Source organism: Agromyces sp. CF514 (genome assembly GCF_900113185.1).
Classification (GTDB): Bacteria; Actinomycetota; Actinomycetes; order Actinomycetales; family Microbacteriaceae; genus Agromyces.
Genome location: NZ_FOZD01000003.1, coordinates 1 through 226,461, shown reverse-complemented (window position 1 = coordinate 226,461; position 226,461 = coordinate 1). Strand labels below are relative to the sequence as shown.

Genomic DNA, 226,461 nt, shown 5'->3' with positions numbered 1-226,461 from the left:
ACCTGCGCTGCGGCGCGATCGCCTCGCTCTCGCCGATCATGACCGAGGTCGTCGACGCCGCGAACGCCGGCATGCCCGTGCTCGGCATCTGCAACGGCTTCCAGATGCTGACCGAGGCGCACCTGCTCGAGGGCGGCCTGATCCGCAACGACCACGGCTCCTTCATCTGCCGCGACCAGGTGCTCACGGTCGAGAACACCTCGACCGACTGGACGAGCGGCTTCGACGCCGGCCAGCAGATCACCATCCCCCTGAAGAACGGCGAGGGCGGCTTCATCGCCGATGCCGACACGCTCGATCGGCTCGAGGGCGAGGGCCGCGTGGTGTTCCGCTACGTCGACGTGAACCCCAACGGCTCGATGCGCGACATCGCCGGCATCACGAACGCGCGCGGCAACGTGGTCGGCCTCATGCCGCACCCCGAGCACGCGGTCGAACCCGGCTTCGGCCCCGACACCGCCGCTGCGATGCGTTCGGGCGTCGACGGCCTCGCGTTCTTCACGAGCGTCGTCAAGCAGGCGCTCGTCGAGGCGTAACGCGTCGCGGCGAACAGACGGACGGGCGGCCGGAAACGGCCGCCCGTTCGCGTTCTCACGCCCCGTTCTGGGCCGATTCATCGGCGGATGAGGGTGCTCCCATAGCGTCTCGGGGTCCACTGGAGGCCAACGCGGGGATTCCGCCCCGCTCCCGCCTCCGGAGGAGCCCATGACCGCCACGTACCCCACGCCGCTCGCCGACGGAGCGGCGGCCTCGACATCCACCGGCCCATCGACGGTCGTGAAGACCCCGTGGTACCGCAGGCTCTGGGTGCTCGTCACGGGCGGGGTGCTGTTGCTGCTGCTCTCGTTCACGGGCGGGTTCGCCGCCGGATCGGCGAGTTCGCTGCTGGACGGCCTGCTCGGCGTGCTGTCGGGCGGCGACTTCCAGGGCGGGCCCGGGCAGTTCCCCGGCGACGGCGAGCGCCCCGAGCTGCCCGACGGCGGCGGCCCCTGGCAGGGCGGTCAGCCGGGCGACCAGGGCACGCAGGGCGAATCCGGCACCTCCGACGGCACGAACTCCTGACCCTGGCGCGCACGTCGTCCGTTCACCGTGGTCGGCCCAGCCGGCGTGGCGCCGGACGAACTCCCGGTGAACTCCGGCACGGCGACCCCCATCGGCGGCGTCGCCCCGAGCCGCGCTGCTAGCGTGATCCGCGACAGCGCCTAGGGTTCCGGGCCACCGCAGAGGTGTCCGACTGGTCCGAGCGGCGCCACGTCCGCCGCGATCGACGGGCGTCATCTGACAGGACAAAAGCCCGGAGGACCCGTCCGTCGCGCCGCGCGACGGACTCGAAGGGTCCCCCGTGTCGCCGATCGCGCTCGCTCTCGTCCTCTCCGCCGCCGTCTGCCACGCGGCCTGGAACATCCTCGCCCACGGTGTGAGCCGCATCGGTGTGCCGTTCCTCTGGTGGGGCGCCCTCGCCGCAACCGTGCTCTGGCTGCCGGTGGTGCCGCTCACGGGCGGACTGGGCGAGGCCGACCCGCTCGACGTCGCGGTGGGCGTCGGGATCTCGGCCCTCCTGCACTGCGCGTACATGCTCGTGCTGCAGCGGGGCTACGCGAGCGGGCGGCTCTCGACCGTGTACGCGACCGCGCGCGGCACGGGCCCTGCGCTGACCGTGGTCGTCGCGGTCGCGCTGCTCGGCGAGCGCCCGTCGCCTGCGGCGATCGCCGGCGTCGCGGTGATCCTCGCGGGCATCGTCGCGATCGGAGGCCTCGACCGCGGTCGCGGAGCCCCGACGCCGTCGCCCGACGCACCCGAGCAGGCGAGGCGCGGGCGATGCGCGCGCCTCGACCCGGCGATCGCGTGGGGGCTCGTGACGGGGGTCGCGATCGCGGCGTACACGGTGTGGGACGCGCATGCAGTGCGCGAGTGGGCGGTCCCGCCCGTGGCCTACATGGTCGGATGCACGCTCGTCGAGATCCCGATGTACGCCGCGATGCTCGGTCGGCGACGCAGCGAGCTCGTCGCCGTCGCACGCCGGCACTGGCCCCGCATCCTGCTCTTCGGCGCACTCTCGCCGCTGTCGTACATCCTGGTGCTCGTCGCGATCACGATGGCGCCGGTCGCCCTCGTCGCCCCGATGCGCGAGGTCAGCGTCGTGCTCGTGAGCCTGTTCGGCGCGCTCGTGCTGCGCGAGAGCCGGGCAGGCTGGCGGCTCGCCGCCTCGGCGGTCGTCGTGGGCGGCATCGCGCTGCTCGCGATCTGAGGCTCGCCGGCCGGAATCAGCCCCCGATGGGCCGCAGATAGTGCTCCCCACGCGGCGCGCGCCCGGAGGCGGCCACCGTGAACCGCACGAGATCGCTGCGGTACCGGTCGTCGGACGCCTCGAACACGCGCCCGTCATCGTCGCGCGAGACGCGGCGCAGGCGCAGCACGGGCGCGCCCACGGCGAGCCCGAGCAGGCTCGCGTCGAGCTCGTCGGCCGCGATCGCGTCGATCTCGTGGTCGACGTCGGACGAGCCCAGGCCGTGCTCGGCGAGCACCTCGGTGATCGACACGGCGTCGAGGTCGATGCCGAAGAGCACCCGGCCCACCGGTTCGATGTACGTGAGCCGCTCGAGCATGGTCGGCCTGCCGTCGAGCAGGCGCAGGCGCAGCACGTGCACGACGAGGGTGCCGGGGTCGACGTCGAGGGCCTCGGCGTGCTCGGGGTCGGCGCGTCGCAGCGAGACCTCCTGCGTGATCGCGCCGGGTGCCGCGCCGAGGTCGCGCGCCCAGCGAGTGAACGGGATCGACACGTCGACGGCCTGGTGGGCCTTGCGCTCGACGACCTTGGCCGGGCGCCCGCGCGTGGTCTCGATGAGGCCCTCGTGCCGCAGTGCCGCGAGCGCGTTGCGGATCGGGCCGCGCGAGGTGCGCCACAGCTCGGCGAGCTCGGCCTCGGTCGGCACGTCGTCGCCCGGGGCGAGTTGCCCGCTCGCGATGCGCTCGCGCAGGTCGTCGGCGATCAGCTTGTACACCATCGAAGTCACGTAGGAATACTACTTGCCGCGCCCGACGCAAGGGAAGGGCGGCTCGAACTCGACCGGCACGCGACATCCTGCGTCCACCTGGGACGAGTTGAGTGAACACCTCGTGAATGGCAAGCAAGATCGGTATACACGTTGCGCCGGATCTGGCAACGTACCTGTCGTCCGATCCACGACCCCTGCCTGAAAGGCCGTCATGATCTCCCGCACCAAGACCAGTGCATTCGCCCTGCTCGGCGCCGCCGCCCTCGCCCTCGGCCTCGCGGCCTGCTCGGCGCCCGCGACCGCCGACGAGCCCGCCGCCGACGCGGCCGCGTTCGCCGTCGACTCCGACACGCTCGTCTTCGGCGTCGTGCCCGACTCGGTCGACACCGAGACGAACTACCAGCCCCTCATGGACTACATCGCGAAGGAGACCGGCAAGACGGTCGAGTACCACGAGTCCACCGACTACGCGGCGCTCATCGAAGCCGCCGTCGCCGGCAAGATCGACGTCGCCTCGTTCTCGGGCTTCACGTACGTCACCGCCACGAACAACGGCGCCGAGATCACCCCGATCTCCTCGATCGTCACCGCAGAGGGCCAGGAGCCCGGCTACTACTCGCAGGCCATCGTGCCGACCGGCAGCGACATCGCGAGCCTCGAGGACTTCGAGGGCAAGAAGGTCTGCTTCGTCGACCCGTCGTCGACCTCGGGCTACCTGTTCCCGACCTACAACCTGCTCCAGGCCGGCATCGACCCCGAGACCGACATCACGCCGGTGTTCGCGGGCAAGCACGACGTCAGCGTCACCAAGGTCGGCGAGGGCGTCGAGTGCGAGGCCGGCTTCGCCGAGGACAGCGAGGTCGAGAAGAGCGACCAGGTGAAGGTGATCGCCGAGACCATGGTGCCCGGCGCCCCCATCGTCGTCTCGAACACGCTGCCCGATGACCTGAAGTCGCAGCTCACCGACATCCTCGGCGAGGTCACCATCGACGACATCATCGCCGCCGGCATCGACAGCGCCGACTCCGACGGCTTCCGCTCGGTGTTCTACGCCACGAAGCCCGTCGACGACGCGTACTACGACACCATCCGCGACATCTGCGAGAAGACCGAAGCCGAGCAGTGCCAGGGCTGATCGCCCGGCCCTGACCCCAGCTCCGAAACGCACGCACGCACGCCAACCGACCGGAACGAGAAGCCCATGCACACCCCCGTCATCGAGGTGCACGACCTCGACAAGCGATTCGATCGCACGCACGCCCTGCGGGGCGTCGACCTCGAGGTCGGTCGCGGCGAGATCGTGGTGCTGCTCGGCCTCTCGGGCTCGGGCAAGTCGACCCTGCTCCGGCACCTCGACGGACTCGAGACCCCGACGTCGGGTTCGGTGCGCGTGCTCGGCGAGGAGGTGCCGTCCCTCACCGGGCGGCGCCTCCGCGCCCTGCGCGGAAAGGTCGGATTCGTGTTCCAGCAGTTCGAGCTCGTGCCCTCGCTCACCGTGCTGGAGAACGTGCTCACCGGCGTGCTCGCCACGCTCCGCGGACCGCGACTCGGCCTGTGGAGCTACCCCCGCTCGCTCAAGCTCGCCGCGCTCGGCCACCTCGACCGGGTCGGCCTGCTCGACCGCGCCTACCAGCGCGCCGACACCCTCTCGGGCGGACAGCAGCAGCGCGTGGCGATCGCCCGCGCGCTCATGCAGGAGCCCGAGATCCTGCTCGCCGACGAACCCGTCGCCTCGCTCGACCCCGAGTCGAGCGAGCAGGTCATGGCCCTCATCCGCGAGATCGCGATGGATGCCGGGCTCACGGTCGTCTGCAGCCTCCACCAGGTCGACCTCGCGCTCTCGTGGGGCGACCGCATCGTGGGGCTCCGGCACGGGGAGGTCGTGCTCGACACCCCGACCGACGGACTCACGAAGGCCCAGGTCATGGAGATCTACGGTCGCGTCTCGACCGCCACGGCCGAGCTGGCGGCGATCGAGACCGAGCTGACGGCTGCCGCAGCCGACGCCGAGCGACCGGCCTCCCGGCTCCCGCTCGAGGCCGAAGGCGTCGCCCCGTGACCGCGATCGCCCCGCACGCGCCGCACACCTCCCCCGCCCGCACGAGCGTCGCGGACCGCGCGCCGAAGCGCCGCCTCTCGCCCGAGCGCATCGCAGCCGGGCTGACGCTCGTCGCGCTGCTCGTGGCATCCGTCTTCGCACTGAACTCGATCGGCATCTCGCTGCCGTCGATGATCGAGAGTTGGGGCAACGCCGAGCGCTTCTTCGCACGCGTGGGCACGATCGAGTTCCCCGAGCCGCTCGAACTCGTGCAGCTCACCGCACTCACGCTCGGCATCGTCATCTCGGGCACGCTCTTCGCCGCCGTCGTCTCGGTGCCCGTCGCCTACCTCGCCGCCGGCAACACGACCCCCGGCCCCGCTTGGCGCGCCGTCGCGCGCTTCATCACCGTGCTCACCCGCGCGATCCCCGACGTCGTGCTCGCGATGGTGTTCGTGCTCCTCTTCTCGCTCGGCGCGCTGCCCGGCATCCTCGCGATCGGCATCCACTCCATCGGCATGATCTCCAAGCTCTTCGCCGACGCGATCGAGCAGATCGACGAGGGACCCCGTCGGGCGATCCGCGCCGCGGGAGGCTCGAAGCTGCAGGAGTTCAGCAGCGGCATCCTGCCCCAGGTGCTGCCCTCCTGGGTCGCGACCGTGCTGCACCGCAACGACATCAACCTGCGCGGCTCGGTCGTGCTCGGCTACGTCGGCGTCGCCGGGCTGGGCCTCGAGATGTCGTTCGCCTTCAAGTCGTTGAACTACTCGCTCGGCATCGGCATCGCGATCGTCATGCTCGTGCTCTGCATCGTCATGGAGATCGTCTCGAGCGCGGTGCGCACGGCCATGCTGCACGGCGGCCGGTCGTCGGGCGGCCCGCTCGCCGCGACCACGCCGCAGGCAGCGATGCGCCGCCCGTGGACCGGATCGCGCGTGCGGTCGACCGTGTGGGGCTGGGTCGCGGTCGTCGTCATCATCGGCGCCGTCGCGGTCTGCAACATCCAGTGGGGCGACTTCCTCACCGTCTGGGCGAAGATCCCGCCCGTCGCCGTGCAGTTCTGGCCGCCGACCTTCGGCTCGTACGACTGGGACACCATGTCGACGGCGATGCTCGAGACGATCGCGATCGCCCTCGCCGCCGCGCTGCTCACGCTCGTGCTCTCGGTCGTCATCGGATCGCTCGCGGCGCGGAACGTCGCCCCGAACCCCGCGACGCGCACGGGCGCGCGCTTCCTGCTCGTCGGCATCCGCGGGGTGCCGGAGGTGATCCTCGCGATCGTGCTCATCGTCATCACCGGGCTCGGCGCGCAGGCCGGCACGATCGCGCTCGCCTTCGGCGGCATCGGCCTGCTCGGCAAGCTCATCGCCGACTCCTTCGAGGAGGTGAAGGCGGGCCCCGAACGCGCGGTCACCGCCGTCGGCGCGACGCGCCTGCAGCGCTACGCCTCGGCCACGCTGCCGCAGGGCACGCCCGCGCTCATCGGGCACAGCTTCTACCTGCTCGACACGAACATCCGTGCGGCGACGATCCTCGGCATCGTCGGCGGCGGCGGCATCGGGTACTACCTGCTGAACGCCGGCCAGGGCTCGAACTACGGCGTCGTCACCGCGATCGTGCTCATGATCCTCGTGACCGTGCTCGCGGTCGAGGGCCTCGCCGTCTGGATGCGGCGGGTGTTCCGTTGAGCGCCGATCGGTACGACCTCGTCGTGGTCGGCGGCGGCGTGATCGGACTCGGGGCCGCGTACGCCGGCCTGCGCCGCGGGATGAGGACCCTCGTCGTCGAACGCGGCAGCGAGGCGACCGGGGCCTCGGTCCGCAACTTCGGCCACCTGTGCGTGACGCCCCAGACGGGCATCGCGCGTCAGCACGGGCTCGCGGCGCGCGAACTGTGGCTGCGTCTCGCGCACGACGCCGGCGTCTGGCTGCGCGAGTCGGGCACGCTCGTCGCGGCCCGCGCCGCCGACGAACTCGCGGTGCTCGTGGAGCTCGCGGCGGTGCGAGGCGACGAGGTGCGCCTGCTCGACGCCGCCGAGGCGGCGGTACGGATCCCGCTCGCGCCGGGGGTCGCCGTCGGCGGCGCATTCCTGCCGGCCGACCTCCAGGCGAATCCGCGGCAGGCGCTCCAGGCGATCACGTCGCACCTCGCCGAGCAGGGCGTCGAGTTCCGGTTCCGCACGAGCGTCGGCGCGATCGAACCCGGCCTCGTGCGCACGAGCCGCGGACCGGTCGGCGCGCAGCACGTCGTCGTGGCGACCAACCACGACGTGGACCAGCTGTTCCCCGAGGTCGCCGAGGGGCTCGGCATCGTGCGCTGCGGGCTCGACATGCTCCGCGTCGCGGCGCCGCTGGCCGCGCCGCTCGAGGCGCCCCTGCTCACGGGGTGGTCGCTGCTGCGGTACGGCGCGTTCGCCGAGACGTCTGCGGCCGCAGCCCTGCGCGATCGGCTGCACGCGGAGCGCCCGGACCTCGCGGCGCTCGACCTCAACCAGATGTACACGCAACTGCCCGACGGCTCGCTCATCGTGGGCGACACGCACTACCGGGGCGCCGCCATCGCGCCATTCCAGGGCGAGGCGGCCGCCGACGCGCTGCTCGAGGAGTTCCGTGCCCTGTTCGGCGTCGAGCCGCGCGTGCTCGAGCGCTGGCAGGGCGTCTACGCGAGCGGCCCCGACGAGTTCCTCGACCTCGAGGCGCTGCCGGGCGTGCACCTCGCCGCGGCGACCACGGGCATCGGCATGACGACCGGGCTCGGACTCGCCGACCACGTCGTCGCCCGCTTCACCTCCCCCATCGACCACGAGCCCCCAATCGACCACGAGCCGCAGCCGCGGCACCACCAGGAAGGCATGAGATGACCATCGAAACCGACACCGCCGTCGACCCCGAGACGCTCGACCCCGAAGACCGGTTCGAGGAGCTCGACGATCTCGACGACCTCGCCGAGTTCGACGAGTCGCACGAGATCGAGCTCGTCGTGCTCGACATGGCCGGAACCACCGTTCGCGACGACGGGCTCGTCGAGCGCGCCTTCGCACTCGCCGCGGAACGCGCGGGCTTCGCACCCGAGGGAGCTGCCCGCGAGGAGGCTCTCGAGTACGTTCGCGAGACCATGGGCCAGTCGAAGATCGCGGTCTTCCGCGTGCTCACCGGCGACGAGGAGCTCGCGCAGCGTGCGAACGACGAGTTCGAGCGTGCCTACGCCGAGCTCATCGCCGAGGTCGGCGTCGAGGCGATCCCAGGCGCGGAGGCGACCATCCGCGCGCTTCGGGGCGCCGGTGCCTCCGTGGTGCTGACCACCGGATTCTCGCCCGCGACGCGCGATGCCCTACTCGACGCGCTCGGCTGGAACGACCTCGCCGACCTCGTGCTCGCCCCGGCGGACGCCGGCCGCGGTCGCCCGCACCCCGACATGCCGCTCACGGCGCTCCTGCGCACCGAGACCTCCTCGGTCGATGCCATGGTCGTCATCGGCGACACCCGCAGCGACATGCTCTCGGGCGTCAACGCCGGCGCCGGGCTCGTCGTCGGCGTGCTCACGGGCGCGCACGACCGCGACGCGCTCGAGGAGGCGGGCGCCGACGAGGTGCTCGACTCCATCGCCGACCTCCCCGCGCTGCTCGGCCTCGGCGACGACGCGGACCTCGGGTCCGGCGCACCCGCCGTCGTGCGCGCGTGACCCTCGTGCGCGCCGAGGCCGGCGCCGTGCTCGTGAAGCCCTCGCCCACGGCGATGGTGTGGCACGAGGTCGGACGGCCCCACGAGTCGATCGCGGTGCCCGGCCTGGAGCTCCGCGAGGGCGAGGCGCTCGTCGAGGTCGAGCTCGCCACGATCTGCGGATCGGATGTGCACACCGTGCTCGGCCACCGCAGGTCGCCCGCCCCTAGCGTGCTCGGGCACGAGCAGGTGGGCCACGTCGTCGCCCTCGGCCCCGGCGGGGCGGCGACCGTCGACGGCACGCCGCTCGCGCTCGGCGACCGCATCGTGTGGAGCGTCACCGCGAGCTGCGGGCACTGCGAGCGCTGCCTTCGCGGGCTGTCCCAGAAGTGCCTCGCGCTGCGCAAGTACGGCCACGAACGACTCGAGCGCGGCTGGGAGCTCTCGGGCGGGTTCGCGACGCACGTGCACCTGCGGGCCGGCACGGCCATCGTGCGGGTGCCGGAGCACCTCGCCGCCGAGCTCGCGGCACCCGCCGCCTGCTCGACCGCGACGGCGGTCGCCGCCGTCGAGGCCGGGGCCGCGCAGTTCGGCACCCGGGCGCCGGGCCCTGGCGGCACCAGCACCACCGGCACCTCCCCCGCCGACCCGGGCGGGGAGCCACGCGGCGAGCCGCTCGGCGTCACGGTGCTCATCAGCGGCGCCGGCATGATCGGCATCGCCGCGACGGCGATCGTCTCCGAGGCCGGGGCCACGGTCGTGGTCGTCGACCCGGATCCCGCGAGGCGGGCGACCGCACTGCGCTTCGGCGCCGATGTCGTGCTCGACCCCGGCGAGGGTCCGCTGGCCGCGCAGCTCGCCGCGCTCGCCGCACCGGCGCCCCTGGTCGCGATCGAGGCCTCCGGTGCCGTGAGCTCGGTGCGTTCGGTGATCGACGCATGCGCGGTCGGCGGCACGGTGGTGCTCGTGGGCAGCGTCTCGCCGGGGCCCGCGGTGGAGCTCGACCCCGAGCAGGTGGTGCGCCGGCTCCTGACCATCACCGGCGTGCACAACTACGCGCCACGGCACCTGCAGCGCGCGATCGGGTTCCTGAGCGGGTCTCCCGGCACGTTCGGGCGCGACCACCTGGTCGGTGCGCGGTTCGCCCTCGACGACCTCGACACGGCGATCGAGGTTGCGGCGAGCGGAGCGCACGTGCGCGTCGCGATCGATCCGCGGGCCGTCAGGCCGCACGATACCGTCGAGGGGTGATCGCCGAACCGAGCCGTCCGTGAACCGGAGGCTGCGGGCCTCGCTCATCGCCGCGACGATCGCGGCCGGCGGCCTGCTCCTCGCCGCGGTCTTCGTCCGGGTCTCGCTCGACTGGTCGGACGCGCAGCCGTACCGCGGCGACGAGACCGAGGCCCGCTACATCGCGTTCGCGCTGATCGCGGTGGGCATCGCGGCGACCTCGGTCATCGTGGCGGTCCTGTTCCTGGTCCGGTCGCTCCGACGCCCTCGGGGCTGACGCGCCGGCTAACCCGCCGGATTGCCCGCCGGCCGTCGCCGTGGGTGCGCGGGCGTCTCTGCGGTGCGCCGCGGCATCCGCTCTTCCCTCGACCGACCCGATGGCGGAGGATGGCTGCACCGCAGATCGAAGGAGATCCGATGGCCAGCAGCCCGCACCCCGACGCGACGATTCCCGACCAGTCCGTGTTCGAGTTCCTCTTCGGAGGCCTCGACGAGTCCGACCTCGATGCGGTCGCGATCATCGACGGCACGAGCGGGGCCACGACGACCTACCGCCAGCTCGTCGGGCAGGTCGAGCTGCTCGCCGGGGCCCTGGCCGCGCGCGACGTCGGCGTCGGCGACGTCGTCGCGCTGCTCTGCCCGAACGTGCCCGCGTTCGCGACGGTGTTCCACGGCATCCTGCGCTCCGGTGCGACCGCCACGACGCTGAACTCGCTCTACACGGCCGACGAGATCGCGAACCAGTTGACGGATGCCGGTGCCCGCTGGTTCTTCACGGTCTCGCCGCTGCTCCCCCAGGCCAAGGCAGCGGCCGAGCGCGTCGGCGTGCCCGACGACCACCTGGTCGTGCTCGACGGCGCCGAGGGGCATCCGTCGCTCCGCGACCTCCTGTCGGAGGGGCGGCCGGCGCCCGACGTCTCGTTCGACCCGGCCGAGCACCTCGCCGTGCTGCCGTACTCGTCGGGCACGACGGGGCGGCCGAAGGGCGTCATGCTCACGCACCGCAATCTCGTCGCGAACGTCACGCAGTGCATCGCGGCGATCGGGCTCGAACGCGACGACCGCGTGCTCGCGGTGCTGCCGTTCTTCCACATCTACGGCATGACGGTGCTGCTGAACTACGCGCTCAAGCGCCGCGCGAGCCTCGTCACCATGCCGAGGTTCGACCTCGTCGAGTTCCTGCGCGTCATCGGCGAGCACCGTGCGACCTGGGTGTTCATCGCACCGCCGATCGCGGTCGCGCTCGCGAAGCATCCGCTCGTCGAACAGGCCGACCTCTCGAGCGTGAAGGTCGTGTTCTCGGGTGCCGCCCCGCTCGACGGGGCGCTCGCCGAGCTCGTCGCCGAGCGCATCGGCTGCGTCGTGTGCCAGGGCTACGGCATGACCGAGACGAGCCCCGTGACCCATGTCATCGCCGTCGACCGCCCCGACCTCGACCGCTCGAGCATCGGCCACCTGCTGCCGAACACCGAGGCGCGGGTGGTCGACGTCGAGTCGGGCGTCGACGTCGACCTGCCCGCCGACGGCGCGAGCGAGCCGGGCGAGCTGTGGATCCGCGGGCCGCAGGTGATGCAGGGTTACCTCGGCAAGCCCGAGGCCACCGCCGACATGCTCGACGGCGACGCGTGGCTGCACACGGGCGACATCGCGACCGTCACAGCCGACGGCGTCTACCGCATCGTCGATCGGCTCAAGGAGCTCATCAAGTACAAGGGCTACCAGGTCGCGCCCGCGGTGCTCGAGGCGGTGCTGCTCGGGCATCCGAAGATCGCGGATGCCGCAGTCATCGGCGTGCTCGACGACGACGGGCAGGAGATCCCGAAGGCGTTCGTCGTCGCGCAGTCGGGCGCCGAGCTCTCGGCCGACGACGTGATGGCCTTCGTGGCCGAGCACGTCGCGCCGCACGAGAAGGTGCGGGCGGTCGAGTTCATCGACGTCGTGCCCAAGTCGACCTCTGGCAAGATCCTGCGCAAGGACCTGCGGGCCAGGCAGGCGGCCGCGTCGGCGTGAGCCGGCTCGGCCGCGCCGGGTGCGAACGCGTCGTGAGCGACCGCGCCGCGGACCCGGTCGGCCGCGATCAGTACTGCAGCAGCGAGAAGACCTCGTAGCGGTCGCCGAGCGCCCCGCGCCCGCCGAGGTCGACGAGCTCGATCGCGACCGCCACGCCCGCGACCTGCCAGCCGGCGCGCTCGATGAGGCGCGCTGCGGCTCCGACGGTGCCGCCCGTCGCGAGCACGTCATCGACGACGAGCACGCGCGTGCCTGGCGGCACCTCGCCCTCGTGCACCTCGAGCGCGGCCGTGCCGTACTCGAGGGCGTACTCCTCGCGCAGCACCTTGCGCGGCAGCTTGCCCGCCTTGCGCACGGGCAGCACGCCGGCACCGCTCAGCACCGAAGCGGCGCCCGCGAGCAGGAACCCGCGCGCCTCGACGCCCGCGAGCACGTCGAAGCGGCCGGCGAACGGCGCCGTGAGCGCCTCGGACAGGGCGTGGAACGCGGGACCGTCGGCGAACACGGGCGTCAGGTCGCGGAACAGCACTCCCGGCTCGGGGAAGTCGGGAATCGTCGCCAGATGCGATTCGACGAGCGCGCGTACGTCTTGATCGGTCACCGGTCAAGGGTACTCGCTGGTGTTCGGGCGCCGACCGGGCGCGTTCGGGCGCCCGCCCGCGGCATCCGATCGCCGATCTTCAATCGTTCGGAGGAGGCGATCGCACAGGGCCCTTTGCGAACATGGAAGGACCCGACCACCTCTGGAGCCACCCGTGTCACCGAAACGCCTGTACCGCACCTTCGCCGTCGCCGAGGCGATCACCTGGACCCTGCTCATCGCGGGCATGGTGCTGAAGTACGGCTTCGGCGTCGACATCGCCGTGACGATCGGCGGCGGCATCCACGGGTTCGTGTTCCTGTCGTACGCGGTCATCGCCGTCGTCGTCGGAGTGAACCAGCGCTGGAACGTCGGCCGCATCGCGTTCGCCCTGCTGACGGCGATCGTGCCCTACGCGACCGTTCCGTTCGAGCTCTGGCTCGTGCGCCGAGGCCACCTCGAGGGCGACTGGCGCCGCGAGCGGGGCGATCACCCGGCCGACGGCTCGTTCCCGAACCGGGTGCTGCGCCTCGTGCTCGCCCGCCCGTTCGTGTCGATCGCCGTCGGCGTCATCGGCGTGGCCGCAGCCTTCACCGTGCTGCTCATGATCGGCCCGCCCGTTCCGCCGCCGTCAGTCGGGTAGGCATCGGCCGGTTCGACCCCGACCGGCGCACGCGGCCTACTGGCCCACGCGTCCTACTGCCCCACGCGGTTGACGAGCGCAGTCCAGACGAGCGCGACCGTGGCGCACGCGAAGAGGCCGACCAGCACCCAGGGCAGCGCCGCGAGGCCGATGACGCCGTAGAGCGCCGCGCCGAGCAGGGCGCCGCCGCCGATGCCCGTGTTGAACGCGGTCGTGTAGAAGGATGCCGCGGCGTCGCGGATCTTCGCCGACGCCGAGTGCAGCAGCCTGGTGTTCAGCATCGTCGGCAGCGCGCCGAACGCGGTGCCGAAGAGCAGGAAGCTCGCGATCGACACGACCGGCACCGCGGGGAACGCCGCGAGCCCGGCCGCGCCGAGCGCGGTCGCGACCATCGCCACGACGAGGCCCACCGTCGGGCGGCGTCCGAGCACCGCGCCCGCCAGCACGAGGCCGACCGCGCCGGCGATGCCGTAGGCCAGCAGCATCGGGCTGATCGCGCTCGACGGCAGGCCCATGACGTCGGTCATGTAGGGCGCGACGTACGTGTAGAAGCTGTACATGCCGATCATCGCGGTCGCGGTGATGACGCAGACCACGATGACGGGCACGAACGTGGGGTCCTTGCGTACTCGCACCGGCGCGGCATCCGCTTCTCCGGCGTGGTGTCGCACCGGCGGGAGGAACCGCCAGACGAGCAGGGCGCCGAGCAGGGTGAGCACGCCCATGGCCGCGAATGCGATGCGCCAGCCGAGCGCCTGGCCGAGCGCGGTGCCGAGCGGCACGCCGAGCACGAACGCGGCCGAGCCGCCGGCGACCGTGATCGAGACGGCGCGCGCGAGCTGCTCCTTGGGCACGAGGTGGCCGGCGTACGCGCCGACGACCGACCAGAACACGCCGTGCGCCGCGCCGCCGATGATGCGCGTCACGAGCACGGTCGGGTAGTTCGGCGCGAGCGCCGTGAGCACGCAGCTGAGCGCGAGCACGGCGAGCGTGATGACGATGAGCCGGCGGCGACCGACGCGCTTCGTGAGCGCCGCGAGCGGGACCGTGAGCGCCACGACGGTGGCGGCGAAGACGGTCACGAGCAGCCCGACGAGCGGCTCGGCGACGCCGAGCTCGCGGCTCATGTCGGGCAGCAGGCCGGTCGGCAGCATCTCGATCGTGACCGAGAGGAACACGGCTGCGGCGAGCACGATGAGCCCGAGCCACGGGAACGGCGGCGCAGGGTGAACGGTGGGAATCGAAGAGGTCATGTGATGCGCCTGAACGAACGTCGCTCGTGGGGCGCGGGCGGGGCTCCGCAATGCGCGAACGGCCACGAGCGAGTGCGCGCCGATGTGCGCGCCCAGGGCCGACGGGATCCGACGACCGCTCACAGTCTACCGAGGACTCCCCGAACACCGGCCGAGCGGATGCCGCGGGCGAGAGTCGATACCGCCCACGGGCGCCGAGGCCCCACGCGCCGAGGCCCCAGGCGCGAGGCCCGGCTGTGTCGCGTCAGTCCGACGTGACGACGGGCACGTGCAGTCCGGCCGCCGGCCGTTCGTCGACGAACCTGATGCCGGAGCGCTTCAGCCCGTCGGCCACGTGGTCGATGCGGATCGGCTCGATCGACGGGAACTCGACGGCGAGCGCGGCGAGCTCCCGTTCGAGCTGCGCGACGTCGGTCGTCGCGACGTTCGCCGTGACGACGGTGCCGACGACGGCGCAGACCCGGGTCATCGACAGTGCCGCCAGGCGGTTCGCGACGGCGTCGAGCTCGGCGAGCCTGGGCTCGAGCCGCAGGTGCGCCTCGGCCCCGAGCCCGAGCGCCTTCGGGCTGACCACGCCTCGGATGAAGATCTGGCCAGAGGCCCGTGCCCGGTCGATCCGCGCCGAGATCGTCGCCTTCGAGACCGAGAGCCGCTCGGCCAGCGACTGCGCCGTCGCGCGTCCGTCGTCGGCCATGGCCTCGAGCAGCGTGCGCGCCGCCTGGTCGGACTCGACGCCCGCCGAGAAGAGCGCGGCGCGTTCGTCGTGCTCGCCGAGCTCGACCTGCTGCTCGGGCGTCAGCACGTCGGGCCGCCAGCCGGAGGACGTGCGGTGGTACCGCGTGATCGGCTCGACGCGGTAGTCGGTGAGTCCCGGGATCGCGGCGAGCCCCTCGGAGAGGAACTCCGACAGGCCTCCGGGCAGCAGGTACGCCTCGCCGATGCACGAGCTCGACGACGCGAGCACCGAGACCCACGGCACGTCGCCCCGGTCGGCGAGGGCGTGGGCGACGCGCTGGAGGTCGGCAGGTGCCGCGTCGACCCGCAGCACGTAGCCCTCGCGCCCGAACCCCGAGCGCGGGTTCGGGATGGCCAGCACCCGCAGCACACCCTCGTCGAGCAGGCGGGCACCCCGCCGGGCGACGCTGCGTTCGGGCTCGCCGATCGCAGCGGCGATGCGACGCCACGACGCGCGTCCGTCCTGGACGAGCGCCGCGGCGATGCGACGGTCGACGTCATCGAGTGCACTGCTCATGGGTCGAGTCTGCCCGGTCTCGGCGACCGATGCGGGTCAGCGACCCACGTAGTGCAGGATGCCGGCCATCGCCGCCCGCGTTCCGGTGACGACGGCACTCCTCGCATCGGGCCTGAAGAAGGGCGAGTGGTTGGCCGCGGGCAGCTCGCCGCTCGCGAACGAGGCCAGCGGCAGGCATCCGAAGCCCCAGAACACCACGGGCACGCCGATCGCGTCGCCGAGCCATCCCGCGTCTTCGGAGCCCATGCCCATCTTCTCGTCGACCACCCGGCCGACGCCGAACTCCGCCTCGAGCGCGGCCTTCATCGCGAACGTGTGCTCGGGGTCGTTGTACAGGCGCGGGAAGGCGTTGATGGGCTCGATCGTGGGCTCTGGAGCGCCGGATGCCGCGGCCTCGGCCGAGACGATGCGGCGGATGGCGGCGAGCACCTGTTCGCGGGTGCTCTCGTCGGGCGTGCGCACGTTGACCGTGAACTCGGCGGTCTCGGGGATGATGTTCTCCTTGAGGCCGGCGTGGAACGTGCCGACCGTGACGACCGCGGGGGTGCGAGGAGAGAGCTCGCGCGAGACGATCGTCTGCAGGCGCAGCACGGTCGAGGCGGCCTGCACGATCGGGTCGATCGACATCTCGGGCGAGGAGCCGTGCGCCTGCCTGCCGTGCACGGTCACGCGCCAGGAGTCGGCGAGCATCGCCATCGACCCCTCTGAGATGAACACCACGTGCTCGGGCAGGGGGCCGACGTGCTGGGCGAGCACGACGCTCGGCTTCGGCGCCTGCTGCCAGAGGCCGTCGTCGATCATGGCCTTCGCACCCGCGGCCGTCTCCTCGGCCGGCTGGAACACGAACACCACGGTGCCGGCCCAGGCGCTTCGGCGCTCGAGCAGCAGCTGCACGGCACCGAGCGCCGCGGTGACGTGGGTGTCGTGCCCGCAGCCGTGCATGACGGGCGCGGTGTCGCCGTTCGGCAGCGTGCCGGTGGCCTCGCTCGCGTAGTCGAGTCCCGTCTGCTCGAGGATCGGCAGGCCGTCGGTGTCGGCGCGGAACGCGATGACCGGTCCGTCGCCGTTCTCGACCACCGCGACGACGCCGGTGCCGCCCGAGACGAACGACTCGACGCCGAGTTCCGCGAGTCGCGTGCGGATGAACGAGGCGGTCTCGTGCTCGCACGAGGAGAGCTCGGGGTGCGAGTGCAGGTGCTTGTAGATCTCGATGTGCTCCTCGATGAACTCCTCGGAGAGCTCGGTGGGGCTCGCAGCCTCCGTCGCGTTCGTGAGTGCGGCGAGGGCGTCGGCGAACGGGTCGCTCATGGGTCTTCCTTCTGTTCGGTGCGGTGGTGCTGAGGTGCGACGTGCTGACGTGCGGTTCCGGCACGACGAGCGGATGCCGCGGCATCCGCTCGTCGCCTTCAATCGGTGATGCCGGCGGCGGCCGTCTCCTCGAGGACCTCCTCACGGGCTTCCTCGGGCGTGGCCTGCTTCGACTTCGGCTTGATCAGGAATGACAGGAGCTGCGGCACCATCGCTCCGAAGACGGCCGGGAGGATGAACGTCTGCACGGTCGAGATGACCTCGGCCGGGATGAGGTTGAGCAACCAGGTGCCGAGCAGGCCCACGAGCACCACCAGCGTGATGATGTGCACGATGACGGCGCCGATGATCGCGGCGCCCGAGACGAACTCGGCGCGCTTCGTGCCGGCTTTCACCCCGAGCTTGTTCTGCGCGACGATGCTGGCCGGCAGGAGCTTGTTGCCGATGTTGCCGATCATGAACGCCTGGTACATGGCCGACTTGCCGAGGATCGGGTAGTACATGATCGGCTCGACGATTGCGCCGACGCCGAGTAGGACCGCGACCGAGCCCACCGCGGTCCAGAACTCGCCGGCGGTGACGCCCACTCCCGTTCCGAACGCCATGAAGAGGGCGGCCGCGATCGTGACGATCAGGCCGAGGCCGAGGGTGATGGGCCCCCAGATCGAGGTCGTGCGGTCGAAGTCCGCGATGCTGCCGCGTGCGGGAGCCGAGGTGCCGTGTGCCATGGAAGATGCCTTTCCGTGTGCTTCGTCGTCAGGAGGACTGGGTCAGGCGGCTGCGGCCATGCCGGCGCCGACGAGGAGGGAACCGAAGATGGCGATGCCGAGCCCCCACTCGCGCAGCCAGTGCACGCCCCACTTCGTGGCGATGAACAGGCAGGCGCCGCCGATGATCGCGCTCGCGAGCAGCACCGCGCCGTTGATGGGCGACTTGCCGAGCTCCCCGACGATGAGGAAGGCGAAGGCGAGCGGCAGCACCACGAGCGGGGCGATGGTCAGCACCTTGCCGACCTTGGGGTCGACCTTGCGGAGCGCGGTGCTCGTCTTGTTGAACAACGGCGTGATGATGAGGGCCGCCGTCATCCAGAGCACGCCGAGCACGCACATCGACGCGAAGGCGACCGCGAAGACCTTGGCGGTGTAGTCCTCGCCGCCGAGGGAGGCGCCGAGCGAGGAGGCGCCGATGCCCGCAGCGGCGACGTCGTACGGTGCCGAGCCGACGAGGCCGATCCGGGCGAGCACGGCCGGGGTCCCGAACAGCGGCAGCAGCGAGAGCGCGACGAGCGCGACGGCGAGCGACGGACCGATCGCGGCGACCGCTCCGGTCTTCACCGCCCGGCTCACCTCCTGCTGGGTGAGCTCCGCAGCCTCCGCCGAGCGGCGGATCGCACGCAGGTAGATCACGGACTGCAGCACGATGACCGCGAAGACGGCGATCGCGAGCACCCAGAGCACGGGGTGGAACGCGATGGCGTGCAGCTCGCCGTCTGCCGCGGGAACGATGGTGGGGGACATGTGCTGGGTACTCCGATCTTCGTTGACCGATACATCCGATGGTGATGGACTCTACGGCCGTAAGTGTGGAATTCAAAGACTTTCGTGGCTGCAATTTCACAGTTCGTTCGTTTCCGTGGCCGACCTCGCAAGTAAATTCCCGATTACGGGCGAGTCCTCCAGCCCCATCGCGGCGCCCCGCGGGGGCGGCCGGCCGGCCGCGTCGGCGCCCGCCGGCTGCCGGTAGACTTGGCGGGTCAGGCATCCGCCCGCGGCATCCGCTCGCCGCCCATCTTGGAGTTCGCCACTCGTGACCACTGAAACCTCCGCCACGACCGCTGCCCAGAACCCGACCGCGCCGGTGCTCGACACCGTCGAGGTCGCCGCAGCCACGCCCGAGAAGGAGCAGCCGTACGGCGCGCTGGGCCTGAAGCCCGACGAGTACGAGCGCATCCGCAACATCCTCGGCCGCCGCCCCACGAGCGCCGAACTCGCGATGTACTCGGTCATGTGGAGCGAGCACTGCTCCTACAAGTCGTCGAAGATCTACCTGAAGCAGTTCGGCAAGAAGGTCACGCCGGCGATGAAGCAGCACCTCATGGTCGGCATGGGCGAGAACGCGGGCGTGCTCGACATCGGCGAGGGCTGGGCCGTCACCTTCAAGATCGAGTCGCACAACCACCCCAGCTACATCGAGCCGTTCCAGGGCGCCGCGACCGGCGTCGGCGGCATCGTGCGCGACATCATCTCGATGGGTGCGCGCCCCGTGGCCGTCATGGACGCCCTGCGCTTCGGCGCGATCGACCACCCCGACACCGCGCGCGTCGTGCACGGGGTTGTCTCGGGCATCAGCTTCTACGGCAACTGCCTCGGCCTGCCGAACATCGGCGGCGAGACCTGGTTCGACTCGGTCTACCAGGCGAACCCGCTCGTCAACGCCCTCGCCGTCGGCGTGCTCCGCCACGAGGACCTGCACCTGGCCAACGCCAAGGGCGCGGGCAACAAGGTCGTGCTCTTCGGCGCCCGCACGGGTGGCGACGGCATCGGCGGCGCGTCGATCCTCGCGTCCGACACGTTCGCCGAGGGCGGCCCGACCAAGCGCCCCGCAGTGCAGGTCGGCGACCCGTTCGCCGAGAAGGTGCTCATCGAGTGCTGCCTCGAGCTCTTCCAGGGCGACCTCGTCGAGGGCATCCAGGACCTGGGCGCCGCGGGCATCTCGTGCGCCACCTCCGAGCTCGCCTCGAACGGCGACGGCGGCATGGCGATCGTGCTCGACGACGTGCTGCTGCGCGACCCCACGCTCACGCCCGAAGAGATCCTGATGAGCGAGAGCCAGGAGCGCATGATGGCCATCGTGCGGCCCGAGAAGCTCGAGGGCTTCCTGAAGGTCGTCGAGAAGTGGGATGTCGAGACCAGCGTGCTCGGCGAGGTCACCGACACCGGCCGCCTCAGCATCATGTGGCACGGCCAGGAGATCGTGAACGTCGACCCGCGCACGGTCGCGGTCGACGGCCCGGTCTACGAGCGCCCCGTCGCCTACCCCACCTGGATCGACGCGCTGCAGGCCGACACGGCCGCGAAGCTCGATCGCCCGGCGACGCCCGACGAGATCCGCGAGCAGTTCCTGAAGCTCGTCGGCTCGGCGAACCAGGCCGACGCCGCGTGGGTCACGAACCAGTACGACTCCTACGTGCTGGGCAACACCGCACTGGGCGCGCCCGACGACGCCGGCATGATCCGCGTCGACGAGGAGTCGGGTCTCGGCGTCTCGGTCGCGACCGACGCGAACGGCCGCTACTCGTACCTCGACCCGCGCCAGGGCGCGAAGCTCGCCCTCGCCGAGGCGTACCGCAACGTCGCCGTCACGGGTGCGAAGCCCATGGGCGTCAGCGACTGCCTGAACTTCGGCTCCCCCGAGAACCCCGAGGTCATGTGGCAGTTCTCCGAGACCGTCGAGGGCCTGAGCGACGCCTGCCTCGAGCTCGGCATCCCGGTCACGGGCGGCAACGTCTCGTTCTACAACCAGACCGGTGACGTGCCGATCCACCCGACCCCGGTCATCGCCGTGCTCGGCGTGATCGACGACGTCGCGCGCCGCATCCCCAGCGGCTGGCAGGACGACGGCCACAACATCTACCTGCTCGGCGAGACCGCGCTCGAGCTCGACGGCTCTGCGTGGGCCGGCACCGTGCACGGCCACCTCGGCGGTCGCCCGCCGGCCGTGTCGCTCGACGGCGAGAAGGTGCTCGGCGAACTGCTCGCCGCAGCCGCCCTCGAGGGCCTCATCGACTCGGCACACGACCTCAGCGACGGCGGCCTCGCGATCGCCCTGGCCGAGGCCGTCTCGCGCTTCGGCGTCGGCGCCCGCGTGTTCCTCGGCGAGGTCACGGCCGACGCCGGCATCGACCTCGCGACGGCGCTCTTCTCGGAGTCCGCCGGTCGCGTGATCGTCACGGTCCCCCGCGAAGACGACGTGAAGTTCCGCGGCCTCTGCGACGGGCGCGGCTACCCCGTGCGCCGCATCGGTGTGACGGATGCCTCGTCGCAGGCGCTCGAGGTGCAGGACGCGTTCACCGTGTCGATCGACGAGATCCGCGGCGTCAACCGCGCCCCGCTCGCCGACGCGTTCGGGCCCGTGGTCGGATACTGAGCGCAGCGGCGCAGGAGCTCGGAATGGCTGACGGCCGTGGGCGGCAGGCGTACTCGCAGGAGTACGCCGCCGCCCACGGCCGTTTCGCCGTGATCCCGGCGGGCTACGTGTTCCTGTTCGACGCCGGGCCGAGGGGCGAGCGCGTGCTGCTGCAGCGCCGCGCCTCGACCGGCTACTACGACGGCTGGTGGGGCGCCTCCGCGGCCGGCCACATCGACGCGGGCGAGTCCGTCGTGCACGGCACGCTGCGCGAGGCGGCCGAGGAGATCGGCGTCGAGATCGCGCCGGCCGACCTCGTGCCGCTGACGACCATGCACCGCACGGGGCCGACCTCGGCGAGCGTCGAGCAGCGCGTGGACTTCTTCTTCGCCTGTCGCGCCTGGGCCGGCGATCCCGTGCTGCTCGAGACGAAGGCCGACGACCTGCGCTGGTTCGACCTCGGCGACCTGCCCGACCTCGTCGTGCACCACGAGCGGTTCGTGCTCGAGCGCGTCGCCGCAGGCGACCTCGCGCCGATCACCGCATTCGGGTTCGAGCCGGGCAGCGCCCGCGACGCGGCATCCGCACCCCGCGCCGACGCGCCGCCCGAACCGGACATCCACGAGCCGGCGGATGCCGCGGCCGCAGGCCTCGCCTACGGCTCCGCCTCCCGTGACGACGTCGACGAGCTCATCGCGTTCTGGCAGGTCGCGGGCGAGAACGACACCCGACCGATCGACACCCCCGAGGCCGTGGCGCGCCTGCTCGAGCGCGACGCCGACGCCCTCATCGTCGCGCGCGACGACGGCCGCATCGTGGGCACGGTCATCGCCGGGTACGACGGCTGGCGCGCGCACCTGTACCGGCTCGCCGTCGCGCCCTCGCACCGCCGTCGAGGCATCGCGCGCGAGCTGATGCGTCGCGCGGAGGCCCGGCTCACGGCCTTCGGGGCGGGCCGCATCGACGCCATGGTGCTCGAGCACAACGAACTCGGGCGCTCGCTCTGGTCGTCGCTCGGCTACGCCGAGCAGCTCGACTGGAGGCGCTGGGTGCGCACGACGTAGCATCGGTCGACATGGAACCGTTCATCGTCGGCATCTGCGCAGCCGCCTTCGCACTCGCGATCGTCGTCGGCATGACGGTTCGCGCGATCCGCGCCGAGCGCGGGCAGCGCCTGCGCGCGGCGTTCGGGCCGATGATGAGCTCGCTCGAGGTGCACCAGGAGCTGTACACCGGGCAGAAGGGGCTGCAGGACAGCGTCATCGAGGCGGTCCAGGCCTCGGAGGTGCGTCCGTCGCGCACCGACGCCGATCCCGAGCGCGACTGAGACACCGCTCCTCCGCCTGCTCCGTCGTCTCGCCCACGAGTGGGCGAATCCGGTGGCATCCATCACCGAACGACCGCCGGGTTGACCCGTTCGCGGCCCGACGCGTGGCGACAGGTCTCAGCGGGATCGGCCGATGAGTTCCAGCAGGGCGCGGCCGTAGGCCTCGGCGACCTCTGGGTGCTCGAACCGCATCGGCGACCCCGCGATCTCGACCTCGACCTCGAACGCGTCGTCGAGTCTCGTCAGGCTGCGGAACGTGCTGCGCAGCAGCTCGCGCAACTGGTCTTCGCGGGGCAGCCACACCGCATCGGCGAGCGTGACCGAGTCGAGCGCCCACTCGGTCGTGCCGTTGAACCCGAGGATCGTTCCCGACGGGGTCGGGTGCGACTCGATCGTCATCTCGCTGACCGTGAAGACCTCGGCGTCGACCTCGGACTCGACCTCGTCGGGCAGGTCGAGCTGGAACCGGTCGCCCGACGCCGGATGCCAGACGAGTCCGGCACCCTTCAGCGCGGTCGCGAGCTCCCTGCTGATCATCGCTCGCCCTCGCTTCGCACTCAGGCCCGCTCGGGCGGGTTCGCGAGCAGCTCGACGCGCTCGGCGAGGTACCGCGCGAGCGGCGCCAGGGCGTCGGGCGAGTTCGGGTTCCAGCGCACGAACACCTCGCCGTCGCGGACCACGAGCGGATCGGATGCCGCGGGCGCCCCGGATTCCGCCAGCGCGCCGAGCTCGACGGGCTCCGCGTCGAACGAGACCGTCGCCCCCTCGGGGATGCCGCCCTTGACGGCAGCGGCGCGGAGCGCCCGCTGCTCGGCCACCGACTCGGCGGTGATGCTCTTGCGCGCCGCACGCTCGGCGCGCACCACCCGACCGGTCGCGTACAGCCGGGCGTCGGCAGAGACGAGCAGCACGCCGAGGCGCCAGACCTCGCCGATCCGGGTCATGCGCGCGGCGCGCGGGATGCCGAGCACTCGACGCGGCGGCTCGTACTCGGCGAGCACCTCGGTGCGGGCGCCGGCGGCCGAGAGGCGCGCCGCGGCATCCGCCACGAGTGCCCCGACGGCCGCTGCGGCGTCGACGCCCGCCGACGCACTGGGCGCGCCCGCGGCATCCGGCACCGTCGACGGCGGCGCACTCGGATGGACGCTCCCGCCGGGGTCGGGGTTCGGGGTCATCCCCCAATGTTCCCTCGAACCGGACCCCGGCGGAAGCAGCTCAGTGGGCGACCCGCCGCCCCGGCGCGACGCCGACCCGGATGTGCCGGCCGGACGCGGCCTCGTCGAGCGCGACGTCGAGCTTCGCGAGCGCGTGCGTGGAGCCGACGAGTTCGTCGAGCGGCAGCGTGCGCCACGCTCGCTCGAGGAACGCGACCGCGAGCTCGAGATGACGAGCGTCGTAGTTGTGCACGCCCGTGAGCGTCACGAGCCTGCGCACGATCGACTCGGGATCGACGCAGAGCTCGGTGCCGCTCGTGACGCTGCCGGCGAGCACGGCGACCCCGCCGACGCCGAGCTTCGCGACCGCGGTGCGCACGCCCGCAGCCGCACCGGACGCCTCGATCGCGACGAGCACCTCGCGGGCGTCGCCGGCGCCGCCGCCTTCGCCGGTGCCGCCGAGAGCCGCGGCGAGCACGGACTCGAGCCGCTCGGTGCCGTCGGCCCGGGCGCGCGGATCGGCGCTCAGGGCACCGAGCCTGCGCGCGAACGCCCGTCGGTCCGCGTCGGGCTCGGACACGATCACGGTCGCACCCGCGTCGAGCGCGAGGGCCGCGGCGGTGAGCCCGAGCATGCCGCCGCCCGTGACGAGCACGACGGCCCCGTCGAGGTCGACGCGATCGGATGCCGCGGCGAGCGCCGCGACCGCGGTCGCCGTCGCACACGAGGCGGGCGCCGCGACGACCGCGGGCACGTCTTCGGAGATGCGCACGATCGCCGTGCCCGCGCGGAGCTGCACGTGTGTCGCGAACCCGCCCGAGAGCTCCCATCCGCGGTGCACGCGCTCGTGGCCGTACTTCGCGAGGGTGCGGCACTTCTGCGTGAGTCCGCGGCGGCAGCGGTCGCACGTGCCGCAGCTGACGGTGACCGACCACACGACCCGGTCTCCGAGCTCGAGCGGCGAACCGTCGCTGCGCATCGCGCCCGCCCCGATCGCGACGACTCGGCCGACCTGCTCGTGGCCGAGCACGAGCGGCGCCCGGGCGGGGCGGTGGCCGAGCACGGTGTGGATGTCGGCGCCGCAGATCGTGGCGAGCTCGACCTCGACGAGCGCCTCGCCGTCGCAGAGGTGCACGCCGGGCACCGCGAGCGCCTCCTGCGCACGGCCCGGCTCGCTCCAGACCATGGCGACGGGCGAGGGCTTGACGATCACGTCGTGCTCACTCAGGCGGTCGACGGTGTGCATCGCGGCTGCCCCCTCGCTTTCGTGGCCGATGCGCCCGGGGAGCGCGTGCTGTGCGGTTCGGATTCCACCGTAGGCAGGCGCCGCCAACGGCATCCGTCGGCATGGTTACCGGGAGGTGAATGGTTCCCCGTTCGGGGGACGCGCCCGGGTGCGCGCCCGGGTGCGCTGACCATCAGGCCGCGCAGCGAGACCGGTCAGCGGCGGAGGCGCCCAGGCCCCATCGCCGCGCCGAGCCCGACCACGATGATGCCGACCACGAGGTACCCGTACCTGGCGGTGAGCAATGCGAAGACCATGAGCAGGGCGCCGACCACCACCACGACGCGCGAGATCGTGCGTCGCACGTTCGGCCTCGCGAAGAAGCGGCCCACGAGCCCGCGCAGGAATCCGGCCTCGGGTCGAGGCTCGGACGAGCTCATGCCCCGACCGCGAACTCGCGCCCGGTCGTCTCCTCGGCGAAGGTCCAGAACCTCGCGGCGAGCTTCTCGTTCGTCGACGTGCGGGTCGGCCGCTGCAGGCTCGGCCGGCCCCGCGTGAGGAGCTGGGGACCCCAGTACTGGCCGCCCGTGACATCCGGTGCCGTGAGCGCGTGCAGGGCGACCTCGGCGCCGCGGTGCTTGCCCTGCGCCCAGAGCTGGAACGAGTCGCGGAGCCGCTTCGCGCGGTCGGGCTCGTTGACGCCGGGAACGGTCGGAGTGAGCCCGCCGATCGAGTAGCCGGGCTGCACGACGACGCTCGAGACGGCCACGCCGGCCGCGCGCAGGCGCCGGTCGAGCTCGAAGCCGAGGATCTGCGTCGCGATCTTCGACTGCGCATACGCCCGCCACGAGTCGTAGCCGTGCTCGAGCTGCAGGTCGCTCATGCGGAACGTCGAGAGTCGCGACGACAGCGACCCGAGCGACACGACCCGGGCGCCGAGCGTGAGGTGGGGCACCAGCCGGGCGAGCATCGTGAAGTGCCCGAGCACGTTGGTCGCGAGCACGAGCTCATCGCCGTCGACCGAGAGCTCGCGGGTGCGCGGCGTGTGCACCATGCCCGCGTTGGCCACGATGCCGTCGAACGGCTCGACGTCGAGCAGCGCGTCGGTCGCGCGCAGCACCGAGGCCTGCGACGACAGGTCGATGACGATCGCCTCGACGGATGCCGCGGGCCTGACCTCGCGGATCGCGGAACGTGCGGCGTCGAGCCGCTCGGCGCTGCGCCCGGCGAGCACGACGTGCGCGCCCGCGGCTGCGAGCCGTGCGGCGGTGAAGAACCCGAGGCCGGCGTTGGCGCCCGTGACGAGGAATCGGCGGCCCGCCTGCGGGGGCAGCGCAAGCGGGTACCAGGTCATTCGGGCCGTGCCCCGCCCGCGATCTCCTCGTGGTGCTGGATCACCTCGGCGACCACGAAGTTGAACCACTTCTCGGCGAACGCGGGGTCGAGATGCGCGTCGATCGCGAGGTCCCGCAGGCGGGCGATCTGGCGCTGCTCGCGACCCGGGTCGCTCGGCGGCAGGCCGTGCTCGGCCTTCAGGCGCCCGACCTTCTGCGTGAACTTGAACCGCTCGGCGAGCAGGTGGATGAGCGCCGCATCGATGTTGTCGATGCTCGATCGGATGCCGAGGAGCTCGGTCATCGCAGCATCACGTTCGTCGATCGGGCCGTTGGTCATACGTCGACCCTACCCGCGCCGGCGGGCCGCGCGACCGGCCCGGCGCAGCATCACGCCAGCGACGCCCGCTCGAGCACCGGGCGGGTCACGAGGAGCCCGAGCCACACGATGCCGATGCCCGCCGCGAGCACGCCGGCGATGACCGCGAGCGAGAGCGGTGCCACGATGAGCGTGATGCCCGTGAGCGGCAGCATCACGATCGCGGCGACGACCGCCGACCCGATCGCCGTGATGCGCAGCGGCGACATGACCGAGCGGCGTCGGGCCGCCTCCATCGTGGCGACGGGCATTCCGAGCATGCCGAGGCTGCGGTAGAGATCGGCGCGGTCGAGGATCGCGGCGGCCTGCCCGACGCCCACCGAGCACGCGACCATGAGGAACGAGCCGACGACGGTGATCAGGATGCCGGTGCGGATGTCCTCGAGCAGCAGCGCCGACTCGGGGTCGCCCGCGCCTCCGGCATCGCCGACCGCCCCGAGCAGGCCGACGCCGACGCCCGCGAACACGGCCATGAAGCTCGTCATCGCGACCCCGCCGACCTGCCGCCAGGCCGCCTTCGGCGACTCGAGCACCGAGCGCGCGGCGAGGAGCCGCGCCGGCGTCTTCGCCCGACGCGCCTGCGCGCTCGCGACGAGCCGGATCACCCACGGCCCGACGAGGTTGAGCACCGCGAGCGTGCCGCCGAAGGCGACCGCGAGCATGGTGATGAGCGCGAGCGCGAACTGCGCGACGCCGATCACGCTCATCAACGCGTAGCCGAGCGCGATGACCGCGATGCCGACGACCACGCGGATCCAGTGCAGGCGGGGCGCCTCCTGACGGGTGCGCACGCCGAGCGGCGAGATCACGACCTGTCGCAGCCCGAGCACCGCGCTGGCCGCGGCGAGCGCCGCCACCGCGATCGGGGCGAGCACGAGCACCCACCAGGGCAGCAGCACGCCTGCCGCACCGAGCGGCTCGCCTCGGAACGGGATGAGCCCGATGAGCGGCACCGCCGCGAGGTACGCCAGCACGCCGAGCACCGCGCCGACGAGGGCGAAGGCGGCGGCCTCGATGACGGCGAGCGCGCGCACGACGCCGGGCGTCGCCCCGAGCAGTCGCAGGGTCGCGAGCCGATCGTCGCGCCGCCTGGCCGAGAGTCGTGCGGCCGCACCGCCGAGCGAGACGAGCGGCACGACGAGCAGCACGAGCGCGATGACCGCGAGCGACTGGTAGAGCATCGCCGGCTCGTCCGTCCACGTGAAGAACGTCTGCGCGCCGCCCGCGACCGTGAGCAGCAGCGCGGTGACCACGCCGAAGGCGACGACCGGGAGCACGGATGCCGCGGCGCCGGCCGATCCCGGGCGTGCGAGCAGCCAGGCGACCCGGGCGATCATGCCCGCAGCCCCTCGGTCGAGCCCGTGGAGGAGGCGTCGGTCGCCGCGGCGACTCCGGCACCCTGCGCCCCGAGGCGTGCCGCGGCGGCGGGGTGCAGGCTGCGCGCGCCCGGTCGCTCGCCCACGATGCGACCGTCGCGCATCTCGACGACGCGCGAGCACCTGGCCGCGACCTCAGCGTCGTGCGTGACGACCACGAGCGTGCGCCCCTGACCGGTCGTCGAGTCGAGCAGCGCGGTCATGACCTCGGCGCTGGTCTGCGAGTCGAGCGCGCCGGTCGGCTCGTCGGCGAACACGACGCTCGCACCGGTGACCTGCGCACGGGCGATGGCCACGCGCTGCGCCTGCCCGCCAGAGAGCTGCCCGATGCGGCGATCCTCCATGCCCGCCAGGCCGAGGGCCGCCAGCCAACCCCTGGCGTGCTGCTCGGCGGTCGCCCGCGGCATCCCGTTGAGCATGAGGGCGAGCGCGACGTTCTCGACCGCGGTGAGCTCCGGGATGAGGAGCCCCTGCTGGAAGACGAACCCGAACGCCTCCCGGCGCAGTCGCGAACGTTCGCGCTCGCCGAGCTCGGTGACCGGCACCAGCCCGATGCCGGAACGGAAGCCGACCGTGCCGGAATCGGGCGAGATGATGCCCGCGAGGCAGTGCAGCAGGGTCGTCTTGCCCGACCCCGAGGCGCCCATGATGGCGAGCGACTCGCCGGTGTGCACCTGAAGGCTCACGCCCGCCAGCGCGTGCGCGGTTCCGAAGGTCTTGCTGAGGCCTGCCGCCTCGATCACGTACGAACTCATGCTTCCAGCCTGCTCGGGCGGCCGCCGCCGCGCGTCGGGCGCGGGGCGTATTCGCCGGCTCGCGGCATCCGACTGCAGATGTACACCGCACACGGGTGCGGCACGGCATCCGACCCCCACCGGATGCCGCGCCGCGGCCCTGCTGCGCCCGAAGCCGGGGCCTCGATCAGCGCGGAGTCGCCCGCCGGATCACGAGGTACCCGCCGACGGCGAAGACGACGGCGAGGCCGAGCACGATCGTGAAGACGCCCGTGATGCCGATCGACGCGAGCCAGGTCCAGAGGCCGACCCACGAGTTGGTCGCGGTGAGCAGCGCGAGGCCTCCGAGGACGATCACGACGACCGCCGCGGCGAGCGAGAGCATGCCCTTCATGCGCCACCGCATGTAGACGGTCGTGGCGCCGGCGCCGACGAAGAGCACGAACATCTGCAGCGCGAACGACGTGTAGAAGTCGTTCAGCCACGTCGTCTGCCCGTACCAGAGCGCGTCGAACATGCCTGCGCCGATCCACCACCCGTTCGTGAGCTTCTCGAGCTGCACGAGCGTGGCGATCGCGGCGGCCATCTCGACCGCGACGAACACGAACATGATGCTCGTGCCGAGCCAGTAGTCGCGCCGGGTCGCGCCGAAGCCGAGCGCGAACGAGAACGTGAACGCGATGGCCTGCACGCCCACCGCCACGAGGTACCACTGCGGCGAGAGCACCGCCCAGCTGTACCGGAAGCCGGTGAGGATGTCGTCGGCCGGCGCGCCGGAGGCGCTCGACACGATGAGCGCGAGCACCATCGTGATCGCCCACGCGCCGCCGAGGATCAGCCACGGGATGCCGAAGAAGATCGACGGGTTCACCGTGTGCAGGCGCACGATGCGCCAGATCTCGTTGAGGCGCGAGCGGCTCTCGGTGCGCACGAGCGGGGTCGCGGTTGCGGTGGTCATGCTGCCTTCTCCTGTTCGGCCGTGCCGGCGAGGTCGGTGCCGGTGAGGTGGACGATGAGCTGCTGGAGCGACACGGGCGCGAGCTCGAGGCCCAGCTCCGCGGCGCGGATGCGCTCAGCCTGGTCGAGACGCCCGTCGATGGTGACGGATGCGAGTCCGCCGATGCCCTCGCGGCCGATCACCGGCCGGTCGGCGGTGAACGCGTCGACCGCCGCCCGTGCGCCGGCGATGGTGGTCGCCGAGCCGCGCACCTCCTCGGCGTCGCGATCGAGCAGGATGCGGCCCTGGTCGATGAGGATCACGTGCTCGAGCAGGTTCGCGACCTCGTCGATCAGGTGCGTCGAGAGCACGATCGTGCGGGGGTGCTCGGCGTAGTCCTCGAGCAGCCGGTCGTAGAAGATGTGGCGCGCGACCGCGTCGAGGCCGAGGTACGGCTCGTCGAAGAACGTCAGGGGCGCACGGCTCGCGAGCCCGACGATGACGCCGACCGCGGAGAGCTGGCCGCGCGAGAGCTTCTTGATGCGGCGCTTCGTGGGCAGGCGGAAGTCGGCGACGAGACGCTCGGCGAACGCGGCGTCCCAGTTCTCGAAGAACCACGGGGCGGCCTTGAAGACGTGCGCGGGCGTGAAGTCCTCGGGGTAGCGCTGCGACTCGGCGATGAAGCAGAGCCGTCGCAGCACGTCGGCGTGCTCGGCGGGCGTTCGGCCGAACACCTCGAGCTCGCCGCCGTTCGCGAAGAGCTGGCCGGTGAGCAGCTGCATGATGGTGGTCTTGCCGGCGCCGTTGCGACCGAGGAGGCCGTAGATGCGGCCCTCTTCGAGCGTGAAGTCGACGGCGTCGACAGCCGTGAACGAGCCGTAGCGCTTGGTCAGGCCCTGCGCGCGAACGACGGTGGTCATGATTCGATCCTTTCCGCGCGGATGAGCGCAGCGAGCTGGTCGACGTCGAGCCCGAGCTTCTCGGCTTCGACGATGAGCGGTCTGATGTAGGTGTCGGCGAAGTCGGCTCGACGCCGTTCGATGAGGCGCTCCCTGGCGCCGATGGTGACGAACATTCCGATGCCCCTTCGCTTCTCGACGGTCCCGTCGTCGACGAGCCGGTTGACGCCCCGCAGCGCGGTCGCCGGGTTGATGCGGTGGAAGGTCGCGAATTCGTTGATCGACGGGATCTGCGCGCCCTCGGCGAGCGTGCCGTCGATGATGTCGTTCTCGACCTGTTCGGTGATCTGGATGAAGATCGGTCGCGATTCGTCCATGCCGCCTCGCCCTGCTTGGTTCGTTGGTTAGTTACTTCACTGACTAACCAACCACCTAGAGGCGCGACTGTCAACCCCTGCGAGACGGTTGTCTCGCATGGCGCGTTCCGCCGGTCGCGGGGCGCAGCGGTCTCGAGACCGGCGGATGCCGCGTGCGACCGCCTACGCGCGGGCGCGGCGCCGCGGCATCCGGAGCCTGCCCTGCGTGAGCAGGATGCCGAGCAGCACGAGCGCGGCGCCGATCGGCTCGTGCCACGAGAAGCGCTCGCCGAGCAGCAGGATGCCGAGCGTCACCCCGACGACGGGCGTCACGTAGGTCACCGTCGAGGTCGCGGTTGGGCCCCACTTGCGCAGCACGTTGATGTTCCAGATGTAGGCGAGGCCCGTGCCGAGGATGCCGAGCGCGAGCAGCGCACCGACGATCGTCCAGTCGAGGTCGACGGGCTCGAGCGCGAGCCACGGCGTGAGGGCGAGCATGACCACCGCCGAGACGCCGATCGAGAGGAACGCGAACGTCGCCGGCGCGATCGGGCGCTGGCTGAGGAACTTGCGCTGGTAGCCGAACGTGAAGCCGTAGCAGAGCGTCGCGACGAGGCACGCGAGCTGGCCGGCGAGCGACCCGGTGAACGCCGAGTACTGCCACGGGCCGATCACGACGATCACGCCCACGATGCCGACGCCCACACCGGCCCATCGGCTGAGCCCCAGTCGCTCGACGCGGAAGACGAGCGTCGCCATGAGCGCCGTCATGATCGGCGTCGTCGCGTTGTAGATCGATGCGAGGCTCGACGAGACGTACTGCTCGGCCCAGGAGAAGCACAGGTACGGGATGACGCAGGTCGTGAGCGACACCACCAGGAAGTGCAGCCAGACGATGCGCTCGCGCGGCAGGATCGGCCCCGGGGTGCCGTCGGGTCGGGCGACGCGCGGGCGCATGATCAGCACGATCACGCCGAGCGCGAGCGCCCCGAGCACCGTGCGCGACCACGCGACCTGCCCGAACGAGACGCCCTCGAGCGCGACCTTCATGAACAGGAAGCTCGAGCCCCACACGAGCCCCATCGCGACGAACTGCAGCAGGGTCGAGACCTGGCCCGAGGTGCGAGGGCCGGATGCCGCGGGGCTGCCGGTCGCGCTCGTGGCGGGTGCGGTGGGGGTGGGGCTGGCGTTCACTCTGGAGAGGCTACGCCCGCGCCGGTCGCACGCCGAGCCGGCAGGAACTCGATGTCCGGATCCCGCCGAAGGTCGGCAGCCACGCGCTGCTCGCGCCCTCCCTCGCGTCGCATCCGGTCGCGCGGTCGCGAATGGTCGCTTCCCGTGCCAACTGGCGGCCATCTGCGTCCGCGCATGGAAGCCCTCGGGCGCGCAGGGAAGCCCGCGGGCGTGCAGGTTCTGCAAGCGCTTGCAATGGGTGACGCCGGTGCGGCAGGCTGGCCCGCATGACCGCTCCCATCGTGATCTCCGGCGCCGCATCGTGGAACCGCATCGTGCTGCTCGACCGCCTGCCCGAGCCGGTGCCGCACATGCAGTTCGCGCTCGCCGAGCATGAGACGATCGGCGGCACCTCGGCGGGCAAGGCGCTCGGACTCGTCGGGCTCGGCCACGAGGTGCGCCTGCACACGCTCATCGGCACGGACGCCGACGGCGAGCGCGTGCGACGCCTGCTCGCGGCATCCGGCATCGAGGTCGACGACCTGCCCGCCGACGCCACCGAGCGCCACCTCAACCTCATGACCGCGGCGGGCGAACGCGTCTCGCTCTACCTGTCGACACCCGCCGACCCGGGCACGCCGGCATCGGCCGAACTGGTGCAGGCGATGACGGATGCCGCAGCGATCGTGCTCGACCTCTCGGAGCGCTCGCGCGGGCTCATCGCCACGGCACGCGCGACCGGTCGGCCGATCTGGACCGATATCCACGACTACGACGGATCGGCCGAGTTCCACCGCCCGTTCATCGAGGCCGCGGATTGGATCTTCATGAACGCCGACCGCATCGGCGACGACCCGGTGCCGTTCATGGAGCGATGCGTGCTGGGCGGGGCATCCGTCGTCGTCTGCACGCTCGGAGCCGACGGAGCCGTCGCGGTCGACGCCGACCTGCGCGTGCACCGCGTCGCGGCGGTTCCGGTCGAGGTCGTCGACACGAACGGCGCGGGCGACGCCTTCATGTCGGGCGTGCTCGACGCCCACCTCGCGGGGTCCTCGCTCGACGACGCGCTCGAAGCCGGGGCACGGCACGCCACGACGGTGCTCACGACGCGGCACCTGCACCCGTCGCTCGACGCGGTGTTCGCAGCATCCGCCTGAATTCCAGGCATCCGGATGGCGTGACGAACCCATTCCATTCAGGCAAACTGCGCAGTTTGCCTGAACAAATGCTAGGCTCGGCGGTATGCCCTCCGACGACTTCGACCTCGAGGCGACCGCCGCAGCCCTGCGCGTGACGAGCGCCCGGCTCGTGCGGCGCCTACGCGCCGAGGGCGGCCTGCAGGAGTTCAGCCCGAGCCAGGCCACCGTGCTGCACCACCTCGCCGGCGCCGAGACCGCGACCATCTCGGAGCTCGCGCGCCTCGAGGGCGTGCGCCCGCAGTCGATGAGCGCCACGATCGCCGAACTGGTCAAGCTCGGCATCATCGACCGCAGGCCGGACCCCGACGACGGTCGCGCGCAGCTCGTGTTCCTGACCGACGATGCCCAGGCCTCGATCCTGCGCGCCCGCGCCAACAAGAACTCCTGGCTCGTTCGCGGCATGACCGAGCGGCTGACCGAGGCCGAACGACGCACGATCGGCGAGGCGGTCGACCTGCTCGACCGCCTGCTCGACCCGTGACCCGAGCGGCGCACGCCCGCCCGCAGCATCCGAACCACTCAGAAGGACCCAGCGCATGACCCTCAGCACCATCGATCCCACCGTCGCCCTCGTCGTCATCGACCTGCAGCACGCCATCACGCGCCTGCCGGCCGTGCACGACGTCGACCAGGTCATCGCGAAGGCGGCGCAGCTCGCCGATGCGTTCCGCGAGCGCGGACTGCCCGTCGTGCTCGTGCAGGCCGCGGGCCGCGCACCCGGTCGCACCGAGGCCGGGCTCGCCATGGCCGCCCAGGCCGCGAAGGCCGCCGCCGAAGGCGCGCCCGCCGCACCGTCGCCGCTCGCGAATCCCGAACTGATGGCACTCGTGCCCGAGATCGACGGCGAGGGCATCCGCATCACCAAGCGCACCTGGGGCGCGTTCCAGAACACCGACCTGCACGAGCAGCTGCAGGCGCGCGGGGTCACGCAGGTCGTGGTCGTCGGCATCGCCACGAGCAAGGGCGTCGAGTCGACCGCACGCGCCGCGTGGGAGCACGGCTACCACGTCACCATCGCGACCGATGCGATGACCGACTCGAGCCTCGCCGCGCACGACAACAGCGTCGGACTCGTGTTCCCGAGCATCGGCGAGACCGGCACGGTCGCCGAGGTCATCGCCCTGCTGCCCGCGACCGCAGCCGGAGCGCAGGCCGCAGCCGGCGCGTGACCCGGGTCGCCGAGCCGGGGCCGGGCACCGGGGCGACGCCGTCGCCCGACGGTCGCCCGTTCCCGGCACGGTTCGTCGCCCCGCTCGTCTGGGGATCGACCCTCAACCCGATCAACTCGTCGATCATCGCGACCTCGCTCGTCGCGATCGCGACGGCGTTCGACGTCGGCACCGGTCAGACGGCGATCCTCGTCGCCGCCGTCTACGTCACGAGCGCCGTCGCCCAGCCCGCACTGGGCAAGCTCGCGGTCGTGTTCGGGCCGCGCCGGATCTTCCTCGCCGGACTCGTCGTCGTCACCATCGCCGGAATCGTCGGCGCCTTCGCTCCCTCGTTCGGCTGGCTGATCGTCTCTCGGGTGCTCATCGGCCTCGGCACCGCGGCCGGCAACCCCACGGCGATGATGCTCATCCGACAGCGTGCCGATCGGCTCGGCACGGGCGTCCCCGGCCCCGTGCTCGGCGCCATGTCGATCGCCGCGCAGGTGACCGCGGCGCTCGGCCTGCCGCTCGGCGGAGTGCTCGTGGGCGTCTGGGACTGGCGCGCGGTCTTCGCGGTCAACATCCCGATGGGGCTCATCGGCATCGCGATGGCGCTCGCCTGGGTCCCGCGAGACGAGCCCGTCGCGGCCTCCGCTCGTCGACCGCGCGAGCTCGCGAGCGCCGTCGACCCGTTCGGCATGCTCGCGTTCGCCGCGGCGATCGTGTCGGTCATCGTGTTCCTGCAGACGGTCGCCGACGGGCCCGCCTGGTGGCTGCTCGGCGTCGCGGTCGTCGCCGCCGCCGGCCTGGTGGGGTGGGAACTGCGGGCGCGGCATCCGTTCATCGACGTGCGCATGCTCGCCGCGAACGGGCCGCTCGTGCGCACCTACACGCGCCAGTTCCTCACCCAGGTCGCGATGTACCTCGTGCTCTACGGCTACGTGCAGTGGCTCGAGCAGGGGCGCGGCCTCGCGGCGAGCGTCTCGGGCCTCGTGATGCTGCCGATGACCGTGGTCGGCGCGATCGGCTCGGCGCTCGTGGCGCGACGGGCGTTCGTACGCGGCCCGCTCATCGGCAGTGCATCGGTCGTCGTGCTCGGCGGGCTCGCCGTGCTCGCCGTCGACGACGCGACGCCGGTCGTGCTCCTGATCGCGCTCAGCCTGCTGTTCGGCGCGGTCACCGGCCTCACGGGCGTCGCGAACCAGACGGCCCTCTACCTGCAGACGGATGCCGCGCGCATCGGCGTCGCGGCAGGACTGCTGCGCACGAGCACCAACCTCGGCGCGATCGGGGCGGCCGCAGTGCTCGGATTCGCCTTCCCGACCGAGGCCACCGACCAGGGCCTGCACGCGATCGCGCTCGTCATCGTCGGGCTGGGCGCGGTCGTGCTCGCCCTCGTGCTCGCCGACCGTCGCCTCCCGTGGCGGGCGGCGGCCTGAGGCATCCGTCGTCGCGAGGGCCGGTCACACCACGAGGCCCGGTCACGCCACGAGGCACAGTCACGTCACAAGCACACCGTCATGCCACGAGGGTGCCCGCGGGCTGGAGCCGGTCGCGGGCGTTCTTCCACGGCTTCACCCAGGTCATCTGCTCGGGACGGAGCACCTGGCCGCAGGCGCTGCAGGTCTCGCCCTGCACGGTCTCGTGCCCGCAGGGCTCATGGACCATCGCCATGTGCCCGCCGCCCTCGGGCACGCTGGTGTGACGTTCGCCCCAGATCGCGAGTTGCTGCAGCACCGGCAGCAACTCGGCCGCGGCGTCGGTGGCGGCGTAGCCCTGACGGATGCGATTGCCGTCGCGGTACTCGACGCGCACGAGCAGGTCGGCCTCGACCATGGCCGCCAGGCGACGGCTGAGCACCGCCTCGGAGATGCGCAGGTTGTCGCGCAGCGCATCGAAGCGGCCTCGACCGTGCAGCACGTCGCGGATGATCAGGAGCACCCACGGGTCGCCGAGCACGTCGAGCGAGCGCCGGATCGGGCACTGCTCGGTCGACCAGTCGGATCGCAGCGGCATCCCTCGTCCTCTCGTCGTCGGCGGTGCTCACCGCTAGTGTAGCTTTCTTCAAAGAAGTCGTCCTGAACTCGATCGCGACCGCGTCGCACGATCAGAAGGTCCCGCATGCGCACCTCCGCACCCGTCCTCGTCGAACGCCCGCGACGCGCATGACCGCGCCCACGGACCGCGAACCGCTCGCCGCGAACCCGGTGGGCCGCACGCGTCGGATCCACCCCGCGTGGTGGGTCGCCGCGGTCGCCTTCCTCGCACTGCTCGCGGCAGCCGGCTTCCGCGCCGCCCCCGGAGCCCTCATGGTGCCCCTGCACGAGGAGTTCGACTGGTCGACGACGGTCATGTCGCTGGCCGTCAGCGTGAACCTGCTCCTCTACGGCCTCACGGCGCCGTTCGCCGCCGCGCTCATGGATCGCTTCGGCATCCGCCAGGTGGTCGCGGTCGCGCTCACGCTGGTCGCGCTCGGCGCCGGCGGAAGCGTGCTGATGACCGCGTCGTGGCAGCTGCTCGTCTTCTGGGGCGTGCTCATCGGCCTCGGCACCGGTTCGATGGCCCTGGCGTTCGCCGCGACCGTCGCGAACCGATGGTTCGAGCGACGCAGGGGGCTCGTCATGGGCATCCTCACCGCGGGATCCGCCACGGGCCAGCTGATCTTCCTGCCGCCCGTCGCCCAGATCGCCGAATCGACGGGATGGCGCGCTGCGTCCCTGCTCGTTGCGGCCGTCGCCCTCGCGGCCGTGCCGATCGTCTGGCTCGTGCTGCGCGACCGCCCCGAAGACCGCGGCGTACTGCCGTACGGCGCCGACCCGGCGACCTACGTCACGCCGGCCCGCCCAACAGGGAACGCGGCCCGACGCGCGCTCGAGGGGCTGGCGTTCGCCTCGAGACATCGATCGTTCTGGGCGCTGGCGATCGCCTTCGCCATCTGCGGGGCGACCACGAACGGGCTCATCGGCATCCACTTCATCCCCTCCGCGCACGACCACGGGATGGCCACCACCACCGCCGCCGCCCTGCTCGCGGTGGTCGGCATCTTCGACATCGTCGGCACCGTCGCGTCGGGCTGGCTCACCGACAAGTTCGATCCGCGAATCCTGCTGGTGGCGTACTACGGGTTCCGCGGTGTCGGCCTCGTGCTCCTGCCGTCGCTGCTGGCGGATGTCGTGCACCCGAGCATGGTGCTGTTCGTGGTCATCTACGGTCTCGACTGGGTCGCGACCGTGCCGCCGACCGCCGCCCTCTGCCGTGAGATCTTCGGCGACCGCGGAACCATCGTCTTCGGCTGGGTCTTCGCCGCGCACCAACTGGGCGCTGCGGCCGCGGCCCTCGGCGCCGGCGTCATCCGGGACACCTTCGGCACCTACACCTACGCGTGGTGGGGCGGCGCGGCGCTCTGCATCATCGCCGCGGTGCTCTCGATCGCCGTCCGCCGCCGGCCCGCGCCGCACACGACGAGCGATGCGGCAGACCCCGTCGCGGAGGGCGCACGCTGAACGCCGAGCCCGCTCCGCACGAGCGGGGAACCGCGAGCGGCTCCGGAACCGCCGACGGTTCGGGAGTCCGCGGCCGCCGTCGCGGCGCTCGTGCACCGGAACTCGCCGGGCTCGCACTCGTGCTCACGGCACTGCTGGACACGACGCTCGTCGGCCTGCTGCCGCCGCTCGTCTGGGCGGTGATCCTGCTCACGGCCGCCATGGCGCTGGCCGCCGTGCGTCGGCACCGGGGTCCGCGACGGCCGACGGGGGCGCAGACCTGGGTGTCGAGGCACGCGATGCTCGGCATGCTGCTCTCTGCGGCCCTGCGACTCGCGAGCATCGCGGGAGCGGTCGCCCCGGTCGCGCCCCAGGGCGCGCACGGGCATGCGAGCGCGATCGGGCCCGCCCTCGTCACGGCGATCGTCTCGCTGGGCGCGGTCGCGTACGCCGTGCTGAGCGTGTACGCCTTCGCCCGAGTGCACGACGGGGTCGGGCGCGCCCAGGTGGCCGCGATGGCCCTCGCCGTACTGGTCCTCGCCGGAACGCTCATCGGATGAGTCGGGCCGGGTCGGGCCCGACGTGAGCCGAACCCGGCATCCGCGGTAACGCACGGGCACGTGCCGGAAACACCCCAGAATGTGATGATGTCCCCAGCTTCGACGTCCGCGATCCCGAATGGGTGAGCGGGAGTTCGAGGTGCTGTTCCGCACGTACCATCCGGTGCTCGTCTCGGCCGCCTACAACCGGCTGAGCAACGTCGGCGATGCCGAGGATGCCGCGGCCGAGGTCTTCGCGCAGGCCTGGCGTCGCCGCGACGAGGCCGCGTACGTGTTCACGATCGCGTGGCTGTACTCCGCGCTGCGCAACGTCGTCGGCAATCACTACCGCGGCCGCACCCGGCACACGCGAAGGGTCGAGCAGGCGGAGGCGAACCACCGCGACCCCGCCGCGGCCGCCTCCGACGACGCACTCGACGTGCGGGCGGCCGTGAACCGCCTCGATCCGGCCGATCGGGAGCTGATCTGGATGGCGTTCTGGGAGGACCTCACGCGCGAGGAGATGTCCGAGATCCTCGGATGCTCCGCCGCGACGCTTCGGGTGCGGCTGCACCGGGCGAAGAAGCGCCTCGAGGCCGCCTTGGCCGTGGTGCCCTCGGCCGTCGCGACCCTGAACGGGGAGGCATCGTGAACGACTTCGAACTCAGCCGGCGCCTCAGCGACGCCCGCCCGGACCTCCCTCGCCGCGGCGACGACCTCTCGCCGTCCGCCGAGACCCGCCTGCGTCGCATCACGACGAGCCTCCCGGCGGCGCGGCCCCGGCGCCGCTCGCCCATCTTCCTGTCGGTCGCGGCAGCTGTCGCCCTGCTCCTCGCCGTCGCGATCGGCATGCTGGTGATCGCTCGGCCGGCGACCGTCTACGCGGCGGCGACGCCGCCCCTGCTCCACCCCACCCCGATCGACGGCACGCCGGAGGAACTGCTGATGGGCCTCAGCACGAAACTGGCACCGGGACCGACGACGACGACCACGGTCAAGACCCAGTCGTGGTACCGCAACATGGTCGTCGGCGACGACGGCACGATCGAGCAGGTCACGATCAACCCCGAGATCCGGACCTTCGAGCAAGGCCCCCAGGGCGCCCGGATCGAGGTCAGGCGCGGCGAACCCTACGACTCCGACGGCCGCCCGATCGTCGTCGAGGGCTACGAGGTCGGCAGCCTGGCCTGGGAGCAGGACTTCGGACCCGGGGAATGGCAGCCGATGTACGGCACGCCCCCGAACTCCGCGGCCGAATTCGGCGCCTTCCTCCGCGCTCCGATGGGAGCGGCGACCTACACGACCGGCGAGTACGTCAACGAGTTGCGCGGGCTCCTCGGCGAACGCCGCCTCACGACCGAGCAGTCGAAGGCTGCGCTGGAGTTCCTCGCGAGCCTGCCCGACCTCGAGGTCGAGGGCGAGGTCGTCGACCGGCTGGGCCGGTCCGGCATCTCGTTCTCGACCGCGTCGCGGGCGCCCGGCGAGTTCGTCGACCACGTCGTCGTCTCCGACGAGGGCCTCGGCATCATCACGATCGAGACCACCTACGTCGGGCACGACCGCACCGATGTGCAGGCGCCCTCGGTCTGGGGCTACGAGGCCTTCGAATGACCCCGAAGATCGGGACCATGGCGCGGTAACGCCGGCCGTACGCGCGGAAACACCCTCTCCAGAAGGAGGTGGACGCCATGCGCACACGAACCGTGATCGTCGGCATCGCCGGGGCGATCCTGGCCGCGAGGGTCGCGAGCCTGGCGGCCGGAGCCGCGATGCTCGCCTTCTCGGCGGCGCTCGCGCCCGGGTCGCGAGGCCAGGGCGTGCTCACGTTCATCGTGGTCGCCGCGTGCGTCGCGGTGGCCTCGGCATCCGCGCTCGCCATGGTGACGGTGGCCGATTCCCTCGGGCGTCGCACGCGGACGACACGCACGCCACCGGCATCCTGAGCCCGATCGATCGACCGCCGCGACGCGAGGAGCACCGCATGAGCAACCCCACCATCGACCCGGCCGCGCTCGAGCTGCCGCCGACCGAGCCGCTCGACATCACGGCCTACCTGCCGGATCCGCGCGACGAACCGTCGGCCTGACCGCCCCGGGCGGGGCCCGGGTGCATAGGCTGGCTGGCATGACCACACACTTCGACGTCATCGTCCTCGGCGCGGGCCCCGGCGGCTACGTGGCCGCCATCCGCGCAGCCCAGCTCGGCCAGAAGGTCGCCGTCATTGAAGAGAAGTACTGGGGCGGCGTGTGCCTCAACGTCGGCTGCATCCCCTCGAAGGCGCTGCTGCGCAACGCGGAGCTCGCGCACATCTTCCACGACCAGGCCGCGACCTTCGGCATCTCCGGCGACGCGCACTTCGACTTCGGGGTGGCGTTCGACCGCAGCCGCCAGGTGTCCGAGAAGCACGTCAAGGGCGTGCACTTCCTGATGAAGAAGAACGGCATCACCGAGTTCGACGGGCGCGGGTCGTTCACCGGCCCGAACTCGATCGACGTCGCGAAGGCCGACGGCACAGTCGAGCAGGTGACCTTCGCCAACGCGATCATCGCGACCGGCTCGCGCGTGCGCCTGCTGCCCGGCGTGCAGCTCTCGCAGAACGTCGTGACCTACGAGACGCAGATCCTCACGCGCGACCTGCCGCGCTCGATCGCCATCGTCGGCGCGGGCGCCATCGGCATGGAGTTCGCCTACGTGCTGAAGAACTACGGCGTCGACGTGACCGTCATCGAGTTCCTCGACCGGGCGCTGCCCAATGAAGACGTCGAGGTCTCGAAGGAGATCACGCGCCAGTACCGCAACCTCGGCGTGCCGATCCTGACCTCGACGAAGGTCGAGACGGTCGTCGAGAACGGGGCATCCGTCACCGTCACCTACACCGCGGCGAACGGCGAGGGCAGCACGCTCGAGGTCGACAAGGCGCTCATCTCGGTGGGCTTCGCGCCGAACGTCGAGGGCTTCGGCCTCGAGACCGCGGGCGTGCAGCTGACCGAGCGCGGGGCCATCGCGATCGACGAGCGCATGCGCACCAACGTGCCGCACATCTACGCCATCGGCGACGTCACCGCCAAGCTCATGCTCGCCCACGTGGCCGAGGCGCAGGGCGTCGTGGCCGCCGAGACCATCGGCGATGCCGAGACCATGGAACTCGGCGACTACCGCATGATGCCGCGCGCCACGTTCTGCTCGCCGCAGGTCGCCTCGTTCGGGCTGACCGAACAGCAGGCCCGCGACGAGGGCTACGACGTGGTCGTCTCGAAGTTCCCCTTCAGCGCCAACGGCAAGGCGAACGGCCTCGGCGAGCCCGTCGGGTTCGTGAAGCTCGTCGCCGACGCCAAGTACCTCGAGCTGCTCGGCGGCCACATGGTGGGCCCGGAAGTCTCGGAGCTGCTGCCCGAGCTGACCCTCGCCCAGAAGTGGGACCTCGGCGCCCTCGAGCTCGCGCGCAACGTGCACACGCACCCGACGCTGTCGGAGGCGTTGCAGGAGGCGTTCCACGGCCTCGCGGGGCACATGATCAACATGTGAGGCGGATGCCTCGGAGAAGGGCGGATCCCATGAACTTCGTGCTCATCGTCATCGGCGGGCTGCTGACGCTGTCGGGGGTGGTCTGGACGCTCCAGGGCATCGGCATCCTGCCCGGCTCGGCCATGAGCGGCGAGATGCTCTGGGCGATCGTCGGGCCGATCGTCGCGGTCGTCGGGGTCGGCCTGATCTCCTGGGGCATCGCACGGCGTCGGCGCGGCTCCAAGTCGTAACCGGCGCGCCGCGACCGGGCACGAGAAACGGGGCGGATGTCACGGCCGTTCGGCCGCGGCATCCGCCCCGCCTGTTCGTTCGACGCGGCACGGGCAGGCATTCCCGCCGCGTCGAAGCCGCCCCGGCGGCGGGCACTCCCCCGCCCACCGCCGGAACCTGCTGGCCGGCGCCCCACGCCGGCGGTCTCTCAGTGCTGGGTCGCCTTCTCGGCTCCGACGCCGGTCAGCGAACGCACCTCCATCTCGGACTGCTTCTTCGGGTCCTCCTTGGTCTTGTCGAGCATCGTGACGATCCAGCCGAGCAGGAACGCCAGCGGGATCGAGACGATGCCGGGGTTCGAGAGCGGGAAGATCGCGAAGTTGATCTCCGCCGTCTTCAACATCGACGTCTCGGAGCCCGAGACGACCGGCGAGAAGATGATGAGCACGATGGCCGAGATGAGGCCGCCGTACATGCTCCAGAGCGCGCCCTTGGTCGTGAAGCGCTTCCAGAACAGCGAGTAGATGATCGTCGGCAGGTTGGCCGATGCGGCCACCGCGAAGGCGAGCGCCACGAGGAACGCGACGTTCTGCCCGTTCGCGCCGATGCCGCCGAGGATCGCGACGATGCCGATGACGATGACCGTGCGACGCGCGACCTTGACCTCGGCACCCGCCTCGGGCTTGCCCTTCTTGATGACGCTCGCGTAGATGTCGTGCGCGAACGACGCCGCGGCCGTGATCGTGAGTCCGGCGACGACCGCGAGGATCGTCGCGAACGCGATCGCCGAGATGAGGCCGAGCAGGAACGGTCCGCCGAGCGCGAAGGCGAGCAGCGGGGCCGCCGAGTTCGCGCCGCCGGGAGCGGCCGCGATCGTCTCGGGGCCGACGAGGGCCGCGGCGCCGTATCCGAGCACGAGCGTGAACACGTAGAAGATGCCGATGAGCCAGATCGCCCAGACGACCGACTTGCGGGCCTCCTTCGCGGTGGGCACCGTGTAGAAGCGCATGAGCACGTGCGGCAGGGCCGCGGTGCCGAGCACGAGGGCGAGGCCGAGCGAGACGAAGTCGATCTTCGAGACATCCGAGACGCCGTACTTGAGACCCGGGTCGAGGATCGCGGGGTTGCCGGTGGCCTCGACCGCGTTCTCGAGCAGGGTGCTGAAGTTGAAGCCGTTCAGCGCGAGCACCCAGACCGTCATGACGCCGGCGCCGGCGATGAGCAGCACGGCCTTGATGATCTGCACCCAGGTGGTGCCCTTCATGCCGCCGATGAGCACGTAGAGGATCATGAGCGCGCCGACCACGGTGATCACGAGCGACTGGCCGAGCGTGTCGGTGATGCCGAGCAGCAGCGACACGAGTCCGCCCGCGCCCGCCATCTGCGCGAGCAGGTAGAAGAAGCAGACCACGAGGGTCGTCAGCGCGGCCGCGATGCGCACGGGCCGCTGCTTGAGGCGGAACGAGAGCACGTCGGCCATCGTGTAGCGGCCGGTGTTGCGCAGCAGCTCGGCGACGAGCAGCAGGGCGACGAGCCACGCGACGAGGAACCCGATCGAGTAGAGGAACCCGTCGTACCCGGTGATCGCGATCGCACCGACGATGCCCAGGAACGACGCCGCCGACAGGTAGTCTCCCGCGATGGCCGAGCCGTTCTGGCCGCCGGTGAACGAGCGTCCGGCCGCGTAGTAGTCGGCCGCGGTCTTGTTGTTGCGGCTGGCTCGGAACACGATGACCATCGTGATCGCCACGAAGGCGCCGAAGATGGCGATGTTGAGCCAGGGATCGCCCGGCGACGACGAAGCGGCCTCGGCCGCGACGCGGGCGGTGTCCACGGCGGCGAGGGCGCTCATCGTGCCACCGCCTGGGTGTCGAACTCGGCGCCGGACTCGATCTCGTCGCGGATCTCGGCGGCGATCGGGTCGAGGCGACGGTTGGCGTAGCTGACGTACCACATGGTCACGGCGAACGTCGTGACGACCTGGGCGAGGCCCAGCACCATGGCGAGGTTCACGCTGCCGAACACCCGGGTCGACATGAAGTCGTGCGCGTAGACGGCGAGCAGCACGTAGGCCAGGTACCAGACCAGGCAGGCCGCGAGCACGGGGAAGACGAACCGGCGGTGGCGACCGCGCAGCTCCTGGAATCGGGGTGATGCTTGCACCGCGGTGAAATCGACGTCGGGTTGCGTCGTCTCCGCGCTCAGGGCCTCGTTGCCCATGGCGTCTCTCCTTCGAGGGGGTTCGGCACGGGGGAAGGTCCGCGCCCACTGCTCCGGATGCCGATGGCGGCGAGCAGTGGCCCCATGCTGCCGCGCCCCGGGGCGAGCGTGTCGGCCGCACCGTTCGTCGTCGCTGAACGGTGTCGGTCGTGCGACGAACGGTTCGAGGGCGCCGACGAACGACGGCTACGCTTTCGAGCATGCCCGAGTCGATGCTGCTCGCCGCGAGCGCCGGTGTCGTCGCCGGCGCCCTGGCGGTCGGCGTCGTGCTGCTGCTGCGCCGCCTGGTGCTGGCGCAGCGCGAACTCGGCACCGATGCCGAGCAGGCGACGTACCAGACGCTGCACCTCGCGAGCCGGGCGGCGAAGCACGTGCGCGGCGGCTTCGACGAGGCCGAGGCGGCTCGTGCGGTGCGGTACCTGCGCGCGATGCTCGGCTGCGAGAGCCTCGCGCTCGTCGACCCCGCCGGGCAGGTCGCGATCGACGGCGACGACGACGTCCGCGCCGTCGCAGGCGAGCTCGCGCGGGCCGCGCAGTCGGCGGGCAAGCCGCACGTGCAGCGCCGCATCGCGATCTGGTCGCGCGAGACGGATGCCGCGGCCGCGCCGATCCTCGTCGGCGGCCGTTCGGCCGGGGCGATCGTGGCGTTCGCGTCGCCCGTGCGGGCGGGCCTCGTGCGCGCGACGGGCGAGGTCGCGAGCTGGGTGGCGTCGCAGGTCGAGCTCGGAGAGCTCGACGCGTCGCGCGCGGCCCTCGCCGAGGCCGAGGTGCGTGCGCTCCGCGCGCAGATCAGCCCGCACTTCATCTACAACGCGCTGAACGCGATCGCGTCGTTCATCAACACCGATCCGGCGAAGGCGCGCGAGCTCGTGCTCGAGTTCGCGGACTTCACGCGGTACTCGTTCCGCCGGCACGGCGACTTCACGACGGTCGCCGAGGAGCTGCGCTCGATCGACAGCTACCTCGAGCTCGAGCGGGCGCGCTTCGGCGAGCGCCTGCGGGTCACCCTGCAGGTGGCGCCCGAGGTGCTCTCGACGGTGGTGCCGTTCCTGTCGATCCAGCCGCTCGTCGAGAACGCGGTGCGGCACGGCCTCGAGGGCAAGGAGGGCGGCGGGCGCATCACGATCACGGCCGCCGACTCGGGCGCCTTCGCCGAGATCAGCGTCGAGGACGACGGCGTCGGCATCGATCCGGTCGTGCTCGAGGAGGTGCTCGCGGGCGGTTCGCCGGGCGAGCACGTCGGGCTCCGCAACGTCGATGCCCGCCTGCGGCAGGTCTACGGCGAGGAGCACGGGCTCGTCGTCGAGACGAACCTCGGCGCCGGCACGCTCGTGCGCATGCGCGTGCCCAAGTCGCAACCGAACTCCCCCGCCGGCCCGAAGCCCGAGGCGCCGACCGCCATCGCCCGAGACGGGAGCCAGACCAGATGATCTCCGTGCTCATCGCCGACGACGAACGGCCGGCGCTCGACGAGCTGGCGTTCCTGCTCTCGCAGGATCCGCGCATCGGCACCGTGCACCAGGCGTCCTCGGGGTCCGAGGCGATCCGCCTGCTCACGCGCGAGCCGGTCGACGCCGCCTTCCTCGACATCCACATGCCGGGGCTCAGCGGGTTCGACCTCGCCAGGGCCCTCCAGCGTTTCGAACGTCGGCCGGCGCTCGTGTTCGTGACCGCCGACGAAGAGGGAGCACTCGAGGCGTTCGACCTCGCCGCGGTCGACTACCTGCTGAAGCCCGTGCGCACCGAGCGGCTGCAGCGGTCGATCGGGCGCATCGTCGAGGTGCTGAAGGCCGGCGCCGCGACGCCGACCGGCGGCATCCCGACGGCCTCGGCGCCCGAGATGATCGCCGTGACGCTCGGCGGCACGACCCGCATGATCCGACGCGACGAGGTGCGCTACGTGCAGGCGCAGGGCGACTACGCGCGGCTGCACACCGACGAGGCGAGCTACCTCGTGCGGGTGCCGATGGCCGACCTCGAACGGCAGTGGGCCGATGCGGGCTTCGTGCGCGTGCACCGCTCGTACCTCGTCTCGCTCGCGCACCTCACGCGCATCCGCCTCGGCACCGACCGCCCGAGCGTCACGATCGCCGGCGCCGAGCTGCCCGTGAGCCGCCGCCTGCTGCCCTCGGTGCGCGAACGTCTCGAGTCCGCGACGCTCCGGCCCCGCACATGAGCGACCAGCCCGATCCCCGGGCTCCGGATGCCGAAGGCAGCCCGACCACGCCGCCCGAACCGCCTGCACGGGTGCGGGTGACGGCACCGGGCACCGGCGCGGCCGCGGCATCCGCTCGTCGTTCCGTCTCCCGACCGCCGGCCGACGGCGCGAGCGCACCCGAGAGCGTCTACGTGCGGTCGTTGATCCGTTCGCAGCTGCGGCTCGGCATCACGTACGCCGCGGGGTTCGCCCTCGCGACCACGCTGTTCGTGCTCGCGATCGTGCTCACGCCCGTGTTCGACGACACCTTCGTGTTCGGCGTGCCGCTGTCGTGGCTGCTGCTCGCGGTCGGCGTGTATCCGCTCGCGATCACCGTCGGCGTGCTCTACTCGCGCGCCGCGGCCCGCAACGAGGCGAGGTACCGAGCCCTGACGGAGGCCGAGTGAACGCCGCGATCAGCTATGCCGCCATCACGGCCGTGGCGCTCGCCTCGGCGCTCATCGGCTTCTACGGGTTGCGCGTCTCGCGCACGACGAGCGACTTCTACGTCGCCTCGCGCACGGTGCGACCGTGGTGGAACGCCTCGGCGATCGGCGGCGAGTACCTCTCGGCAGCGAGCTTCCTCGGCATCGCCGGACTGATCCTGACGACGGGCGCAGGCGGCATCTGGTTCCCGATCGGCTACACGGCCGGATACCTCATGCTGCTGCTGTTCGTCGCCGCACCGCTCCGCAGGTCGGGCGCGTACACGATCCCCGACTTCGTCGAGGCGCGCCTGGAGTCGCGCACCGCCCGACTCGTGACGAGCACGCTCGTGATCGTGATCGGCTGGTTCTACATCGTGCCGCAGCTGCAGGGCGCCGCGCTCGCGGTGCGGATCACGACCGGGCTGCCCTCGTGGGCCGGATCCCTCGCCGTCGCGGTCATCGTCGCGGTCGTCGTCGCCGCCGGCGGCATGCGGTCGATCACGTTCGTGCAGGCGTTCCAGTTCTGGCTCAAGCTCACGGCGATCGCGGTGCCCGTGATCGTGCTGCTCGTCTTCGTCGGCGGCGTCGAACCCTCGCTCGAGGCGGCGGCGGCGTTCCCGGCGACGGCGGGTCCGGGCGACCTCGACCCGTACCGCACGGTTTCGCTCATGATCGCGCTGCTGCTCGGCACCCTGGGCCTGCCGCACGTGCTCGTGCGCTTCTACACGAACCCCGACGGCGACGCGGCCCGACGCACGACCGTCATCGTGCTCGTGCTGCTCTCGGTGTTCTACCTGTTCCCGACCGCCTTCGGCCTGCTGGGGCGGGCGTTCGCACCGGATCTCGTCGCCTCGGGCGATGCGGACGCACTCGTGCTCGTGCTGCCCGACCGGCTCATGCCCGGATGGGGCGGCGACCTGCTCACCGCGCTCGTCATCGCGGGGGCGTTCGCCGCGTTCCTCTCGACCTCCTCCGGCCTCGTGGTCTCGCTCGCGGGCGTCATCAGCCAGGACCTGCTCGGCGGCAGCGTGCGCGGATTCCGCATCGCCGCCGTCGCCTCGTCGTTCGTGCCGCTCGTCGTCGCGCTCGCGACCGAGTCGACCGGACTCGCCGGCAGCGTCGGCCTCGTGTTCGCGTTCACCGCGTCGACCCTGTGCCCGATCCTGCTGCTCGGCATCTGGTGGCGCGGGCTCACGCCGCGCGGCGCCGTGGCGGGCATGCTCACGGGCGCGGTGCTCTCGGGGGCGGCGATCCTCGGCGGCGGCGTGATCGGGGCGGCGGCGCCCGGCATCCGCCCGTTCCTCGAGCAGCCGGCCGCGTGGACCGTGCCGGCGGCGCTGCTCGTCACCGTGCTCGCCTCGCGCGCCGATCGACGACGACGGCCGCGCGGCACCGATGCGTTCCTCGCGCGGCTGCACACGCCCGAGCAGCGCGTGCGCTGAGCTGCGACCGGCGGCCAGGCGACCGGGCGGGCGGCGCTGCGGGCCGCGGCGTACACCCCGGAGGGTCGCGTTCGTCACGGTGGCGTCCGGCCGCGCCCGCGAGCCTGCCTAAGATACTCCGGTGCTCATCGCCGTCGCCCTCTCCGTGCTCGTCGGCGCCTTCGCACAACGCATCACCGGCATGGGCTTCGCGCTCGTCGCATCGCCGGCCCTCGTGCTGCTGCTCGGCCCGTTCGACGGCGTGATCGTGGTCAACCTCTGTGCGGTCGTCTCGTCGCTCATCATCCTGCCGCGGGTGTGGCGGTTCGTGGAGTGGCGGCGGTTCGCGATGCTCGTCGTGCCCGCGCTCGCGGGCACCGCGGCGGGTGCCGTCATCGCCGCGCACGTTCCGGGCGCCCCGCTGCAGGTCGCCATCGGCGTGCTCGTGATCGTGGCCCTCACGGTCAGCCTGCTCGTGACGCGCGCCGAGCACGTCGTGAGCGGATGGCCGCCCGCAGTCGTCGCGGGCGCGGCATCCGGAGTCATGAATGCCGCCGCCGGTGTCGGCGGCCCGGCGCTCAGCGTCTACGCCGTCGCGACCAGGTGGCCGCAGGTGCGCTTCGCGGCGACCGCGCAGCCCTACTTCGTCGCGATCGGGTCGGCCTCGCTCGTGCTGAAGCTCGCGCAGACCGGGTGGTCGATCCCCGAGCTGCAGCCCGGAGCCTGGCCGATCGTGCTCGGGGCGCTGCTCGCAGGCCTCGTCGCCGGCGAGCTGCTGCACCGGCGGATCCCGCACCACGCCGCGCGCATCGCCGTCATCGCGATCGCCTACGCCGGGGGCGCGGCGGCGCTCGTCGACGGCGCGGTCGAGCTCTGGTTCTGACGGCCGCCTACGCGCCGACCAGCTGCACGGGCTCGTCGCCGCGAGCCACGAGCCTGGCCTCGAGACCCGCCCGCACGTCGGGCCACTCGTCGACGACGATCGAGTAGACGGCGGAGTCGCGCCAACTGCCGTCGGCCCGGATCTTGTGCCGGCGCGCGATGCCCTCGAAGGTCGCGCCGAGCCGCAGGATCGCGGCCCGCGACCGCTCGTTGCGACTGTCGGCCTGCAGCTTGACCCGGCCGAACCCGTGATCGAACGCCATGCCGAGCAGCAGCAGCTTCGCCTCGACGTTGACGCCGCCCGCCCACACGCGCGGGTCGTAGGCGGTCCAGCCGATGTGCGCCGACTCGTTCGTCAGGTCGAGGTCGGCGAACTTCGTCGCGCCGACGACGCGGCCGTCGTGCTCGCCGCCGTGCAGCCGAACCGTCCAGGGCAGCGCGAGGGGACCGCCGGCGTAGTAGGAGAGCGCGAATCGCTCGAACGCGGCGTCGTCGGCCGGAAGCCCCTCTGGGCCGCCGCCGTATCCGCCGGCGAAGACCTCGGGACGCCGCAGCGCCTCGGCGAGCTCCGGCACGTCGGCCGCGTCGAACGGGGTGAGGCGGATGAACCGGCCGACGAGCGGCTCGGCGGGCGGAAGCAGGGCGGTCACCGCACGAGTCTCGCACACCGCCGATCGTCCCTTCCGCACGCTTCGGCGCCGACGTAGGCTGGATCGGACCGGCGACGACGCCGCAGAGATGGGGGACAGACATGGCCGGATTCGACGACCTCGCCAAGCAGGCCGGGGAATTCATCGAGCAGAACAAGGACAAGATCCAAGAGGTCCTCAAGAGCGAGCAGGCCGAGGACATCAGCGACAAGGTGCTCGACGGCATCGGCGAGGCCGTGAAGAAGGTCGCGCCCGACGAGCACGACGGTGTCATCGACGACGTGAAGGCGAACATCGACAAGGCCGTCGGCAACGAGTAGCCGGTCCCGATCGGACGACGAAGGCGCCCCACCCGATCCGGGTGGGGCGCCTTCGTGGTTCCGATCGCCGCGCTACTCGCCCGGCGTACCCCGACGACGTCGGCGTCCCACGAGCACGACGGCCGCGCCGCCGAGCAGCAGCACCCCGCCGAGCACCGCGAGCCGTGCCAGTGCCTCTCCGTCGACACCGGTGACGGGCGGCGGGGCGGCGAACTCGTTGTCGACCGTGATCTTCACCTGGTCGCCCGAGCCGACGACGACCGGGTTCGCCTCGGTCGCGCTCACGGTCACGCCGATGGCACCGCCCGAGTCGGTCTCCTCGGCCCAGCACTCGGCGCCGATCGGGAGCTTGGCGAGCGTCACCGTCTCGCCGCCCGTGATCTGGACGGGCTCGTGGTCGAACACGACGTACGGCTCGTTGTTCTCGCCGCGGTCGAGGGTGCAGGTCACCTCGACCGTGAAGGTCTTGCCCGCAGCCGACGCGACATCGCCGCTGATCGTCTTCTCGAGCTCGATCTGGCCGTAGTCGAAGGTGTTCGTCGCGGTCACGAGCAGGATCTGCGCGAGCGGGTCGGCGCCCACGATGATCGCGTTGTCGTACGAGTCGTAGTCGACGCTCGTCGAGCTCGCGCCCGCTGGGTCGGACTCGGATCCGTAGCAATGCGTCCCGAAGGGCAGCCGCACGATCCGGCCGTCCGTGTCACGGAGCGGCTCGATGTCCCCGGCGACGAGTTCGATGTCCCCGGAGAACACCGTCGTGCGGATGCCGTTGACGTCGAGCTCGCAGGTCACGGTGATGGTGAAGACCGTGTCCTGGACCCACGGCGCGTCTGCGGCCGTGCCGTCGACCTCCTTGGCCGCACCGAGCAGCCCGAGCGAGAACCGGTTCAGCATCGCTGCGGTGACCACGGTCTCGACCCCGTCGGTCTCCTGGTCGGGAATCGTGACGGTCACCGGATCGGCAGTGTCATCCGCCCCGCCGTTGTCGATCTCGGTGACGACGCACTCGGCGCCGACGGGAATGCCCGTGATGGTCTCGCTCAGGTACGGACCGCGCGAATCCTCCTCACCCTCCACGACGAGCACGCTGTTCTCGACGGTCTCTCCCTCGTAGGTGCAGACGACGCGGAAGTCGAACGGGCCGGTGGAGAACTCGGGAACACCCGGCCCGGTGACCTCCTTGAGCAGGTTCAGCGCCCCAGTGCGGAACGAGTTGTCGATCGTGATCTCGACCGGACCGCTCTCATCGTCGCCGATCGTGATCGGGTTCGGGTCGGCCGACCAGTCCGTCGCACCGCCGAGGTCGGTCTCGTCGACCGCGCACTCCGCGCCGGTCGGCAGGTCGTCGATGGTCGCGACGTTGCCCGGAGCATCCGTCGTCAGGGTCACGGTGCCGTCCCAGACCGTGTCGGGGTCGGCCGCGGCGAGCGTGCACACGACGTGCACCTCGTAGTCGCCGAACTCGCCTGCCCAGTCGTCGGCCCCGGTGCCGCTCACCTGCTTCGTGAGCTGCAGCGACCCGACGGTGAACGGGTTGTTCACGCCGAGTGCGTTGACGTGTGCGCCGTCCTGGTCCGGCAGCAGGGTGAACTGCGCACTCGTGGTCTCTCCGAGGTCGGTGTCCGTGCCGTCCTGGGTGATGACCATGCCCGTGCCGGTCGCACCTCCGGTGTCCGTCTCCGTCACCGTGCACTCGGCGCCGGCGGGGAGCGTGTCGTACACCTGCACCTCGCCGTCGGAGAGCTGGAACGACTCGTCGAGCACGGTCTCGCCCTGGAACGTGCAGACCGCGGTGAACGAGAACACGGTGTCGTAGGCGATCGGGTTGCCGTCCTGGTCGACCGCCCCACCGTCGTCGACCGTCTTCGTCACCGAGAATCCCGCGTCGGGGAAGTCGTTCGTCACGGTGATCGTGATGTCCTCGTCTTCGCCGATCACGACCGGGTCGTCTTCGGTCGCACTGATCACGACACCCGTGGCACCCTGCTGGTCGGGTTCCTCGGCCCAGCACTCGGAGCCGATCGGGATCTCGAAGAGCGTGACGAGCTCGCCCGCCTGCAACTCGACGGGCTCCTGGTCGTAGATCACGATCGGGTCGTTGTTCGGGCCTCGGTCGAAGGTGCAGGTCACGAGGATCTCGAACGTGAAGCCCGCAGCGTGGTCGGGGTTGCCGGTGACCTGCTTCTCGATCGACACGTCGCCGACGTCGAACGTGTTCGTCGCGGTCAGTTCGAGCGGTTCGGGCTCATCGGCGTCGGATGCCTCGACGATGACGGCGTTGTCGAACGAGTCGAAGTCGACGCTCGAGTCGGTCGCCCCGGCGTCGTCGGTCTCGTCGCCCCAGCAGTGCGTGCCGACGGGCAGCAGCAGCGCCTGCCCGGTATCGGGATCGAGCACGGTCACGGTCTGTCCGTCGGTCACCTGCACGTCGCCCTCGAAGAGCGGGGTGCCGCCGTCGGTGAGCGAGCAGGTCACGTGCACCGTGAACGTGGCATCCGCGATGCCCGGGAGATCGCCGCCGATGCCGTCGACGACCTTCGTCACGGAGATGGTCCCGGCCGAGAAGCGGTTCTCGAACTCCGCGGCGATGACCTGGGGGATGCCGTCGGCCTCGTCGGGGATGATCACGGTCACCGGGAGCACCGGCGGATCGCCGTCGGCCGTTCCGTTGTCGGTCTCGGTGATGTCGCACGACGTGCCGACGGGCAGCCCGTCGACGACCTCCGACAGAAGCGGACCGACCGTGCCGTCACCGGTGATGACGAGCTCACCGCTGGCGACCTCCTGCAGCTCGTACGTGCAGACGTACGAGAAGGTGAAGTCGACGTCCTCGCTGAACCCGATGCCCGAACCGCTGATCGCCTTCTCGACCTGGAAGCCGCCGGTGCGGAAGTCGTTGGTCACGGTAACCAGCACCGGATCCCCGTCCTCGCCCGCGACGCCGACCGTCACCGTCTCGGGCGTGATCACCGGGTCGCCGGTCGCGCCGGCGTCGTCGGGCTCGGTGACCGTGCACTCGGCACCGGTCGGCAGGTCGCCGACCGTCACGCTGCCGTCGGCAGGGACGACCAGGTCGTCCTCGTAGACCGGGTTCGCGGATGCCTGGTCCCACGTGCACACGAGGTGCACCGTGAACTCGTCGGGCGCCCAGGCCTCGGACCCGGAACCGGTCACGTCCTTCTCGATCGTGAGCGAGCCGACCGTGTACGTGTTGGTCACGGCGAGCGCCGTCAGGTGCGTGCCGTCCTCCTCGTCGGGGAGGATCGTGAAGTCGGCCGACGCGGTCCCGCCGAGGTCGGTGTCGACGCCGTCCTCGGTGATCACCATGGTCGTGTCGGTCGCGCCGGCGGCATCCGTCTCGGTGACGGTGCAGTCCGCACCCACGGGCAGCCCGGTGAAGTCCTTCGTCTCACCGCTCTGCAGGGTGAACGTTCGGTCCGCCTCCGGCACCACCTCCTCGCCGAGCCAGATGCAGCTCGCCGTGAAGGTGAAGGTCGGGTCGTAGGCGATCGGGTTGCCGTCCTGGTCGACGGCACCGCCGTCGACCACGTCCTTGGAGACCTCGAACCCGCCGATCGTGTACTCGTTCTCGACGGTGACCGTGGCGTCCTCGATCGGCTCGGGAGTGTACGGATGGTGGACGGCCGCGTTGTCGGTGAGGTCGCGGAACGCCGTGACCTCTCCCGATCGGCCCCCGACTCCCGGCGGGTCGTAGCTCACGTTCGATCCCTGTGCGAAGAGCTCGGACACCGTGCAGGTCGAGAACAGCGGCAACGTGGTTCCCGTGCCGAAGATCATCGGGGTGCCGTCAGCCGGCACCTGCACCGGATTGGGCGACGCGCCCCCGGCATCGACCAGCGGGACGTCCTCGCCGCCGGACTCGCACTGCACGTCGAACTCGTAGGAGTCCGGCAGCGGATACGGCCAGCTGTCGGGCGCGACCTGGGACTTGACCAGTGCGATCTCACCGGTCGGGAACGCGACTCCGGCGCGGACCGGCTCGACCGGCCCCTGGTACACCTCCTGGCCCTCGAACGTGGCCCGCGAACCCGCGGCGACCGTGTTCCAGGCGATCGGAAGGCCGTCGGCGTACGCATCGGGGATCTGGTACGGCGTCTGCGTGTCGAAGGTGACCGAGCCCGACGCCCCCGGCGCGAGTTCGAACCCGGGCGGCAGGTCGATCACGAGCTTCAGGGCCCGGGCGGTCGCCAGCTCCGCCGGAGGCGTGAACTCGTTGAACGCGATCCACTGGCGCGACGTGACGTCGGCCGCGCAGGGATCCGTGTCGGGGATCGGCGCGGACAGGATGCTGTACTGGATGTCGGCCGCATTGCAGGCCTGGTTCGGCACGGTCGTCATGTAGTACGCGCCGGCTGTCGAGATGTCCGCGACCTCGATGCCGCCGGTGAACACCGGAGCCCACTGCGAGCCGCGCGGAGAGCCGACGACCACACCGGTGTCGCCGACCGCGGGGAGCACGTCGATGCCGCCGATCGCGTCGGCCGGCACGTTGCCGCGGTTCGTGAACGTCAGGCGCCACTCCTCGGTGCCGCCGGGCCTCGTGATCGGCACGCAGGTGTTGACGTAGTAGCCGTCGCCCGCATTCGGCTCCGCACAGGCCTCCGGATCGCCCGTCGTGCTCAGAACGCCGAGATCGTCGAAGTTCGGGTCGCCGGGGGCGGCGCCCGGGTCGCCCGCCCCGACGCCCTTGACGGACTTCGTCAGCGAGATCGGTGCTGCGGGCTGCGGGGTCACGGTCGTGTCGGCAGTGCAGTCGGGTGCGTCCACCCTCGGCTCGCCGGTCGGCACGTTGAGGTGCGTGTACTCGCAGGTCTCGAAGTCGCGATCGCTCGTCGCGGTGATGGTGTTCGCGACCGGGGTTCCCGGGGGCAGCGCCGGCCGGAACTGCAGGTGCGCCGCGATCACCAGCACGTCGCCGGGTGCGAAGACGAAGTCGGACGGCACCGTGATGGTGACGACGCCCGTGGTGGTGTCGAGCGTGCCGCTGAATCCGTCGGTCGGGAGCGCGTTGCCGTCGGCATCCGTGAGCGTGAACTCGAACACGGGGTCGGCGCCCGGTACGGGCACGAGGTACGAACCGGCGGCGTCGCCCGCGATCGTGTCGGTCAGCTCGAGCCCGGTCATCTGCCACTGGCCGGTGTTCGTGATCGTCATCACGTACGGGATCTCGGCGTCGGGCGGGAACTGCTGCGAAGCGGCGCCGTCCTGCCCGTTGCCCGGGGACTTCTTCACGCTGATCGAGTTCGGGCGGTGCAGCAGCTGCGTGATGTCCTGGGCGCTGGCGTCGGCCTCCCAGGTGACGCCGTCGGGCGTCTGCCACGAGCCGGTGCCGTGCACGTCGACCTCGTCCGTCGTCGTGCCCTGCACGGGTTCGCCCGGAGCCGCTTCGAGGCCCGGAAGCGTCGACGGGACGGGCACCGAGTCGATCTCGCCGTTCGGGCCGGAGTGCAGGTTCTCGAGGCGGTCCGCGACGAACGCGAACGAGACGATCGGGTTTCGCGGGCTCTCCCAGTTCGATTCGTCGGCATCCTGCCGGACCTCGAAGCGGATGCCGCGGACATCCGCCTCGGCCACGCCGGCCGGCAGCACGGGCGTCACCGTGCGGTCCGGCGCGACATCCTGCCAGTCTCCGACGACCCAGCACGCCGTCAGGTCGGCACTGCCGCCGCACGTCTGCGTGAGCTCGGAGCCGACGAGCGCGTAGTCCACTCCCACGAGCGCGGACACCCGGATCTGCCCGATGTTCGCGGGCATGGTCCGCTGCGGGAACGAGGCGAACGCGAAGGCGTTCCAGAACGTCGGTTCGTCGTCGGTGATGGTGAGCACGGTCGTGCGGACGTTGCCCGTGGGCTGCCCGCCGATCGTGACCGTGTACCCGTCGGGCGACTCGTCCTCGTAGCGGGACGCCGGAGAGATCGACTTTCCGGCCAGCACGCCGTAGGTGGCGGGCACGAACTGGAGGGTGTCGTCGTCGGTGCCGTGCGCCTCGTCGGTGGTCGAGCCTCCGGGTCGGGTCCCGTCGACCGAGGCGACGTTCGTGACGAGGTCCCCCTGTGCCGGCCTGGTCGTCGGCTCGTCGCGCAGGAACTCGCGGAGCTGGTACGTGAGCACGATGCTCGTCTGCTCCGTGGTGAGGATCGCGACCCGATCGGGATCGCGGTGCGTCACGCTGACTCCGATGACGTCGGCGAGATCGGTCGGTGTCAACGCCTGGGCCTCGGCGATCGTGTGGTCGTCGGTGCCTCCGCCTTCGCGGGTCAGCGTCACGATCGACTCGGTCGCATCCGCGGGCACGCTGATCGTGCCGATCGAGAAGAGGTTGAAGGTGTTGTAGGTGTCGGTGGGCGCAGCGGGCGGCGTCGCGGGGTCGGACACGACGAGTGCGGCGATGTTCGCCTCGGTCTCGTTTCGCGCCGTGATGATGGCGGTCACGAGCGGGTACTCGGACTGCGCCGCCGACTCGGGCGGGATGGGCAGCGCATCCTGGTCGAACGTCTTCGTCACCGAGACGTTGACCGTGGTGTCGAGGATCGTGATGTCGTCGGAATCCTGGCCCGTGTACGGAGCCGGGCCCGTGCCCTCGATGCCCACCGTGTTCGTCACGACCCCGTTCAAGCCCGAGTTGTAGGTCTCGTCGTGCAGCGACCCGACGACGGGCCCGCCGTCGGAGCGCTTCTCCTGGCGGAGCTGGAAGGTGAGGTCGAGGCCGCGCCCGTTTCCGGTCGACGAGGCGACGCCCGAGCCCGGCGCGGGCCCGGTTCCGGCGCCGCGGTTCGAGCCCTCGACGTAGGTCAGGCGCACGCCGAGCGTCGACGCCCGCTGAGCTTCGGAGAGCTCGAACCCGGGGAACCCGCCGTCGCACGCGGTGCCCGTGGTGTCGGCGGCACCGCACGCGTCCGTGGTGACGTCGACCCAGGCGTCGGCGGTGTCGTCGTAGAGCTCCACGGTGGAGATCCGGTCGTAGACGATGAGCGGGTCGAGCGTCGCGTCGATCGCCTCGATCGCGGCGAGATCCCACGCGTCGTACGCGGATGCCGCGATGTTCGAGAAGTCGGCGCCGGCCGTCGGGTCGTCGGTGATCGCGACCGAGTCGAAGGGCACGCCCTGGGTCGACCACGAGATGCGTGCGGTGCGCTGGTCGTCGGTGAACGCGAACACGTCCTCCTGGAGCCAGGCCTTGTCGATCAGGTCGACGCCGGGGCCGTCCGGGGGCCACGGGTTGACGTCGATGTCGTCGGAGTCGGTGGCGGTGTTGTCTTCCGGCGAGGTGTCGGCGGGATTCGTCACGGTCGACGAGGCGTCGTTCTGCACGTTGAGGGGGTCGGCCGCGACGGCCGCGTCGTGCACGCTTCCCGATCCGTCGCGGAACTCGTCGCGGGTGGCGACCTGGATCGTCGGCGACACCTGGAACCCGGGCGGAAGCGTCTCACCCGGTTTCGGCGTGTAGGTGAATCGGATGCCCTGGATGTCGTCCTGCAGGTCGGCGGGCACCGAGTAGTTGAACGTCGTCTGCCCCTCGATCAGCTCTGCGCCGGGGAGGGTGACCCACTGGGTGCCGTCCCAGTACTCGATCGTCAGGTTCGCGTTCGCCGGCACTCCGGCCGAGAGCTGCTTGAGGTCGAACGTGTTCCAGAACGTCGACGGCGGGTCGCCGGGCTGCGGGTCGGCCGGGTCGCTGATGACGAGCGAGTCGGCACCGACCGTCGACGCGTTGTCGCCCTGGTCGTTGACGTTCGCGAGGAACGAGACATCCGTCGTGCTGCCCGGGATGTCCCACACCTCGTCCTGCACGATGTTCTTGTCGATCGTGGTCGAGACGCGGGCCGGCTGGCGGGTGACGTCGGCCGAGTCGCTGTCGGTGCCGGTCTGCCCGGTCGAGTCGGTCACGGTCGACGTCGTGTCGTTGGTGCTGACGACGTCGAGCTGGCCGTCGACCGGATCAGCGATCACGTCGAAGGGCAGTTCGGCGATCGCGTTCGCCTCGATCGGCCCCGTGAAGGTGACCGAGAAGCCGACGACGTCGGCGGGGTCGCCCGTGGGCGCCGGGATCTCGTTCGGCGTGGTGCCGGTCAGGGTCTCGGTGGTGCCGTCGGCGTAGGTGTAGGTCACCGAGACGGTGTCGGCATCGGGCGGCCACTCCACACCGCTGCCGAATCCGTCGAACACCAACCCCTGGTCGGCGAGGTTCGGCTGGCCCGGAGTCGGGTCCTCGATCGTCATCGACGTCACCGGGCGCGGCCCGTTCGTCGACGTGATGAGCGCGGTGCTGGAGTCCCCGGCCAGCAGGGTCGGGTCGGAGAACGACTTCACCGTCTCGACCGTGGGACCGGTGTTGCTGATGACCACGTCACCGTCGGCCGTCTTCGGCGGGTTCGTGCGGTCGTCGACCACCACGTTCGACGAGGCCGTGTTCGGCACGGTCACGGACTCGTCGAGCGGGATGTCGAGCACCTCGTCGTTCGTCGCGCTCGAGACGCCGATCACGGCCTCCTCGCCGGGCGGGGTCGGCGGCAGCTGGCCGGTCGACGACGAGAACGTGAACCGGAGACCGTGGACCTGGTCGTCGGGGACGTCGGGGATGTTCGTGAAGTCGCTGGGGATGGGACCGGTCGGGTACGCGACGACCCAATTGCCGTTCTCGTCGAGGTACTCGATCTGCACCTGGTCGGCGCCCGCGGGCGGGGTGACCGAGGTGATGCCGGTGAAGTCGAGATAGCTGTCGAACGGGCTCGCGACGCCGTCTGCGGGATCCTGCACGACGATCTCGTCGACCGAGCGGTTCGAGGCGTTGCCGCCGCCGATCGTGTAGTCGACGGGCTGCCCGGGCAGGGCGGGCACCGACTGGCCGTCGCCGACGTGGTCGTCGACGCTCTTGGTCACCGTCGAATCGAGCACCTCGGGGATGTCGAGCACGACGTCGGCGTTCGCATCGGTCGGCAGCGCGTTGTCGGCCGCGGCGGTCGCCGTGTTCGTGACGGTTCCGTCGAAGTCGGCGCTCGCGTCGGGCGGCACCTGCACGAACACCGTGATGCTCACCTGCTGACCGGTGCGCAGGCCGGTGCCGGCCGTGCCGGCCTCGTTGAAGGCGACATCGAAGTCCCCGCCGTTCACCGTCACCGTCGGCGCGGGCGTGCCGCCGCCGGAGACCACGACCGGATTCGGCACGGTCGGGTCGAAGACGAGCGGAGCAGGGAGCGTGTCGCTCACGTGCGCCGCGACGCAGATGTCGACGATGGGGCTGTTGCAGGTCAGCGTGATCGTGTAGCTGAACTGGTCGCCTGGCGCGTACGACGGCTGCACCGGGGGCGCGACGACCTTGGTGAAGGTCGTGAACTCCGCGTCGTCGGGCGCTGCGACCGCCGACATCGCGGTCGGCAGCGCGAGCACTCCGACGACGGCGATCGCCGCGAATCCTGCAATCCAACGTCGGAATCTGCGCATCGGTCCCCCCGGTCCGGTCGCACCCCTCGCACGGCGAATGCGGCAGGGCGATCATCGCCACCCTATCGAGGGGGCGAGGCCGACGGAAGGGCGGGGAACGTACCGTGATCCCGGCGTGAGCGCGACCGCGCGGGCGACGCCTCGGACGTCCCATGAGCACGTGCCGACGCGAAAGCCGCCCCCGCCGACGCACGATGCGTCCGCGGGGGCGGCCGGGCGCTCAGCGTGTCAGGCGAGCAGGTCGTGCAGCTGGATGATCTCGTCGCGTCCGGGGCCGACGCCGATCGCCGAGATGCGCGAACCCGACATCGCCTCGAGCTCGCGCACGTAGGCCTGCGCGTTCGCGGGCAGGTCGGAGAACTCGCGGGCACCGGTGATGTCCTCGGTCCAGCCGGGGAACTCCTCGTAGACCGGAGTCGCGTGGTGGAAGTCGGACTGCGAGACGGGCACCTCGTCGAAACGCTGGCCGTCGACGTCGTAGGCGACCGCGACCGGGATGCGCTCGATGCCCGTGAGCACGTCGAGCTTGGTCAGCACGAAGTCGGTCACGCCGTTGATGCGCGACGTGTAGCGGGCGATGGGCGCGTCGTACCAGCCGGTGCGACGGCGACGGCCGGTGGTCGTGCCGAACTCGTGCCCCTTCTCGCTGAGGAACTCGCCCCACTCGTCGAACAGCTCGGTCGGGAACGGACCGGCGCCGACGCGCGTCGTGTACGCCTTGATGACGGCGATCACGCGGTCGATCCGGTTCGGCGCGATGCCCGAGCCCGTGACGGCGCCGCCGCTGGTCGCGTTCGACGACGTGACGAACGGGTAGGTGCCGTGGTCGACGTCGAGCATGGTCGCCTGGCCGCCCTCGAAGAGCACGGTCTCGTTGCGCTCGAGCGCCTGGTGCAGCAGCAGGGCCGTGTCGGTGACCATGGGACGCAGGCGGTCGACGTAGCCGAGCAGGTCGTCGACGATCTCGTCGACGGCGATGGCGCGTCGGTTGTAGACCTTCACGAGCAGGTGGTTCTTCTGGTCGAGGGCGCCCTCGACCTTCTGCCGCAGGATGTTCTCGTCGAAGAGGTCCTGCATGCGCAGGCCCACGCGGTTGATCTTGTCGGCATAGGCCGGGCCGATGCCGCGACCGGTCGTGCCGATCTGGCGCTTGCCCAGGAATCGCTCGGTGACCTTGTCGAGCGTGCGGTGGTACTGCGTGATGAGGTGGGCGTTGGCCGAGACCCGCAGCTTCGAGACATCCACGCCGCGGCTCTCGAGCGCCTCGAGCTCCTCGAAGAGCACCTCGACGTCGACGACCACGCCGTTGCCGATGACCGGCGTCACGCCCGGCGTCAGGATGCCGGAGGGCAGCAGGTGCAGCGCGTACTTCTCGTCGCCGATCACCACCGTGTGACCGGCATTGTTGCCGCCGTTGAACTTGACGACGTAGTCGAGGCGGGAGCCGAGCAGGTCGGTCGCCTTGCCCTTCCCCTCGTCGCCCCACTGTGCACCGATCAGGACGGCTGCGGGCATTTCAGTCCTCTCCGGCCGCGTCGAGCGCGACGGGTTCGGCGACCTGGTCGCCGGTGTTGGCCGTGGCCGCGGCCTGCTCGACGAGCAGGTCGGGGGTCACGATGGTGATGACCTGGGTGGGCGTGAACTCCGAGGCGATGCGACCGGGGGCCTCGGCATCGGCGCTCGAGAGTTCGCCGGCGAGGCGCTCGACCTGTGCGTCGAGACCGAGGTGCGCGGCCGCGCGGCGCTTCGCGTCGAGCGCGCGCAGGTAGGCGCGGTTGGGCTCGTCGGACCAGGGTACGGCTGCGCCGGGCTGCCATCCGGATGCCGCGAGCTGCTCTTCGGCGAGGTCGACCGCGACCGTCGCATAGGCGAACGACGCGATCGAGTTGCCCTCGGAGTCGGCGAGGTCGGCGAGCTCGGCCCAGGCGAGCGGCGACGACGGATGCTCCGTGACGACCGCTGCGAGCGATGCGCGATCGGCGGTGGCGAGCGCCTCGCGAACCTCGGGTTCGTCGACCAGACCGGTCTCGCGCTCGGGTGCTGTTTCGTCTGCAGTCACACTCAACCTTATCGCGAGGGGTTCCGGACGCCCGGGAGGCCTGCAACGGGGCTTCACGACGCCCTGCTCCCGACCGGTCAGGACGGATCGCGCCGCCGCCCGCGCCGCACCGCCGACCGCACCCCGGCGAGCGCGGGCCCGAGACCGAGGTCGACGAGCACGACGCGCCCGACGAGGCCGACCGCGGGCTCGAGCAGGAGCCCGGCCTTGACCGCCCCCATGGTCACGGTCACGTCAGCCGGCAGCACTGTCGGGTCGGGCACGCTCCCGTCGTCGGGCGAGATCCCACTCGGCAGGTCCACCGCGACGACGAGCGGATGCCGCGTGCCGCCGCCGGCGCGATCGATCCACTCCTGCCCGAGCTCCGTCCTAATGCATGCGACGACGTCGCGCGCCGGCCCCCGCAGCGCGGGGCTCGCGGCGGCCCCGATGCCCAGGATCCCGTCGACGATGACATCGGCACGGGCGACCGTCGCGGCGAACCCGGCTCGGTCGGCGTCCGGGCGGAGTCGCCGCGCACCCGCGGCGCGGGCGGCGCCGGCGCCGGCCTCGTGCAGTCGCGATCCGACGGCGACCACCCGCACGTCGGCTCCGCGCTCGGCGAGATGAGCGGCCGCGAAGAGCGCATCGCCGCCGTTGTCGCCCGACCCGGCGAGCACGAGCACGAGCGGTCCTGCGCGGTGGCGGTCAGCCGCGGCATCCGTCGTCCGGAGCAGTTCCGAGATCTCGTCGGCGAGCGCGGCGGCGGCACGATGCATGAGCGGTTCGCCCCGGTCGAGCAACGGGCGTTCGGCGGCGCGCACCTGCTCGGCCGTGTACCCGACCTCGGGGCCCGCACGCGGTTCGTCCACGCCAGGAGCCTACGCCCGGGCCTGCGCACACGTCCGCGCGCGCAGACGCGCGCAAGTAGGCTGGTACCCATGTCGAAAGTCCTCTCCAGCCTTCCCGTCGGCGAACGCGTCGGCATCGCCTTCTCGGGCGGCCTCGACACCTCGGTCGCGGTCGCGTGGATGCGCGAGAAGGGCGCAGTGCCCTGCACCTACACGGCCGACCTCGGCCAGCCCGACGAGCCCGACGTCGAGGCCGTTCCCGGCCGGGCGATCGAGTACGGCGCCGAGCTCTCGCGACTGGTCGACTGCCGTGCCGCGCTCGTCGAGGAAGGGCTCGTCGCGCTGCAGTGCGGTGCCTTCCACATCCGCTCGGGCGGCAAGGCGTACTTCAACACGACGCCGCTCGGTCGCGCGGTCACGGGCACCCTGCTCGTGCGCGCCATGCTCGAGGACGGCGTCGACATCTGGGGCGACGGGTCGACCTACAAGGGCAACGACATCGAGCGGTTCTACCGCTACGGCCTGATGGCCAACCCTCGCCTGCGCATCTACAAGCCGTGGCTCGACGCCGACTTCGTCACCGAGCTCGGCGGCCGGCAGGAGATGAGCGAGTGGCTGCAGGCCCGCGACCTGCCGTACCGGGCGAGCGCCGAGAAGGCGTACTCGACCGACGCGAACATCTGGGGCGCGACGCACGAGGCGAAGGTGCTCGAAGAGCTCAGCGAGGGCATCACCACGGTCGAGCCGATCATGGGCGTCAAGTTCTGGGACGAGTCGGTCGAGATCCCGGCCGAAGACGTCACCGTCACGTTCGAGCAGGGCCGCCCCGTCGCCCTCAACGGCGTGCGCTTCGACGACGCGGTCGAGCTCGTGCTCGAGGCGAACCGCATCGGCGGGCGCCACGGCCTCGGCATGAGCGACCAGATCGAGAACCGCATCATCGAGGCGAAGTCGCGCGGCATCTACGAGGCGCCGGGCATGGCCCTGCTGCACCTCACCTACGAGCGGCTCGTGAATGCGATCCACAACGAGGACACGATCGCGAACTACCACAACGAGGGTCGCCGCCTCGGCCGCCTCATGTACGAGGGCCGCTGGCTCGACCCGCAGTCGCTCATGCTCCGCGAGTCGATCGTGCGCTGGGTCGCCTCGGCGGTCACGGGCGAGGTCACGGTGCGCCTGCGCCGCGGCGACGACTGGACGATCATGAACACGACCGGCCCGGCCCTCAGCTACCAGCCCGAGAAGCTCTCGATGGAGCGTGTCGGCGACCAGGCGTTCGGCCCCGAAGACCGCATCGGCCAGCTCACGATGCGCAACCTCGACATCGCCGACTCGCGTGCGCGCCTCGAACAGTACGCGCACCTGAACCTCGTGGGCGGCGCGACCGCGGCCCTCGTCGGCGACCTCACGGTCGGCGCTGCGGCCGAGATCCTCGCGGGCTCGGGCGAGACCGACCTCGAGGCGGCGACGGATGCCGCGAACGAGGCCTCGGCGTTCGACCTCGGCACCGACTGAGCAACAGGACATCACGGCCCGGCACGGGCCGACGCGACGAGGGGCGGATGCTGCGGCATCCGCCCCTCGTCGTTCGATACGGATGCTTCGGGCCGGCGTCAGCCTTCGGGCGCGCTCACGCACCCGCGTTCGATGAACGCGTCGTTGTCGGAGCCGGCGTAGGAGACGATCTGCCCCTTCCAGCTGTACGTGAAGGCGGGCCAGACGTCTTCGTGGTCCTGATGCTTGAAGTGCGCCCGCACGACCGCGATGTTGTCGGTCTCGATGTAGACGTAGGGGTTCGTCTCGCTGTGCGTCGCGTGGCAGAACGCGACCTTGTGGTCGCCGCCCGGCGGATCCTGCGTGGCGTTCGCGGCGGCCGCGGTCCCGATCACGCCCACGGCGACGAACGGCACCGTCGCGAGGATCGCCGTGATCCGGCGCTTCATTGCACTCATGGTGAGCTCCTCTCAGCTCTGCGCCTCATCCAACGCCTCATGCGACCACGCCGGTAGCATCTCGGATCCCCCAGTTGTGGGGCGGGTCCCGGCTGGTGTTCGACGACCCCGGTGCCATACTCAGTCCATCGCCAGCCCGCGACGAGCCGCGGGCCTGGCCGTCGACTGCGAGGAGTCACGATGACCGAACGCGTTCCGATCCGGACCGAGGCCGCCCGATGAGTGCCGAGCTCGCCGGGCTCATCGGCCTCCTCCTCTGGCTCATCGACCTCGGCATCCGCATCGCGGCGCTCATCATCGTGCCCCGCGACCGCAAGCCGACGGCGGCCATGTCGTGGCTGCTCGCGATCTTCCTGATCCCCTTCGTCGGCATCGTGCTCTTCCTGCTCATCGGCAACGTGAAGCTCTCGAAACGTCGGCGGGCGAAGCAGGCCGAGATCAACCGCGTGCTCGACGAACGTGCCGCAGTGCTCGCTCCCGCACCGGATGCCGCGTGGCCCGCGTGGTTCCGCACGACGGCCGAGCAGAACCGCCACCTCGGCGCGCTGCCCGCCGTGGCGGGCGAGTCGGCCGAGCTCTTCGGCGACTACGACGGGTCGATCGCGCGCATGGCCGCCGACATCGACACGGCCGAGCGCTACGTGCACGTCGAGTTCTACATCGTGGCGTTCGACGACGTGACGAAGGAGTTCTTCGCGGCGATGGAACGGGCGGTGCAGCGCGGCGTGACCGTGCGCCTGCTGCTCGACCACGTGGCGTCGCGACGGGTGAGCGTGCACGAGGCCACGTTCGCCGAGCTCGACCGCATCGGCGTGCAGTGGCACTTCCTGCTGCCCTTCCAGCCGTTCAAGGGCAACTACGAGCGGCCCGACCTGCGCAACCACCGCAAGCTCGTCGTGGTCGACGGCCGCGTCGCCTACACGGGGTCGCAGAACCTGATCTCACGCGACTACGACTCCCCGAAGAACCAGAAGCGCGGGCTCATGTGGCAGGAGCTCGTCGTGCGGCTGACCGGGCCGGTCGTGCGCTCGGTCGACGCGGTGTTCCGCTCCGACTGGTACGCCGAGACCGACGAGCTGCTCGACGAGACCGCGGTCGCGGCCGGCGCGCCCGCGCAGGCGTCGGCTACGGCGACGGCGGCCGCGCCCACGCCCACGCCCGCGCCCGCCGGCGGCGGTGCGCCCGCGGCATCCGCCCCGCTCGTGTGCCAGGTCGTGCCGAGCGGACCGGCCTACGCCGACGAGAACAACCTGCGGCTCTTCCTGTCGCTCGTCGCGTCGGCGCAGGAGCGCGTGATCATCACGAGCCCGTACTTCGTGCCCGACGAGGCCATGATGTACGCGATCACGTCGGCGAAGCTGCGCGGGCTCGACGTGCAGCTGTTCGTCTCGGAGCTCGGCGACCAGGGCTCGGTGTGGCACGCGCAGCGTTCGTACTACGGCGCGCTGCTGCGTGCGGGCGTGCGGATCTGGCTGTACCCGGCGCCGTACATCCTGCACGCGAAGCACCTCTCGATCGACGACGACGTCGCGGTCATCGGGTCGAGCAACATGGACATCCGCTCCTTCAACCTGAACTTCGAGGTGTCGCTCATGGTGCGCGGTGCGTCGTTCGTGGCGGGCATGCGCGAGGTCGAGCAGGGCTACCGCGACGCCGGGCGCGAGCTCACGCTCGAGGAGTGGAACCGCGAGCCGCTCTCGCGCACGTTCTTCGACGGGGTCGCGCGACTCACTTCGGCGCTGCAGTAGCGGCCTCCTCATAACTTGCACATCACTGTGCAAGTTCGTACCATGGAGGGATGCCGAACGTCACCGACGAGGTTCGCCGCGCTCCTCGTCGGGATGCCGCCGCGAACCGTGAAGCCCTCCTCGCCGCCGCGAGCACCGCGCTCAGCGAGAACCCCGACGCCTCCCTCGAGGCCATCGCGAGCGCCGCGGGCCTCTCCCGCCGCGCCCTCTACGGCCACTTCGCCGGCCGCGACGAACTCATCGACGCCCTCATCGCCTCGGGCGCCACGCGGCTCAACGCGATCGCCGCGGAGACCGATCACCCCGACGCCGCCACCGCGATCGCGATGCTCGGCGCCCGGCTGTGGCGGGCCGTCGGCCACGTGCGCATCCTCGCGGCGATGGCCGTGCGCGAACCCCACGTCGAGCGTGCCGCAGGCGCCCTCGCGCCGCTCCGCGAGCACCTCGGCGAGCTCGTCGCACGAGGCGTCGACGACGGGCGCCTGCGCGGCGACATCCGCCCCTCGACCCTGGCGCGCCTCATCGAGCGTTCGGCCATCGCCGTGCTGCTCGAGGCATCCGTCGCCCCGCTCTCCGACGCCGATGGCCACCGGCTGGTCATGGCCTCGGTGCTCGGCACCGCCGGCCTGGGCTGGCGCGAGGCCGGCGACCTCATCGACACGGCACCCGAACTGAGCATGGAGGCCTTCGCATGAGGATCGAACTGCAGGCCGTCGCCAAGGGCCGTCGCGCCCACGTGCTGCCGACCACGACCGTCGCCTACGAATCCGGGCAGGCGACCCTCGCCCGCGCCGAGACCGAGCAGCGGCCCACCGTGCTCGGCCTCATCGCCGCAGGCCGCATGCGCCCCGACTCGGGGGCGGTCACCATCGACGATCGAACGGATGCCGCGGCGATCCGCCGTCGCGTCGCCCTCGTCGACGCTCCGAGCGTCAGCGATCCCGCGCCCGACATCACGGTCGCGGGGGTCGCCGCCGAGGAGCTCATGTTCGCCGGCATCCCGTCGAACCCGATCGCCGTCGCGAACTGGCTCGCAGACCTCGGGCTCACGGATGTCGCACGCATCCCGATCTCGAACGTCGACCCGCGCGAGCGGCTGCACCTGCTGACCGAGCTCGCGATCCTCCGCGACGGCGTCGAAGGACTCGTCATCGTCGCGCCCGACCGGCACGGCGGCGACCCGGTCGAGTGGTGGGACCTCGCGCGCTCGCTGGCCGACCGCGGCTTCGCGGTGCTCGTGATCGCCGGCGACGCGTCGGCCGCCGCGCTCGCGGCCAACACGATGCTCGCGCGCATGCAGGGCGACGAGCCCGACGAGTCCGCCGAGCACGACGTGATCGCCGAAGGAGGCCTGGCGTGAAGATCCCGCAGATGATCGCCGCCGAGTTCCGGCGCCTGTTCTCGACCCGCATGTCGGTGATCGCCCTCATCGCGCTCGTCGCCGTGCCCGTGCTCTACGGCGGGCTCTACCTCTGGGCCAATCAGGACCCGTACGCGAAGCTGAACGAGGTGCCCGTGGCACTCGTCGTCGCAGACGAGGGCACCGCCGCGACCGAGGACTCGCCGGCGAGGAACGTGGGCGATGAGGTCGCCGACGAGCTCATCGCAGACGGCACGTTCGACTGGCACGAGGTCTCGGCCGAGCAGGCCGCCGATGGGCTCACCGACTCGACGTACGACTTCGTCATCACGCTGCCCGCCGACTTCAGCGAGGCGCTCGCCTCGATCCAGACCGACGAGCCGCGGCAGGCCGAGATCATCCTCGAGACGAGCGACGCGAACAGCTACCTCGCCGGCACGATCGGCGAGCAGGCCGTGAAGACCATCCGCACGACCGTGGCCGAACAGGTCGGACGCGAAGCGGCCTCGCTGCTGCTCGACTCGATCTCGACGATCCGCGGCAAGCTCGTCGAGGCCGCCGACGGCGCCCAGCAGCTCGTCGACGGCACGTCGACTGCGATCGACGGCGCCTCGCAGCTCGGCGACGGCGCGACGCAGCTCGCCGACGGCAACGCCGCGCTCGCATCCGGCACGCAGCAGCTCGCGTCAGGAACCCGGCAGCTCGCCGACGGCAGCGCGACCCTCGCCGACGGCGCCCAGCAGGTCGCCGACGGCAACGCGCAGCTCGCGGCCTCCGCCGATCGGGTCGGCTCGGCCGTCGGCGAGGCCGCGGCCTCGGTTCCGCAGGCCCGCGCGGAGATCCAGGCCCGACTCGCCGCCGCGGGCGTCGACCAGGCCACGATCGACGACGTGCTCTCGCGGCTCGACCCGCTCGCCGATGACATCGCGACCGGCAACGACCGCGTGCAGGAGGTCGTCGGCCAGATCGACCGGCTCGCCGACGGAGCGGCTCAGGTCGCCGACGGCAGCGCGGACCTCGCGGCCGGCGCGGCGACCGCCGCCGACGGGGCCGATGCCGCCGCCGCCGGTGCGGCCGCCGCGGCATCCGGCGCCGCCACGCTTCGCGACGGCATCGGCACGCTCGGCGACGGGCTCGGACAGCTCGAGACCGGCGGCGAGACCCTGCAGTCGGGCCTCGCCGACGGCGCCGCGCAGATTCCCGACTCCGACCAGGCCACGCGAGACGCGCAGGCGAAGACCATCGCCGACCCCGTCTCGCTCGAGACCGACGCGCTCACCGAGGCCGGCAACTACGGCGCGGGCCTCGCCCCGTTCTTCGCGGCGCTGGCCGGCTGGATCGGCATCTACGCGCTGTTCCTCATCGTGAAGCCGATCTCGCGGCGAGCCGTCACGGCCCTGCACTCGCCGATCCGCGTGACGCTCGCCGGCTGGCTGACCCCTGGCATCCTCGGCGCCGTGCAGATGATCGGCCTGTTCACGGTGCTCGCGGTGACGCTCGGGTTCCCGATGACGCATCCGCTCGGCACGCTCGGAGTCATGGTGCTCGCGTCGGCGACCTATGCGGCGATCATCCTCGCGCTGAACGTGTGGCTGGGCTCGGTCGGGCAGTTCCTCGGGCTCGTGCTCATGGTTCTGCAGCTCGTGACCGCCGGCGGCACCTTCCCGTGGCAGACGCTGCCCGCACCCCTCGCCGCGCTGCACCACGTGCTACCGATGGGCTACGTCGTCGACATGATGCGCCAGTTCATGTACGGCGGCGACCTCGGGCGTGCCGCGTCCGACGGGCTCGTGCTGCTCGCCTGGATGCTCGGCGCCCTCGTGCTCGCCGCGATCGGCGTGACCCGCATGACGCACTTCCGCACGCTGCGCGACCTGCAGCCGAGCCTCATCGGCTGAGCCGGTCGGCCAGGCAGGCACCCACCGGCGCCCGCCCAGCCCGCCGGACGAGCCGCTCGCGCGCTCACCTGATCTCGAATTCGCAATGCCAGTTCCGCCTCAATCGATGAGGCGGAACTGGCATTTCGTCTCAGAAGGGGTCGAGAGGTCCAGGGGGTCCAGGAGGCCCAGGAGGCCCAGGATCGCAGGGCGGGAACGGCCGCCGGGCTCAGAGCGGGAACAGCAAGGCGACGCCGGTGCCCACCAGCCAGAGCGACCAGGCGATGTAGGCGAACGGCGTGACCGCGCCCGCGAGCCGCCACCCGTGCTCCTCGAAGCCGCCGACGAACTCGAGCGAGCAGAGCGCCAGCACGGCGCCGATGAGGATGCCGGCGACTCCGATCCACCACGGCACGGCCGCGGACTGCACGATGGCGACGCCGACGAGGATCGTCCACGCACCGCTGAAGAGGTAGCCGAGGTGCTCGCCGACCGCGACCCCGAGGTATCGGTTGAACGACTGGAACACGATCTCGATCGCCTCACGGCGCGCGGGCGATGTCTCTGGGTCGGCGCTCTCCCTCGCGAGGTAGGGCACGAGGAAGGGCCAGCGCACGAGCCCCAGGAACTGCACTGCGGCCGCGAGCACCCCGACGACGAGCCCGGTCGCGACGAGCGTCGCGTCGGCACCGGTCAGCGCACCCGCGACGAGCACCGCCGCCGGGGCCAGGAGCACGGCCGTCATCGCGAAGGCCCACCAGAGGAGCACGAGCGACGACCCGCCCGCGCGGAAGCGCTCGAGCACCTCGCGCGTGGGCCTGCGCAGGATGTCCGGGTACGAGAACCGTGCGGCGAGGGCCGCGAACGCGACGTTGAACGCGATCGGGAGCACGATCAGCAGGATGCCGGTGGCGATGCGCATGACGCTCAGGCCTCCGTCGCTGCGAGGTCGTTCGTGAGCGACTGCCGGGGCGGCTGCGTCTTGCTCGCCAGCTCCTGCGCCCCGCTCAGGTGCGCGTCGCGCAGCTTCGGGCGCGGCCCGAGGATCCGCCGGAGCGCCAGCCCGGTGAGCACGGTCGCGACGATCGCCCCGCTCGAACCGAACACGACGTGACCTCGGTCGAGGTCGACGATGACGAACGACGTGATCGCCCATGCCGCCGCCCACGAGAGCGAGACCACGGCCGCCCAGAGCGCGCCGACGCGAAGCCGCATGCCGAGTGCGATCGCCTGCGCACCGCCCACGAGCAACCCGGTCACGAGACCCGTGAGCGCGGCAGCCGCGAGCGCGGCGGGCGGGCCGAACAAGGCGGCCGACAGCGCCGCACCGCCGCCGAACGCGAGCAGCGTCGCGACGAGCCAGCGCCGGTCGACGGCACGGCCGAGCGCCAGCCACTGCGCGCCGCCGAGGATCGCACCGGCGATCGCACCGGCAGCGAGCGCCGTGAGCGGATCGGTCACCGAGCCGACGGCGAGCATCGCGAGCAGCCCGCCGAGCGGAAAAGCGAGGAACGTGGGGATCCAGCGGAGGAGGGACATGGGGTACTCCGATCAGCGTTGCGTACGTCGTACGTTAGCGCATAATGTACGATGTACGCAACAGTTCGAGACGCACGGCATCGAGGAGCCCGGATGACCGACCCCACCGCCCCGCGCGCACGGCGGCGCCGCAACTCCCTCACCGAGGTCGAGATCCTCGACGCCGCGGAGGCGGTCGCCGCCGGAGGCTTCGCGGCGTTGACGATGCGCGCGGTCGCCGACGAGCTCGGGGCGTCGCCCATGGCGCTCTACCGCTACTTCGCGACGAAGGACGACCTCGTCGACGCCCTGCTCGACCGCGTGCTCGGTCGCATCGAGTTCGGCGACGGATCCGACGGGTCGGGTGATCCGCGCGCCGATCTCGACGACTTCGCGCACCGCCATCTCGCGCTGCTGCTCGCACACCCCTGGGCGGTCGCGCCGCTCGTCGCGCACCCGCTCCCCGGGCCCAACGCCTTCCCGATCGGCGAGCACGCCCTCGCGATCCTCGATCGTGCCGGTATCACCGGCGACGACGCGGTCGCGGTGTTCAGCGGCATCCTCGCGCTCAACTACGGCTGGGCGTCGTTCGCGATCTCACGCAGCGAGCCCGACGCCGCCTCGAGCATGGCGCGCCTCTTCGCCGCCACGGCGCCCGGGCTGCCCCGCACCGCAGCGGTCGCCGCCGAGATGCAGCGGTACGGCAGCGACGACCACTACGACCGGGTGGTCGCGCGCCTGCTCCACACGGTCGGCTGAGGCACCGGCACCGCTCACCTCACGCAGCACGAGGGGCGGATGCCGCGGCATCCGCCCCTCTTCGGTGCGAGTCGTGCAGTCGACCCCTAGGCGGGCGTCTGCTGGTGGGCCGCCACGTGCCAGGCGCCGTCGTCGTAGAGGTAGGTCGTCGACATGCGGAGGTTCGCGACATCGTCGCCGCGCTTGGCGACGGCACGGTAGACCACCATGCCGGCCCGGTCGCCGAGCCGGATCACGGCGGGCTCGTGCAGTTCGTAGGACTCCCACGGAGGCGTGGCGCGGAACCGCGCGAGGATCTCGTCGCGACCGAGCGTGGCCCCCTCGACCACCATGAGCGCATCGCGCGTCATGGCGCGTTGGTAGTGCTCGCCTCCGCGACCGTCGAGGATCGCCCTCCATCCGGCGTGCTCCTCGTGCAGCAGACGGGCGGGCAGATCATCGGTGATCTCAGTCATGGCCCAACGGTAACCGCGATCGGATGCCGCGGCTAGAGGTCGAGACCACGACCTGGGCGACACGCCGCGCTAGCGTTCCGACGCGCCCACGCCGGCCGCCGCGGCAGCCCGCTCGTCGCGTCGGCGCCGGGCCTCGCGACCTGCGGCGAGCGTGCCGAAGCCCGTCGTGCCGAGCGCGAAGGCGCCGAGCAGTCCGAGGCGTGCCGACTGATCCCCCGAGGCGTAGAGCGCGACGGCCACGACCAGGGCGAGCGCGGCCACGACGATGATCGCGACACCGGCGATCTCTCCGCCGGTGAATCCGGAGAGCCACGACCCGACGCGCTTTCGCATGCGTTCATGTTGCGCTCGCGCGGGCGAACGCACAACCGGGATCGGACGGACTCCGATCCCGGTTGTGCAACGTTTCTGCGCCGGCGCGGCGCCGAGCCGCACGAACCCGACGCGGCGGTCAGCCGACGATCGCGGGTTCGGGCGAGTCAGCGGTCGCCGCGGCATCCGCCGGCTGCGCGGTGTGCGAGAGCGACAGGCCGTGGCCGCGACGACGGAACAGCAATGCGGCGAGCACCGCGCCGAAGGCGAAGAAGCCGGCGCCCCACCAGTACGCGACCGCGTAGCTGTGCACGGCCGCCTCGGCCGCGATCGCCGGGGTCGTGGGCAGGTGCGCGGCGAGGTAGTCGGTCGCCGCGGTCGCGGCGAGGGTGTTGAGCAGCGCGGTGCCGATCGAACCGCCGACCTGCTGGCTCGTGTTGACCATCGCCGAGGCGACCCCTGCGAACCTGCGGTCGACGCCGAGCGTCGCGGTCTGCATCGACGCCGGCATGATCGACCCCATCGCGAAGCCGAGGATCAGCAGCGGCGGCAGCACGTCGGCGGCATAGGTGCTGTCGAGCCCGAGGCGGGTCAGGGAGACCATGCCCGTCGCGCCGAGCAGCATGCCGAACGGCACCATGATCTTCGGCCCGAAGCGCGGCACGAACAGGTTCGTCGAGAGCTGCGCAGCGAGCACGAGCATGCCGATCATCGGCAGGAACGCGAGGCCGGTCTGGATCGGCGAGTAGCCGAGCGAGGCCTGCAGGTAGTACGTGACGAACAGGAAGATGCCGAACATGCCCGCGCCGGCGATGAGCACCGAGGCGTACGCGGCCCCGCGGTTGCGGTCGAGCACGATCGACAGCGGCAGCAGGGGGTGGCTCGCGCGGCGCTGCCAGAGCACGAAGGCGATCAGGAGCACTCCGGATGCCGCGAGGAACCCCCACGTGAGCGGCGAGTCCCACCCCTCGGACTCGGCGTTCGAGAAGCCGTAGACCAGCGAGAAGAGCGCGGCGGAGACCAGGAGCGTTCCGGGGATGTCGAGCTTCGGACGCGGTCCGACGCGCTTCGCGTTCGTCACGAAGACGAGGGCCCCGACGATCGCGACGGCGGCGATGAAGACGTTGATGTAGAGGTTCCAGCGCCAGTCGAAGTTCTCGGTCAGCACGCCGCCGAGCAGCAGGCCAACCGCGCCGCCGGCTCCGGCGATCGCGCCGAACACGCCGAACGCGCGCGCACGCTCCTTCGGGATCACGAAGGTGGTCGTCAGCACGGCGAGGGCCGTCGGGGCGAGCAGCGCACCGAACGCACCCTGCAGCGCACGGGCGCCGACGAGCAGCTCGAACGTGCCCGCAGCACCGCCCAGCGCGGATGCCGCGGCGAAGCCGACGAGTCCGATGATGAACGTGCGCTTGCGGCCGATGAGGTCGGAGAGCCGACCGCCGAGCAGCAGCAGGCTGCCGAAGGCGAGGGAGTAGGCGGTGATGATCCACTGGCGCTGGCCGTCGGTGAAGCCGAGATCGGCCTGAGCGGCGGGCAGGGCGATGTTCACCACGGTCGAGTCGAGGACGACCATGAGCTGGGCGAGCCCCACCACGGTGAGGGTCCACCAGCGGCGGGATGAAGGCGCCGGAACCGGCGGCGCCGCGTGCGCCTGAGCGGAGGTTGCGTTGGTCATGACGGAGACTATATACGGAACTCACGCGTTCCGAAACCGTTAAGTTTCGGATATGAACAGTTCCTGAACTATGCTGTTCTCGTACTGCGTGCCGACCTCGCACGTCCACGATGCACGAGATGGGATAGCCGCAATGACGCAGCTCGACCTCCCCGCCGAGACGGTCGGCGCCCAAGCCCCCGGCGCCCCGCGCCTCGGGCGCAAGCGCGACCACTCCCGTGACCCCGAGATCCTCGACGCGGCCATCGAAGTGCTCGCCGAGACCGGCTACGAGGGCATGACCATCGAGATGGTCGCAGCGCGGGCGAAGGCCGGCAAGGCCACGCTCTACCGCCGCTGGCCGTCGAAGGCCGAGCTCGTGCTCGACGCCGTCGCCTGCATGAAGCGAGGCGACGTCGAGGCGCCGCTGCCCGACACCGGAACCCTGCGAGGCGACCTCGTCGCCCTCATCAAGCCGCGGTCGATCGCCGAGGCCGAGAAGAAGCTGCAGATCATGGCCGGCCTCGCGTCGATGCTCTCGCGCTCCCCCGAACTGGCCGACACGGCCTACGCGACCCTCGTCGAGCCGCGGGCGAAGGTCAACCGCCTGCTGTTCCAGCGCGCGGTCGACCGCGGCGAGATCACGGGAGAGCACGACCTCGAGACCCTGTCCGTCGTGAGCGCCTCGATGGCCTCGTACCGGCTCATGCTCCTGCGCAAGCCCGTCGACCGGGAGTTCCTGCTCTCGATCATCGACGGCGTGATCCTGCCCGCACTCGGCCTACCGGCCGGCGAGCCGCGCTGACGCCGGGTCGTCGGCAGGCGATCGACGGCCGGCCGCGACATCCGCTCACCGGAGCGCGCTAGAGCCAGCCCTTGCGCTTGAAGAGCCCGTAGAGCACCGCGGCGAAGGCGATCATGGCCGCGAGCGCGAACGGGTAGCCCCACGGCTTGTCGAGCTCGGGCATGTGCGTGAAGTTCATGCCGTAGATGCCGGCGACGAGGGTCGGCGCGAAGATGATGGCCGCCCAGCTCGAGACCTTCTTGGCCTGCTCGCTCTGCGCGACGGCCGCCTCGGAGAGCGTCTTCGTCTCCTCGTTCTGGCGCTGCGCGACGAGCGTCGAGTGCACCTGCAGCGCATTCTGGAGCAGCTGGCGGAACGTGTCGCCCCGCTCGACGATGCGGATGACGTGATCCTTCACGTCGCGCAGGTAGCGCTGCAGCTCGAGGTCGATGCCGTACTTGTCGAAGCCCCGCTCGAGCGCATCGAAGATGCCGATGAGGGGCTTGGTCGCGCGCTGGAACTCCATGACCTCGCTCGCGAGGTCGTAGATGCGCCTGGTGACCTCGGGGTCGCCCGAGAACAGCTGCTCCTCGATCTCGTCGATGTCGTTCTCGAGCCCGGCGTCGACAGGCGCGTACTCGTCGACCACCTCGTCGAGCACGGCGTAGAGCACCGCCTCAGGCCCCTTCGCGAGCAGCTCGGGCGAGGATTCGAGCCGGCGGCGCACCCTCGCGAGGTCGGGCGCCTCGGCGTGGCGGATCGTGATGGCGAAGTCGGGGCCGATGAACACGTGCAGCTCGCCGAACTCGACCTGCTCGACGTCGTCGAGGTAGCGCGCAGGCCGCAGCACCACGAAGAGCGTGTCGCCGTAGCGCTCGAGCTTCGCCCGCTGGTGGCCCTTCCGGGTGTCCTCCACGGCGAGCGGATGCAGCCCGAACTCCGCGGCGAGCGCGTCGAGTTCGGCGTCGGTCGGCCGGTAGAGGCCGATCCAGGCGAAGCCGCCGTGCACCTCGCGGGTCTCGAAGGTCTCCTCGAGCGATTCGGGGGTGGCGACCCGCAGGCCGTCCCGGTAGATGGCGTTGTCGACGACGGGCACCGCACCAGTCTGGCCCCCGCCGGGACGGGCGATCGCCAGTGCGACGGCGAGCCTCGGCATCCGTCACTTGTGTATGCACGTCATGCAAAAGTCGATGATTGACTTCGCTACTTTGTGCGAAGTAGCCTGCACATACGGTCGCACAGTGGCGAAACCGAGCAGGATTCAGGTCCTCTTCGCCGCCGCGACCCGGCCCGGCATCCCGCCGGAATCCACACCCGGTCGACGATGACGGAGGTCCGCATGCTCCCCGCCCCGGTCGCTGCCGCCACCGAGACGAGCCCCGCCATCGGCATCGAGCACGGCTCCGCGGTCGGCCTCGCCGCCGACCTCCCGGCCCGCATCGACGACGCGATCGGCGAGCCCGCGCACCTCGCAGGTTCGCTCTGGGCCGAGGTCGGGCGACGCACCGCGCCGGCGGGCCCCGAGATGGCCGAGCTCGTCGCCGCCGCCCAGGCCGCCGACGGCGGCAAGTTCCTGCGGCCCCGACTCGTCGCGGCCGCCTACCTCTCGCACGGCGGCACCGACCTCGCCCTGGTGCGACGCGTCGCAGGCGCCGTGCAGCTCGTGCACCTCGCGCTGTGCGCCCACGACGACGTCATCGACGGCGACCGGGTGCGGCACGGGCGACCGAACGTCATCGGCCGTGCCGAGGCGGCCGCACGCGCCACCGGACTCGACGACGCGGCCGCCACCCGACAGGGCGAGGCGTCCGGCCTCCTGGCGGGCGACCTCGCGCTCAACGCGGCGGTGCTCGCCCTCATCACCGCGCCGGCACCGGACTCCGTGCGGTTGCGCAGCGCCGCCCTCGCGCTCGACGCCGTCGAGCAGACCATCGCAGGCGAGCTGCTCGACGTGCGCAGCGAGAGCCTGCCGCCCGAGCGGAGTCGGCCGCTCCTCGTCGCCCGCCTGAAGACGGCCGCCTACAGCGTCACGCTCCCGTTGCAGCTCGGCGCGATCGCGGCCGGCGCCGACGGTCCGGCCACCACCGACGCCGTCGAGCGCGTCGGCACGGCACTCGGCATCGCCTACCAGCTCGGCGACGACGACCTCGGCCTGTTCGGCGACCCCGCGACCACTGGAAAGTCGGCCCTCTCCGACCTGCGCGACGGCAAGCGCACCGAGCACATCCGGCTCGCGCTCGAGCGCGCCGACGTCGTCGACCGCACGAGCATCGTGCAGAGCCTCGGCTCACCGGATGCCACCGACGACGATGCCCGCCGGGTCCGCGCGATCGTCACCGCCACGGGCGCCCGCGCGACCGTGCACGAACTCATCGAGGCGCATCTCGACCGCGGCATCCGCATCGCCCGTGCAGAGCTGCCGCACCCGCTCGCCGAGTACCTCGCCGGGCTCGCACGGGGGCTCCGCCACCGCACGAGCTGAGGTGCCGGGCGGCGTCCGGGCCGGCCCGCCCGACGCGCTCGGCCCGCCCCCGCGCACGACCGCACGACCACACGACCACCAGAACCGACCACAGATCGAAGGAGACCGACGTGGAGCACACTTCCACCCCGCACGACACCGACACGACGAGCCCCTGGAATCGGGGCCGCGTCGGACTCTGGCTGATCGGCGCACGCGGCTCGGTCGCGACCACCGTCGCCGTCGGCGTGCACGCCCTCGCCGCGGGCATCGCCCCGCCCACCGGCTGCACGACGGCCGGCGCCGGCTTCGCCGAGGTGCCGCTGCCCGGCTTCGACGAGATCGTGATCGGCGGCCACGACGTGAGCGCCGTGCCGCTCGGACAGCGGGCCGAGCAACTCGCCGCGTCCGGCATGATCCCCGCCGCGATCGTCGCCGCCGTGCGCGCGGAACTCGACGCCACGGACGCCGAGATCCGCCCGGCCGTCTCGGACGCCGACGCCCGCCAGGCCGACGTCATCGCCCGGCTCGCGGCCGACATCATCGCCTTCCGCGAGCGTCACGGGCTCGCGCACGTGACGGTCGTCGACGTCTCGTCGACCGAGCCGCTTCCCGCCGACCGCCCGGAGTTCCACGACACCGAACTGCTCGCCGCGGCGCTCGCCGATCCCGACCGAGCAGTGCTGCCCGCCAGCTCGCTCGCGGGGCTCGCCGCCGTCGAGGCCGGGGCGGCCTACGCCTGCTTCACCCCGTCGGCCGGGCTCGCGCTGCCCGCGCTCCGCGCGATCGCCCAGTCGCGCATCCCCTTCGCCGGTCAGGACGGCAAGACCGGCGAGACCCTGCTGCGCACGGTGCTCGCGCCCATGTTCGTCGAGCGCGGCATGCACGTGCTCTCGTGGGCCGGCGCGAACCTGCTCGGCGGCGGCGACGGGCAGACGCTCGCCGACCCCGAAGCCGTGCGCAGCAAGCTCGCGTCGAAGACCCGAGGCCTGCAGAGCCTCGTCGGCGACCACGTCGTCGCACCGCTGCACATCGACAACGTGCCCGACCTCGGCGACGTGAAGACCGCGTGGGACCACGTGCACGCCGAGGGTTTCCTCTCGAGCCGCATCACGCTGCAGACCACGTGGACGGCCTACGACTCGATGCTCGCCGCACCGCTCGTGATCGACCTCGCGCGCCTGCTGTCGCTCGCAGGGGCGGCCGGAGTGCGGGGCGTCGTGCCGGCCCTCGGCTGCTTCTTCAAGGACCCGTGGGGCAGCGACGTGCACGCGTTCGCCGATCAGGTCGCGGCGCTGCGCTCGTGGACGTCGGACCTCGGCGAGCAGGTCGCGGCCGCAGCCCCGGTGCCTGCTCCGGCGGCACGCGAGGCCGACGCAGACCCCGTGCCGATCGGCGCGACCCGGTGACGACGACCTCGGACCTGCTCGAACTCGTGCGGGCCCCGGCGGCGCTCACGGTGCTCGGCGACACCGCGGTCGGCGCCCAGGCCGCTGCCGGCGGCTTCCGCGGGCGCGGATGGCTGCTGCCGCTCGCATCGGTCGCGATCTACAGCGGCGGCATGGCCTTGAACGACTGGGCCGATCGGGGGGTCGACGCCGCCGAACGGCCCGAACGCCCGATCCCGTCTGGACGCATCAGCCCGCGGCGCGCCCTCGCGGTGGCCGCAGGCCTCGGAGCGATCGGCCTCGCGCTGGCCGCGGCCGGTGGCGGACGACGCGGGCTCGCAGTCGCCGTGCCGCTCGCGGCATCCGTCGTCGCGTACGACGTCGTCGCCAAGCCCACGGCCGCAGGCCCGCTCGCGATGGCCGCCTGCCGGGGGCTCGACGTGCTCATGGGTGCGGGCGGCTCGCCGCGCGCGCTGCCCGCCGCGCTCGCGATCGCGGTGCACACGCTCGGCGTGACCGCTCTCTCGCGGGGCGAGGTGCACGGCGGCACCGGGGCGGACGCCGGGATCGCGCTCGTCGCGACCGGCGCCGCGGCCGCCGCAGTGGACGCGGCGGCCGGGTCGGCACCCGCTGCACAGGCGCAGGCGCCCGCCTCGCGCATCGGCGGCGCCCTGGGCTCCGCCGCGTACCTCGCCGCCGCGCTCCCCGGTCAGCTCGCGGCGCTCGAGGAGCCGTCGCCGACGAAGGTCCGCGACGCGACGCGTGCGGGCATCGGCTCGGTCGTCCCGCTGCAGGCCGCGCTCGTCGCGAGGGCCGGCGGCATCGCGGTCGCGACGGGCCTGATGGCGGTGCACGCGACGATCCGGATGCGCGCGCGGCGCGGCAGGCGCGGGGAGATCACGTGAGCGACGTGATGACCGCACCCACGACCGGCGCCCGGCCCGCTGCCGAGGACGCCCTGCCCGGCGCCCGCTTCGCGCTCGGCTACGGCACGAACGGCTTCTCGGACCACCCGCTCGACGACGCGATCACCGTGCTCGACGCGCTCGGGTACCGGGGCCTCGCCCTGACCCTCGGTCACCCGCACCTCGACCCGTTCGCGAGCGACGCCGACCGCACGGCGGCACGGCTGCGCCGCCGTCTCGACGAGCTCGGCTGGCGGGTCGTCGTCGAGACGGGCACGCGGTACCTGCTCGACCCGTTCCGCAAGCACCGGCCGAACCTCCTCGACGACGAACCCGGCCTGCGTGAGCTCTTCCTGCGGCGGGCGATCGACCTGGGCGCGATCCTCGGCGCCGACTGCGTCTCGCTGTGGTCGGGCACCCTGCCCGCCGGCGTCGAGCCCGACGAGGCGCACGACCGGCTGCGCGACCGACTCGACGGGCTCGTCGACCGGGCGGCGGAGGCGGGCGTGCCGCTCGCGTTCGAGCCCGAGCCGGGCATGCTCGTCGAGACCGTCGCCGATGCGCTCGCGCTCCGCGCCGACCTCGGCGACCCGCCTGCGCTCGGCCTGACGGTCGACCTCGGCCACTGCGTGGTCGTGGAGCCCGACGGCGTGGTCGGCGCCCTGCGGGCGGCCGGCCCGCTGCTGCGCAACGTGCAGGTCGACGACATGCTGCCCGCCGCGCACGAGCACCTCGAGTTCGGACACGGCTCGCTGGACCTCGCCGCGGCCCTGCGCACCCTCGACGAACTCGACTACCGCGGGCTCGCGGCGGTCGAGCTCCCCCGCCACGCATACGACGCCCCCGGCGTCGCCGCCCGATCGATGACCGCACTCCGAGACGCCTGGGAGGCACGATGACCCACCCGTGGACCGCAGAGGCCGTCCGGCTGATCGCCGACGAGCCCGACCGCATCGCCGAGCTGTTCCCCGCAGCCGGGCGCGAGGTGGGGCGCGCCCCGCTCTCGCCCGAGGCCGACCCGCTCGGCCTCACGATCGGCACCTCCGACGACGTCGCGCGCGAGTCGCTCGTCGCCGCGCTGCTGCGCGCCCTTCCGTCCGCGGATGCCGCGACCGAGCTCGCCGACCTGTACCGGTACGGCGACGACGCCGAGCAGCGCGGCGTGCTGCGCGGCCTCAACGGAGCGCAGTCGGGCGGGGCGATCGCCACGGACGGATCGGATGCCGCGGGCTCGCAGCCCGAGACATCCGCGGGCCTCGACCCCGTCGTCGCGACCGGTCTGGGCCTGGTCGCAGAGGCGCTGCGCAGCAACGACCCCCGCCTGGTCGCCGCCGCGCTCGGCCCGTTCGCCGCCGCGCACCTGGACCAGCACTCGTGGCGCCACGGCGTGCTGAAGGCGCTGTTCATGGGCATCCCGCTCGATGCCGTCGCGGGGCTCGACCGACGTGCCGACGCCGAGGTCGCCCGGATGGCGGCCGGTCTCGTCGCCGAGCGCCGCGCGGCATCACGAGACGTGACCGACGACATGACCCGGCTCGCCGCCGGGCACGAGACCTCGAACACCACCGACCCTACGGAGGACTGACATGCGCATCTTCGACCCGCACATCCACATGACCTCGCGCACCACGACCGACTACCGCGCCATGTACGACGCGGGCGTGCGCGCGCTCGTCGAGCCGTCGTTCTGGCTCGGCCAGCCGCGCACGAACGTGGGCAGCTACACCGACTACTTCGACGCGCTGATCGGGTGGGAGCGGTTCCGCGCCGCGCAGTACGGCATCCGCCATCACGCGACCATCGGCCTGAACCCGAAGGAGGCGAACGACCCGCGCTGCCGCGAGGTGCTCGACGTGCTGCCCCGCTACCTCGCCAAGGACGGCGTCGTGGCCGTCGGCGAGACGGGCTACGACTCGATGACGCCAGAGGAGGACGAGGTCTTCGCCCGCCACCTCGAGCTCGCGCTGAAGCACGGCCTGCCCGCCCTCGTGCACACGCCGCACCGCGACAAGGCCGCCGGTACGAAGCGCACGCTCGACGTCGTGCGCGAGTCCGGCCTCGCCCCCGGCATGGTCGTCGTCGACCACCTGAATGAAACGACGGTGGCGGATGTCGCCGACAGCGGGTGCTGGATGGGCTTCTCGATCTACCCCGACACCAAGATGGACGAGCACCGGTTCGTCGCGATCCTGAGGGAGTACGGCACCGAGCGGATGCTGGCGAACAGCGCCGCCGACTGGGGCCACTCCGATCCGCTGAAGACCCTCGCGACGGCGCACGCCATGCTCGACGCGGGCTTCACCGACGACGACGTCGACCTCGTGCTCTGGCGCAACCCCGTCGAGTTCTACGGGCAGAGCGGGCGGCTGAACCTCGACGCCGTGCCCGGGTTCGAGGGCGCGGGCGATGCCGGGGCGACGGATGCCGCAGGGCCGGTGTCGTCGACCTTCGAGGGCAACTCCGTGCTGCGGGGGGTGCCGGCCTGATGGAGCTCTCATACTGCACCAACGTGCACCCGGCGGAGGACCTCGACGGCGTGCTCGACCAGCTCTCGCGCTACGCCGGCCCGGCTCGCCGCGCCGCGGGCCTCGACCGGCTCGGCGTCGGCCTCTGGCTCCCCGCGCCGCTCGCGCACCGGCTCGCGACGGACTCCGCCGCACGCGACCGCCTGCGCGCCGGGCTCGAGACCGAGGGACTCGAGGTGCGCACGATCAACGCGTTCCCGTTCACCTCGTTCCACGCCGAGGTCGTGAAGCTCGACGTGTACCGCCCCGACTGGACCGACCCCCGGCGCGCCGAGTTCACGCTCGACTGCGCCCGGGTGCTCGCCGACCTGCTGCCCGAGGGCGCCGACGGCAGCATCTCGACGCTGCCGCTCGGATGGCGGTTCCCGTGGACTCCGGCAGAGGACGACCTCGCCACGGCCGCCCTCTCGCACGTCTCGGCCGAGCTGCGCGAGCTGCGCGACCGCACCGGCCGCACCATCCGCCTCGCGATCGAACCCGAGCCCGGGTGCGTGCTCGACACCGTCGACGACATCATCGGATGGCTCGCCCCGCGCCTCGGGCCGACCGCGCTCGGCCGCATCGACCCCGAGTTCGTCGGGATCTGCCTCGACACGTGCCATCTGGCGACCTCGTTCGCCGACCCGACCGAGACCGTGCGCCGGGTGGGCGCCGCCGGCATCCGGATCCCGAAGGTGCAGGCCTCTGCGGCCCTGCACATCGCAGACCCGGCCGAGCCGGCCGCACGCGAGGCCCTCGCCGCGTTCGCGGAGCCGCGCTACCTGCACCAGACGCGCGCGCTCGCGCCCGACGGCGCGGTGATCCGCGTCGACGACCTGCCCGACGCGCTCGACGAGACCGACGGGCTGCGCACCGACGGGCCATGGCGCGTGCACTTCCACGTGCCGCTGCACCTCGAGCCCGAGACGCCGCTGTCGTCGACGACCGACGTGCTGCGTCGCGCCGTCGCCGCGGTGCGAGAGCTGCCCGACGGCGACGGCGCGCACCTCGACGTCGAGACGTACACGTGGACGGTGCTTCCCGGCGGTGCGGGCGACCTCGTCGAGGGCATCGCCTCCGAGCTGCGGTGGGCTCGGGCCGAGCTGCTCGGCGACGACGCCGACCTGCGATCGGCCGAGACGGCCGGGACCGGCCGCGCCGCGGCATCCGTCGCCGAGGTCGTGGCCTCGTGACCCGGGTGCTGCTGCTCGACATCGTCGGGCTCACGTCACGCGCCCTGTCGCACATGCCGCGGCTTCGCGCCCTCGCCTCGGCCGGGGCGAGCACCCGGCTCGGAACCGTGCTGCCGGCCGTGACGTGCAGCGTGCAGTCGACCATGCTCACCGGGCTCGCGCCCGCACAGCACGGCATCGTCGGCAACGGCTGGTACCACCGCGACATCGGCGAGGTGAACCTCTGGCGCCAGCACAACGCGCTCGTCGAGGGCGAGAAGGTGTGGGAGACCGCGCGCCTGCGCGAGCCGGGCTTCACGACCGCGAACGTCGGCTGGTGGTATGCGATGGGGGCGAGCACCGACGTGACGGTCACGCCCCGCCCGATCTACCACGCCGACGGCCGCAAGTCGCCCGACGCCTACACGCGGCCGCCCGCGCTGCACGACCGGCTCGTCGGCGAGCACGGTGCGTTCCCGCTGTTCCAGTACTGGGGGCCCACCGCCTCGATCGCCTCGACACGGTGGATGGTCGAAGCGACCCGGTCGGTGCTTCGCGACGAGGCCTCCGACCTGGTGATGTCGTACCTGCCGCACCTCGACTACGACCTGCAGCGCTTCGGCCCCGACTCGCCGGAGGCCGATCGCGCCGCCGCCGAGCTCGACGCCGTGCTCGCGCCGCTGCTCGACGACGCGATCGCGGCCGGCGCGACCGTCGTCGCGGTCGCCGAGTACGGCATCGCGCCCGTCGACCGGCCCGTCGACGTCAACCGCGCGCTGCGCCGTGCCGGACTGCTCGAGGTGCACACCCAGCAGGGCCGCGAGCTGCTCGACCCGATGACCTCGCGCGCGTTCGCGGTCGCCGACCACCAGGTCGCCCACGTCTACGTGGCCGACCCGTCCGACGTGCCGCGCGTGCGCGACCTGCTCGCGGGTCTCGACGGCGTCGACGAGGTGCTCGATCGGGCGGCTCAGGCGCGCTACGGCCTCGACCACGCCCGCTCGGGAGAACTCGTGGTCGTCGCCGAACCCGGTGCCTGGTTCACCTACTACTACTGGCTCGACGACGAGCATGCGCCCGACTTCGCGCGCGGGGTCGACATCCACAAGAAGCCCGGCTACGACCCCGCCGAACTGTTCTTCGACCCCGCCGACCGGTTCGCGAAGGCGCGTGCGGGGCTCGGGCTCGTACGCAAGAAGCTCGGCCTGCGGTACTCGATGAAGGTCGTGCCGCTCGATGCGACGCACGTGCGCGGCAGCCACGGGCGCCTGCCGGAGCACGACGCCGACACCCCGCTGCTCATCTGCTCGGATGCCGGGCTGCCCTTCTGGGACACGGCGCCCGACCTCGTGCCGGCGGCCCGCGTGCGCGACCTCGTGCTCCAGGCCGCCCGCGTGCCCGAGCCCGCGGCGGCGTCATGAACGGAGCGACGGCGGGCGCGGCATCGGCAGTCGAAGTGGGACCGTCGGCGGGCGCGGTGACGGGCGCAGCCCTGGCCGAGGCAGCCGTCGAACAGGTCGTGCTGCTCGACGACGACGGCACGCCGATCGGCACGTTCGACAAGGCCCGCGTGCACGGTCTCGACACCCCGCTGCACCTCGCCTTCTCGTGCTACGGCTTCGATACAGAGGGACGGATGCTGCTGACCCGCCGCGCCCTCGCGAAGCGCACCTGGCCCGGTGTCTGGACCAACGCCTGCTGCGGGCATCCGCAGCCCGGTGAAGATCCGTCGGATGCGGTCGCCCGCCGCGTGCGCTCGGAGCTCGGTGTCGAGCCCCGCGACATCCGGCCGGTGCTGCCCGGGTTCCGCTACCGCGCCGTCGACGCGAGCGGCATGGTCGAGAACGAGGTGTGCCCGGTGTTCTTCGCCGAGCTGCCGACCGAGCTCGCGCCCGACCCCGACGAGGTCATGTCATGGGCCTGGGTCGAGCCTGGCGAGTTCCTCACGACGGCCGAGTTCGCGCCGTTCCTGCTCAGCCCGTGGAGCGTGCTGCAGGCGGCCGATTTCCGCCGGGAGGGTCTCCTCGGGGCGGTCTGACGCGCAGGACACGGGCCGTTCTCCGGATGCCGCGCCCGACACGCCGCTCCCGACGAGCGACACGCCGTCCAGCGCGGGGCTCATCCGGAGTTCGGCCGCGGGCTCGGCCGGAGCTCAGCGCAGGGTCGCCGTCATCAGCGCCGTGCGTACCTGCGCACCCACTCGTGCATGACGATCGCGGCCGCGGCGCTCGCGTTGATCGAGCGCGTCGAACCGTACTGCGTGATCTCGACGACCCGGTCGGAGGCCGCGATGGCCTCGTCGCTCAGCCCCGGCCCCTCCTGTCCGAAGAGCAGCACGCACCGCTCGGGCAGCTCGACCGCGTCGACCGGCTCGGAGCCCTCGACGTTGTCGACCGCGATGATCGGCAGGTCGTTCGCGCGAGCCCAGTCGACGAAGTCGGCGACATCCGGATGGTGCAGCACGTGCTGATAGCGGTCGGTGACCATGGCGCCGCGCTTGTTCCAGCGGCGGCGGCCGATGATGTGCACGGTCTCGGCGGCGAACGCGTTGGCCGTGCGCACGATCGAGCCGATGTTCATGTCGTGCTGCCAGTTCTCGATCGCGACGTGGAACGGATGCCGGTGCAGGTCGAGGTCGGCGACGATCGCGTCCATGCGCCAGTACCGGTACCGGTCGATCACGTTGCGGGTGTCGCCGTGTTCGAGCAGGTCGGGGTCGTAGTGCGGCTCGTCGGGCCACTCGCCGCGACCTCCGGGCCACGGCGGCACGCCGTGCGGCAGGGTGGGCTCTGGGTGCTCGGGCTCGGGGAGCTCGCGCTCCGGCCGGTCCGCGCCCTGGTGTTCGGTCACGCGCCAACGCTACCCGCGCAGGCCGACGCGCCGTCGGACGACACTTTTCGGTATGCCTAAATATTGCTAATGTTTCGGTATGCCGAAAACGCTCGACGACGAGACGACCCCGACGCGACCCCAGCCGCAGCCCCAGCCGACCGACGACACGGCGACGGATGCCGCGGGCGGCCGCCTCGCGGCATCCGCCCCTCGCCTCGCGTGGCTGATCGGGCCCGCACTCGTGGCGGGCGTCGCCTACCTCGACCCGGGCAACGTCGCGAGCAACATGACGGCCGGGGCCAAGTACGGCTACCTGCTCGTGTGGGTCGTGGTGATCGGCAACGTCATGGCGTGGCTCATCCAGTACCTGTCGGCCAAGCTCGGCGTGGTCACGGGCAAGAGCCTGCCCGAGGTGCTCGGCGAGCGCATCGGCAACCGCTGGGGGCGTCGTGCGTACTGGCTGCAGGCCGAGGCCGTCGCCATGGCCACCGACATCGCCGAGGTCATCGGCGGCGCGGTGGCGCTGAACCTCCTGTTCGGCGTGCCGCTCGTGTGGGGCGGCCTCATCACGGGCACGGTCTCGCTGGTGCTGCTCGTGATCCAGTCCAAGCGCGGTGCGCGGCCGTTCGAGTTCGTCATCATCGGGCTGCTCGTGATCATCGCCGTGGGCTTCAGCGTCGGCGTCTTCGTCGCCCCGCCCGACCCGGCCGGCGTGCTCGGCGGGCTCGTGCCGCGCTTCGAGGACGCGAACTCGGTGCTGCTCGCGGCGTCGATCCTCGGAGCGACGATCATGCCGCACGCCATCTACGCCCACTCCGCGCTCGCCCGCGACCGCTTCGCGCCCAAGCACGCGACGGAGGCCCGACGGGTTCCGACCGCGCGGCTGCTCACCGCGACCCGGTGGGACGTCACGATCGCGATGGCCATCGCCGGCACCGTGAACCTCTGCATCCTGCTGCTCGCGGCCGCGAACCTCGCGGGCGTCGCAGGCACCGACAGCCTCGAAGGGGCGCATGCCGCACTCGAGGCCTCGCTCGGGCCGATCGTGGCGACGCTCTTCGCCGTGGGCCTGCTCGCCTCGGGCCTCGCGTCGACGTCGGTCGGCGCCTACGCGGGCGCCGAGATCATGCACGGACTGCTGCACGTGCGCGTGCCCCTGATCGCCCGACGCCTCGTGACGCTCGTGCCCGCGCTCGCGATCCTCGCGCTCGGGTTCGACCCCACCGTCTCGCTCGTGCTCAGCCAGGTCGTGCTCTCGTTCGGCATCCCGTTCGCGCTGATCCCGCTCGTCTCGGTGACCGCGAAACGCGGCGTGCTCGGGCGGTTCGCGAACCACTGGGCGACGACCGCGGCCGGCATCGCGGCATCCGTCTTCCTCATTACTCTGAACGGCCTGCTGCTCTGGCTGGTGTTCACCGGAGCGTGACGGGCTCGCGCGTCTCGAGGCTCTCGCGAGTACCACGGATGCCGCCGGCAGGCGCTCAGGCGGTTGCCAGCCTTCTTCCCGGCCGGCCGGACTCCGCCGTCATCCCGGGCCTCCGCGCCAGTCGGCTGCGAGTGAATCGGCGCCGGAGCTGTCGCATGCCGGGCGCGTCGCGGCATCCGTCCAAACCGTTTCACCGGTCGCCCCGGATCGCCCCATGTGCCGGACGTGAGGGTTCCGAACCGGAACCGACCTCGGCGCACGCAGAGAAAGGGTTCATCTCATGAACACGTTCACCGCCAAGCGCACCATCATCGGCGCAGCCGCCGTCGCGGCCGCCGGACTCGCCGCCGCGGGGATCGCGGCCCCCGCCACGGCCGACGACCGCGTCGGCGACGAGACCAACGTCACCGAGTCGACCACCACGACCGACCTGCTCGGCGACACCGGGCTGCACGGCCTGACCGACGTGCTCGACCTCGGCCCGGTCTCGTTCGACGACCTCGGCTCGATCGTGAGCCGCGCGCCCATCACCGGCGGCGACGTCACCGGCGGCGATCTCTCGAACGAGAGCCCCGTCGTGGTCGCCCCCGGCGACATCGGATCGGGCAATTCGACCGGCGATATCGGCTCGGGCAACATCGTCGGCTCGGGCAACGACGTGCAGGCCCCCATCGGGTCGGGCAACCAGACGAACGTCGATCTCGGCGACGTGAGCGACCTCGTCGACACGGGCGACGTCACCGGTTCCGTCGGCGACGTGACCGGCTCGATCGGCGACGTCACGGGCAGCGACGGCGGCCTCGTGGACGACGTCACCGGCTCGGTCGACGGTCTCGTCGGCGACATCACGAGCGACCTCGACCTCGGTGGCCTGCTCGACTGACCGCACCCGGATCGGAGAGGTCGGGCCTTCGGGTCCGGCCTCTCGCCGCGCTCGTTCCCGATCACCTCCGACGGGCTGCTGCTCCGGTTGGTGCCCGCCGGGACGCGTCCCGGCGTGACCCGGCGTCACAGAACGGCGCCGCGGCGCACCTTCGCCTAGCCTGCTGGAACACCCCGACGAGGAGGCCCGATGTCCGGCTGGCGATTGCGCGAGTTCCACAACGACGACCTCGACGGCATCCTGCACCTCTGGGAGACGCAGCGGCGATCGGCCCACGAGCCCGTCTACGACCTGAGCGAGGTCATCGCCTCGTGCCAGAAGGACCACGCGATCGTGGCGGTCGCGGGCGACGAGGTCATCGGCGCGACCGTCGGACGGGCGGCGCACGACCAGGGCTGGGTCGTGTTCTTCGCGATCGCCGAGGAGTGGCGCGGCCGCGGCATCGGCTCGGCCATGCTCGCCGACCTCGAGAAGCGCATGGCGCCGCACGGGCTCACGAAGCTCTCGGCGCTCATCCCCGAGAACGAGAGCCGCGTCGACGCGTTCGCCAACCAGGGCTTCGAACTCAAGCACCAGCTGCGTTACTTCGAGCGGCGCATCCCGGTGCAGCGGCAGGAGTTGAGCTCGCTCGCCGAACTCGGCGGACGCCTGCTGCCGCGCACCCTCTGGGAGGGCGTGGCCGGCATGCGACGCGAGAAGGAGATCCTCGAGCAGCGGCTCGTACTGCCGCTCGCCGAACCCGACCTCGCCGAGCAGTACGGCGTCGTGCCGCCGCGCGCGGTCGTGCTCTTCGGTCCGCCCGGCACCGGCAAGACGACGTTCGCCAAGGCGATCGCCTCGCGTCTCGAGTGGTCGTTCGTCGAGGTGTTCCCCTCGCGCCTCGCCGCAGACCCGCGCGGCCTCGCCGGCGCGCTGCGCGAGACGTTCACGAAGATCGCCGAGCTCGAGCACGCCGTCGTGTTCATCGACGAGGTCGAGGAGATCGCCGCCCAGCGATCGGGCGAGCCCCCGTCGCCGCTGCAGGGCGTCACGAACGAGCTGCTGAAGATCATCCCCGCCTTCCGCGAGCAGCCCGGCCGCCTGCTGGTGTGCGCGACGAACTTCATCCGCGCGCTCGACACGGCCTTCCTCCGACACGGCCGGTTCGACTACGTGATCCCGATCGGCCTGCCCGACGAGGCCGCGCGCCTCGCCATCTGGCAGCGTTACGTGCCCGAGCAGGTCGCCGAGGCCGTCGACCTCGCCGTGCTCGTCGAGCGCACCGCCGGGTTCTCGCCCGCCGACATCGAGTTCGCCGCGCGCAGCGCGTCGCAGCGGGCATTCGAGGCGGCTGTCCGCCGGGGCGCGATCGACACCGGAGTCACCGGCCACGACGGTGGAACGGATGCCGCGGCGCACCCGGCCGGCCCCAGCACCGCCGACTACCTCGAGGCCATCGCGGGCACGCGCACCACTGTCTCGGCCGAGACCGCCGACGCGTTCCTCGAGGACATCGAGCGGCTGGCGCGAGTCTGACCGAGCGGCGGTGTCGGCGAGCGCCGATATGGTGAGCCGGTGACCGACCGTGCTCCGCTCACTCCCGCCGACCTCGTCGGCATGCTCGCGACCGGCGCCGACCTGCCGCGCGAGCTCGCGACGCAGCAGGAGCCCGACGCGGCATCCGCCCTGCCCGCGATCGTCGACGCACGCGGCGACCGCGTCCTCACCGACGTCGCGTACGCACGGCTCGGCGGATTCCGTCCGCTCGTGCTCGACCTGCGCGTGCCGCCCTCGGCCGGCCCGGTTCCGGTCGTGCTCTACCTGCACGGCGGGGCGTTCCGCTGGGGCAGTCACCACGACCCGCTCTTCGGCATCGCCGAGGCCCTCGCGGATGCCGGCATCGCCACCGCCTCGGCCCAGTACCGGCTCGACGGCGAGGCGCCGTTCCCCGCGTCGCTGCACGATGTGCACGCGGCCCTCCGCTGGCTGCGGGTCGTCGGGCCGGAGCTCGGCCTCGACTCCGACCGCATCGGCGTCATGGGCGAGTCGGCCGGAGGGTTCCTCGCCGTGTTCGCGGGCCTGCGTCCGCACGACCCGTCGCTCGTCGGCGAGGTCGGCCTCGTCGGCATCGAGTCCCGCGTCGACGCCGTCGTCGGCTGGTACTCGTACACGGGCTCGGTGCTCGAAGAGCATCCCGACCCCGATATCGTCTCGTGGGCGTCGCCGCGCAGCCATGTCGGCGCGCAAGCCGCGCCGATGCTGCTCCTCCACGGCGACGCCGACGAGCAGCTGTCGATGACCCACAGCTCCGACCTCGTCGTAGCGCTCACGGCAGCCGGCGTCGCAGCGCAGTTCGAGGTCGTCCCCGGCGCGGGGCACGTGTTCGAGGGCGCCGATCCGGCGCCGGTCGTCGCCCGAACGGCCGAGTTCTTCTCGGATCGGCTCGAGGCGCGGCCACGCTCCAACGGGGCCTGAACGTCGTCCGTCGGCGGCCGCGCCGACCCCGCCCGATATCCTGAACGGGATGCCAGCCACCAGCCCCGCGATCGAGGACTACCTCAAGACGGTGTACGCCCACACCGAGTGGCAGCCCGACCCGATCACGCCGAAGGTGCTCGCCGACAAGCTCGGCGTCGCCCCGTCATCCGTCACCGAGATGGTGAAGAAGATGGCGGCCAACGGGCTCATCTCGCACGTTCCCTACGGGCCGCTGCGCCTCACCGATGCGGGCCGGGCGCGCGCCCTCGCGGTCGTGCGCCGCCACCGGCTCATCGAGACCTGGCTCGTCGCCGAGATGGGCTACGAGTGGCACGAGGTGCACGACGAGGCCGAGGTGCTCGAGCACTCGCTGAGCGATCGCCTGCTCGAGGCGATCGACGCCCGGCTCGGCCGCCCGACCCGCGACCCGCACGGCGATGCGATCCCGTCGGCCTCGGGCGAGGTCGCGAGCGAGCCGTTCCTGCTGCTCTCCGAGGCGGTCACGGGGCATGCCGCACGGGTGATCCGCATCAGCGACCGAGACCCCGACGTGCTGCGCTCGCTCGCCGACTGCGGCATCGTGCCGGGCATCGAGGTGCGGGTGACGGATGCCGCGGGCGATCGCGTGACCCTGCAGGCCGCCGGCGAGGTCGCCGAACTGGCACACGAGGTCGCCGCCGCGATCTGGGTCACCGCCTGAGGCCTCGCCCGGTCGACTGCCGACCCTGATCAGTCGACTGCCGACCCTGATCAGCAGACCCGGAACCCGACCCCGATGCGGGATTCGGCGACAACTTTGCTAGCATCCCGCGGTGCGCATCCATCGCAGGACAATGGTCGTCCTCCTCGTCATCGTGCTCGTCCTCGTGACGGGGGTCATCGCCGTCTACTGGTGGCAGCGCCCGATGCTGCTCACCGGCACGGGCTATGCGGCGCACAACGCCTGCGCCGTGACCGAGGTCGGCGGCCGTGAGAACGCCGAAGACGACCTACCGCCGAACCCGCTGGTGCCGTACCTGAGCGAGTCGGTCGACGGCGATCAGACGACCGGGTCGCTGTTCGGCGTGCTCGCTGCGCAGCACGCGTGGTTCACCGAGGGCTTCGGCTGCACGCTCGACGGCGATCGACCCGATCTCGGCGAGGCGACCACGGTGGGCTCCGACGGCAACCCGTTCACCGACGCCCCGACTCCGGTCGCCGACCCGGCGCTCGACGCCGCGATGGCGCACGCGTTCGGCGACGACCTGCCTCCCGTCGTGGCCGAGGCGCTCGGCACGCGAGCGGTCGTGATCGCGAAGGACGGCGAGCTCGTCGCCGAGCGGTACGCCGACGGGTTCGACGCGACGACCCCGCAGCTCGGCTGGTCGATGTCGAAGAGCGCGACCGAGCTCATGACGGGCATGCTCGTGAAGCAGGGCGTCGTCTCGCTCGACGACGACCACCTCCGCCCCGAGTGGACCGACGGTCGCGCCGACATCACGGTCGAGCACCTGCTGCGCATGACGAGCGGCATCGAGTGGGACGAGACCTACGACCTCGGCACGCCGATCACGCAGATGCTCTACGGCGAGCACGACATGGGTGCGTACGTCGCGGGCCTGCCCCTCGAGAGCACGCCCGGCACCGTGCAGGAGTACTCGAGCGGCAGCACGACGCTGCTCTGCTCGGTGCTCGCGGAGCGCACCGGCCTCGGCGCCGACCTGCCCCGACAGAAGCTGCTCGCGCCGCTCGGACTCTCGTCGGGCGTCTTCGAACCGGATGCCGCGGGCACGCCGGTCTGCTCCTCGTACCTCTGGGCGACACCCCGTGACTGGACCGCGCTCGGCCAGTTCGCGCTGCAGGGCGGCGAATGGAACGGCGAGCAGCTGCTGCCCGAGGGCTGGATGGAGCAGACGCTCACCGTCACCGACGTCGAGCGCACCGACGACCCCGGGTACGGCATGGCCTGGCGCGTGAACGTGATGCCCGACGGCAGCCTCCGTTGGGCGAACCTGCCCGAGGACACGTTCTACGCCTCGGGCCACGACGGCCAGAAGGTCATCGTGGTGCCATCGGAGCAGCTCGTGGTCACCCGCATGGGCTTCACGCCCGAGGCCGACGACGAGGCCTCCGAGGTGCAGCTCGTGGCCGAGGCGATCGCCGCGCTGGGCTGAGCCGGCCGCGTCCGAAACGCACCGGCGGCGGGTCGCTACGCGGGCTCGGTCACGCGGACCAGGCCGCAGTTCACGCACGACCAGGCGACGAGGAAACGCTCGTCGTCGAGGATCTCGAACCTGAGCCCCTCACCGCAGGTGGGGCAGGCAGGCCTCGGCGACGCCTCACTCATCGGAGTCGGGCCATGGAGCGATGTCCACACCGTGGTTGTCGGGCGACGCGAGCGACCACCAGTACGGAGCGCGCGAATCGTCGGCGAGCCGGCCTCCGGCGGCGAGCGCCGCATCGACCCGCGCCTGGGCCTGGTCGGCCGGCACGAAGACGTCGAAGTGGCTCCGACCTCTCGCCGGGGAATCGCCGGCGATCGGATTGAACGCGAGCTGCGGCCCCGTGCGCAACGGGTCGACGGCATCGGTGTCACCGAGCGGGTCGTAGCCGAGGGCGGCCAGGAAGAACGGCCGCACGTCGGCCTGGGAGTGCTGGGCCACGTAGATGCCGACCGACTGCGCGCGCGAGGGATCGGCGGCCAGTTGCAGCTCGGCGGCGGCCTCGGACACGGCGGCCGCGAAACCGGTGGCGGCAGCGGGGATCCCGTCGAAGTTGCGATCAGGGATGCGCACGACGACGCCCTCGGGCCGCACGTCGACGTCGGGCAGCACGCCGAACCGTTCGGCGGCCGCGACGACCGGGGTGACGAGGCCCGCCGCCTGCGCGAGGGAGGTCGCCGTGAAGACGGCCTGCGGACCCGTGCCGGTCACTCGCCAATCGGAGACCCCGGGCGCTCGGTGGAACTCGGCCGCTGAGATGCTGTCGGATCCACTCGTCGACTCGCCCATGGAGCACTCCCTCGAAGACGGTTGCAGGCCTGCCTCTGACGGGCGAGGCCCCGGAGGGACTCCACGGTACTCGTGGCATCCGACATCCGCTCGTGCGGGCGAGATCGGCTCGCGTGCGACATCCGCTCGTCCGAAGATGCGAACCGACCCTCCCGCTTCCGGGCATCGTCATGCACCATTGAGGGATGGGAGCCGCAGGAACCCGAACCGTCCCCGAACCGACCGACGAGCAGTGGTCGCGGATGCTGCGCTACGGCGTCGCGACGCCGACGCAGCCCGGCGACGTGCTCTTCGCCGCGGGCGATCGCTGGTACGACCTGATCCTCGTGGAGTCGGGCACCGTCGACATCGTGCGCGAGCCGCTCAAGTGGATCGCCGAGACCCGCATCGCGACGCTCGGCCCACGCAGCTTCGCAGGCGAGCTGGGCCTGCTGAACGGGCAGCGCGCGTTCCTGACGGCGCGCGTCGCCGAAGCGGGCCAGGTGCACCGCATCGACCACGAGGCGTTGCAGCGCCTGATGGCCGAAGACGACGAGCTGTGCGACCTCATGCTGCGCACGCTCTGGGCGAGGCGCGAGCAGTTGCGAAGCGGTCCGGCGGCCTGGACGCTCAAGATCGTCGGCTCCGGGCGCTCGCGCGAAGCGGTGGCGCTGCGTCGCTACGCCGAACGGCTCGACCTCGTGCACACGTGGGCCGACGTCGACGACCCCGAAGTCGCGACCGCGTACGCGAGGCACGGGTTCTCGCTCGACGACCTTCCGGTCGCGATCGTGCAGGGCGAGAACGTGCCGAACGCGACGCCGGGCCAGCTCGCCGAGATCCTGGGCCTCGCCTATGCCGCCGAAGACGACGCCGCGGTCGACCTCGCCGTCGTCGGAGCGGGGCCGGCGGGGCTCGCCGCCGCGATCTACGGCGCCTCAGAAGGGCTGCAGACCGTGCTGCTCGACTCGGTCGCGCCGGGCGGGCAGTCGTCGTCGACCTCGCGCATCGAGAACTACCTCGGCTTCCCGTTCGGCGTGAGCGGCGACGACCTCACCGCGCAGGCGTCGCTGCAGGCCATCAAGTTCGGCGTGCACGTCATCGCGCCGTGCGAGGCGGTGCGGCTGGCCTCCGACGGCGGTGCGCTCGACCTCGAGCTCGCCGACGGGGCCGTGGTGCGGGCCCGGGCAGTCATCATCACGACCGGCGTCGCCTACCGCTCGCTGCCGCTCGAGCGGTGGAAGGAGTTCGAGGGTGCCGGCATCCACTACGCCGCCTCGGCGCTCGAGCTGCGTCAGGTCGCAGGCGGCGAGGTCGTGGTCGTCGGCGGCGCGAACTCCGCCGGGCAGGCGGCCCTCGCCCTCGCCTCGAACGGATGCCGCGTGCGGCTCGTGGTGCGCTCCGACGACCTCGGGCGGCAGATGTCGAGCTACCTCGTCGACCGCATCACCGAGGATCCGCGCATCGACGTGCACACCGGGACGCAGGTCAGCGCGCTCGAGGGAGACGAGCGCCTCGAGCGGGTCGCCCTCGACGGCGGAACCACGCAGACCGTCGAGTGCCGCGGCCTGTTCTGCTTCATCGGCGCCGAACCCGCGACCGACTGGCTCGCGGACCTCGAGCGCGACGAGGGGGGCTTCGTGCACACGGGTGCCGACGTGGTCGGCCTCGACGACGCCTGGCGTGCGCTCGACCGCATGCCGTTGCCGTTCGAGACCTCGATCCCCCGGGTCTTCGCCGCTGGCGACGTGCGTCGGGGGTCGATGAAGCGCGTGGCCGCCGCGGTCGGCGAAGGTTCGAGCGCCGTCGCGTCGGTGCACCGGGCGCTCGCGGCCGCGGAGGTGTTCGCATGAGCGAGCCCGCGCCGCCGCCGTCGGGAACCGGCTGCGACGCCTGCATCGACGGCGGCGGATGGTGGTTCCACCTGCGTCGCTGCATCGACTGCGGCAACATCGGATGCTGCGACTCGTCGATCGCGCAGCACGCACGCCGTCACTCCGAGCAGACCGGCCACGCGGTCGCGACCTCGTTCGAGCCCGGCGAGCACTGGTTCTGGGACTACGCGGCCGAGACCTCGGCGCCCTCCGTTCCGCTCAGTCCCCCGTTCTCGCGACCCGAAGACCAATCGGCGCCCGGGCCCGACGGGCGCGTGCCCGCGGAATGGCGTTCGTTGCTGCACTGACGTGCAGGCGAGCGGATGCCTCGGGCCGTGCACGAGCCGACCGCGCCCGCCCTCGGCATCCGCTCGCCTCATCGCCGTCATCGGGCCGTGACCTTCGAGACATAGGCTGGGCGCATGGGACGACGCGATGAAGTCGAGTGCTGGCTGACCGACATGGACGGCGTGCTCGTGCACGAGAACCACGCCCTGCCGGGCGCCGCGAAGCTGCTGCAGCAGTGGGAGGACTCGGGCACGCCCTACCTCGTGCTCACGAACAACTCGATCTTCACGGCGCGCGACCTGTCCGCGCGGCTGCGGGCCAGCGGCCTCAAGGTGCCCGAGGACCGCATCTGGACCTCGGCGCTCGCGACGGCCGACTTCCTGAAGTCGCAGCTGCCGGGCGGCTCCGCGTTCGTCATCGGCGAGGCCGGCATCACGACCGCCCTGCACGAGGCCGGGTTCATCATGACCGAGACGAACCCCGACTACGTCGTCGTCGGCGAGACCCGCAACTACTCGTTCGAGGCCATCACCAAGGCGATCCGCCTCATCGGCGGCGGCGCGCGGTTCATCGTCACGAACCCCGACGCGACCGGCCCGTCGGCCGACGGCCCCCTGCCCGCGACGGGCGCGATCGCCGCGCTCATCACGAAGGCCACGGGCATGGAGCCCTACGTGGTCGGCAAGCCGAACCCGATGATGTTCCGCTCGGCGCTGAACAAGATCGGTGCGCACTCCGAGAACACGGCGATGATCGGCGACCGCATGGACACCGACATCGTCGCGGGCATCGAGGCCGGCCTGCACACCGTGCTCGTGCTCACGGGCATCAGCGACCAGGCCGAGATCGAGAAGTACCCCTTCCGACCCGACGAGATCCTCGACGGCGTGCACGAGCTGCTTCGCAAGGACGCCATCGAGACCGAGCTCTGACCGAGATCGCCCAGGAGGACGCCATGATCGAACTCACCGACATCGACCTCGATGAAGACGGCGAGCTGAGCGCCGTCGTCGCGCTGCCCGGCGATCGCCAGGCGGCGGTGCTCTTCGCGCTCGACGCCGACGAGCAGCTCGACGGCGATGAGATGCTCGCCATCGCGCAGCGCGCGCTGGTGGCGCTCACCGGCGAGGTGCTCGACCGTCTCGAAGACGAGATCGTGCACGAGCTCGTCGACGCCGATTTCGAGGGCGACGCGGACTCGCCCGAGGCATCCGACTACGCACTGCTCGCCGATGAGCTCGACCTGCAGGGCGCGATCGTCTCGAGCGATGCGACGCTCGTGCTCGTCTACGACGCACCGACGCAGTACCCGACCCTCGCGATCTACGCCGAGCTCGACGACGCCCTCGAGATCGAGGTGCTGAGCATCGCCGAGCCCGACGAAGACGACGAATCCGCCGATGACGACGAAGAGGTCGAGCAGGGCGACTGACCGCTCGACCGCATGCCTCAGGCTGCGTCGGCGTCCCTCCCGGGGAACCGCAGCGGCGGAACCGGCACGTCGAGATTCGCGCCGCCGCGATAGCGGGCGGCGATGTGCGTGTCGGGCAGTCGGTCGCCGCGCCCGAACAGCCGATCGCGCAGGCTGGTGGCCGCGGCATCCGACGGGTCCGGAAGTCGGCCGCGCCGGCGCAGCTCGGGCACGACCAGCTCGGCGAAGTCCTGCGCCGTGCCGAACGAGTGGTACTGCCGCAGGTTGATGCCGTCGATGCCGTCCTCGTCGAGCCAGCGCTCGATCTCGTCGGCCACGGTCTTCGGCGTGCCGACCACGTGGAAGCGCTCGCGACGGCCGCCGACCAGCCCGTCGAGCAGCTGCCCGACGGTGAGGTGCAGCGGCAGGAACGACGAGCGCTCGAGCACCTTGCCCGACCGCTCGATCGCCTCGGCGACGGTGATGTCGCGGGGCGCGAGGGTGAGGTCGACGGGCAGGCTCGCGTGCGCGAGGTAGCCGTCGACGCTCGCGAACTCCTGGTACAGCCGCCACTTGTCGGCGGCCTCCTCCTCGGTTCGCCCGACGACCACGACGGCGCTGGCGATGAACTTCACGTCGTCGGCGCCGCGGCCGTTGCGCACGGCGGCATCCCGCATCGTCTGCCGGTTCGCGCGGAACTCCTCGGTCGTGCGCCCGCCCGTGAACACGAGCTCGGCGTGCCGCCCCGCGAACTCCGTGCCGGCCGGGGATCCCGTCGCCTGGAACAGCACGGGCGTGCGCTGCCGCGACGGGTGCACGATGTGCGGCCCGGCGACACGGTGCGTCTCGCCGACGTGGTCGATGTAGCGCACCTTCGACGGGTCGGTCGCGATGCGGCGCTCGCGGTCGTAGACCACGGCGTCGTCGTCCCACGAGCCCTCCCAGAGCTTGTAGAGCACGTCGAGGTACTCGTCGGCCAGCTCGTACCGCCGGTCGTGCGGGATCTCGCCCTCGAGGCCGAAGTTGCGCGCCGCGTTCGGCAGGTAGCTCGTCACGATGTTCCAGCCGAACCGGCCCTTCGTGAGGTGGTCGAGGGTCGACGCGCGCCGGGCGAACGCGAACGGCGGCTCGTACGTGGTCGAGAACGTCACGCCGAAACCGAGCCGCTTCGTGACGGCCGCCATCGCGGGCACGAGCAGCAGCGGGTCGAGGTTCGGGCTCTGCAGGCCCTCGCGGAGCGCCGTCTCGGGGCCGTCGCGGAACACGTCGTACGCGCCGATCACGTCGGCGAGGAAGACGGCGTCGAACCCGCCCTCCTCGAGGATCCCGGCGAGCTCGGTCCAGTACTCGAGCTCGTCGAACCGGTGGCGGTTGTTGCCGGGCAGCGGCCACAGCCCGTGCGAGATGTGGCTGATGCAGGCCATCTCGAAGAGGTTCAGGATGAGCTGCTTCTTCTCGGTCATGCGGATTCCCCGTTCGTCCCGGCGACTGCGGGCGCCGGGGTGTAGATGCTGAGCGGATCGGCGTCGTTCAGGTAGAAGTCGCCGAGCACGCGCTCCTTGTAGATGCGCGGGTTGTGCGAGGTCAGGGTGCGGGCGTTCCGCCAGTGCCGGTCGAGCGCGGCGGAGCGCTGCACGCCCGACGAGCCGAGGGCGTCGAACAGCAGGGTCGAGGCCTGGAGGGCGGCCTCGGCGACCGCGACCTGCGCCTCGTAGACGGCGACGGCGGCCGCGCGTGCGGCGTCCTGCACGTGTTCGTCGGCGGGTTCGTCCCGATCCGATCCGACCGCTGCCACGACTGCGTCGAGAGCGCGTGCTCCACGGGCGACGGATGCCTCGGCGAGGCCCGCGAGGGCCGCGATCCGCCCGACGACCTGCTGCACCTGGGCATCCTCGCGAGGCCGTTCTGCGAGCGCGTGCGGATACGACCTGGCGCGTGCCCGCACGGACTCGACCGCGTCGGCCCGCGCTGCACGCGCGACGCCCGCGAGGGCCGCGACCAGCACCAGCTGGTAGACCGCCTCCTGCGAGATGAACCGGTCCGTGAATTCGAGCACGGCGTCTTCGTCCACCGCCACGTCGCGCAGGCGCGTGGTCCCGCTGCCGGTCGCGCGCTGGCCGAAGCCGGTCCAGTCGTCGACGAGCTCGAGGCCCTCGCTGCGGGCGTCGACGAGCGCGATCCTGAGCTCGCCATCCTCGGCGAGCGCCAGCACGCCCACGTGGTCTGCGTAGATCGACCCCGTGCTGTAGTACTTCGTACCGTTCAGCAGCAGGCGACCGTCGACGCGTTCGAGACGGGTGTCTCCGAGGATCGAGGTGGTCCCGGTCTCCGACCAGGCGCCGCCGATCACGGCGCCGTCGGCGATGCGCGCCAGCCAGGCGTGGTCGCGCCCCGAGCCGCCGGCGAGGCGATCCTCGACGAACGCGATGTGATTGCGCCAGAGCTGCGGCTGGTTCGGGTCCGCGGCCGCGAGGTCGACGAGCACCTCGAAGAACTCCGCGACGCTCAATCCCGCGCCACCCTCCTCGACCGGCACGCGCAGCGCCCCGAAGCCCGCCTCGGCGAGCGCTCGGGTCTCGGCGAACGGGCGCGTGCCGTCCAGTTCGTGCGACACCGCGCTCTGCGCGATAGGGGCCAGCACGGGAGCGAGTCGCTCCCGTGCCGCCCGCAGGCTCGCGTCGGTACCGACGGCCGGACTCACCGGGCTGCCTCCGGAACCTCGGCGAGGTCGGCCGCGGCGCTGCCGGCGGCATCCGACCCGCCCTCGTCGACCCGTGCACCGGTGCTCGCGACCGCGTCACGGCCGAAGGCGCCGCGGTACCTCGCCGCCGGGTGCCGCTCGTTCAGGCGAGGGGCGCCGAAGAGGCGGCCGCGCAGGGTCGTGTCGTCGCCGTACTCGCTCTGGGCGAGGCCGCGCTCGCGCAGCACGGGCAGCACCTTCTCGGCGAACTCCTCGAAGGAGCCGGGGATGACCCAGTTGATGACGTTGATGCCGTCGACGCCGGCCTCCTGCCACTCGACGAGGGCGTCGGCGATCTGCTCGGGCGTGCCCACGATGCGGGTCGACCGGGAGATGAGCAGGGCGACGTCGCGCACGAGGGGCTCGCGATCGGTGATCGCCTTCGAGACCCACTCGCCGAAGCCCTTGGCGGTGTTCGTCTCGACGTCCTTCAGCGGGGTCTCGGGGTCGTAGACGCGCCCGGTCTTGTCGACGAGCGCAGAGTGGGCGAGGTAGCCGTCGATCGAGACGTACTGCTCGTACTCGGCCGCCTTGGCCTTCGCCTCCTCCTCGGTGTCGCCGATCACGAACGACAGGCCCTGGAAGAACTTGATGTCCTCGGCGCGGCGGCCGGCCTCGACGGCCTGACGGCGGGTGTCGTCGATGAGCTGCTTCGCGAGCGCCGGGTTCGGCGAGATGATGAACGTCGCCTCGGCGTGCCTCGCGGCGAACGCGCGGCCCGACTCCGAGGAACCCGCCTGGTAGAGCACGGGCGTGCGCTGGGGCGACGGCGACGGCAGGTGCGGCCCCTGCACGGAGTACCGCTCGGAGACGTGGTTGATCTTGTGGATCTTCGACGCGTCGGAGTAGATGCCGCGCTCGCGGTCCTTCAGGAGCGCCCCCTCGTCCCACGACCCCTCCCAGAGCTTGTACGTCACGTCGACGTACTCCTCGGCCCACGCGTAGCGTTCGGTGTGGTCGGTCAGGCGCGGGTGCCCGAAGTTCCGCGCACCGTTGTCCTGCAGGCCGGTCACGATGTTCCAGGCGACCCGGCCCTTCGAGATGTGGTCGAGTGTCGAGACCTGGCGGGCGAACTGGTACGGGTGGCTCTGCGCGACGTTCGAGGTGAGCGCGAGCCCGATGCGCGACGTGTGCACCGCGAGAGCCGCGACCAGCGGGATGGGGTCGTTCGAGGGGATCTGGAGGCCCTCGCGGATGTAGACGTCGAAGTCCGCATCCGCGTCGCCGTAGACCCCGGTCACGTCGGCGAAGAAGAGCGCGTCGAACTTCGCCTCCTCGAGCTTCTTGGCGAGGTCGATCCAGAGCTCGACGTCCTCGAAGTCGACCTGGCCCGCGTCGGGGCGGCGCCACTGGCCGTGGTGGATGTGCGAGTTCGTGTTCATCACGAAGGCGTTGAAGTGCAGTGGGATGGTCATGGGGTCTCCTGTGCTCGGTGCGGTTCGAAGGCGGGGATGGATGCGATCAGCTCGCGCGTGTACGGCTCGCGCGGGCGGTGGAAGACGTCGTCGGGCGTTCCGGACTCGACGACGACGCCGTCCTTCATCACGAGCACGCGGTGGCTCAGGTGCGCGATGACGCCGAGGTCGTGCGAGATGAACAGGTAGCTGAGGCCGAGCCGCCGCTGGAGTGCGACGAGCAGGTCGAGGATCTGGGCCTGGATCGTGACGTCGAGCGCGGAGACCGCCTCGTCGAGCACGATGATGTCCGGGGCCTCCGCGAGGGCGCGCGCGATCGCGATGCGCTGGCGTTGCCCGCCCGACAGCCGCAGCGGGAACCGGCCGAGCACGGCGTGCGGCAGCCCGACCTGGTCGAGCAGCTCGCGGATGCGGGCCGCGCGCGCGGCGGCCGTCGCGAACTCGCCCCTGGCGAGCGCGTCGAGCAGGATGCGCTCGACGTTCCAGCGCGGGTCGAAGCTCGACAGCGGGTCCTGCGACACCACGGAGATGCGCGAGCGGAGCGCCCGACGCCTGGCCTCGGGCAGCACGGACCACGGTTGCCCGAGCAACGTGACCGTGCCCGCATCCGCCTCCTCGAGCGCCAGCGCGATGCGGCCCGTCGTGCTCTTGCCCGAGCCCGACTCGCCGACGATGCCGAGCGTCTCGCCGCGATGCAACGCGAAGGAGACGCCTCCGACCGCGGTCGTGACCGAACCGTCGGGCGCGCGGAAGCGCCGCACGAGGTCGCGGGCCTCGAGCACCACCTCGTCGAGCACCTCGGGGGCCGGCGGGGCCGCGGCGAGCAGCTCGCGGCCCGCCGGGCTGAGGGCTCCGCCACGGGTCTCCTCGCTCGGCACCGCGGCGATGAGCGCCTTGGTGTACTCCTCACTCGGCGAGCTCAGCAGCTCGCGGGCCGGACCCTGCTCGACGACGCGCCCGTCCTGCATCACCAGGATGTGGTCGGCGAGCTGCGCCACGACCGAGAGGTCGTGGCTGATCAGGATGATCGAGGCGCCGCGTCGCTTGGACGCCTCGAGCAGGGCCAGCACCTGGGCCTGCACGGTGACGTCGAGGGCGGTCGTCGGCTCGTCGGCGATGACCACGTCGGGGTCGAGCGCGAGCGCCGAGGCGATGAGCGCGCGTTGGCGCAGGCCCCCGGAGAGCTGGTCGGGCCGTTGCCTCGCCCTCGCCTCGGGCCGGGGCACGCCGACCGATTCGAGCAGCTCGACGACCTTCCGACGGCGTGATGCGCGATCGCCCCAGCCGTGCAGCCGGAGCCCCTCGGCGATCTCCGCGCCGACGGGTCGCAACGGGTCGAGCGAGACGAGCGCGTCCTGCAGGATGAAGCCGACCTCGACCCCGCGGATGCCTCGCCACTGGCGTTCGCCCAGGCCGAGCACGTCGCGTTCGTGCAGCGTGAGCTCGTCGGCCGCGACCTGCGCGCCCCGACCCGCGAGTCCGACGAGCGAGCGCGCGGTCACGGACTTTCCCGAGCCCGACTCGCCGACGATCGCGACGCATTCGCCCGGCTGGAGGTCGAACGACACGTCGTGCACGATGGGCCGGATGCCCGCGGTGGTCTCGAAGGCGACCGAGAGTCCTCGCACGCGCAGGCGCGGTCGGAAGCCGGGCAGCCCGTCGATGTCGACGGCGAGGTCCTGCCCCGCGGCATCCGTCTCGATGATGCTCATCACTTCTCCCCCTTCTCGAGGAACGACTGCAGGTGGCGGCCGAGCGTGGTCGTGGTCAGGGCCAGCACCACGATCACGAGCCCGGGGATCACGGTGAGCCACCCCGCGACCGTGATGTAGCCGCGGCCGGCGTCGAGGAGCGCGCCCCACTCCGGCGAGGGCGGCGCGATGCCGAGCCCCAGGAACGACAGGCTCGACGCCCAGACGATCGACTGGCCGATCGACAGGGCGAAGACCGCGACGAGGGGTCGGAGCGAGTTGGGCAGCACGTGCTGGCGCAGGATGCGCCCGCGCGGGTGGCCGAGGGCGACCGCGGCCTCGACGTACGGGGAGTCCTTGGCCGAGAGGATCTGGCCGCGCACCATGCGCGCGTAGCCCGGCGCGGTGCCGATGCCGACCGCGAGGATCAGGGTCAGGATCGACGGGCCGAGCACCGCGATCAGCAGCAGCGAGAGCAGCAGCGCCGGGAACGCGAAGGCCACCTCGAGCAGCCATCCGACGGCCGCCGAGGTCGGCCGGTTGCCGAGCGCGGCGAGCGCGCCGAGCAGCACGGCGAACGTGAGGCTGACCGCCGCGGCCCCGATGCCGACGCCGAGCGACGCGGCCGTGCCGTAGACCACGCGCGAGTAGAGGTCGCGGCCCGATTCGTCGGTGCCGAACCAGTGCTCGGGCGACGGGGGCTGGAGCGTGTTCGCGAGGTCCATCGCGAGCGGCCCCTGGGTCGCGAGCAGTTGCGGCCACAGCGCTGCCAGGGCGAACACCGCCGTCGCGGCGAGCGCGACGAACAGGTCCCATGGCTGACGGCGCAGGCGGGCGAACGGCTTCGAGCCCGCGGGGGCCGAGGCGCCCCGGCCCTCCAACGGTCGGGTCGCGGCGGTCATGATGTCCTCCTCAGGCGCGGGTCGATGAGCGCGTAGGCGATGTCGACGAGCAGGTTCGCGAGCACGTAGAAGGCGGCGATGAGCATGACGATGCCGATCACGACCGGCATGTCCTGACTGCTCACCGCGGTCACGAGCACCTGCCCGATGCCGGGCCGCGCGAACACGGCCTCGACCACGACGGCGCCCGAGATCGTGGCCCCGAGGGCCCAGCCCGAGAGCGTCACGGCGGGCAGCACCGCATGGCGCAGCACGTGACGGAGTCGGATGCCGGCATCGCCCATGCCGCGCATGCGTGCGCTCAGCACGAACGGCGAGTCGAGGGCGCGCTCGAACTCGGTGCGCGTCGCCTGGCCGAGGAACCCGGCGAGCGGGATCGCCAGCGTGAGCGCGGGCAGGATGATGCCCACCGGCCCGGTGCCCCCGATGACGGGGAACCAGCCGAGCGTCAGTGCGAACACGAGCAGCAGGATGATGCCGAGCCAGTAGTGCGGCAACCCGGCCGCGGCCGTGTCGAAGAACCCGCCGACGGCCCTCGCCGCCGGTCCCCGACCCGCGGTGAGGGTCACCCAGACGACCATGATGATCCACGCGAACACGAGCGCGGTCAGGGTGAGCACGATCGTGGCGCCGAGTTGCTCCCCGATGATCGCGATCACGGGTCGGTGCTGCTGGTAGGAGGTGCCGAGGTCGCCGACGAGCAGCCCCTTGAGGTAGGTCAGGTACTGCACGACGATCGGGTCGTGCAGGCGGTACTCGGCGTTGATCGGCGCGAGCTCCTCGGCCGTGCGGGCCACGGCCTGCCCGGCGCGGATGTTGAGGATCACGGTCGCCCGGTCGCCCGGCAGCGAGGCCTGGGCGAAGAACGCCGCGGTCGCGGCGCCGAGCAGCACGAGCACGGCTCCGACGGTCTTCGAGGCGATGAGGCGGGTGGTGCGCGCGCCGCGCTGCCCGGGCTCGGCCGGGGGGCCCGGCACGGGAGCCTGGGCTCCCGTGCCTGCGGCCTCGGTCGCGGGCCGCCGGCCGGCGGCCCGCGTGCTACTCGACGAAGTAGGCGTCATAGAAGGTCGGTCCTCCCTGTGCGTTCTCCTGCCAGACGCCCCTCAAGGTGGGCGAGACGGCGAGCGTGGAGAGGCGGTCGTAGACGCCGATGGACAGTGCGTGCTCGGCGATGTACTCCTGGGCCTGCTCGTAGAGCGCGTTCTGCTGGTCGACGTCGGGCTCGGAGTTGGCCTCGAGGATGATGGCCTGGAGCTCGGGGTAGTCGGTGAACGAGGCGTTCCAGTAGTTCGGGTTGCCGTCGGCTCCGGCGCCCCAGTTGATCTGCAGGATGCCGCTGGTCACCGCGGTCCAGTAGCCGGGGTAGATGTCGCGCTCGTCGGGCTTGCTGTAGGCACCGGCGAAGGCCTCGGCCTGCGGCACTGGGATGAGGTCGACCTTGAAGCCGGCCTGCTTGGCCTGCTCCTGCACGCCCTGCAGGATCGACGCACCGTCTGCGTTGATGATCGAGCCCGCGAAGTAGGGCAGCGTCACGGCGAGCGTCTCGCCGTCCTTCGAGCGGAAGCCGTCGGCATCCGTCTCGGTGTAGCCGGCCTCGTCGAGCAGTTCGGCGGACTTGTCGAGGTCCTGGGTGTACCAGTCGGCGGCCTTCTGGCTGTAGCCCGGAGTGGTCTGGCTGACTCCGCCGTTGCCCTCGTAGGGGATCACGCCGTGGCCGATCGACTCGACGATCTGCTCGCGGTCGAGCGCGTACGCGAACGCCTGGCGCACCTTCTCGTCGGTGAAGACGCCCTGTGCGGTGTTGAAGGTGAGCTGCTGGGGTCGGCCCGGGGTGATGTACTTCTCGAGCTGGAAGCCGGCATCCTTCGTGCTCTCCCACTGCACGGCGGGCACGTCGTAGATGGCGTTCAGCTCGCCGCTCTTCAGCGCCGCGACGCGCGTGGTGGCGTCGGAGATGAACTTCCACTGCACCTCGTCGACGTACGCGGCGCCGGTGTGCTCCGCGTTCGCGGGCGGGCTCGTGTAGTCGTCGTTGCGCGTGAGCACGATCTCCTGGCCGCGGTCCCAGTGGTCGACGACGAAGGCGCCCGATCCGATCGGGGCCTCGCAGTTCTCCTCGTCGGTGCGGGTCTCGAGCGCCTCCTGCGACTGGATGCCGAAGTAGCCCTGCGTGAGGTTGTCGGCCAGTCGCGGGTACGGCTGCGAGAGGTCGACCTGCACGGTGAGGTCGTCGACCGCCTCGGCCGACTCGTAGTAGCCGCCGAGCCAGGCGAGGGCCGTGCTGTTGCCGCCCTCATTGACCCAGTAGTCGAAGTTGTAGGCGACGACCTCGGCGGTCAGGTCGCTGCCGTCGGTGAACTTCACGTCGGGCTTGAGCTGGAAGGTCCAGTGCAGGCCGTCGTCCGAGACGCTCCACTCCTCGGCGAGCCAGGGCACGACCTCGTGGTTCTCGTCGAGCGAGACCAGGCTGTCGAGCACGTTGTAGCTCAGGTAGGCCTGCTCGATCCAGCCGCCGAACACGCACGCGGGTTCCTGCTGGTGGCCGTAGACGATGGTGCCGCCCTCGACGCGCTCTCCGCCGTTCGCGGCGGGCGTGGTCGCGCAGCCGGCGAGGCCGAGTGCGGTGATGGCGGCCGCTGCGGTCATCGCGAGCGCCAGTGGTCGTCGTGCGGTCATGTCGTGTGCTCCTCGGGGGGTCATCGGCTCGGGGCGAGCCGGGGTCCGGCTCGGGGCGAGCCGGGGTCCGGCTCGGGTCGCGCTGACGTTACCCACAGCCCCGGGCCCCCGCGAGCCTCGCCCGTCATGCGGGTCACGCTCGGTCACGACAGGTCAATCGAGGTCACGCGGGACCGATTCCGGGGGTTCCACCGCCGGTTCGTGACGCGCCGTGACGCGGCGACGGCGCGCGAACGGGCCGGCCGGGCCGACACACGACGTCATCGACGCCGCAGGTCGGCCCGGCCGGCGGACATCGCGTTCGGGCTCAGGCGGCTGCGGTGTCTGCCACCTCTGCAGCCTCGGCCGAGTCGAGGCCCGGAGCCGGCGCAGCCTCGGGCTCGGCGTCGAGCCGAGCTCGCAGCACCGGGTCGAGATCGAGGTCCGCGGCGCCGAGCACCTCCTCGAGCTGCGCGATGCTCGACGGCCCGGTGACGGGGATCACGGGCATCTCGCTGCCGATCATCCACGCGAGCGCGACCTGGTTCGGGGTGGCGCCCGCCTCGCGCGCCACCTCGTGCAGCCGGCGGAGCCGCTCGCGCGTGGTCGGGTGGTCGACCCCGCCCCAGAGTGTCTTGTCGGTGCGCGTGAGCGCGCCCTGGTGCAGCGGCGAGTACACGGTCACCGCGAGCGGCGGCCGGCCGTCGACCCCGGTGGATGCCGCGTACGAGAGCAGCTCGGGTGTCGCGAAGTTGTGGCGGCCGAGCTTCGGCGCCGGGTGGATGTAGCTGTACTGCTGCTGCACGACGCCGTACGGGGCGACGCCCTGCCGGAGCGCCTCCTCGCGCGCCTCGACCACGCGCCACAGCGCGACGTTCGAGATGCCCGAGATCCCGATGAGGCCCTCGTCCTGCAGGGCCCCGAACGCCCCGACGGTCTCGGCGAGCGGCGTCTCGAGATCGTCGACGTGCCCGTAGACCACGTCGATGCGCTCGACGCCGAGGTGCCGTGCGCTCTCGCGCACCTCGCGATCGACGACGACGGCGCCGAGCCCCTCGAAGTTCGTGGGCGGCGTGTTCGAGAGGGGCAGGTTCGGGTCGGCCTTGCCGGCGCCGACCTTGGTCGCGATGCGGAGCCCGTCCGGGCGGCCTCGACTCGCGAGCCAGCGGCCGATGACGTCCTCGCTGTCCCGGCCGTGCCCGAGACCCCAGTGGTTGTAGTTGTTCGCCGTGTCGATGAAGGTGCCGCCGGCCTCGACGAAGCGGTCGAGGATCGCGAACGAGGTCGCCTCGTCGACCTTCGTGCCCATGTACATGGTGCCGAGGCAGATGGTCGAGACGTCGAAGCCGGTTCGGCCGTTGCCGATGGTGCGGTATCGCATGGGGTCCTCCGAGTGGGTGCGTGGCGCCGGGCGCCCTGACAGGTTCGACGCTACGAGTCCATCGGTTCGGGCATACACTCCAAATGCAGACGCCTGCACCAGACCAATCCTGACCGGCCTCGGGCCTATCACGCCTCGCGGCCACCATGAGAGGGCGAACGGATGCCTCGACACGACGCACCCCGCACGGGCCCCGCACTCGCCTGGGAGACGCTGCTGCCCCTCGGCGACGGGCCGGCTCCACTGCGGGACCGCCTCGAGCGAGCCATCCGCGATGCCGTGCACGCCGGCGTGGTGCCGGCCGGATCGGCGCTCCCGCCGAGCCGTGTGCTCGCCGAGACGCTCGGCGTCTCGCGCTGGGTCGTCACCGAGACGTACGGCCAGCTCGTGGCCGAGGGCTTCCTCGAGGCCGTCGTCGGCTCGGGCACGCGCGTGCCCGAGCATGCGCTGCAGGTTCCGTCTGCTGCGCCGCCCGCCCGCACGACCGGGCCGCTCCGCGGCGAGTACCGCCGACCGAGGTTCGACCTCGGCCCCGGCATCCCCGACCTGCGCCACGTGCCGCGCGCGCGCTGGGCGGCCGCCGTGCGGCACGCGCTCGACACGCTGCCCGACGCCGAGCTCATGGTCGTCGACCCGCTCGGGCATCCGCTCGCCCGCACCGCCGTCGCCGCCTACCTCGCGCGCTCGCGCCGGGCGATCGTCTCGCCCGACGACGTCGTCGTCACGCACGGCGCGACCGACGGCATGACGGCCGTCGTCGCCGGGCTGCGCGCGGGCGGGCACCGCAGCATCCTCGTCGAGGATCCCAGCTGGGGCCGGCTCCGCGAGGTCGCGGCCGCCGCCGGGCTGACGCCCGTGCCGGTGCCCGTCGACGACGCGGGCGTCGACGTCGAACGCCTCGCCGCGGCATCCGCTCGCACCGGTGCGCGGGCCGCGCTCCTCACGCCCGCCCACCAGTTCCCGGTCGGTGCCGCGCTGTCCCCCGCGCGCCGCGACGCGATCGTGCGCTGGGCGCGTGCGGTCGACGGCGTGCTCATCGAAGACGACTACGACGCCGAGTTCCGCTACGACCGGCGACCGATCGCGGCCCTGCAGGGCCTCGCACCCGAGCGCGTGGTGCTCGTCGGGTCGCTCTCGAAGTCGATGGCGCAGGCGTTCGGCCTCGGCTGGGCGGTGATCCCGGCGGGGCTGCGGTCCCGGATGCCGACGGCCGACCGCGCACGCCCGTCGGTGCTCGACCAGGTCGCCCTCGCCCAGTTCATCGCCTCGGGCGACCTCGAACGCCACCTCCGGGCCGCGCGCGGCCGCTTCCGTCGGAGGCGCGCGGCCCTGCTCGCGGCGTTCCAGCGCGAACTGCCCGAGCTCCCGGTGACGGGCATCGCCGCGGGCATGCACGCCATGGTCGGGCTGCCGCCCGGGGTCTCGGCTCGCGACGTGCGGCACGCGGCATCCGGCCTCGAGGTCGCGGTCTCGGACCTGGCCCGCTATCGCGCCACCGCGGCGCCCGGTGCCGAGGCAGCGCGCTCCGGGTCACCCGACGCACTCGTGGTCGGATACGGCAACCTCTCGGACGCGCTCGTCGACGAGGCGGTGGCGCGGCTCGCCGCCGCGATCCGCACGGCGGCCGCGACGGCCGGGCGCGAACCTTAGAGGCCCCGCCAGACGTCGGACTGCGCCTTGCCCCGGTCGATGTCGATCATCGCGTCGGCGGATTCGGAGTCGCGACCGCGGGTCTTCTCGGAATGGCGCCGGTTCGAGAAGAACCACTGCGTGAGCCCCCAGAGCGCGGCGATGCCGACCAGTCCTGCCCAGAACGTCCAGTCCATGGCGACCTCCTCGATTGGCCGAATGCTATCGTCTGCGCCGCCGCATCACCCGAAGGCCGGGACGCCCGGCACTCCGTCACGCAGCCGACCAGCCCCGAGTCAGGCGAGGCGCGCGACCGCGTCGGCGACGCCCGCCCAGAACCGCTCGACGTCGAGGTCGACCGCGACCCAGGCGTTCGGCTCGCGCGCGAGCATGCCGTCGAAGTCGGCGCTCGTGGCGCCCGTGGTCTCGGTGCCCACGAGCTCCACGTCGAGGCGCGTGTGCCGAACCGCGACGGATGCCGGGTCGGCGAGCACGGCCACCGCGACCGGGTCGTGCAGCGGACCGTCCGGCATGCCGAACACCTCGTCGTTCGTGCGGCAGAAGAACTCGAGCAGCTCGTCGCCGAACGCCGACGTACGCGTGCCGACCGCCGCGAGGCTCGCCCGCACGGTCGGCGTCACGAGCGCGCGGTGCGTCACGTTGAGTCCGACCATCGTGAAGCGGATGCCGCTGCGCAGCACCAGGTCGAGCGCCTCGGGATCCACGAGCGCGTTGAACTCGGCGTACGGCGTGGCGTTGCCGCGCTCGGTCGAGCCGCCCATCCACACGATCTCCCGGATGCGCGAGGCGAGCTCCGGGCGGTCGCGCAGCAGGACCGCGACGTTCGTGATCGGCCCGGTCGCGATGATCGCGACGGGCTCCGAGGAGGCCTCGAGCACGTCGGTCATGAGCTCGGTCGCCGAGCGCGGGTCCAACGGCACGGTCGGTTCGGGCAGCACCGGGCCGCCGAGGCCGTTCTCGCCGTGGATCCATTCGGCTGTCACGAGCTCGCGCACGAGCGGACCCGCGGCGCCGGCCGCCACCGGCACGTCGACCACCCCTGCGACCGAGAGCACGATGCGCGCGTTGCGGCTCGTGTGCTCGAGCGGCACGTTGCCGCCGACGGTCGTGACGGCCAGCAGGTCGAGCGACGGATGCCCGGCCGCGAGCCACAGTGCGAAGACGTCGTCGTGGCCCGGATCGCAGTCGACGATGACGGGGATGCCCATGCGGTCGCGGATCAGGCGGTCGGGCCGGGGCCGGCGATCGAACCCGTGAGCGGCTCGCCGCCCGCACGGTTCGCGAAGCAGTAGTACGTGCGCTCGCCTGCCGCCCACTGCTCCTCGGTCACCGGGTAGCTGCCCTGCACCTGCAGGTCGGGCACGCCGGCTGCCGCCGCCACGTCGATGATGCCCGCCGCCGTGCAGAGGGTGTTCATCTGCGCGCCGAGCTCGGCCTCGCCGGGGAACGCCGCTGCCTCGTCACCGGGCAGCGTGCCGCGGTACACGAGCTGCGCAGCGTGCGCGACGCCGCAGTCGACGACCGTGTACTCCTCTTCCCATGCGGAAGCGAAGGGGTCGAGGCACTCGCCGCCGAACAGCGTGTTCCACGCATGCACGCCCATCGGCTGCGGTGCGGTGGGCGCCGGCGCCGGGGTGTCCGATGCGGTGTCGCTCTCGCTCGCCGACGGGGACATCGACGCCAGGGCGTCACCGCCCACGAGCTTCGAGCCGAGGAAGAACAGGCCCGCGAGCACGACGAGCACGAGGAGACCGCCGGCCACCCAGATGAGCGGCTTGGCCGGGCCGCGCCCGCCGGAGTCGCCCTTGCCGGGACCGCCCTTGCCCGAACCGCTCGATCCGCCCGAACCGGAGCCGCCCGATCCGCCCGGGTAGCCTCCGCCGGAGGCGCCCCCTGCACCGCCGCGCATGGGCCCTGCGGCGCCGGAGCCCGAATCCGAGCCCGAGTTGCCGTTGTAGCCGCGCGCGGGACCGGATGCGCCTGCGCCGCCTGCACCGGAACCGGATGCCGCGTCGAACGCGTCGAATCCGCCCGCCGCCGCACCGATGCCGGACGCTGCGCCGACACCCGCGGCGACGCCGACCGGGCCGGTCGGAGCGAAGAGCGAGGCGAACGGGTTGTCGTCGTCGGAGTCTTGGGCGGCCGCGTGCCGGTCGTCGCGCCACGGCTCCGCCGGCGCGATCGGCAGGCGCTGCGTCGCACCGTCGGGAGCGGACGCGAACGGGTCGTTCGTCAGGGCTTCGGTCGCCTGCTCGTACTGCTCCGGCACGACCTGGAGCATGGCGGTCGCAGCCGGCGGCTCTTCTGCCGCCGGCTCGGCGAACCAGTCGGAGGCGTCGACGTCGAACGGCTGGGCCGGCTGCTCGTCGGGGTACCGGTCGGCGGGGTCGACGACCGGCGCAGCCGGTTCGCGAACCGACGCGGCCGAGGCGAAGGCGGCCGCCGTCGCTCCGCCGAAGGCGAGCGACCGCAGCGGAGAGCCCATCGGCGCATCGGCGTGCGGGTCATCGGCCGTCGGGTCGGGTCGGATGCCCCACTGGTAGACGGGTTCCTCATCGTCGCCCACCTCGTCGGCCGCGACGGATTCGGCGGGGACCGCCGACCAGGCGCGAGCCGAGCCGAACTGCGGCACGGCCTGATCGCGACCGGGATCGTCGTCGAACGTGAGGCCGAGACCGGTGAGGCCGTCGGGCTCTGCATCGACCTGCGGCTCGACCGCCCACGGGTCGGCGACCTGCGGCTCGGCGACCTGCTGCGCGCCGAACGCGCCGAACGGATCGGGCGCGTCGGCCCGCGACGGCACGTCGGCCGCCGACTGCGACTCGACCTCGTTCAGGGCTTCGAACGGGTTCCGCGGCTCGACGGGGTTGCGGGTCTCGAACGGCGTCGTCTCGGCGGCGAATGCGGCGAACCGGCCGCCCTCAGGTGCGGCGGCGGGCGCCGCGGATGCCGCGGCTCCGGCCGCGGTTGCGGCCGCCACGCTGCCGCCGAGCGCGGCGAGCAGGTCGTCGACCGGTTGCGCCGGCGCCGGGGCGACCGGAGCAGGTGCTGCAGGGGCGGCGGCGAACGCCGGGAACGGCGTGCGCGGCGCGTCGCGCGGCTGCGTGGGTTCGGGGGAGACCTGCTGCGCCTCGTACCACGGCGTCTCGACCTGCGCCGCGTCGGCCTGCGGCGCGCGGTACTGCGGCTCCTGGTACTGCGGCTCCTGGTGCTGCGGCGGCTCCTGGTACTGCGGCTGCACGTACTGCGGCTGGGACGCCTGGTTCACGACGGGGATGACGCGCGTGTGGGCGACGTCGGCGGATGCGGCGGCGGCCGCCTCGGCGGCGAGCTGCTGCTGCTGCTCGAGCGCGAGGCGCTCCCGACGCGTGAGCTCGGGGGCTTCCGGCGCCGCGGGCGGGGCTTCGGGCTCCTGCATGGCGGACCACAGGTCGGCGCCGAAATCGCCGGATGCGCCCGCCGGCGTGACCGGGGTGAACGAGCTGCGGGCGACGGGCGGCTGAGCGAACCCGGCGAACGGGGATTCATCGGATGCGGCATCCGATACCGCGTCGAACGCCTGTGCCGGCGCACTCGGAGCCGGAGACGTCGGCGTGGCCGGAGACGTCGGTGCGGCCGAATCAGCCGGCGCGGCGGGCCCGGCGAAAGCCTGGGGCACTGCCGGCGCAGCCGCGTCGGGTTGCGACAGCAGGCGGAAGGCGGCACGAAGCGCGTCTTCGGAGTCGATCGCCCCGCTGTCGGGCTCGCCCCAGGTGAGGGCGAACGGCGCGGTCGGAGTCGCGGGGCCGGGCACGATCGGCGCGGATGTCTGCGGGGCGGCCGCGTGGTCGCGCTCCCATGCCGCGGGAGCGGCTTCGGACGGCTGGTACAGCTCGGGACGCCCCACGGGCGGCTCGACGGTCAGCGGCGCGTGGGGCGACGGCTGCGGTGCCGCCGGCTGGTTCCAGGCGGCCTGAGGCGCGGCCGGCTGGTTCCAGGCGGGGGCCTGGGCTGCGCTCGGGAATTGAGCGGGCGCCGGGGCCCAGGGCTGCTGCTCGGCGGCAGGCGCAGGCGCATGGGCCTGCCAGACGGGCGGCAGCGCAGCCGCGGGCGCGGCGTTCCACGCGGGGGCGGCCGACTGTACGGGAGGAACGACCGGCAGCGACTGCGGATGCGCGGGCGTGCTCGCGACGGGAGGCGCGATGTACTGCGGCGCGGGAGGCTGGGGTGCGATGTACTGCGGCGCGGGCGGCTGCGGCGCGGGCGGCTGCGCACCGGGGTGCACGCCGCCGGCCCACGGCGAACCGCCGACGGGCGGGGCCGAGGCGGGTGCCGCCGGCGGCAGCGCCTCGCCCACGACGGGCAGCGCGCGGGTGCCGGTGTCTCGTGCGGGGGGCTCGGCCAGCGAGAACCAGTCGAGCACCTCCTCGTTTCGACGGGGTGCAGGCGCCGGTGCACGCGACGAGCCGGGTGCTGACGATGCGAACGGCGGGGACGGCTCGACCGGAGCCGCGCCCGACGACGCCGTCGGCTGCCCGAACGAGGGAGGCGTCACGGGATGCTGCGGGCGCGGCTCACCGCCGCCCGCCGCCAGCTGCGCGAGCAGCCAGTCGGCGCCGTCGCCGCCCTGCCGGTCGCCCGACATCAGGCCAGGCCCAGGTCGTCCAGGTAGATCGCCGCGAGGTACTGCACGCCGGCGGCCTCGATGACCTCGCGTGCCCCGGTCGCACGGTCGACGACGACCGCGACCGCGACGACCTCTGCGCCGACCTTGCGAAGCGCCTCGATGGCCTTGAGCGGCGAACCGCCCGTGGTCGAGGTGTCCTCGAGCACGATCACGCGCTTGCCCGCGACATCGGGACCCTCGACCTGACGGCCGCGGCCGTGGTCCTTCGGCTCCTTGCGCACCACGAACGCATCGTAGGTGAGCCCGCGTGCTGCGCCCTGGTGCAGCACGGCCGATGCGATCGGGTCGGCGCCCATGGTGAGACCGCCCACCGCGGCGACATCGGGGATGTCGGCGATGAGGTCGATCATGACCTGGCCGATGAGCGGCGCCACGCGGTGGTCGAGGCTCACCTTGCGGAGGTCGACGTAGTACGAGGCCTTCTTGCCGCTCGTGAGCGTGAAGTCGCCGTGGAACACCGCATCGGCGGAGATGTGGTCGATGAGCTGCTGACGGACGTCGGCGCTGCTGTGGGGGTCTGGGAGCGTCACCCGAATACTCTACGGCGCGCTCGCCTGAGAGGAAGGTCCGTATTCGGGGGATGCTCGGCGGTCACTCCGACCGGACGTCGGCCTCGGGTCGCGTCGGCCCCGCGGCATCCTTCGGTTCCTCATGGCGTCGACGGCCCCAGAACGACCGCGGCGTGCCCGGCAGGATGCGGGCCCAGAACGGCGGCTCCTCGGCCTCCGTGAGCGCCGACGGGACCTCGATGTGGAACTGCGCGATCTCCGCCGCGCCGTGGTGCACGAACCGGTAGAGCGCCGTGCCGATGAGCACGCCCAACGCGATCGACATGACCGACATGAGCGCCGACGCGAAGTTCTCGATGCCCGCACTCGTGCCGACCGCCTCGGTGATGCCCACGAGCCCGGCCGCCCCCGGCACGAGCAGCCAGAACGCGGGCAGGAAGGTCAGCTGCGACGGCGCCCCGTGCCGCAGGGTCGCGATCCAGAGCACGACCGGAGTCATCGCGAGCGCCCCGATGAACCCGCTCACGGTCTGGCCGACGAGCGCGATGCCGACCTGCTGGCCCGCGAACGCGACGATCAGCGTGAGCAGCACCCAGCCGAACGTGCCCTTCGGCGCGGAGAAGTGCAGGTAGTTGCCGACCGCGAACAGCAGCACCCCGACCGCCGGGATCCACCAGGGCAGGGTGCCGGATGCCTCCAATGGGACGTAGCTGGAGTCGTCGACGCCCATGACGGTGCCGGCCGCGAGGATGCCGAAGGCGAGGAGCGCGAGCTGCACGAGGCCGAACACGAGCCGGGACGCGCCGGCCACCATCTGGCCGGCCGCGAGCTCGACGGTCGCGGTGGTGAGCACGCCGCCCGGCAGGAAGGTCGCGAGCGGGGCGATGAGCAGCCGGATCGGATCGCCGATCTCCACGTACGGCGCGAGCAGGAACACGGTCAACGCGCAGACGAAGGCCGCGAACACGGGGAACACGAGCTGCAGGGTCGGCGAGCGGACGAGCTTCAACAGGCCGATCAGCGCGCCGAGCCCGAACGAGATGAGGACGCCCTGCCACGTCGGGGCGAGCAGCAGGCAGAGGCCGGTGGTCAGCACCGCGTGGCCGAACACCCGCACCGGCCAGGCGAAGCGCTGGCGCATCGCGCCGATCTCGTTGAGGCGGTTGATGCCGTCGATCGGCTCGATCGAGCCGACGCGCGCCCGCTCGATGAGCCGGTAGAGCGCCGCGATCTGGTCGAAGCGGAACGAGACGTTGATCGCCGAGCGGATCGCGACCTTCTCCTCGCCCGCCGCCCCGGTCTCGATGAGCACCACGGTCGGCAGCACGACGACGTCGGTGTCGGTGCGACCGTAGGCGCGCGACACGGTGCTCATGGTCTCGCCGATCTTGTCGACCGACTCGCCCGCGGCGTTCATGCCCTCGGCGAGCCCCAGCAGGAAGCGCCCCAGCACCGCCTGGTCGGCCACGACGTCGGTCATCGCTCCCCCTCGCCCCCGCTCGGCCGCGTGCGTCGCCCACTCGCGTGCGCATGTCGAGGCTCACCGTATCCGCCTGCGTGGCCCGGGTCGTCGAGCACACGCGGGCGACGGATGCCGCGGGCGCCCGTCGTGCGACGGCGGGCGCCATCGCGCCCGCCGTTCGAGAGGCGACCGCGCCGCATCGGCATCCCCCCAGTGCATGCCGATGCGCCGCGGGCGCACGATGAAGGGCCGCCCGGCGGAGTGTCCCTCTCCGTGGGCGGCCCTGGGCCCGGCGATGCCGGGCGGTTCGCGAGACCTTAGACGGTGCGCGCGAAAGACTCGGTCGGCTGGCGGCGGTAGCCGTCGCGCGAGGCGAGAACGATCGTGCCGACGATTCCGGCGATCGATGCGACTGCGACGAAGATGAGCGTGGCCATGATGGTTCCCTTTCGAATGGTGACGGCGTGTGATCGAGCGGTTCGTTGCGCCGTTGCAACCCTTCGATGGTTCAATCATCCTCTTGAAAATGATTCAGCACAAGCTCACAGAGCTGCAATGAATATGTAGTCTGGCTACATGGACGTGAATCGACTCGACCTGCTCCGGGAACTCTCGGAGCGCGGCAGCGTGACGGCGGTCGCCGAAGCGACGGGTCGCACCCCGTCGGCGGTCTCGCAACAGCTGAAGGTGCTCGAACGCGAGGCCGGCATGCCGCTCACGGAACGCAGCGGGCGCGGCCTCGTGCTCACGAGCGCCGGGCACGCCCTCGCCCGCAGTGCCGTCGAGGTCGCGGTCGCCCTCGAACGCGCGACCGCCCTCTGGGACGAGTTCCGCAACCACCCGAGCGGCGAGGTGACGCTGCTGACGTTCCCGACGATCGGCGCGAGCCTGCTGCCCGGCGTGCTCACCGACCTCACGAGCGTCGCGGGCCTCGTGGTGCGCTGCACCGACCTCGACCCCGAGCTCGCGGGATTCCCCGACCTCACGTCCGACTACGACATCGTCCTCGCGCACTCCATGCCGGGCGAGCTTCCGTGGGGAGGCCGCGGCCTCAAGGTCGTTCCCCTGCTCACCGAGCCGCTCGACGTCGGTATCCCGAGCGACCATCGCCTCGCCGCGCGCTCGCACGTCACGAGCGCCGATCTCGTCGACGAGACATGGCTCGGCGTGCCGTCGGGGTTCCCGTTCGAACGCATCCTGCACGCCATCGAGGAGCAGGGCGGCAAGCGCGTCACCGTCTCGCAGAAGTTCAGCGACATGCGCATCATCGAGGCGTTCATCGCGGCCGGACAGGGCGTCGCGTTCGTTCCGCGCTACACGTCCGGCGCGGTGCCCGAGGGCGTGCTGCTGAAGCCGATCCGCGGCGTCACGTCGGCCCGTCAGATCGTCGCGCTCGTGCGGCCCGATGTCGCCGAGCGGCTGGCCGTGCGCACGGTGCTCGAGGTGCTGAGCGCCCGCGCCTCCCGGCTCGAGCAGTCGTACGCCCACCCGTCGCGCGGCGGCGGCGGCCCGACCGGCTGACCCGGGCGACGACCGACGGCGGCCGGGTCGGGGCCGGCGGCACGCGGCATCCGCAGTTCGGAAGGTCGCGCACCGCCCGCCCCTCGGGATCAGGCGCCCTGCAGGGCCTTCGCCTTCAGCGTGTCGAACTCGGCCTGCGTGATCGTTCCCGAGTCGAGGAGCTTCTTGCCCGCCTCGATCTCGGACGCGGCGGACGACGACGAAGACGACCCCGCGACCGTCCTGATGTACTCGTCGCTCTGGGCCCGAGCCGCCTGCGCCTCGGCGAGGCGCCGTTCGCCCATGCTGCGCCCGCGCGCGATGAGGTAGATGAACGCGGCGAGGAACGGGAGGAAGACCAGGAACACCACCCAGAGCGCCTTGGCCCACCCGTTCAGCGTGGGGTCACGGAAGATGTCGATGATCACCGTGATGAAGATCCAGATGCATGCGATGAGCACGTAGAACCAGAACAGCCAGACGAGGAATTCCCAGAGGTTCACGATGGTCCCTTTCCATCCGGGCATGCTCGTCACGCCCGCGTGTGCACGACGGTATTGTCGGTGCCGCCCGCGCACATCACCCTGAACGGATGACTCCGGGGGTTCCGTGACCCGCCGACCGAACCGTTGCGCGCACCGCGGATCGGGGGCGCGGCGGCATCCGCGTCCGCTCGAGCCGGTGGCATACTGACCGAGGGTCGACCGCCACTCGTCTGCTGGGTGAGAGCGGACGCGGTCGGCGGGTGGGCTGGACGAATGCGCGAACGCGTGTCATCGAAGTACCTCATCGAGCGCCCGACGCTGCTGCGCAGGCTGGACGAGGCCCTCGAACTGCCCGTGACGATGGTCATCGCCCAGGCGGGCGCCGGCAAGACCGTGCTGCTGCAGCAATGGATCGACTCGATGCGCGACCACGGCGTGGCCTGGCTCGACGTCGAACGCGAGGACGACGACCCGATGCGGTTCTCCCGACGTCTCATCGCCGCGCTCGCCGAGGCCGGCGCAGAGGTCGGCGGGCTCGACCGCCTGTCGGCGCTGAGCGCGGGAGGACTCGGCGGTCACCTGCTCGACCGCCTCGCCGGAGCACTCGCGTCGGCCCCGCCGGTGGTCATCGTGCTCGATGACCTGTACCGCCTCTCGAACGACGCGCTCATGGCCGACATCGGTCGCCTCGCCGCCTCGCTGCCGCCGAATGCGCACCTCGTGATCTCGACGCGAGTCGATCCGCCGATCGCGTGGAGCAGGCTGCGGCTGCGCAACCGGCTCGTCGAGCTCCGGCAGGCCGACCTCGCCATGACGAGGGAGGAGTCCTCGAAGCTGCTCGCGGGGATCGCCCGCCGCCAGCTCGTGCCCGCCACCGTGGACGCGATCGTGACGCGCACCGAGGGCTGGGCCGCCGGCCTGCAGCTCGCGGGACTGACGCTGAGGTTCCAGTCGCCGGCGGCGGACTTCGTCTCGGACCTGAACGGGAGCGATCGGCTCATCGCCGAATACCTCACCGAGGAGGTGCTCGACGCACTGCCGGGCGACCGGCGGATGCTCCTGCTCCGGATGGCGCCGCTCGACACGATGTCGGCCGACCTCGTCGACCACGTGCTCGAACGCTCCGATGCCCGGGAGCTCTTCGAGCGGCTCGAGCACGAGTCGATGTTCCTCGTGGCGATCGACCCGCATCTCGACCGGGTGAGGTTCCACCAGCTGTTCCGCGACCTGCTCCGCTACCGGCTGCGCGCCGAGGACGCCGACAAGGAGCGCCGCCTGCTCGGTCGGGCCGCGGACTTCCACCTCTCGCGGGGCGAGCTCGCGCCCGCCGTCGAGTACCTCCTCCGCGCAGGCGACTGGGATCGCGCGCTCGACGCGATCATGACCCGCGGGAGCGAGGTCTTCGAGCGCGGCGAGATGCACACCGTGATCGGCTGGATCACCGCCGTCCCCGAGCACGTCCGCGCGCGACGTCTCGACGTGCAGCTCGAGTTGGGCATCCTCGTGGGCATGCAGGGCGAGTCGGTCCTCGCGGTCGAGACGCTCCGAAGCGTGGCGAGCGATCCACGTGCCACCCGCGGCGAGCGCGTGATCGCCGACACGTGGATCTCGGCGACCGCGCAGTGGAGCGCGAGGCCCGGCGAGACGCTCCGGGCGGCGGAGCGCGCACTCGACGGACTCGCCGACCCGATGGGGTTCCCCGTGCCCGACCTCATGCACCTCACCACCCCCGCCCTGTTGCGCACGCTCGCGACGGCCTCGGCGGGACGTTCGCTCTTCCTCCTCGGCGACCTCGTCGGAGCCGAGGCGTGGATCGACCGGGGACTCGCCACCGAGGGCGTGGCCTACCCGCCCTTCCGCGTCGGGCTCCTCGGCTCGCTCGCCCTGCTCCACTCGTGGACGGGGCGGACCGTCGACGCCGAGCTGCTCGCCGCCGAGGCGGTCGAGACCGCGAACGTCGCCGCCCTGCTCGCGCATCCGGCCATGGCCGACGCCTACCTCGCCCAGGCGCAGGCGGCCTACGAGCACGGCCGAGCGGATGACGCGACCCACCCGCTCGGCGTCGGTGCGGTCAGTGCGAAGGCGAACAGCCGGACGCAGACGACATGGATCGCACGCGCCCTCGCGGCGCTCGTCGCCGCACTCGAGGGGCGGTACGAGGATGCGCTCGAGCTCACGGACCTCTCCACGCAGGCCGCGGCCGCCCCGGCGCCATCGGTCTACGAGCGGCTCATCGCGGTCCGCATGAGCGTGCTGCGTCGCAGCGGCCTGCCGGAGCAGGCGCTGCGGCTGCAGTCCGTGGGTCGCCGGGGCATCCGTTCGACCGCATCGGTCGTGCAGGAGGCGGCCGCGGCCGCGCTCGCACTCGGGCGGCCGGAGACCGCCGAGCACCTGCTCTCCGAACCCGTCGACGCGGGCATCGCCGGGCAGCCTCGCCTCGCCGTCCAGCGCCTCATCCTCCGCGCCTGGCTCGCCGCGGCCCGAGGGTCACGGCCGAGCGCACTCGACCTCGTCGGGGCGGCACTCGACCTGGCCGAGTCGGACGGCCTCGTGGCGGTGTTCCTCGAGTCGGACCGGGTCGTGCTCGACCTTGTGGCGGAACTCGCGCCGGCGCGGGGCGACCTGGCCGGCACGATCATCGCGCGATCGCCGCAGCGCGCCCTCGTCGATGCCAACCACAGGCTCGCGGAGCCGCTCACCGAGCGCGAACTCGAGATCCTCGGCTACCTGCCCGACCACTCGACCACGGCCGAGCTCGCCGAGCGGTGCTTCGTGTCGATCAACACGATGAAGTCGCACACCGCGCACATCTACCGCAAGCTCGGCGTGAGCGGCAGGAGCGCCGCGATCACCAGGGCGCGCGACCTCGGGATCCTGGCTCCGGCCTCAGTCGCGCCGGTCGTCAAGGTGCGTGACCGCCTCGATCTCGACGTTCAGGCCGCGCAGCAGGTCGAGCAGCCCGAGCAGCCGCGCCTGATCGGGCACCTCGCCGCGCAGCCTCGTCGTGCCGCCGGCCCGATCGATCACCTCGAAGCCGACGAGCTCATCGGTGATCATCTGCCCCAGCTCGCCTCGAACCAGGATGTCGAACCTCTCAGGCCCCATCGCCCCCTCCGCCCCCTCGATGAGCCCCCGCACGTCCGATGAACGCGCAGGGGCGGCTAGAGCCTGCAGACTCCTGACGGTCTCAGCGACACGTCACGCATCGGCCTCGGCGGCGGACGCATCGGCCTCGATCGAGGCGATGATCGCCTGGATCGGGATCCGCCCGGTTGCGACGAGCTGTCCCCCGGCTCGTCGGACCGAGGCCGCGAACGGTCCCGCCCACACGTTCTCGTACACGATGACGGCCGCGACGCTGCCCGGGGTCATCGAGTCGGCGAGCTGGATCACCTCATCGGCCGCGAGCAGCTCGGCCAGGTCCGCCTCGAGCTGGACGAGCGGGCTGAGGTCGCCGGCGTCCGCGAGCTCCACGGCCGCCACGACGCCGTCGTCACCCTTCGCCAGCACGACCGCGTCGACGAGCCGGATGGTTCCCGCGTCGACGAGCTTCGCGAGTTCCGCCGCGATCTCGCCCGCGAAGGTCTGATGGCCCGCGGGAAACTCGATGACCAGGTAATCGACCGGTCCGAGGTCTTCCAGTTCGTATTCGGCCATCTCAACCATCCCCCGTGTCGCGATCCGAACGATGCGAGTCCGCACCGTGGCCCATGGTTCCTCGCGACGCCGCCCGGGCGCGTCACCCGATCAGGATGATTCGCCGTCGGCGGTCTTGGTCGCCGGCCTCCGTCGGCTCCGGATCAGGGCTGCGCGCCCTTGTGGGGCGCCGGTAGTCGGACATCGACAACCGCCTTCGGTCGTCGGCACGACCGGGCTAGACTCCCCGACCATGAGCGACGACGCCATCCTCTTCAGCGTGCACGACGGACTCGCGCACCTCACCCTCAACCGTCCCGAACGCCTGAACGCGGTCGGCCCCGAGGCCATCGCCCTGTGGCACCGGTACGCGGGCGAGATCGCGGCTCGCGACGACATCCGCGCCGTGCTCTTCGACGCCGTCGGACGCGCGTTCTGCGCGGGAGGCGACGTGCGGGCCATGTCGGAGCTCGGCGGCGACGGCGCCTCGGCCGGGCAGGTCGTCACCGAGCTCGCCGACGCGATCCACGCCGGGCATCGGATGCTGCGCGAGAGCGCCAAGCCGATCGTCGCCGCCGTGCAGGGCCCCGTCGCGGGCGGCGGCCTCGGGTTCATGCTCGTCGCCGACGTGATCGTCGCGAGCGACCGGGCGAGCTTCGCCAGCCGGTACGCGGACATCGGGCTCACACCGGACTGCGGCGTCAGCACCCTGCTGCCCGAGGCCATCGGCACGCGACGCGCGCTCGAGCTCACGCTCACCTCCCGCACGCTGAGCGCGCAGGAGGCACTCGACTGGGGCCTCGTCGCCGAGGTCGTGACGCCCGACGAGCTCGCCGGCCGCGCCGAGCAGATCGCGGACGTCTGGCTCTCGGGAGCCTCGGCGGCGTTCGGACAGGCCAAGCGCCTCGTGCGCTCGGGGCTCGATCGCTCGTTCCAGGAGGCGCTCGACGATGAGGCGCGGACGATCGGGGCGGCGTTCGACAGTCCCGAGGCATCCGCCAGGGTCGCCGCGTTCGCGGGCCGCAGCTCGCGCGCCTGAGTCCGCCCCGTGCGGCGCGCTCGTCAGAGCTCGCGCAGCTGCGAGGTGCGGTCGCCTCCGACGTCGCCGGTGTTGACGCTGCCCTTCGGCTCGATGAGCAGAGCCGTCACCTCGCCGTGCGCGAGCGGGCAGTGCTCGACGCCCGCGGGCACGACGAACACGTCATCGGGGCCGAGTTCGACATCGCGGTCGCGGAGCTGGATCGTCAGGCGTCCGCTGCGCACCAGGAACAGCTCGTCGGTCTCGGGGTGGCTGTGCCAGACGAACTCGCCGTCGAGCCTGACGACCTTCACGTCGTAGTCGTTGATGCTCGCCAACCGGTGGGGCTGCCACGGCTCGGTGATGCGGTCGAGCGCTGCGGCGATATTGCGGACGTCGTCGGTCATGCGGTCAGCCTGCCACGGAGGGCAAGCCGACCGCACGCGATCGGCGATCGGGTCAGTCGTGCTGCGGGAAGCCCAGGTTCAGCCCGCCGTGGCTCGGGTCGAGCCAGCGCGACGTGACCGCCTTCTCCTGGAGGAAGAAGTCGAACCCCTTGGGGCCGTACGCCTTGGCGTCGCCGAACAGCGAGTCCTTCCAGCCGCCGAACGAGTGGTACGCCACGGGCACCGGGATCGGCACGTTGATGCCGATCATGCCGACCGTGACCTCGCGCTGGAACCGCCGCGCCGCCCCGCCGTCGTTCGTGAAGATCGCCGTGCCGTTGCCGTAGGGCGAGCCGTTGATGATCTCGAGGCCCTGCTCGTAGCCGTCGACGCGCACGATCGAGAGCACCGGGCCGAAGATCTCGTCGCGGTACACGACCGACGACGTCGGCACGCGGTCGATGAGGGTCGGCCCGAGCCAGAATCCGTCTGCCGCGCCGTCGACCTCGGGGTCGCGGCCGTCGACCACGAGGGTCGCCCCGTCGTCGACCGCGACGTCGAGGTAGCCCGCGACCTTGTCGCGGTGCTCGCGCGTGATCAGGGGGCCCATGTCGCAGCCGCGCGTGCCGTCGCCGGTCGTGAGCCGCGACATCCGCTCGCTCACCTTCGCGACCAGCTCGTCGGCGACCGAGTCGACCGCGAGCACGACCGAGACCGCCATGCATCGCTCGCCGGCAGAGCCGAAGCCCGCGTTCACGGCGGCGTCGGCGGCGAGGTCGAGGTCGGCGTCTGGCAGCACGAGCATGTGGTTCTTCGCGCCGCCGAGCGCCTGCACGCGCTTGCCGTTCGCCGAGGCCGTCGAGTAGATGTAGTGCGCGATCGGCGTCGAGCCGACGAACGAGATCGAACGCACGGTCGGGTGCTCGAGCAGCGCGTCGACCGCGACCTTGTCGCCGTGCACGACGTTCAGCACGCCGTCGGGCACGCCGGCCTCCTGCATGAGCTCGGCCATCCAGACGGCCGCGGAGGGATCCTTCTCGGACGGCTTCAGCACGACCGTGTTGCCGGCCGCGATCGCGAGCGGGAAGAACCAGAGCGGCACCATGGCCGGGAAGTTGAAGGGGCTGATGATGCCCACGACGCCGACCGGCTGCTTGAGCGTGTAGACGTCGACCCCGGTCGAGACGTTCTCGGAGTACTCGCCCTTCGTGTACCCGGGCATCGCGCACGCGAGCTCGACGACCTCGAGCCCGCGCGCGATCTCGCCCGCGGCGTCGGAGGTGACCTTGCCGTGCTCGCTCGTGAGGATCGCGGCGAGGTCGCCCGAACGGGCGTTCAGCAGCTCGCGGAACGCGAACATGACCTGCTGGCGCTTCGCGATCGACGTGTCGCGCCAGGCCGGGAACGCGCGCGCGGCGGCTTCGACGGCCGTGTCGACGTCTTCGGTCGAGGCGAGGCGCACGCGCTTCTGCTCGACGCCGAGCGCCGGGTTGTAGACGGGGCCCGTCCGGTCGGAATCGCCCGTGGCGGGCGCGCCGCCGATCCAGTGGTCGATGGTGGTGATGCTCATGATCAGTTCTCCCCTACGGTGCTCAGCACCTCGTCGTAGATCGCGACGGCCTCGGCGACCTCGTCTGCGGTGACCACGCACGGCGGCACCACGTGGATGCGGTTGTCCTGCACGAACGGCAGCAGCCCGCGCTCGACCATCCCGGCCTTCAGCCGGCCCATGTCGGCGGCGGCGAGCGGCTCGCGTGTGGTGCGGTCGGCGACGAGTTCCATCGCCCAGAACACGCCCTCGCCGCGCACCTCGCCGATGACCTCGTGCTTCTCGGCCAGCCCGGCGAGCGCGGGCCCGATCGCGGTCTCGCCGACGGCTCGCGCGTTCTCGACGACGCCCTCGGCCTGCATCGCGTCGAGCGTCGCGACGATCGACGCCATCGCGAGCGGATGCCCCGAGTAGGTGAGTCCGCCCGGGAACACCCGCTCGTCGAACGTCTTGGCGATCGGGTCGGAGATGATCACGCCGCCCGTCGGGATGTACCCAGAGTTCACGCCCTTCGCGAAGGTGATGAGGTCGGGCCGCACGTCGTAGCCGTCGAATGCGAACCAGCGCCCGGTGCGGCCGAAGCCGGCCATGACCTCGTCGAGGATCAACAGGATGCCGTGGGCGTCGCACAGTTCGCGCACGCCCGCCAGGTAGCCGGGCGGCGGGAGCATGATGCCCGCGGTGCCCGGGATCGACTCGAGGAGCACCGCGGCGATCGACGACGGCCCCTCGGACTCGATCACGCGGCGCAGGTGCTGCAGGGCGCGCTCGGACTCCTGCTCGGGCGTCGTCGCCCAGAACTCGGAGCGGTACAGGTAGGGCCCGAAGAAGTGCACGTGTCCGCGCGCGAACTCGTTCGGGATGCGACGCCAGTCGCCCGTCGAGACGATCGCCGCACCTGTGTTGCCGTGGTACGACCGATACGTCGAGAGCACCTTGTCGCGGCCCGTGTGCAGTCGCGCCATGCGGATCGCGTTCTCGTTGGCATCGGCGCCGCCGTTCGTGAAGAACACCTTGCGGAACCCGTCGGGCGCGCGGGCGACGATGCGCTTCGCGGCCTCGCCGCGCGCGAGGTTCACGGTCGACGGCGCGATCGTGGTGAGCAGTTCGGCCTGCTCGCGGATCGCCTCCACCACGGTCGGATGCTGGTGGCCGATGTTGACGTTCACGAGCTGGCTCGAGAAGTCGAGGTATTCGCGGCCGGCGTGATCCCAGACGCGGCATCCGCGCCCGCTCGCGACGACGAGCGACGATGGCTGGGCCTGCGCCGACCAGGAGTGGAAGACGTGCTCGCGGTCGAGCTCGCGCGCGATCGCGTCGAGGTCGTCGTTCTCGGTCATGGGCTTCACTGCCTTTCCGCGGATGGAACGTCCGGTGGCGGAACGTCCGGTGATGAACGGATGGATGGATGCCGCGGCGCCGACCGGGTGCGCCGGCGCCGCGGCATCCGCTCTGCTAGTTGCCGCCCTCTTCGAGGGTGACGTCGATGGGCTTCCAGTCGGCGCCCGTGAGGTCGAGGTCTTCGCCCTCGAGCTCCGAGAGCGCCTTCTCGATGTACTCGTTCGACCAGGCGCTGGCCGGCGGCTCCTCGGTGATGAGGTGGGCGCCGGTCTCGTTCACCGCGGCGAGCGCGCCCGCGACGGTCTTGTCCCACGCGGTCTCGTCGATGACGCCGATGCCCTGGTCGGACGGCCAGATGAGCTTGTTCGTCTCGTTGACCATCCAGAGCTCGTGGCTCGGACCCCAACCGGAGCCGGCCGCGATCGTGATGTCGGCGGCGTCCTGCGGGTTGGCCGCGGCGAACGCCCAGCCCTTGATGACGGCCTTGAGGAACTTGACCGTCGTGTCCGCGTACTCGCTGTCGCTCTCGAGGCGCTCCGTGTCGGCCCAGATCGCGTCCTGGAGCATGGCGCCCTCGGTGTCCTCGTACGAGATGACGTTGAAGTCCTCGGGCTGGTAGAGCTCGCCCGTGTCGGGGTTCACGGTCTCGAGCAGCTGCGCGTACTCGTTGTAGGTCATGGCCTGGGCCGCGTCGATGTCGCCCTGCAGGAACGCGTTCATGTTGAAGTCCTGCGTGATGATCTGCACGGTCGAGGCGTCGAGGCCCTCAGCGGCCATGGCCGCGAAGATCTCCCACTCGTTGCCGAAGCCCCACGAGCCGATCTTCTTGCCCTCGAAGTCGGCGACCGAGTCGATGCCCGAGTCGGCCCACGACACCTGCAGGGTGCCCGAGCGCTGGAAGATCTGGGCGATGTCGGTCAGGTTCGCGCCCTGCTCGATCGAGCCGAGCACCTTGGGCACCCACGCGATCGCGTAGTCGACGTCGCCGTTGGCGAGCGCGTCCTGGGGAACGATGTCACCGCCCGACGGGATGATCTCGACGTCGAGGCCCTCGTCCTCGAAGAAGCCCTGGTCGACGGCCGCGAAGTACCCGGCGAACTGGCCCTGCGGCAGCCACTGGAGCTGCAGCTTCACGGAGGTGAGCTCGCCGGAGTCGCCTCCGCCGGAGTCGCCGCTGTCGCCCGACGAGCAGGCTGCGAGGAGGAACGCGGCCGTGACGGCGAACGCTCCGGCCGCGAGTCCGCGGCGTGTGCTGTGCTTCATGTCAGTCCTTCCCTGGATCTCAATGGGTGGTGCTGGTCTCGGTGCTGGTGCTGGTGCTGGTGGTGCGGGTTCCGGTGGTGCGGTCGGTGGTGCGCTGGGTGGGGGTCCTGAGCACGAGTCGCTCGAGCGCGAGCGTCGCGAGGTAGAAGAGCAGGCCGAGGGCGATGGATGCCACGACGTACGCCCACGCCCTGGCGTACGCGCTCGACGCGGCCGACGTCGAGATCAGGCTGCCGAGGCCGCCGCGCGGTCCGCCGAAGTACTCGGCGACGAGGGCCGAGATCACGGCCAGCGAGGAGGCGATGCGGATGCCCGTGAGGATGAACGGTCTCGCGGTCGGCAGCGTGAGCGTTCGCAGCACCTGCGCGGGGGTCGCTGCGTAGGCGCGCATGAGTTCTCGGTGCACGGGCGTCGTCTGGCGGAACCCGCGCAGCGTGTTGATGAAGACCGGCACGAACGACGCGATCGCGGCGATCGCCTGCCGGCCGAACTGGCTGTCGGCACCGAACATCGAGTTCAGCACGGGCGCGAGCGCCACGATCGGTACGACGGCGAGCGAGGCGATCACCGGGGCGCTCATCTGGTCGACCGACCGCCAGCGCGCGGCGAGCGAGGCCAGGGCCACGCCGAGCAGCGAACCCACGATGAGGCCGATGAGCGCGTTGGTGCCCGTGATGATCGTGGCCGACACGATCGAGTCCCACGACGCGACGATCTCGTCGACGATCGACGCCGGGCTCGGCAGCAGGTAGTCCGAGACGCCGACGACGCTGACCAGGAACTGCCAGATGCCCAGCACGAGCACGCCGACCGTGATCGGCGCGACGATGCGCAGCGTCGTCTCGGTGCGCGGACTCATCATCAGCGCGTCTCCACTCCGCGCGCACCCGTGGCGACCGGGGCGCCGTGCAGCGCCTCGCGCACGGCCGTGACCATCTCGAAGAACGAGCGGTCCTCGCGCAGGCCCTCGGTGCGTGCGGCGCGCGCCGAGGCATCCGTGCCACGAGTCGGTTCGGACGAGCCGAGCCGCATGGGCACGATCTCGCGGATGCGGCCGGGCCGCGGCGACATCACGACCACGCGGTCGCTGAGGAACACCGCCTCGGGGATGGAGTGCGTCACGAACACGACGGCGGCACCCGTCTCGGCCGAGATGCGCACGAGGTCGGACTGCATCTTCTCGCGGGTCATCTCGTCGAGGGCGCCGAACGGCTCGTCCATGAGCAGCAGCCGCGGCTGCTCGGCGAGCGAGCGGGCGATCGCGACGCGCTGCTGCATCCCGCCCGAGAGCTGGTCTGGGTAGCGGTCGGCGAAGTCGGCGAGCCCCACCATGTCGAGCAGCTCCTCGACCTTGGCCCTGCGTGCGCCGGATGCCACGCCGTGCAGTTCGAGCGGCAGGGCGACGTTCGCGGCGACCGTGCGCCACGGCAGCAACCCTGCCTGCTGGAACGCGATGCCGTACTCCTGGTCGAGGCGCGCCTGCGCGGGCGTCTTGCCGAACACCGTGATCGCACCGGAGGTCGGCGCGTCGAGGTCGGCGATCAGGCGCATGAGCGTCGACTTGCCGCATCCGCTCGGGCCGATGAGCGAGACGAACTCGCCCGGCGCGATCGACAGGTCGATGCCCTCGAGCGCGTGCACCGTTCCGCTGCGCGTCTCGAACACCTTGTCGACGCCGACCACGCGCACGGCGGATTCGGCGGCTGCCGCAGACGGGGCGACGGATGCCGCGACGGGGGTCTCGGGAGCGGCTGCGTCGTCGGGGGCGGCTGCGTTCTCGGGAGCACTCATGCGGCTTCCTCCGTTCGTCGGTAGTTCTTGAGGATCACGCCGAGCAGGGCGACCGAGCCGGCTGCCACGAGCCCGAGCACGATGGCGCCGAAGATGGGCGCCCACGCCTTCGCGGGGTCGCCGGAGGCCTGTCCGGCGAACTGGATGAGCAGGCGGCCGATGCCGCCCTGCAGGCCGGTCGAGACCTCGGCGACGACGGCGCCGATGACGGCGTTGGCGGCGCCGAGCCGCAGCGCGGGCAGCAGGTAGGGCACGGCCGCCGGGAACCGCAGCTTCCACAGCGTCGGCCAGTAGCCCGCCGCGTAGGTCTGCATGAGCTCCTCGTGGATGCGGTCGGGCGACTGGAGGCCCTTCAGCGCCCCGATCGCGATCGGGAAGAACGCGAGGTAGCTGGCGATGAGCGCGACCGACATCCAGTCCTGCCACTCGAACGAGCCGATCTCGACGCGCGACCCCCAGCTCTTCACGATCGGGGCGAACGCGATGAGCGGCACGGTCTGGCTGAGCACGATCCAGGGGAACAGGCCCCATTCGGCGAGCCGCCACCGCTGCATCACGAGCGCGAGCCCGATGCCGACGACCACGCCGACGAGCCAGCCCGCTGCGGCGATGCCGAGCGTCGTGAGCGCACCGAGCGCGATCACGAGCCACAGCGGCTGGGCGGACGGCGAGCGCGTCACGGGTTCGGCGAGCCGCCCGAGCATGTCCCACACGTGCGGCATCGCGAGGTCGGTCGTGCGCGGCAGCACCCGGGTCTCGCCGATCAGCACGCCGTCGGTCGGGGCGAGCAGCTTGTAACCCTCCCAGAGCACGACGAGCAGCAGCACCCCGAGCACGCCCCAGCCGACCGCGGCGAGCCGACGGCGCGTGAGGGAGCTCCTGCCCGTCGTCGGTCGAGTAGGCGCGCCAGCGCCGTATCGAGACCCGTCGTCGGATCTCGATACGCGGCCACCTTCGGCGGGCGCTACTCGATCGGCGGTCCCGGTCATGCCTTGGCCGTGATGTGCTCGGAGAGCGCCGGGATCACGGTCTCGCCGTAGACCCGCAGCGTCTCCTCTTTATTGTCGTGCTGGAGGTAGCCGGCGAACTGGTCGACGCCGAGCTCGGCGAGCTGCTTGAGCTTCTGGATGTGCTGGTCTGCCGATCCCAGCACGCAGAAGCGCTCGACGATCTCGTCTGGCACGAAGTCGACGTGGTCGTTCGAGGCCTGCCCGTGGGAGTTGTAGTCGTAGCCCTCCCGCCCGCGGATGTAGTCGGTGAGCGCGTCGGGCACCGTGCCGTGCGCTCCGTACTTCGCGACGATGTCGGCGACGTGGTTGCCGACCATGCCGCCGAACCACCGGGTCTGGTCGCGCATGTGGCTCCAGTCGTCGCCGATGTACATCGGGGCGGCGACGCAGAACTTGATCGACATCGGGTCGCGGCCTGCGGCCTCGGCCGCGTCGCGGACGGTCTTGATCATCCAGGCGGCGATGTCGACGTCGGCGAGCTGCAGGATGAAGCCGTCGCCGACCTCGCCCGTGAGCTTGAGCGCCATCGGGCCGTAGGCGGCGACCCAGACCTCGAGCTCCGAGCCCTTCGACCACGGGAACTGCAGCTGCGAACCCTTGTACTCGACGCTGCGCGAGTTCGCGAGCTCGCGGATCACGTGGATCGACTCGCGCAGCTCGCTCATCGTCACGGGCTTGCCGTTCGTGACGCGCACGGCCGAGTCGCCGCGGCCGATGCCGCAGATCGTGCGGTTGCCGTACATCTCGTTGAGCGTCGCGAAGATCGACGCCGTCACGGTCCAGTCGCGGGTGGCCGGGTTGGTGACGAACGGCCCCACCTTGATGCGGTGCGTCTCGGCCAGGATCTGGCTGTAGATGACGTACGGCTCCTGCCAGAGCAGGTGCGAGTCGAAGGTCCAGGCGGTGCTGAACCCGTACTGCTCGGCGAGCTTGGCGAGGTGCACGGTGCGTGAGGCGGGCGGGTTGGTCTGCAGGACGACGCCGAAATCCATGGGGGGCTCCGTTCGATGGCGGGCGGGCGGGGGCTCTGGCTCAGATCAGGTACTGGCTGAGGCCCCGCTTGAGGTACTTCCCGTCGCCCTTGACGCCGAGATAGGCGTCGTCGTGGACGATGACCTTGCCGCGCGAGAGCACCGTGTCGACCTTGCCGTCGATCTCGTAGCCCTCCCACGCGGAGTAGTCCATGTTCATGTGGTGGGTCTTGCCGAGGCCGATCGAGGTGTGCCCGTTCGGGTCGTAGACGACGATGTCGGCATCGGCACCCGGCTGGATCACGCCCTTCCGCCCGTAGAGGCCGAACATGCGCGCGGGGGTCGTCGAGGTGAGCTCGACCCAGCGCTCGAGCGTGATCTCGCCGGTGACGACGCCCTGGTACATGAGGTCCATGCGGTGCTCGATCGAGCCGATGCCGTTGGGGATCTTGCGGAAGTCGCCGAGGCCGAGCTCCTTCTGGTCCTTCATGCAGAAGGGGCAGTGGTCGGTCGAGACCATCTGCAGGTCGTTCGTGCGCAGCGCCTGCCACATCGAGTGCTGGTGGCCCTCGGCGCGCGAGCGCAGCGGCGTCGAGCACACCCACTTCGCGCCCTCGAACGAACCCCATTCGGGTCCGGATGCCCCGAGCTGGTCTTCGAGCGAGAGGTAGAGGTACTGCGGGCAGGTCTCGCCGAACACGTTCTGGCCCTTGTCGCGCGCCCAGGCGAGCTGCTCGACGGCCTGCTTCGCGCTCACGTGGACCACGTAGAGCGGAGCACCCGTGAGCTTGGCGAGCATGATCGCGCGGTGCGTCGCCTCCTCTTCCATCTCCCAGGCGCGGGCGATGCCGTGGTAGTACGGGTCGGTGTTGCCGGCGTCGACGAGCTGCTGCGCGAGCACGTCGATCGCGGGCCCGTTCTCGGCGTGCATCATCGTGAGCAGGCCGGTGTCCCGGCTGACCTGCATGGCCTTCAGGATCTGCGCGTCGTCGGAGTAGAAGACGCCCGGGTAGGCCATGAAGAGCTTGAAGCTCGTGATGCCCTCGTCCGGCAGCGTCTTCATCGCGGCCAGCGAGTCGGCGTTCACGTCGCCGACGATCTGGTGGAAGCCGTAGTCGATCGCGCAGTTGCCCGCGGCCTTCTCGTGCCACGCGGCGAGCCCGTCGTGGATGCGCTGTCCGTAGGTCTGCACCGCGAAGTCGATGATCGACGTGGTGCCGCCGTGGGCAGCCGCCCGGGTTCCGGTCTCGAAGGTGTCGGATGCCTCGGTGCCGCCGAACGGCAGTTGCATGTGCGTGTGCGCGTCGATGCCGCCGGGGATCACGTACTTGCCGGTGGCGTCGATCACGCGGTCGACGGATGCCGCGACATCCGTTCCGAGGAGGGTGCTGCCCGGGGCGAGCACCGCGCGGATGGTCTCGCCGTCGACGAGCACGTCGGCCGCGGCGCGGCCCGTGGCCGAGACGACGGTGCCGCCGGAGATGAGGGTGGTGGCCATGATTCGCTCCTTCGCGTCGGCGTTCGGTTACGGCTTCGCGATCTGCGTGTAGGAGTCGGGCCTGCGGTCGCGGTAGAACTGCCAGTCGTCGCGCATCTGCTGCACCATGTCGAGGTCGAGGTCGCGCACGAGCAGCTCTTCATCGGTGCCCGAGCCTCGCTCGCCCACGAAGTTGCCGCGGGGGTCGATGACTTGGCTGGTGCCGTAGAAGTCGACCGCGAGGTCGCCGTACTCGTTGTCCTCGCGGCCCACTCGGTTCGGCTGCAGCACGAAGTAGCCGTTCGCGACGGCCGCCGCAGGGCCCTCGACCTCCCACAGGCGGTTCGAGAGGCCGGGCTTCGTGGCGTTCGGGTTGAAGACCATGTGCGCATCGGCGAGGCCGAGCTCGCGCCAGCCCTCGGGGAAGTGGCGGTCGTAGCAGATGTACATGCCGACGCGGCCGACGGCCGTGTCGAAGACGGGGTAGCCGAGGTTGCCGGGGCGGAAGTAGAACTTCTCCCAGAACCGGTCGAGGTGGGGCAGGTGGTGCTTGCGGTACTTGCCGAGGATCGTGCCGTCTGCGTCGACGAGCACCGAGGTGTTGTAGTAGACGCCGGTCTGCGCCTCTTCGTAGATCGGCAGCACCATGACGGTGCCGAGCTGCTTGGCGAGGTCGGCGAAGCGCTGCACGATGGGACCCTCGGCCGATTCGGCGAAGCGGTAGTACTTCTGGTCTTGCGTGATGCCGAAGTACGGCCCGTAGAACAGCTCCTGGAAGCAGACCACCTCGGCGCCCTGCGCCTTCGCGTCGCGGGCGAACTGCTCGTGCTTGTCGAGCATCGACTCCTTGTCGCCGGTCCAGGTGGTCTGGGTGATGGCCGCTCTGACGATCGTCATGAATGTCTCCTGAGTCGGGCGGCGTCGTTGCCGTTGCCTCGAGGATCGCCTGGCGTGGTGCTCGTGTCAGGTGTTCGTCGGGTGCTGCTGCGACGCCGAGATGTACCGATGGAACTGCCGGTGGAACTGCCGGTGGAACTGCCGAACGGATAGCCGAAGACGAGGCTTGTGGCCCGTTCTGTTATTGTTCGGCTTGAACATTTCTCTTCTGTTTCACTCTGTGACGCTGTGGTTAAACATCCTGTCCCTCGCACCCGCTGGAGGCAATGGTGGTGTCAGGTATTCGTGTGGACGCCGTTCGACTGATCGACCTCGCCGAGTTCGCCGACTCGTCGCCGCGAAGCATCGCCGGCGAGGTCGCCCGGCTGGTCAACGCCGGGGAGCTCGCCGCCGGCGAGCGGCTCCCGACCGTGCGCGAACTCGCGGCCGCACTGGGCGTGAGCCCGGCCACCATCAGCCAGGCGTGGCAGGCTCTCGCACGCGCGGGCCTCATCGAGAGCCGCGGCCGCGCCGGCAGCTTCGTGCGGAGCGCGGCGCCCGCGCGGCTGGCCCCGCGCATGCGCGGCATGGCCGCACCCGACGACCCCGTTCGACTCGACCTCTCGCGCGGCACGCCCGACCCGCTGCTGCTGCCCGCGCTCGGCCCCGCACTCTCACGCGTCTCGGCGAAGGCCGAGACCGGGAGCTACCAGGCCGAACCCGTCATCCCCGCCCTCGCCCGGGTGCTCCGCGACTCCTGGCCGAGCGACGCCGAGGCGATCATGGTCGTCGACGGCGCCCTCGACGCGATCTCGCGAACCCTCGAGCAGGTCGTGCGCTTCGGCGACCGGGTCGCCGTGGAGAGCCCCGGCTTCCCACCGTTCCTCGACCTCCTCGAGGTGCTGGGCGCCGTGCCGCTGCCCGTGCGCCTCGACGAGCACGGCATGCGGCCCGAGTCGCTCGCGGCCGCGCTGCGCAAGCGCCCGGCGGCCGTGCTGCTGCAGCCCCGCGCGCAGAACCCCACCGGCGCGTCCATGACCCCGGAGCGCGCCGAGGCGCTCGCCCGCACGATCGAGGCCGCCGAACGCGTCGACGACCTCATCGTCATCGAGGACGACCACTCGGGACTCATCTCCATCGAGGGCGACGTGACCCTCGGCACGTGGCTGCCCGACCGCGTCGTGCACGTGCGGAGCTTCTCGAAGTCGCACGGCCCCGACCTGCGCATCGCGGCGCTCGGCGGCCCCCGCGACCTCGTCGAGCACATCGCCGGGCGTCGGATGCTGGGGCCCGGCTGGACCTCGCGCATGCTGCAGACGATCCTGCTCGACCTGCTCACCGACGGCAGCGCCATCGACACCGTGACCGAGGCGCGGCGCGCCTACTACACCCGCCAGCGCTCGCTCGGCGAGGCCCTGCGCTCCCGCGGCGTCGCCGCAGCACCCGCCGACGGCATCAACCTCTGGATGCCGGTGCTCGGCGAGCGATCCGCGCTCGTGCAGCTGGCGGCAGCCGGCATCCGCGTGGCTGCGGGCACGCCGTTCCTCGCGGCATCCGATGCGACGGATGCCGCGAACGGCATGCGCCAGCGCGCAGGGGGCGACTTCGTGCGCGTGACCGTCGGGGCCGTACGCGACGGCACCGACGAGGTGGCCGACGACCTCGCCTCGGCGGCGACGCACCTGGCAGCAGGCGGCTACTGACCCGCAGCACCCCGGTGGGATAGTCTGCCCCCGGATGCGGTCGCATGGGGGGAGTCCGGATGACCGACTCGACGAACACGGCGCCCGAGGCGACCTCGGTCGCCCTGAAGCCGGACGAATCGCCCGAAGCCGGGCCGCGCAACCCGACGCCCGCGGCACCTGCGGCACCAGCGGCGCCGTCGCCGGCGCGCCGGGCGTTCCGCATCGCCGGGCGCCTGCCGTTCACGATCGCGCTGCTCGCGACGCTCGTGCTCGTCGGCATCCTGGTCGGCGGCTTCACGTCGCCGACGAGCGAGGCCGACTGGTACGAGACCTTCGCCTACGGCGCGCCGTCGTTCATGGACGGCCGGTGGTGGACGACCATCACGGGCACCTTCCTGGTCGCCGAGCCCTGGGGTTACCTCGTGCTGCTGCTCACCGCGGCGGGCGTCGGCTGGCTCGAGCTCCGGCGGGGCTCGGGTCGCGCGGCCTTCTACTTCTTCGGCGGCCAGGTGCTCGCCGTCGTCAGCGCCGCGATCGCGATCGCCGGGTTCGCCTGGATGGGATCGCACTGGGCCGAGTCGCTCGTGACCCAGGTCGACGTGGGGCCGTCGGGCGGCGTGTTCGCGTGCATCACCGCGGCGGCCGCGAGCCTCGGATCGCCGTGGCGCGGCCGCGCACTGCTCGTGCTCACGGCCTTCACGCTCGTGAGCGTGCTGTTCCTCGGGACGGTCGCCGACGTGGAGCACGCCTTCGCCGTCGGCATGGTGCTGCTCATCAACGCGGGCTCGTTCACGAAGCCGACGGTCCGCGAGCAGCGGTACGTGGCGTTCGTCATGGTCGTCGCCCTGACCGTCGTGCAGGTCATCGCGTCGATCGCGCCGACGTACGGGCCGTTCGGCATGACCTCCGTCGGCGGCCTCGACATGGTCGACGTGCTCTTCGACGCGATCGTCGTGCTGGTCGTCGCGCCGGGCCTGCTGCGCGGCTATCGCGTGGCGATGGTCGTCACGGTGGTCCTGGCGAGCATCAACGTGCTCGCGGGTGCGCTCGCGGTGTTCCTCATCGCCCACCCCGAGCTGTACGACATGTCGCCCGATGAAGCCGGTCGTGAGGGACTCGCGTTCGCCGCGGCATCCGGATTCCTCTGGGGCGTCATGCTCGTCTGGCTGTGCGTGTGCGCCCGCGCCTTCCGCGCCCGGCTGCGTCGACGACTGCCCGGCGACAAGGGCCTCAACCGCCCGGGCGTGCGCATCGACGACGTGCGCCGCATCGTGCAGCAGGACGGCGGCGGCGCCCTCTCGTGGATGGCGACGTGGCGGGACAACCGGCACTTCTTCGGCTCCGACCCCTCCACCGTCGTGGCGTACCAGACGCACCAGGGCGTCGCGCTCGTGCTCGGCGACCCCATCGCGAGCCCCGACCGGCTCGCCGCGACGCTGACCGAGTTCGTCGACTCCGCCGAACGCGCCGGGTTCACCGTCTGCGTCTTCAGCGCCGGGCAGGCCACCCGCGACGTCATGCCGGCCGGCTGGCAGGCGATCCAGGTCGCCGAGGACACCATCGTCGACCTCCCGGGTCTCGAGTTCACGGGCAAGAAGTGGGGCGCCGTCCGCACCGCCATCAACCGGGGCTCCCGTGACGGCGTGACGTTCCGGCTCACGACCCTCGCGTCGGAGCCGCGGTCGGTTCGTGCGCAGATCACCGAGATCTCCGAGCAGTGGGTCGGCGACAAGGGCCTGCCCGAGATGCGCTTCACGCTCGGCTCGATCGACGAGGCGCTCGACCCGGCCGTGCGCACGGCGATCGCCACGGCCGCCGACGGCACGGTGCAGGGCTTCCTGAGCTGGCTTCCGGTCTACGCGCCCGGCGGGCGGGTGCGCGGGTGGACGCTCGACCTCATGCGTCGCCGCGACGGGGGCTCGTTCCCGCCGGTCATGGAGTTCCTGATCGGGTCGTCGGCACTCGCGTTCCGCGACGAGGGTGCGGAGTTCCTGTCGCTCTCGGGCGCCCCGCTGGCACGATCCGAGGACCCCGAGGACGAACGACAGATCGAGGTCGTCCTCGATCGGCTCGGCGGCATCCTCGAACCGGCGTACGGCTTCCGCTCGCTCCACCGCTTCAAGCAGAAGTTCAACCCGCGGGCCGAGCCGATGTACCTCCTCTATAGCGACGGCGCCGACCTCGCGCGCATCGGCATCGCCCTCGTGCGCGCCTACCTGCCCGACGCCTCGGTGCCGCAGCTCGTGCGCGCCGGCCTCACGATCGGCAAGTAGTCCCGGTCGTCCTCATCGACGGGCGGATGCCGCGGCGCGGCGTGCGCGGGAACGCAGGCGCAGCGCCAGCCCGCCGGCCAGCAGCATGCCGAGGCCGATCAGGAGCGTCGGCATCGACTCCACGCCGGTCGCCGCCATTCCGCCGGTCGTGCCGCCTGAGGAGCCGGAGCCCGAGCCGCCGCCCGGCGTGCCGGGATCGGTCGGCGTAGGTGTGGGCTCGCCAGGGGGCTCGTCGCCCTCGTTCACGGTGATGGTGAACGAGTCGGTGGCGACCGCGAACAGCACGATCTGCTCGGGCGGCGCCGAGTCGGTCGCCGTGCACGTCACGGTCGTGACCCCGATCGCGAAGAAGTCGCCCGACGTCGCATCGCAGTCGACCGTGACCGGTGCCACGCCGCCCGTCGTCGTCGGCGCGTCGAAGTCGACGTTCGCGCCCGTCTCGCCGAACGGCACCTCGACCACGATGTCGTCGGGTGCCGTGATCGTCAGCGGGTCGGGCGACGCGACATCCTCGAGCGTCACGACGTTGTCCACCGACGTCGACGCCTCCGAGAGGTTGCCCGCCGCATCCTCCGCCGCACCCGCGACGACCTCCGCGACCACCTCACCCGCGACCGCACCGGAGACCTCGACCGTGTACGCCGACGACGACACCGGCGTCACGACCGCCGTCGTCGGATTGCCCGAACCGCTGAGCACCACGTCCGTGTTCACGAACCCCGACACCGGTTCGCTGAACACCACGTCGAACACCACCGGCTGCGACGACACCAACGCGGGATCACCCTGCGACCCACCCTGCTCGATCGTGACCGTCGGGGCCGTCACGTCGCCCTCGTCGTACTGGAAGGTCACCTCGTTGTCGACCGACGTCGACGCCTCCGAGAGGTTGCCGGCCGCGTCCTCCGCGGCGCCCGCGACCACCTCGGCGATGACCAGCCCATCGGCCGACATGCCCGACACCTCGACCGTGTACGACGCGCCCGCACCCGAGACCACCGCCGTCGTCGGGTTCGCCGGCCCGCTCAAGACGACATCGGCGTTGTCGAACCCGGTCACCAGTTCACTGAACTCCACCTCGAACACGATCGGCGACGTCCCGGTCGGATCGGTCTGCGCAGCACCCTGCTCGATCGTCACCGTCGGCGCCACGTCATCGACCCCGGTGAACGTGACCTCGTTGTCGACCGACGTCGACGCCTCCGACAGGTTGCCCGCGGCATCCTCGGCAGCGCCCGCGGCGACCTCCGCGATGACCAGGCCGTTCGCGCTCATGCCCGACACCTGCACCGTGTACGAGGCGCCCACCCCGGCGACGACCGCCGTCGTGGGGTTGGCCGAACCCGACAGCACGACATCCGCATTGTCGAACCCGGTCACCGGTTCGCTGAACTCCACCTCGAACACGATCGGCGACGCATCGGTCGGGTCCGCCTGCGCGGCGCCCTGCTCGATCGTCACCGTCGGCGCGGTGACGTCGCCCTCGTCGTACTCGAAGGTCACCTCGTTGTCGACCGAGGTCGAGGCCTCCGAGAGGTTGCCGGCCGCGTCCTCCGCGGCGCCCGCGGCGACCTCCGCCACCACCAAGCCGTCGGCGCTCATTCCCGAGACCTCGACCGTGTAGTTCGCGGCGGTTCCGCTGACGACCGCGGTCGTCGGGTTCGCTGCGCCGCTCAGTACGACATCGGCGGGACCGAACCCGGTCACCGGCTCGCTGAACTCCACCTCGAACACGATCGGCGACGTCCCGGTCGGGTCCGCCTGCGCGGCGCCCTGCTCGATCGTCACCGTCGGCGCCACGTCGTCGACCCCGGTGAACGTGACCTCGTTGTCGACCGACGTCGACGCCTCCGACAGGTTGCCCGCGGCATCCTCGGCAGCGCCCGCGGCGACCTCCGCCACCACCAGGCCGTTGGCGCTCATACCCGACACCTCGACCGTGTACGACGCCCCCGCACCCGAGACCACCGCCGTCGTCGGGTTCGCCGACCCGCTCAACACGACGTCGGCGTTGTCGAAGCCGGTCACCGGCTCGCTGAACTCCACGTCGAACACGATCGGCGACGCATCGGTCGGATCGGCCTGCGCAGCACCCTGCTCGATCGTCACCGTCGGCGCGATCGTGTCCTCGGTCTCATCGTCGATGATCGTCACCGTCGCAGACCCGTCGGTGATCGCCACGTCGAACCCGGGCGGCGGCGAACCCGGCACACCGTCGATCGTCACCGTGTACGTCTCACCCGGATCCAGGTCCAGGTCCTGCAATGCATCGACCGGGATGTCGATGCTCGCCGCATCGGCGGGCACCGTGAACGCCTGCGCCGTGATCGGCGTGAAGTCCGCCGCGCTCGTCGGAGGCACCGCGGTCGTCGAGATCGTGACGTCGAACGCCGGATGCGTCGTCGGCGAGACGACCAACGGCACCGTGCTCGCCGCACCCTCGGCCACGGCGACGTCCGTCGGCAACGACAGTTCCAGCAGCTCGTTCGGCACCTCGTCGTCGATGATGGTCACCGTCGCCGACCCGTCGGTGATGGCCGCGTCGAACCCGGCCGGGAACGGCGGATCGGCCGGGAACCCGTCGATCGTCACCGTGTACGTCTCACCCGGATCGAGGTCGGTGTCCTGGAGCGCGTCCACCGGGATGTCGATCGACGCCGCATCCTCGGGCACCGTGAACGTCTGGGCCGCGATCGGCGTGAAGTCCGCGGCGCTCGTCGGGGCCACCGCCGCCGTCGAGATCGTGACGGCGAACGCCGGATGCGTCGCGGGCGAGACCGTGAGCGGCACCGTGGTCGCGCCGCCTTCGGGCACCGAGACATCCGTCGGCAGCGCCACCTCGATCGTCGTGCCGTCGCCGACCTCGACGACGACCTTCTCGACCGTCGGGAAGTCGTTCGTGTCGAAGTCGAACCCGAAGAACGGCACCTGGATGCCGTAGGGCGGGTCGCCGAGGTACTGCACGGGCAGGCCGTTGTTGCCGAGGTCGCTCACGAGGTACCGCACGGTGCAGGTCACGTCGGCGAGCCCGGTCGCCTGGAACTCGACGTTGTCGAGCGCGTAGTTCAGGGAGTCGATCGCGTTGAGTCCGCTGACCACGCCGGCGAACGCGCTGTGCGGGTCGCTCGGGTTGCCGGTGGCGAACGGCAGGTTCTTGACCTCGTCGGGCAGCGCCGCCATCGCCGCCTCGATGAGGGCGGTCTTGTTGGTCTGGTACTCGGCGTACTCCGGGTCGGCCGGGTCGGGCTCGAGCCCGAGGTCGAGCGCGTCGCCGAAGAGCTGCTCGAGGTCGTCGTAGATCGTGAACGGCGAGGCCGGCATCGAGAACGTGCCGCAGTCGGCCCACGAGATCAGCAGCCATTCGTCGCCCGGCCCGTCGAGCGTGTCGTTCTCGTCGTTCTCGTCGTTGTCCTCGTCGACGACGTTCCAGTCCTCTTCATCGGGCTGGCCGGTGTCGTCGCCGGCGTCGCCGAGGAAGCCGGTGCCACCCGAGGGCACCTGGAACACCTGGTCGGGCACGGTCACCTCGGGGAACTCGTTGATCCGCTGCACGCGGATCTCGATGTCGGCGTTCACCGTGTCCATCGTCGAGTCGCCGGGTGCCATCAACAGGTCGATCGACTCGGGATTCGAGCCGTTGTAGAAGTACGGGTCGTCGGCCGTTCCGTCGTCATCCTCATCGGTGTCGGGCGTGTAGACGAGCGTCGCCAGTGCGGCGTTCACCTGCGCGGTCGTGCCGATGATGGCCACCGCCGCCGCCGGAAGCTCCGAGAGCTCGTGCTTGTCGCGCTCGAGCGCGCCGTCGGCGAACTTCAGCACGTCGAAGTCGCTGTCGCCGTCGTCCTCCACCGAAGGCAGCGGGTCGAAGGTCAGGGTGCCGTGCGAGACCGAGAGCTGCACGGCGGTGCAGCCGCCCTGGTTCCAGTCGGGCGCCGCCATGGCGCAGCCGTCCTCGCCGGACTCGATCTCGATCGTGCGCACGTCCTGCGAGATGAGGTCGGTGCCGCCGTCGAACTTCAGGTCGCCCTCGGGGATCACGGTCGGGAACCCGTCGGGGATCGTCACGGGCAGCGAACCCGCAGGCGCCATGTAGAGGCGCGTGGGCGGGTCTACGAACGACGGCGGCGCGGCGAAGGCGGGCGCGCCGATCGACAGCACGACGAGCGCCGCGCTCGCGAGCCCCGCGAGCAACGCCTTCAGCGGCACGAGCGAGCGGATGCCGCGGCGGGTCGTCCGCTCGATCGGTTCAGGGCGCGCCGAGAAGGCCTGTTGCCATGGGACGCGTTCGGACATCCCGACCTCCTGTGGTCCGGCATGGGGAACCAGTTCCGACACAAGCAGGCGCAGTCGAACCCCGTCAAGAGGATTCCTCAGGTCCTGCGCGTTCGGGCTGTCCCCAGTTCGGGGGTATCGACGTCGGCGCTCGCGCACGGACGGCCCCGCTCCCGCCTAGGCTGGCCGGGTGCGGATCACAGTGCTCGCGGGCGGCGTCGGAGGCTCGCGCTTCGTGCGCGGCGTGCGAGAGGAGTGCGCCCGCCGGTGGCCCGACGGCGACGGCGGTACCGAGGCATCCGTCACGGTGGTCGTGAACACCGGCGACGACATCTGGCTCTCGGGCGTGCGCCTCATGCCCGACTTCGACTCGCTGCTGTACTCGCTCGCGGGGGTCAACGACACCGAACGCGGCTGGGGGCGCGCCGGCGAGACCGAACGGGTCTCTGCCGAGCTGCGCGAGTGGGGCGTCGGCTGGCCGTGGTTCACGCTCGGCGACCTCGACCTGGGCACGCACCTCGCCCGCACGGCATGGCTCCGCGAGGGCCTCACGGTCTCACAGGTCGCCGAACGCCTGCAGCGGCGCTGGCCGCTCGGCGTGCGACTGCTGCCGGCGACCGATACCGAGGTCGACACGCAGGTGCGCGTGGCCGATGCCGACGGCGCAGGCCCCGAGACATCCGCCGAGCGCGAGATGCACTTCCAGGAGTGGTGGACGCGGTACCGCGCCACCCTGCCGGCGATCGCGTTCCGCCAGCAGCACATCGACGAGGCACGACCGGCCCCGGGAGTCGTCGAGGCGATCTCCGACGCCGACCTCGTGCTCATCGCGCCGTCGAACCCGGTCGTCTCGATCGGCACGATCCTCGCCGTGCCGGGCATGCGCGAGGCGCTCGCCGCGACGCCCGCCCCGATCGTCGGCGTCTCCCCCATCATCGGCGGCAAGGTCGTGCGCGGCATGGCCGACGCGTGCCTGCCCGCGATCGGCGTCGAGACGAGCGCCGAGGCGGTCGGCCGGCACTACGGCTTCCGGCGCGACGGGGGCCTGCTCGACGCGTGGCTCGTCGATGAGACGGATGCCGCGGCTGCGGCGTCGCTGACGGCCGAGGGCCTGCCCGCGGCATCCGCCCCGCTCTGGATGCACGACCTCGATCGATCGGCCGCCCTCGCGGGCGCGGCGATGGACCTCGCGGCAGCGACGCGCCGCACCGGCGACTGACCGACGCCCGGCGCGTAACCCCCTGGACTGGGATATTGACGCGCTGCGGCTGAAGCGAAACAATCCCGCCAGACCCGAACGCGCGACCCCGGAAGGGGGTTGAGTGATGCGTACCATGCCGTCCTCGACGAAGGGCGGGCGACTGATCCGGGCTGCCTCGCTCGGGGCGCTCGCGGCCCTGGCCGTGGCAGCGCTCGCGCCCGCGCCCGCCTTCGCGGCCCCACCCGCCGCAGCCGTGCTGGTCGCACCGGCGAACGGCACGACCACGGCCACCGCCACGCCGAGCCTGCAGGTGACTGCGAGCGATCCCGACGGCGGCCCGCTCTCGGTCGCCTTCGAAGGGCGCCTCAAGGGCGCCACCGCTCCGGCGCCCGGCAGCGCCGACCCGTTCACGATCGTCGCGATCCCCGACACCCAGAACTACACCTACCTGAACCGGCAGGGCACGATCCTCCAGCAGGCGCAGTGGATCGTGAACACGAAGGCCCAACTGCGAACCGCATTCGCCGTGCAGCTCGGCGACCTCGTCAGCGAATACCCCAACGCCACGCAATGGGGTCACGTGTCCAACGGCCTCGCACCGCTCGACGCCGCCGTGCCGAACAGCGTCGTCCCCGGCAACCACGACTTCGACAACGCCGCCGGCGCCGTCGGCCCGTACGACACCTGGTTCCCGCCGCAGCGATATGCGAACGCGGCATGGACGACCGCCACGAGCCGGTACGGCGGATACCTCGGCCAGAACCAGTTCGGTGCGGACCCGATCGACCGGCGCAACATGGACAACTACGCCTTCTTCACCGCGGGCGGCCGCGACTTCCTGGTGCTGAACCTGGAATGGGAAGCACCGCAGTACGCGCTGGACTGGGCGCACAAGGTGCTCGCCGCGAACCCGGATCGCATCGCGATCATGGCGACGCACAGCTTCCTCGACATCAACGGCAATCGCAAGGCGACGCCCGAGCGCCCCGGGGGCACCTCGACCGCGTCCATGTGGACGAACTTCGTGAGCACGCACTGCCAGATCCGGCTGGTGCTGAGCGGCCACGAGCACAACGGCAACGCCGGCGAGTCCCGGCGCACCGACAACAACACGTGCGGTCAACCCGTGCTCCAGGTGATGACCGACTACCAGGACCGCCCGAACGGCGGCGACGGATGGCTTCGCACCTACACGTTCGATCCGGCGGCCGGAACGATGACCGCATCGACCTACTCGCCGAAGCTCGACCTGTACGAGACCGACGCGGATTCGGCCTTCACCGAGCCGTTCCCGCTCGCCGGCGTGCAGCCCGCGGCGTTCACGCCGATCGCGACCGTGTCGGCCGCTTCCGGCCAGCAGGCGAACACCGCGTGGACCGGTCTGGCCGCCGACACCGAGTACGAGTGGCGCGCGGTCGTGAGCGACGGCACGACCTCGACGACCTCGCCCACCTGGACGTTCCGCACCCCGCCGCCGCCTGCGCCGACCGTGTTGGCGCGGGACACGTTCACCCGCACCACCACGTCCGGATTCGGCACCGCCGAGACCGGCGGCAACTGGATCGTCGGCGGCACCATCACCAACACCCGCGTCGACGGAACCGCCGCCGTGTTCCGCTCACCCACCGCCGGACGCGGACAACTCGCCTACCTCTCCGGCGTCAGCAGCACCGACACCGACCTGCAGACCACCTACAGCGTCGACAAGATCCCCGGCGGATCCGGCCTCTACCTCGCCATCACCGGCAGACAGCCCACCCTCAACACCGACTACCGAGCCAAGGTCCGCATCAGCGCCGACGGCACCACCGCGATCTACCTCACCCGCCTCGTCGCCGGAGCCGAGACCACCCTCACCTGGGCCAACCTGCCCACCGTCTACCAACCCAACGCCAACCTCACCACCAGGATCCAGGTCACCGGAACCTCACCCACCACCATCCGCGCCAAGACCTGGCCCGCCAACCAGACCGAACCCACCGCCTGGACCGTGCAGACCACCGACAGCACCCCAGCACTCCAAGCCCCGGGCACCATCGCGATCTCCCACTACACCTCCAGCTCCACCCCCACCGCGATCCTCCCCCTCCAGATCTCCTGGCACGACCTCAGCGCCGTGCCGCCGGGCGGCACCCCGCCGCCCCCGCCACCGCCGAACACCCCGCCGGTCGCCGCGTTCACGAGCTCGGTCACCGCGCTCCAGGTCGCCTTCGACGCCAGCACCTCTCGCGACGCGGAGGGCGCCATCGCCTCGTACGCGTGGAACTGGGGCGACGGCACTCCAGCGGGATCCGGGGCGACGCCGACGCACACGTACGCAGCCGGCGGGACGTATCCCGTCACGCTCACCGTCACGGACGGACAGGGTGCGACCGGAGCGGTGACGCAGAACGTGACCCCGGTCGCCCCGCCGCCGCCACCCCCACCGTCGATGCTGGCGCGGGACACGTTCACCCGCACCACCACGTCCGGATTCGGCACCGCCGAGACCGGCGGCAACTGGATCGTCGGCGGCACCATCACCAACACCCGCGTCGACGGAACCGCCGCCGTGTTCCGCTCACCCACCGCCGGACGCGGACAACTCGCCTACCTCTCCGGCGTCAGCAGCACCGACACCGACCTGCAGACCACCTACAGCGTCGACAAGATCCCCGGCGGATCCGGCCTCTACCTCGCCATCACCGGCAGACAGCCCACCCTCAACACCGACTACCGAGCCAAGGTCCGCATCAGCGCCGACGGCACCACCGCGATCTACCTCACCCGCCTCGTCGCCGGAGCCGAGACCACCCTCACCTGGGCCAACCTGCCCACCGTCTACCAACCCAACGCCAACCTCACCACCAGGATCCAGGTCACCGGAACCTCACCCACCACCATCCGCGCCAAGACCTGGCCCGCCAACCAGACCGAACCCACCGCCTGGACCGTGCAGACCACCGACAGCACCCCAGCACTCCAAGCCCCGGGCACCATCGCGATCTCCCACTACACCTCCAGCTCCACCCCCACCGCGATCCTCCCCCTCCAGATCTCCTGGCACGACCTGTCGGCGGTGCGCCCGTAGCCCCGAACGCGCCGATGCGACCCGTTTCCTGAGCGGATGCGGCGTGGTCGGGCTGTCATCGGGTGGGGCACTGCGCGTAGCGTTGCGCGCATGGCCTACTTCAGCGAGACCCGGCGCGATCTGGTCGACGGCGTCGCCCGGGAGTTCACGCACCTGACCCCGCGCGGACGGCGGCTCGTCGCGATCGAGGGCACCGATCCGGCTCGCGTCGCCCGCTTCGCCGACGACCTGGCCGTCGCGCTCGACGCGCAGGGCCAGATCGCCGTGCGGCGCTCGCTCGGCGACGTCGACGAGGCGACGTTGCGCGCCGAGACGATCGAGCCGTTCCGAGCGGGCACCCTCGAGGGGGCGGGCGACCCCGACACGGTGCTCGTGGTCGACGGACGCCGCCTGCTGAACGAGAAGGTGCGGGGCATCTGGCACTTCACCGTGTGGGTGCTCGCGGGCGACGAACTGCCGCACGCCGGCGTCAACGTCATCGTCGACGCGACGCTCGAGTCGCATCCCAAGCGCTTCTTCTACGACTACTGCGCGCTGCCGCCGAGCGTCGGAGAACTGCGCTGACCGCTGGCATCCGGCACGAGCTGCCGACGGATGCCGCGGCCGTCGCCGAGCTGCACCTCGCTGCGTTCGGCGAGCACGGCGCCGTCGTGAACGCCATCGTGCACGACCTGCGCCCGACGATCGCGGAGCTGGGGGGATGCTCGTTCGTGGCCGTCGATGCGGACGACCGGGTCGTCGGCCACGTCATGGCGACCATGAGCCTGCTCGACGCGCCCGCGCGGCTCATGCCCGCCCCGGTGCTGAGTCCGCTCGCCGTCTCGCCCGAGCGGCAGGGCGACGGCATCGGCTCGGCGCTCGTGCAGCGCGCGCTCGAGCATGGCGAGGCGGCCGGCTGGCCGTTCGTCCTGCTCGAGGGCGATCCCGGGTACTACTCGCGGCTCGGGTTCGTCGCCGCAGGCCGGCTCGGGTTCCGGCGGCCTTCGCTGCGCATCCCCGAGGCGGCGTTCCAGGTGCATCGGCTGAGCTCGCACCGGCCCGAGATGACCGGCACGGTCGTGTACGCGTGGCCGTTCTGGGCGCACGATGCGGTGGGCCTGCGCGACTGAGCGACACGACGGCACCGTGGCGCCCGCCGCCGTGCCGCGGCATCCGCTCTCCTGAGGATCAGGGATGTCGGCGCCCGACGGCCGCTCACGGGATGTAGTCGACGACCCCCTGCGGCGCGACGGCCGCGCGGTACCGCTCGACGAGCTCGCGCCAGCCCGCCTCGGGGGTGAACTCGTGCGCGTGCACGGCCTCGGTGAAGTGCCACAGCAGGTACGGATGCGCACCGAGCGCATAGAGCGCCGCGAAGTCGCGAGCGGCGAACGCGGCCTGCTCCTCGTCGGTGAGCACCCGGTCGTCGGTCGCCGCCTCCGGCCCCGAGCCGCCGGCGAGCCAGCGCTCGACGTAGGCGGCCGGGTCGGCGGCGTACTCGGCGACGCGCTGGTCGGAGAGCTCGACGAAGCGCATGAACTTGTCGATCATGTATCGGGTCATCAGCGGGTCTCCCACAGGAAGAAGGGGCTCGACGCGAACCGCGACTCGGTCACGTCGGCGAAGTCGGCGGGGCGGCCGCCCATCGCGGCGAGCGCGGCGACGGCGTTGAGGTACTGGTAGGTCATGCAACCGGCGTCGAGCATGCGGTCGAAGTCGCTGCAGCCGGCGATCGCGCCGTCGAGGTCGCCGTCGCGCATCCACGCGGCCGCGGCCCGGTCGAACTCGGGGTCGGGGGAGCCGGCGAAGGTGCGCGGGCCGCCGACGTCGTTGGCCATGTGGCCCGAGGTGAGCAGGGCGACGCGCGCGTCGGTCTCCCAGCCCTCGATGGCCGAGCGCACGTGCTCGCCGAGCGCGATGAAGCGGCGCACCGACGGCACGGGCGGCATCGACGCGTTCGTGTGGATCGGTACGACGGGCACGTCGAGCTCGGGCCGCACGTACTGCAGGGGGATCACGAAGCTGTGGTCGAGCCGCCACTCGAGGCTCACCGAGAGGTCGATCGTCTCAGGCTGCACGCGGCGGCCCGTGATCTCGTCGGCGAGCTCGCGGTGCCCCTCGAGCTCGACGTACTCCATGCCGAAGGTGCGCACCTCGTTCTCCCACGTGCCGTGGTACGACTCGGCCTTGCCGACGACGAACGCCGGCGAGTGGTCGTACGAGAACTGCCGCAGGTGGTCGGTGCCGATCACGACGACCACGTCGACGTCGTGGGCGGCGAACGACCTCCGGAACCGGTCGAAGTTCGCCGCGACGCCCGCGAGGTCGTCGGGCATCGGGTCGCGCATCGCGCGCCAGAGCAGCGGGTTGTGGGGCGTTGCCGCCGCCATCACGAGCTGTGCCATGTACGGCCTTCCTCAGCGTCTCGGTTCTCGGTTCTCGGTGCTCGGATGCCGCGTCTCAGAGCCCGAACAGCGTGCGGGCGTTGTCGAGCAGGATCTTGCGCCGCGACTCTGGCTTCAGGCCGAGCGCGTCGAACTCGGTCATCCATCGGTCGGCGGTCATCACGGGCCAGTCCGATCCGAAGAGCACGCGGTCGCTGATGAGCGAGTCGGCGTAGCGCACGACCTCGGGCGGCAGGTACTTGGGGGCCCAGCCCGACAGGTCGAGGTACACGTTGGACTTGTGCCAGACCATCGCGAGGTTCTCGAGGTGCCACGGCCACGCCGGGTGCGCACTGATGATCTTGAGCTCGGGGAACGCGGCGGCGACGTCGTCGATGTAGGGCACGGGCCTGGCGTTCTCGAGGCGGTACCCGCCGCCGCCCGGCGTGCCCGCCCCGGCGCCCGGAAAGCCCGAGTGGAACATCACGACGAGCCCGAGCTCGGCGCACGTCTCCCAGATCGGGAAGAAGCGCCGGTCGTTCGCGAGGAACTTCTGCCGCGACGGGTTCAGCTCGCCGACGCCCTTGATGCCGTACTCGGCGTGCATGCGGCGGATCTCCGCGATCGCGGCCTCGCCCTTCCACGGGTCGATGCCCGCGAACGCGAGGAACACGTCGGGGTGGTCGACCTGCGCCTGGCCGAGCAGGTCGTTCGGCGCGCCCTTGATGCCCGAGGTCGTCTCGGAGTCGGAGTTGACGATGACCGCCATCATCCTTCGGTCGCGGTACTGGTCGGCCTGCTCGGCGAAGCTCACGACCGGCCGCTCGCGTCCGAAGTGCTTCGCCATCTGCTGGTGCCGCTGCCCCATCGCCGCGAGGAACTCCTCGGTCTGGGGGTGCGTGTGCACGTCGATCGCGACGAGGTCGTCGATGCCGCTCATGCGGGGGTCCCTTCGGTGACGGGTGCAGGATGACCGGATGCCTCGGCGGAGCGCTCGGCGTCGCCCCAGCGTGCGTCGCCCTCACCGCCGAGCACGGCCCCATTGTCCGCGCCGAGGCGGGGTGCCGCACACAGCTCGGGCCGGCCGCTGCGGTGGAACCTCGTGCTCGGTGCAGGAACCCGCAGCGGGTCGCCGTCGTGTCCGACGATCTCCTCGACGAGGCCCATCGACGCGATCTGGGGGTCGTCGAACAGGTCGGCGACGGTGTTCAACGGGCCGTGCGGGATGTCGGCGGCCGCGAGCCGGTCGAGCCAGTGCTGCCGCGGCATCCGCTCGGTGATCGCCTTGAGCTCGACGTCGAGCTCGTCGTAGTTGCGCACGCGCGCCTCACGGGTCGAGAAACGGGGGTCGGAGGCCAGCGACGGCGTCTCGAGCACCTCGACGAGTCCGACCCAGAACTTCTCGGGCACCGACATGTGGATGACGAACGCGCGACCGTCGGAGCCGACGCACGCGTAGGCCTGCGCCCGTCGCGGCCGGGAGTCGGGCCCGGCGACCTGGCCGGTCTCGAGGTAGGTCGACGCGGCCTCGGTGAGGAAGTCGATGAGCGAGCCGACCATCGACACCTCGACGTGCTCGCCCTCGCCCGTGCCTGCGCCCCCGCCGTCGCCGGCGCGGTCGCGGGCGTCCCGGGCGTCCCGCGCGTGCAGCGCCGCGAGCACGGCCTGAGAGGCGGACATGCCCGAGAGCAGGTCGGAGAACGCGGGCCCGAGCGGGCGCAGGGTCTCGGCGGGCACGACCTGGCTGTACATCGCGCCGACCGCGGAGATGACCGTGTCGTAGGCGGGCCGCTTCGCGTACGGCCCGTCTGCGCCGAAGCCCGTGATCGAGCACGTGATCAGCCGGGGGTTCAGCGCGCGCAGTGCCTCCGGCCCGAAGCCGAGTCGCGTGGCGACGCCCGGGCGGAAGTTCTCGATGAGCACGTCGGCCGTGCGCGCGAGCTCGAGCAGCGCGGCGAGCCCTTCGGCGGTCTTGAGGTCGAGCGTCACGGCCCGCTTGCCGCGGTTGTAGGCGGCGAACTGCGGGCTCATCGCGCCGCTGCCCTCCCACCGCCGCATCGGGTCGCCCTCGGGCGCCTCGACCTTGACGACGTCTGCGCCGAGGTCGGCGAGCAGCTTGGCGGCGTACGGCCCCGAGATGTACTGGCCGAGCTCGATCACGCGGATGCCGCCGAGCGGGCCTGCCTCGCGCTGGTGCGTGTTCATCGGGTCGGGTCCTCTCGACGGGTTCTGGCTCGTGCACGGGCGGGGCGGGCGTCACACCACATCGATGACCACCTTGCCCCTCGGCGAGGCGCCGAAGCCGCGGTACGCGCCGACGATGTCGTCGAGCGGATGCCGCGAGCCGATGATCGGCGCGATCGTGCCGTTCTGCACGTGCCGCAGTGCGCGGCGCACGTGCTCGTAGTCGGCGCTCGCGACGCCGCGCAGCTGCTTGCGCTTCAGGTACAGGTCGCGAGCGTCGAGTTCGAGGCGCGCGTCGACGGAGGCGGAGCAGAACACGGCTCGCCCGCCCCAGCCGAGGGCGGCGACGCCCGCGGCGATCGTGGCGCCGTGGCCGCTCACGTCGATCGCGACGTCGAACGGCTCGGCCTCCGCGAGGCGCTCGCCGAGCTCGCCTGCATCGGCGGCGACGATCGGCTCGACCCCGTCGATGCGGGGGAGTTCGCTGCGCGACGCGGCCACGACCGTCGCGCCCAGGAACCTGGCGTAGGCGACGGCCGCGTGCCCGAGCGTGCCGCCCGCGCCCGTGACGAGCACGCGGTCGGCGGCGGTGACGGCGGCGGCATCGAACGCGTTGACGACGATCGGCAGGCTGTGCACGGTCGCGCTCGCGGTCGCCGCGTCGAGGCCGTGCCGGTCGAACGCGTTGCGGGCGGGCACGACGACGAACTCGGCCGCTCCCCCGTCGCGGTGCACCCCGAGCACGGTCTGCGACGGGCAGTCGGCCTCGTGGCCGAGCGCGCAGTGCACGCAGTCGCCGCAGGGGATGTTCGGCTTCGCCACGACCGGCTGGCCGAGACGACCGGCGTCCACGCCCTCGCCGAGCTCGACGACGACCCCCGCGGGGTCGAGGCCGAGCACGCGCGGCAGGCGTGCAGCGCGTCCCGGACCGTGCCCGGCGATGACGTTGAGGTCGAGCTGGTTGAGGCTCACGGCCTCGACGGCGATGAGCACCTCGCCCGGCTCGGGAGTCGGGCGCTGCACGTCGGCGACGTGCAGGCCCGCGAGGCCGTTGGTCTGCAGTCGTGCCGCTCGCATCCGCCCTCGCTCCCGCTTCAGTCACGACGTTCGATGTCGTGATTTCTGGATACCGTATCCAATTTGCGACGAGGTGTCCACCGTTTCGCCGTCGGCGCCGACATCCGATCTCCCCGGCCCGACCCTTGCGACTGACCCCCGCAATCGCCCGAGTGGCCCCGCAATCCAACCGTAACCATCGGCTTCGGCCCGATCCGTAGACAGTCGACCGGATTTTGGATACGGTATCCGTCAATTCGCACGAGGCCCCGCACTCTGCGGCAGGCCCTGTTCGAGCCACCCCTTGAGAACGGAGAGTCATGCGCAGATCCATTCGACGACACGGCCTGATCGCGGCCGCCGGCCTTGCAGCACTCACGCTGCTCGCCGGATGCGCGGCGACCGACGGCGGCACGGCCGAAGCCGAGCCCGTCACGCTCGGCGACGGCGAGCCCGGCCCAGCCGAGGACACCGAGATCACGGTGGCCATCCCCTTCCCCGACATCACGATGTACTCGATGTACGTGCTCGCGACCGACCTCGGCTACTACGACGAGGAGGGCCTCACGGTCGAGGTCATCACCGCCGACAACGTCACCGCCGCCGTCGCGAGCGGCAGCGCCGACATCGGCGTCGAGTCGACCGGCACCGTCATCGAGGCGATCCGGGGCGGTGTCGAGGTCGACCTGGTCGGCGGGCACTATTGCCGCCAGAACTTCGACTTCGCCGCCCAGCAGGGCATCACGAAGGTCGAGGACCTCGAGGGCACGTCGATCGTGCTCGCCGGCACGCCGGGCGACCCTGCCGAGTTCCAGCGCAAGCTCGTGCTGAAGGAGGAGGGCTGGGACCTCGACACGGTGCAGACCGAGGTCGTCTACCCGGGGCCCGGCTCCGAGTCGTGGACCGAGTTCTTCGTGAACGACCGCATCTCGATGCAGCCGTTCTACGCCGACGACCTGCCCGCGCTCGAGGAGCACGGGGCGAACGTCATCGTCGAGTCGCTGCGCAACTGGGCGAACGACGTGCAGGTGGCCGGCAGCGGCTGGGTCGCCGAGAACCCGAACACGCTCGTGCGGTTCCTGCGGGCGACGCTCAAGGCGACCGACTACATGACCGCACCGGCTCCCGGCGAGTTCCCCGAGAACGTCGACTCGGTGCTCGACATCTACGAGGCCAACGACTTCGACGTCTCGGCGCTGCGCGACAGCGAGAGCCCCTGGGTGCTCGACGGGCACCTCGCCTGCTCGAACCTGTACTTCGACGCCGACGCGTGGGACACCACGATCGAGACGCAGTCGCTCGAGCCCATCGAGTTCGACGCGTCGCAGCTCGTCTACCTCGAGAAGGCGCAGGAGCTGCTCGGCATCGACAACGCCGGACCCGAGACGCTGCCCTACCCCTGATCGAGCCCGATCCGATGATCGAAGCCCCCGCCGGAGCGCATGCCGGCGGGGGCTTCGTCGTACGACGGATGCCGCGGTCGGCCGTCAAGCCGCCGGCACCCGGACGCCCGTGAGCTCCTCCGAGACCTGCCAGACCCGTGCCGCCTCCTCCTCGCTGCGCAGGCGCGAGTAGAGCTTCTGCGGACCGGGCGCGCCGCCGAGGTGGCCGAGGCCGCGCGGCCCGGTGAAGCTGCCGCCCGCCGCATCGGGCGAGGTCGCCGCCCGGAGCGCGGGCAGCATCGCGCTCTCGACCGTGCCGAGCAGGATGCCGCGGCTCGACAGCACGCGGATGATCCGCCGTCCGGACACCTCCTGGTCGCGACCGAGCTCCGACCGCGCGGCGAGCAGGTTCGTCGGGGCGATGCCCGGATGGGACAGGTTGCTCGAGATGCCCCACCCTTCGGCGCAACTGCGGCGGTCGAGCTCGAGGCCGAAGAGCCCGAACGCGATCTTCGACTGGCTGTAGGCGGCCATGCCGTCGTACGAGCGTTCCCAGTTCAGGTCGCCCCAGTTGATGCGGCCGCTGTTCGCCGCGATGCTGACCTGCGAGGTCACCCTCGCGCGGCCGGCGCGCAGCAGCGGGAGCAGCCCCGCGACGAGCGCGAAGTGGCCGAGGTGGTTGGTGCCGAACTGCAGCTCGAACCCGTCGGCCGTCATCTGCCGATCGGGCGGGGTCATGACGCCGGCGTTGTTGATCAGGATGTCGATCGGCCGCCCCTCGGCGCGCAACTCGGCGCCGAGCGCCGCCACCGACGCGAGCGAGGAGAGGTCCAGGGACCTGAGCGACACCTTCGCCTCGGGCGTCTCGTGACGGATCGCGGCGAGCGCGGCCTCGCCCTTGGCCTCGTTGCGCACGGGCAGCAGAACGTCGGCACCCGCAGCCGCCAGCCTGCGGGCCAAGCCGAGTCCGATGCCGTCGCTCGCGCCGGTGACGACGGCTCGCCGGCCGGTGAGGTCGGGAACGGTGGTGTCCGGTGTCCTGCGGGCCATGGGGTTCTCCTGTCGTCGGATGACGCCGTCCAGTCTCACCGGGTGCGCCGTCGGCATTCAGGCACGGTCGATCCACGGATCGGCGATCCGTGGATGCGGCGCGGCATCCGCGGTAGACAGGAACCGCGCATCGAAGGATGCGGCATGGAGATCGACCGGGCCGGACTGGCGGGCTTCCTCCGACGCCGTCGGGAGGCACTCCAACCCGATGACGTGGGGCTCCCGCGCGGTCAGCGTCGTCGCACGAGCGGACTGCGGCGCGAAGAGGTCGCGGCGCTCGCGCACATGTCCACCGACTACTACTCCCGGCTCGAACAGGAGCGCGGACCCCAGCCGTCCGAGGGCATGATCGCCTCGATCGCCCAGGGCCTGCACCTCTCGCTCGACGAGCGCGACCATCTCTTCCGCCTCGCCGGGCACCAGCCGCCGCCACGCGGCGCGAGCGGCGACCACATCGGCCCCGGCCTGCTCCGCATCTTCGACCGGCTCCAGGACACACCGGCGGAGATCGTGACCGAGCTGGGTGAGACGCTCCGGCAGACGCCGTTGGGCGTCGCGCTCAGCGGCGACCTCACGGGCCTGACCGGACCGGCGCGCAGCATCGGCTACCGCTGGTTCGCCGATCCCGCGACCCGTCGGCGCTACGACCCGGCCGACCACGACCGCCTCGGCCGCGTGTTCGCCTCGGGCCTGCGCGAGGTCGTGACGCTCCGCGGACCCGATTCGCGGGCGGCGCGACTCGTCGAACTGCTCCTCGCCGAGAGCGTCGAGTTCCGCACCGTGTGGGAGCTGCACGAGGTCGGCATCCGCCCGACCGAGGTGAAGCACTTCATCCACCCCGAGCTCGGCGCACTCGAGGTGTCGTGCCAGTCGCTCGTGGACCCGGTCGAGTCGCACGCCCTGCTCGTCTACACCGCGGTCCCGGGCAGCGAGAGCGCCGAGAAGCTGCAACTGCTCTCGGTGCTCGGCGCGCAGGCCCTGCGCTGAGCCCCGCGTCCGCGGATCCTTGACAGGCAAGTCAATACTTGCCTATGGTGATGGCGTGACCGACGTGTTCAAGGCGATCGCAGACGAGACCAGGCGCCTGCTGCTCGACGAACTCCTCGAACGCGACGAGCAGACCCTGTTCGAGCTCTGCTCGAAGCTCGCGATGAAGCACGGACTCACCCCGACGCGTCAGGCCGTGTCGCAGCACCTCGACGTGCTCGAGCAGGCCGGCCTGGTGCGCACCGAGCGGCGAGGCCGCTACAAGCTGCACACGATCGACACCACGCCACTGGCGCAGATCTCCGCACGGTGGCCCCAACGAAAGGCAGACCCGTGAAACTGCAGACCGTCAGCATCTTCGTCGACGACCAGCAACGCGCCGCCGACTTCTACACGACCAGGCTCGGCTTCGACATCGCCGCCGACATCCCGATGGGCGAGCACCGCTGGCTCACGGTCGTCGAGTCCGGCCGCCCCGATGGCACGCAGCTCTCGCTCGAGCCGAAGGGCCACCCGGCGGTCGCGCCGTTCGTCGACGCACTCGTCGCCGACGGCATCCCGTACTGCGTGCTCGGCGTCGACGACGTGCGGGCCGAGTACGAGCGCCTGACCGCCCTCGGCGTCTCCTTCACCCAACCGCCGACCGACCTGGGTCCGGTGATCATCGCCGTGCTCGACGACACCTGCGGCAATCTGCTCCAGCTGGCGCAGTTCACGGGCTGAGCGCTGTCGGCGCCCCGGCCGCGAAGAGCCCCCGTCGGGGTGATTCCGGCGGGGGCTCTCGGGAGATCTGCGTTACTTCTTGCGGTGCGTCGCCTCGGTGATGTCGCTGCCGGAGGAACGGCCGGCTGCCTTCGTCTTCTTGTCGGCCCGCTTCTCCTTGAGCGTGCGGGTGGCCGCGGTCTTCGATGCGGACTTCTTCGGGGACTTGTCGGACATGTGTGACGACCTTTGATCGGGAGCTCGGACGGCCCCGTGCGCGCAACCCTACGGGGTGATGCTGCACGCGCACGCAGGAAGCCGGCCCCCGCTGTCGCGCATGACGCGGGGGCCGGCGGTCTCTGGTGGGCAGGTCTCGATACGCTCCTTCGTCGCTCCTCGACCGGCGGGTGGGGTACTTCGTCGCTACTCGAGCGACGACCCCGGCCGGGGCGTACGCGACGGGGGCGCCGCGATCGCCTCGATCTCGAAGCGGTACGCGGGCGAGGCGAACCCGGCGACCTGCACGAGCGTCGACACCGGGAAGTCGTGCGTGAAGTGCCGTGCACGGATCTCGCGCAGGTCGTCGCGCACGAGGGCGAACTCCTCGCCGATGAAGACGTTCACCTTCACCACGTCGTCGGGCGAGGCATCCGCCGCCCTGAGCACCGCGACGAGATTCTCGAAGGCGAGCTCGATCTGCTCGCGCGCGGTCGTCGGCATCGTGCCGTCGGGGCGCATGCCGATGATGCCGCTCACGAACACGAGGTCACCCGCCGTGACCCGGATCGCCTGGCTGAAGTCGGCGGTCGGCGGGTAGACGCCTGCCGGCGTGACGACCTCGCGCCGCGGCATCCGCTCGCTCGTCGGCTCGCCCACCGACCCGCTCACCGACGCGCCCATCAGCTGCGGCCCATGATCTGCCGGTCGTCGTACCAGGGCGCGAGCCTCTTGCGCAGCACCGAGATGAGCGCGAGCGTGAGGTTCGCGATGATGACCATGACGATCACCATGGCGATCGCCTCGTCCATCTGGAACTGGTAGGCGGCGAACTCGAGCATGTGGCCGAGGCCGCCGGTTCCGCCGAGGAACTCGCCCAGCACCTCGCCCGTGAAGCCGAGCGCGGCACCGCGCTGGATGCCCGCGAGGATGTACGGCAGCGTCGACGGCAGGATCACCTTCCACCCGAGCGCGACCCCGTTCACGCCGTAGACCCGGCCCGCGTTCACGAGCGAGGCCTGCACGGTGACCGCGCCCTCCATGGTGTTGAGGATGATCGGGAACACCGCGAGCAGGAACACCAGCGCGATCTTCGACTCGTTGCCGAGCCCCAGCACGAGGATGAAGAGCGGCGCGAGCGCGACCTTGGGAGTCGAGTAGAGCAGCCAGAGGAACGGCGCGACGGTGAAACGCAGTACCGGCGACCAGCCGACGGCGAGACCGACGACCACGCCGACGACCACCGCGAGCACGAGCCCGATGAGCAGGTTCTGCATGCTGAACGCGAACGCCTGCCAGAACTCGGGGTCGACGAGCAGCTGCAGGAACGCGGCGAAGACCGCGGTGGGCGGCGGCAGGAACGCCTCGGGCACGAGATGCAGCCACGAGACCACAGCCTCCCAGACCAGCAGGATCGCGGCGATCACGCCGAGCAGCAGCCAGGTCCACTTGCTCGGGCCGCGAAGGCCGCGACCGTCGGGTGAGCCCGGTCCGCGGCGGCGCGGGGCGGGCGCGTTCAGCGCCTCGATCGAGACGGTCGCGGTCATCGTCGTGCCTTCCTCGTCCACGGTGCGACCCAGCGCTCGACGAGCGTCACGACGCCCGTCATGCCGACGCTCCAGCACACGACGACGCCGATCGCGGCGAACGCCTGGTCGGTCTGATAGGTGTTGGCGGCCCTGATGATGAGCGCGCCCATGCCGCTCGACGAGCCCGACAGCTCGGCCACGACCATGCCGATCGTCGCGAGCACGACCGCCTGCCGGAGGCCTGCGAAGAGGAACGGCACGGTCGACGGCAGGAACACGCGGCGATACAGGTCGACCTGCGACCCGCCGTAGACGCGAGCCGCCCGCAGCAGCGAGGGGCTCGTCGTGCGCATGCCCGCCGCGATGTTCAGCATGATCGGGAACAGCGCGCTGATCACGACGAGGAAGATCACGGGGCCGATGCCGAAGCCGAACCAGGCCTTCGCGAGCGGCTGGTAGGCGATGGCGGGCGTCGCGTAGATGGTCCACGCGATCGGCCCCACGACCTTGTCGACCGGCAGCGAGGCGCCCATGAGCAGGCCCACCGGAATGCCGACGATCACCGCGATCGTGAATCCCGTGAGCCACGCCTGCAGCGAGACCGCCGCGTTCGCGACGAGCGTGCCGTTGGCCACGATCTCGGCGAACCCCTGCGCGATCGCCAGCGGCGGCGGGAAGAACACGGGGTTGATGAGCCCCCAGTAGCCGACGACGAGCTGCCAGACGAGCAGCACGACGAAGACCTCGACGGCGATGACCACGGCCTTGCCGCCCGTCGAGAGCCCGCCGAGCCATTCCGCGACCCCGCCGCGGCCGGCGCGCGGGCCGCCGCTCGCGAAGAGCACGCTCATGAGCCGCCCACCGCAGCGGCCTCGGCCTCGGCCTGCAGCGCGTCCCACAGGTGGTCGCGCAGCTCGAGGAATCGCGGGTCGGACTGCACGCTGCGCTCGGAGCGCGGGCGCGCGAGCCCCGTCTCGATGACCTCCTTGATCGCGCCCGGATGGCTCTTGAACACGACGATGCGGTCGCCGAGCAGGATCGCCTCCTCGATCGAGTGCGTGATGAAGAGCACGGTCTTGCCGGTCGCCGCGATGAGCTTCTCGATCTCGTCGCGCATGACCTCGCGGGTGAGCGCGTCGACCGCGCCGAGCGGCTCGTCCATGAGCAGGATCTTCGGCTCTGCGACGATCGCCCGCGCCAGGCCCACCCGCTGCTGCATGCCGCCCGAGAGCTCCTTCGGGTACGACGACTCGAAGCCCCGCAGCCCGACCAGCTCGATCGCCTCCTGCACGCGCTCGCGCCATCCGTCGCCCTTCAGGCGCTTCTGCATCTCGAGGCCGAACTTCACGTTGTCGAAGACCGTGCGCCACGGAAGCAGCGCGTAGTCCTGGAAGACCACCGCCCGATCCGGGCCGGGGCCGGTCACGGGCCGCCCGTCGACGAGCACCTCGCCCGACGTGGGCTTCACGAGTCCGGCGATGACGTTCATCACGGTCGTCTTGCCGCAGCCCGACGGGCCGAGCACGGTCACGAACTCGCCCTCGTGCACGTCGAGGTCCACGCCCTCGACCGCAGTCAGGGTCGCCCCGGTGCGTGCCACGTGGTAGCTCACCGTCAGGTCGCGCACCGAGATGAGCGGGGCGGATGCCGCGGGCTCGGCCGGTTCGGATCCGGCGGCGGTCGTCGTCATCGTCATGTCCTGTCTCTCCACATCGGTCTCGGTACGGGTCTCGGCGGTCGGGGTGCGAAGCCCCTGGGCGGCCGGGGAGCGTCGGCGCGAGGCATCGGCGCTCCCCGACCCATGGTCGCTCAGCCGACGGGAACGGCCGCGTGCTCGCGCAGCTTCGGCAGCACCTCGGTGCCGAGCAGCTCGATCTGCTCGAAGAACCGGTCGAACTTGAACCGGAAGTCGAACACGAGGTGCTCGGTGCCGATGGCCTCGAACTTGCGGATCTCCTCGACGGCCTCGTCGGGGCTGCCGACGATGAGCTGGCCCTCGAGGTCCTCGACGGTCTGGAAGCTGCCCGACTCGGGCTTGACCGTGAACCGCGCCTTGTTCGCCCAGGCGAGCAGCCCGGGGATGTTCACGTGCTTCAGCGCCTCTTCACGGGTCTCCTCGATCGAGGTGGGCGGAATGACGGCGATGGTCGGCATCGGGCGGCCCGAGGCATCCGTCATGTCGCGCATGGTCGCGATGCGCTTCTCCATGGTCTTCAGCGAGATGCGGCCGGGCATCCAGCCGTCGGCGTACTCGGCCGCGAGGCGGGCCGAGGCGGGGGTCGCACCGCAGTACCAGAACGGCACCGGGCCGCCGACGGGCTTCGGCTCGATCGTCACGTTCTCGAACGAGAAGATGCCGTCGTCGTAGGTGACGTCGTTCTCGGTGAACACGCGCTTCAGGATCTCGGCGTTCGAGCGCACGGCCTCGACGCGGTTCATGTCGCCCCAGCCGACCGCCTCGAACTCGTGGTCGAAGGTGCCCGCGCCGAAGCCCAGGATCAGGCGCGGTCCGACGAGCTGGGTGATCGTGCCGGCCATGAGCGCGGTCACGAGCGGGTGGCGGAACGGGATGAGCGACCCGGTGCCGAGCTCGAGCTTCTCGGTGACGGCGCCGATCGCGGTGAGCGTGGTGAGCGCGTCGTAGAAGGTGCGGTTCGGCTTCTCCATCTCGCCGTGCGGCTCGAAGACCAGGTGGTCGCGGACCCAGACCGAGTCGAAGCCCATCTTCTCGGCGAGCTGGGAGCCCTCGAGGAGCTTCTCCTTGCTCGCCTCTTCGCCGAAGTGCGGCAGCAGCAGACCGAATTTCATGGTCACTTCCCTTCTGTTGCGGCCAGTTCGGCCGTTCGTGCGGCCGGAGCGGCCGCGAGCTTCCCGAATCCGGGCTCGCCGACGACGACGCCGTCGGCGTACACGTCGTGGCCGCGCACGAGCGTGCGCTCGATGCGCGCGCTGATCGTGCGGCCGTTGTAGGGGGTCCAGCCGATCTTCGACAGCACGTCGTCGTCGGTGATGGTCCATTCGTGCGCCATGTCGGCGATCACGATGTCGGCGTCGGCACCGACCTCGAGCGAGCCCTTGACGCCCGCGAGGCCGAACTTGTCGGCGGGCACCTCTGCGACCATCTCGACGACGCGCTCGAGCTCGAGCTCGCCGCGGTTCACGGCGTCGAGCATGAGCTCGTAGTAGTACTGGATGCCGGGGGTGCCCGTGTGGGCGCTCCACATCTGGGTCCAGCCGATCTCCTTCTCCTCGCGCGTGTGCGGCGCGTGGTCGGAGCTCGCGACGTCGATGGTGCCGTCGCGCATGCCCTCCCAGATCGCGAGGCGGTTCTCGTCGGGAACCCAGTACGACAGCGCGTAGGGGCCGAGGGTCTGCACGTCCTCCCAGGTGGAGAGGAACGGCGCCCAGTGGTTGACCTCGCACGTCACGTCGACGCCGTTGGCCTTGGCCCGGCGCACGGCCTCGATCGAGCGGCGCGTCTGGATGTGCGCGATGTGCACGGGGCATCCGGATGCCTCGGCCAGGCGCAGCACGACGTCGATCGCCGTGTCCCAGATGACGCCCTCGCGGGCCGCGTACGCGGACGCGTAGCCCTCGGGCGTGTTGTCGCCGCTGGCGAGCACCGCGCCCTCGATGTAGTCCATGAGCTTCTGGTCGTGCGGGTGCACGATGAACCGCTTGCCGGTGGGGGCGATGCGGTCCATGATCTCGAGCAGGTGGCCGTGGTCGTGGATGCCGGTGCCCGACGGGTGCGGGTAGTCGCGGCCCGTGTCGACGACCATGTAGATCTTGAAGGCGTTGATGCCCATCTCGGCCATGGGCACGATCTCGTCGAACTTCGTGGGCGCCGGGTTGTGGTTCCAGTCGACGATCGAGCTCGAGGTGTAACGGTCGAACACGTCGGTGAGGGTCTCGACGTCGACGGTCGGCGGCTTCAGGTTCGGCATGCCGAACATGGTCGTGACGCCGCCCGCGGCGGCCTGCCGCGAGGTCGTGAGGATGTCGTCCTTGTGCTCGTAGCCGGGCTCTCGGGTGTGCACGTGCACGTCGACCATGCCGGGCAGCACGAGCCGGCCCGACGCGTCGATCGTGCGCTCGGCGTCGACGGCGACGTCACGTGCGACGACACCCGCGACCTTTCCGCCGTGCACGAGCAGGTCGCCGGCGACCGGGCCGCTCGGGGTGACGACGGTGCCGCCGCTGATCCTGAGGTCGATGCTCATCGCACGGCCTCCTCGAGTGCTGCCTTCACGGGTGCCTCCAGGCGTTCGGTGAGCTCGCCCGATCGGGGCGAGCGGGTGGTGCGGACCTCGACGTCGCTCGGGCGCACGTAGCGGTCGAGCCAGTCGACGATCAGCGGGGTGGTCTCGGTCCAGTACCGGTCGTAGGCCGCGTAGTGGGTGGTGTGCCGCTGCATGACGAGCTGCTTCGGGCCCTTCGCCGCGGCGTAGAGCGCCTCGGCGTGGTCGGTCGGCGTGGTCGCGTCGCCCTCGACGCCGATGACGAGCAGCGGGGTGGTCAGTCGCTCGGCGGCCGCGATGGGCTTGTACGCGAGGATCTCCTCGGCGCACGAGAGCGGGATCGCGCTCGGGATGCGGTCGTCGACGTCGGCCTTGATCGTGGTGGCGCGGCGCTCGGGCGTCGGCACCATGATCTCCTCGCGGGGGTGCACGAGCCGGCCGGCACCGGTGGTCACGCGCAGCCTGCGGTCCTCGTCGAGGCTCGCGAGGAAGGCGAGCCACTCGTGCTCCTGGCGCATGCGGTGCAGCCAATCGGTGCCGTCGGCGACGGGCACCTGGCTGACGGCCGCCTTGACGCGCGGGTCGGCGTCGGCGAGCAGCACCGCGTTGCCGCCACCGGTGCCGCCCGTGCCGAAGACGCCGATCGCGTCGGCGACCACGTCGTCGCGCGTGGTCAGGTAGGTGACCGCGTTCACGAGGTCCTGCAGCTGGCGTGCGGGCGAGAGGATGCCGCGGTCGCCCTCGGAGTCGCCGAAGCCGCGGTAGTCGAAGACGAGCACGGCGAACCCGGCGGCGACGAGCGCCTCGTGGTAGCGCACGTAGAGCTTGGCGTCCTTCAGGCCGAGCCAGCCGGGGCCCTGCACGATCGCGCGGTACGGACCGGGGGTCTCGGGCGTTCGCCAGATCGCGGCGAGGCGATCGCCCTCGCTGATGAACTCGACGTTCGTGGTGATCATGTGGTGCGGGTCCTCTCGGATCGGCGAAGCAGCGGTGCAGAGTCATCTTTGCGTATTCTGGATCCAGAATCCAGTATTGATTCCGAATCGGCACCCGCCGTAGGATGAACCCGACCGCCGATCAGGCTGATCGGTCGTGATGGCCCGGGATTGGGCCGTGAGTCGTCGACATCTGTCGAAGTCCGCACCAGACCTTTCCCGGAGGAACCATGCCCATCTCCCGCCGTCACCCCCTGGCCGCGCGCCCCGCCGCGCGCCCCGCTCGCCTCGCCGCCGCACTCGCGATCCCGGCCGCAGCGCTCCTGCTCGCCGGCTGCGCCGCCCCGACCGCCGCCTCGACCGGCGGCGCCGACCCCTCGGCCGAGGCCGCGGCATCCGCCTACCCGATCACCGTCGACAACTGCGGCACCGAGGTCACGCTCGAAGCCGCCCCCGAGCGCGTGCTCACCATCAAGTCGTCGACGCTCGAGCTCATGCTCGCGCTCGGCCTCGCCGACCGCGTGATCGGCTCGGCCTTCAGCGACGGCCCGGTGCCCGACGAGTACGCCGACGCGGCATCCGGCATCGAGGTCGTCTCCGACAAGGTGCCCTCGCAGGAGGCGACGCTCGCGCTCGAGCCCGACCTCGTCTTCGCCGGCTGGGAGTCGAACCTGTCGGCCGAGGGCGCGGGCGAGCGCAGCGACCTCGCGAAGCTCGGCGTCGCGACCTACGTCGCCCCGGCCGCGTGCAAGGCCGAGGGCTACATGCCCGACCCGCTCACGTTCGACGAGGTGTTCCGCGAGTTCGGCGAGGCCGGCGACCTCTTCGGGGTTCCGGATGCCGCAGCCGACCTGGTCGCCGACCAGCGGGCCGCGCTCGACGCGATCGAGCCGAACGACGAGGGGCTCACGGCCCTCTGGTACAGCTCGGGCGACGAGACGCCCTACGTGGGAGCCGGCATCGGCGCACCGCAGATGATCATGGGGGCCGCGGGCCTCGACAACGTCGCGAAGGACGTGCACGACACCTGGACCTCGATGAGCTGGGAGGCCATCGTCGACGCGAACCCCGACGTCATCGTGCTCGTCGACGCCGCATGGAACACCGCCGACCAGAAGATCGCCCAGCTCGAGGCGAACCCCGCCACCGCCACCCTGCCCGCCGTGCAGCAGAAGCGGTACGTCGTGCTCGACTTCCCGTCGACCGAGGCAGGCGTGCGCAACGTCGGCGCGGTCGCCTCGACCGTCGAGCAGCTCGGAGCCCTGGGGTTCTGATGGGCTCCGCCAGTCGAGGAGCGAGCGCGGCGGCGAGCCCCGCCGGTCGAGTAGGCGCGCCAGCGCCGTATCGAGACCCGACCCCGCCAGAGGCCCCGGCTGGTCTCGATACGCTCGCTGCGCTCCCTACTCGACCGGCGAGGGGCGGGCGCGCGCTCGCCTGGGGCCTGCTGCTCGCGGCGGTGCTCGCGGCATCCGTCATCGTCGCGGTCACCATCGGTCCGGCGCCGATCGCGCCGACCGACGTGTTCGCGAGCATCGCCGCGCACCTCGGGTTCGGCGAGCCGACGCTCTCGACGATCCGCGACGGCATCGTCTGGGAGCTTCGGATGCCGCGCGTGCTCACGGCCGCGGTGGTCGGCGCCGGGCTCGCGCTCTGCGGCGCGGTCATGCAGGCCGTGACCCGCAACACGCTCGCCGACCCGTACCTGCTCGGACTCTCGTCCGGCGCCTCGGTCGGTGCGGTCGTCGTCATCGTGCTCGGCGTCGGGCTGCTGCTGCCGCTGGCGGCGTTCGCCGGCGCGCTCGCGGCGCTGGTCGCGACGCTCGGCCTGGCCATGGCGGCCTCCGCGCGCTCGGGCCGCGGCGCCCGGCTCGACCCCACCACCACGGTGCTCGCCGGCATCGCCGTGTCGAGCGTGTTCGGCGCGATCACGAGCCTCGTCATCTTCTGGAGCGCGACGGGCGACAGCTACCGCGAGATCCTCAACTGGCTGCTCGGCTCCCTCGCCGGCACCGACTGGGGCTCGGTCGCGATCAGCGGCGTCGCGCTCGTCGTCGTCGGCCTGCCGCTACTGGCGAGTGCCCGCACGCTCGACGCCTTCGCGATCGGCGAGGCGGGCGCGGCCGCGCTCGGCGTGCACGTCGCCCGCTCGCGCGTGCTGCTGCTCGGCGGCACGGCCCTGCTCACGGGCGCGCTCGTCGCGGTCAGCGGGTCGATCGGCTTCGTCGGGCTCGTGCTCCCCCACGCCGTGCGACTCGTGACCGGCCCCGGGCACCGCGCACTGCTGCCGCTCTCGGCACTCGCGGGCGCGATCTTCCTCGTGTGGGCCGACACCGCGGCCCGCACCCTGTTCGACCCGCGCGAACTGCCGGTCGGCATCATCACCGCCCTGATCGGCGGCCCGGTCTTCGCCTGGCTGCTGCTTCGCACGAGGAGGACGGCATGACCCTCGACCTGTCGCGCGTGCGCTTCGACCGCGCCGGACGCACGATCATCGATGGCGTCGACGCGACGCTGCCCCACGGCGCGCTGACCGCACTGGTCGGACCGAACGGCGCCGGCAAGTCGACGCTCCTGCACCTCATCGCGGCCGTCGAGCGCGCACGTGACGGCGAACTGCGACTCGACGGCAGATCCCTCGACGGCATGCGACGGCGCGAGCGCGCGAAGGTCGTCGCCCTCGCCGAGCAGCAGGCCGAGATCGACGGACGGCTGACGGTCGAGGCATCCGTCGCCCTCGGGCGCACGCCGCATCTCGGCGCGTTCGGTGTCGCCGGGGCGCATGACCGTGCGGTCATCGACGCCGCTCTCGCCGCGGTCGGCGCTGCGGAGTTCGCCGGCCGACACCTCGACTCACTCTCGGGCGGGGAACGGCAGCGCGTCACGCTGGCGCGGGCCATCGCCCAGGAGCCGACCCTGCTGCTCGCCGACGAGCCGACGAACCACCTCGACCTCGGCTCGCAGTTCGTCGCCCTCGACCTGCTCGCCGGGCTCGCGCGCGACGGGCTCACGGTCGTCGCCGCCCTGCACGACCTCTCGCACGCCGCCGCCTACGCCGACCACGTCGTCGTGCTCGCCGGCGGAAGGGTGGTCACGGCCGGGCCGCCCACCGAGGTGCTGACCTCGGAACTCGTGCACGACGTCTACGGCGTGCGGGCAGAGGTGCTCACGCACCCGCTCACGGGACGCCCACTCATCGCGGTCGCGTCGCCCGCGGTGGCGTCACGAGCGGCGGAGCGTCTCGCGTCGGAGGCCGGCGAGAGCCGCTGACCCTCCGGGCTGCCGCGCCGGGCCTGCTCAGCCCTCGGGGTCGAACCCGGGCACCGTGCCGTCGGCGGGCGGGTACTTCGCGACCAGGCTGGCGTCCTTGCCCGCATACCCCTCCGACGCGAGCCGGCGGAACTGCTCGAGCGCGAGCTCGGCCGCCGGGGTGTGCAGACCGGATGCCTCGCCCGCCGCGACCGCGAACGAGAGGTCCTTCTCGGCGAGCGCCGCCGAGAAGGTCGCGTCGAAGCTGCGGTTCGCGGGACTCGTCTCGACCACGCCGGGGGCCGGATACCAGGTGCGGAGCGGCCAGGAGTCACCCGAAGAGGCCGACGCGACCTCGTGGAACCTCACCGGGTCGAGCCCGAGCGACGCCGCGAGCGCGGCCCCCTCGGCGACGCCCACGAGCGAGACGAAGAGCATGAGGTTGTTGGCGAGCTTCGCCGCGATGCCGAGGGTCGGACCGCCGAGGTCGAAGACGTGCGCAGCCATGGGTTCCACGAGCGGGCGGGCCGCCGCCACGGCGTCGGGATCGCCGCCGAGCATGAAGGTCAGCGACCCGCGCTCGGCCCCGGCGATGCCGCCCGAGATGGGGGAGTCCACGAACGCGAATCCGTGCGCGGCCGACTCGGCGTGGCACCACCGCGAGGTGTCGACGTCGACCGTCGAGGTGTCGAGCAGCAGCGCTTGCGACGGTGCAGTGGCCCACACGCCGCCGGTCGCCGCGTAGACCGCGCGCACGTGGTCGTTGCCCGGCAGCGACGTGAACACGGCGTCCGCGCCCGAGACGGCGTCGGCGATGCTCTCGCACACCTGCACCCCGCGCTCGGCCGCGACCAGGCACGCCGCCTCGTCGAGGTCGAAGCCGCGCACCTCGTGCCCGGCCGCGACCAGGTGGGCCGCCATGGGCCCGCCCATGTGCCCGAGTCCGATCCATCCGATGACGGCCATGGCCCCTCCTCGATGTCGGCGCGGCGGCCCGGCATCGGTGCCGCACCTCCAACGGTACGCCTGCGGCGCGCGCATCGTTCGTCGGATGTCGCGCGCGACGCGCCGGCTGCTCGGGCTCCGGCACGGCGTGTCGCCGCCGGCGTCCGACATTCGGCGAATGCCGGACGCGGGGGGCGACCGGTTCGCCACGCGCACACGACAGGGCGCCCCGATCGTCGAATCGGGGCGCCCTGGGTCGGTGCGGGCGAGCGGCCGGCCGCTACTTCGCGGCGCGGGCGCGCAGTCGCGGAGCGAGGTCGCGCTCGAACAGCTCGAGGAACCGGCGCTGGTCGTGGCCGGGCGCGTGGAACACGAGGTGGTTGAAGCCCCAGTCCATGTACTGGCCGATCTGCTCGACCACCTCGTCGGGGTCGGTGCCGACGATCCAGCGCTTGGCGATCGTCTCGATCGGCAGGGCGTCGGCGGCGCGCTCCATCTCGACGGGGTCGGTGATGTCGTGCTTCTGCTCCTTCGAGAGCGACAGGGGCGACCAGAACCGGGTGTTGTCGAGCGCCGTGTCGAGGTCCTCCTCGTACGAGAGCTTGATCTCGATCATGCGGTCGTACTCGTCGAACGTGCGGCCGTCGGCGCGGGCCTCGAGGCCCTCTCGCACGGCGGGCATGAGCTGGTCGGCGTAGAGCTCGGCGCCCTTGCCGGAGGTGCAGATGAAGCCGTCGCCGGCGCGTCCGGCGTACTTGGCGACCTGCGGCCCGCCCGCGGCGATGTAGATCGGCACGCCCCCGTCGGGACGGTCGTAGATCGAGGCGTCGTGCGTCGAGTAGTACTCGCCGTCGAAGCTCACCTGTCCGTCGTCGTTCCAGAGCGAGCGCATGAGCCGCACCGACTCGCGCAGGCGCGCGTAGCGCTCGCGGAACTCGGGCCACTCCTGATCGCCCGCGCCCTGGAAGCCCGTGGCGATCTCGTTGAGCGCCTCGCCCGAGCCGACGCCGAGGATGACCCGCCCCGGGTAGAGCACGCCCATGGTCGCGAACGCCTGTGCGAGCACGGCCGGGTTGTAGCGGAACGTCGGCGTGAGCACCGAGGTGCCGATGCGGATCTTCGAGGTGCGCTCGCCCACTGCGGCGATCCACGCGAGCGAGAACGGCGCGTGGCCGCCCGTGTGGCGCCACGGCTGGAAGTGGTCGCTCGTGAACACCGACTCCATGCCGTGCGCTTCGGCGGCGACCGCGATCTCGACGAGCTCGCGCGGGTCGAACTGCTCGGCGCTGGCCTTGTATCCGAGGGTGAGGGTCATGCTGCTCCCTTTCTGGTGGAGTCGGTGGGGCGTGATGACGCGCGGGCGTCGGGTTCGGACGCGGGTGACGGCTCGTCGCGTGCGGCCGGCTCGCGTGCGGCGAGGGCAGCCGCGGTGTGCGCCCCGACGCCGAGATGAACGGCCGCGTCGAGCGCCGCGATGGTGTCCACATCGCGCCGCATGGGCTCGGCGAGCGGTGCGGGCACCTCGTGCGAGAGGTCGTGGAATCCGAGGGTGCGGTGCAGCAGCGCCGAGTCCGCGCCGAACGCGGGTTCGAACCGCGTGTGCGCGGCGGCGGCCGCGAGGGTCGTTCCGGTGCCCTCGGCATCGGGCATGAAGGCGAGCGGATGCCGCGACGCGGCGCCGAGCGCGGCATCGAGCGCCTGCGGGGTCAGCGCCGGCAGGTCGCCGAGCAGCACGGCGATGCCGCGGTGGCTGCGCGGAGCGCGTCCGTTGCCGGGCACCACGGCCGGATCATGGTCGGCGGTGGCAGCTGGAGGAGCTGCCGGTGCACGTTCGGCGGTGGCGAGCCGCCTGGCCTCGGTGATGCCGTGTCGGATCGCGGCGGTGAGCGAGCGCGGCTCGGGCTCGGCGACGACGACCACGCCGTTCGGCACCTCGTCGACGTGGCCGCTGAGGTCGCCGACGACGATCACGCGGTTCACGCGTTCGGCGGCGAGCGCCGCGTCGATCGTGTCGAGCACGAACGCCCGCGCGAGGTCGGCGCGCGCGGCGCGGTCGAGCGAGGGCGCGAGGCGCGTCTTGGCCTCGGCGAGGAGCTTCACCGGCACGACGACGTCGTAGGTCAGCATGTGGTCGCCTCCGTCTGGAGCCGGGCCCGCGCGGCCAGCGCTTCGGCACGGGCCGCCGCGACGCCTTCGGCATAGCCGGAGGCGAACCCCTCGGCATGCCCGACCGCGCGTCCGCGGGCGAACCCCGCCTCGTGTCCGTCGCGGCGCCCGAGCTCGATCGCCTCGTCGGTGCCGAGCCGGAACATGTCGCGGTCGGACGGGCGCGCGATCGACGCCGCGCCGGGCAGGTCGAGCGCGCCGACCGCGCGGGCGAGGCCCGAGACGATCGCCACGGGACATCCGCTCGCCTTGCCCTTGACGAGGTCGCCCGCCCCGGCGAGCTCGTCGGCGAGGCAGGCCATGGTGACGGTCAGGGTGCGCCCCGCCGCATCGGTGCCGCCGCGCAGGTCGTCGACCACGTGCACGCCGGCTGCACCGATCGCGACGTCGGTCTGGCCCTCGCGCCACGGGCGGCCGAGCGTGTCGGAGAGGATCACGCCGACGCTCCGGCCGGTGCGCGACCGCAGCCCGACTGCGAGCGCCTGCGCCGACGCGTCGGGGTCGACGGGCAGCAGCAGCACCGTGCCCTCGGGCGTGTTCGACGCGTCGACGCCCGCCGCGGCCGCGACCATGCCCTGGCGGTTCTCGACGATGCGCGTGGTGCCGCCCGGGTGCGCCCGCGTCGCGACGACGCGCACGGTCTCGTCGGTGATGGCCTGCTCGCGGTCGGCCGCGGCGACGATACGCCCCTCGGCCTTCGACACGATCTTCGAGGTCACCACGACGATGTCGCCGTCGCGCAGCCCGCCGGCGTCGGCGGCGGCACGCGCGATGAGGTCGACGAGGTCGTCGCCCGGGCGGATCTCGCCGAGGCCGGCGAGGGCGCGCACCGCGATGGCCGCGGCATCCGTCACCCGATCGAACCCGCGCTCGGCGGGCGGCGAGGTCGCGAACGCAGTGCTCATCGCACGAGCCTCGGCAGCACGTCGCGCCCGAAGACCTCGAGCCACTCGCGCTGGTTGCGCCCCACGTTGTGCAGGTAGATGCGGTCGAACCCCAGGTCGATCAGCCGCTGGATGTGCGCACGGTGCACGTCTGGGTCGCTCGACACCGTGAGCCGGCCGGTGAAGTCCTCGGGCCGCACCGAGCGCGCCAGCTGCTCGAACTCGAAGGGCGAGCGGATGTCTCCGCGAGCGAAGCGCATGCCCGCGATGGGCCACTCGCGCAGCGCGTTCGCCATCGCCTCTTCGTCGGTCGGCGCCCACGAGAGGTGCAGCTGCAGCACCCGCGTGAGCTTCGAGCGGTCGCGCCCGCCCTCGCGGGCACCCTCGTCGAACTTCGCGAGCAGTACGCGCAGGCGCTCGTCGTCGGCGCCCGTCGTGATGATGCCGTCGACCTGCCGGCCGGCGCGCTTCGCCGTCACGGGGCCCTGGGTCGCGACGAAGATCTCGGGCGCGACCGGCGGCATGGTCCAGAGCCGCGTGGTCTCGAGCTTGAAGTGGGGCCCTGCGTGGCGCACCTCGCGCCCGGCGATCGAGGCGCTGAAGAGCTTCTTGATGAGCTCGATCGCCTCGAACATGCGGTTGATGCGCTCGTGCGCCTCGGGCCAGTACTCGCCGACGATGTGCTCGTTGACCGCCTCGCCGGAGCCGATGCCCAGCCAGTGCCGACCGGGGTACATCGACGCGAGCGTCGCGCTGGCCTGCGCGACCATGGCCGGGTGCCACCGGTAGGTCGGCGTGGTCACGCCGGGCCCGAGGTCGCCGGTCGTGCGCTCGCCGAGCGCGGCGAGCACGCTCCAGACGAACGAGGACTCGCCCTGCTGCGGCAGCCACGGCTGGAAGTGGTCGGAGGCCATGACGCCCGTGAAGCCGTGCTGCTCGGCGAGCGCGGCGAGCGCCACCGCCTCGGCGGGCGGGAACTGCTCGAGCATGGCGGCGTATCCGATGTGCACTGACACCCCTCCATCCTCCCGCTCCCGTGCGGGGCCGTGGCACGCATTCGGAGATTCGGCGGGCCCGTTCAGGTCGTCGGCTGCCCGACAGGTTCAGTATTTCGGATTCTGGATCCAAAAAGCAAGAGGCGCGCGATGCCGGAGCGGTTGCTGCGGCGGGATGGAACCTCGCAGCGAGCCGGAGGCGGTGCGGAGAGCCGGGACCTCGCTCAGCGCGGCGCGCGGACGCGCAGGGCAGGCGCCGAGGCATCCGTCTCCTGCGACTCCGCCTCGAGCAGCTCGAGCACGGCATCGCGCACGCCGACGAGGTGATCTCGCAGCACGCCCGCCGCCCGATCGGCATCGCCCGAGGCGACGGCCTCGACCAGCTGCTCATGCGTGTGGCTGTGCTCGGCGTCGCCCACGAGGCGCCACCCGAGCACATAACGGCCGACCTTGAGGCGCAACTGCTCGATCATGTCCCAGAGCACGGGCCGGCGCGCGGCGTCGTAGAGCTCGGCGTAGAACTCGGTGCGGGCGTCGACGAACTCGGCGCCCTCCTGCTTCTGGTCCGCCGACTTGCCGAGCGCCCGCAGGCGGGCGACGCGCTCGTCGGTGAGCTCGGCCATCGTCAGCCGCAGCGCCTCGACCTCGAGGAGCACGCGGATGTCGTAGACCTCCTTGGCCTGCGAAGGCGAGAGCGACTTCACGACGGCGCCGCGGCGGTCGTGGAACTCGACGAGCCCGTCGGCCTCGAGCTGGATGAGGGCCGACCGAACCGGCAGGCGCGACACGCCGATGAGCTCCGCGAGCGTCTCCTGTCGGAGCTTCTGCCCCGGCAGCAGCGCGCCGCTCAGGATCGCATCCTTCAGGATGTCGTAGACCATCACGCCGACCGATCGGTAGCCGGTCGCGTGCTGCCCCGCGAGTTGCTGGAGGGCCGCGGCACCTCCGTCGCCGACGGGGGCCGATGCCGACGTGCCGCCCCTGGGGCCTGCGTTCTGCGCGCTCATGGATCCTGAACGTAGCGGATATCGACCACGATCACGCGTTTCTGGATCCAAAAACCACGAAGTCGGTCGAAGTGCTACAGGTCCCGCCGGAGCGGCCCCTCGTTCTGCGCCTCGTCGAACCCGTCGCGGTAGCCGTTGTCGTAGGCCTCGTCGGCGCCCACGCGGAACAGGTCCCGCTCGGGCGGACGCTGGATGCTGCGGGCACCGGGCAGGTCGAGCTCGCCGACGTAGCGCCCGAGTCCGCGCACCACGGCCACCGGGATCCCGGCGGACTTGCCCTTCACGAGCTCGGCCGCGCCTGCGATCTCGTCGGCCACGCACGGCATGGTCACGGCGAGCGGCTTGCCCGAGGCATCCGTCGCCCCTCGCAGGTCGTCGAAGACGTGCACGCCGGCCGCGCCGATCGCGATGTCGGTCTGGCCGTCGCGCCACGGGCGGCCGAGCGTGTCCGACAGGATCACGCCGATCGAGAGCCCGGTGAGCGCGCGGATGCCGGTGGCGAGCGCCCGTGCCGACGCGTCGGGGTCCAGCGGCAGCAGCAGCACCGTGCCGTCGGGGGCGTTCGAGGCGTCGACCCCCGCGGCGGCGCCGATGATGCCCTGGCGGTTCTCGACGATGCGCGTGACGCCGCCCTCGTACGCGCGCGTCGCGACGACGCGCACGGTCTCGTCGGTGATCGCCTGCTCGCGATCGGATGCGGCGACGACGCGCCCCTCGGCCTTCGAGACCACCTTCGACGTGATCACGAGGATGTCGCCCGCTTCGAGGGTCGTCGCCCCGACGATGATGGCCGCCAGATCGGCGCCCGCTACGATCTCGGGCACCCCCTCGATGCCTTCGATGCTGTATCCCACGGCTCTCCCCGGCTCGCCCAGACTCGGCACCATCATGACATCACGCGTGTGCCGCCTGCCAGAACGTGCCGCTCAGAGTCCGCCGATCGCGATCGGCCGGATGAGCGGCGTGTGCACGACCTTCGGGTCGACCTGCCCCGGCTCGGCGCTCAGGAACCGGAACTCGAGCACGGTGGTGGCACCCGGTTCCACGTCGATCGGGAGCGAGTTCGCCGAGCCCGCAGCCCCGTCACCGGCGTAGGCGACGCGCTTGCCGTCGACGAGCACGCCGCCGTCGAACGCGCCCTCCGGCGGCGAGACCGTGACGATCGTCGCGATCCGTCCGTGGCCGAAGCCCTCGCGGTACGCGCCGCTCGCGTCGCTCGGCATGAGGGCGAGATCGTCGGGCGTGACCGTGTTGGCGAGCGTCATGCGCACCGTGACCTCCGACCGGCCGTCGTCGCCCGCCGGAGCCGCGCCGACGTCGATCGAGACGTCGAGGTAGGGGTCGAGCTTGGCCGCGGTCGAATCGTTGAGGTAGACGCCGTACGTCTGCGCTCCCGATGCCTGCTGGGCGGCGAGCAGCCCGGCGAACGCCGAGCGCTCGAGCGCGGCCTGCTCGTCGGGGTGGGCGCTCCACACCGAGAGCCGCTGCTCGGCGCCGGCACGACCCAGGGAGGACACGAGCGCACCGAGGTCGACCGGCTGCGAGAGCATCGAGGTCAGCGTCGCGGCGGCGACGGACCCGAAGTACTGGTCCCTCGCGAACTGGTCGAACGTCGGCACGCGGTACGGGTCGACGAGCAGGCGCTCGACGGCGTTGTCGGCGTCGATGGGGGTGGCGCCGGGCACCTTCACCGGCCCGGTCGCCTCGAGCAGGTACGACAGCGCGATGGGGTCGAGGGCCACCACGCCGTCGATGCGGTCGCCGAACGCCTGCTTCCACATGCCGGCCGCGAGCTCGCCGGTCTCGGCGAAGTCGGGCGTCATCGTGATGTTCTGGATGTACCGGCCGACCTCGTCGCCGAACACGGCGCGGGTCCCGTCGCGGACCGCGAGCGGCTGGGTGAACTCCGAGAAGTCGTATGCGCTGGCCTGCCGCACGAGCGAGAGCGCCCCGTCGTCGACGCTGACGAGCGCGATCGCGCCGGGGATGCCGCCCGCGGTGCGGAGCTCGGCGTTGTTGAGCGAGAGGATCAGGTACTGTCGCGGCGCGTCGGAGCCGAGGGCCGCCGGCACGAACGCGACCGCGTCGTCGACCGCTCCCGCCATGCCGGAGGCGCGGGTGAGCGCGTCGACGAAGCGATCCCGCGCCGACGCGATCGGCGCGAACAGCCCTGCTCGGGGGATGCCCGACACGCTGTCGAGTGCGGTTCCGATCGACGTCGACGCGCCGTGGATCACCGGCGCGATCGACGCGATGCGCGTGACGTCGATGCGCCCCGAGCCGTCGCGAAGCGTGTTCGGGTCGAGGTCGTCGAGGATCCCGACCATCGGCAGCACGGCGTCGGACGAGACGTGGTCGAGCTCCCTCGCCATCGTGCTCGCCGCCGCCAGGTCGTCGCCGACCCACGGAATCGCCTGCGCCATGGCCCAGATCGGGTCGCCCGTCAGCCGCGCCGCCTCGGACGCATGGGCGGCGAAGCGCCTGGCCTCGGTGCCGGCCGTGTCGACATCACGGGCGAGCATCGCCGTCGCGACCGCCTCGCCCGACTCGGCCGCAGCCTCCAACTCGGCCTTGGCGAGCCACCCGCGCACCCCGATCCACGCAGCCGCTGCCAGCACCGCCACGACGAGCGCACCGCACACGAGGAGCACGATGCGCGCCCGACGACCCGGCTTGCGGGTCGTCGGCGCGATCTCGTCGGGGTGCGGTTCGGTCATTCGGTGCCGGTGCCGGTGCCCGTGCTGGTGCTGGTGCGGCGTCGGCGCATGAGCACGAGGACGAGCCCGACGACGGCCGCTCCGAGTGCGGCCAGTCCGAGGGGAAGCGTCCACGCCGCGACCCCCGTGTGCGGCAGCGACTCGCCGTTGACGGTGTCGACCGCCATGTCACCCGCCGGCGTCGATCCCCCGGGATCGGTGCAGGCCGGGGTCGCGGGCGGGTAGCTCAGCGGCACGGTGACCTCGGGGTTGACGACGATCATCGCCGAGGACACGCTCCTGGTCCACGCGAAGTTGCCGGTCGTCTCGACCCATTGCCCGTTCACGAACGCCCAGCCGGGCCATCCGTTCGCGTTGCCGTTCTCGTCGACCGACGCGCCAGGCCAGAGCACGCTGCCGGACAGCGAACCGCCCTGCAGCTCGCCGAGCGGGATCTCCATGGTCTGCCCGCCCGCCCCGCTGAGGATGAGCCGTGCGAAGTTCGAGGTGGCGACCCCGTCGGGGTCGGTCAGCTCGACGGAGAAGAAGATGTACGGGGCGTCGTTGTCGCAGACGCCGACCGCGGTGGATCCGCCGAGGCTCGGCTCGACGGGGACCTCGGGAACGTATCCGGGGTCGGGACTCGGGGGGATCTCCTCCGCGTAGGCGGCCTGTCCTCCGACGAGGACGAGGGCCGCCGCGAGCAGGATGCCGGCAGTCGTTGCGCGCATGATGACACCAGTCGGGTAAGGGCGTCGCTGCGGGTGTTCCAACGGGTCAGGTCGGGGCGGGTCCTGCTGCGGCGCAGCGGGTGGTTGGGGTCGGGCCGGGGTCGCCCCCGTCCTGATGTCCATGAGAGTACTCTGCGGCCCGCCCCGCCGAACCCCCCGGAACTGGGGGGATTTCGGGTCCGGAACGACCTCGGATCCGCGTGAGGACGGGCGCGGCGCGAGGTTGCCCGACCGGCGCGCGTTCGGCCTACCATCGAGCATGGACGACCACCTCGACGTCGTGCCCGGCGACGGCCGCGACGAGACCGCGAACCAGCGCAGCGATCGCAACTGGAACGAGATCCTGCAGGAGCTGCGGGTCGCCCTGACCGGCACGCAGCTCATCGGCGGCTTCCTCATCGCGGTGGCCTTCCAGCCCCGATTCGACGAGCTCGACGACTACCAGTTGCGGCTCTACCTCGTGCTGGTCTCGCTTGCCGGACTCGCGACCGTGATCGGCCTGGCGCCCGTGACGCTGCATCGCGCGCTGTTCCGGCGCAAGGTGAAGGAGCGGCTCGTGCTCACGGGCAACCGCCTGCTCGTCGGCCACCTCGTCGTCGTCGGCCTGCTGCTCGTCGGGGTCACCTCGCTCGTGTTCGATGTCGCGGTGTCGCGGCCCGCCGGCTGGTGGGCGCTCGGCATCGGCATCGTGATCGTGATCGGCGCCTGGGTGGTGCTCCCGCTCGCGCGCAAGGCCGCCGACCACGACGCCGAGCTCCCGGCCTGAGCACCTCGTCGTCCGTCGGTGTCGCCCGCCGACCGTAGGCTTGAACCCATGCGCATCGCCACCTGGAACGTCAACTCGATCCGCACCCGCGTCGAACGCACGGTCGACTGGATGGTGCGAGAAGACGTCGACGTCCTGGCCATGCAGGAGATCAAGTGCAAGCCGGAGCAGTTCCCGCACGAGGCGTTCGAGGCTGCCGGCTACGAGCTCTCGATCCACGGCCTGAACCAGTGGAACGGCGTCGCCATCGCGAGCCGCGCACCGATCGAAGACGTGCAGACCGAGTTCCCGGGCATGCCCGGGTTCCTCAAGGGCCACGAGGGCCCCGACCTGCCGAAAGAGGCGCGTGCGCTCGGCGCGACCATCGACGGCGTGCGCGTCTGGAGCCTCTACGTGCCCAACGGGCGCTCGCTCGACGACCCGCACTACACCTACAAGCTCGACTGGCTCGCGGCCCTGCGCGAGTACACGCGCGCCGAGACCTCCGCGCACCCGACGCGCCCGTTCGCGCTCATGGGCGACTTCAACATCGTGCCGTTCGACCACGACAACGGCGACCCCACCGTCATCGAGGGCGTGACGACGCACGTCTCGCCGGCCGAACGCGAGGCGTTCTTCGCGTTCGAGGGCGCGGGCGTCGCCGACGTCGTGCGCCCGCTCGTGCCTGAGGGCTTCACCTACTGGGACTACAAGCAGCTGCGGTTCCCCCGCAACGAGGGTCTGCGCATCGACTTCATCCTCGGGTCCGAGGCGTTCGCGCACGCCGTCACCGGCGCGTCGATCCACCGCAACGAGCGCAAGGGCACCGCCCCGAGCGACCACGTGCCGGTGCTCGTCGACCTCGACCTGGGCGGCGGCGACGACGAGTTCGACCGACCGATGTTCCTCTAGGCGCGACTGTTCCACTAGGCGCGACGGCCGCCGAAGCGGGCCGACCGGGCGGTTTCCGGCCGATCGATCTACGCTCGAGTGGTGACGACTTCTCCCGAACGCGTCGTCGGAGACCCGTTCATCGGGATCACGATGGCCGAACGCTACCGCCTCGACCGACTCATCGGCCGTGGCGGCATGGCCAGCGTCTACCGAGCCGACGACCTGCTCCTGCACCGACCCGTCGCGGTCAAGGTCTTCGGGGCCGCCGCCGAGGGCACCGACGACCGCGACCGCCGCGCCTCGGAGATCGCGCTGCTCGCGAGCCTCTCGCATCGCGCGCTCGTGCGGCTCTACGACGCCGGCCACGACCCGTCGACCGGCCGCGAGTTCCTCGTCATGGAACTCGTCGAAGGGCGCGACCTGCGCGAGGCGCTGCGGCTGGGCCCGCTCTGCTCCCGCGAGGCCGCGGCCATGCTCTCGGACCTCGCCGAGGCGCTGCACGCGATCCACGACCGGGGCATCGTGCACCGCGACATCAAGCCCGCCAACGTGCTGTTGGAGCCCGCGAACGTGCCGGGCCGCACCTGGAACGCGAAGCTCGCCGACTTCGGCATCGCGAGGCTCATCGACGACGCCCGGCTCACGAGCACCGGGCTCCTCGTCGGCACGCCGGGGTACGTGAGTCCCGAGCAGGTGACCGGGGCCGTCCCCGCACCGCCCGCCGACGTCTACGCGCTCGGGCTGCTCGTGCTCGAGGCGCGGACACAGCAGGCCGCGTTCCCGGGCCCCGCCGCCGAGTCGGCGAGCGCTCGACTCGTTCGCGACCCGGTCGTGCCACCAGAGCTCGGCGACGACTGGGTGGCGCTGCTCCGCGCGATGACCGCGCGCGAGCCCGCCGAGCGCCCGACGGCGCTCGAGGTCGTGGTCGCGGCGTCCGCGCTCGACGTGTCGGAACGATCGGATGCGGCCCAGACGGCGACCACCATCGCATTCGCCGGGGCAGCCGAGACGCCGACCGTCGCGATGACCGGAGCCGGGACATCCGTCGCCGACGACGTCGCGACCGTGCGGATGCCCGGCGAGCCCCGGCCCGACGCGACCGGCGAAGGGTCGACGCGCGTGCTCACGGTGCCGGGATCGAACTCGTCCGAGGCAACACCGGAGCCGCAGCCGGGCCCTGCGCACACGCCTTCCCGCGACACGCGCCGGCCGAGACGGACGGCGCGCATCGCCGTGCTCGCGCTGGTGGCCGCCGTGGCCGCGACGCTGCTGTGGATCCTGGTCGCGCCGCTCGTCGCGCCACCCACGGCAGCCCCTGAACCGCTTCCGAGCGTTCCCGGCGAGCTCGGCGTGCACCTCGAGCAGCTCGACGAGGCGGTGACCCCGTGATGCGCTCGAGCCTTCGCGCGACCGCCGTCGCCGCCGGCGTCGCCCTGCTCGTCGCCCTCGGCCTCACGTCGTGCGCTCCGACGAACGACGACACCGCCGCCGAGATGCACACGTCGGTCGTCCGCATCTCGGAGCGCGCGGCCTCGGCCGACTACGCGGGCGCCCTCGCCGAGCTCGGGCTCCTCGAAGCCGACGTCGACCAGGCAGCCGCCGACGGCGACCTCGATGCCGCGCAGGAGCAGGAGATCAGGGACGCCCTCGCGCTCGTGCGAGCCGACCTCGAGGCGGCAGAGGTCGCCGCGACCCCCACGCCGACGCCGACCACCGACGATTCGGACGATTCCGGGAACTCCGACGACTCGCCCGGCAACAGCGACAACAAGGGCAAGGGGAAGGGCAAGGACAAGAACGAGGACGACTGACCGGGCGCCGGAGCTCGCGCCCGAGACATCCGCCGCGACATCCGCCACCATGGAGGCATGACGCAGGCGAACCCCGACGAGATCACGCTCGACCCGAAGACCCCTGACGAGGTCGAGGCGTGGCTGCCCGTGGCGATGCGCGAGTACGAGGAGTCGCGGCTCGAAGCCGGTGACAGCGCCGAGGGTGCGGATGCCGCGCGCGCCGAGTCCGAGCAGCGGTTCTTCCCCGACGGCCGGCTCATCGACGGCCACCTGCTCTTCACCATCCGCCTGGCCGGCGAGGATGCCGGGTGGTTCTGGCTCGGACCGTGGGGCGGCACGGGCGTCGAGGACTGGTGGATCTACGACATCCGCGTCCACGACGAGTTCCAGCGCCGCGGCATCGCGCGCATCGTCATGCAGCGCGCCGACGCGATCGCGAAGGACGGCGGCGCGACGAGCCTCGGCCTGAACGCGTTCGCGTACAACATCCCGGCGATCACGCTCTACGAGAGCCTCGGCTACCTCACCGCGTCGCTGCACATGCGGAAGGCGCTCTGATGCCGGATGCCGCGGCCGGGCGCGACCGCCCACGACGGTCTGTTCAGCGACCACCGGGTCAGCGACCACCGGGTCAGCGACCACCGGGTCAGCGACCCCCGGGTCAGCGACGCCCGGCTCAGCGACGCCCGGTGAACCGCTCCATCGATCGGTAGACGCCGAAGCCGTCGCCCACGACGCGATCGAACACCCGGGTCGGCAGCAGCCCGCGCAGCGCACGTGAGAGCCCGACGCTCCAGGGCAGCTCGAGCAGCGGCTTGCCGGCGAGCATGGCGCGCCAGACCCGTTCCACGACGAATCCGGGCTCGAGCACCGGCGCGAGCGCCGGCCCGCGCGCGCCCGAGAACATGCCCGTCGAGACGTAGCTCGGGGTGACCGTCGTGACCTTCACGTTCGTGTGGTCGGCCTGCTCGAGCTCGACGCGCAGCGAGTCGCTCCACCCGATCAGTGCGGCCTTCGAGGCGGCGTAGGTCGCCATGCGCGGGTTCGCGATCGTGCCCGCAGCCGAGGCGATGTTCACGATGCGTGCGGGCCGGTAGGAGTTCGCGATCATGCCTGGCAGGAACTCGCGGGTCACGTACATGGGCGCGAGCGCGTTGACCTGCATGGTGGGCCGGGTGTCGTCGCCGTTGTCGGTCTGCCAGAAGTAGCCGTTGCCGCGCACGATGCCCGCGTTGTTGATGAGCACGTCGGGGTTGCCGACCTCCCTGCGCACCTTCTGGGCGTGCTTGGCGATCGAGCCGAGGTCGGCGAGGTCGACCACGTACGAGTGGATGCGCGTGCGCCCCTGCGACACGGTGCCGAGCTCGTCGACCGTGCGGGCGAGCGCCGACGCGTCGCGGTCCCACAGGGTGACGGATGCGGCGCGCTCGGCGACCGCGCGCTGCGCGTACATGCGGCCCATGCCGCCGGCGGCCCCCGTGATGAGGAGGCCGGCTCCGCGCACCGTTCTGGTCATCCGTCCATTCTCGCAGCGGCGGGACGGCTCGGATCCCCCGCGCTCGCCGAACCTGAGTGTCAACGTGTTGACCTTTTTTCGTCAACCTGTTGACATTGCGAATGTCAACAGGTTTACTCATCTCATGAGCCCCGAACCGAAAGCCCTCCCAGAACCCGGCGGCCCCCTGGGCGACCACCTCACGGTCACCCTGCACCTGCTCGTCGACCGCATGGATCGCTTCGCGGACGCGCTGCTGCAGGCGCGCTACGGCATCAGCTTCAGCCAGTTCCAGTTCATCGCGGTGATCGCGAACCTGCCGTCACCGCCCGACATCACCTTCCTCGCCGACTGCCTCGGCGTCAGCAAGGCCGCAGTCAGCAAGCGCGTGCCCGCCTTCGTCGAGGCGGGGTTCGTGCAGACCAGCGCCGACCCGGCGAACGCCAGGCGCGTGCTGCTGTCCATCACCCCGAAGGCCGGGCAACTGCTCGCCGAGGCACTGCCGGTGCTCGGGGCCTCCTTCAGCGACGAGTTCGACGACCTCGTCTCCCCAGACCTCGACGCGCTGCACGAAGACCTCAAGGCGGTCATCCGCCACCTCGACTCCAAGGAGCACTGAACCATGACGAACAGCACCATGACGAACACGCTCGTGATCATCGGCCACCCCAACGCCGGCAGCTTCAACCACGCCCTCGCCGAGCAGTACGCGGCAGGCCTGCGCGCGGCATCCGTCGACGCGACCGGTGCTCCGGCCGACGGCTCGCAGGTGCGGGTCATCGACCTCGCCGAGCGCGAGTTCGACCTGCTGCCCGCCGACCGCCGCGACCTGCGCGCCCCCGACGGCGACACCTCGCACCTCGAGCCGCGCATCCGCGAGTTCATCGACGACGTCGCGTGGGCCGACCACCTCGTGTTCTTCTTCCCGCAGTGGTGGGGCACGTACCCCGCGGTGCTGAAGGCGTTCCTCGACCGCGCGGTGCTCTCGGGCACGGCCTTCAAGTACGGCCGCGGGCAGATCTCGACGCGGCTGCTCACGGGCAAGACCGCGCGCATCTTCATGACCATGGACTCCCCCGTCGCCTGGAACCGCTTCGTCTACCGCAACGCCGCCGAGACCTCGCTCAAGCGCGCGACCCTCGGCTACTGCGGAGTGCGCACGATCGGCATCACGCGGTTCACTCCCGTGCGGTTCTCGACCCCCGAGACGCGCGCAGCCTGGCTCGAGTCCGCCCGACGGCTCGGGGCGACGGATGCCGCGAAGGCCCGCCGCCGCCAGCCGGCCCTCGTGGCGGCCGGCGCCGACCCGGCCGCCTGAGCCGGGCCGCCGCGGGCCTCGGCCGGGTACGCCCGCGCCCGAGGCATCCGCCCGCCCGCGGCATCCGCCCCGCCCGGATGCTTCGACGGGAGGAGATTCCACCCAGGGGAGGACGATTCCAGCCGAGTCGTCCTCCCCTGCGGCCGTTCTCCTCCCGTCGTCGGCGTGAGACCATGAGCGGATGCAGCAGAGACGCGCGACCGACGCCGACGTCCCGGCCATCGCCGAGACGCTGGCCCTCGCGTTCGCCGACGACCCGGTCTGGGGTCCGATCCTGCGCCGCCCCGACGGGGCGACCGACCACCTGGTGCCGTTCTGGACCCCGTTCGTCGAGGGCGCGCTGCCCCACGACGGCGTGCGGGTCGTCGACGACGGAGCCTCGGTCGCCGTGTGGCTTCCGCCCGACGTCGCCGAGATGACCGAGGCGCAGTCCGCACGCGTGAAGGCGATCGTCGACGAGACGCTCGCCCCGCGGCAGGTCGCCGCCTTCGATGAGATCATGCTGCGGTTCGACGCCAACCATCCGCACGACGTACCGCCGCACTGGTACCTGAGTCTCCTGGCGACCCACCCGTCGCGACGCGGCGAGGGGCTCGCCCAGCAGATGCTCGCGGCGAACGTGCAGGAGTTCGCCGAGCTCGGGCTCGCGGCCTACCTCGAGTCGACGAACCCGGCGAACGACCGGCGCTACGAGCGCGCCGGGTTCCGCGCCGTCGGCGGCTTCACGTCGCCGCTCGACGAGGCGAGCCCGATCACGACCATGTGGCGGCCCGTCGAGGCCTGAACGACGCAGCATGGCCGGTCAGCTCGACGCACGGCCCCGCAACAGGTATGCCGCGTACACCGCGATCCACGCGAAGCCGAGCGCGACGCCCACGAACAGGCGCATGCTCGCCGCGGGCCCGAACGGGATGCACAGCAGCAGGCACAGCACGCCCGTGACGATCGACCAGACCGCCGCCGCGCGATGGCCCTCCCAGCGCAGGCGCTTCGCCACGACGAACGTCACCGCGACCAGCGCCAGGAACGCGAGCGGCGCGGCGAACGCGTGCACGCCGCCGTGGAACGTCCACTCGGTCGGGTACCCGTCGGGCGTGCCGAGCGGGAACCCGAGCGCCGGGTCGGCCGTGAACGCGCCGCCCAGCACGAGGCCCACGCCGTACAGCGCGAACAGCACGGGCGCCCAGGTTCGGCCGGGCCCGCCGGCGAGGCTGCGGCGAGCGCCGACCGCGAACGCGAGCATCAGGATGCCGGCGACGATGAAGTTCGCGATCTGCACGTAGCCGCGGTCACCGAGCGAGAGCAGGCTGAGCGGATGCCGCGTCAGGTCGAATCCCTCGCGCGTGAGCACCTGCACGAGTCCGACCGTGACGAAGAGCGGGCCGGCGACGACGCCCGCGAGCACGAGCCGCCTCGTGGCGGGGTCCGACGCGTGCGCCGGACGGACGGCGGCATCAGATGCCGGCGCCCCGGAGGTCACGGCGTTCGCAGTGTCGAGTGACGTGTTCATGGTGATTCCCTTCGGTCGTCGGCCCGATGGAACGGGTCGTTCACCAAGACGTCGCGGCGCGGCATCCGTTCTCGACATGCGCTTCGAAGGAATCCGGAGAATCTCCGGATGCCGTGTCGAGAACGGCCTCGAGACGCCGACGCTATGGTGAGGGCACGCCACCGGGGCGGGCCTCACCGAGGAGGAATCCCATGCGGTACATGTGCTTGATGAAGTCCGACGAGCATCAGGGCGAGACCCCGCCCGCGATCTACGAGGCCATGGCCGAGTACGACCGCTGGGGTCGCGAGACGGGCGTGCTTCTCGACAGCCAGGGGCTGCTGCCGAGCTCGGCGGGCGCGATCGTGTCGCTCGCCGACGGCGCGATCAAGGCCGTCGACGGCCCGTTCACCGAGGCGAAGGAACTCGTCGGCGGGTACGCCGTGATCGAGGTGCGGTCGTACGAGGAGGCGGTGGAGCTCGGGCGCCGGCTCATGCAGATCCACGTCGATCACTGGCCCGGGTTCGTCGGCAGCGTCGAGATCCGGCAGATCGCGGAGTTCTAGCGGGTCGCCCGCGACCCTTGCGTCGGGGCGGCGCGCGTGGTCTCATGCCCACGTGGGCGAGCAGTCGAGTGACCGGGTGGGCGCCGGGCCGAGCGCCGTTCCGAGCGCCGGGCCGACGCGCGCCGCGATCGAGGCCGTGTGGCGACTGGAGTCGACGCGCCTGATCGCCGCGCTCGTGCGCATCGTGCGCGACGTCGGGCTCGCCGAGGACGTCGCGCAGGATGCGATCGTCGCAGCGCTCGCGCAATGGCCCGCGACCGGCATCCCGAGCAATCCCGGGGCCTGGCTGATGACGACCGCCAAGCGTCGAGCCGTCGACGAGTTCCGCCGGAAGGCGAAGCACGACGACGCCTTCGCAGCGCTCGCCCGCGAACTCGACGAGGCCGTCGATGCCGACCCCGGCGCCGGCATCGACCACGTCGAGGACGACGTGCTGCGCCTCATGTTCATCTGCGCCCACCCCGCCCTCACCGCCGAGGCGCAGACCACGCTGACCCTGAAGCTCGTCGCCGGGCTCTCGACGCGCGAGATCGCCCGCGCGTTCCTCGCGCCCGAGGCGACGGTCGCGCAGCGCGTCTCGCGCGCCAAGCGCACGCTCGCCGAGGCGGGCGCCGCGATCGAGGAACCGAGCGGCGACGAGCGGGCCGCACGACTGCAGACCGTGCTCGGAGTGGTCTACCTGCTCTTCAACGAGGGGTACTCGGCGACCGAGGGCGAGGAGTGGGTGCGGCCCACGCTCTGCGACGAGGCCGTGCGACTCGGCCGCATCCTCACCGCGATCGTGCCAGACGACCCCGAGGTGCACGGGCTCTCGGCCCTCATGGAGCTGCAGTCCTCGCGGCTCGCCGCACGCGTCGGCGCCGACGGCGAACCCGTGCTGCTCGAGCATCAGGACCGCAGGGCGTGGGATGCCGAGCGCATCCGCCGCGGACGGCAGGCGCTCGCCCGCGCCGACGCCATCCTCATCGCCGGGCCCGCCCTGAGCCCGGCCGCCGAGCCCGGACCGTTCGTGCTCCAGGCCGCGATCGCCGACGAGCACGCGCGCGCGGCATCCGTCGACGCCACGGACTGGGCGTCGATCGCCGAGCTCTACGAACGGCTCGGGCAGCGCACCGGATCACCCGTCGCCGAACTCAACCGTGCGGTCGCGCTCGGGCGCGCGTACGGGCCGGAGGCCGGGCTCACCCTGCTCGACCAGCTCACCGGCCTGCCCGCGTTGCGCGACTACCACCTCGTGCCGAGCGTGCGCGGAGACCTGCTCGAGCGCCTCGGCCGGGGTCTCGACGCAGCCGTCGAGTTCGAGCGCGCCGCCGGCATGACCTCGAACGCCCGTGAGCGCGACCTGCTGCGAAGCCGTGCCGATGCCGCGCGCAGCCGCTCGCAGACCCTGCCACGCTCGTGAACCCGTGACCGGTCCCGTTCGCAGGAACTTCGACGTCGTCGGGCGTCACGCGAGAACCCGCCGTGTTACGCCCCGGGTCAGCCTCACCTGACAGTGCCTGCCCTGCTGGATACCGTCGAAGCACCCCACCAGCCACCGCACGTCGAGGAGACGCCATGGCCGCGGCATCCGCCACCGCTCGCGCAGCGTCGTCGAACACGCGAGCGAATGCGCACTCCGCCGCCGCCGCGCCGGTCTCGTTCCGCGGTCTGGGTCGCGCGTTCGCCACCCAGGGCGGCGAGCGTCAGGTGCTGCGCGACATCGACCTCGAGATCGCCGCCGGCGAGATCGTCGCCATCCTCGGGCCGAGCGGATGCGGCAAGTCGACGCTGCTGCGCATCGCCGGCGGCCTCGACCGGCCGACGCAGGGCGAGACGCTCATCGGCGGCGAGCCCGTGAAGCCGTTCGACGCCCGCTCGGCCGTCGGGTTCCAGGAGCCGCGCCTGCTGCCGTGGCGCACGATCGCGAACAACGTCGCACTCGGGCTGCCCCGCGGCACCCCCCGCGCCGAGGGTCGCGACCAGGTCGCGCGCCTGCTCGACCTCGTCGGCCTCGCCGACTTCGCCGACCACCGGCCGCGCGAGGTCTCGGGCGGCATGGCGCAGCGCACCTCGCTCGCCCGCGCCCTCGCGCGCAACCCCGCCGTGCTGCTGCTCGACGAGCCGTTCGGCGCGCTCGACGCCCTGACGCGCCTGAAGATGCAGGACCTGCTGCTCGACGTGCACGCCGCCGAGCCCGCGACCGTGCTCCTCGTGACGCACGACGTCGACGAGGCGCTGCAGCTGGCCGACCGGGTGATCCTGCTCGGGCACGAAGCGGGTCCGGATGCCACGCCCGGCGCCGTCGTCACGCAGACGGTGGTCGTTCCCGGGCACCGACCCCGCGACCGCGGCTCGGCAGAGCTCGCCGAGCTCCGCGGGCGCCTGCTCGACGGACTCGGCATCGACCGGCACGGCGTCGCCCGCGGCATCGAGACCGGCACCACGATCCCGCACTACCCGTACTGACCGACCCGCACTCCAACACCCGCGCTTCACCGCACCGACGTCCGACGCACCACAGCACCCGCGTCGCGTCCCACCCAGAGGAGAACACATGTCCCGCACCGCACCGTTCCTGCGATCCGCGCTCGTCGCGGGCGCCGCCGCCTCCGCCCTGCTGCTCTCGGGCTGCGTCGCCGGCGAGGGCCAGGCCGCAGAGCCCGAGCCCGCGGCATCCGGCGAGGCCGTCTCGCTCGAGGGCCAGACGCTCAACATCGACTTCGCGACCTACAACCCGCTGAGCCTCGTCATCAAGGACCAGGGCTGGCTCGAAGACGCCGGCCTCACCGTGAACTGGGTGCAGTCGGCCGGCTCGAACAAGGCCAACGAGGCGCTGCGCGCCGGGGCCATCGACGTCGGCTCGACCGCCGGCTCGGCCGCGCTGCTCGCACGCTCGAACGGCTCGCCGATCCAGGTCATCGACATCTTCTCGCAGCCCGAGTGGGCCGCCCTCGTCACGACCGACGGCACGGGCGTCGAGTCCGTCGAGGACCTCAAGGGCAAGCAGGTCGCCGCGACCAAGGGCACCGACCCCTACTTCTTCCTGCTGCAGTCGCTCGAGGCCGAGGGCCTCTCGGCCGACGACATCACGGTGCAGAACCTGCAGCACGCCGATGGCTGGGCCGCACTCCAGAACGGTTCCGTCGACGCCTGGGCGGGTCTCGACCCGATCATGGCCGGCGCCGAAGAGGCGGGCGCCTCGCTCTTCTACCGCAACGTCGACTTCAACTCGTACGGGTTCCTGAACGCGACCGAGGACTTCATCGAGAACAAGCCCGAGGTCGCGCAGGCCGTCGTCGACGCCTACGAGCACGCGCGCGCCTGGGCCGAGGAGAACCCCGAGGAGACCGCTTCGATCCTCGCCGAGGTCGCCGGACTCGACGAGGCCGTCGCCACGAAGGTCATCACCGAGCGCACGAACCTCGACGTCGACAACGTTCCCGGTGACGCGCAGGTCGCGGTGCTCGAGAAGATCGGCCCGATCTTCGTCGAGCTCGGCGACGTCCCCTCGCAGGAGCAGGTCGACGACGCGCTCGACACCCTCATCAACGACGAGTTCGCGACCGCCGCAGACCCGTCGCGCTTCGAGTGAGGATCGACTGAGATGACGGATGCCTCGAACGGCGTGACCTCCACCGGGGCCGCGATCTACGACGGCGAGGAGATCAGGGTCGCCGCGAACGGCCCGATCACCGCGGTCGCCGCGGGTCGCGGCGCCGGACGCGAGGCATCCGTCACTCCTGATCCACCCCGCGGAACCGGCGCGCGACGCCGGCTGGTCGACCGCCGCTGGTTCGCCGTCGTCGGCGGCGCCATCATCCCGCTCGCACTGCTGCTCACGTGGCAGTTCGTCTCGACGAGCGGGCTGGTGCCGGTCTCGATGCTGCCGAGCCCCGAGATGGTCTGGCTCGCGGCCGTCGACCTCGCCCAGCGCGGGCTGCTCGGCCTCTACATCGCGATCTCGACGCAGCGCGTGTTCATCGGGTTCGCGATCGGCGCCGTGTTCGGCCTCGTGGTCGGCGCGATCGTCGGACTCTCGAAGCTGGGCGACATCCTGCTCTCGCCGACGCTCGGCGCGATCCGCGCGGTGCCGTCGCTCGCGTGGATCCCGCTGCTGATCCTCTGGTTCGGCATCGCCGAGGACTCGAAGATCATCCTCATCGCGATCGGAGCCTTCTTCCCGGTCTACACGATCGTCGCCGCGGCCCTCCGCCACGTCGACCGGCACCTGCTCGAGGCCGGGCGCGCGTTCGGCCTCCGCGGCATCCGCCTCTTCACCGCGGTGCAGCTGCCCGCGGTCGTGCCCTCGGTCGTCTCCGCGCTGCGCCTCGCGCTCGCACAGGCCTGGCTCTTCCTCGTGGCAGCCGAGCTCATCGCGAGCTCGATGGGCCTCGGGTTCCTGCTGCTCGACTCGGGCCAGAACGGTCGCATCGACCGCATCTTCCTCGCGATCATCCTGCTCGCGGTGCTCGGCAAGCTCACCGACGCCCTCGTCGGCCTCTTCGAGCGTTGGGCAGTGCGCAAGTGGGCGTGAGCCGCCCGAGCAGCGTGAGCCGCGTGAGCCGCCCGCTCGTTCAGATCTCGGTCGCCTCGCCGGCCGGGATCCGGCGGTAGGCGCTCCCGATCAGCGCGCCGGCGATGTTGTCGGTGAACGTCCGTCCGGAGTCGGCAAGGAGGCCGTCGTGGACGGGCACGACCGTCGCGTTCGGGTGCCGCTTCGCGTAGTCGATCGTCTCGGCCAGCTTGAGCCAGGGGGCCATGACGGGAGCGAAGAGCACCTCGACCGCCTCCGGGTCCGGAGCGGCCGTGAACGAATCCCCGGGGACGAGCAGCCGGCCGTCGATCAGGTAGGCGTTGTTCGCCACCGGAGGCAGGCTCGGGTAGATCTCCGCGTGCAGCCCGGTTCCGACGACGGCGATGTCGAAGCCGGCTGCATCGAACGTATCTCCCGGTGCGACGGCGTGCAGCCGATCCGCCGGCACTCCAGCCTCCTCGAGTTGCGTGACGACAGCCGCGGGCGCCCAGACGTCGGCCGTGACGCCCACGAGCGCGGCAGCCGCCACGTGATCGGGGTGCCCATGGGTCACGAGCACCGCAGCGGCATCCGCCAGCCCGGCGAGGTCGCTGAAGGCGCCGGGGTCGATGACGAGACGGCTGCCGCCGTTGTCGAGGCTGATCGCGGAATGGCCGAGCAGGGTGATCGCGGTCATGGGGATTCCTCTCGAAGCGTGTCCTTCACGCTACAACTCGTCCGGCGTGACGGAGCATGACGCCGCATCGGACCGGGCCGGGCGGCCTCACGTAGCGTCGGAGCATCGGGATGCCCGCACCAGCGTCGATGCGCCTCGCCCATCGCGATCGGAGCCCCGTCCGGTCGCCTGAGACACGCGACGACGAACGGACCAGCATGAGCATCGACCCCCTGCTCCACGAGCACCGCCGCTTCCCCGCATCCGACGCCTTCGCCGCGCGGGCCAACGTCACGGCGGCCGATGCCGACGCGCTGCGCGCCGCGGCCGACGCCGATCCGGTCGCGTTCTGGGAGCAGCAGGCGGCCCGGCTCGACTGGGCGGAGCCGTGGCACACGGCCCACACGTGGCATCCGGCGAGGACCAATGGTGAGACCGGCGAACTCAGCGTGCCGCGTGCCGAGTGGTTCGCGGGCGGACGCCTGAACGCGAGCGTCAACGCGGTCGACCGGCACGTGGCCGCGGGGCGCGGCGACAAGGTCGCGTTCCACTTCGAGGGCGAGCGCGGCGACCGACGCTCGCTCACCTATGCCGAGCTGCAGCGCGAGGTCGCGAAGGCCGCGCACGCGCTCACCGAGCTCGGGGTCGTCGCGGGCGACCGCGTCGTCGTCTACCTGCCCGTGCTGCTCGAGACGGTCATCGCGACGCTCGCCGTCACGCGCATCGGCGCGGTGCACTCGCTCGTGTTCGGAGGCTTCTCGTCGGAGGCGCTGCGGTTCCGCGTCGAAGACACGGGGGCCAAGCTCGTCATCACGACCGACGGCCAGTTCCGCAGGGGCGCGGCCGTGCCGGTCAAGGCGGCCGTCGACGCGGCCGTCGCAGGCGTGGCATCCGTCGAGCACGTGCTCGTGATCCGGCGCACGGGCGACGAGACGCCCGACCTGCCGTTCACGCCAGGGCGCGACGTCTGGTGGCACGAGGTCGTCGGCCGACAGCCCGACGTGCACGAGGCCGAGAGCTTCGATGCGGAGCATCCGCTGTTCATCATCTACACGAGCGGCACGACCGGAAAGCCGAAGGGCCTGGTGCACACGACCGGCGGCTACCTCACGCACGTGGCGTACAGCTACTGGGCGGTCTTCGACGCGAAGCCCGACGACGTCTACTGGTGCACGGCCGACCTCGCGTGGGTCACCGCGCACAGCTACGTGCACTACGGGCCGCTGCTCACGGGCACGACGAGCGTCATCTACGAGGGCACGCCGAACACCCCGCACCCGGGCCGGCACTTCGAGATCATCGAGCGCTACGGCGTCACGACCTACTACACCGCGCCCACGCTCATCCGCTCGCTCATGACCTGGTTCCCCGAGGGAGTTCCCGGAGCGGATGCCGGCGGCCACGACCTGTCGTCGATCCGACTGCTCGGCTCGGTGGGCGAGGCGATCAACCCCGAGGCGTGGATGTGGTTCCGCGAGCAGATCGGTGCGGGCGCGGCGCCCATCGTCGACACCTGGTGGCAGTCCGAGACGGGCGCTGCCGTCATGGCGCCGCTGCCCGGCGTCTCGACGCTGAAGCCCGGCTCGTCGCTGCGCGCGCTGCCCGGGCTCACGACGCGGGTCGTCGACGAGCAGGGGTCGGATGTCGCACCCGGCCATGGGGGTTACCTCGTCATCGACGGCACCTGGCCCGGCATGGCGCGCACCGTGTGGGGCAACCCCGAGCGGTACCGCGACGCCTACTGGGCCCGCTTCGCCGACTGCGGATACTTCTTCTCGGGCGACGGCGCGAAGGTCGACGCCGACGGCGACATCTGGCTGCTCGGCCGGGTCGACGACGTCATCAACGTGTCGGGCCACCGGCTCTCGACCATCGAGATCGAGTCGGCGCTCGTCGCCCATTCCTCGGTCGGCGAGGCCGGAGTCGTCGGGGTCGGCGACGCGACGACGGGCGAGGCGATCGTGGCGTTCGTGGTGGCATCCGACGCCCTGACGGGCATCGCAGCGAGATCGGATGCCGCGGCCGAGCGCGCCGCGGCGCTGCGTGCCCACGTGGCCACCGCCATCGGCCCGATCGCGAAGCCCCGCGAGGTCGTGTTCGTCGCCGACCTGCCGAAGACCCGCTCGGGCAAGATCATGCGCCGCCTGCTCGTGGATCTCGCCGAGGGCCGCCCGCTCGGCGATGTGACCTCGCTCCAGGACGACCGCGTGCCCGACGCGATCGCCGAGCTGCTCGCGGGCTGAGGCCGGCGTCCGCTGAGGTCGGCGCGCGGGCGGCGCCCGTGGAAGTCGGCGCGCATGACGCCCGGCGTCGTCGCATGGCGCGAGCGCGGCGTTGCCCATTGACGACCGGCGACCTGACCTGCCACGCTGCATCCGGCGATATCCGCCCCATACCCGCGAAGGAAGCCCGCATGTCTGACCTGCCCGCCGCCCCCGTTCCCCCCGCCCAGCCCGCCGCCCCGGTCGCGCCGTCCGAGAAGTGGAACGTCCTGTCGATCGTCGGCTTCGTGCTGTCGATCATCGGGTTCAACGTCGTCGCGATCGTGCTCGGCTTCATCGGCCTCAACCAGGTCAAGAAGACGGGCGAGCGCGGCCGCGGCCTCGCCCTCGCCGCCGTCATCATCGGCTTCGCGTCGATCGTGATCGGCATCATCCTGACGATCGTCTTCGTCTCGGTGCTCGCCACGACGAGCGCGGTCACCTCGACCTACTGAGTCGCACGCGCGCAGAAGCCCCCGCTCCGGATGCTCCGGGGCGGGGGCTTCGTCGTGCCGCGGTCGAGCGGCCGCCTTCGCTACGCGACCGCCGCTTCGGCCGGTGCGCCCTTGGCCTGCTGCCCCGACGGCAGCGCGAACGCCACGATCGCCGTCGCGAGCAGCACCGCGGCCGTCACGATGACGGCGGGCTGTGCGCCGACCTGGTAGAGGTCGGGCGTGAGCGCACCGCCGGCCCCGGTGAACACGGCCGTCGACACCGCGATGCCGAGTGCGATGCCGACCTCGCGCACCATCGAGTTGGTGCCGCTCGCCTTCGCGTGGTCGATGGGTGCCATGGTCGCGAGCACCGCGGTCGCGGACGGCGCGAACACGAGGCCCATGCCGATGCCCGCGAGGATGAACGGTGCGATGTAGGCCGGGTACTCGACGCTCGCGTCGAGGAGGCCTGAGAGCCACAGCAGCGACCCGCCGAGCAGCACGTTGCCGATCACGATCAGGGTGCGCGTGCCGACTCGCGGGGCGATGATGCCGGCGATCGGGGCGACGATCATGGGCGCGAGCGTCCACGGGGTGGTCTGCACGGCGGCTTCGAGCGGGCTCGCACCCTGCACCACCTGCAGGAACTGGATCAGGATGAACACAGACCCGAACGCACCGAAGCTGAAGCCGAACCCGACCAGGTTCGCGACGCTGAAGCTGCGGTCGCGGAACAGTCGCAGCGGCAGCAGCGGCGCCTTCGCGCGCGACTCCCAGAAGACGAACGCGAGCAGCAGGATGCCGCCGCCGATGAGACCGGCGAGCACCTCGGTGCTGTCCCAGCCCGCGTCGTTGCCGCGCACGATGCCGTAGACGAGGGCGAGCAGGCCGACGCCCGAGAGCACCACGCCGACGAGGTCGGCGCGGAGCTTGGCGCCGAAGCTGTTCGGGAGCGCGAGGAGTGCGAGTGCGACGGCGATCACGCCGATGGGCACGTTGATCCAGAAGATGGCCTGCCACGACCACCCCTCGATCACGGCGCCGCCGACGAGCGGCCCGACCGCGACGCCCAGACCGGACACTCCGCCCCAGATGCCGATCGCGAGCGCACGGCGTGCCAGCGGCACCGAACCGGCCAGCAGCGTGAGCGAGAGCGGCATGATCGCCGCGGCGCCGAACCCCTGGGCGGCGCGGGCCGCGATCAGCTGACCGGGATCGGTGGCGAGCGCGGCGAGCGCCGAGCTGAGCGTGAAGATGGCGATGCCGATGACGAACACGGTGCGGCGCCCGAATCGGTCGCCGATCGCGACGGCCATGAGGATCGTGCTCGCGAAGGCGAGCGTGTAGGCGTTCATGAACCACTGCAGTTCTTCGACGGATGCCCCGAGGTCGGCGTGCAGCACGGGCAGCGCGTTCGTCATGACGAGGTTGTCGAGGGTGGCCATGAACATGGGCAGTGCCGCGGCGAGCAGCACGAGCCAGAACGGGCGGGGACGGCGAGCGGATGCCGCAGGGCCGCCGCCTCGGGCCCCGCTCGCTGCAACGCCTGCGTTGCCGCCGGGGCTGCGCGCGGCATCCGTCGCCCGGTCTTCGGCAGTGGTCGAGGTCGATTCGGCCGTGGTGGACATGGCACGACTCCTTGGATTCGAGAATGTTGTTATCGGATGATTACTTACGACTCTTGCACTGTAGTAATCGACTGATAACATGTCAAGCATGAGTCCCGAAGCCGCCGAAGCACTCGAAGCAGCCGCCGCTCCGACCGGGCGCATGAGCGCCGCAGACCGTCGCGAGCAGATCCTCGTCGCGGCCACCGCGGTCTTCGGCGCGAAGACCTACGTCGGCACGACGACCGACGAGGTCGCACGCGCCGCCGGGGTCAGCCAGCCCTACGTCGTGCGGCTGTTCGGCACGAAGCAGCGGCTCTACATCGACGTCATCGACCGCGCCTACGACCACCTGCTCGAAGCGTTCCGGCAGGCGCTGCCCGGCCCGGTCGACGAGCGCGCGTCGCGACTCGGCGCCGCGTACACCGGACTGCTCGCCGAGCGCGGCATGCTGCCGGTCATCGCCGGGTCCACGCAGATGGGCGGCGAGACCGAGATCGGCCAGGTCGCGCGCGACGGCTTCAGCCGCCTCTGGGAGTTCATCCGCGTCGACGCCGGCTTCTCGGCCGACGAGACGCGAGGGTTCTTCGCGACCGGCATGCTCATCAACGCCGTGGTCGGCCTGCGCCTCACCGACGACTACGGCCTCGGGGTCAGCGCCACCGAAGTGCTCGACGAGTGCTTCCCCGACGCGCTCGAGAAGGTGCGCGCGTTCCTGCCGAAGATCGGCGAGCCCTGGTGAGCTGAGGGCCCCGCCCGCGTTCAGCGCAGTGCGCGATAGAACGCACGCTCCTCGGGCGAGAGGTGCTCGGTCGCATACGACAGCATCGTGCGCGGCATCCGCGGCGCGTACTCGTCGAGGAACCCCGTGAGCACCGCACGGTCGACGCGCTTGCCGGTCTCGCGCAGCATCCACCCGACCGCCTTGTGCATGAGGTCCTCGCGGTCGTCGAGCAGCTTCGGGGCGAGCCGCAGGATCGGCCCGGCGTCGCCCGCCTTGATGAACGCGAACGTCGAGAGCACTGCGACGCGCCGCTCCCACAGCGAGTCGGATGCCGCGAGCCCGTCGAGCAGCGCAGGCTCGCCGTCGCCCGAGCGCAGGACCTCGCCGACCAGGACCCCGGCCGACGAGTCGACGAGGTCCCAGTTGTCCACGTGCCCGGCCCGGACGGCATCGAGGTAGGCCGCGTGCAGCTCGGCTCGTGCCGCGTCGTCGCGCGTGCGCGGCCTGCTCGCGACCTCGAACTGCTTCACCATCACGATGAGCGCCGCCAGGCGGTGTTCGTGCACGGGGCTCTCGAGCAGGGCGGATGCCTCGGCGAGCGGCATCCGCTCGAAGCCCTTCACGATGCGGCGGGTGACGGGCACGCGCACGCCGACGAACACGTCGCCCTCGCCGTACTGGCCGGGGCCGGTCTTGAAGAACCGCTGGAGGAACTCCGCGTCGACCGGATCGCCGGCCGCATCGATCGCCGCCGCGAGGGCTCCGGCCGTCAGCGCATCGGCATCCGTCATGCTGCGGATGCTACCGCCGAGGCTCCGCGCACGCATCGCTCGCGCTCCGGCGATCCGTTCTCTGAAACGAGGCCGCAACGCAGCAATCGTGCGCGACTTCTCAATCAATCGCACACGGATGCCTCGTAGCCTTGATATGCGCGGCGATTTCCACCCGCGCCGTCAGTGCCGATCGGCACGAATACCGAGGAACGGAGGTTCACATGTCGACCACTGCTGCCGACGCCATCATCGGCGAACCCGAGGTCCTCGAAGACGAGCGGGCTCGCGAGATCACCGCGGCCGAGATCGCCCTCGCGACCGACGTCGAGAGCGACGCCGCCTGGCTCGCGCTGAAGGCCGCCGCCACCGAACTCCAGTCGATCCAGGTCAAGGACGGCTCGGTGCCCGAGGCCGGCGACCACGCGCGCGCCGGTGAGCTCGTCGACGTGATCGTCGCGTCGATCGACGAGCTCGCACCGCGGTTCCCGCACGAGCGGGCGTACCTCGCGGCATCGGTCGTCGACTTCCGACGCTGGCAGGCCGAGGGATACGGCGTTCCCGACTTCCTCGACTCGCTCGTGGCCTTCCAGCCGCAGCAGCACCGCGTCGACGGCATCCGCCATCTCGTCGTGTTCCCGATGGTCACGCAGAACGGCTCGCCCGACCGGCACATCGAGGCGCTCGTCGTCGAGACGATCTGGCCCGAGTTCATCGCGGCCCTCGAGGCCGGCGACTACGGCAACAAGCTCTTCGTGAGCCTGCGGCTCGTCGACTTCACGCCCGGGTACGACACGAACTCGGCCGTGCTGTTCCCCGAGACGGTCGCGATGCGCGAGATCCCGCCCTTCACGTGGGGCGCGATCTTCCAGGACCGCGAGGCGGCCCGGTACCGACGGGTCGTGCGCGCGGCATCCGAGATCACGAAGCTCGAGCTGCCCGCCGACGCGGCCGCGCTGCTCGACGACCAGGAGCTCGCCGAGCGAACGTTCGTGATGTGGGACATCATCCACGACCGCACGCACATGCGCGGCGACCTGCCGTTCGACCCGTTCATGATCAAGCAGCGCATGCCGTTCTTCCTGTACTCCCTCGAAGAACTGCGCTGCGACCTGACCGCGTTCCGCGAGTCGGTCAAGATCCAGCGCGCGCTCGACGCCCGCCTCGCGGCCGGCGACGAGCTCACCGAGGTCGAGGAGCAGATGCGCTCGACCGGCAAGCTCGTGCAGTACGCCGTGATCTTCGACCGCATCTTCCGCTTCGCGATCACGGGTTCGCGCGTGCGCAACTACGACGGGCTCGGCGGCCAGCTGCTGTTCGCGTGGCTGCACCGCAAGCACGTGCTCGACTGGACCGACGTGAAGCTCACCTTCGACTGGGACGCGGTGCCCGACGCGGTCGTCGAGCTCGGCGACGCGATCGACGAGCTCTACTGGAAGTCGATCGACCGCCCGAAGACCGTGCACTGGCTCGCCGCCTACGACCTCGTGACGAGCGTCGTGACGCCGAACCCGGCGTCGGTGTGGGCCGAGGGCCTGCCCCGCGAGGTGCTCGCGGGCCCGCCGAAGGGCTACACCGACCTCGTGATGGACGACGAGTTCCCGCTGTCGATGTTCTTCGAGGCGCTCGACAAGAAGATGAAGCCCGTCATCGAGTCGACGGTCGGCATCACGGGCGCCACCGCCTGACCATCGACCCGCGAGTCAGGACGACGTACGCTGCTCAGGACCGACCGGAGTGTTCCGGCCTGAGCAGCGTGCGTCCGCCTGAACTCCAGACGCTCGAAGGGGAGCCGTAATGACCGACCAGCCGTCCGGCGTCGCAGGCCGCACCGTCCTGATCGCGGGGGCCACGAGCGCCTCGGGCCGAGCCGTCGCGCGGGCGCTCGTCGCCGCGGGGGCGCGGGTGGTCGCTGTCGGCAGCGACCAGGGCCGCATCGACGCGCTCGAGGCCGAGGTCCCGGGCGTCGTCGGCGAGGTGGCCGACCTCACCGACGGCGACGACGTGCTCGAGCTCGCGATGCGCGTGCACGCGAGCGTCGGCGACGTCGACGGCGTGATCCACCTGGTCGGCGGCTGGCGCGGCGGCGGCGGCATCGCCGGTCAGACGAACGAGGACTACGAGTTCCTCGCGCGCTCGTTCACGGCGCTCCGGTACGTGAGCCGTGCGTTCTACGACGACCTCGTCGCGTCGACCGCCGGCCGCATCGCGATGGTCTCGTCGACGACGGTCGCATCGCCCACGGCGGGCGGCGCGAACTACACGGCCGTCAAGGCGGCTTCGGAGTCCTGGATGCGCTCGCTCGCCCAGGGCTTCGCGAAAGCCGAGGCGCCGGCCGCAGCGGTCACGTTCCGGGTGCGAGCGCTCGAGGGCCTCGAGGGCCTGCTCGCGACATCCGTCGTCGATCTCTGGAGCCCGGATGCCGCGGCCGCGCGCGACCTGAACGGCACCGTCGTCGAGCTCACCGCCTAGGCGAGCGGGTCGAGCACCGGGTCCAACAGCTCGGCGAGCGCGAGCTCGACCTCTGGAGGGGTGAGCGCCCCGTCTTCGCGGAGGATGCGCCACGTCGTCGCGTCGCAGACGGCCACCACCTGCGCCAGGCGGCGCTGTCGCAGCTGCTCATCACGCGGAAGCCGATCGGCGAAGACCCGGCGGCACCAGTCGACGTGATACGCGCGCCCCCTGGCTGCGATCTCGGGCAGCCCGGGCACGAGCGAGACCTCGGAGTACATCTTGAGGATCAGCGCTCCGGAACGCTCGTAGTGCTGCACGAGTGCCGCGAGCACCGAGGCCGGCGGCGCCTGCCCGGCGACCTCGCGTGCCTCGACGATGCGTGCGAGCTCTCGCTCGACGACCGCGACCATGAGCCCGGACTTGCCTCCGAAGCGCCGGATGACGGTCTGCACCGTCACCTCCGCGTCGGCGGCCACGTCGTCGAGGCGGATGCGCTCGTAGGGCGATCCGGCGAACCGAGCGAGCATCGCGTCGAGGATGCGTTCGCCGGTTCGCCCTGCGGACTCGGCGCGCGCCGACATCCGATACGTCCGCGTGGACTCGCCGGGAACACCCGGGGACCCCTCTCGACTTTTCATGTGACTCAGGTTAACATCATTTTCATGTCAGTCTCACTCACATCAAATGAAGAGCTGGTCGCCGTGCCGACACGGCTGGGCGACCTCGCGGTCCGAGCGTCCGGGCCCGTCGACGGCCGACCGACCGTGTGCTGGTCGTCGATGTTCGTCGACAGCCGCACGTGGGACCGCGTGCTGCCGATCCTGCGCCGCGAGGCACCCGACCGCCGGTACCTGCTGATCGACCCGCCCGGGCTCGGACGCAACGAACCGCTGCACCGACGCAGCTCGATCGTCGAGGCGGCCTCCGCTGCACGCGACGCGCTCGACTCGCTCGCGGTGCGTGGGCCCGTCGATTGGGTGGGCAACGCCTTCGGCGGCCACGTCGGCTACGAGCTCGCGACGCAGCCGGGCGTGCTGCGGTCGTTCGTCGCGATCAGCGCGCCGGTCGAGCCGATCGCCCCTGCTCTCCGCCGGAAGATCCACGTGTTGAAGCCGCTGCTGCAGGCCTTCGGCGCCGTCGGGCCGGTGCGCTCGGCCGTGATCGAGGCGATGCTGACGGATGCCTCGGCATCCGACCCTGACATCCTCCCCGTCGTCCTTCACAGCCTCGCCCGGCCGACGAAGGCCGGCATGGCGCTCGCGCTGCAGTCGTTCATCCTCGACCGGGTCGACGTGTCGGAGCTCCTGCCCCGCATCTGCGTCCCGAGCCTCTACCTCGCGAGCGACGACCGCGGCGACTGGTCGCCCGACGATGCCGAGCGTGCCGCCTCGCTCACGCCGGGCGCGCGGGCCACGACGATCACCCGGGCGCGCACGTTGATTCCGCTCGAACAGCCCGACGCCGTCGCGCGCGAACTGCTCGCCTTCTGGAAGGAGGTCTAGGGCGTCCAGGGCGCCGATCCGCGCTCGGGCGGCCACCGGCATGCGGCATCGCCGGCGGGCGGCTCACGCGTCGAACGTGCGGTATCCGCTCGTCTCGAGGCCCGTCGCCCAGCACCCGCCGCCGGCGTTCGTGTCGCTCGCGTCGCCGAAGGCCGCCGTGTTCCACGCGGCGATCGCCGCGGCATCCATGCCGGTGGGCATCGCGGGCGAGCCCTCGGTCGAGTCGTAGTCGGGGTTCCAGTTCTCCCAGTAGCGGTACTCGAGGCCCGCGTCGGACATGCACGCGCGCACCTCGCTCTGGAAGGCGAGCCAGTCCTCACGCGGCGTCGGCACCTCGGGGCCGGGAACCGGGGGCACGGGCGCGCTGAGCGGCGTGCCGGCCGCCGCGGCGTCTTCTGCTGCGCGCTGCGCCTGTGCGCGGCATCCGTCGCCGGAATCGGGTGCGCCACGGAGCGCGGTCGACCAGGCCGCGGCCTCATCGGCCGAGAGGCCGTCGGGCTGGGGGCTGCCGCCGAGCCACCACTGCCAGTCGAGATACTGATACCCGGCATCCGCCATGCACGATCGCACCACGGCCTCGCGACCGAGCCAGGCCGACTTCTCATCGTCGCCCACGAAGGCGGGATCACCGGGCACGAGGTAGGGGTTGTACTCGGGTGACATCGGGTCGCTCGGGTCGAGAGGCTCGTCGGGCGCACCGTCACCCGGGTCGGGGGCGGGAGCCGGAGCAGCGTCGGGGGTCGGCCTCGGGGTCGGAGCCGGGGTCTGGGGCGGCGAATCGTCGCCGCGACCGCCCTGGGCTCCGCCAGCATCGCCGATCGGGCGCACTCCGGATGCATCGGTGCCGACATCGCCGTCGGACGCTCGATCGGTGCCGAGCACCTTCGCGAGGAGCACGGCAGGCGACGCGTCGTCGCCCCCTGCCGCGTGCACGCCGGCGGTCGCGCCCAGGGCGCAGAGTGCGAGCACACCGGCCGCGCCGAGCGCGAGCATCCGGTTGCTCGGACCAGGCCGTCTCGGCGGCCGGGCTCCCCGACGACCCGCTCCGCCTGCGGTGCGGGTGATGGGTGAACGGCGGTGCCGAGCGATTCCACTGCGCTGGGACATCGATTCAGGGTATCAAGACCCCCAGTTCGGGGGCCAATGCCTCACAGGGCTTCTTCAGGGCGGGTCGTCCTGCCGCGAACGCCGCCTCCGGCGGTACGCTCGCCGCATGGTGCGCACCCTGGTGAATCTGGCGATCTTCCTCGCGACCGCAGCGCTCGCGCTGCTGCTGGCCTCGCTCCTCGTGCCCGGGTTCCACGTGCATCCCGGGGGTTTCATCGTCGCGATCATCGTGTTCGCGATCGCACAGGCGCTCGTCGAATGGCTCGTGCGGAGCATCTTCCACCGATCTGCCCCGACCGTCGCGGGCATCGCCGGGCTGCTCTCGACGTTCCTCGCGCTGTGGATCACCTCGCTCTTCGGCGGCGTGAGCTTCGACGGCCTCGGCGGGTGGATCCTCGCGACGGTCGTCGTCTGGCTCGTCACCGCGATCCTCGGCTGGGTCGCGGCGAAGTTCATCACCCCGCGGTTCGACCGCAAGGGCTGAGGCCGGGCGGGGCACCGGCCCGAGACCGGGCGAGCGGATGCCGCGGGCTCACGACCCGGGCACCGAGTCGGGTTCCGCCGCGTCGCCCGTGACCAGTGCGACGTCGGCCGCCTCACCGCTGCGCCGGCTGAGCCACACGAACGGCACCGCGAACGCCTGCACGACACCGCTGAGCGCGAGCGAGAACGGGTAGCCCCAGACATCCGCCGACCGTCCGAGCACGGGTTGGACCACCGCCGCACCGGTGCTGCCGATGAGCGAGTCGAACGAGAGCACCGTGGCGCGCTGGCTCGACGGGATCATGTCGTTCAGGTAGGCCTGACGCACCGGCCCGGCCGCCGCGTCGATGAGCGCCCACAGCACGAGCAGCAGGAGCGCCACCCAGAAGCTGCGGTTCACGCCGAGCACCACGAGGATCGCCGCGCTCACGCCGACGGCGAGCATGATCGACGTCGTGCGCTTGCGGAACCGGCGGCGCAGCCACGGCGCCACGAGCCCGCCGATGATCTGCGACCCGGCGACGATGCCCGCCGCCAGGCCGGCGATCGAGTACGCCCCCTCGTCGCCCCAGAGCTCGAGCAGGTACGGCTGCAGCGCGTAGAACACGTAGAAGCCGACGCCGGTCGTGAACATCGACGCGAGCATCACATAGCGCACGCCCGGCCGCCCGAGGCCGTACTTCAGGGACGCCACGAACACCTGCTTCGTCGCCGCGATCGGGTGCCCGCGGCCGGCCGGGGTGAACCCGAGGTCGCGCATGAGCAGCCCGGCGACCACGAACATGAGCACGAGCACTCCTGCGCGCATGAGGAACGGCACGCCGAGGTCGGTCGCCTGCGCGACGATGCCTCCGAGCGTCGACCCGCCGAGCATGGCGATGCCCGCGACCGAGACGCCGCGACCGAAGACCTTCTCGAGGCTGCCCGTGTAGCCCGTCGCCGTGAGCGCGTCGACGAGCCACGCCTCGACCGCACCCGAGAAGAACGTGAACCCGAGGCCGAGCAGCACCGACACGAGCGCCCAGGCCCAGAACGGCGAGTGCCACACCCACAGCAGGTAGTACATGACCGTCGTGACGGCCAGGGTGACCGTGCCGAGCAGGTACGAGACGCGTCGCCCGAGCGTGTCCGCGATCACGCCCGTCGGCACCTCGAAGATCACCATGCCGATCGAGAAGAACGAGTTCGCGGCGAACGCCTCGAGGTTCGACAGGCCGGCATCCAACAGGAACAGCGTGTTGATGCCCCAGATGAAGGACGCCGCCAGGGTGTTGCCGATGAGCAGCGTGAAGTAGACGGCCTGCACGCGCCCGGGCGTGGAGGTCGGGGTCGACGGCAACTCCGTCGGCGAGCTCATGGCGTGTTCGCCCTCACCCGCCCATCCTCCGCCTGCGACGCCCGCGCCGCCACCCGTACAAGGGCATCGAAACCGAGCGTGGTTCGGTCACCGGGATGCCGCGGGGTAGCATGCTGCCACCCCCACGCCCGTGGCATCCGGCGCACCCACGCCGCCGCGCGTCATCCGCTCGACCCGAAAGCACCCCCATGCGCAAGCGCACCGTCGCGCTCATCACCGTCTCGGCCGTCGTCCTCGCCCTCGTGGGCGGGGTCTACTGGGCCGGACGCGACCTCTTCCACGAGCCCTCCGCGAAGGGCGTCGAATCCGTCGTCGGCGAACTCGGCGGCACCCGCGTGCTCGGCGTGTTCGCCCACCCCGACGACGAGCAGACCGTCAACGGGCTGTTCTACCGGGCCAAGCACCGCGACGGCGCGTACACCGCGATGATCACCGCGACGCGCGGCGAGGCCGGCGAGCAGGGCCCGGTCGTCGGCCGCAAGGAGGACCTCGGCGACATCCGCAAGGCCGAGGCGCTGAAGAACAGCTTCAACCTCGGCGTCGACGAGCACGAGGTGTGGGACTACCCCGACGGCGGCGTGCCCGAGGTCGACGAGGGTGGGCTGGTCGACCGGGTCGCCGCGACCATGCGCCGGGTCAAGCCCGACATCGTCGTGACGTTCTGGCCCGAGAGCGGCGCGACCGGCCACAAGGACCATATGCAGATGGGCCACGTCACCGAGCTCGCGATCGCCCAGCTCGAGGAGGCAGGCGGCTCGTACACCGGCCCCGACCAGATCGTCTACACGATCAGCCCCACCAAGGCGCTCGTCGCGTTCGGCGGCAAGGTCGGCGCCTTCGTGGTCGCGAACCAGCCGGAGCCGAATTACGCCATGCCGGCCGAAGTCGGCACGAAGTTCGAGGGCTGGCAGATCCACGCGTCGCAGCGGGACTTCATGCCCGAGTCGTACATTCTGCCGACGTGGGCGATCTACGCCCTCTGGGACCACGAGTTCTACCGCACGCGCGACCTGGCGGCCGAACCGCTCGGCTGACCGGTCGCGCCGAACCGACCGACAGGAGAGGATCGAGCATGCCCACCATCACGAGCTCCGACGGCGTCCGCCTGAACTACCTCGAATCCGGCGACACCATGTCACGGCCCGTGGTGCTCGTCGCCGGCTTCAAGGCCGCCGCGACGAGCTGGCGGTACCAGGTCAAGCCGCTCGAGCGCGTCGGCCTGCGGGTCATCGCGTTCGACCGGCGCGGCCACGGCAGGTCGGAGGTCGGGCCCGCCGACGGGCACACCATGCGCCGGCACGGCGCCGACGTCCGAGACCTGCTCGAAGCGCTCGACCTGCACGACGCGACCCTGGTCGGGCAGTCGATGGGCGCGAACTCGATCTGGGCGATGCTGCACGAGTCACCGGATGCCGCGGCGCGCGTGCGCGACATCGTGACCGTCGACCAGACCCCGAAGATGCTGAACGACGTCGACTGGCCGCACGGCTTCTACGACTACGTGGAATCGAACCGCGACACGTACTTCGCCACCGGGATCCCCGACCCTGGCCGTTTCCCGGCGAAGGCCAAGGGCCTCGTGCGCATCGCACGGATCCTGCGCGCGATGGAGCTGCCGAAGGGCGGCAAGCCGACGTTCACCGACGCCGAGCTCGAACTGCTGCACGACCACGCGATCGCCGACTGGCGGCCCGCCGTCGCCGCGGCGTCCGTGCCGAGCTTCTTCATCGCCGGCGCCGAGAGCGAGTTCTGGCCCTCGGCGCACGCCGCGGCCTCCGCCGATCTGAACGCCCTCGCGAGCTCGACCGTGATCGAGCACGACGGGCACGCCGCCAACATCGAGCAGCCCGCGAAGTTCAACGACGCGTTGCTGGCGTTCCTGGCGCGCTGACCCGCGCGCGCCCGGCGTTCAGAAGCCCTTGCCGGGGTTGAGCGTGCCCTTCGGGTCGAGCGCCTGCTTGATCGCCGCGTGCATCGCGAGCACCCGGTCGCCCAGTTCGGCGCGAGCACCCGGCAGCTTCAGCAGCCCGACGCCGTGCTCGCCCGTGACCGTGCCGCCGAGCTCGCGGCACTCGTCGACGATGCGGTCGAACGCCAGCTTCGCCCTGGCCTTCGCGGCATCGTCGCCCTCGGGCGCGATGATGAGCGGGTGCAGGTTGCCGTCGCCGGCGTGCGCGATGTTCGCGATCACGACGTCGTACTCGGCGGCAGCCGCCTGGATGCGCGCGAGCATCGCGGGCACCGCGCCGCGCGGCACGCAGATGTCCTCGGTGAGCACCGGGCCGAGGCGCTCGAGCGCCGGGTAGGCGAGGCGTCGGGCGATGAAGAGCCGGTCGACCTCGTCGGCCTCGAACGCCTGCTCGACCGAGAGCGCGCCCGCCTCGGCCATGAGTCCGGCGACGGATGCCGCGTGCCGCTCGCCGAGCGCACCGACCTCGTCGACCTTCGCGAGCAGCAGCGTGTCGACGCCGTGCGGCAGCCCGAGCCCCTGCCACGCGTCCACAGCCTCGACGCACGTGCGGTCGAGGATCTCGAGCGCCGACGGCACGATGCCCGACGCACTGATGGCCGCGACGGCCTCCCCCGCCGAGACGAGGGAGGGGAAGGCCCCGACGATCGCGCGTTCCTCACGGCCCGCGAGCGGCAGGAGCTTCACGGTGACCCGCGTGATGATGCCGAGCGTGCCCTCGGAACCGACCATGAGCGCGGTGAGGTCGAACCCCGTGACGCCCTTCGCGGTGCGCCGCCCGAGGTCGACGATCTCGCCGTCGGCGAGCACGACCCGCAGGCCGAGCACGTAGTCGCGGGTCACGCCGTACTTCACGCAGCAGATGCCGCCCGCGTTCGTCGCCGCGTTGCCGCCGATGGTCGAGATGCGGTAGCTCGCCGGGTCGGGCGGATACCAGAGGCCCTGCTCGGCGACCGCCAGCCGCAGCGTGTCGTTGACGACGCCGGCCTCGGCGACCGCGAACCGCTCGGCGGCATCGATCGCGACGATGCGCGTCATGCGCTCGAGCGAGAGCACGATGCCGCCGGCCACGGCGTTCGCCCCGCCAGAGAGCCCCGTGCCCGCACCGCGCGGAACCACGCGGGCTCCGGATGCCGCGGCGAGCCGCACCACGGCCACCACGTCGTCGTCGTGCTCGGCGAGCACCACGGCGAGCGGCGTCTCGAACGGCGCCCACTCGGCGTCGTCGTGCGCGTACTCGGCGAGCGCCGCGGCATCCGTCAGCACCTGGTCGGCGCGGAGCAGCCGCTGCAGCTCGGCGACGATCTCCGAGGTGTCGGGCGCGTTCGAGGTGGGCGGCACGGCGTCGGTCATGCGAGCGAGCCTAACCCCGGGTCAGAACCGTCGCGCGAAGGGCAGCGGCTTGCGCATGCGCACCAGCAGCACGATCGGCACGAGCACGTACGGCAGGTTGAACGCGAGGAACTTGACCGGGTTCGGCGTGACCCACTCGGGCTCGCCGAAGAACTCCACGCCGAACACGATGATGCCCGTGATCGTCGAGATCATGGTCGCGTAGATGACGCTCGGCAGCTGGATCCAGTTGAGGCCGCGCACGAGCGAGATCACGAGCACGATGTAGAAGGGCATGTAGACGAACGCCGACAGGCCGGTCACGATGCGCATCCACGTCGGCGGCTCCATGAACAGCGGGTCGGTGTCGTGCGCGTACCACCAGTTCGAGTTCACGAAGAAGTTCGACGACGGCTGCGAGAAGTCCACGCCGATCGACGGCAGCAGGTCGCTGATCAGGCTCGTGATCGTGAACAGCGAGAACATCACGATGAAGAACCAGTCGAACGGCCGGTCGCGCAGGCGCAGGTTCGGCGGGCGGCACGGGTCGGCGAGGGCGACGGATGCCGCTGCGCCCGGCCCGGCGTCGGCGGCGGTCTGGGGCGGGGTCGCGGCGGTCATGGGGCCCGAGCGTACTGGCTCGGCGAACGCCCGCGCCATGCCGACGCGGAATGCCCGCCGAGATGCCAGACTTCGCCGCATCGATCGCACGGACCTGACGACGTCTGGCATCTCGGCGAGCGCGGGCGCGCTCGGCGCACTCGGCGCGACCGAAGTCCGCCGTGCGACGGATCCGTCGTCGGCATCCGCTCGCTAGCGTTGGAGCATGAGCGCCACCGTTCCACCGCCCGTGATCGACGGGGTCGAATGGGTGCGCCCGCACCCCGACCGCCGCGCGTATCGCCACGACGTCGTGCTCGCACTCGTGCTCGCGGCGGCCGCCGGTGCCAGCGTCATGCTCTACCGCATCACCGGCATCACCGAGAACGGCCCGTGGTGGGGCGCGGCGCTCTGGGTGGTCGGCATGACCCTGCCGCTCGCCGCACGTCGGCGCTGGCCCGAGATCGTCGCGATCGTGGCCTCAGCGGTGTTCGTCGCCGGTTCGGTCGCCGGCGTGGTCGAACTGCTCTTCTCGAACATCGCGCTCTTCATCGCGATCTACACCGTCGGCGCCTGGGGTCGATCGCGGGTCAGGGCGAACCTCGTGCGCGGCGCCATCGTGATCGGCATGTTCGGCTGGCTGTTCTGGGGCCTCATCACCTCGTCGTTCGCGCAGGACTTCCTCCCCGAGCTCGACCGCGACGGCCTTCTCTCGCCGTTCGTCGCCTACGGCCTCATCAACGTGCTCACGAACCTGCTCTACTTCGGCGGTGCATGGTACTTCGGGGACGCCGCGTACCGGTCCGCGCGGGCGAGGGCCGAACTCGAGCAGCGCACCGCCGAACTGGCCGCCGAGCGCGAGCGCACGCGGAGCCAGGCCGTCGCGCTCGAGCGGCTGCGCATCGCGCGCGAGCTGCACGACGTCGTCGCGCACCACGTCTCGGTCATCGGCGTGCAGGCGGGTGCCGCCAGGCGGGTGCTCGCGAAGGATCCGGATGCCGCGGCCGCCTCGCTCTCGTCGATCGAGTCGAGTGCTCGCGACGCCGTCGAAGAGCTGCACGGGCTGCTCGGCACCCTGCGCGGCGCGGGCGACACCGGCGCGATCGAGATCGGCACCGGCGCCGCCGCCTCCGCGAGCTCACGAAGCTCCGACGACGAGCCGGCGACCACGAGCACGTCCACCCGCGGTATCGACCGCATCGAGGAGCTCGTCGCCGAGTCGGCTGCGAGCGGCCTGCCCGTGACGTTCTCGGTCGTCGGCGACGGCCGCCCGGTCTCGGCGGTCGTCGAGCTCAGCGCCTACCGCATCGCGCAGGAGGCGCTGACGAACGTGCGCAAGCACGCCGGATCGTCGGCGACCGCCGAAGTTCGCGTGCGCTGGGATCCCGACGCCCTCGAGGTCGAGGTCACGAACACCGGAACGGCGACGCGGGTCGCGGCGCCGTCTGCGGCATCCGCGTCATCGATCGTGCGCCCGCCCGTCGGCGACCGGGCTGCGGGCGGCGCGACCGGTCAGGCCGGCGGCCTGGGTCAGCTCGGCATGCGCGAACGCGTCGGCGCCGCGGGCGGCAGCCTCGAGGTCGGCCCCCGCGCGCGCGGCGGCTACCTCGTGCGCGCCCGGTTCCCGCTGCGACGCGAGGAGGCGCGCTCGTGAGCATCCGCGTGCTCGTCGTCGACGACCAGAGCCTCGTGCGGGCCGGATTCCGCACGATCCTCGACTCCGAAGACGGCATCGAGGTCGTCGGCGAGGCGGCCGATGGCGCCGCGGCGGTCGCCCAGGTCTCCGCCCTCGCACCCGACGTGGTCTGCATGGACGTGCAGATGCCCGGCATGGACGGGCTCGAGGCCACCCGGCGCATCACGGCCGACGCGACATCCGCTACGGCCGTGCTCGTGCTCACGACGTTCAACCGCGAGGACTACCTCTTCGAGGCGCTCGAGGCCGGCGCGAGCGGGTTCCTGCTGAAGAACTCGAGCCCCGAGCAGCTCATCGAGGCCGTGCAGGTCGTCGCCCGCGGTGACGCGCTGCTCTCGCCCGACGTCACGCGGCGGGTCATCGAAGCCGTCGGGCGTCGTTCGAGCCGAACGGATGCCGCGGCGGCAGCCGCACGCCCATCGACGCTCGCAGCCTCCGCCGCGCCGACCGCGCCTGCCCGACCCGCCGCACCGCCGGCACCCCCCGTACCGGATTCAGGACGACGCGCCGAACCACTCCCCGATGCCGGCGAGCACGGCGCGAACGGCGCACGAGGTCCCGAGTTCGAGCCGCCCGAGCTCGCGACGCTCACCGAGCGCGAGCGCGAGGTGCTCGAACTGCTCGCCGAGGGCATCTCGAACGCCGAGATCGCCCAGCGCATGTGGGTGGGCGAGGCCACCGTGAAGACCCACGTGTCGAAGGTGCTCATGAAGCTCGGACTTCGCGACCGCGTGCACGCCGTGGTCTACGCCTACGAGCACGGGATCGTGCGGCCCTCCGCCTGACGCCCGGCGGTTGCCGCAGCGGTCCGTCCGCTTCGGGCAGGCGCTTGCTCGCTCAGGCGTCCCCGCCGTGGCCGTCGCCGTCGCCGTCGCGCAGCGAGTGGATCATGTTGCGCAGGATCCTCCGCGCGCCGGCCTGCTCCTCGGACGACATGCCCGCCAGCATCCTGAGCTCGACGTTCCGCACGGCGATGGTCGCCTGCTCGAGGCTCCGTCGGCCGAGCGGGGTGAGTCGGGTCGGGAGCACCTTGCCGACGCGGGCCTCTGCCGGTCGCGTCACGAATCCGTCCCGCTCGAGGGACTGCAGCAGCACGTTCATGGACTGCCGCGTGACGAACGCCCCTCGCGCGAGCTCGGAGTTGGACAGGCCGGGGCGTTGCGCGAGCAGCTCGAGGCACGAGTAGTGGGTCACCGTCATGCCCAGCGGGCGCAGCACCGCCTCCATGGCCGTGCGGAGTGCGGTCGCCGCCTCCTTCAACAGGTAGCCCAGCGACGTCTCGAGGTCGACTCCACCTTGACTCATGTCAGTAGTCTGACATAGATTATTTTGTGTCAGAAAACTGACACGAAAGAAGGAACGCGATCATGCCCGTCACCGGCCCCGACTTCATCTCCCTCCAGACCCGCGATCTCGCCGCGTCGCAGGCGTTCTACGAGCAGTACCTCGGCCTCGTGCGCTCGGAGTCCGGCCCGCCCCACGCCGTCGTCTTCGAGACGGCGCCGATCGCATTCGCGCTCCGAGACCTCGTTCCCGGCACCGACCTCGCCTCGGTGGCCCAGCCGGGCATCGGGGCGGCGATCTGGTTGCACGCCACCGACGTCCAGGCCATCCACGACGCACTGGTCGCCGCGGGCCACGCGATCGTCTCCGGCCCGATCGACGGCCCGTTCGGCCGAACCTTCACCTTCGCCGACCCCGACGGCTACCACGTCACGCTGCACGACCGGGCCTAGACCGCCGCACGCGGCGCCCGACCGACGCGCTGTCGGCGCCCTTCGCTACGCTCGGGCCCATGACCGAGGTCACCGACGCGTACTCACGCCGCGCTGCCGAGTACATCGCGCGGATCGGGTCCATGACCCGGTGCACGCCTCAGACCGACAGCTCGTCGACAACTGGACCGAGATGGTCGACGGACCCGTGCTCGACGCGGGCTGCGGGCCGGGGCATTGGACGGGCTACCTGGTCGGCCGCGGACTCGACGCCCGCGGCATCGACCTCGTTCCCGAGTTCCTCGCGCACGCTCGAGCCACCCACCCGGGCGTCAGGTTCGACACCGGGAGCATCGACCGGATCGAGCAGCCCGACGGCTCGCTCGGCGGCGTGCTCTCGTGGTTCTCGACGATCCACCACGATCCGTCGCGCATCCCAGCGCCGATCGCAGAGTTCGCACGGGTGCTGCGCCCGGGCGGGGCGCTCGTGCTCGGTTTCTTCGAGGGGCCGTCGATCGAACGATTCGACCACGCCGTCACGACCGCGTACCGGTGGCCGGCGCCCGAGCTGCACCTGCTTCTCGAGGCGAGCGGCTTCGAGATCCTCGAGACCCACCTGCGATCCGGCCGAGGTCATCGCCCGCTGGGCGCGATCCTCTGCCGCCTGCCGAGCGAGCAGGTCGACTGACCGTCGGCCCGACCGGTCGAGTCTCACGCAGACCTGCCCTTGACGCCGCCACACTCCCGCCTTATGGTTAAGCACTTCATTAATTAAGGAGTTACTTACATTGGGTGATGCGCACGACGAGCTCAGCATCGTGTTCCAGGCGCTCGCCGACCCGACGCGACGCGAGATCCTCTCGCGCCTGCGCGAAGGGCCGACGACCGTCGGAGACCTGGCCGAGCCGTTCGCGATCAGCCGCCCTGCGATCTCGCAGCACCTCAAGGTGCTCGAACGGGCCGGGCTCATCGAGCGCACCACGAACGCCCAGTGGCGCACCTGCACCCTCCGCACCGAACCGCTCGACGAGGCATCCGCCTGGGTCGATCGACACCGCGGTGAATGGAACGAGCGCTTCGACCTGCTGAGCGAACGACTCCGAGCATTGAAAGGACAGACGGATGCCTGAGCAGACCGCCACCGGATCGAAGCAGTTCACCATCACCCGCGTCTTCGACGCACCGCGCGAGGTCGTCTGGAACGCATGGACCGACCCCGACGAGGCCGCCGCCTGGTGGCATCCTCGGGGTATCGAGACCCCCCGGGAGTCGGTCGAGATCGACGCTCGCCCCGGCGGCAACTACCGCTACACGATGATCGCGCCCGACGGCACGACCTATCCCACCGTCGGCGTGTACCGCGAGATCACGCCGCCCTCGCGCCTCGTCTTCACCTGGGGCTCCCCCGGCGACGCCGACGACGAACTGCCGGTCATCTCGATCGACCTCGCCGTGCATGGCGTCGATGGCGACCAGACCCTCATGACCTTCCACGTGCAGGGCATCGACGGCGCCCCGGGCGACTCGAACGTCTACGACGGCTGGGACTCCGCGTTCGACCTGCTCGTCGAACGCCTCGATTCCGGAGTCCGCTGATGGGCCGCCTCATCGTCGAACAGGTCGTCACGCTCGACGGCTATGCCGCAGACCCCGACGGCGGCATCGACTTCTTCGAGGCGCTCGTGCGCCCGGGCGCCGACGGCGAGGTCGACTTCAACGACGCCGAGCAGCTCGCCTATGTCGGTCAGGCCGATGCGATCCTCCTCGGCGCCACCACCTATCGCATGTTCGCCGACTACTGGCCGGGGGTCGACCCCGCGGTCGAGCAGGTCGCAGAGCTCATCGACCGGCTGCCCAAGTTCGCGGTCTCGAACACGCTGCCCAACGCCCCATGGGGTGACGGCGAGATCGAGGTCCTCCGCGGCGACGGCGTCGAGGCGGCCGCCGAGGTGAAGCAGCGGTTCGCCACGGTGCTCGTCTGGGGAAGCCTCACCCTCACCGACGCCCTGCTCGGCGCCGGACTCGTCGACGAACTCCACCTGCGCGTCGTGCCCGCGCTCTTGGGAGCCGGGCGCTCGTTCGCGCCGCCTCGCATCGCCGACCGCGCCCTCGAGTTCCGGCACGTCGAGGCACGGCCGGGCGGAGTCGTGAACCTGACCTACGCGCTGCGCTGAGCCGCGTCGGCGGAGGTGCCTTCGGCCGCTCCGCCGCCGGCATCGGGATCGGGAGCCGACGCCTCGTTGCCCTGGTACTCCGCCGAGAGCACGCGGTACGAGCGCGTCGTGAACGCGAGGAGCGCGAGCACGACCATCGCGAGCCCCGAGATGAGGAACACGAGGGCGATGCCCCTCGCCTCGCCCTCGCCGAGCAGCCAGCCCCACGCCTGCTGTCCGGCATCCGTGTTCATGTAGGGGATGATGACGAACTCGGCGATGGGCGCGATGAGGAACGCCGTGATCGGAGCGGCAGCCGACTCGATCGCCGCCGCGAACCCGAAGACGCGGCCCTGACGGCCGAACGGCACGACCTTCTGGATGACCGTCTGCTCGGCGGCCTCGACGGCGGGGATGATCGCCATGTACAACCAGATGCCGACGCCGTAGAGCACCCACCACTCGCGGATCGTGAAGAGCGCGCCGAGCACGCCCATGCCCACGACGAGCAGCAGCATCGTGCGGATCGGGTTCCTGCCCAGGCCGAACTTCGCGATCACCAGGCCGCCGATGACGAACCCGGTCGCCGAGACGCCGAGCACGATGCCCCAGGCCTCGACGGGGAAGAGCGTCAGGCCGTAGGGATCCATGAGCGCCATGTAGACGCCGCCGATGAGGTTGTTGAACGTCGAGAAGATGATCAGGGCGAACAGGCCGGGCGCGGCTCGCACGGCGGCGATGCTTCCCTTGAGGTCGATGGTCGAAGCCCGCTCGCCCTCGGCCGGCACGGGCCGCGCTTCGGGAACCCGCAGGAACATCAGGTGCACGAGCGCGACGAGCGTGAGCCCGATCGCGATGACCAGGGTCCAGCCCATGCCGAGCAGCCCGATCGCGAGCCCGCTGAACACGCTCGTGACGATGAAGGCGATGCCCTGCACGGTGCCGACGAGGCCGTTGGCGTTGGCGTGCCGCTCGACCGGAACGAGCAGGGTCACCGTGGTCGACAGGGCGATGTTGCGCATGTGCTCGACGACGGCGCCGAGCAGGATGATGCCCGAGAACGCCCAGAACCAGGGGCCGCCGAGGTCGACGAGCGACGACTCGGGCTGCAGCAGGTAGAGCACGCCGGCGATCACGAACGCCCCGAGCGTGACAAAGCTCGAGAAGACCATCACCTGCAGCTTGCGATGACGGTCGACGATCGAGCCGAACAGCATCGCGAAGAAGGCGATGAGCAGCATGTACGCGCCGCCGATGATGCCGGTCGCGAGCACCGAGCGGGTCTCGAGGTAGACCCAGAACGTGAGCGCGAACCAGAGGAAGCTCGTCGTGACGTTCGCGATCGCCGTGTTCACGAGCACCTGCATGAACGTGCGCATGCCGTTCGGCGGCGGCACCACGGCCCCGGGCGCCGCGGCACCCGCGCTCGCCTGCACGCCCGCCTCGCTCGCCCCCGACTCGCTCACCCAGTGAGGGTAACCAGCGCCGCCGACATCCGGAACCCCCTTGCACGCGAGCGCGCCGGCCGGTGTCCCGCCGGCCGGCGCTGCTCGTGCGACGTTCGATCGAGCGGTCAGTCCTCCCAGGCGAACGGTCCGCGCACGGCCTGCGCCGCGATCAGCTCGGCCCGGTGCTCCGGGTCGGCCGCGACCCTGACCGCGGCGAGCGCCAGCCCGATCGCGCCGTCGATGACCGCGACATCCGCCTCCGGCGTGCGCGCGAGCGCGGCGTACTCCGGACTGTGGCCGGGTGTGTTCGCGTCGATGCCCCTGATCGAGATCATCGGGTGGATCGCAGGCAGGTACTGCGAGACATCCGCCATGTCCGTCGATCCCTGCGGACCGTCGGGCAGGTCCTTCACCTCGTAGCCGAGCTCGCGCAGCACGTCGTCGAAGTGCTCGGCGAGGCGCTCGTCCTGCTTCAGCACGCCGTACGGCAGCTCGGGCAGCTCGATCTCCAGCGTGCAACCCGTGGCCTGCGCGGCGCCGGCGAGGCACTCGCGCACGCGTCGGCGCACGACCGCCCAGTCCTCGGCGTTCCCCGAGCGCATCTCGATCTCGAGCTCGGCGTGCGCGGGGATGATGTTCGCCGCCTCGCCGGCGTTGCGCACGAACGACGAGAGCACGGTGCCTCGCTTGAGCTGCTGGCGCAGCAGGCCCAGCGCGACCTGGGTGAGCGTCGCGGCGTCACCCGCGTTGACGCCTTCGTGGGGTCCGGCCGCGGCGTGGGCGGGCACGCCCGTGAAGCGCACGATGATGCGCTCGAGCGCCATCGTCGTCATGGGCGCCGTACGGTACTGGTCCGCACCGCCGCCGTGCACCATGAGCGAGAACGTGGTGTCGTTCCACGCCCCTTCGCGCAGCATCAGGATCTTTCCGCCGCCGAGCTCCTCAGCGGGCGACCCGAGCAGCTTCACGCGGATGCCGAGCTCGTCGGCGACGGCCCGCAAGCCGATCGCGGCGCCGACGCCCGCGGCGGCGATGAGGTTGTGCCCGCAGCCGTGGCCCACGCCCGGCAGCGCGTCGTACTCCGAGACCACGGCGACCGTGACGTCGCCGGTGCCGTAGACGCCCTCGACCGCGGTCGGCAGCCCGTAGGCCCCGCGCGTGACGTCGAAGCCGTTCGCCTCGAGGGCCACCGCGACGCGCTCGGCCGCGCGGTGCTCCTCGAAGGCGAGCTCGGGGTCCTCGCCGATGGCGTGGCTCAGGGCGACGAGTTCGTGGCGACGTGCCTCGACGGCTGCCGTGACGGATGCCTCGAGGCGGGCGCCGTCGGGATCGATCCCGCGGTCGCGGGCGGCTGCGGTCTCGGGTGCGGTGATGGTCATGAGGTTGCTCCGATCGTGAGTGCGTCGTCAGGGGAGTTCTGGTCGGTCGAAGAGGCGGATGCCTCGTCCGCCCGGGAGCGGCCGAGCGCGAGGGCGACGGCGGCGGCCACGACGTTGAGGCCGGCGAACACGCCCCAGATGAGCTGGAACGCCCCCAGTGCGGGCACCGGCGGCGCCGAGGCATCCGCCCCACCGCCCGAGAGCAGCACGGCCGCGAGGATGGAGGCGACGAAGGCCCCGGCCAGCGCGCCGCCGAGGGTGCGCGTGGTGTTGTAGACGCCGGAGACCGAGGCCGCCGACGTCTCCGGTGCGCGCTCGACGACGAGGCCCGGCAGGATGCCGAACGCGATGCCCGAGCCGAACGCCGAGAGGGCGCCGAGCCCGACCACGACCAGCAGCTCGCGCGGAGCGAACACCATGCCGCCGACGCCGACCGCGATGCAGAGGCATCCGACGGCCACGGCGAACCGCGAGCCGATGCCCTTGGCGACGCGGTACGAGAGGAACGCACCCGCGCTCGAGAACAGCGCGGTCACGCCGAACACGATGCCGACGAGGCCCGCCGATCCGGCGAGGCCGTAGCCGACGGCGCCCGGGTCGGCCGTGAAGTAGAGCACCGTCGGGGTCTGGTTGCCGAACAGCGCCATCGACGCGAGGAACCCGACCACGAGCGCGGGCAGCAGGCGAGCGCCCTTGAGCGCCTTCACGTCGACGAGCGGCGTCGACACGCGCGACTCGGCGATGAAGAACCCGACGAGCGCGATCCCGCCGATGACGAGGGGGAGGAGCACCGTGAGCGAGCCCCAGCCCGAGACGGGCCCCTCGGAGAGGCCGTACATGACGCCGACGAGCGCGATGCCGAGCGTGGTCGCCCCGAGCCAGTCGACCGAACGCGTCGCGTCGCCGGAGTCGCGCGGCACGAGCCGCCACACGATCGGGATGAAGAGCACGAGCACGGCCGCCGGCAGGAACTGCACGACGGGCAGGTTGCCGATCGCGTCCATCGCGACGCCGCCGAGCACGGCGCCGAGCGCGACGCCGATGGTGAGCATGCCGACGAGGTAGCCGATGATGCGGTTCGCCCGCTCCGGTCGGAAGTGCTTGAGCAGCGCCATCTCGAGCGGCAGGCACGCGGCCACCGGGCCCTGGATGACGGCGCCGAGGAGCACGAGCGGGAAGGCCGGGGCGAGGGCGATGAGCACGGACCCGACGGCAGAGAGCACGACGGCGATGACGAGCAGCTTCTGCCGACCGAACCGGTCTGCCAGCACGACCATGAGCGGCACCGAGACGGCGGAGGAGAGCAGGCCGACGGTGAGCACCCAGCTCACGGCGCCGCCGGACACCCGGTAGTGCTCGGCGACGCTGCCGAGCAGCGGCACGATCCACCCTTGGATGAGGCCGCTGAAGAGTTCGAGGGTGATGAGCACGGGAACGAGGAAGCGGCCGACCCGGAGGTCGGCGGCTGCAAGGGGTTGAACGGTCACGACGGGTCCACTTCGATCGACGGTGATGGGGTGTTGCAAGATTCTGCGCGCCTGCCGCATTGTGCGGTTAGGATGCAGGAAACTCGTGACTTCGGCGGTGATGATGCGCGTTTCCGGTCTGGACGACCTCGATCTGCAGATTCTCCACGCCCTGCAGGTCGAACCCCGGGTTCCCTGGACGACGCTCGCCCCGATCCTCGGCAGCGATCCGGCGACGCTCGCACGACGCTGGGCGCGCATCGAGCAGGCGGGATTCGCATGGCTCACGACCCTGCCGGGCCGTGCCGACGAGTCCGCCTCGGCGATCATCGAGTTCAGCTGCGCACCGGGCCAGGCGACGAGGACCGCCGAGGAGCTCGCGCTCGATCCCGCCGTCTACTCCATCGACCTCACGAGCGGTCGGCGCGACCTGATCGCCACGCTCGTCGCCGCGAACGACGCCGAGCTCGCCGAGGCCGTCATCGAGCGGTTCGGCCGCCTGCCCGGGGTGCGCTCGGTGCAGTCGCACATCGTCAACCTCACCCTGCGACTCGGGTCGAGCTGGACCGTGCGCGCCCTCTCCGACGGGCAGGTCGCGCGCATCCCCGCTCCTCGCCCGCCCCGGGCCAGCTCGGCCAAGCACGTCGACGCGGCCATCGTCGAAGGCATGCGGCGCGTGCTCGAACGCGACGGGCGCGCCTCGTACGGCATGATCGCCGAGCGGCTCGGCATCAGTCCGCAGCGGGCCGGCGACTACCTCGCGAGGCTGCGGCAGACCGAGCGCCTGCTCATCCGCGCCGACGTCTCCGGGCCGTACTCGACCTGGCCGATCGTGTCGTGGTTCTTCGTGCAGGTGCCCACCGCGACCATCGAATCGAGCGCCGCCATGCTCGCCCAGATGCCCGAGGTCCAGTTCGCCACGGTCGTGACCGGCCCGTACAACCTCATCCTCGCGGTGAGCTCGAAGTCGCGCACCGAGGTCGTGCAGCGCGAGGCCGAGCTCGAGCGCCGCCTGCCGGGCGCGCGCATCGTCGACCGCTCCATGGTGCTCCGCGTGCACAAGCACCTCGGGCGCCTGATCTCCCCCGACGGGTTCGCCACGGGCGAGAGCATCCCGCTCGGCTGAGACGCGACGTCCGACCGCTCCCCCTTGCGGCGGATCGCCCGCCTCGTGCCCGGCCCGCGCCAACCGACGGACCGTCGGCACACCCGCCGCAAGGGGGATGCCGCGACCCCGCGGCGTCCGTACCGTGAAGGCATGCTCGAACTCCACGACGTCACCAAGCGCTACGGCGAGCGCCTCGCCCTCGACCACGTGAGCTTCTCGGTCGGCGACGGCCGGCTCACCGGATTCGTCGGCGGCAACGGCGCCGGCAAGACCACGACCATGCGCATCATCCTCGGCGTGCTCGCCTCCGACGGCGGAACCGTGCTGCTCGACGGCGCCCCCGTCGGCGCGGTCGACCGCCGCCGCTTCGGGTACATGCCCGAGGAGCGGGGGCTGTATCCGAAGATGAAGGTGCTCGAGCAGACCGTCTACCTCGCGCGGCTGCACGGCTGGGCTCCTGCCGCCGCCAGGGCCAATGCGCTCGAGCTGCTCGAGCGACTCGGCCTCGGCGAGCGCGCGAACGACACCATCGAGTCGCTCTCGCTCGGCAACCAGCAGCGCGCGCAGATCGCGGCGTCGCTCGTGCACCGCCCCGAGATGCTCGTGCTCGACGAGCCGTTCTCGGGCCTCGACCCGATGGCCGTCGAGACCGTGCAGGCCGTGCTCGCGGATGTCGCGGCCACCGGCGTTCCCGTGCTGTTCTCGTCGCACCAGCTCGACATCGTCGAGCGCCTCTGCGACGACCTCGTCATCATCGCGGGCGGCCGCATCGCGGCATCCGGAACCGGCGAGGCCCTGCGCGCCCAGCACGGCACCGAGCGCTGGGAGCTGCTCGTCGCAGGCGACGCCGGGTGGCTGAGGCAGCAGGCGGGCATCGACGTCATCGAGTTCGACGGCGGCTGGGCCGTGTTCGAGGCCGAGTCGGATGCCGCGCGCGAGGCCGCCCTCGCCGAGGCCGTCGGCCGCGGCGGTCTCGTCAGCTTCACCCGCGAGCGCACGTCGCTCGCCCAGATCTTCAAGGAGGTCGTGCGATGAGCACCACCCTCGATCGTCCGGCCACTCCCCGCTTCGTCGACAGCGTGAGCCTCATCGCGGGCCGCGAGATCTCGATGCGCCTGCGCAGCAAGACGTTCCTCATCTCGACGGGCGTGCTCATGCTCGCCGTGCTCGCCTCGGTCGTGCTCGGCAGCCTGTTCGGCGGGCAGAACGAGGCGACGAAGGTCGCCGTCGTCGCGGGCGCCTCGTCCGCGGTCGAGGGCAATGCCGCGCTCGACCCCGTGCCGGTCGACGACCAGGCCGCCGGCGAGCAGCTGCTGCGCGACGGCGAGGTCGACGCGATCGTCGTGCCCTCGGCCTCCGACCCGCTGGGCATCACCGTGATCGGGCTCGACCAGGCCCCGACCGGTGTCGCCTCGGCGCTCGCGATCTCCCCGAGCGTCGAGCTGCTCGAGCCGGCCGCGGTCGACCCGATGCTCGCGTACTTCGTCGCCTTCGGCTTCGGCATCGTGTTCTTCATGTCGGCGATCACGTTCGGCTCGACCATCGCGCAGTCCGTCGTCGAGGAGAAGCAGACCCGCGTGGTCGAGATCCTGCTCTCGACCGTCTCGGCACGCGCACTGCTGACGGGCAAGGTCATCGGCAACAGCGTGCTGGCGTTCGGGCAGATCATCGCGATCGCGGTGATCGCGATGCTGGGGCTCATGCTCACCGGGCAGAAGGTGCTGCTCGGCGGGCTCGGCGCCTCGGTCGCCTGGTTCATCGTCTTCTTCGCGATCGGCTTCGTGATGCTCGCCGCCCTGTTCGCGGCGACCGCGGCCATGGTCTCGCGCGCCGAGGACATCGGCTCGGTCACCACGCCCGTGACGATGCTCGTGATGCTGCCCTACTTCCTCATCATCGTGTTCAGGGACGACCCGACGGTGCTCTCGATCATGAGCTACGTGCCGTTCTCGGCGCCCGTCGGCATGCCGATGCGCGTGTTCCTCGGCTCCGCCGAGTGGTGGGAGCCGTTCGTCTCGCTCGCGATCCTGCTCGCGACGACGGTCGCCGCGGTGCTCATCGGCGAGCGCATCTACCGCAACTCGCTGCTGAAGACCGGCGCCCGCGTGAAGCTCGGCGACGCCCTGCGCGGCTGAGTCGAGACACGGCTTCGCCGTCAGGCGAGCGGATGCCCCGGGGCCGGCGCCCCGGGGCATCCGTGCGTTCAGCACCCGCAGGCCACCGACGGTCGAGCAGGCACCCCGGCGCCGCATCGAGACCCGCCGCAGCATCCGACGTGTATCGACAAGATCCGCGAACTCTGCGGAGTTGTTCACCTTGCTCCTCACGCGAACTCGGCGAGTTCGGGTCGGGCCGCATGAACCCGGGGCGAACATGTCTCGACAACTCCCGATACGCGCCCATCCGAGGCTTCGATCTCCGAAGACTGGATCGCGGCGGCATCCGTCGCCGCGAATCCCAGCCATCATCGGAAGGTCCATCGCCATGCCCTCGCCGAACCGCGCACTCCGCGCCGTCTCGACCTCGTTCCTCGCCGCCGCGCTCGTCGCGACGCCGCTCTGCGCACAGGCCGCGCAGGCCGCTCCGGCCGCCATGCCCGCTCCGGCCGCCGCGCCCGACACGGGCCGCTCGGCCAAGACCCTGGTCGTCGGCATCGACGGAGCGAGCTTCGACTTCCTCGAGGCGGCCGAGATGCCGAACCTCGACGGCCTGCGAGCGGGCGGGCTCACGTCCGCGAGCAACCTCTACGCCCAGCCCATGGCCGGCACGGTGTCGGGCGCCGGCTGGTCGACCATCGCGACGGGCGTCTGGCCCGACAAGCACAACGTGGTCGACAACTCGTTCAGCAACCCGAAGTACGGCGAGTACCCCGACTACCTCTCGCGTATCGAGGCAGCGACTCCGCAACGCGACACCCTCGTCGTCGGGACCTGGACGCCGATCCCGCAGATGGTCTTCGGCTCGAAGGTCGATACCCGCATCGCCGGCGGCAGCGATGTCGGCACGACCGCGAAGGCCGTCGAGGCCCTGAGCGCGGGCGACCCCGACGACGTGTTCGTGCACCTCGACGACGTCGACGGCGCGGGCCACTCGGTGGGCACGAACGGCGCCGCCTACGCGGCAGCGCTGAAAAAGGTCGACGGCCAGCTCGGCCAGATCCTCGCAGCCGTCGAGTCCCGGCCCACGCGGTCGACCGAGGACTGGACGATCATCGTCACGGCCGACCACGGCCACACCCCGACCGGCGGCCACGGCGGCAGCACGCCCGCCGAGCGCAAGACGTTCGTGGTCGCCACGGGCCCCGGCATCGCGGCCGGGTCCGTTCGCAACGACGTGAAGATCGTCGACATCGCGCCGACCGTGCTCGCCGCCGACGGCATCGCGGCCGACCCCGCGTGGAAGCTCGACGGTACCGCGATCGGCGACCTCAAGGCCGACGACTTCGACGCCCTCCGTCCGGTGCTGCAGGGCAAGGTCGACGAGACCCGCCCGGCGAACGGCGTGCTCGGATGGACGCACACGACCCCCGAAGGCTGGAGCATCGACAACTCGAGGATGCCCGCCGGCGGGGTCGCCGAGTGGGCGGGCTGGTCGTTCGCGACCGACGACTTCTGGACGAACGTCGAGCTCGGCCAGCGCCGGGAGACGAGCGTGCGCAGCCGCGACGTCTTCGCCGTGGCCGACTCCGACGAGTGGGACGACAAGTCGCACGCGGCTGGCCAGTTCGATTCGACGCTCGTGAGCCCCGCGTACCCGCTCACCGGCGCAGCGACCGCCACCCTCGCCTACGCCACGAACTACTTCATCGACGGTCCGCAGTCGGCCGAGGTGCTCGTGAGCTACGACGGCGGCGCGCCGCAGTCGCTCAAGGCCTACGCGGCGAACACGAACGCGAATGAGCGCCTGGCGTTCGACGTGCCTGCGGGCGCGAGGACCGCGCAGTTCCGCTTCCACTACACGGGCACGAACAGCGCGTTCTGGACCGTCGACCGCGTCGCCCTCGAGCAGGATGCCGCGCCCGAGCTCCCCGACACGACCAAGCCCGTCGCCACGCTCGCCGCACCGACGGCCGCCGGGCCGTTCCGCGCACTCGACGTGCAGGTCGACGCGACGGACGACCGCGGCCTCAAGCGCATCGTCGCGAACGTCTACCGCGACGGCACGCTCGTCAAGAGCACGCAGAGCGCGATGAACGGCGCGACCGCCGGCACCCACCGCGCGACCGTGTCCCTGCCCGACGGTGCCTACACCGTGAAGTTCAACGCCGAGGACCTTGCGGGCAACATCGCCAGGACGGGGACCTTCGCCTTCACGATCGACGCCACCGCGCCGACCGCGACCGTCAAGACCGGCGCCGGCGAGACGATCGGCGCCGACGGCGTCTACGACCGCGTGAGCTTCAAGCTGTACGACGCGGGCAAGATCGACAAGGTCGTGCTCAACGGCGTCGTGAAGGACCTGACGAACAACGCCTGGTCCGACCTCAACGGGGTCAAGCCAGGCGTGCTCGGCGCGGTCCGCGGCGCCAACACGCTCGTCGTCCATGACGTGGCCGGCAACACCTCGACCGTCGCGTTCACCCTGAACTGATCCGTCGGTCTCGTCCCGATCGGGCGAGCGGATGCCGCGGGCGCGATGCCCGCGGCATCCGTACCCCCGTGCGGGTCGGCGCACCCCAGCACCCCGCGCGATGCCACCGGATCGCAGGTGGCCGCAGAGTTCGGTCAGTCTCGAGTGGCAGGATGGTCCGGTGAGTCTCGAGAACACCCCCATCCACGACGTGACCGTGCGCGGCTTCGCCTCCGACAACTACTCGGGCGTGCACCCCGAGGTCCTGGCCGCGATCGCTGCAGCGAACGGCGGTCATCAGGTCGCCTACGGCGAAGACGCCTACACCGAGCGCCTGCAGCAGGTCTTCGCCCACCACTTCGGCGAGGGCGTCGAGGCCTTCCCGGTCTTCAACGGAACGGGCGCGAACGTCACGGGCCTGCAGTCGATGCTTCCTCGCTGGGGTGCCGTGATCTCGGCGAAGACCGCGCACATCAACTCCGACGAAGGCGGTGCGCCCGAGCGCGTCGGCGGCATGAAGCTGCTCACCGTGGTCGCGCCCGACGGCAAGCTCACGCCCGAGCTCATCGACGAAGAGGCATGGGGCTGGGGCGACGAGCACCGCGCACAGCCGCTCGTCGTGTCGATCACGCAGACCTCCGAGCTCGGCACGCTCTACACGCCCGACGAGGTGCGCGCGATCGCCGATCACGCCCACGAGCACGGCATGCTCCTGCACATGGACGGCGCCCGCCTCTCGAACGCAGCCGCCTCGCTCGGCCTGCCGCTGCGCGCGTTCACGCGCGACGCCGGCGTCGACGTGCTGAGCTTCGGCGGCACCAAGAACGGTGCGCTCGGGGCCGAGGCGATCGTGGTGCTGAACCCCGCCGCATCCGAGGGCCTGAAGTACCTGCGCAAGCTCAACATGCAGCTCGCCTCGAAGATGCGCTTCGTGTCGGCGCAGCTCATCGCGCTGCTCGAGGGCGACCTGTGGCTCGAGAGCGCCTCGCACGCGAACGCCATGGCCCGCCGCCTGCGCGAAGCACTCGACGCGGGCATCGCCGCGGGCGAACTGCCGGGCCTCGGCTTCAGCCAGCCCACGCAGTCCAACGGCGTGTTCGCGGTGCTGCCCCTCGGCGTCGCCGACCGCCTGCGCGACCGCGGCTTCAAGTTCTACGACTGGGATGCCGCCAAGGGCGAGGTCCGCTGGATGTGCTCGTTCGACACGAGCGAGGCCGACATCGACGCGTTCGTCGCGGGCATCCGCGAGGAGCTCGCGGCCGCGTAGCGCCGCACCTCGCTCCATCCACGAACGGCCCGGTCGGATCCCGACCGGGCCGTTCGCGTTTGGCCCGGCGCCGCGCCGCGCGCGCCGGTTTCCGGTCAGCCTCGCGCTGCGTCGCGCCGGAGGCCCTCGAGCACCCCGACGAGCTCGTCGACGCGCGGCTCGGTGAGCACGTCATCGCCCTCGCGCAGGCTGAGCAGGGCGTTGTGGTTCATGCCGTCGCCGACGAAGAGCACCATGCGCGCGAGGCTCTCATCGCCCGTCGCCGCGACGAGGGCGTCGAGCCAGTCGTCACGGCATTCCCGAAGCACGGCGAGGGCCGTCTCATCGCCCGTCTGCGCGATGCGGTACCCCGCGTCGATCACGCGCTCGAGCTCGCTGTCGCGATCGAGCGAGGACACGAGGTAGTAGCGCACCGCCTTCTCGGGTTCCGCACGCAGCTCGTCGGCGTCGCGTCGCGCCTGGGCGCGCAGCTCGACGAACAACGCGGCACGCAGCGCCCCGACCGACGAGTAGTGGTGCAGCGCACCCGACTTCGAGAGGCCGGCCCGGCTCGCAACGGCCTCGAGCGTCGCACCGCGGATGCCCCGCTCGACGAGCAGGTCCGTGTACGCGGTGAGGACTCTGGCGGCCTGGCCGTCGACGGTGATCATCTGGCCATCGTACGAGTCGGACTCCGATCGCGATCGGAGTTCACGACCGCGACCCGGCTGCATCGGCTCCGCATCAGGCTTCGTCGGTACGATGCTCACGTCCTCCGGGAATGTCTCACAGGTTCATGCGTTGCAATGGAATGGGTCGATGGCGCCCCGGCACATGTTCCCCCACTCTGAAAGCTGGTTCGCCATGACCCTCGTCACCGATCTCACCTCGCGTCGCGCCGCCACCGAGGCGCCGCTCATCGACCCGCTCGCCGACCGTTGGAGCCCCCGCGCGTTCGACCCGGCGGCCGTCGTCGACACCGAGACCCTGCGCACGATCTTCGAGGCGGCCCGGTGGGCGCCTTCGGCCAACAACACGCAGCCGTGGCGCTTCATCGTCGCTCGACGCGGCACCGAGGCCTTCACGACCATCCACAACGCGCTCGCGGGCTTCAACCAGGCCTGGGCCGACTCGGCCGCCGTGCTCATCGTGAACGTCGCCGAGACCTCCGACGCCGAGGGCCGTCCGCGCCCGTGGGCGCGGTACGACCTCGGCCAGGCGGTGGCGCACATGACCGTGCAGGCGCAGCACGAGGGTCTGCACACCCACCAGATGGGCGGCTTCGACGCGGCAGCCATCCATGACGCGTTCGGCCTCCCCGAGAACCAGGAGGTCGTCTCGATCACCACCGTCGGCGCCCTCGGTAACATCGACGCGCTGCCCGACGTGCTCCGCGAGCGCGAGGTCGCACCGCGCGAGCGCAAGGCGCTCGACGAGTTCGTCATCGTCGGCGCCTAGCAGCAGACCGAGAGGGGCGGATGCCGCGGCGTGATGCCGAGGCATCCGCCCCTCCGCCGTGTCGGCCGCACGGATCGCCTCCCTCGAGGGCGCGCAGCCGGTGCGCGCTAGGCCCGGACGAGATCGACCGGAGTCGTCGGAGGCTCCTCGCGTGACCGTACCTCGGAGACGCTCGGCGTCGCACCCGCCGCCACCGTCTCCGTCGGGGCGGGAGTCGCAGCCAATGCGCGCTTGATCCGCCAGGCCGCGAAGACGGCGACCACGCTCACGGCCAGGTGCATGCCGAGGAACGCATCGGTGAGTCCCGCGCCGAGCAGCACACCTGCGACGAGCGGGCCTGCGGCCGAGAACGCGGTCTGCAGCGCCGCGATCGTGCCGAGCGTCTGGCCCACCATGCCCTTCGGCGCCAGCTGCGCCGTGAGCGGGTTCAGTACGGGGCTGTAGATCGTCTCGCCCACAGCGAAGATGCCGTAGGTCATGACGAACATCGCCGTCGCGACGCCGGGGGCGAACTGCGCCGCAGAGAGGATCAGCCACGAGACCACCCAGACGCTGCCGACCACCATGAGCAGGGCTGGCGCGCCCCGCTTCGCCGTGAGCTTCACGACGATGACCTGCAACGCCACGATGACGAGGCAGTTGACGGCCGCAGCCATGCCGATCGCCGAGGGGTCGATGTCGAGCACCGTGAGGCCGTAGGCCGGCAGGCCGGATTCGAACTGGGCGTAGAACCCCAGTGCGAGCGCGATGGTGACGACCGCGGTCCAGCGCATCGCCGGCTGGGCGAAGATCAGCCTCAGCGCGCCGCGCGAACGTGCGGCGCCGTCGGCGTGGCCGTCGCCGTCGAGGTCGACCACGGCGATGGCACCCGTCGCCGCGTCGACGACGCCGAGCGCTCCCGTCGCGGGGGACTCGACGACGCCGCGAACGCCGGCCGGCGACTTGAACGCGGGCGCGCCCGCTCGAGACATCCGCCCGGCGAGGGCGATGATCGCCGACGACAGCACGAAACCGCCGGCCGCCATCAGGAAACCGATGTCGAGTCCGTCGGCGCGGTTCAGATCGACGACGAGCCCCGCGAGGAACGCGCCGGCCGCCATGCCGAGCGACTCGGCGGTGAACTTGTAGGCGAAGATCTTGCGGCGATCCGCGCTCGACGACCAGTTCAGCGCGAGCACCTGCTTGGCCGGCACGGCGGCCGACAGGCCGAGTCCGAACACGAGCATGCCAGCGAGGAAGAGCGCCGGAACGTCGGCGAACACGAGCGACGCGACGCCCGCCGCGCCGAGCACCTGGGCGATGACGGCGACGCGGACGGGGTCGAAGCGGTCGGCCAGTCGGCCGGCGAGAGGCGCCGCGACGAGCGCCCCCACCGAGAAGAGCGACGAGGCACCGGCCGCGATCAGCGCGCCCCACTCCCGAGTGTCGGCCGCGTAGGCGTACTGGTAGGGCAGCACGGCTCCCCAGCCGAGCGAGCCGATGGCGCTGGCGAGCACGAGCAGTTTCGCGCGCATGAAGGCGCCCCCTCCCGAGGTCGTCGAGGAGCGACGGATGTCCCGCGCCGCCCTCGGCCCGTCACCCGCGCTCTTCGATTCCGAAGTTTTCGATATCGAAATATTAGCAACCGAAAGAAGCATGGGAGAATTCCCGTATGGCCAGACGAACTCCGAGCGCCCAGGAACTCCATCGGCGCGCCGTCGCGACGTACGTCAAGGCCGGCGGCGAGGAGTCGGTGCAGCGGGTCATCACCGCGGTGCAGGGCCTCACCAAGAAGCTCGACCAGTGGTACGCCCGCCAGCTCGTGGACCTCGAGGTCACCGCGGGCGAGTGGGCCGTCGTGACCTCGCTCGCCAAGGCCGGGGAGGCCCTGACGCCGAGCCAGCTCGCCGAGCTCACGAACGTCGCCCCCTCCTCGATGACGCACCGCCTCGACAAGCTCGTGGAGCGCGGCCTCGTCGAGCGCACGCCCGACGCCGAGAACCGCACCCGCATCTTCGTGAACCTCACGGATGCCGGCTGGCAGCTGTTCAGCGTCGCGATCCGCGGATCCGACGTCGTCGAGTCCGACGTGCTGCAGGACCTGAGCGACGCCGAACGCGGCGAGCTCGCGCGGCTGCTCGAGGTCGTCATCGCACGTCTCGACGACGTCGACGCCTAGCGATCGGTCCGGCGAACGCAGAAAGGCCGCCCCTCGGGGCGGCCTTCGTTTGTCGCGCATGCGGTGGCGATGGGCCGTGCGTGCCCGTCGTCGTTCTCCGTACTCGCGTGGTGTGTTAAATGCAGGAAGGCCACCCCTGTGGGGTGGCCTTCCTGGTAATGGTTGTCCGGCGGTGTCCTACTCTCCCACAGGGTCCCCCCTGCAGTACCATCGGCGCTGCGAGTCTTAGCTTCCGGGTTCGGAATGTGT

The 226,461-nt window shown here is 71.6% G+C and carries 212 protein-coding genes and 1 rRNA gene (1 of these 213 only partly in view); 111 read left to right on the top strand and 102 right to left on the bottom strand.

What is annotated here, in order from left to right; genetic code table 11:
* The 3 genes from purQ to BM342_RS19095 form a co-directional block, all read left to right on the top strand.
* Nucleotides 1–536, top strand: the 3' portion of a protein-coding gene (purQ, locus tag BM342_RS19105; RefSeq protein WP_092969324.1) for a phosphoribosylformylglycinamidine synthase subunit PurQ. Its footprint begins 163 nt before the window's first position; only the last 536 of its 699 coding nucleotides appear in the window; the start codon falls outside the window, past its left edge; it ends in the stop codon at nt 534–536.
* 169 nt (nt 537–705) lie between these two features.
* Nucleotides 706–1,062, top strand: coding sequence for a hypothetical protein (locus BM342_RS19100; RefSeq protein ID WP_092969321.1), 357 nt, complete (start codon nt 706–708; stop codon nt 1,060–1,062).
* A 280-nt stretch (nt 1,063–1,342) separates the two neighbouring features.
* A complete protein-coding gene (locus BM342_RS19095) occupies nt 1,343–2,248 on the top strand; it encodes an EamA family transporter (RefSeq protein WP_092969318.1) in 906 nt (301 codons plus the stop codon).
* Nucleotides 2,249–2,264: 16 nt separating this feature from the next.
* Here BM342_RS19095 and BM342_RS19090 read toward each other — a convergent pair whose 3' ends face one another.
* Nucleotides 2,265–3,005, bottom strand: coding sequence for a GntR family transcriptional regulator (locus tag BM342_RS19090; protein WP_255368979.1), 741 nt, complete (start codon nt 3,003–3,005; stop codon nt 2,265–2,267).
* A gap of 202 nt (nt 3,006–3,207) precedes the next feature.
* Between BM342_RS19090 and BM342_RS19085 the strand changes: the two genes are divergently transcribed.
* The 8 genes from BM342_RS19085 (at nt 3,208) to BM342_RS19050 (ending at nt 11,933) form a co-directional block, all read left to right on the top strand.
* The gene (locus BM342_RS19085) at nt 3,208–4,131 is read left to right on the top strand and encodes a phosphate/phosphite/phosphonate ABC transporter substrate-binding protein (protein ID WP_092969312.1); all 924 of its coding nucleotides are present in this window, start codon (nt 3,208–3,210) and stop codon (nt 4,129–4,131) included.
* 66 nt (nt 4,132–4,197) lie between these two features.
* A complete protein-coding gene (gene phnC / locus BM342_RS19080) occupies nt 4,198–5,055 on the top strand; it encodes a phosphonate ABC transporter ATP-binding protein (protein ID WP_092969309.1) in 858 nt (285 codons plus the stop codon).
* Complete coding sequence (locus BM342_RS19075) at nt 5,052–6,722, top strand: PhnE/PtxC family ABC transporter permease (protein ID WP_255368968.1); 1,671 nt, start codon at nt 5,052–5,054, stop codon at nt 6,720–6,722. Before phnC ends, BM342_RS19075 begins: the two co-directional genes overlap by 4 nt.
* Nucleotides 6,719–7,894 carry a TIGR03364 family FAD-dependent oxidoreductase gene (locus BM342_RS19070; RefSeq protein ID WP_092969306.1) on the top strand — a complete coding sequence of 392 codons (1,176 nt, stop codon included), beginning with the start codon at nt 6,719–6,721 and terminating at the stop codon, nt 7,892–7,894. Before BM342_RS19075 ends, BM342_RS19070 begins: the two co-directional genes overlap by 4 nt.
* Nucleotides 7,891–8,715, top strand: a complete 825-nt coding sequence (locus BM342_RS19065; RefSeq protein WP_092969302.1) for a phosphonatase-like hydrolase — start codon at nt 7,891–7,893, stop codon at nt 8,713–8,715. The genes BM342_RS19070 and BM342_RS19065 overlap by 4 nt, the downstream gene beginning before the upstream one ends.
* Nucleotides 8,712–9,944, top strand: coding sequence for a zinc-binding dehydrogenase (locus tag BM342_RS19060; protein WP_255368967.1), 1,233 nt, complete (start codon nt 8,712–8,714; stop codon nt 9,942–9,944). Before BM342_RS19065 ends, BM342_RS19060 begins: the two co-directional genes overlap by 4 nt.
* Before the next feature lie 19 nt (nt 9,945–9,963).
* Nucleotides 9,964–10,200 (top strand): hypothetical protein, encoded by a 237-nt coding sequence (locus BM342_RS19055; RefSeq protein WP_092969299.1) that lies wholly within the window; start codon nt 9,964–9,966, stop codon nt 10,198–10,200.
* Nucleotides 10,201–10,340: 140 nt separating this feature from the next.
* Nucleotides 10,341–11,933, top strand: coding sequence for an AMP-binding protein (locus tag BM342_RS19050; RefSeq protein WP_092969296.1), 1,593 nt, complete (start codon nt 10,341–10,343; stop codon nt 11,931–11,933).
* A 67-nt stretch (nt 11,934–12,000) separates the two neighbouring features.
* On the opposite strand, the gene BM342_RS19045 is transcribed toward BM342_RS19050, so the two are convergent.
* On the bottom strand, nt 12,001–12,534 hold the full coding sequence (locus tag BM342_RS19045) for an adenine phosphoribosyltransferase (protein ID WP_092969293.1): 534 nt from the start codon (nt 12,532–12,534) through the stop codon (nt 12,001–12,003).
* 154 nt (nt 12,535–12,688) lie between these two features.
* On the opposite strand from BM342_RS19045, the gene BM342_RS19040 reads away from it, so the two are divergent.
* Entirely contained in the window at nt 12,689–13,156 is a 468-nt protein-coding gene (locus BM342_RS19040; RefSeq protein ID WP_092969290.1) for a DUF3817 domain-containing protein, read from the top strand.
* Between the two features lie 53 nt (nt 13,157–13,209).
* Here the strand turns inward: BM342_RS19040 and BM342_RS19035 are convergent, their stop codons facing one another.
* The 5 genes from BM342_RS19035 to BM342_RS19015 all read right to left on the bottom strand — a co-directional run bounded on the left by BM342_RS19035 (nt 13,210) and on the right by BM342_RS19015 (nt 18,486).
* Nucleotides 13,210–14,409: an MFS transporter gene (locus BM342_RS19035; RefSeq protein WP_092969287.1), complete on the bottom strand. Its 1,200-nt coding sequence runs from the start codon at nt 14,407–14,409 to the stop codon at nt 13,210–13,212.
* A 244-nt stretch (nt 14,410–14,653) separates the two neighbouring features.
* Entirely contained in the window at nt 14,654–15,661 is a 1,008-nt protein-coding gene (locus BM342_RS19030; RefSeq protein WP_092969284.1) for an Lrp/AsnC family transcriptional regulator, read from the bottom strand.
* Nucleotides 15,662–15,697: 36 nt separating this feature from the next.
* The gene (locus BM342_RS19025) at nt 15,698–16,969 is read right to left on the bottom strand and encodes an amidohydrolase (RefSeq protein WP_092969282.1); all 1,272 of its coding nucleotides are present in this window, start codon (nt 16,967–16,969) and stop codon (nt 15,698–15,700) included.
* Between the two features lie 98 nt (nt 16,970–17,067).
* Nucleotides 17,068–17,697 carry a hypothetical protein gene (locus BM342_RS19020; protein WP_092969279.1) on the bottom strand — a complete coding sequence of 210 codons (630 nt, stop codon included), beginning with the start codon at nt 17,695–17,697 and terminating at the stop codon, nt 17,068–17,070.
* A 42-nt stretch (nt 17,698–17,739) separates the two neighbouring features.
* A complete protein-coding gene (locus BM342_RS19015; RefSeq protein WP_092969276.1) occupies nt 17,740–18,486 on the bottom strand; it encodes a DUF5058 family protein in 747 nt (248 codons plus the stop codon).
* A gap of 289 nt (nt 18,487–18,775) precedes the next feature.
* On the opposite strand from BM342_RS19015, the gene purL reads away from it, so the two are divergent.
* Genes purL through BM342_RS18995 form a run of 3 tightly spaced genes read left to right on the top strand, consistent with a single transcriptional unit; the run spans nt 18,776 to nt 22,421 of the window.
* Complete coding sequence (gene purL / locus BM342_RS19010; RefSeq protein ID WP_092969273.1) at nt 18,776–21,115, top strand: phosphoribosylformylglycinamidine synthase subunit PurL; 2,340 nt, start codon at nt 18,776–18,778, stop codon at nt 21,113–21,115.
* Nucleotides 21,116–21,138: 23 nt separating this feature from the next.
* The gene (locus BM342_RS20245) at nt 21,139–22,158 is read left to right on the top strand and encodes a GNAT family N-acetyltransferase (RefSeq protein WP_255368966.1); all 1,020 of its coding nucleotides are present in this window, start codon (nt 21,139–21,141) and stop codon (nt 22,156–22,158) included.
* A gap of 11 nt (nt 22,159–22,169) precedes the next feature.
* On the top strand, nt 22,170–22,421 hold the full coding sequence (locus BM342_RS18995; RefSeq protein ID WP_092969269.1) for a hypothetical protein: 252 nt from the start codon (nt 22,170–22,172) through the stop codon (nt 22,419–22,421).
* A 117-nt stretch (nt 22,422–22,538) separates the two neighbouring features.
* Here the strand turns inward: BM342_RS18995 and BM342_RS18990 are convergent, their stop codons facing one another.
* The 12 genes from BM342_RS18990 to BM342_RS18935 all read right to left on the bottom strand — a co-directional run bounded on the left by BM342_RS18990 (nt 22,539) and on the right by BM342_RS18935 (nt 31,898).
* Nucleotides 22,539–22,958, bottom strand: coding sequence for a pilus assembly protein CpaE (locus BM342_RS18990; protein ID WP_092969265.1), 420 nt, complete (start codon nt 22,956–22,958; stop codon nt 22,539–22,541).
* 20 nt (nt 22,959–22,978) lie between these two features.
* Nucleotides 22,979–23,596, bottom strand: a complete 618-nt coding sequence (locus BM342_RS18985; RefSeq protein WP_092969262.1) for a hypothetical protein — start codon at nt 23,594–23,596, stop codon at nt 22,979–22,981.
* 40 nt (nt 23,597–23,636) lie between these two features.
* Nucleotides 23,637–24,821 (bottom strand): alcohol dehydrogenase catalytic domain-containing protein, encoded by a 1,185-nt coding sequence (locus BM342_RS18980; RefSeq protein ID WP_092969259.1) that lies wholly within the window; start codon nt 24,819–24,821, stop codon nt 23,637–23,639.
* Nucleotides 24,822–25,015: 194 nt separating this feature from the next.
* Nucleotides 25,016–25,240 (bottom strand): hypothetical protein, encoded by a 225-nt coding sequence (locus BM342_RS18975; protein WP_092969256.1) that lies wholly within the window; start codon nt 25,238–25,240, stop codon nt 25,016–25,018.
* On the bottom strand, nt 25,237–26,154 hold the full coding sequence (locus BM342_RS18970; protein ID WP_092969253.1) for an SDR family NAD(P)-dependent oxidoreductase: 918 nt from the start codon (nt 26,152–26,154) through the stop codon (nt 25,237–25,239). Before BM342_RS18970 ends, BM342_RS18975 begins: the two co-directional genes overlap by 4 nt.
* A complete protein-coding gene (locus BM342_RS18965) occupies nt 26,151–26,474 on the bottom strand; it encodes a chorismate mutase (RefSeq protein ID WP_092969250.1) in 324 nt (107 codons plus the stop codon). Before BM342_RS18965 ends, BM342_RS18970 begins: the two co-directional genes overlap by 4 nt.
* A gap of 50 nt (nt 26,475–26,524) precedes the next feature.
* Complete coding sequence (locus tag BM342_RS18960) at nt 26,525–27,850, bottom strand: FtsX-like permease family protein (protein ID WP_092969247.1); 1,326 nt, start codon at nt 27,848–27,850, stop codon at nt 26,525–26,527.
* Entirely contained in the window at nt 27,847–28,644 is a 798-nt protein-coding gene (locus BM342_RS18955; protein ID WP_092969244.1) for an ABC transporter ATP-binding protein, read from the bottom strand. The genes BM342_RS18960 and BM342_RS18955 overlap by 4 nt, the downstream gene beginning before the upstream one ends.
* A gap of 166 nt (nt 28,645–28,810) precedes the next feature.
* Nucleotides 28,811–29,581, bottom strand: a complete 771-nt coding sequence (locus BM342_RS18950) for a hypothetical protein (RefSeq protein WP_092969241.1) — start codon at nt 29,579–29,581, stop codon at nt 28,811–28,813.
* On the bottom strand, nt 29,578–30,480 hold the full coding sequence (locus BM342_RS18945; protein WP_092969238.1) for an ABC transporter ATP-binding protein: 903 nt from the start codon (nt 30,478–30,480) through the stop codon (nt 29,578–29,580). Before BM342_RS18945 ends, BM342_RS18950 begins: the two co-directional genes overlap by 4 nt.
* Entirely contained in the window at nt 30,477–30,836 is a 360-nt protein-coding gene (locus BM342_RS18940) for a GntR family transcriptional regulator (RefSeq protein WP_092969235.1), read from the bottom strand. Before BM342_RS18940 ends, BM342_RS18945 begins: the two co-directional genes overlap by 4 nt.
* A 162-nt stretch (nt 30,837–30,998) precedes the next feature.
* A complete protein-coding gene (locus tag BM342_RS18935) occupies nt 30,999–31,898 on the bottom strand; it encodes a DMT family transporter (protein ID WP_092969493.1) in 900 nt (299 codons plus the stop codon).
* A 377-nt stretch (nt 31,899–32,275) separates the two neighbouring features.
* Here BM342_RS18935 and BM342_RS18930 point away from each other — a divergent pair, with 377 nt between their 5' ends.
* The 4 genes from BM342_RS18930 to BM342_RS18915 all read left to right on the top strand — a co-directional run bounded on the left by BM342_RS18930 (nt 32,276) and on the right by BM342_RS18915 (nt 35,774).
* Complete coding sequence (locus tag BM342_RS18930; protein ID WP_092969232.1) at nt 32,276–33,145, top strand: carbohydrate kinase family protein; 870 nt, start codon at nt 32,276–32,278, stop codon at nt 33,143–33,145.
* A gap of 85 nt (nt 33,146–33,230) precedes the next feature.
* Entirely contained in the window at nt 33,231–33,668 is a 438-nt protein-coding gene (locus BM342_RS18925) for a MarR family winged helix-turn-helix transcriptional regulator (RefSeq protein ID WP_092969229.1), read from the top strand.
* A gap of 55 nt (nt 33,669–33,723) precedes the next feature.
* The gene (locus BM342_RS18920) at nt 33,724–34,356 is read left to right on the top strand and encodes an isochorismatase family protein (protein WP_092969227.1); all 633 of its coding nucleotides are present in this window, start codon (nt 33,724–33,726) and stop codon (nt 34,354–34,356) included.
* Complete coding sequence (locus BM342_RS18915; protein ID WP_092969224.1) at nt 34,353–35,774, top strand: MFS transporter; 1,422 nt, start codon at nt 34,353–34,355, stop codon at nt 35,772–35,774. Before BM342_RS18920 ends, BM342_RS18915 begins: the two co-directional genes overlap by 4 nt.
* 79 nt (nt 35,775–35,853) lie before the next feature.
* Here BM342_RS18915 and BM342_RS18910 read toward each other — a convergent pair whose 3' ends face one another.
* Nucleotides 35,854–36,351, bottom strand: a complete 498-nt coding sequence (locus BM342_RS18910; protein WP_092969221.1) for a winged helix-turn-helix transcriptional regulator — start codon at nt 36,349–36,351, stop codon at nt 35,854–35,856.
* A gap of 149 nt (nt 36,352–36,500) precedes the next feature.
* Here BM342_RS18910 and BM342_RS18905 point away from each other — a divergent pair, with 149 nt between their 5' ends.
* The 7 genes from BM342_RS18905 to BM342_RS18875 all read left to right on the top strand — a co-directional run bounded on the left by BM342_RS18905 (nt 36,501) and on the right by BM342_RS18875 (nt 42,111).
* Nucleotides 36,501–37,838: an MFS transporter gene (locus BM342_RS18905; RefSeq protein ID WP_092969218.1), complete on the top strand. Its 1,338-nt coding sequence runs from the start codon at nt 36,501–36,503 to the stop codon at nt 37,836–37,838.
* Nucleotides 37,839–37,957: 119 nt separating this feature from the next.
* A complete protein-coding gene (locus tag BM342_RS18900; protein ID WP_092969215.1) occupies nt 37,958–38,377 on the top strand; it encodes a hypothetical protein in 420 nt (139 codons plus the stop codon).
* Nucleotides 38,378–38,495: 118 nt separating this feature from the next.
* Nucleotides 38,496–39,008 (top strand): RNA polymerase sigma factor, encoded by a 513-nt coding sequence (locus tag BM342_RS18895; RefSeq protein WP_092969212.1) that lies wholly within the window; start codon nt 38,496–38,498, stop codon nt 39,006–39,008.
* Nucleotides 39,005–39,967 carry a hypothetical protein gene (locus BM342_RS18890; protein ID WP_092969209.1) on the top strand — a complete coding sequence of 321 codons (963 nt, stop codon included), beginning with the start codon at nt 39,005–39,007 and terminating at the stop codon, nt 39,965–39,967. The genes BM342_RS18895 and BM342_RS18890 overlap by 4 nt, the downstream gene beginning before the upstream one ends.
* A gap of 77 nt (nt 39,968–40,044) precedes the next feature.
* A complete protein-coding gene (locus BM342_RS18885; RefSeq protein WP_092969206.1) occupies nt 40,045–40,299 on the top strand; it encodes a hypothetical protein in 255 nt (84 codons plus the stop codon).
* A gap of 181 nt (nt 40,300–40,480) precedes the next feature.
* The gene (gene lpdA, locus BM342_RS18880; RefSeq protein ID WP_092969202.1) at nt 40,481–41,881 is read left to right on the top strand and encodes a dihydrolipoyl dehydrogenase; all 1,401 of its coding nucleotides are present in this window, start codon (nt 40,481–40,483) and stop codon (nt 41,879–41,881) included.
* Between the two features lie 29 nt (nt 41,882–41,910).
* A complete protein-coding gene (locus BM342_RS18875; protein ID WP_092969199.1) occupies nt 41,911–42,111 on the top strand; it encodes a hypothetical protein in 201 nt (66 codons plus the stop codon).
* Between the two features lie 188 nt (nt 42,112–42,299).
* Here BM342_RS18875 and BM342_RS18870 read toward each other — a convergent pair whose 3' ends face one another.
* On the bottom strand, nt 42,300–43,943 hold the full coding sequence (locus BM342_RS18870) for a solute symporter family protein (RefSeq protein WP_092969196.1): 1,644 nt from the start codon (nt 43,941–43,943) through the stop codon (nt 42,300–42,302).
* Nucleotides 43,940–44,311, bottom strand: coding sequence for a DUF485 domain-containing protein (locus BM342_RS18865; RefSeq protein ID WP_092969193.1), 372 nt, complete (start codon nt 44,309–44,311; stop codon nt 43,940–43,942). The genes BM342_RS18870 and BM342_RS18865 overlap by 4 nt, the downstream gene beginning before the upstream one ends.
* A 200-nt stretch (nt 44,312–44,511) precedes the next feature.
* Between BM342_RS18865 and BM342_RS18860 the strand changes: the two genes are divergently transcribed.
* The 5 genes from BM342_RS18860 to BM342_RS18840 all read left to right on the top strand — a co-directional run bounded on the left by BM342_RS18860 (nt 44,512) and on the right by BM342_RS18840 (nt 49,240).
* Nucleotides 44,512–45,741, top strand: coding sequence for a sensor histidine kinase (locus BM342_RS18860; RefSeq protein WP_092969190.1), 1,230 nt, complete (start codon nt 44,512–44,514; stop codon nt 45,739–45,741).
* Complete coding sequence (locus BM342_RS18855) at nt 45,738–46,487, top strand: LytR/AlgR family response regulator transcription factor (RefSeq protein WP_092969187.1); 750 nt, start codon at nt 45,738–45,740, stop codon at nt 46,485–46,487. Before BM342_RS18860 ends, BM342_RS18855 begins: the two co-directional genes overlap by 4 nt.
* Nucleotides 46,484–46,915, top strand: a complete 432-nt coding sequence (locus BM342_RS18850; RefSeq protein ID WP_092969184.1) for a DUF485 domain-containing protein — start codon at nt 46,484–46,486, stop codon at nt 46,913–46,915. Before BM342_RS18855 ends, BM342_RS18850 begins: the two co-directional genes overlap by 4 nt.
* On the top strand, nt 46,912–48,378 hold the full coding sequence (locus BM342_RS18845) for a sodium/solute symporter (protein ID WP_092969181.1): 1,467 nt from the start codon (nt 46,912–46,914) through the stop codon (nt 48,376–48,378). Before BM342_RS18850 ends, BM342_RS18845 begins: the two co-directional genes overlap by 4 nt.
* Before the next feature lie 121 nt (nt 48,379–48,499).
* Entirely contained in the window at nt 48,500–49,240 is a 741-nt protein-coding gene (locus BM342_RS18840; RefSeq protein WP_092969178.1) for a sulfite exporter TauE/SafE family protein, read from the top strand.
* A gap of 7 nt (nt 49,241–49,247) precedes the next feature.
* On the opposite strand, the gene BM342_RS18835 is transcribed toward BM342_RS18840, so the two are convergent.
* Nucleotides 49,248–49,889 carry a GNAT family N-acetyltransferase gene (locus BM342_RS18835; protein ID WP_092969174.1) on the bottom strand — a complete coding sequence of 214 codons (642 nt, stop codon included), beginning with the start codon at nt 49,887–49,889 and terminating at the stop codon, nt 49,248–49,250.
* A 101-nt stretch (nt 49,890–49,990) separates the two neighbouring features.
* On the opposite strand from BM342_RS18835, the gene BM342_RS18830 reads away from it, so the two are divergent.
* Nucleotides 49,991–50,209, top strand: a complete 219-nt coding sequence (locus BM342_RS18830) for a hypothetical protein (protein ID WP_092969171.1) — start codon at nt 49,991–49,993, stop codon at nt 50,207–50,209.
* Nucleotides 50,210–50,281: 72 nt separating this feature from the next.
* Here the strand turns inward: BM342_RS18830 and BM342_RS18825 are convergent, their stop codons facing one another.
* The 4 genes from BM342_RS18825 to BM342_RS18810 form a co-directional block, all read right to left on the bottom strand.
* Nucleotides 50,282–59,671, bottom strand: coding sequence for a DUF5979 domain-containing protein (locus BM342_RS18825; RefSeq protein WP_143109943.1), 9,390 nt, complete (start codon nt 59,669–59,671; stop codon nt 50,282–50,284).
* Nucleotides 59,672–59,899: 228 nt separating this feature from the next.
* Nucleotides 59,900–61,186 carry an adenylosuccinate synthase gene (locus BM342_RS18820; RefSeq protein WP_092969165.1) on the bottom strand — a complete coding sequence of 429 codons (1,287 nt, stop codon included), beginning with the start codon at nt 61,184–61,186 and terminating at the stop codon, nt 59,900–59,902.
* Between the two features lies 1 nt (nt 61,187).
* Nucleotides 61,188–61,730: a DUF3151 family protein gene (locus tag BM342_RS18815; protein WP_092969162.1), complete on the bottom strand. Its 543-nt coding sequence runs from the start codon at nt 61,728–61,730 to the stop codon at nt 61,188–61,190.
* A 77-nt stretch (nt 61,731–61,807) separates the two neighbouring features.
* Nucleotides 61,808–62,581: an NAD(P)H-hydrate epimerase gene (locus tag BM342_RS18810; RefSeq protein ID WP_255368961.1), complete on the bottom strand. Its 774-nt coding sequence runs from the start codon at nt 62,579–62,581 to the stop codon at nt 61,808–61,810.
* A gap of 69 nt (nt 62,582–62,650) precedes the next feature.
* Here BM342_RS18810 and argG point away from each other — a divergent pair, with 69 nt between their 5' ends.
* Nucleotides 62,651–64,078: an argininosuccinate synthase gene (argG, locus tag BM342_RS18805; protein ID WP_092969159.1), complete on the top strand. Its 1,428-nt coding sequence runs from the start codon at nt 62,651–62,653 to the stop codon at nt 64,076–64,078.
* Between the two features lie 98 nt (nt 64,079–64,176).
* Here argG and BM342_RS18800 read toward each other — a convergent pair whose 3' ends face one another.
* Nucleotides 64,177–64,515 carry a hypothetical protein gene (locus BM342_RS18800; RefSeq protein ID WP_143109941.1) on the bottom strand — a complete coding sequence of 113 codons (339 nt, stop codon included), beginning with the start codon at nt 64,513–64,515 and terminating at the stop codon, nt 64,177–64,179.
* A gap of 218 nt (nt 64,516–64,733) precedes the next feature.
* On the opposite strand from BM342_RS18800, the gene BM342_RS18795 reads away from it, so the two are divergent.
* From BM342_RS18795 to BM342_RS18780, 4 genes are read left to right on the top strand one after another with little or no spacing between them, the layout of a single operon-like run.
* The gene (locus BM342_RS18795) at nt 64,734–66,263 is read left to right on the top strand and encodes a phospholipase D-like domain-containing protein (RefSeq protein WP_092969152.1); all 1,530 of its coding nucleotides are present in this window, start codon (nt 64,734–64,736) and stop codon (nt 66,261–66,263) included.
* Nucleotides 66,264–66,313: 50 nt separating this feature from the next.
* Nucleotides 66,314–66,958: a TetR/AcrR family transcriptional regulator gene (locus tag BM342_RS18790; protein ID WP_092969149.1), complete on the top strand. Its 645-nt coding sequence runs from the start codon at nt 66,314–66,316 to the stop codon at nt 66,956–66,958.
* Nucleotides 66,955–67,623 (top strand): hypothetical protein, encoded by a 669-nt coding sequence (locus BM342_RS18785; protein ID WP_177232269.1) that lies wholly within the window; start codon nt 66,955–66,957, stop codon nt 67,621–67,623. The genes BM342_RS18790 and BM342_RS18785 overlap by 4 nt, the downstream gene beginning before the upstream one ends.
* Nucleotides 67,620–69,521, top strand: coding sequence for a YhgE/Pip domain-containing protein (locus BM342_RS18780; protein ID WP_092969146.1), 1,902 nt, complete (start codon nt 67,620–67,622; stop codon nt 69,519–69,521). Before BM342_RS18785 ends, BM342_RS18780 begins: the two co-directional genes overlap by 4 nt.
* A 208-nt stretch (nt 69,522–69,729) precedes the next feature.
* Here BM342_RS18780 and BM342_RS18775 read toward each other — a convergent pair whose 3' ends face one another.
* Entirely contained in the window at nt 69,730–70,422 is a 693-nt protein-coding gene (locus BM342_RS18775) for a DUF4386 domain-containing protein (RefSeq protein WP_218154981.1), read from the bottom strand.
* 5 nt (nt 70,423–70,427) lie between these two features.
* A complete protein-coding gene (locus tag BM342_RS19720; protein ID WP_143109940.1) occupies nt 70,428–71,039 on the bottom strand; it encodes a hypothetical protein in 612 nt (203 codons plus the stop codon).
* 93 nt (nt 71,040–71,132) lie between these two features.
* On the opposite strand from BM342_RS19720, the gene BM342_RS18770 reads away from it, so the two are divergent.
* Nucleotides 71,133–71,777, top strand: a complete 645-nt coding sequence (locus BM342_RS18770; protein ID WP_177232268.1) for a TetR/AcrR family transcriptional regulator — start codon at nt 71,133–71,135, stop codon at nt 71,775–71,777.
* Nucleotides 71,778–71,863: 86 nt separating this feature from the next.
* On the opposite strand, the gene BM342_RS18765 is transcribed toward BM342_RS18770, so the two are convergent.
* From BM342_RS18765 to BM342_RS18755, 3 genes are all read right to left on the bottom strand, one after another.
* Nucleotides 71,864–72,232, bottom strand: coding sequence for a nuclear transport factor 2 family protein (locus BM342_RS18765; RefSeq protein ID WP_092969140.1), 369 nt, complete (start codon nt 72,230–72,232; stop codon nt 71,864–71,866).
* A gap of 69 nt (nt 72,233–72,301) precedes the next feature.
* A complete protein-coding gene (locus tag BM342_RS18760; protein ID WP_092969137.1) occupies nt 72,302–72,565 on the bottom strand; it encodes a hypothetical protein in 264 nt (87 codons plus the stop codon).
* Nucleotides 72,566–72,683: 118 nt separating this feature from the next.
* Nucleotides 72,684–74,222: an MFS transporter gene (locus BM342_RS18755; protein ID WP_092969134.1), complete on the bottom strand. Its 1,539-nt coding sequence runs from the start codon at nt 74,220–74,222 to the stop codon at nt 72,684–72,686.
* A gap of 133 nt (nt 74,223–74,355) precedes the next feature.
* Here BM342_RS18755 and BM342_RS18750 point away from each other — a divergent pair, with 133 nt between their 5' ends.
* On the top strand, nt 74,356–75,006 hold the full coding sequence (locus tag BM342_RS18750; RefSeq protein WP_092969131.1) for a TetR/AcrR family transcriptional regulator: 651 nt from the start codon (nt 74,356–74,358) through the stop codon (nt 75,004–75,006).
* Nucleotides 75,007–75,064: 58 nt separating this feature from the next.
* Here BM342_RS18750 and BM342_RS18745 read toward each other — a convergent pair whose 3' ends face one another.
* Nucleotides 75,065–76,081, bottom strand: coding sequence for a magnesium and cobalt transport protein CorA (locus tag BM342_RS18745; protein WP_092969484.1), 1,017 nt, complete (start codon nt 76,079–76,081; stop codon nt 75,065–75,067).
* Between the two features lie 243 nt (nt 76,082–76,324).
* Between BM342_RS18745 and BM342_RS18740 the strand changes: the two genes are divergently transcribed.
* The 9 genes from BM342_RS18740 (at nt 76,325) to idi (ending at nt 85,453) form a co-directional block, all read left to right on the top strand.
* On the top strand, nt 76,325–77,467 hold the full coding sequence (locus BM342_RS18740) for a polyprenyl synthetase family protein (RefSeq protein ID WP_143109939.1): 1,143 nt from the start codon (nt 76,325–76,327) through the stop codon (nt 77,465–77,467).
* A 110-nt stretch (nt 77,468–77,577) separates the two neighbouring features.
* Nucleotides 77,578–78,855: an inositol-3-phosphate synthase gene (locus BM342_RS18735; RefSeq protein ID WP_092969125.1), complete on the top strand. Its 1,278-nt coding sequence runs from the start codon at nt 77,578–77,580 to the stop codon at nt 78,853–78,855.
* Nucleotides 78,852–79,739 (top strand): SCO3242 family prenyltransferase, encoded by an 888-nt coding sequence (locus BM342_RS18730; RefSeq protein ID WP_218154980.1) that lies wholly within the window; start codon nt 78,852–78,854, stop codon nt 79,737–79,739. Before BM342_RS18735 ends, BM342_RS18730 begins: the two co-directional genes overlap by 4 nt.
* Nucleotides 79,736–80,638, top strand: a complete 903-nt coding sequence (locus BM342_RS20100; protein ID WP_218154979.1) for a sugar phosphate isomerase/epimerase family protein — start codon at nt 79,736–79,738, stop codon at nt 80,636–80,638. Before BM342_RS18730 ends, BM342_RS20100 begins: the two co-directional genes overlap by 4 nt.
* On the top strand, nt 80,635–81,324 hold the full coding sequence (locus tag BM342_RS20095; protein ID WP_218154977.1) for an EboA domain-containing protein: 690 nt from the start codon (nt 80,635–80,637) through the stop codon (nt 81,322–81,324). The genes BM342_RS20100 and BM342_RS20095 overlap by 4 nt, the downstream gene beginning before the upstream one ends.
* A 1-nt stretch (nt 81,325) precedes the next feature.
* Nucleotides 81,326–82,225 carry a TatD family hydrolase gene (locus BM342_RS18720; protein WP_092969122.1) on the top strand — a complete coding sequence of 300 codons (900 nt, stop codon included), beginning with the start codon at nt 81,326–81,328 and terminating at the stop codon, nt 82,223–82,225.
* Nucleotides 82,225–83,436 carry a metabolite traffic protein EboE gene (gene eboE / locus BM342_RS18715; protein ID WP_092969119.1) on the top strand — a complete coding sequence of 404 codons (1,212 nt, stop codon included), beginning with the start codon at nt 82,225–82,227 and terminating at the stop codon, nt 83,434–83,436. The genes BM342_RS18720 and eboE overlap by 1 nt, the downstream gene beginning before the upstream one ends.
* A complete protein-coding gene (locus BM342_RS18710) occupies nt 83,433–84,836 on the top strand; it encodes an alkaline phosphatase family protein (protein ID WP_092969116.1) in 1,404 nt (467 codons plus the stop codon). Before eboE ends, BM342_RS18710 begins: the two co-directional genes overlap by 4 nt.
* Nucleotides 84,833–85,453 (top strand): isopentenyl-diphosphate Delta-isomerase, encoded by a 621-nt coding sequence (gene idi, locus BM342_RS18705; protein ID WP_092969113.1) that lies wholly within the window; start codon nt 84,833–84,835, stop codon nt 85,451–85,453. Before BM342_RS18710 ends, idi begins: the two co-directional genes overlap by 4 nt.
* Before the next feature lie 134 nt (nt 85,454–85,587).
* On the opposite strand, the gene BM342_RS18700 is transcribed toward idi, so the two are convergent.
* Nucleotides 85,588–86,265, bottom strand: a complete 678-nt coding sequence (locus BM342_RS18700) for a TrmH family RNA methyltransferase (protein ID WP_092969110.1) — start codon at nt 86,263–86,265, stop codon at nt 85,588–85,590.
* A 79-nt stretch (nt 86,266–86,344) separates the two neighbouring features.
* Here BM342_RS18700 and BM342_RS18695 point away from each other — a divergent pair, with 79 nt between their 5' ends.
* The 6 genes from BM342_RS18695 (at nt 86,345) to BM342_RS18670 (ending at nt 93,166) form a co-directional block, all read left to right on the top strand.
* A complete protein-coding gene (locus BM342_RS18695; RefSeq protein ID WP_092969107.1) occupies nt 86,345–87,673 on the top strand; it encodes an Nramp family divalent metal transporter in 1,329 nt (442 codons plus the stop codon).
* Between the two features lie 280 nt (nt 87,674–87,953).
* The gene (locus tag BM342_RS18690; RefSeq protein WP_092969104.1) at nt 87,954–88,556 is read left to right on the top strand and encodes a hypothetical protein; all 603 of its coding nucleotides are present in this window, start codon (nt 87,954–87,956) and stop codon (nt 88,554–88,556) included.
* Nucleotides 88,557–88,745: 189 nt separating this feature from the next.
* Nucleotides 88,746–90,071 (top strand): ATP-binding protein, encoded by a 1,326-nt coding sequence (locus BM342_RS18685; protein WP_092969101.1) that lies wholly within the window; start codon nt 88,746–88,748, stop codon nt 90,069–90,071.
* Between the two features lie 39 nt (nt 90,072–90,110).
* Nucleotides 90,111–91,010, top strand: a complete 900-nt coding sequence (locus BM342_RS18680; protein WP_218154972.1) for an alpha/beta hydrolase — start codon at nt 90,111–90,113, stop codon at nt 91,008–91,010.
* 49 nt (nt 91,011–91,059) lie between these two features.
* Nucleotides 91,060–91,713: a metal-dependent transcriptional regulator gene (locus BM342_RS18675; RefSeq protein WP_092969098.1), complete on the top strand. Its 654-nt coding sequence runs from the start codon at nt 91,060–91,062 to the stop codon at nt 91,711–91,713.
* 133 nt (nt 91,714–91,846) lie between these two features.
* Nucleotides 91,847–93,166, top strand: coding sequence for a serine hydrolase domain-containing protein (locus BM342_RS18670; RefSeq protein ID WP_092969095.1), 1,320 nt, complete (start codon nt 91,847–91,849; stop codon nt 93,164–93,166).
* A gap of 165 nt (nt 93,167–93,331) precedes the next feature.
* Here BM342_RS18670 and BM342_RS18665 read toward each other — a convergent pair whose 3' ends face one another.
* Nucleotides 93,332–93,925, bottom strand: coding sequence for a VOC family protein (locus tag BM342_RS18665; protein WP_255368960.1), 594 nt, complete (start codon nt 93,923–93,925; stop codon nt 93,332–93,334).
* Between the two features lie 263 nt (nt 93,926–94,188).
* Here BM342_RS18665 and BM342_RS18660 point away from each other — a divergent pair, with 263 nt between their 5' ends.
* The 4 genes from BM342_RS18660 to BM342_RS18645 all read left to right on the top strand — a co-directional run bounded on the left by BM342_RS18660 (nt 94,189) and on the right by BM342_RS18645 (nt 97,576).
* Nucleotides 94,189–95,835, top strand: coding sequence for an FAD-dependent oxidoreductase (locus tag BM342_RS18660; RefSeq protein ID WP_092969089.1), 1,647 nt, complete (start codon nt 94,189–94,191; stop codon nt 95,833–95,835).
* A complete protein-coding gene (locus BM342_RS18655; RefSeq protein ID WP_092969087.1) occupies nt 95,832–96,164 on the top strand; it encodes a UBP-type zinc finger domain-containing protein in 333 nt (110 codons plus the stop codon). Before BM342_RS18660 ends, BM342_RS18655 begins: the two co-directional genes overlap by 4 nt.
* A 114-nt stretch (nt 96,165–96,278) precedes the next feature.
* Nucleotides 96,279–97,076: an HAD-IIA family hydrolase gene (locus BM342_RS18650; RefSeq protein ID WP_092969085.1), complete on the top strand. Its 798-nt coding sequence runs from the start codon at nt 96,279–96,281 to the stop codon at nt 97,074–97,076.
* Nucleotides 97,077–97,099: 23 nt separating this feature from the next.
* Nucleotides 97,100–97,576 (top strand): hypothetical protein, encoded by a 477-nt coding sequence (locus BM342_RS18645; RefSeq protein ID WP_092969083.1) that lies wholly within the window; start codon nt 97,100–97,102, stop codon nt 97,574–97,576.
* Between the two features lie 17 nt (nt 97,577–97,593).
* On the opposite strand, the gene BM342_RS18640 is transcribed toward BM342_RS18645, so the two are convergent.
* From BM342_RS18640 to BM342_RS18605, 8 genes are all read right to left on the bottom strand, one after another.
* Entirely contained in the window at nt 97,594–99,018 is a 1,425-nt protein-coding gene (locus BM342_RS18640) for an NtaA/DmoA family FMN-dependent monooxygenase (protein WP_092969081.1), read from the bottom strand.
* Complete coding sequence (locus BM342_RS18635) at nt 99,015–100,169, bottom strand: acyl-CoA dehydrogenase family protein (protein ID WP_143109938.1); 1,155 nt, start codon at nt 100,167–100,169, stop codon at nt 99,015–99,017. The genes BM342_RS18640 and BM342_RS18635 overlap by 4 nt, the downstream gene beginning before the upstream one ends.
* A gap of 83 nt (nt 100,170–100,252) precedes the next feature.
* A complete protein-coding gene (locus BM342_RS18630; protein ID WP_092969077.1) occupies nt 100,253–101,710 on the bottom strand; it encodes an NtaA/DmoA family FMN-dependent monooxygenase in 1,458 nt (485 codons plus the stop codon).
* Nucleotides 101,707–103,422: a dipeptide ABC transporter ATP-binding protein gene (locus BM342_RS18625; RefSeq protein ID WP_092969075.1), complete on the bottom strand. Its 1,716-nt coding sequence runs from the start codon at nt 103,420–103,422 to the stop codon at nt 101,707–101,709. Before BM342_RS18625 ends, BM342_RS18630 begins: the two co-directional genes overlap by 4 nt.
* A complete protein-coding gene (locus BM342_RS18620) occupies nt 103,422–104,303 on the bottom strand; it encodes an ABC transporter permease (RefSeq protein WP_092969073.1) in 882 nt (293 codons plus the stop codon). Before BM342_RS18620 ends, BM342_RS18625 begins: the two co-directional genes overlap by 1 nt.
* Nucleotides 104,300–105,280 carry an ABC transporter permease gene (locus BM342_RS18615; RefSeq protein ID WP_255368959.1) on the bottom strand — a complete coding sequence of 327 codons (981 nt, stop codon included), beginning with the start codon at nt 105,278–105,280 and terminating at the stop codon, nt 104,300–104,302. The genes BM342_RS18620 and BM342_RS18615 overlap by 4 nt, the downstream gene beginning before the upstream one ends.
* A 61-nt stretch (nt 105,281–105,341) precedes the next feature.
* On the bottom strand, nt 105,342–106,979 hold the full coding sequence (locus BM342_RS18610; protein ID WP_092969069.1) for an ABC transporter substrate-binding protein: 1,638 nt from the start codon (nt 106,977–106,979) through the stop codon (nt 105,342–105,344).
* Nucleotides 106,980–107,286: 307 nt separating this feature from the next.
* The gene (locus BM342_RS18605; RefSeq protein WP_092969067.1) at nt 107,287–108,339 is read right to left on the bottom strand and encodes an aldo/keto reductase; all 1,053 of its coding nucleotides are present in this window, start codon (nt 108,337–108,339) and stop codon (nt 107,287–107,289) included.
* Between the two features lie 162 nt (nt 108,340–108,501).
* On the opposite strand from BM342_RS18605, the gene BM342_RS18600 reads away from it, so the two are divergent.
* The gene (locus tag BM342_RS18600; RefSeq protein ID WP_092969065.1) at nt 108,502–109,989 is read left to right on the top strand and encodes a MocR-like pyridoxine biosynthesis transcription factor PdxR; all 1,488 of its coding nucleotides are present in this window, start codon (nt 108,502–108,504) and stop codon (nt 109,987–109,989) included.
* On the opposite strand, the gene BM342_RS18595 is transcribed toward BM342_RS18600, so the two are convergent.
* The 5 genes from BM342_RS18595 to BM342_RS18575 all read right to left on the bottom strand — a co-directional run bounded on the left by BM342_RS18595 (nt 109,986) and on the right by BM342_RS18575 (nt 116,644).
* Nucleotides 109,986–110,165 (bottom strand): hypothetical protein, encoded by a 180-nt coding sequence (locus tag BM342_RS18595; RefSeq protein WP_092969063.1) that lies wholly within the window; start codon nt 110,163–110,165, stop codon nt 109,986–109,988. The genes BM342_RS18600 and BM342_RS18595 overlap by 4 nt on opposite strands.
* 99 nt (nt 110,166–110,264) lie before the next feature.
* Entirely contained in the window at nt 110,265–111,197 is a 933-nt protein-coding gene (locus BM342_RS18590) for a nucleoside hydrolase (RefSeq protein WP_092969061.1), read from the bottom strand.
* Nucleotides 111,198–111,208: 11 nt separating this feature from the next.
* Nucleotides 111,209–114,613, bottom strand: coding sequence for a hypothetical protein (locus BM342_RS20045; protein WP_092969059.1), 3,405 nt, complete (start codon nt 114,611–114,613; stop codon nt 111,209–111,211).
* Nucleotides 114,613–115,185 (bottom strand): orotate phosphoribosyltransferase, encoded by a 573-nt coding sequence (gene pyrE / locus BM342_RS18580; protein WP_092969057.1) that lies wholly within the window; start codon nt 115,183–115,185, stop codon nt 114,613–114,615. The genes BM342_RS20045 and pyrE overlap by 1 nt, the downstream gene beginning before the upstream one ends.
* Nucleotides 115,186–115,246: 61 nt before the next feature.
* Entirely contained in the window at nt 115,247–116,644 is a 1,398-nt protein-coding gene (locus BM342_RS18575; protein WP_092969055.1) for a threonine/serine exporter family protein, read from the bottom strand.
* Between the two features lie 558 nt (nt 116,645–117,202).
* On the opposite strand from BM342_RS18575, the gene BM342_RS18570 reads away from it, so the two are divergent.
* Complete coding sequence (locus BM342_RS18570) at nt 117,203–118,147, top strand: LysR family transcriptional regulator (RefSeq protein WP_092969053.1); 945 nt, start codon at nt 117,203–117,205, stop codon at nt 118,145–118,147.
* 89 nt (nt 118,148–118,236) lie between these two features.
* Here BM342_RS18570 and BM342_RS18565 read toward each other — a convergent pair whose 3' ends face one another.
* Nucleotides 118,237–118,629: an SHOCT domain-containing protein gene (locus tag BM342_RS18565; RefSeq protein WP_092969051.1), complete on the bottom strand. Its 393-nt coding sequence runs from the start codon at nt 118,627–118,629 to the stop codon at nt 118,237–118,239.
* Between the two features lie 267 nt (nt 118,630–118,896).
* On the opposite strand from BM342_RS18565, the gene BM342_RS18560 reads away from it, so the two are divergent.
* Nucleotides 118,897–121,758, top strand: a complete 2,862-nt coding sequence (locus BM342_RS18560; RefSeq protein WP_143109937.1) for a winged helix-turn-helix domain-containing protein — start codon at nt 118,897–118,899, stop codon at nt 121,756–121,758.
* Between the two features lie 51 nt (nt 121,759–121,809).
* Here the strand turns inward: BM342_RS18560 and BM342_RS18555 are convergent, their stop codons facing one another.
* On the bottom strand, nt 121,810–122,268 hold the full coding sequence (locus BM342_RS18555; RefSeq protein WP_092969047.1) for a DUF6325 family protein: 459 nt from the start codon (nt 122,266–122,268) through the stop codon (nt 121,810–121,812).
* 232 nt (nt 122,269–122,500) lie between these two features.
* On the opposite strand from BM342_RS18555, the gene BM342_RS18550 reads away from it, so the two are divergent.
* Entirely contained in the window at nt 122,501–123,286 is a 786-nt protein-coding gene (locus tag BM342_RS18550) for an enoyl-CoA hydratase/isomerase family protein (RefSeq protein ID WP_092969045.1), read from the top strand.
* Nucleotides 123,287–123,309: 23 nt separating this feature from the next.
* Here BM342_RS18550 and BM342_RS18545 read toward each other — a convergent pair whose 3' ends face one another.
* The 10 genes from BM342_RS18545 to BM342_RS18500 all read right to left on the bottom strand — a co-directional run bounded on the left by BM342_RS18545 (nt 123,310) and on the right by BM342_RS18500 (nt 133,950).
* Nucleotides 123,310–123,672 carry a cupin domain-containing protein gene (locus BM342_RS18545; protein ID WP_092969044.1) on the bottom strand — a complete coding sequence of 121 codons (363 nt, stop codon included), beginning with the start codon at nt 123,670–123,672 and terminating at the stop codon, nt 123,310–123,312.
* A 52-nt stretch (nt 123,673–123,724) separates the two neighbouring features.
* The gene (locus BM342_RS18540; RefSeq protein WP_092969042.1) at nt 123,725–125,221 is read right to left on the bottom strand and encodes a CoA-acylating methylmalonate-semialdehyde dehydrogenase; all 1,497 of its coding nucleotides are present in this window, start codon (nt 125,219–125,221) and stop codon (nt 123,725–123,727) included.
* Nucleotides 125,222–125,223: 2 nt separating this feature from the next.
* On the bottom strand, nt 125,224–126,540 hold the full coding sequence (locus BM342_RS18535) for an aspartate aminotransferase family protein (RefSeq protein ID WP_092969040.1): 1,317 nt from the start codon (nt 126,538–126,540) through the stop codon (nt 125,224–125,226).
* A gap of 115 nt (nt 126,541–126,655) precedes the next feature.
* Complete coding sequence (locus BM342_RS18530) at nt 126,656–127,804, bottom strand: ABC transporter substrate-binding protein (RefSeq protein WP_092969038.1); 1,149 nt, start codon at nt 127,802–127,804, stop codon at nt 126,656–126,658.
* 19 nt (nt 127,805–127,823) lie between these two features.
* Entirely contained in the window at nt 127,824–128,666 is an 843-nt protein-coding gene (locus tag BM342_RS18525; RefSeq protein WP_092969036.1) for an ABC transporter permease, read from the bottom strand.
* Nucleotides 128,666–129,595, bottom strand: a complete 930-nt coding sequence (locus tag BM342_RS18520; protein ID WP_092969034.1) for an ABC transporter ATP-binding protein — start codon at nt 129,593–129,595, stop codon at nt 128,666–128,668. Before BM342_RS18520 ends, BM342_RS18525 begins: the two co-directional genes overlap by 1 nt.
* Entirely contained in the window at nt 129,592–130,431 is an 840-nt protein-coding gene (locus tag BM342_RS18515) for an ABC transporter permease (protein WP_255368953.1), read from the bottom strand. The genes BM342_RS18520 and BM342_RS18515 overlap by 4 nt, the downstream gene beginning before the upstream one ends.
* Before the next feature lie 149 nt (nt 130,432–130,580).
* Nucleotides 130,581–131,597 (bottom strand): TIGR03842 family LLM class F420-dependent oxidoreductase, encoded by a 1,017-nt coding sequence (locus BM342_RS18510; protein WP_092969030.1) that lies wholly within the window; start codon nt 131,595–131,597, stop codon nt 130,581–130,583.
* A 40-nt stretch (nt 131,598–131,637) separates the two neighbouring features.
* A complete protein-coding gene (gene hydA, locus BM342_RS18505; protein ID WP_092969028.1) occupies nt 131,638–133,074 on the bottom strand; it encodes a dihydropyrimidinase in 1,437 nt (478 codons plus the stop codon).
* 27 nt (nt 133,075–133,101) lie between these two features.
* The gene (locus BM342_RS18500; protein WP_092969026.1) at nt 133,102–133,950 is read right to left on the bottom strand and encodes a nitrilase-related carbon-nitrogen hydrolase; all 849 of its coding nucleotides are present in this window, start codon (nt 133,948–133,950) and stop codon (nt 133,102–133,104) included.
* Between the two features lie 287 nt (nt 133,951–134,237).
* Between BM342_RS18500 and BM342_RS18495 the strand changes: the two genes are divergently transcribed.
* Both BM342_RS18495 and BM342_RS18490 read left to right on the top strand, forming a co-directional pair.
* Nucleotides 134,238–135,632: an aminotransferase-like domain-containing protein gene (locus tag BM342_RS18495; RefSeq protein ID WP_255368952.1), complete on the top strand. Its 1,395-nt coding sequence runs from the start codon at nt 134,238–134,240 to the stop codon at nt 135,630–135,632.
* Nucleotides 135,633–135,691: 59 nt separating this feature from the next.
* Nucleotides 135,692–137,887, top strand: a complete 2,196-nt coding sequence (locus BM342_RS18490; protein WP_092969022.1) for a bifunctional lysylphosphatidylglycerol flippase/synthetase MprF — start codon at nt 135,692–135,694, stop codon at nt 137,885–137,887.
* Nucleotides 137,888–137,899: 12 nt separating this feature from the next.
* On the opposite strand, the gene BM342_RS18485 is transcribed toward BM342_RS18490, so the two are convergent.
* Nucleotides 137,900–142,180 (bottom strand): HYR domain-containing protein, encoded by a 4,281-nt coding sequence (locus BM342_RS18485; RefSeq protein ID WP_092969020.1) that lies wholly within the window; start codon nt 142,178–142,180, stop codon nt 137,900–137,902.
* 169 nt (nt 142,181–142,349) lie between these two features.
* Between BM342_RS18485 and cofD the strand changes: the two genes are divergently transcribed.
* The 4 genes from cofD (at nt 142,350) to BM342_RS18465 (ending at nt 147,539) form a co-directional block, all read left to right on the top strand.
* Nucleotides 142,350–143,378 (top strand): 2-phospho-L-lactate transferase, encoded by a 1,029-nt coding sequence (cofD, locus tag BM342_RS18480; RefSeq protein WP_092969018.1) that lies wholly within the window; start codon nt 142,350–142,352, stop codon nt 143,376–143,378.
* 106 nt (nt 143,379–143,484) lie between these two features.
* Nucleotides 143,485–146,430 carry a PKD domain-containing protein gene (locus BM342_RS18475; RefSeq protein ID WP_092969016.1) on the top strand — a complete coding sequence of 982 codons (2,946 nt, stop codon included), beginning with the start codon at nt 143,485–143,487 and terminating at the stop codon, nt 146,428–146,430.
* Nucleotides 146,431–146,520: 90 nt separating this feature from the next.
* Nucleotides 146,521–146,994, top strand: a complete 474-nt coding sequence (locus BM342_RS18470; RefSeq protein ID WP_092969014.1) for a nucleoside/nucleotide kinase family protein — start codon at nt 146,521–146,523, stop codon at nt 146,992–146,994.
* A complete protein-coding gene (locus BM342_RS18465; RefSeq protein WP_369823206.1) occupies nt 146,958–147,539 on the top strand; it encodes a GNAT family N-acetyltransferase in 582 nt (193 codons plus the stop codon). Before BM342_RS18470 ends, BM342_RS18465 begins: the two co-directional genes overlap by 37 nt.
* 85 nt (nt 147,540–147,624) lie before the next feature.
* On the opposite strand, the gene BM342_RS18460 is transcribed toward BM342_RS18465, so the two are convergent.
* From BM342_RS18460 to BM342_RS18440, 5 genes are read right to left on the bottom strand one after another with little or no spacing between them, the layout of a single operon-like run.
* The gene (locus tag BM342_RS18460) at nt 147,625–147,972 is read right to left on the bottom strand and encodes a hypothetical protein (protein WP_092969012.1); all 348 of its coding nucleotides are present in this window, start codon (nt 147,970–147,972) and stop codon (nt 147,625–147,627) included.
* Nucleotides 147,972–148,814: a DODA-type extradiol aromatic ring-opening family dioxygenase gene (locus BM342_RS18455; RefSeq protein WP_092969010.1), complete on the bottom strand. Its 843-nt coding sequence runs from the start codon at nt 148,812–148,814 to the stop codon at nt 147,972–147,974. The genes BM342_RS18460 and BM342_RS18455 overlap by 1 nt, the downstream gene beginning before the upstream one ends.
* A gap of 55 nt (nt 148,815–148,869) precedes the next feature.
* Nucleotides 148,870–149,733: an amidohydrolase family protein gene (locus BM342_RS18450; RefSeq protein WP_092969008.1), complete on the bottom strand. Its 864-nt coding sequence runs from the start codon at nt 149,731–149,733 to the stop codon at nt 148,870–148,872.
* Complete coding sequence (locus BM342_RS18445; protein WP_092969006.1) at nt 149,730–150,998, bottom strand: CaiB/BaiF CoA transferase family protein; 1,269 nt, start codon at nt 150,996–150,998, stop codon at nt 149,730–149,732. The genes BM342_RS18450 and BM342_RS18445 overlap by 4 nt, the downstream gene beginning before the upstream one ends.
* A 51-nt stretch (nt 150,999–151,049) precedes the next feature.
* A complete protein-coding gene (locus BM342_RS18440) occupies nt 151,050–152,054 on the bottom strand; it encodes an alcohol dehydrogenase catalytic domain-containing protein (RefSeq protein ID WP_092969005.1) in 1,005 nt (334 codons plus the stop codon).
* Between the two features lie 299 nt (nt 152,055–152,353).
* On the opposite strand from BM342_RS18440, the gene BM342_RS18435 reads away from it, so the two are divergent.
* A complete protein-coding gene (locus tag BM342_RS18435) occupies nt 152,354–153,436 on the top strand; it encodes an ABC transporter substrate-binding protein (RefSeq protein ID WP_092969003.1) in 1,083 nt (360 codons plus the stop codon).
* A gap of 84 nt (nt 153,437–153,520) precedes the next feature.
* On the opposite strand, the gene BM342_RS18430 is transcribed toward BM342_RS18435, so the two are convergent.
* The gene (locus BM342_RS18430) at nt 153,521–154,465 is read right to left on the bottom strand and encodes an SDR family oxidoreductase (protein ID WP_092969001.1); all 945 of its coding nucleotides are present in this window, start codon (nt 154,463–154,465) and stop codon (nt 153,521–153,523) included.
* Nucleotides 154,466–154,609: 144 nt separating this feature from the next.
* On the opposite strand from BM342_RS18430, the gene BM342_RS18425 reads away from it, so the two are divergent.
* Genes BM342_RS18425 through BM342_RS18415 form a run of 3 tightly spaced genes read left to right on the top strand, consistent with a single transcriptional unit; the run spans nt 154,610 to nt 156,175 of the window.
* A complete protein-coding gene (locus tag BM342_RS18425) occupies nt 154,610–155,452 on the top strand; it encodes a helix-turn-helix transcriptional regulator (protein WP_092968999.1) in 843 nt (280 codons plus the stop codon).
* A 55-nt stretch (nt 155,453–155,507) separates the two neighbouring features.
* Nucleotides 155,508–155,789: an ArsR/SmtB family transcription factor gene (locus tag BM342_RS18420; protein WP_092968997.1), complete on the top strand. Its 282-nt coding sequence runs from the start codon at nt 155,508–155,510 to the stop codon at nt 155,787–155,789.
* Nucleotides 155,786–156,175 carry a VOC family protein gene (locus BM342_RS18415; RefSeq protein ID WP_092968995.1) on the top strand — a complete coding sequence of 130 codons (390 nt, stop codon included), beginning with the start codon at nt 155,786–155,788 and terminating at the stop codon, nt 156,173–156,175. The genes BM342_RS18420 and BM342_RS18415 overlap by 4 nt, the downstream gene beginning before the upstream one ends.
* Nucleotides 156,176–156,247: 72 nt before the next feature.
* Here the strand turns inward: BM342_RS18415 and BM342_RS20040 are convergent, their stop codons facing one another.
* The 8 genes from BM342_RS20040 to BM342_RS18380 all read right to left on the bottom strand — a co-directional run bounded on the left by BM342_RS20040 (nt 156,248) and on the right by BM342_RS18380 (nt 163,096).
* The gene (locus BM342_RS20040; RefSeq protein ID WP_170298558.1) at nt 156,248–156,391 is read right to left on the bottom strand and encodes a hypothetical protein; all 144 of its coding nucleotides are present in this window, start codon (nt 156,389–156,391) and stop codon (nt 156,248–156,250) included.
* Nucleotides 156,392–156,577: 186 nt separating this feature from the next.
* Entirely contained in the window at nt 156,578–157,054 is a 477-nt protein-coding gene (locus BM342_RS18410; RefSeq protein WP_092968993.1) for a RidA family protein, read from the bottom strand.
* Nucleotides 157,054–157,917, bottom strand: coding sequence for an ABC transporter permease (locus tag BM342_RS18405; RefSeq protein WP_092969472.1), 864 nt, complete (start codon nt 157,915–157,917; stop codon nt 157,054–157,056). The genes BM342_RS18410 and BM342_RS18405 overlap by 1 nt, the downstream gene beginning before the upstream one ends.
* A complete protein-coding gene (locus BM342_RS18400; RefSeq protein ID WP_092968991.1) occupies nt 157,914–158,750 on the bottom strand; it encodes an ABC transporter permease in 837 nt (278 codons plus the stop codon). The genes BM342_RS18405 and BM342_RS18400 overlap by 4 nt, the downstream gene beginning before the upstream one ends.
* Complete coding sequence (locus BM342_RS18395) at nt 158,747–159,589, bottom strand: ABC transporter ATP-binding protein (protein ID WP_092969469.1); 843 nt, start codon at nt 159,587–159,589, stop codon at nt 158,747–158,749. The genes BM342_RS18400 and BM342_RS18395 overlap by 4 nt, the downstream gene beginning before the upstream one ends.
* A 119-nt stretch (nt 159,590–159,708) precedes the next feature.
* Nucleotides 159,709–160,707, bottom strand: coding sequence for an LLM class flavin-dependent oxidoreductase (locus tag BM342_RS18390; protein WP_092968989.1), 999 nt, complete (start codon nt 160,705–160,707; stop codon nt 159,709–159,711).
* Nucleotides 160,708–160,709: 2 nt separating this feature from the next.
* Nucleotides 160,710–162,122, bottom strand: a complete 1,413-nt coding sequence (locus tag BM342_RS18385) for a dihydroorotase (protein ID WP_092968987.1) — start codon at nt 162,120–162,122, stop codon at nt 160,710–160,712.
* Entirely contained in the window at nt 162,119–163,096 is a 978-nt protein-coding gene (locus BM342_RS18380; RefSeq protein ID WP_092968985.1) for an alpha/beta hydrolase, read from the bottom strand. The genes BM342_RS18385 and BM342_RS18380 overlap by 4 nt, the downstream gene beginning before the upstream one ends.
* A gap of 209 nt (nt 163,097–163,305) precedes the next feature.
* Between BM342_RS18380 and BM342_RS18375 the strand changes: the two genes are divergently transcribed.
* From BM342_RS18375 to BM342_RS18365, 3 genes are all read left to right on the top strand, one after another.
* A complete protein-coding gene (locus BM342_RS18375; protein ID WP_092968983.1) occupies nt 163,306–164,349 on the top strand; it encodes a putative F420-0 ABC transporter substrate-binding protein in 1,044 nt (347 codons plus the stop codon).
* Between the two features lie 182 nt (nt 164,350–164,531).
* Nucleotides 164,532–165,518, top strand: coding sequence for a putative F420-0 ABC transporter permease subunit (locus tag BM342_RS18370; protein WP_369823204.1), 987 nt, complete (start codon nt 164,532–164,534; stop codon nt 165,516–165,518).
* Nucleotides 165,515–166,342, top strand: coding sequence for an ABC transporter ATP-binding protein (locus BM342_RS18365; protein WP_092968980.1), 828 nt, complete (start codon nt 165,515–165,517; stop codon nt 166,340–166,342). The genes BM342_RS18370 and BM342_RS18365 overlap by 4 nt, the downstream gene beginning before the upstream one ends.
* Nucleotides 166,343–166,369: 27 nt before the next feature.
* Here the strand turns inward: BM342_RS18365 and BM342_RS18360 are convergent, their stop codons facing one another.
* The 9 genes from BM342_RS18360 to BM342_RS18320 all read right to left on the bottom strand — a co-directional run bounded on the left by BM342_RS18360 (nt 166,370) and on the right by BM342_RS18320 (nt 175,745).
* Nucleotides 166,370–167,287, bottom strand: a complete 918-nt coding sequence (locus tag BM342_RS18360; protein WP_092968978.1) for an NAD(P)-dependent oxidoreductase — start codon at nt 167,285–167,287, stop codon at nt 166,370–166,372.
* Nucleotides 167,288–167,546: 259 nt separating this feature from the next.
* On the bottom strand, nt 167,547–168,581 hold the full coding sequence (fgd, locus tag BM342_RS18355; RefSeq protein ID WP_092968976.1) for a glucose-6-phosphate dehydrogenase (coenzyme-F420): 1,035 nt from the start codon (nt 168,579–168,581) through the stop codon (nt 167,547–167,549).
* Complete coding sequence (gene cofC, locus BM342_RS18350) at nt 168,578–169,393, bottom strand: 2-phospho-L-lactate guanylyltransferase (RefSeq protein WP_143109936.1); 816 nt, start codon at nt 169,391–169,393, stop codon at nt 168,578–168,580. Before cofC ends, fgd begins: the two co-directional genes overlap by 4 nt.
* Nucleotides 169,387–170,337: a coenzyme F420-0:L-glutamate ligase gene (locus BM342_RS18345; protein ID WP_092968974.1), complete on the bottom strand. Its 951-nt coding sequence runs from the start codon at nt 170,335–170,337 to the stop codon at nt 169,387–169,389. The genes cofC and BM342_RS18345 overlap by 7 nt, the downstream gene beginning before the upstream one ends.
* The gene (locus BM342_RS18340; RefSeq protein ID WP_255368949.1) at nt 170,334–171,332 is read right to left on the bottom strand and encodes a TIGR03557 family F420-dependent LLM class oxidoreductase; all 999 of its coding nucleotides are present in this window, start codon (nt 171,330–171,332) and stop codon (nt 170,334–170,336) included. Before BM342_RS18340 ends, BM342_RS18345 begins: the two co-directional genes overlap by 4 nt.
* Nucleotides 171,333–171,535: 203 nt before the next feature.
* Entirely contained in the window at nt 171,536–172,318 is a 783-nt protein-coding gene (locus BM342_RS18335; protein WP_092968972.1) for a GntR family transcriptional regulator, read from the bottom strand.
* Nucleotides 172,319–172,392: 74 nt separating this feature from the next.
* Nucleotides 172,393–173,205, bottom strand: coding sequence for a coenzyme F420-0:L-glutamate ligase (cofE, locus tag BM342_RS18330; protein ID WP_092969463.1), 813 nt, complete (start codon nt 173,203–173,205; stop codon nt 172,393–172,395).
* Between the two features lie 39 nt (nt 173,206–173,244).
* Nucleotides 173,245–175,035, bottom strand: a complete 1,791-nt coding sequence (locus BM342_RS18325) for a DUF4012 domain-containing protein (RefSeq protein ID WP_092968970.1) — start codon at nt 175,033–175,035, stop codon at nt 173,245–173,247.
* On the bottom strand, nt 175,032–175,745 hold the full coding sequence (locus BM342_RS18320) for an LPXTG cell wall anchor domain-containing protein (protein WP_143109935.1): 714 nt from the start codon (nt 175,743–175,745) through the stop codon (nt 175,032–175,034). The genes BM342_RS18325 and BM342_RS18320 overlap by 4 nt, the downstream gene beginning before the upstream one ends.
* A gap of 259 nt (nt 175,746–176,004) precedes the next feature.
* Between BM342_RS18320 and BM342_RS18315 the strand changes: the two genes are divergently transcribed.
* The 5 genes from BM342_RS18315 (at nt 176,005) to BM342_RS18295 (ending at nt 179,735) form a co-directional block, all read left to right on the top strand.
* Nucleotides 176,005–176,511, top strand: coding sequence for a DUF6328 family protein (locus BM342_RS18315; protein WP_092968968.1), 507 nt, complete (start codon nt 176,005–176,007; stop codon nt 176,509–176,511).
* 48 nt (nt 176,512–176,559) lie between these two features.
* Nucleotides 176,560–177,402: an exodeoxyribonuclease III gene (locus tag BM342_RS18310; RefSeq protein ID WP_092968966.1), complete on the top strand. Its 843-nt coding sequence runs from the start codon at nt 176,560–176,562 to the stop codon at nt 177,400–177,402.
* 81 nt (nt 177,403–177,483) lie between these two features.
* Nucleotides 177,484–178,773 (top strand): serine/threonine-protein kinase, encoded by a 1,290-nt coding sequence (locus BM342_RS18305; RefSeq protein ID WP_143109934.1) that lies wholly within the window; start codon nt 177,484–177,486, stop codon nt 178,771–178,773.
* Entirely contained in the window at nt 178,770–179,195 is a 426-nt protein-coding gene (locus BM342_RS18300) for a hypothetical protein (protein ID WP_143109933.1), read from the top strand. Before BM342_RS18305 ends, BM342_RS18300 begins: the two co-directional genes overlap by 4 nt.
* A gap of 57 nt (nt 179,196–179,252) precedes the next feature.
* On the top strand, nt 179,253–179,735 hold the full coding sequence (locus BM342_RS18295) for a GNAT family N-acetyltransferase (RefSeq protein ID WP_092968961.1): 483 nt from the start codon (nt 179,253–179,255) through the stop codon (nt 179,733–179,735).
* Between the two features lie 118 nt (nt 179,736–179,853).
* Here the strand turns inward: BM342_RS18295 and BM342_RS18290 are convergent, their stop codons facing one another.
* Nucleotides 179,854–180,693, bottom strand: coding sequence for an SDR family oxidoreductase (locus BM342_RS18290; protein WP_092968959.1), 840 nt, complete (start codon nt 180,691–180,693; stop codon nt 179,854–179,856).
* Nucleotides 180,694–180,817: 124 nt separating this feature from the next.
* Here BM342_RS18290 and BM342_RS18285 point away from each other — a divergent pair, with 124 nt between their 5' ends.
* The 3 genes from BM342_RS18285 (at nt 180,818) to BM342_RS18275 (ending at nt 182,774) form a co-directional block, all read left to right on the top strand.
* Nucleotides 180,818–181,291: a MarR family winged helix-turn-helix transcriptional regulator gene (locus tag BM342_RS18285; RefSeq protein ID WP_092968957.1), complete on the top strand. Its 474-nt coding sequence runs from the start codon at nt 180,818–180,820 to the stop codon at nt 181,289–181,291.
* A 3-nt stretch (nt 181,292–181,294) separates the two neighbouring features.
* The gene (locus BM342_RS18280; RefSeq protein WP_255368947.1) at nt 181,295–181,990 is read left to right on the top strand and encodes an NAD(P)H-dependent oxidoreductase; all 696 of its coding nucleotides are present in this window, start codon (nt 181,295–181,297) and stop codon (nt 181,988–181,990) included.
* Nucleotides 181,991–182,171: 181 nt separating this feature from the next.
* Complete coding sequence (locus tag BM342_RS18275; RefSeq protein ID WP_092968955.1) at nt 182,172–182,774, top strand: GNAT family N-acetyltransferase; 603 nt, start codon at nt 182,172–182,174, stop codon at nt 182,772–182,774.
* Between the two features lie 18 nt (nt 182,775–182,792).
* Here the strand turns inward: BM342_RS18275 and BM342_RS18270 are convergent, their stop codons facing one another.
* Nucleotides 182,793–183,500 carry a DUF998 domain-containing protein gene (locus BM342_RS18270; protein ID WP_177232266.1) on the bottom strand — a complete coding sequence of 236 codons (708 nt, stop codon included), beginning with the start codon at nt 183,498–183,500 and terminating at the stop codon, nt 182,793–182,795.
* A gap of 191 nt (nt 183,501–183,691) precedes the next feature.
* Here BM342_RS18270 and BM342_RS18265 point away from each other — a divergent pair, with 191 nt between their 5' ends.
* The 5 genes from BM342_RS18265 to BM342_RS18245 all read left to right on the top strand — a co-directional run bounded on the left by BM342_RS18265 (nt 183,692) and on the right by BM342_RS18245 (nt 188,561).
* A complete protein-coding gene (locus tag BM342_RS18265) occupies nt 183,692–184,045 on the top strand; it encodes a YciI family protein (RefSeq protein ID WP_177232265.1) in 354 nt (117 codons plus the stop codon).
* A gap of 52 nt (nt 184,046–184,097) precedes the next feature.
* Nucleotides 184,098–185,447: an RNA polymerase sigma factor gene (locus BM342_RS18260; protein WP_255368946.1), complete on the top strand. Its 1,350-nt coding sequence runs from the start codon at nt 184,098–184,100 to the stop codon at nt 185,445–185,447.
* Nucleotides 185,448–185,602: 155 nt separating this feature from the next.
* Entirely contained in the window at nt 185,603–186,493 is an 891-nt protein-coding gene (locus tag BM342_RS18255; protein WP_092968947.1) for an ABC transporter ATP-binding protein, read from the top strand.
* Between the two features lie 88 nt (nt 186,494–186,581).
* Nucleotides 186,582–187,619, top strand: a complete 1,038-nt coding sequence (locus tag BM342_RS18250; RefSeq protein ID WP_092968945.1) for an aliphatic sulfonate ABC transporter substrate-binding protein — start codon at nt 186,582–186,584, stop codon at nt 187,617–187,619.
* A gap of 12 nt (nt 187,620–187,631) precedes the next feature.
* Nucleotides 187,632–188,561: an ABC transporter permease gene (locus BM342_RS18245; RefSeq protein ID WP_218154970.1), complete on the top strand. Its 930-nt coding sequence runs from the start codon at nt 187,632–187,634 to the stop codon at nt 188,559–188,561.
* 40 nt (nt 188,562–188,601) lie between these two features.
* On the opposite strand, the gene BM342_RS18240 is transcribed toward BM342_RS18245, so the two are convergent.
* Complete coding sequence (locus BM342_RS18240; RefSeq protein WP_092968943.1) at nt 188,602–189,237, bottom strand: MBL fold metallo-hydrolase; 636 nt, start codon at nt 189,235–189,237, stop codon at nt 188,602–188,604.
* 197 nt (nt 189,238–189,434) lie between these two features.
* Here BM342_RS18240 and acs point away from each other — a divergent pair, with 197 nt between their 5' ends.
* On the top strand, nt 189,435–191,459 hold the full coding sequence (gene acs, locus BM342_RS18235; protein WP_092968941.1) for an acetate--CoA ligase: 2,025 nt from the start codon (nt 189,435–189,437) through the stop codon (nt 191,457–191,459).
* Nucleotides 191,460–191,629: 170 nt separating this feature from the next.
* A complete protein-coding gene (locus BM342_RS18230) occupies nt 191,630–191,932 on the top strand; it encodes a DUF4190 domain-containing protein (protein ID WP_092968939.1) in 303 nt (100 codons plus the stop codon).
* Between the two features lie 80 nt (nt 191,933–192,012).
* Here BM342_RS18230 and BM342_RS18225 read toward each other — a convergent pair whose 3' ends face one another.
* Nucleotides 192,013–193,539 (bottom strand): DHA2 family efflux MFS transporter permease subunit, encoded by a 1,527-nt coding sequence (locus BM342_RS18225; RefSeq protein ID WP_092968937.1) that lies wholly within the window; start codon nt 193,537–193,539, stop codon nt 192,013–192,015.
* A gap of 88 nt (nt 193,540–193,627) precedes the next feature.
* Here BM342_RS18225 and BM342_RS18220 point away from each other — a divergent pair, with 88 nt between their 5' ends.
* Nucleotides 193,628–194,260: a TetR/AcrR family transcriptional regulator gene (locus tag BM342_RS18220; RefSeq protein WP_177232264.1), complete on the top strand. Its 633-nt coding sequence runs from the start codon at nt 193,628–193,630 to the stop codon at nt 194,258–194,260.
* Between the two features lie 20 nt (nt 194,261–194,280).
* On the opposite strand, the gene BM342_RS18215 is transcribed toward BM342_RS18220, so the two are convergent.
* A complete protein-coding gene (locus BM342_RS18215) occupies nt 194,281–195,033 on the bottom strand; it encodes a DNA alkylation repair protein (protein WP_092969451.1) in 753 nt (250 codons plus the stop codon).
* A gap of 203 nt (nt 195,034–195,236) precedes the next feature.
* Here BM342_RS18215 and BM342_RS18210 point away from each other — a divergent pair, with 203 nt between their 5' ends.
* Both BM342_RS18210 and BM342_RS18205 read left to right on the top strand, forming a co-directional pair.
* The gene (locus BM342_RS18210; protein WP_092968933.1) at nt 195,237–196,700 is read left to right on the top strand and encodes a DUF6421 family protein; all 1,464 of its coding nucleotides are present in this window, start codon (nt 195,237–195,239) and stop codon (nt 196,698–196,700) included.
* Between the two features lie 109 nt (nt 196,701–196,809).
* A complete protein-coding gene (locus tag BM342_RS18205) occupies nt 196,810–197,484 on the top strand; it encodes an SDR family NAD(P)-dependent oxidoreductase (RefSeq protein ID WP_092968931.1) in 675 nt (224 codons plus the stop codon).
* On the opposite strand, the gene BM342_RS18200 is transcribed toward BM342_RS18205, so the two are convergent.
* Nucleotides 197,481–198,047: a TetR/AcrR family transcriptional regulator gene (locus BM342_RS18200; protein WP_092968929.1), complete on the bottom strand. Its 567-nt coding sequence runs from the start codon at nt 198,045–198,047 to the stop codon at nt 197,481–197,483. The genes BM342_RS18205 and BM342_RS18200 overlap by 4 nt on opposite strands.
* 81 nt (nt 198,048–198,128) lie before the next feature.
* On the opposite strand from BM342_RS18200, the gene BM342_RS18195 reads away from it, so the two are divergent.
* Nucleotides 198,129–198,968 (top strand): alpha/beta fold hydrolase, encoded by an 840-nt coding sequence (locus BM342_RS18195; protein WP_143109931.1) that lies wholly within the window; start codon nt 198,129–198,131, stop codon nt 198,966–198,968.
* Nucleotides 198,969–199,031: 63 nt separating this feature from the next.
* Here BM342_RS18195 and BM342_RS18190 read toward each other — a convergent pair whose 3' ends face one another.
* Complete coding sequence (locus BM342_RS18190; protein ID WP_092968925.1) at nt 199,032–199,961, bottom strand: hypothetical protein; 930 nt, start codon at nt 199,959–199,961, stop codon at nt 199,032–199,034.
* A 220-nt stretch (nt 199,962–200,181) separates the two neighbouring features.
* On the opposite strand from BM342_RS18190, the gene BM342_RS18185 reads away from it, so the two are divergent.
* Nucleotides 200,182–200,559: a phage holin family protein gene (locus BM342_RS18185; protein WP_177232263.1), complete on the top strand. Its 378-nt coding sequence runs from the start codon at nt 200,182–200,184 to the stop codon at nt 200,557–200,559.
* Between the two features lie 48 nt (nt 200,560–200,607).
* On the opposite strand, the gene BM342_RS18180 is transcribed toward BM342_RS18185, so the two are convergent.
* The gene (locus tag BM342_RS18180) at nt 200,608–201,915 is read right to left on the bottom strand and encodes an MFS transporter (RefSeq protein ID WP_092968922.1); all 1,308 of its coding nucleotides are present in this window, start codon (nt 201,913–201,915) and stop codon (nt 200,608–200,610) included.
* 188 nt (nt 201,916–202,103) lie between these two features.
* Between BM342_RS18180 and BM342_RS18175 the strand changes: the two genes are divergently transcribed.
* Entirely contained in the window at nt 202,104–202,949 is an 846-nt protein-coding gene (locus tag BM342_RS18175) for a PIG-L deacetylase family protein (protein WP_177232262.1), read from the top strand.
* A 38-nt stretch (nt 202,950–202,987) separates the two neighbouring features.
* A complete protein-coding gene (locus BM342_RS18170; RefSeq protein WP_092968918.1) occupies nt 202,988–203,806 on the top strand; it encodes an alpha/beta fold hydrolase in 819 nt (272 codons plus the stop codon).
* Nucleotides 203,807–203,824: 18 nt separating this feature from the next.
* On the opposite strand, the gene BM342_RS18165 is transcribed toward BM342_RS18170, so the two are convergent.
* Both BM342_RS18165 and BM342_RS18160 read right to left on the bottom strand, forming a co-directional pair.
* Nucleotides 203,825–205,237, bottom strand: a complete 1,413-nt coding sequence (locus BM342_RS18165) for an FAD-binding oxidoreductase (protein WP_092968916.1) — start codon at nt 205,235–205,237, stop codon at nt 203,825–203,827.
* A gap of 21 nt (nt 205,238–205,258) precedes the next feature.
* Nucleotides 205,259–205,837: an EXPERA domain-containing protein gene (locus BM342_RS18160; protein WP_092968914.1), complete on the bottom strand. Its 579-nt coding sequence runs from the start codon at nt 205,835–205,837 to the stop codon at nt 205,259–205,261.
* Between the two features lie 205 nt (nt 205,838–206,042).
* Here BM342_RS18160 and BM342_RS20240 point away from each other — a divergent pair, with 205 nt between their 5' ends.
* Together BM342_RS20240 and BM342_RS20235 are read left to right on the top strand one after the other, a co-directional pair.
* Nucleotides 206,043–207,470, top strand: coding sequence for a sensor histidine kinase (locus tag BM342_RS20240; protein WP_255368939.1), 1,428 nt, complete (start codon nt 206,043–206,045; stop codon nt 207,468–207,470).
* Nucleotides 207,467–208,297 carry a response regulator transcription factor gene (locus BM342_RS20235; protein WP_255368938.1) on the top strand — a complete coding sequence of 277 codons (831 nt, stop codon included), beginning with the start codon at nt 207,467–207,469 and terminating at the stop codon, nt 208,295–208,297. The genes BM342_RS20240 and BM342_RS20235 overlap by 4 nt, the downstream gene beginning before the upstream one ends.
* Nucleotides 208,298–208,349: 52 nt before the next feature.
* On the opposite strand, the gene BM342_RS18150 is transcribed toward BM342_RS20235, so the two are convergent.
* On the bottom strand, nt 208,350–208,817 hold the full coding sequence (locus BM342_RS18150; RefSeq protein WP_092968912.1) for a MarR family winged helix-turn-helix transcriptional regulator: 468 nt from the start codon (nt 208,815–208,817) through the stop codon (nt 208,350–208,352).
* 62 nt (nt 208,818–208,879) lie between these two features.
* Here BM342_RS18150 and BM342_RS18145 point away from each other — a divergent pair, with 62 nt between their 5' ends.
* From BM342_RS18145 to BM342_RS18125, 5 genes are all read left to right on the top strand, one after another.
* Nucleotides 208,880–209,248: a VOC family protein gene (locus BM342_RS18145; protein WP_092968910.1), complete on the top strand. Its 369-nt coding sequence runs from the start codon at nt 208,880–208,882 to the stop codon at nt 209,246–209,248.
* A gap of 130 nt (nt 209,249–209,378) precedes the next feature.
* Nucleotides 209,379–209,915 carry a class I SAM-dependent methyltransferase gene (locus BM342_RS18140; RefSeq protein ID WP_369823202.1) on the top strand — a complete coding sequence of 179 codons (537 nt, stop codon included), beginning with the start codon at nt 209,379–209,381 and terminating at the stop codon, nt 209,913–209,915.
* A gap of 100 nt (nt 209,916–210,015) precedes the next feature.
* Nucleotides 210,016–210,357: an ArsR/SmtB family transcription factor gene (locus tag BM342_RS18135; protein WP_092968908.1), complete on the top strand. Its 342-nt coding sequence runs from the start codon at nt 210,016–210,018 to the stop codon at nt 210,355–210,357.
* Nucleotides 210,350–210,823 (top strand): SRPBCC family protein, encoded by a 474-nt coding sequence (locus BM342_RS18130; RefSeq protein ID WP_092968906.1) that lies wholly within the window; start codon nt 210,350–210,352, stop codon nt 210,821–210,823. Before BM342_RS18135 ends, BM342_RS18130 begins: the two co-directional genes overlap by 8 nt.
* Nucleotides 210,823–211,401 carry a dihydrofolate reductase family protein gene (locus BM342_RS18125; protein ID WP_092968904.1) on the top strand — a complete coding sequence of 193 codons (579 nt, stop codon included), beginning with the start codon at nt 210,823–210,825 and terminating at the stop codon, nt 211,399–211,401. The genes BM342_RS18130 and BM342_RS18125 overlap by 1 nt, the downstream gene beginning before the upstream one ends.
* On the opposite strand, the gene BM342_RS18120 is transcribed toward BM342_RS18125, so the two are convergent.
* The 3 genes from BM342_RS18120 to BM342_RS18110 form a co-directional block, all read right to left on the bottom strand.
* Nucleotides 211,386–212,759: an MFS transporter gene (locus tag BM342_RS18120; RefSeq protein ID WP_092968902.1), complete on the bottom strand. Its 1,374-nt coding sequence runs from the start codon at nt 212,757–212,759 to the stop codon at nt 211,386–211,388. The genes BM342_RS18125 and BM342_RS18120 overlap by 16 nt on opposite strands.
* 194 nt (nt 212,760–212,953) lie before the next feature.
* Nucleotides 212,954–214,207, bottom strand: coding sequence for an amidohydrolase (locus BM342_RS18115; RefSeq protein ID WP_092968900.1), 1,254 nt, complete (start codon nt 214,205–214,207; stop codon nt 212,954–212,956).
* On the bottom strand, nt 214,204–215,694 hold the full coding sequence (locus BM342_RS18110; protein ID WP_177232261.1) for an MFS transporter: 1,491 nt from the start codon (nt 215,692–215,694) through the stop codon (nt 214,204–214,206). The genes BM342_RS18115 and BM342_RS18110 overlap by 4 nt, the downstream gene beginning before the upstream one ends.
* Before the next feature lie 85 nt (nt 215,695–215,779).
* On the opposite strand from BM342_RS18110, the gene BM342_RS19705 reads away from it, so the two are divergent.
* The 5 genes from BM342_RS19705 to BM342_RS18075 all read left to right on the top strand — a co-directional run bounded on the left by BM342_RS19705 (nt 215,780) and on the right by BM342_RS18075 (nt 222,617).
* A complete protein-coding gene (locus BM342_RS19705; RefSeq protein ID WP_177232260.1) occupies nt 215,780–216,799 on the top strand; it encodes an Lrp/AsnC family transcriptional regulator in 1,020 nt (339 codons plus the stop codon).
* A 132-nt stretch (nt 216,800–216,931) separates the two neighbouring features.
* The gene (locus tag BM342_RS18090; RefSeq protein ID WP_092968892.1) at nt 216,932–217,816 is read left to right on the top strand and encodes an ABC transporter ATP-binding protein; all 885 of its coding nucleotides are present in this window, start codon (nt 216,932–216,934) and stop codon (nt 217,814–217,816) included.
* Complete coding sequence (locus tag BM342_RS18085) at nt 217,813–218,916, top strand: ABC transporter permease (protein ID WP_092968890.1); 1,104 nt, start codon at nt 217,813–217,815, stop codon at nt 218,914–218,916. Before BM342_RS18090 ends, BM342_RS18085 begins: the two co-directional genes overlap by 4 nt.
* 349 nt (nt 218,917–219,265) lie before the next feature.
* Nucleotides 219,266–221,371, top strand: a complete 2,106-nt coding sequence (locus tag BM342_RS18080) for an alkaline phosphatase family protein (RefSeq protein WP_255368936.1) — start codon at nt 219,266–219,268, stop codon at nt 221,369–221,371.
* Nucleotides 221,372–221,531: 160 nt separating this feature from the next.
* Nucleotides 221,532–222,617, top strand: coding sequence for a threonine aldolase family protein (locus tag BM342_RS18075; protein WP_255368935.1), 1,086 nt, complete (start codon nt 221,532–221,534; stop codon nt 222,615–222,617).
* A 95-nt stretch (nt 222,618–222,712) separates the two neighbouring features.
* On the opposite strand, the gene BM342_RS18070 is transcribed toward BM342_RS18075, so the two are convergent.
* Entirely contained in the window at nt 222,713–223,267 is a 555-nt protein-coding gene (locus BM342_RS18070) for a TetR/AcrR family transcriptional regulator (RefSeq protein WP_177232259.1), read from the bottom strand.
* Nucleotides 223,268–223,460: 193 nt separating this feature from the next.
* Between BM342_RS18070 and BM342_RS18065 the strand changes: the two genes are divergently transcribed.
* Entirely contained in the window at nt 223,461–224,054 is a 594-nt protein-coding gene (locus BM342_RS18065) for a nitroreductase family protein (RefSeq protein ID WP_092968884.1), read from the top strand.
* A gap of 107 nt (nt 224,055–224,161) precedes the next feature.
* Here BM342_RS18065 and BM342_RS18060 read toward each other — a convergent pair whose 3' ends face one another.
* Complete coding sequence (locus tag BM342_RS18060) at nt 224,162–225,568, bottom strand: MFS transporter (protein ID WP_092968883.1); 1,407 nt, start codon at nt 225,566–225,568, stop codon at nt 224,162–224,164.
* A 137-nt stretch (nt 225,569–225,705) separates the two neighbouring features.
* Here BM342_RS18060 and BM342_RS18055 point away from each other — a divergent pair, with 137 nt between their 5' ends.
* A complete protein-coding gene (locus tag BM342_RS18055) occupies nt 225,706–226,212 on the top strand; it encodes a MarR family winged helix-turn-helix transcriptional regulator (protein WP_092968882.1) in 507 nt (168 codons plus the stop codon).
* 164 nt (nt 226,213–226,376) lie between these two features.
* On the opposite strand, the gene rrf is transcribed toward BM342_RS18055, so the two are convergent.
* A 5S ribosomal RNA gene (gene rrf, locus BM342_RS18050) occupies nt 226,377–226,461 on the bottom strand; the annotation flags it as partial.

What these genes read in the sequence shown, in the direction of transcription:
- BM342_RS19100 (WP_092969321.1), top strand. Translation starts at nt 706, where the DNA reads ATGACCGCCACGTACCCCACGCCGCTCGCCGACGGAGCGGCGGCCTCG.
- BM342_RS19090 (WP_255368979.1), bottom strand. Translation starts at nt 3,005, where the DNA reads ATGGTGTACAAGCTGATCGCCGACGACCTGCGCGAGCGCATCGCGAGC.
- BM342_RS19085 (WP_092969312.1), top strand. Translation starts at nt 3,208, where the DNA reads ATGATCTCCCGCACCAAGACCAGTGCATTCGCCCTGCTCGGCGCCGCC.
- phnC (WP_092969309.1), top strand. Translation starts at nt 4,198, where the DNA reads ATGCACACCCCCGTCATCGAGGTGCACGACCTCGACAAGCGATTCGAT.
- BM342_RS19065 (WP_092969302.1), top strand. Translation starts at nt 7,891, where the DNA reads ATGACCATCGAAACCGACACCGCCGTCGACCCCGAGACGCTCGACCCC.
- BM342_RS19050 (WP_092969296.1), top strand. Translation starts at nt 10,341, where the DNA reads ATGGCCAGCAGCCCGCACCCCGACGCGACGATTCCCGACCAGTCCGTG.
- BM342_RS19035 (WP_092969287.1), bottom strand. Translation starts at nt 14,409, where the DNA reads ATGACCTCTTCGATTCCCACCGTTCACCCTGCGCCGCCGTTCCCGTGG.
- BM342_RS19030 (WP_092969284.1), bottom strand. Translation starts at nt 15,661, where the DNA reads ATGAGCAGTGCACTCGATGACGTCGACCGTCGCATCGCCGCGGCGCTC.
- BM342_RS19025 (WP_092969282.1), bottom strand. Translation starts at nt 16,969, where the DNA reads ATGAGCGACCCGTTCGCCGACGCCCTCGCCGCACTCACGAACGCGACG.
- BM342_RS19020 (WP_092969279.1), bottom strand. Translation starts at nt 17,697, where the DNA reads ATGGCACACGGCACCTCGGCTCCCGCACGCGGCAGCATCGCGGACTTC.
- BM342_RS19015 (WP_092969276.1), bottom strand. Translation starts at nt 18,486, where the DNA reads ATGTCCCCCACCATCGTTCCCGCGGCAGACGGCGAGCTGCACGCCATC.
- BM342_RS20245 (WP_255368966.1), top strand. Translation starts at nt 21,139, where the DNA reads ATGGCTGACGGCCGTGGGCGGCAGGCGTACTCGCAGGAGTACGCCGCC.
- BM342_RS18995 (WP_092969269.1), top strand. Translation starts at nt 22,170, where the DNA reads ATGGAACCGTTCATCGTCGGCATCTGCGCAGCCGCCTTCGCACTCGCG.
- BM342_RS18990 (WP_092969265.1), bottom strand. Translation starts at nt 22,958, where the DNA reads ATGATCAGCAGGGAGCTCGCGACCGCGCTGAAGGGTGCCGGACTCGTC.
- BM342_RS18985 (WP_092969262.1), bottom strand. Translation starts at nt 23,596, where the DNA reads ATGACCCCGAACCCCGACCCCGGCGGGAGCGTCCATCCGAGTGCGCCG.
- BM342_RS18980 (WP_092969259.1), bottom strand. Translation starts at nt 24,821, where the DNA reads ATGCACACCGTCGACCGCCTGAGTGAGCACGACGTGATCGTCAAGCCC.
- BM342_RS18975 (WP_092969256.1), bottom strand. Translation starts at nt 25,240, where the DNA reads ATGAGCTCGTCCGAGCCTCGACCCGAGGCCGGATTCCTGCGCGGGCTC.
- BM342_RS18970 (WP_092969253.1), bottom strand. Translation starts at nt 26,154, where the DNA reads ATGACCTGGTACCCGCTTGCGCTGCCCCCGCAGGCGGGCCGCCGATTC.
- BM342_RS18965 (WP_092969250.1), bottom strand. Translation starts at nt 26,474, where the DNA reads ATGACCAACGGCCCGATCGACGAACGTGATGCTGCGATGACCGAGCTC.
- BM342_RS18960 (WP_092969247.1), bottom strand. Translation starts at nt 27,850, where the DNA reads ATGATCGCCCGGGTCGCCTGGCTGCTCGCACGCCCGGGATCGGCCGGC.
- BM342_RS18955 (WP_092969244.1), bottom strand. Translation starts at nt 28,644, where the DNA reads ATGAGTTCGTACGTGATCGAGGCGGCAGGCCTCAGCAAGACCTTCGGA.
- BM342_RS18950 (WP_092969241.1), bottom strand. Translation starts at nt 29,581, where the DNA reads ATGACCACCGCAACCGCGACCCCGCTCGTGCGCACCGAGAGCCGCTCG.
- BM342_RS18945 (WP_092969238.1), bottom strand. Translation starts at nt 30,480, where the DNA reads ATGACCACCGTCGTTCGCGCGCAGGGCCTGACCAAGCGCTACGGCTCG.
- BM342_RS18940 (WP_092969235.1), bottom strand. Translation starts at nt 30,836, where the DNA reads ATGGACGAATCGCGACCGATCTTCATCCAGATCACCGAACAGGTCGAG.
- BM342_RS18935 (WP_092969493.1), bottom strand. Translation starts at nt 31,898, where the DNA reads ATGGGGCTCGTGTGGGGCTCGAGCTTCCTGTTCATGAAGGTCGCGCTC.
- BM342_RS18930 (WP_092969232.1), top strand. Translation starts at nt 32,276, where the DNA reads ATGACCGCTCCCATCGTGATCTCCGGCGCCGCATCGTGGAACCGCATC.
- BM342_RS18925 (WP_092969229.1), top strand. Translation starts at nt 33,231, where the DNA reads ATGCCCTCCGACGACTTCGACCTCGAGGCGACCGCCGCAGCCCTGCGC.
- BM342_RS18920 (WP_092969227.1), top strand. Translation starts at nt 33,724, where the DNA reads ATGACCCTCAGCACCATCGATCCCACCGTCGCCCTCGTCGTCATCGAC.
- BM342_RS18910 (WP_092969221.1), bottom strand. Translation starts at nt 36,351, where the DNA reads ATGCCGCTGCGATCCGACTGGTCGACCGAGCAGTGCCCGATCCGGCGC.
- BM342_RS18905 (WP_092969218.1), top strand. Translation starts at nt 36,501, where the DNA reads ATGACCGCGCCCACGGACCGCGAACCGCTCGCCGCGAACCCGGTGGGC.
- BM342_RS18895 (WP_092969212.1), top strand. Translation starts at nt 38,496, where the DNA reads ATGGGTGAGCGGGAGTTCGAGGTGCTGTTCCGCACGTACCATCCGGTG.
- BM342_RS18885 (WP_092969206.1), top strand. Translation starts at nt 40,045, where the DNA reads ATGCGCACACGAACCGTGATCGTCGGCATCGCCGGGGCGATCCTGGCC.
- lpdA (WP_092969202.1), top strand. Translation starts at nt 40,481, where the DNA reads ATGACCACACACTTCGACGTCATCGTCCTCGGCGCGGGCCCCGGCGGC.
- BM342_RS18875 (WP_092969199.1), top strand. Translation starts at nt 41,911, where the DNA reads ATGAACTTCGTGCTCATCGTCATCGGCGGGCTGCTGACGCTGTCGGGG.
- BM342_RS18870 (WP_092969196.1), bottom strand. Translation starts at nt 43,943, where the DNA reads ATGAGCGCCCTCGCCGCCGTGGACACCGCCCGCGTCGCGGCCGAGGCC.
- BM342_RS18865 (WP_092969193.1), bottom strand. Translation starts at nt 44,311, where the DNA reads ATGGGCAACGAGGCCCTGAGCGCGGAGACGACGCAACCCGACGTCGAT.
- BM342_RS18860 (WP_092969190.1), top strand. Translation starts at nt 44,512, where the DNA reads ATGCCCGAGTCGATGCTGCTCGCCGCGAGCGCCGGTGTCGTCGCCGGC.
- BM342_RS18855 (WP_092969187.1), top strand. Translation starts at nt 45,738, where the DNA reads ATGATCTCCGTGCTCATCGCCGACGACGAACGGCCGGCGCTCGACGAG.
- BM342_RS18850 (WP_092969184.1), top strand. Translation starts at nt 46,484, where the DNA reads ATGAGCGACCAGCCCGATCCCCGGGCTCCGGATGCCGAAGGCAGCCCG.
- BM342_RS18830 (WP_092969171.1), top strand. Translation starts at nt 49,991, where the DNA reads ATGGCCGGATTCGACGACCTCGCCAAGCAGGCCGGGGAATTCATCGAG.
- BM342_RS18825 (WP_143109943.1), bottom strand. Translation starts at nt 59,671, where the DNA reads ATGCGCAGATTCCGACGTTGGATTGCAGGATTCGCGGCGATCGCCGTC.
- BM342_RS18820 (WP_092969165.1), bottom strand. Translation starts at nt 61,186, where the DNA reads ATGCCCGCAGCCGTCCTGATCGGTGCACAGTGGGGCGACGAGGGGAAG.
- argG (WP_092969159.1), top strand. Translation starts at nt 62,651, where the DNA reads ATGTCGAAAGTCCTCTCCAGCCTTCCCGTCGGCGAACGCGTCGGCATC.
- BM342_RS18800 (WP_143109941.1), bottom strand. Translation starts at nt 64,515, where the DNA reads ATGAGTGCAATGAAGCGCCGGATCACGGCGATCCTCGCGACGGTGCCG.
- BM342_RS18795 (WP_092969152.1), top strand. Translation starts at nt 64,734, where the DNA reads ATGAGTGCCGAGCTCGCCGGGCTCATCGGCCTCCTCCTCTGGCTCATC.
- BM342_RS18790 (WP_092969149.1), top strand. Translation starts at nt 66,314, where the DNA reads ATGCCGAACGTCACCGACGAGGTTCGCCGCGCTCCTCGTCGGGATGCC.
- BM342_RS18785 (WP_177232269.1), top strand. Translation starts at nt 66,955, where the DNA reads ATGAGGATCGAACTGCAGGCCGTCGCCAAGGGCCGTCGCGCCCACGTG.
- BM342_RS18775 (WP_218154981.1), bottom strand. Translation starts at nt 70,422, where the DNA reads ATGCGCATCGCCACCGGCATCCTGCTGATCGTGCTCCCGATCGCGTTC.
- BM342_RS19720 (WP_143109940.1), bottom strand. Translation starts at nt 71,039, where the DNA reads ATGTCCCTCCTCCGCTGGATCCCCACGTTCCTCGCTTTTCCGCTCGGC.
- BM342_RS18770 (WP_177232268.1), top strand. Translation starts at nt 71,133, where the DNA reads ATGACCGACCCCACCGCCCCGCGCGCACGGCGGCGCCGCAACTCCCTC.
- BM342_RS18765 (WP_092969140.1), bottom strand. Translation starts at nt 72,232, where the DNA reads ATGACTGAGATCACCGATGATCTGCCCGCCCGTCTGCTGCACGAGGAG.
- BM342_RS18760 (WP_092969137.1), bottom strand. Translation starts at nt 72,565, where the DNA reads ATGCGAAAGCGCGTCGGGTCGTGGCTCTCCGGATTCACCGGCGGAGAG.
- BM342_RS18755 (WP_092969134.1), bottom strand. Translation starts at nt 74,222, where the DNA reads ATGACCAACGCAACCTCCGCTCAGGCGCACGCGGCGCCGCCGGTTCCG.
- BM342_RS18750 (WP_092969131.1), top strand. Translation starts at nt 74,356, where the DNA reads ATGACGCAGCTCGACCTCCCCGCCGAGACGGTCGGCGCCCAAGCCCCC.
- BM342_RS18740 (WP_143109939.1), top strand. Translation starts at nt 76,325, where the DNA reads ATGCTCCCCGCCCCGGTCGCTGCCGCCACCGAGACGAGCCCCGCCATC.
- BM342_RS20095 (WP_218154977.1), top strand. Translation starts at nt 80,635, where the DNA reads ATGACCCACCCGTGGACCGCAGAGGCCGTCCGGCTGATCGCCGACGAG.
- BM342_RS18720 (WP_092969122.1), top strand. Translation starts at nt 81,326, where the DNA reads ATGCGCATCTTCGACCCGCACATCCACATGACCTCGCGCACCACGACC.
- eboE (WP_092969119.1), top strand. Translation starts at nt 82,225, where the DNA reads ATGGAGCTCTCATACTGCACCAACGTGCACCCGGCGGAGGACCTCGAC.
- idi (WP_092969113.1), top strand. Translation starts at nt 84,833, where the DNA reads ATGAACGGAGCGACGGCGGGCGCGGCATCGGCAGTCGAAGTGGGACCG.
- BM342_RS18695 (WP_092969107.1), top strand. Translation starts at nt 86,345, where the DNA reads ATGCCGAAAACGCTCGACGACGAGACGACCCCGACGCGACCCCAGCCG.
- BM342_RS18690 (WP_092969104.1), top strand. Translation starts at nt 87,954, where the DNA reads ATGAACACGTTCACCGCCAAGCGCACCATCATCGGCGCAGCCGCCGTC.
- BM342_RS18685 (WP_092969101.1), top strand. Translation starts at nt 88,746, where the DNA reads ATGTCCGGCTGGCGATTGCGCGAGTTCCACAACGACGACCTCGACGGC.
- BM342_RS18675 (WP_092969098.1), top strand. Translation starts at nt 91,060, where the DNA reads ATGCCAGCCACCAGCCCCGCGATCGAGGACTACCTCAAGACGGTGTAC.
- BM342_RS18670 (WP_092969095.1), top strand. Translation starts at nt 91,847, where the DNA reads ATGGTCGTCCTCCTCGTCATCGTGCTCGTCCTCGTGACGGGGGTCATC.
- BM342_RS18660 (WP_092969089.1), top strand. Translation starts at nt 94,189, where the DNA reads ATGGGAGCCGCAGGAACCCGAACCGTCCCCGAACCGACCGACGAGCAG.
- BM342_RS18655 (WP_092969087.1), top strand. Translation starts at nt 95,832, where the DNA reads ATGAGCGAGCCCGCGCCGCCGCCGTCGGGAACCGGCTGCGACGCCTGC.
- BM342_RS18650 (WP_092969085.1), top strand. Translation starts at nt 96,279, where the DNA reads ATGGGACGACGCGATGAAGTCGAGTGCTGGCTGACCGACATGGACGGC.
- BM342_RS18645 (WP_092969083.1), top strand. Translation starts at nt 97,100, where the DNA reads ATGATCGAACTCACCGACATCGACCTCGATGAAGACGGCGAGCTGAGC.
- BM342_RS18640 (WP_092969081.1), bottom strand. Translation starts at nt 99,018, where the DNA reads ATGACCGAGAAGAAGCAGCTCATCCTGAACCTCTTCGAGATGGCCTGC.
- BM342_RS18630 (WP_092969077.1), bottom strand. Translation starts at nt 101,710, where the DNA reads ATGACCATCCCACTGCACTTCAACGCCTTCGTGATGAACACGAACTCG.
- BM342_RS18625 (WP_092969075.1), bottom strand. Translation starts at nt 103,422, where the DNA reads ATGAGCATCATCGAGACGGATGCCGCGGGGCAGGACCTCGCCGTCGAC.
- BM342_RS18620 (WP_092969073.1), bottom strand. Translation starts at nt 104,303, where the DNA reads ATGACCGCCGCGACCCGACCGTTGGAGGGCCGGGGCGCCTCGGCCCCC.
- BM342_RS18610 (WP_092969069.1), bottom strand. Translation starts at nt 106,979, where the DNA reads ATGACCGCACGACGACCACTGGCGCTCGCGATGACCGCAGCGGCCGCC.
- BM342_RS18605 (WP_092969067.1), bottom strand. Translation starts at nt 108,339, where the DNA reads ATGCGATACCGCACCATCGGCAACGGCCGAACCGGCTTCGACGTCTCG.
- BM342_RS18600 (WP_092969065.1), top strand. Translation starts at nt 108,502, where the DNA reads ATGCCTCGACACGACGCACCCCGCACGGGCCCCGCACTCGCCTGGGAG.
- BM342_RS18595 (WP_092969063.1), bottom strand. Translation starts at nt 110,165, where the DNA reads ATGGACTGGACGTTCTGGGCAGGACTGGTCGGCATCGCCGCGCTCTGG.
- BM342_RS18590 (WP_092969061.1), bottom strand. Translation starts at nt 111,197, where the DNA reads ATGGGCATCCCCGTCATCGTCGACTGCGATCCGGGCCACGACGACGTC.
- BM342_RS20045 (WP_092969059.1), bottom strand. Translation starts at nt 114,613, where the DNA reads ATGTCGGGCGACCGGCAGGGCGGCGACGGCGCCGACTGGCTGCTCGCG.
- BM342_RS18575 (WP_092969055.1), bottom strand. Translation starts at nt 116,644, where the DNA reads ATGACCGACGTCGTGGCCGACCAGGCGGTGCTGGGGCGCTTCCTGCTG.
- BM342_RS18570 (WP_092969053.1), top strand. Translation starts at nt 117,203, where the DNA reads ATGGACGTGAATCGACTCGACCTGCTCCGGGAACTCTCGGAGCGCGGC.
- BM342_RS18555 (WP_092969047.1), bottom strand. Translation starts at nt 122,268, where the DNA reads ATGGCCGAATACGAACTGGAAGACCTCGGACCGGTCGATTACCTGGTC.
- BM342_RS18550 (WP_092969045.1), top strand. Translation starts at nt 122,501, where the DNA reads ATGAGCGACGACGCCATCCTCTTCAGCGTGCACGACGGACTCGCGCAC.
- BM342_RS18545 (WP_092969044.1), bottom strand. Translation starts at nt 123,672, where the DNA reads ATGACCGACGACGTCCGCAATATCGCCGCAGCGCTCGACCGCATCACC.
- BM342_RS18540 (WP_092969042.1), bottom strand. Translation starts at nt 125,221, where the DNA reads ATGAGCATCACCACCATCGACCACTGGATCGGCGGCGCGCCCGCCACG.
- BM342_RS18535 (WP_092969040.1), bottom strand. Translation starts at nt 126,540, where the DNA reads ATGACCGAGAACGACGACCTCGACGCGATCGCGCGCGAGCTCGACCGC.
- BM342_RS18530 (WP_092969038.1), bottom strand. Translation starts at nt 127,804, where the DNA reads ATGAAGCACAGCACACGCCGCGGACTCGCGGCCGGAGCGTTCGCCGTC.
- BM342_RS18525 (WP_092969036.1), bottom strand. Translation starts at nt 128,666, where the DNA reads ATGATGAGTCCGCGCACCGAGACGACGCTGCGCATCGTCGCGCCGATC.
- BM342_RS18520 (WP_092969034.1), bottom strand. Translation starts at nt 129,595, where the DNA reads ATGAGTGCTCCCGAGAACGCAGCCGCCCCCGACGACGCAGCCGCTCCC.
- BM342_RS18510 (WP_092969030.1), bottom strand. Translation starts at nt 131,597, where the DNA reads ATGGATTTCGGCGTCGTCCTGCAGACCAACCCGCCCGCCTCACGCACC.
- hydA (WP_092969028.1), bottom strand. Translation starts at nt 133,074, where the DNA reads ATGGCCACCACCCTCATCTCCGGCGGCACCGTCGTCTCGGCCACGGGC.
- BM342_RS18500 (WP_092969026.1), bottom strand. Translation starts at nt 133,950, where the DNA reads ATGACGATCGTCAGAGCGGCCATCACCCAGACCACCTGGACCGGCGAC.
- BM342_RS18490 (WP_092969022.1), top strand. Translation starts at nt 135,692, where the DNA reads ATGACCGACTCGACGAACACGGCGCCCGAGGCGACCTCGGTCGCCCTG.
- BM342_RS18485 (WP_092969020.1), bottom strand. Translation starts at nt 142,180, where the DNA reads ATGTCCGAACGCGTCCCATGGCAACAGGCCTTCTCGGCGCGCCCTGAA.
- BM342_RS18475 (WP_092969016.1), top strand. Translation starts at nt 143,485, where the DNA reads ATGCGTACCATGCCGTCCTCGACGAAGGGCGGGCGACTGATCCGGGCT.
- BM342_RS18470 (WP_092969014.1), top strand. Translation starts at nt 146,521, where the DNA reads ATGGCCTACTTCAGCGAGACCCGGCGCGATCTGGTCGACGGCGTCGCC.
- BM342_RS18460 (WP_092969012.1), bottom strand. Translation starts at nt 147,972, where the DNA reads ATGACCCGATACATGATCGACAAGTTCATGCGCTTCGTCGAGCTCTCC.
- BM342_RS18455 (WP_092969010.1), bottom strand. Translation starts at nt 148,814, where the DNA reads ATGGCACAGCTCGTGATGGCGGCGGCAACGCCCCACAACCCGCTGCTC.
- BM342_RS18450 (WP_092969008.1), bottom strand. Translation starts at nt 149,733, where the DNA reads ATGAGCGGCATCGACGACCTCGTCGCGATCGACGTGCACACGCACCCC.
- BM342_RS18445 (WP_092969006.1), bottom strand. Translation starts at nt 150,998, where the DNA reads ATGAACACGCACCAGCGCGAGGCAGGCCCGCTCGGCGGCATCCGCGTG.
- BM342_RS18440 (WP_092969005.1), bottom strand. Translation starts at nt 152,054, where the DNA reads ATGCGAGCGGCACGACTGCAGACCAACGGCCTCGCGGGCCTGCACGTC.
- BM342_RS18435 (WP_092969003.1), top strand. Translation starts at nt 152,354, where the DNA reads ATGCGCAGATCCATTCGACGACACGGCCTGATCGCGGCCGCCGGCCTT.
- BM342_RS18430 (WP_092969001.1), bottom strand. Translation starts at nt 154,465, where the DNA reads ATGGCCCGCAGGACACCGGACACCACCGTTCCCGACCTCACCGGCCGG.
- BM342_RS18425 (WP_092968999.1), top strand. Translation starts at nt 154,610, where the DNA reads ATGGAGATCGACCGGGCCGGACTGGCGGGCTTCCTCCGACGCCGTCGG.
- BM342_RS20040 (WP_170298558.1), bottom strand. Translation starts at nt 156,391, where the DNA reads ATGTCCGACAAGTCCCCGAAGAAGTCCGCATCGAAGACCGCGGCCACC.
- BM342_RS18410 (WP_092968993.1), bottom strand. Translation starts at nt 157,054, where the DNA reads ATGGGCGCGTCGGTGAGCGGGTCGGTGGGCGAGCCGACGAGCGAGCGG.
- BM342_RS18405 (WP_092969472.1), bottom strand. Translation starts at nt 157,917, where the DNA reads ATGACCGCGACCGTCTCGATCGAGGCGCTGAACGCGCCCGCCCCGCGC.
- BM342_RS18400 (WP_092968991.1), bottom strand. Translation starts at nt 158,750, where the DNA reads ATGAGCGTGCTCTTCGCGAGCGGCGGCCCGCGCGCCGGCCGCGGCGGG.
- BM342_RS18395 (WP_092969469.1), bottom strand. Translation starts at nt 159,589, where the DNA reads ATGACGACGACCGCCGCCGGATCCGAACCGGCCGAGCCCGCGGCATCC.
- BM342_RS18390 (WP_092968989.1), bottom strand. Translation starts at nt 160,707, where the DNA reads ATGAAATTCGGTCTGCTGCTGCCGCACTTCGGCGAAGAGGCGAGCAAG.
- BM342_RS18385 (WP_092968987.1), bottom strand. Translation starts at nt 162,122, where the DNA reads ATGAGCATCGACCTCAGGATCAGCGGCGGCACCGTCGTCACCCCGAGC.
- BM342_RS18380 (WP_092968985.1), bottom strand. Translation starts at nt 163,096, where the DNA reads ATGATCACCACGAACGTCGAGTTCATCAGCGAGGGCGATCGCCTCGCC.
- BM342_RS18375 (WP_092968983.1), top strand. Translation starts at nt 163,306, where the DNA reads ATGCCCATCTCCCGCCGTCACCCCCTGGCCGCGCGCCCCGCCGCGCGC.
- BM342_RS18365 (WP_092968980.1), top strand. Translation starts at nt 165,515, where the DNA reads ATGACCCTCGACCTGTCGCGCGTGCGCTTCGACCGCGCCGGACGCACG.
- BM342_RS18360 (WP_092968978.1), bottom strand. Translation starts at nt 167,287, where the DNA reads ATGGCCGTCATCGGATGGATCGGACTCGGGCACATGGGCGGGCCCATG.
- fgd (WP_092968976.1), bottom strand. Translation starts at nt 168,581, where the DNA reads ATGACCCTCACCCTCGGATACAAGGCCAGCGCCGAGCAGTTCGACCCG.
- cofC (WP_143109936.1), bottom strand. Translation starts at nt 169,393, where the DNA reads ATGCTGACCTACGACGTCGTCGTGCCGGTGAAGCTCCTCGCCGAGGCC.
- BM342_RS18345 (WP_092968974.1), bottom strand. Translation starts at nt 170,337, where the DNA reads ATGAGCACTGCGTTCGCGACCTCGCCGCCCGCCGAGCGCGGGTTCGAT.
- BM342_RS18335 (WP_092968972.1), bottom strand. Translation starts at nt 172,318, where the DNA reads ATGAGCGCGCAGAACGCAGGCCCCAGGGGCGGCACGTCGGCATCGGCC.
- cofE (WP_092969463.1), bottom strand. Translation starts at nt 173,205, where the DNA reads ATGGTGCCGAGTCTGGGCGAGCCGGGGAGAGCCGTGGGATACAGCATC.
- BM342_RS18325 (WP_092968970.1), bottom strand. Translation starts at nt 175,035, where the DNA reads ATGACCGAACCGCACCCCGACGAGATCGCGCCGACGACCCGCAAGCCG.
- BM342_RS18320 (WP_143109935.1), bottom strand. Translation starts at nt 175,745, where the DNA reads ATGCGCGCAACGACTGCCGGCATCCTGCTCGCGGCGGCCCTCGTCCTC.
- BM342_RS18315 (WP_092968968.1), top strand. Translation starts at nt 176,005, where the DNA reads ATGGACGACCACCTCGACGTCGTGCCCGGCGACGGCCGCGACGAGACC.
- BM342_RS18310 (WP_092968966.1), top strand. Translation starts at nt 176,560, where the DNA reads ATGCGCATCGCCACCTGGAACGTCAACTCGATCCGCACCCGCGTCGAA.
- BM342_RS18295 (WP_092968961.1), top strand. Translation starts at nt 179,253, where the DNA reads ATGACGCAGGCGAACCCCGACGAGATCACGCTCGACCCGAAGACCCCT.
- BM342_RS18290 (WP_092968959.1), bottom strand. Translation starts at nt 180,693, where the DNA reads ATGACCAGAACGGTGCGCGGAGCCGGCCTCCTCATCACGGGGGCCGCC.
- BM342_RS18285 (WP_092968957.1), top strand. Translation starts at nt 180,818, where the DNA reads ATGAGCCCCGAACCGAAAGCCCTCCCAGAACCCGGCGGCCCCCTGGGC.
- BM342_RS18280 (WP_255368947.1), top strand. Translation starts at nt 181,295, where the DNA reads ATGACGAACAGCACCATGACGAACACGCTCGTGATCATCGGCCACCCC.
- BM342_RS18275 (WP_092968955.1), top strand. Translation starts at nt 182,172, where the DNA reads ATGCAGCAGAGACGCGCGACCGACGCCGACGTCCCGGCCATCGCCGAG.
- BM342_RS18270 (WP_177232266.1), bottom strand. Translation starts at nt 183,500, where the DNA reads ATGAACACGTCACTCGACACTGCGAACGCCGTGACCTCCGGGGCGCCG.
- BM342_RS18265 (WP_177232265.1), top strand. Translation starts at nt 183,692, where the DNA reads ATGCGGTACATGTGCTTGATGAAGTCCGACGAGCATCAGGGCGAGACC.
- BM342_RS18255 (WP_092968947.1), top strand. Translation starts at nt 185,603, where the DNA reads ATGGCCGCGGCATCCGCCACCGCTCGCGCAGCGTCGTCGAACACGCGA.
- BM342_RS18250 (WP_092968945.1), top strand. Translation starts at nt 186,582, where the DNA reads ATGTCCCGCACCGCACCGTTCCTGCGATCCGCGCTCGTCGCGGGCGCC.
- BM342_RS18245 (WP_218154970.1), top strand. Translation starts at nt 187,632, where the DNA reads ATGACGGATGCCTCGAACGGCGTGACCTCCACCGGGGCCGCGATCTAC.
- BM342_RS18240 (WP_092968943.1), bottom strand. Translation starts at nt 189,237, where the DNA reads ATGACCGCGATCACCCTGCTCGGCCATTCCGCGATCAGCCTCGACAAC.
- acs (WP_092968941.1), top strand. Translation starts at nt 189,435, where the DNA reads ATGAGCATCGACCCCCTGCTCCACGAGCACCGCCGCTTCCCCGCATCC.
- BM342_RS18230 (WP_092968939.1), top strand. Translation starts at nt 191,630, where the DNA reads ATGTCTGACCTGCCCGCCGCCCCCGTTCCCCCCGCCCAGCCCGCCGCC.
- BM342_RS18225 (WP_092968937.1), bottom strand. Translation starts at nt 193,539, where the DNA reads ATGTCCACCACGGCCGAATCGACCTCGACCACTGCCGAAGACCGGGCG.
- BM342_RS18220 (WP_177232264.1), top strand. Translation starts at nt 193,628, where the DNA reads ATGAGTCCCGAAGCCGCCGAAGCACTCGAAGCAGCCGCCGCTCCGACC.
- BM342_RS18215 (WP_092969451.1), bottom strand. Translation starts at nt 195,033, where the DNA reads ATGACGGATGCCGATGCGCTGACGGCCGGAGCCCTCGCGGCGGCGATC.
- BM342_RS18210 (WP_092968933.1), top strand. Translation starts at nt 195,237, where the DNA reads ATGTCGACCACTGCTGCCGACGCCATCATCGGCGAACCCGAGGTCCTC.
- BM342_RS18205 (WP_092968931.1), top strand. Translation starts at nt 196,810, where the DNA reads ATGACCGACCAGCCGTCCGGCGTCGCAGGCCGCACCGTCCTGATCGCG.
- BM342_RS18200 (WP_092968929.1), bottom strand. Translation starts at nt 198,047, where the DNA reads ATGTCGGCGCGCGCCGAGTCCGCAGGGCGAACCGGCGAACGCATCCTC.
- BM342_RS18195 (WP_143109931.1), top strand. Translation starts at nt 198,129, where the DNA reads ATGTCAGTCTCACTCACATCAAATGAAGAGCTGGTCGCCGTGCCGACA.
- BM342_RS18190 (WP_092968925.1), bottom strand. Translation starts at nt 199,961, where the DNA reads ATGCTCGCGCTCGGCGCGGCCGGTGTGCTCGCACTCTGCGCCCTGGGC.
- BM342_RS18185 (WP_177232263.1), top strand. Translation starts at nt 200,182, where the DNA reads ATGGTGCGCACCCTGGTGAATCTGGCGATCTTCCTCGCGACCGCAGCG.
- BM342_RS18180 (WP_092968922.1), bottom strand. Translation starts at nt 201,915, where the DNA reads ATGAGCTCGCCGACGGAGTTGCCGTCGACCCCGACCTCCACGCCCGGG.
- BM342_RS18175 (WP_177232262.1), top strand. Translation starts at nt 202,104, where the DNA reads ATGCGCAAGCGCACCGTCGCGCTCATCACCGTCTCGGCCGTCGTCCTC.
- BM342_RS18170 (WP_092968918.1), top strand. Translation starts at nt 202,988, where the DNA reads ATGCCCACCATCACGAGCTCCGACGGCGTCCGCCTGAACTACCTCGAA.
- BM342_RS18165 (WP_092968916.1), bottom strand. Translation starts at nt 205,237, where the DNA reads ATGACCGACGCCGTGCCGCCCACCTCGAACGCGCCCGACACCTCGGAG.
- BM342_RS18160 (WP_092968914.1), bottom strand. Translation starts at nt 205,837, where the DNA reads ATGACCGCCGCGACCCCGCCCCAGACCGCCGCCGACGCCGGGCCGGGC.
- BM342_RS20240 (WP_255368939.1), top strand. Translation starts at nt 206,043, where the DNA reads ATGAGCGCCACCGTTCCACCGCCCGTGATCGACGGGGTCGAATGGGTG.
- BM342_RS18150 (WP_092968912.1), bottom strand. Translation starts at nt 208,817, where the DNA reads ATGAGTCAAGGTGGAGTCGACCTCGAGACGTCGCTGGGCTACCTGTTG.
- BM342_RS18145 (WP_092968910.1), top strand. Translation starts at nt 208,880, where the DNA reads ATGCCCGTCACCGGCCCCGACTTCATCTCCCTCCAGACCCGCGATCTC.
- BM342_RS18130 (WP_092968906.1), top strand. Translation starts at nt 210,350, where the DNA reads ATGCCTGAGCAGACCGCCACCGGATCGAAGCAGTTCACCATCACCCGC.
- BM342_RS18125 (WP_092968904.1), top strand. Translation starts at nt 210,823, where the DNA reads ATGGGCCGCCTCATCGTCGAACAGGTCGTCACGCTCGACGGCTATGCC.
- BM342_RS18120 (WP_092968902.1), bottom strand. Translation starts at nt 212,759, where the DNA reads ATGCGCACGTTCATGCAGGTGCTCGTGAACACGGCGATCGCGAACGTC.
- BM342_RS18115 (WP_092968900.1), bottom strand. Translation starts at nt 214,207, where the DNA reads ATGACCATCACCGCACCCGAGACCGCAGCCGCCCGCGACCGCGGGATC.
- BM342_RS18090 (WP_092968892.1), top strand. Translation starts at nt 216,932, where the DNA reads ATGCTCGAACTCCACGACGTCACCAAGCGCTACGGCGAGCGCCTCGCC.
- BM342_RS18085 (WP_092968890.1), top strand. Translation starts at nt 217,813, where the DNA reads ATGAGCACCACCCTCGATCGTCCGGCCACTCCCCGCTTCGTCGACAGC.
- BM342_RS18080 (WP_255368936.1), top strand. Translation starts at nt 219,266, where the DNA reads ATGCCCTCGCCGAACCGCGCACTCCGCGCCGTCTCGACCTCGTTCCTC.
- BM342_RS18070 (WP_177232259.1), bottom strand. Translation starts at nt 223,267, where the DNA reads ATGATCACCGTCGACGGCCAGGCCGCCAGAGTCCTCACCGCGTACACG.
- BM342_RS18065 (WP_092968884.1), top strand. Translation starts at nt 223,461, where the DNA reads ATGACCCTCGTCACCGATCTCACCTCGCGTCGCGCCGCCACCGAGGCG.
- BM342_RS18060 (WP_092968883.1), bottom strand. Translation starts at nt 225,568, where the DNA reads ATGCGCGCGAAACTGCTCGTGCTCGCCAGCGCCATCGGCTCGCTCGGC.
- BM342_RS18055 (WP_092968882.1), top strand. Translation starts at nt 225,706, where the DNA reads ATGGCCAGACGAACTCCGAGCGCCCAGGAACTCCATCGGCGCGCCGTC.